Annotated in this window: 199 protein-coding genes and 3 tRNA genes (2 of these 202 only partly in view); 115 read left to right on the top strand and 87 right to left on the bottom strand. The window is 69.9% G+C overall.

Annotated features, from left to right (window positions below):
• Window positions 1–29: the beginning of a hypothetical protein gene (locus MRB58_RS04360; RefSeq protein WP_244780495.1), read on the bottom strand. 340 nt of this gene lie to the left of the window's left edge; 29 of the gene's 369 nt are visible here — the first part of the coding sequence; its start codon is at window positions 27–29; its stop codon lies off the left edge, out of view.
• A 108-nt stretch (window positions 30–137) separates the two neighbouring features.
• Here MRB58_RS04360 and MRB58_RS04355 point away from each other — a divergent pair, with 108 nt between their 5' ends.
• The 7 genes from MRB58_RS04355 to MRB58_RS04325 all read left to right on the top strand — a co-directional run bounded on the left by MRB58_RS04355 (window position 138) and on the right by MRB58_RS04325 (window position 7,129).
• Window positions 138–1,250, top strand: coding sequence for an S-(hydroxymethyl)glutathione dehydrogenase/class III alcohol dehydrogenase (locus MRB58_RS04355; RefSeq protein ID WP_244780494.1), 1,113 nt, complete (start codon window positions 138–140; stop codon window positions 1,248–1,250).
• The gene (locus tag MRB58_RS04350) at window positions 1,250–1,657 is read left to right on the top strand and encodes a hypothetical protein (RefSeq protein ID WP_244780493.1); all 408 of its coding nucleotides are present in this window, start codon (window positions 1,250–1,252) and stop codon (window positions 1,655–1,657) included. Before MRB58_RS04355 ends, MRB58_RS04350 begins: the two co-directional genes overlap by 1 nt.
• The gene (gene fghA / locus MRB58_RS04345) at window positions 1,654–2,493 is read left to right on the top strand and encodes an S-formylglutathione hydrolase (protein WP_244780492.1); all 840 of its coding nucleotides are present in this window, start codon (window positions 1,654–1,656) and stop codon (window positions 2,491–2,493) included. The genes MRB58_RS04350 and fghA overlap by 4 nt, the downstream gene beginning before the upstream one ends.
• A gap of 163 nt (window positions 2,494–2,656) precedes the next feature.
• A complete protein-coding gene (locus tag MRB58_RS04340; RefSeq protein ID WP_244780491.1) occupies window positions 2,657–3,037 on the top strand; it encodes a cytochrome c family protein in 381 nt (126 codons plus the stop codon).
• Window positions 3,038–3,416: 379 nt separating this feature from the next.
• Window positions 3,417–3,995, top strand: coding sequence for a hypothetical protein (locus MRB58_RS04335; RefSeq protein WP_244780490.1), 579 nt, complete (start codon window positions 3,417–3,419; stop codon window positions 3,993–3,995).
• A 144-nt stretch (window positions 3,996–4,139) separates the two neighbouring features.
• Window positions 4,140–5,159 (top strand): ketol-acid reductoisomerase, encoded by a 1,020-nt coding sequence (gene ilvC, locus MRB58_RS04330; protein WP_244780489.1) that lies wholly within the window; start codon window positions 4,140–4,142, stop codon window positions 5,157–5,159.
• A 269-nt stretch (window positions 5,160–5,428) separates the two neighbouring features.
• A complete protein-coding gene (locus tag MRB58_RS04325) occupies window positions 5,429–7,129 on the top strand; it encodes a calcium-binding protein (RefSeq protein WP_244780488.1) in 1,701 nt (566 codons plus the stop codon).
• On the opposite strand, the gene MRB58_RS04320 is transcribed toward MRB58_RS04325, so the two are convergent.
• Both MRB58_RS04320 and MRB58_RS04315 read right to left on the bottom strand, forming a co-directional pair.
• Window positions 7,117–8,493 carry a DNA polymerase IV gene (locus tag MRB58_RS04320; protein ID WP_244780487.1) on the bottom strand — a complete coding sequence of 459 codons (1,377 nt, stop codon included), beginning with the start codon at window positions 8,491–8,493 and terminating at the stop codon, window positions 7,117–7,119. The two genes, MRB58_RS04325 and MRB58_RS04320, sit on opposite strands and share 13 nt — an antisense overlap.
• A 45-nt stretch (window positions 8,494–8,538) precedes the next feature.
• A complete protein-coding gene (locus tag MRB58_RS04315) occupies window positions 8,539–8,892 on the bottom strand; it encodes a DUF3572 domain-containing protein (protein WP_244780484.1) in 354 nt (117 codons plus the stop codon).
• Window positions 8,893–8,982: 90 nt separating this feature from the next.
• Between MRB58_RS04315 and MRB58_RS04310 the strand changes: the two genes are divergently transcribed.
• Window positions 8,983–9,351, top strand: a complete 369-nt coding sequence (locus MRB58_RS04310; RefSeq protein WP_244780483.1) for a response regulator — start codon at window positions 8,983–8,985, stop codon at window positions 9,349–9,351.
• On the opposite strand, the gene rpmG is transcribed toward MRB58_RS04310, so the two are convergent.
• The 6 genes from rpmG to rnr all read right to left on the bottom strand — a co-directional run bounded on the left by rpmG (window position 9,352) and on the right by rnr (window position 14,869).
• Complete coding sequence (gene rpmG, locus MRB58_RS04305) at window positions 9,352–9,519, bottom strand: 50S ribosomal protein L33 (protein WP_244780482.1); 168 nt, start codon at window positions 9,517–9,519, stop codon at window positions 9,352–9,354.
• A gap of 102 nt (window positions 9,520–9,621) precedes the next feature.
• Entirely contained in the window at window positions 9,622–10,881 is a 1,260-nt protein-coding gene (locus tag MRB58_RS04300; RefSeq protein WP_244780481.1) for an MFS transporter, read from the bottom strand.
• 204 nt (window positions 10,882–11,085) lie between these two features.
• Window positions 11,086–11,832 carry an NUDIX domain-containing protein gene (locus tag MRB58_RS04295; protein WP_244780480.1) on the bottom strand — a complete coding sequence of 249 codons (747 nt, stop codon included), beginning with the start codon at window positions 11,830–11,832 and terminating at the stop codon, window positions 11,086–11,088.
• Window positions 11,829–12,281: a DUF983 domain-containing protein gene (locus tag MRB58_RS04290; RefSeq protein ID WP_244780479.1), complete on the bottom strand. Its 453-nt coding sequence runs from the start codon at window positions 12,279–12,281 to the stop codon at window positions 11,829–11,831. The genes MRB58_RS04295 and MRB58_RS04290 overlap by 4 nt, the downstream gene beginning before the upstream one ends.
• A complete protein-coding gene (locus MRB58_RS04285; protein ID WP_244780478.1) occupies window positions 12,278–12,661 on the bottom strand; it encodes a DUF983 domain-containing protein in 384 nt (127 codons plus the stop codon). Before MRB58_RS04285 ends, MRB58_RS04290 begins: the two co-directional genes overlap by 4 nt.
• Window positions 12,662–12,691: 30 nt before the next feature.
• Window positions 12,692–14,869 (bottom strand): ribonuclease R, encoded by a 2,178-nt coding sequence (rnr, locus tag MRB58_RS04280; protein WP_244780477.1) that lies wholly within the window; start codon window positions 14,867–14,869, stop codon window positions 12,692–12,694.
• A gap of 214 nt (window positions 14,870–15,083) precedes the next feature.
• Here rnr and MRB58_RS04275 point away from each other — a divergent pair, with 214 nt between their 5' ends.
• Window positions 15,084–15,575, top strand: a complete 492-nt coding sequence (locus MRB58_RS04275; RefSeq protein ID WP_244780476.1) for a GFA family protein — start codon at window positions 15,084–15,086, stop codon at window positions 15,573–15,575.
• A 61-nt stretch (window positions 15,576–15,636) separates the two neighbouring features.
• On the opposite strand, the gene MRB58_RS04270 is transcribed toward MRB58_RS04275, so the two are convergent.
• Window positions 15,637–15,912: a hypothetical protein gene (locus MRB58_RS04270; RefSeq protein WP_244780475.1), complete on the bottom strand. Its 276-nt coding sequence runs from the start codon at window positions 15,910–15,912 to the stop codon at window positions 15,637–15,639.
• 189 nt (window positions 15,913–16,101) lie between these two features.
• Here MRB58_RS04270 and topA point away from each other — a divergent pair, with 189 nt between their 5' ends.
• The 5 genes from topA (at window position 16,102) to crcB (ending at window position 23,650) form a co-directional block, all read left to right on the top strand.
• Window positions 16,102–18,915: a type I DNA topoisomerase gene (topA, locus tag MRB58_RS04265; protein ID WP_244780473.1), complete on the top strand. Its 2,814-nt coding sequence runs from the start codon at window positions 16,102–16,104 to the stop codon at window positions 18,913–18,915.
• 336 nt (window positions 18,916–19,251) lie between these two features.
• Window positions 19,252–20,694 carry a Do family serine endopeptidase gene (locus MRB58_RS04260; protein WP_244780472.1) on the top strand — a complete coding sequence of 481 codons (1,443 nt, stop codon included), beginning with the start codon at window positions 19,252–19,254 and terminating at the stop codon, window positions 20,692–20,694.
• 109 nt (window positions 20,695–20,803) lie between these two features.
• Window positions 20,804–22,114, top strand: coding sequence for a replication-associated recombination protein A (locus tag MRB58_RS04255; RefSeq protein ID WP_244780471.1), 1,311 nt, complete (start codon window positions 20,804–20,806; stop codon window positions 22,112–22,114).
• Between the two features lie 334 nt (window positions 22,115–22,448).
• Window positions 22,449–23,279 (top strand): sterol desaturase family protein, encoded by an 831-nt coding sequence (locus MRB58_RS04250; RefSeq protein ID WP_244780470.1) that lies wholly within the window; start codon window positions 22,449–22,451, stop codon window positions 23,277–23,279.
• Window positions 23,276–23,650: a fluoride efflux transporter CrcB gene (gene crcB / locus MRB58_RS04245; RefSeq protein ID WP_244780468.1), complete on the top strand. Its 375-nt coding sequence runs from the start codon at window positions 23,276–23,278 to the stop codon at window positions 23,648–23,650. Before MRB58_RS04250 ends, crcB begins: the two co-directional genes overlap by 4 nt.
• Before the next feature lie 3 nt (window positions 23,651–23,653).
• Here the strand turns inward: crcB and MRB58_RS04240 are convergent, their stop codons facing one another.
• The gene (locus MRB58_RS04240) at window positions 23,654–24,283 is read right to left on the bottom strand and encodes a hypothetical protein (RefSeq protein ID WP_244780467.1); all 630 of its coding nucleotides are present in this window, start codon (window positions 24,281–24,283) and stop codon (window positions 23,654–23,656) included.
• A 117-nt stretch (window positions 24,284–24,400) separates the two neighbouring features.
• Here MRB58_RS04240 and MRB58_RS04235 point away from each other — a divergent pair, with 117 nt between their 5' ends.
• The 3 genes from MRB58_RS04235 (at window position 24,401) to MRB58_RS04225 (ending at window position 27,025) form a co-directional block, all read left to right on the top strand.
• Window positions 24,401–25,351: an RluA family pseudouridine synthase gene (locus MRB58_RS04235; protein WP_244780466.1), complete on the top strand. Its 951-nt coding sequence runs from the start codon at window positions 24,401–24,403 to the stop codon at window positions 25,349–25,351.
• A 138-nt stretch (window positions 25,352–25,489) separates the two neighbouring features.
• Window positions 25,490–26,416, top strand: coding sequence for a LysR family transcriptional regulator (locus tag MRB58_RS04230; RefSeq protein WP_244780465.1), 927 nt, complete (start codon window positions 25,490–25,492; stop codon window positions 26,414–26,416).
• Window positions 26,417–26,530: 114 nt separating this feature from the next.
• Window positions 26,531–27,025: a PACE efflux transporter gene (locus tag MRB58_RS04225; RefSeq protein ID WP_244780463.1), complete on the top strand. Its 495-nt coding sequence runs from the start codon at window positions 26,531–26,533 to the stop codon at window positions 27,023–27,025.
• Here MRB58_RS04225 and MRB58_RS04220 read toward each other — a convergent pair.
• The gene (locus MRB58_RS04220; RefSeq protein ID WP_244780462.1) at window positions 26,976–28,151 is read right to left on the bottom strand and encodes an acyl-CoA dehydrogenase family protein; all 1,176 of its coding nucleotides are present in this window, start codon (window positions 28,149–28,151) and stop codon (window positions 26,976–26,978) included. The two genes, MRB58_RS04225 and MRB58_RS04220, sit on opposite strands and share 50 nt — an antisense overlap.
• 191 nt (window positions 28,152–28,342) lie before the next feature.
• On the opposite strand from MRB58_RS04220, the gene MRB58_RS04215 reads away from it, so the two are divergent.
• The 14 genes from MRB58_RS04215 to MRB58_RS04150 all read left to right on the top strand — a co-directional run bounded on the left by MRB58_RS04215 (window position 28,343) and on the right by MRB58_RS04150 (window position 43,463).
• Window positions 28,343–29,488, top strand: coding sequence for a CaiB/BaiF CoA-transferase family protein (locus tag MRB58_RS04215; protein WP_244780461.1), 1,146 nt, complete (start codon window positions 28,343–28,345; stop codon window positions 29,486–29,488).
• Window positions 29,489–29,719: 231 nt separating this feature from the next.
• Window positions 29,720–30,607, top strand: a complete 888-nt coding sequence (locus MRB58_RS04210) for an NAD(P)-dependent oxidoreductase (protein WP_244780460.1) — start codon at window positions 29,720–29,722, stop codon at window positions 30,605–30,607.
• A gap of 146 nt (window positions 30,608–30,753) precedes the next feature.
• Complete coding sequence (locus MRB58_RS04205; protein WP_244780459.1) at window positions 30,754–31,779, top strand: serine hydrolase; 1,026 nt, start codon at window positions 30,754–30,756, stop codon at window positions 31,777–31,779.
• Window positions 31,780–31,882: 103 nt separating this feature from the next.
• The gene (locus MRB58_RS04200) at window positions 31,883–32,908 is read left to right on the top strand and encodes a LacI family DNA-binding transcriptional regulator (protein WP_244780458.1); all 1,026 of its coding nucleotides are present in this window, start codon (window positions 31,883–31,885) and stop codon (window positions 32,906–32,908) included.
• A gap of 135 nt (window positions 32,909–33,043) precedes the next feature.
• Window positions 33,044–34,501, top strand: a complete 1,458-nt coding sequence (locus MRB58_RS04195; RefSeq protein ID WP_244780457.1) for an FAD-binding oxidoreductase — start codon at window positions 33,044–33,046, stop codon at window positions 34,499–34,501.
• A complete protein-coding gene (locus tag MRB58_RS04190; protein WP_244780456.1) occupies window positions 34,494–35,990 on the top strand; it encodes a xylulokinase in 1,497 nt (498 codons plus the stop codon). Before MRB58_RS04195 ends, MRB58_RS04190 begins: the two co-directional genes overlap by 8 nt.
• Entirely contained in the window at window positions 35,990–37,051 is a 1,062-nt protein-coding gene (locus MRB58_RS04185) for an ABC transporter ATP-binding protein (protein WP_244780455.1), read from the top strand. The genes MRB58_RS04190 and MRB58_RS04185 overlap by 1 nt, the downstream gene beginning before the upstream one ends.
• 64 nt (window positions 37,052–37,115) lie before the next feature.
• Window positions 37,116–38,441, top strand: a complete 1,326-nt coding sequence (locus MRB58_RS04180) for an ABC transporter substrate-binding protein (RefSeq protein ID WP_244780454.1) — start codon at window positions 37,116–37,118, stop codon at window positions 38,439–38,441.
• A gap of 128 nt (window positions 38,442–38,569) precedes the next feature.
• Complete coding sequence (locus MRB58_RS04175) at window positions 38,570–39,418, top strand: carbohydrate ABC transporter permease (protein ID WP_244780453.1); 849 nt, start codon at window positions 38,570–38,572, stop codon at window positions 39,416–39,418.
• Entirely contained in the window at window positions 39,415–40,245 is an 831-nt protein-coding gene (locus MRB58_RS04170) for a carbohydrate ABC transporter permease (protein WP_244780451.1), read from the top strand. Before MRB58_RS04175 ends, MRB58_RS04170 begins: the two co-directional genes overlap by 4 nt.
• 5 nt (window positions 40,246–40,250) lie before the next feature.
• Window positions 40,251–41,303, top strand: a complete 1,053-nt coding sequence (locus tag MRB58_RS04165) for a glycerol dehydrogenase (RefSeq protein ID WP_244780450.1) — start codon at window positions 40,251–40,253, stop codon at window positions 41,301–41,303.
• Window positions 41,300–41,998 carry an SDR family NAD(P)-dependent oxidoreductase gene (locus tag MRB58_RS04160; protein ID WP_244780449.1) on the top strand — a complete coding sequence of 233 codons (699 nt, stop codon included), beginning with the start codon at window positions 41,300–41,302 and terminating at the stop codon, window positions 41,996–41,998. The genes MRB58_RS04165 and MRB58_RS04160 overlap by 4 nt, the downstream gene beginning before the upstream one ends.
• 100 nt (window positions 41,999–42,098) lie before the next feature.
• Entirely contained in the window at window positions 42,099–42,473 is a 375-nt protein-coding gene (locus tag MRB58_RS04155; protein WP_244780448.1) for a hypothetical protein, read from the top strand.
• Between the two features lie 321 nt (window positions 42,474–42,794).
• Complete coding sequence (locus MRB58_RS04150) at window positions 42,795–43,463, top strand: L,D-transpeptidase (protein ID WP_244781889.1); 669 nt, start codon at window positions 42,795–42,797, stop codon at window positions 43,461–43,463.
• Between the two features lie 326 nt (window positions 43,464–43,789).
• On the opposite strand, the gene MRB58_RS04145 is transcribed toward MRB58_RS04150, so the two are convergent.
• From MRB58_RS04145 to MRB58_RS04135, 3 genes are read right to left on the bottom strand one after another with little or no spacing between them, the layout of a single operon-like run.
• Window positions 43,790–44,644 carry a hypothetical protein gene (locus MRB58_RS04145; RefSeq protein ID WP_244780446.1) on the bottom strand — a complete coding sequence of 285 codons (855 nt, stop codon included), beginning with the start codon at window positions 44,642–44,644 and terminating at the stop codon, window positions 43,790–43,792.
• Entirely contained in the window at window positions 44,641–46,269 is a 1,629-nt protein-coding gene (locus tag MRB58_RS04140) for an acyl-CoA synthetase (RefSeq protein ID WP_244780445.1), read from the bottom strand. Before MRB58_RS04140 ends, MRB58_RS04145 begins: the two co-directional genes overlap by 4 nt.
• A 34-nt stretch (window positions 46,270–46,303) precedes the next feature.
• Window positions 46,304–47,116: an IclR family transcriptional regulator gene (locus MRB58_RS04135; RefSeq protein WP_244780443.1), complete on the bottom strand. Its 813-nt coding sequence runs from the start codon at window positions 47,114–47,116 to the stop codon at window positions 46,304–46,306.
• A gap of 174 nt (window positions 47,117–47,290) precedes the next feature.
• On the opposite strand from MRB58_RS04135, the gene MRB58_RS04130 reads away from it, so the two are divergent.
• The 10 genes from MRB58_RS04130 to MRB58_RS04085 all read left to right on the top strand — a co-directional run bounded on the left by MRB58_RS04130 (window position 47,291) and on the right by MRB58_RS04085 (window position 57,334).
• The gene (locus MRB58_RS04130; RefSeq protein ID WP_244780442.1) at window positions 47,291–48,313 is read left to right on the top strand and encodes a TRAP transporter substrate-binding protein; all 1,023 of its coding nucleotides are present in this window, start codon (window positions 47,291–47,293) and stop codon (window positions 48,311–48,313) included.
• A 54-nt stretch (window positions 48,314–48,367) separates the two neighbouring features.
• On the top strand, window positions 48,368–48,940 hold the full coding sequence (locus MRB58_RS04125) for a TRAP transporter small permease subunit (RefSeq protein ID WP_244780441.1): 573 nt from the start codon (window positions 48,368–48,370) through the stop codon (window positions 48,938–48,940).
• Window positions 48,937–50,304: a TRAP transporter large permease subunit gene (locus MRB58_RS04120; RefSeq protein ID WP_244780440.1), complete on the top strand. Its 1,368-nt coding sequence runs from the start codon at window positions 48,937–48,939 to the stop codon at window positions 50,302–50,304. Before MRB58_RS04125 ends, MRB58_RS04120 begins: the two co-directional genes overlap by 4 nt.
• On the top strand, window positions 50,301–51,104 hold the full coding sequence (locus tag MRB58_RS04115; protein WP_244780439.1) for an SDR family NAD(P)-dependent oxidoreductase: 804 nt from the start codon (window positions 50,301–50,303) through the stop codon (window positions 51,102–51,104). Before MRB58_RS04120 ends, MRB58_RS04115 begins: the two co-directional genes overlap by 4 nt.
• A 23-nt stretch (window positions 51,105–51,127) precedes the next feature.
• A complete protein-coding gene (locus MRB58_RS04110; RefSeq protein ID WP_244780438.1) occupies window positions 51,128–51,898 on the top strand; it encodes an SDR family NAD(P)-dependent oxidoreductase in 771 nt (256 codons plus the stop codon).
• A gap of 191 nt (window positions 51,899–52,089) precedes the next feature.
• Window positions 52,090–52,983 (top strand): MBL fold metallo-hydrolase, encoded by an 894-nt coding sequence (locus tag MRB58_RS04105; RefSeq protein WP_244780437.1) that lies wholly within the window; start codon window positions 52,090–52,092, stop codon window positions 52,981–52,983.
• A gap of 39 nt (window positions 52,984–53,022) precedes the next feature.
• Window positions 53,023–54,279, top strand: a complete 1,257-nt coding sequence (locus MRB58_RS04100; RefSeq protein ID WP_244780436.1) for an aconitase family protein — start codon at window positions 53,023–53,025, stop codon at window positions 54,277–54,279.
• A gap of 9 nt (window positions 54,280–54,288) precedes the next feature.
• Window positions 54,289–54,798 carry a hypothetical protein gene (locus tag MRB58_RS04095; protein WP_244780435.1) on the top strand — a complete coding sequence of 170 codons (510 nt, stop codon included), beginning with the start codon at window positions 54,289–54,291 and terminating at the stop codon, window positions 54,796–54,798.
• Window positions 54,799–54,877: 79 nt separating this feature from the next.
• On the top strand, window positions 54,878–55,771 hold the full coding sequence (locus tag MRB58_RS04090; protein WP_244780434.1) for an oxaloacetate decarboxylase: 894 nt from the start codon (window positions 54,878–54,880) through the stop codon (window positions 55,769–55,771).
• A 3-nt stretch (window positions 55,772–55,774) separates the two neighbouring features.
• The gene (locus tag MRB58_RS04085; RefSeq protein ID WP_244780433.1) at window positions 55,775–57,334 is read left to right on the top strand and encodes an alpha/beta fold hydrolase; all 1,560 of its coding nucleotides are present in this window, start codon (window positions 55,775–55,777) and stop codon (window positions 57,332–57,334) included.
• Window positions 57,335–57,397: 63 nt separating this feature from the next.
• Here the strand turns inward: MRB58_RS04085 and MRB58_RS04080 are convergent, their stop codons facing one another.
• The 6 genes from MRB58_RS04080 to MRB58_RS04055 all read right to left on the bottom strand — a co-directional run bounded on the left by MRB58_RS04080 (window position 57,398) and on the right by MRB58_RS04055 (window position 62,854).
• Complete coding sequence (locus MRB58_RS04080; RefSeq protein WP_244780432.1) at window positions 57,398–58,093, bottom strand: ABC transporter ATP-binding protein; 696 nt, start codon at window positions 58,091–58,093, stop codon at window positions 57,398–57,400.
• Window positions 58,065–58,904: an ABC transporter ATP-binding protein gene (locus MRB58_RS04075; RefSeq protein ID WP_244780431.1), complete on the bottom strand. Its 840-nt coding sequence runs from the start codon at window positions 58,902–58,904 to the stop codon at window positions 58,065–58,067. The genes MRB58_RS04080 and MRB58_RS04075 overlap by 29 nt, the downstream gene beginning before the upstream one ends.
• Window positions 58,897–59,793, bottom strand: a complete 897-nt coding sequence (locus MRB58_RS04070) for a branched-chain amino acid ABC transporter permease (protein WP_244780430.1) — start codon at window positions 59,791–59,793, stop codon at window positions 58,897–58,899. Before MRB58_RS04070 ends, MRB58_RS04075 begins: the two co-directional genes overlap by 8 nt.
• A 4-nt stretch (window positions 59,794–59,797) precedes the next feature.
• Window positions 59,798–60,685, bottom strand: a complete 888-nt coding sequence (locus MRB58_RS04065) for a branched-chain amino acid ABC transporter permease (RefSeq protein WP_244780429.1) — start codon at window positions 60,683–60,685, stop codon at window positions 59,798–59,800.
• The gene (locus MRB58_RS04060) at window positions 60,686–61,843 is read right to left on the bottom strand and encodes an ABC transporter substrate-binding protein (RefSeq protein WP_244780428.1); all 1,158 of its coding nucleotides are present in this window, start codon (window positions 61,841–61,843) and stop codon (window positions 60,686–60,688) included.
• A 228-nt stretch (window positions 61,844–62,071) separates the two neighbouring features.
• Complete coding sequence (locus MRB58_RS04055) at window positions 62,072–62,854, bottom strand: IclR family transcriptional regulator (RefSeq protein ID WP_244780427.1); 783 nt, start codon at window positions 62,852–62,854, stop codon at window positions 62,072–62,074.
• A gap of 202 nt (window positions 62,855–63,056) precedes the next feature.
• Here MRB58_RS04055 and MRB58_RS04050 point away from each other — a divergent pair, with 202 nt between their 5' ends.
• The 3 genes from MRB58_RS04050 (at window position 63,057) to MRB58_RS04040 (ending at window position 66,555) form a co-directional block, all read left to right on the top strand.
• Complete coding sequence (locus MRB58_RS04050; protein WP_244780426.1) at window positions 63,057–64,655, top strand: FAD-binding oxidoreductase; 1,599 nt, start codon at window positions 63,057–63,059, stop codon at window positions 64,653–64,655.
• Between the two features lie 212 nt (window positions 64,656–64,867).
• Window positions 64,868–65,704 carry an ABC transporter ATP-binding protein gene (locus tag MRB58_RS04045; RefSeq protein WP_244780425.1) on the top strand — a complete coding sequence of 279 codons (837 nt, stop codon included), beginning with the start codon at window positions 64,868–64,870 and terminating at the stop codon, window positions 65,702–65,704.
• The gene (locus MRB58_RS04040; RefSeq protein WP_244780424.1) at window positions 65,701–66,555 is read left to right on the top strand and encodes an ABC transporter permease; all 855 of its coding nucleotides are present in this window, start codon (window positions 65,701–65,703) and stop codon (window positions 66,553–66,555) included. The genes MRB58_RS04045 and MRB58_RS04040 overlap by 4 nt, the downstream gene beginning before the upstream one ends.
• A gap of 72 nt (window positions 66,556–66,627) precedes the next feature.
• Here MRB58_RS04040 and MRB58_RS04035 read toward each other — a convergent pair whose 3' ends face one another.
• Window positions 66,628–67,662 (bottom strand): ABC transporter substrate-binding protein, encoded by a 1,035-nt coding sequence (locus MRB58_RS04035; protein ID WP_244780423.1) that lies wholly within the window; start codon window positions 67,660–67,662, stop codon window positions 66,628–66,630.
• A 332-nt stretch (window positions 67,663–67,994) separates the two neighbouring features.
• On the opposite strand from MRB58_RS04035, the gene MRB58_RS04030 reads away from it, so the two are divergent.
• Both MRB58_RS04030 and MRB58_RS04025 read left to right on the top strand, forming a co-directional pair.
• Window positions 67,995–69,140 (top strand): patatin-like phospholipase family protein, encoded by a 1,146-nt coding sequence (locus tag MRB58_RS04030; RefSeq protein WP_244780422.1) that lies wholly within the window; start codon window positions 67,995–67,997, stop codon window positions 69,138–69,140.
• Window positions 69,141–69,201: 61 nt separating this feature from the next.
• Window positions 69,202–69,957 (top strand): acetoacetate decarboxylase, encoded by a 756-nt coding sequence (locus MRB58_RS04025; RefSeq protein WP_244780421.1) that lies wholly within the window; start codon window positions 69,202–69,204, stop codon window positions 69,955–69,957.
• A 51-nt stretch (window positions 69,958–70,008) separates the two neighbouring features.
• On the opposite strand, the gene MRB58_RS04020 is transcribed toward MRB58_RS04025, so the two are convergent.
• Window positions 70,009–71,013 carry a Gfo/Idh/MocA family protein gene (locus MRB58_RS04020; protein WP_256461703.1) on the bottom strand — a complete coding sequence of 335 codons (1,005 nt, stop codon included), beginning with the start codon at window positions 71,011–71,013 and terminating at the stop codon, window positions 70,009–70,011.
• 183 nt (window positions 71,014–71,196) lie between these two features.
• Here MRB58_RS04020 and MRB58_RS04015 point away from each other — a divergent pair, with 183 nt between their 5' ends.
• The 4 genes from MRB58_RS04015 to MRB58_RS04000 are packed head-to-tail and all read left to right on the top strand — an operon-like array spanning window position 71,197 to window position 74,582.
• Window positions 71,197–72,093: a TRAP transporter substrate-binding protein gene (locus MRB58_RS04015; protein WP_244780419.1), complete on the top strand. Its 897-nt coding sequence runs from the start codon at window positions 71,197–71,199 to the stop codon at window positions 72,091–72,093.
• 22 nt (window positions 72,094–72,115) lie between these two features.
• On the top strand, window positions 72,116–72,622 hold the full coding sequence (locus MRB58_RS04010) for a TRAP transporter small permease (RefSeq protein WP_244780418.1): 507 nt from the start codon (window positions 72,116–72,118) through the stop codon (window positions 72,620–72,622).
• Between the two features lie 4 nt (window positions 72,623–72,626).
• Window positions 72,627–73,916: a TRAP transporter large permease gene (locus MRB58_RS04005; RefSeq protein WP_244780417.1), complete on the top strand. Its 1,290-nt coding sequence runs from the start codon at window positions 72,627–72,629 to the stop codon at window positions 73,914–73,916.
• An 18-nt stretch (window positions 73,917–73,934) separates the two neighbouring features.
• Window positions 73,935–74,582 carry a nucleoside/nucleotide kinase family protein gene (locus tag MRB58_RS04000; protein ID WP_371747229.1) on the top strand — a complete coding sequence of 216 codons (648 nt, stop codon included), beginning with the start codon at window positions 73,935–73,937 and terminating at the stop codon, window positions 74,580–74,582.
• Between the two features lie 18 nt (window positions 74,583–74,600).
• On the opposite strand, the gene MRB58_RS03995 is transcribed toward MRB58_RS04000, so the two are convergent.
• Both MRB58_RS03995 and MRB58_RS03990 read right to left on the bottom strand, forming a co-directional pair.
• Window positions 74,601–76,373, bottom strand: coding sequence for a TRAP transporter fused permease subunit (locus MRB58_RS03995; RefSeq protein WP_244780416.1), 1,773 nt, complete (start codon window positions 76,371–76,373; stop codon window positions 74,601–74,603).
• 49 nt (window positions 76,374–76,422) lie between these two features.
• Window positions 76,423–77,379: a TAXI family TRAP transporter solute-binding subunit gene (locus MRB58_RS03990; RefSeq protein ID WP_244780415.1), complete on the bottom strand. Its 957-nt coding sequence runs from the start codon at window positions 77,377–77,379 to the stop codon at window positions 76,423–76,425.
• Between the two features lie 287 nt (window positions 77,380–77,666).
• Between MRB58_RS03990 and MRB58_RS03985 the strand changes: the two genes are divergently transcribed.
• Window positions 77,667–78,608, top strand: coding sequence for a LysR family transcriptional regulator (locus tag MRB58_RS03985; RefSeq protein WP_244780414.1), 942 nt, complete (start codon window positions 77,667–77,669; stop codon window positions 78,606–78,608).
• 52 nt (window positions 78,609–78,660) lie between these two features.
• Here MRB58_RS03985 and MRB58_RS03980 read toward each other — a convergent pair whose 3' ends face one another.
• Genes MRB58_RS03980 through MRB58_RS03970 form a run of 3 tightly spaced genes read right to left on the bottom strand, consistent with a single transcriptional unit; the run spans window position 78,661 to window position 81,474 of the window.
• Complete coding sequence (locus MRB58_RS03980; RefSeq protein WP_244780413.1) at window positions 78,661–79,632, bottom strand: TRAP transporter substrate-binding protein; 972 nt, start codon at window positions 79,630–79,632, stop codon at window positions 78,661–78,663.
• Window positions 79,633–79,666: 34 nt separating this feature from the next.
• The gene (locus MRB58_RS03975; RefSeq protein WP_244780412.1) at window positions 79,667–80,947 is read right to left on the bottom strand and encodes a TRAP transporter large permease; all 1,281 of its coding nucleotides are present in this window, start codon (window positions 80,945–80,947) and stop codon (window positions 79,667–79,669) included.
• Window positions 80,944–81,474 carry a TRAP transporter small permease gene (locus tag MRB58_RS03970; RefSeq protein ID WP_244780411.1) on the bottom strand — a complete coding sequence of 177 codons (531 nt, stop codon included), beginning with the start codon at window positions 81,472–81,474 and terminating at the stop codon, window positions 80,944–80,946. The genes MRB58_RS03975 and MRB58_RS03970 overlap by 4 nt, the downstream gene beginning before the upstream one ends.
• 259 nt (window positions 81,475–81,733) lie before the next feature.
• Here MRB58_RS03970 and MRB58_RS03965 point away from each other — a divergent pair, with 259 nt between their 5' ends.
• Complete coding sequence (locus MRB58_RS03965; protein ID WP_244780410.1) at window positions 81,734–82,522, top strand: HpcH/HpaI aldolase/citrate lyase family protein; 789 nt, start codon at window positions 81,734–81,736, stop codon at window positions 82,520–82,522.
• Between the two features lie 93 nt (window positions 82,523–82,615).
• Here MRB58_RS03965 and MRB58_RS03960 read toward each other — a convergent pair whose 3' ends face one another.
• Complete coding sequence (locus MRB58_RS03960; protein ID WP_244780409.1) at window positions 82,616–84,388, bottom strand: hydantoinase/oxoprolinase family protein; 1,773 nt, start codon at window positions 84,386–84,388, stop codon at window positions 82,616–82,618.
• 420 nt (window positions 84,389–84,808) lie between these two features.
• Here MRB58_RS03960 and MRB58_RS03955 point away from each other — a divergent pair, with 420 nt between their 5' ends.
• From MRB58_RS03955 to MRB58_RS03940, 4 genes are all read left to right on the top strand, one after another.
• On the top strand, window positions 84,809–86,986 hold the full coding sequence (locus MRB58_RS03955) for an FkbM family methyltransferase (protein WP_244780408.1): 2,178 nt from the start codon (window positions 84,809–84,811) through the stop codon (window positions 86,984–86,986).
• A 121-nt stretch (window positions 86,987–87,107) separates the two neighbouring features.
• Window positions 87,108–89,219 carry an FUSC family protein gene (locus tag MRB58_RS03950; protein ID WP_244780407.1) on the top strand — a complete coding sequence of 704 codons (2,112 nt, stop codon included), beginning with the start codon at window positions 87,108–87,110 and terminating at the stop codon, window positions 89,217–89,219.
• Window positions 89,209–89,412, top strand: a complete 204-nt coding sequence (locus MRB58_RS03945) for a DUF1656 domain-containing protein (RefSeq protein ID WP_244780406.1) — start codon at window positions 89,209–89,211, stop codon at window positions 89,410–89,412. The genes MRB58_RS03950 and MRB58_RS03945 overlap by 11 nt, the downstream gene beginning before the upstream one ends.
• Before the next feature lie 3 nt (window positions 89,413–89,415).
• On the top strand, window positions 89,416–90,351 hold the full coding sequence (locus MRB58_RS03940) for an HlyD family secretion protein (protein WP_244780405.1): 936 nt from the start codon (window positions 89,416–89,418) through the stop codon (window positions 90,349–90,351).
• 150 nt (window positions 90,352–90,501) lie between these two features.
• On the opposite strand, the gene MRB58_RS03935 is transcribed toward MRB58_RS03940, so the two are convergent.
• The 3 genes from MRB58_RS03935 to MRB58_RS03920 form a co-directional block, all read right to left on the bottom strand.
• Entirely contained in the window at window positions 90,502–90,741 is a 240-nt protein-coding gene (locus tag MRB58_RS03935) for a 4-oxalocrotonate tautomerase family protein (RefSeq protein ID WP_244780404.1), read from the bottom strand.
• 53 nt (window positions 90,742–90,794) lie between these two features.
• Window positions 90,795–91,526, bottom strand: coding sequence for an SDR family oxidoreductase (locus tag MRB58_RS03930; RefSeq protein WP_244781886.1), 732 nt, complete (start codon window positions 91,524–91,526; stop codon window positions 90,795–90,797).
• A 626-nt stretch (window positions 91,527–92,152) separates the two neighbouring features.
• A tRNA-Arg gene (locus tag MRB58_RS03920) sits at window positions 92,153–92,229 on the bottom strand.
• A 252-nt stretch (window positions 92,230–92,481) separates the two neighbouring features.
• On the opposite strand from MRB58_RS03920, the gene MRB58_RS03915 reads away from it, so the two are divergent.
• A complete protein-coding gene (locus MRB58_RS03915) occupies window positions 92,482–92,700 on the top strand; it encodes a lipopolysaccharide assembly LapA domain-containing protein (RefSeq protein WP_244780403.1) in 219 nt (72 codons plus the stop codon).
• Window positions 92,701–92,737: 37 nt separating this feature from the next.
• Here the strand turns inward: MRB58_RS03915 and MRB58_RS03910 are convergent, their stop codons facing one another.
• On the bottom strand, window positions 92,738–95,275 hold the full coding sequence (locus MRB58_RS03910) for a heavy metal translocating P-type ATPase (RefSeq protein WP_244780402.1): 2,538 nt from the start codon (window positions 95,273–95,275) through the stop codon (window positions 92,738–92,740).
• Between the two features lie 100 nt (window positions 95,276–95,375).
• On the opposite strand from MRB58_RS03910, the gene MRB58_RS03905 reads away from it, so the two are divergent.
• Window positions 95,376–95,774, top strand: a complete 399-nt coding sequence (locus MRB58_RS03905) for a MerR family DNA-binding protein (RefSeq protein ID WP_244780401.1) — start codon at window positions 95,376–95,378, stop codon at window positions 95,772–95,774.
• A gap of 140 nt (window positions 95,775–95,914) precedes the next feature.
• Window positions 95,915–96,763 carry a pantoate--beta-alanine ligase gene (gene panC / locus MRB58_RS03900; RefSeq protein ID WP_244780400.1) on the top strand — a complete coding sequence of 283 codons (849 nt, stop codon included), beginning with the start codon at window positions 95,915–95,917 and terminating at the stop codon, window positions 96,761–96,763.
• 267 nt (window positions 96,764–97,030) lie between these two features.
• On the opposite strand, the gene MRB58_RS03895 is transcribed toward panC, so the two are convergent.
• The 5 genes from MRB58_RS03895 to dctP are packed head-to-tail and all read right to left on the bottom strand — an operon-like array spanning window position 97,031 to window position 102,683.
• Window positions 97,031–98,059: a proline racemase family protein gene (locus MRB58_RS03895; RefSeq protein ID WP_244780399.1), complete on the bottom strand. Its 1,029-nt coding sequence runs from the start codon at window positions 98,057–98,059 to the stop codon at window positions 97,031–97,033.
• Between the two features lie 11 nt (window positions 98,060–98,070).
• Entirely contained in the window at window positions 98,071–99,747 is a 1,677-nt protein-coding gene (locus tag MRB58_RS03890) for an aconitase X (protein ID WP_244780398.1), read from the bottom strand.
• 20 nt (window positions 99,748–99,767) lie between these two features.
• On the bottom strand, window positions 99,768–101,081 hold the full coding sequence (locus tag MRB58_RS03885; protein WP_244780397.1) for a TRAP transporter large permease subunit: 1,314 nt from the start codon (window positions 101,079–101,081) through the stop codon (window positions 99,768–99,770).
• 1 nt (window position 101,082) lies between these two features.
• Window positions 101,083–101,604, bottom strand: a complete 522-nt coding sequence (locus tag MRB58_RS03880) for a TRAP transporter small permease subunit (protein ID WP_244780396.1) — start codon at window positions 101,602–101,604, stop codon at window positions 101,083–101,085.
• Between the two features lie 17 nt (window positions 101,605–101,621).
• Window positions 101,622–102,683 (bottom strand): TRAP transporter substrate-binding protein DctP, encoded by a 1,062-nt coding sequence (dctP, locus tag MRB58_RS03875; protein ID WP_244780395.1) that lies wholly within the window; start codon window positions 102,681–102,683, stop codon window positions 101,622–101,624.
• Window positions 102,684–103,102: 419 nt separating this feature from the next.
• On the opposite strand from dctP, the gene MRB58_RS03870 reads away from it, so the two are divergent.
• Window positions 103,103–104,134: an Ldh family oxidoreductase gene (locus MRB58_RS03870; RefSeq protein WP_244780394.1), complete on the top strand. Its 1,032-nt coding sequence runs from the start codon at window positions 103,103–103,105 to the stop codon at window positions 104,132–104,134.
• Between the two features lie 111 nt (window positions 104,135–104,245).
• Here MRB58_RS03870 and MRB58_RS03865 read toward each other — a convergent pair whose 3' ends face one another.
• Both MRB58_RS03865 and MRB58_RS03860 read right to left on the bottom strand, forming a co-directional pair.
• Window positions 104,246–105,220 (bottom strand): dihydrodipicolinate synthase family protein, encoded by a 975-nt coding sequence (locus tag MRB58_RS03865; RefSeq protein ID WP_244780393.1) that lies wholly within the window; start codon window positions 105,218–105,220, stop codon window positions 104,246–104,248.
• Window positions 105,221–105,383: 163 nt separating this feature from the next.
• Window positions 105,384–106,091 (bottom strand): GntR family transcriptional regulator, encoded by a 708-nt coding sequence (locus tag MRB58_RS03860; protein WP_244780392.1) that lies wholly within the window; start codon window positions 106,089–106,091, stop codon window positions 105,384–105,386.
• A 262-nt stretch (window positions 106,092–106,353) separates the two neighbouring features.
• Here MRB58_RS03860 and MRB58_RS03855 point away from each other — a divergent pair, with 262 nt between their 5' ends.
• Window positions 106,354–108,798, top strand: a complete 2,445-nt coding sequence (locus MRB58_RS03855) for a M10 family metallopeptidase (RefSeq protein ID WP_244780391.1) — start codon at window positions 106,354–106,356, stop codon at window positions 108,796–108,798.
• Between the two features lie 43 nt (window positions 108,799–108,841).
• Here MRB58_RS03855 and MRB58_RS03850 read toward each other — a convergent pair whose 3' ends face one another.
• The gene (locus MRB58_RS03850; protein WP_244781885.1) at window positions 108,842–110,140 is read right to left on the bottom strand and encodes an MFS transporter; all 1,299 of its coding nucleotides are present in this window, start codon (window positions 110,138–110,140) and stop codon (window positions 108,842–108,844) included.
• A gap of 294 nt (window positions 110,141–110,434) precedes the next feature.
• On the opposite strand from MRB58_RS03850, the gene cyoA reads away from it, so the two are divergent.
• The 8 genes from cyoA (at window position 110,435) to MRB58_RS03810 (ending at window position 118,197) form a co-directional block, all read left to right on the top strand.
• Window positions 110,435–111,511, top strand: a complete 1,077-nt coding sequence (gene cyoA, locus MRB58_RS03845) for a ubiquinol oxidase subunit II (RefSeq protein ID WP_244780390.1) — start codon at window positions 110,435–110,437, stop codon at window positions 111,509–111,511.
• Between the two features lie 12 nt (window positions 111,512–111,523).
• Window positions 111,524–113,521: a cytochrome o ubiquinol oxidase subunit I gene (gene cyoB, locus MRB58_RS03840; protein WP_244780389.1), complete on the top strand. Its 1,998-nt coding sequence runs from the start codon at window positions 111,524–111,526 to the stop codon at window positions 113,519–113,521.
• Window position 113,522: 1 nt separating this feature from the next.
• Window positions 113,523–114,152 carry a cytochrome o ubiquinol oxidase subunit III gene (cyoC, locus tag MRB58_RS03835; RefSeq protein ID WP_244780388.1) on the top strand — a complete coding sequence of 210 codons (630 nt, stop codon included), beginning with the start codon at window positions 113,523–113,525 and terminating at the stop codon, window positions 114,150–114,152.
• Window positions 114,149–114,562 carry a cytochrome o ubiquinol oxidase subunit IV gene (gene cyoD / locus MRB58_RS03830; protein ID WP_244780387.1) on the top strand — a complete coding sequence of 138 codons (414 nt, stop codon included), beginning with the start codon at window positions 114,149–114,151 and terminating at the stop codon, window positions 114,560–114,562. The genes cyoC and cyoD overlap by 4 nt, the downstream gene beginning before the upstream one ends.
• Before the next feature lie 9 nt (window positions 114,563–114,571).
• Complete coding sequence (locus MRB58_RS03825; RefSeq protein WP_244780386.1) at window positions 114,572–115,324, top strand: SURF1 family protein; 753 nt, start codon at window positions 114,572–114,574, stop codon at window positions 115,322–115,324.
• A gap of 111 nt (window positions 115,325–115,435) precedes the next feature.
• Window positions 115,436–116,767 (top strand): ATP-binding protein, encoded by a 1,332-nt coding sequence (locus MRB58_RS03820; protein ID WP_244780385.1) that lies wholly within the window; start codon window positions 115,436–115,438, stop codon window positions 116,765–116,767.
• On the top strand, window positions 116,757–117,290 hold the full coding sequence (locus MRB58_RS03815) for a response regulator transcription factor (RefSeq protein WP_244780384.1): 534 nt from the start codon (window positions 116,757–116,759) through the stop codon (window positions 117,288–117,290). Before MRB58_RS03820 ends, MRB58_RS03815 begins: the two co-directional genes overlap by 11 nt.
• Before the next feature lie 217 nt (window positions 117,291–117,507).
• Window positions 117,508–118,197, top strand: coding sequence for a gamma-glutamylcyclotransferase (locus MRB58_RS03810; protein WP_244780383.1), 690 nt, complete (start codon window positions 117,508–117,510; stop codon window positions 118,195–118,197).
• Window positions 118,198–118,249: 52 nt separating this feature from the next.
• Here the strand turns inward: MRB58_RS03810 and MRB58_RS03805 are convergent, their stop codons facing one another.
• From MRB58_RS03805 to MRB58_RS03765, 9 genes are all read right to left on the bottom strand, one after another.
• Window positions 118,250–119,254, bottom strand: coding sequence for an ABC transporter permease (locus tag MRB58_RS03805; RefSeq protein WP_244780382.1), 1,005 nt, complete (start codon window positions 119,252–119,254; stop codon window positions 118,250–118,252).
• Window positions 119,251–120,801 carry a sugar ABC transporter ATP-binding protein gene (locus MRB58_RS03800; RefSeq protein WP_244780381.1) on the bottom strand — a complete coding sequence of 517 codons (1,551 nt, stop codon included), beginning with the start codon at window positions 120,799–120,801 and terminating at the stop codon, window positions 119,251–119,253. The genes MRB58_RS03805 and MRB58_RS03800 overlap by 4 nt, the downstream gene beginning before the upstream one ends.
• Window positions 120,798–121,667 (bottom strand): amidohydrolase, encoded by an 870-nt coding sequence (locus tag MRB58_RS03795; protein WP_244780380.1) that lies wholly within the window; start codon window positions 121,665–121,667, stop codon window positions 120,798–120,800. Before MRB58_RS03795 ends, MRB58_RS03800 begins: the two co-directional genes overlap by 4 nt.
• Before the next feature lie 154 nt (window positions 121,668–121,821).
• The gene (locus MRB58_RS03790) at window positions 121,822–122,259 is read right to left on the bottom strand and encodes an RbsD/FucU family protein (protein WP_244780379.1); all 438 of its coding nucleotides are present in this window, start codon (window positions 122,257–122,259) and stop codon (window positions 121,822–121,824) included.
• A gap of 75 nt (window positions 122,260–122,334) precedes the next feature.
• On the bottom strand, window positions 122,335–123,117 hold the full coding sequence (locus tag MRB58_RS03785; RefSeq protein WP_244780378.1) for an SDR family oxidoreductase: 783 nt from the start codon (window positions 123,115–123,117) through the stop codon (window positions 122,335–122,337).
• Between the two features lie 34 nt (window positions 123,118–123,151).
• Window positions 123,152–124,201: a phosphotransferase family protein gene (locus tag MRB58_RS03780; protein ID WP_244780377.1), complete on the bottom strand. Its 1,050-nt coding sequence runs from the start codon at window positions 124,199–124,201 to the stop codon at window positions 123,152–123,154.
• Between the two features lie 105 nt (window positions 124,202–124,306).
• Window positions 124,307–124,762: an L-alanine exporter AlaE gene (gene alaE, locus MRB58_RS03775; protein WP_244780376.1), complete on the bottom strand. Its 456-nt coding sequence runs from the start codon at window positions 124,760–124,762 to the stop codon at window positions 124,307–124,309.
• On the bottom strand, window positions 124,752–125,702 hold the full coding sequence (locus MRB58_RS03770) for an aminotransferase class IV (protein WP_244780375.1): 951 nt from the start codon (window positions 125,700–125,702) through the stop codon (window positions 124,752–124,754). The genes alaE and MRB58_RS03770 overlap by 11 nt, the downstream gene beginning before the upstream one ends.
• 104 nt (window positions 125,703–125,806) lie before the next feature.
• A complete protein-coding gene (locus MRB58_RS03765; protein ID WP_244780374.1) occupies window positions 125,807–126,163 on the bottom strand; it encodes a hypothetical protein in 357 nt (118 codons plus the stop codon).
• 272 nt (window positions 126,164–126,435) lie between these two features.
• Here MRB58_RS03765 and MRB58_RS03760 point away from each other — a divergent pair, with 272 nt between their 5' ends.
• On the top strand, window positions 126,436–130,494 hold the full coding sequence (locus tag MRB58_RS03760; protein WP_244780373.1) for a CheR family methyltransferase: 4,059 nt from the start codon (window positions 126,436–126,438) through the stop codon (window positions 130,492–130,494).
• A 417-nt stretch (window positions 130,495–130,911) separates the two neighbouring features.
• The gene (gene hspQ / locus MRB58_RS03755; protein ID WP_244780372.1) at window positions 130,912–131,220 is read left to right on the top strand and encodes a heat shock protein HspQ; all 309 of its coding nucleotides are present in this window, start codon (window positions 130,912–130,914) and stop codon (window positions 131,218–131,220) included.
• 76 nt (window positions 131,221–131,296) lie between these two features.
• Here the strand turns inward: hspQ and MRB58_RS03750 are convergent, their stop codons facing one another.
• Complete coding sequence (locus tag MRB58_RS03750; protein WP_244780371.1) at window positions 131,297–133,705, bottom strand: EAL domain-containing protein; 2,409 nt, start codon at window positions 133,703–133,705, stop codon at window positions 131,297–131,299.
• Window positions 133,706–134,400: 695 nt separating this feature from the next.
• On the opposite strand from MRB58_RS03750, the gene MRB58_RS03745 reads away from it, so the two are divergent.
• A complete protein-coding gene (locus tag MRB58_RS03745) occupies window positions 134,401–135,345 on the top strand; it encodes a hydroxymethylglutaryl-CoA lyase (RefSeq protein WP_244780370.1) in 945 nt (314 codons plus the stop codon).
• Between the two features lie 4 nt (window positions 135,346–135,349).
• Here MRB58_RS03745 and MRB58_RS03740 read toward each other — a convergent pair whose 3' ends face one another.
• Window positions 135,350–136,081, bottom strand: a complete 732-nt coding sequence (locus MRB58_RS03740) for a GntR family transcriptional regulator (protein WP_244780369.1) — start codon at window positions 136,079–136,081, stop codon at window positions 135,350–135,352.
• Between the two features lie 425 nt (window positions 136,082–136,506).
• Between MRB58_RS03740 and MRB58_RS03735 the strand changes: the two genes are divergently transcribed.
• The 6 genes from MRB58_RS03735 to MRB58_RS03710 all read left to right on the top strand — a co-directional run bounded on the left by MRB58_RS03735 (window position 136,507) and on the right by MRB58_RS03710 (window position 142,268).
• The gene (locus MRB58_RS03735) at window positions 136,507–137,811 is read left to right on the top strand and encodes an ABC transporter substrate-binding protein (RefSeq protein WP_244780368.1); all 1,305 of its coding nucleotides are present in this window, start codon (window positions 136,507–136,509) and stop codon (window positions 137,809–137,811) included.
• A gap of 113 nt (window positions 137,812–137,924) precedes the next feature.
• Complete coding sequence (locus MRB58_RS03730) at window positions 137,925–138,830, top strand: branched-chain amino acid ABC transporter permease (RefSeq protein ID WP_244780367.1); 906 nt, start codon at window positions 137,925–137,927, stop codon at window positions 138,828–138,830.
• A gap of 28 nt (window positions 138,831–138,858) precedes the next feature.
• The gene (locus MRB58_RS03725; RefSeq protein WP_244780366.1) at window positions 138,859–139,860 is read left to right on the top strand and encodes a branched-chain amino acid ABC transporter permease; all 1,002 of its coding nucleotides are present in this window, start codon (window positions 138,859–138,861) and stop codon (window positions 139,858–139,860) included.
• The gene (locus MRB58_RS03720; RefSeq protein WP_244780365.1) at window positions 139,857–140,603 is read left to right on the top strand and encodes an ABC transporter ATP-binding protein; all 747 of its coding nucleotides are present in this window, start codon (window positions 139,857–139,859) and stop codon (window positions 140,601–140,603) included. The genes MRB58_RS03725 and MRB58_RS03720 overlap by 4 nt, the downstream gene beginning before the upstream one ends.
• Entirely contained in the window at window positions 140,603–141,280 is a 678-nt protein-coding gene (locus MRB58_RS03715; RefSeq protein ID WP_244780364.1) for an ABC transporter ATP-binding protein, read from the top strand. The genes MRB58_RS03720 and MRB58_RS03715 overlap by 1 nt, the downstream gene beginning before the upstream one ends.
• A gap of 28 nt (window positions 141,281–141,308) precedes the next feature.
• Window positions 141,309–142,268, top strand: coding sequence for a cyclase family protein (locus tag MRB58_RS03710; protein ID WP_244780363.1), 960 nt, complete (start codon window positions 141,309–141,311; stop codon window positions 142,266–142,268).
• A 310-nt stretch (window positions 142,269–142,578) separates the two neighbouring features.
• Here MRB58_RS03710 and MRB58_RS03705 read toward each other — a convergent pair whose 3' ends face one another.
• Window positions 142,579–143,412, bottom strand: coding sequence for an EF-hand domain-containing protein (locus MRB58_RS03705; protein WP_244780362.1), 834 nt, complete (start codon window positions 143,410–143,412; stop codon window positions 142,579–142,581).
• A 181-nt stretch (window positions 143,413–143,593) separates the two neighbouring features.
• On the opposite strand from MRB58_RS03705, the gene MRB58_RS03700 reads away from it, so the two are divergent.
• Entirely contained in the window at window positions 143,594–144,313 is a 720-nt protein-coding gene (locus tag MRB58_RS03700) for a response regulator (protein ID WP_244780361.1), read from the top strand.
• Window positions 144,313–145,983, top strand: a complete 1,671-nt coding sequence (locus MRB58_RS03695; protein WP_244780360.1) for an ATP-binding protein — start codon at window positions 144,313–144,315, stop codon at window positions 145,981–145,983. Before MRB58_RS03700 ends, MRB58_RS03695 begins: the two co-directional genes overlap by 1 nt.
• Window positions 145,984–146,273: 290 nt before the next feature.
• On the opposite strand, the gene MRB58_RS03690 is transcribed toward MRB58_RS03695, so the two are convergent.
• Window positions 146,274–149,717, bottom strand: a complete 3,444-nt coding sequence (locus MRB58_RS03690; RefSeq protein WP_371747274.1) for an indolepyruvate ferredoxin oxidoreductase family protein — start codon at window positions 149,715–149,717, stop codon at window positions 146,274–146,276.
• Window positions 149,718–149,815: 98 nt separating this feature from the next.
• Entirely contained in the window at window positions 149,816–150,877 is a 1,062-nt protein-coding gene (locus tag MRB58_RS03685; protein ID WP_244780358.1) for a M15 family metallopeptidase, read from the bottom strand.
• Window positions 150,878–151,119: 242 nt separating this feature from the next.
• Between MRB58_RS03685 and MRB58_RS03680 the strand changes: the two genes are divergently transcribed.
• Complete coding sequence (locus MRB58_RS03680; RefSeq protein ID WP_244780357.1) at window positions 151,120–152,970, top strand: ABC transporter ATP-binding protein; 1,851 nt, start codon at window positions 151,120–151,122, stop codon at window positions 152,968–152,970.
• Window positions 152,971–153,049: 79 nt separating this feature from the next.
• Window positions 153,050–153,123: transfer RNA gene (locus tag MRB58_RS03675), tRNA-Gly, on the top strand.
• Window positions 153,124–153,157: 34 nt separating this feature from the next.
• Here MRB58_RS03675 and MRB58_RS03670 read toward each other — a convergent pair.
• From MRB58_RS03670 to MRB58_RS03655, 4 genes are all read right to left on the bottom strand, one after another.
• Window positions 153,158–154,582 (bottom strand): amidase, encoded by a 1,425-nt coding sequence (locus tag MRB58_RS03670; protein WP_244780356.1) that lies wholly within the window; start codon window positions 154,580–154,582, stop codon window positions 153,158–153,160.
• Window positions 154,579–155,883, bottom strand: coding sequence for a TRAP transporter large permease (locus tag MRB58_RS03665; RefSeq protein ID WP_244780355.1), 1,305 nt, complete (start codon window positions 155,881–155,883; stop codon window positions 154,579–154,581). The genes MRB58_RS03670 and MRB58_RS03665 overlap by 4 nt, the downstream gene beginning before the upstream one ends.
• Window positions 155,884–155,935: 52 nt before the next feature.
• The gene (locus MRB58_RS03660) at window positions 155,936–156,490 is read right to left on the bottom strand and encodes a TRAP transporter small permease subunit (protein WP_244780354.1); all 555 of its coding nucleotides are present in this window, start codon (window positions 156,488–156,490) and stop codon (window positions 155,936–155,938) included.
• A gap of 77 nt (window positions 156,491–156,567) precedes the next feature.
• On the bottom strand, window positions 156,568–157,608 hold the full coding sequence (locus tag MRB58_RS03655) for a TRAP transporter substrate-binding protein (protein ID WP_244780353.1): 1,041 nt from the start codon (window positions 157,606–157,608) through the stop codon (window positions 156,568–156,570).
• Between the two features lie 268 nt (window positions 157,609–157,876).
• Here MRB58_RS03655 and MRB58_RS03650 point away from each other — a divergent pair, with 268 nt between their 5' ends.
• From MRB58_RS03650 to MRB58_RS03595, 12 genes are all read left to right on the top strand, one after another.
• The gene (locus MRB58_RS03650) at window positions 157,877–158,686 is read left to right on the top strand and encodes a metallophosphoesterase (RefSeq protein ID WP_244780352.1); all 810 of its coding nucleotides are present in this window, start codon (window positions 157,877–157,879) and stop codon (window positions 158,684–158,686) included.
• Window positions 158,687–158,781: 95 nt separating this feature from the next.
• Window positions 158,782–158,857: transfer RNA gene (locus MRB58_RS03645), tRNA-Trp, on the top strand.
• Between the two features lie 300 nt (window positions 158,858–159,157).
• Window positions 159,158–159,328, top strand: a complete 171-nt coding sequence (gene secE / locus MRB58_RS03640; RefSeq protein WP_244781884.1) for a preprotein translocase subunit SecE — start codon at window positions 159,158–159,160, stop codon at window positions 159,326–159,328.
• Window positions 159,329–159,371: 43 nt separating this feature from the next.
• Entirely contained in the window at window positions 159,372–159,908 is a 537-nt protein-coding gene (gene nusG, locus MRB58_RS03635) for a transcription termination/antitermination protein NusG (protein WP_244780351.1), read from the top strand.
• Window positions 159,909–160,034: 126 nt separating this feature from the next.
• A complete protein-coding gene (rplK, locus tag MRB58_RS03630) occupies window positions 160,035–160,466 on the top strand; it encodes a 50S ribosomal protein L11 (protein ID WP_244780350.1) in 432 nt (143 codons plus the stop codon).
• The gene (rplA, locus tag MRB58_RS03625) at window positions 160,459–161,160 is read left to right on the top strand and encodes a 50S ribosomal protein L1 (protein ID WP_244780349.1); all 702 of its coding nucleotides are present in this window, start codon (window positions 160,459–160,461) and stop codon (window positions 161,158–161,160) included. Before rplK ends, rplA begins: the two co-directional genes overlap by 8 nt.
• A 251-nt stretch (window positions 161,161–161,411) precedes the next feature.
• On the top strand, window positions 161,412–161,699 hold the full coding sequence (locus MRB58_RS03620; RefSeq protein ID WP_244780348.1) for a hypothetical protein: 288 nt from the start codon (window positions 161,412–161,414) through the stop codon (window positions 161,697–161,699).
• Window positions 161,700–161,906: 207 nt separating this feature from the next.
• Window positions 161,907–162,545 carry a 50S ribosomal protein L10 gene (gene rplJ / locus MRB58_RS03615; RefSeq protein ID WP_371747228.1) on the top strand — a complete coding sequence of 213 codons (639 nt, stop codon included), beginning with the start codon at window positions 161,907–161,909 and terminating at the stop codon, window positions 162,543–162,545.
• A 51-nt stretch (window positions 162,546–162,596) separates the two neighbouring features.
• Window positions 162,597–162,989 (top strand): 50S ribosomal protein L7/L12, encoded by a 393-nt coding sequence (gene rplL / locus MRB58_RS03610; RefSeq protein WP_244780347.1) that lies wholly within the window; start codon window positions 162,597–162,599, stop codon window positions 162,987–162,989.
• A gap of 157 nt (window positions 162,990–163,146) precedes the next feature.
• Entirely contained in the window at window positions 163,147–167,286 is a 4,140-nt protein-coding gene (gene rpoB, locus MRB58_RS03605) for a DNA-directed RNA polymerase subunit beta (RefSeq protein ID WP_244780346.1), read from the top strand.
• Window positions 167,287–167,599: 313 nt separating this feature from the next.
• Complete coding sequence (rpoC, locus tag MRB58_RS03600) at window positions 167,600–171,814, top strand: DNA-directed RNA polymerase subunit beta' (protein WP_244780345.1); 4,215 nt, start codon at window positions 167,600–167,602, stop codon at window positions 171,812–171,814.
• Window positions 171,815–172,067: 253 nt separating this feature from the next.
• Window positions 172,068–173,102 (top strand): phytanoyl-CoA dioxygenase family protein, encoded by a 1,035-nt coding sequence (locus tag MRB58_RS03595; RefSeq protein WP_244780344.1) that lies wholly within the window; start codon window positions 172,068–172,070, stop codon window positions 173,100–173,102.
• A 24-nt stretch (window positions 173,103–173,126) separates the two neighbouring features.
• On the opposite strand, the gene rsmA is transcribed toward MRB58_RS03595, so the two are convergent.
• Genes rsmA through MRB58_RS03570 form a run of 5 tightly spaced genes read right to left on the bottom strand, consistent with a single transcriptional unit; the run spans window position 173,127 to window position 179,599 of the window.
• A complete protein-coding gene (rsmA, locus tag MRB58_RS03590; protein WP_244780343.1) occupies window positions 173,127–174,029 on the bottom strand; it encodes a 16S rRNA (adenine(1518)-N(6)/adenine(1519)-N(6))-dimethyltransferase RsmA in 903 nt (300 codons plus the stop codon).
• 14 nt (window positions 174,030–174,043) lie between these two features.
• Entirely contained in the window at window positions 174,044–174,952 is a 909-nt protein-coding gene (locus MRB58_RS03585) for a SurA N-terminal domain-containing protein (RefSeq protein ID WP_244780342.1), read from the bottom strand.
• A gap of 49 nt (window positions 174,953–175,001) precedes the next feature.
• Entirely contained in the window at window positions 175,002–177,329 is a 2,328-nt protein-coding gene (locus MRB58_RS03580; protein WP_244780341.1) for an LPS-assembly protein LptD, read from the bottom strand.
• Window positions 177,330–178,433 (bottom strand): LPS export ABC transporter permease LptG, encoded by a 1,104-nt coding sequence (lptG, locus tag MRB58_RS03575; RefSeq protein ID WP_244780340.1) that lies wholly within the window; start codon window positions 178,431–178,433, stop codon window positions 177,330–177,332.
• Entirely contained in the window at window positions 178,430–179,599 is a 1,170-nt protein-coding gene (locus tag MRB58_RS03570) for an LptF/LptG family permease (RefSeq protein WP_244780339.1), read from the bottom strand. The genes lptG and MRB58_RS03570 overlap by 4 nt, the downstream gene beginning before the upstream one ends.
• Before the next feature lie 209 nt (window positions 179,600–179,808).
• Here MRB58_RS03570 and MRB58_RS03565 point away from each other — a divergent pair, with 209 nt between their 5' ends.
• From MRB58_RS03565 to MRB58_RS03555, 3 genes are read left to right on the top strand one after another with little or no spacing between them, the layout of a single operon-like run.
• On the top strand, window positions 179,809–181,302 hold the full coding sequence (locus tag MRB58_RS03565) for a leucyl aminopeptidase (RefSeq protein ID WP_371747273.1): 1,494 nt from the start codon (window positions 179,809–179,811) through the stop codon (window positions 181,300–181,302).
• Between the two features lie 5 nt (window positions 181,303–181,307).
• The gene (locus MRB58_RS03560) at window positions 181,308–181,916 is read left to right on the top strand and encodes a glutathione S-transferase family protein (protein WP_244780337.1); all 609 of its coding nucleotides are present in this window, start codon (window positions 181,308–181,310) and stop codon (window positions 181,914–181,916) included.
• 10 nt (window positions 181,917–181,926) lie between these two features.
• The gene (locus tag MRB58_RS03555) at window positions 181,927–182,373 is read left to right on the top strand and encodes a DNA polymerase III subunit chi (RefSeq protein WP_244780336.1); all 447 of its coding nucleotides are present in this window, start codon (window positions 181,927–181,929) and stop codon (window positions 182,371–182,373) included.
• A 97-nt stretch (window positions 182,374–182,470) separates the two neighbouring features.
• Here the strand turns inward: MRB58_RS03555 and MRB58_RS03550 are convergent, their stop codons facing one another.
• The gene (locus MRB58_RS03550) at window positions 182,471–183,676 is read right to left on the bottom strand and encodes a glycosyltransferase family 1 protein (RefSeq protein ID WP_244780335.1); all 1,206 of its coding nucleotides are present in this window, start codon (window positions 183,674–183,676) and stop codon (window positions 182,471–182,473) included.
• Between the two features lie 52 nt (window positions 183,677–183,728).
• On the opposite strand from MRB58_RS03550, the gene MRB58_RS03545 reads away from it, so the two are divergent.
• The 5 genes from MRB58_RS03545 (at window position 183,729) to MRB58_RS24880 (ending at window position 191,144) form a co-directional block, all read left to right on the top strand.
• Window positions 183,729–184,424, top strand: a complete 696-nt coding sequence (locus MRB58_RS03545; protein WP_244780334.1) for a serine protease — start codon at window positions 183,729–183,731, stop codon at window positions 184,422–184,424.
• Window positions 184,425–184,491: 67 nt separating this feature from the next.
• Complete coding sequence (gene glyS, locus MRB58_RS03540) at window positions 184,492–186,672, top strand: glycine--tRNA ligase subunit beta (protein ID WP_244780333.1); 2,181 nt, start codon at window positions 184,492–184,494, stop codon at window positions 186,670–186,672.
• 33 nt (window positions 186,673–186,705) lie between these two features.
• Window positions 186,706–186,987: a cupin domain-containing protein gene (locus tag MRB58_RS03535; protein ID WP_244780332.1), complete on the top strand. Its 282-nt coding sequence runs from the start codon at window positions 186,706–186,708 to the stop codon at window positions 186,985–186,987.
• A gap of 2 nt (window positions 186,988–186,989) precedes the next feature.
• The gene (lpdA, locus tag MRB58_RS03530; protein WP_244780331.1) at window positions 186,990–188,399 is read left to right on the top strand and encodes a dihydrolipoyl dehydrogenase; all 1,410 of its coding nucleotides are present in this window, start codon (window positions 186,990–186,992) and stop codon (window positions 188,397–188,399) included.
• A 96-nt stretch (window positions 188,400–188,495) separates the two neighbouring features.
• Entirely contained in the window at window positions 188,496–191,144 is a 2,649-nt protein-coding gene (locus tag MRB58_RS24880; protein WP_305853218.1) for an OmpA family protein, read from the top strand.
• 83 nt (window positions 191,145–191,227) lie between these two features.
• Here the strand turns inward: MRB58_RS24880 and MRB58_RS03520 are convergent, their stop codons facing one another.
• From MRB58_RS03520 to MRB58_RS03510, 3 genes are all read right to left on the bottom strand, one after another.
• Window positions 191,228–191,965, bottom strand: a complete 738-nt coding sequence (locus MRB58_RS03520) for an SDR family oxidoreductase (protein WP_244780330.1) — start codon at window positions 191,963–191,965, stop codon at window positions 191,228–191,230.
• A gap of 294 nt (window positions 191,966–192,259) precedes the next feature.
• On the bottom strand, window positions 192,260–193,627 hold the full coding sequence (locus MRB58_RS03515; protein ID WP_244780329.1) for an amidase: 1,368 nt from the start codon (window positions 193,625–193,627) through the stop codon (window positions 192,260–192,262).
• Window positions 193,628–193,790: 163 nt separating this feature from the next.
• Window positions 193,791–195,029 (bottom strand): Zn-dependent hydrolase, encoded by a 1,239-nt coding sequence (locus MRB58_RS03510; RefSeq protein ID WP_244780328.1) that lies wholly within the window; start codon window positions 195,027–195,029, stop codon window positions 193,791–193,793.
• Between the two features lie 271 nt (window positions 195,030–195,300).
• Between MRB58_RS03510 and MRB58_RS03505 the strand changes: the two genes are divergently transcribed.
• Window positions 195,301–196,668, top strand: a complete 1,368-nt coding sequence (locus MRB58_RS03505) for a TrkH family potassium uptake protein (RefSeq protein ID WP_244780327.1) — start codon at window positions 195,301–195,303, stop codon at window positions 196,666–196,668.
• 147 nt (window positions 196,669–196,815) lie between these two features.
• On the opposite strand, the gene MRB58_RS03500 is transcribed toward MRB58_RS03505, so the two are convergent.
• On the bottom strand, window positions 196,816–198,441 hold the full coding sequence (locus MRB58_RS03500) for a CTP synthase (RefSeq protein WP_244780326.1): 1,626 nt from the start codon (window positions 198,439–198,441) through the stop codon (window positions 196,816–196,818).
• Between the two features lie 220 nt (window positions 198,442–198,661).
• Window positions 198,662–199,099 (bottom strand): preprotein translocase subunit SecG, encoded by a 438-nt coding sequence (gene secG, locus MRB58_RS03495; RefSeq protein ID WP_244780325.1) that lies wholly within the window; start codon window positions 199,097–199,099, stop codon window positions 198,662–198,664.
• 291 nt (window positions 199,100–199,390) lie between these two features.
• Between secG and MRB58_RS03490 the strand changes: the two genes are divergently transcribed.
• Window positions 199,391–200,539: a hypothetical protein gene (locus tag MRB58_RS03490; protein ID WP_244780324.1), complete on the top strand. Its 1,149-nt coding sequence runs from the start codon at window positions 199,391–199,393 to the stop codon at window positions 200,537–200,539.
• 205 nt (window positions 200,540–200,744) lie between these two features.
• Here MRB58_RS03490 and MRB58_RS03485 read toward each other — a convergent pair whose 3' ends face one another.
• The 7 genes from MRB58_RS03485 to MRB58_RS03455 all read right to left on the bottom strand — a co-directional run bounded on the left by MRB58_RS03485 (window position 200,745) and on the right by MRB58_RS03455 (window position 209,720).
• The gene (locus MRB58_RS03485; protein ID WP_244780323.1) at window positions 200,745–202,157 is read right to left on the bottom strand and encodes an MFS transporter; all 1,413 of its coding nucleotides are present in this window, start codon (window positions 202,155–202,157) and stop codon (window positions 200,745–200,747) included.
• 106 nt (window positions 202,158–202,263) lie between these two features.
• Window positions 202,264–202,878, bottom strand: a complete 615-nt coding sequence (locus tag MRB58_RS03480; protein ID WP_244780322.1) for a flavin reductase family protein — start codon at window positions 202,876–202,878, stop codon at window positions 202,264–202,266.
• Window positions 202,879–203,160: 282 nt separating this feature from the next.
• Complete coding sequence (locus MRB58_RS03475) at window positions 203,161–204,660, bottom strand: phosphomannomutase/phosphoglucomutase (protein WP_244780321.1); 1,500 nt, start codon at window positions 204,658–204,660, stop codon at window positions 203,161–203,163.
• Window positions 204,661–204,759: 99 nt separating this feature from the next.
• The gene (locus MRB58_RS03470; protein WP_244780320.1) at window positions 204,760–206,862 is read right to left on the bottom strand and encodes an acetate--CoA ligase family protein; all 2,103 of its coding nucleotides are present in this window, start codon (window positions 206,860–206,862) and stop codon (window positions 204,760–204,762) included.
• Complete coding sequence (locus tag MRB58_RS03465) at window positions 206,859–207,236, bottom strand: Zn-ribbon domain-containing OB-fold protein (protein ID WP_244780319.1); 378 nt, start codon at window positions 207,234–207,236, stop codon at window positions 206,859–206,861. The genes MRB58_RS03470 and MRB58_RS03465 overlap by 4 nt, the downstream gene beginning before the upstream one ends.
• Before the next feature lie 4 nt (window positions 207,237–207,240).
• A complete protein-coding gene (locus tag MRB58_RS03460; RefSeq protein WP_244780318.1) occupies window positions 207,241–208,374 on the bottom strand; it encodes a thiolase family protein in 1,134 nt (377 codons plus the stop codon).
• Window positions 208,371–209,720, bottom strand: a complete 1,350-nt coding sequence (locus tag MRB58_RS03455) for an NAD(P)/FAD-dependent oxidoreductase (RefSeq protein WP_244780317.1) — start codon at window positions 209,718–209,720, stop codon at window positions 208,371–208,373. Before MRB58_RS03455 ends, MRB58_RS03460 begins: the two co-directional genes overlap by 4 nt.
• A gap of 204 nt (window positions 209,721–209,924) precedes the next feature.
• Here MRB58_RS03455 and MRB58_RS03450 point away from each other — a divergent pair, with 204 nt between their 5' ends.
• On the top strand, window positions 209,925–210,704 hold the full coding sequence (locus MRB58_RS03450) for an IclR family transcriptional regulator (protein WP_244780316.1): 780 nt from the start codon (window positions 209,925–209,927) through the stop codon (window positions 210,702–210,704).
• Between the two features lie 14 nt (window positions 210,705–210,718).
• On the opposite strand, the gene MRB58_RS03445 is transcribed toward MRB58_RS03450, so the two are convergent.
• The 6 genes from MRB58_RS03445 to MRB58_RS03420 form a co-directional block, all read right to left on the bottom strand.
• Complete coding sequence (locus tag MRB58_RS03445; protein ID WP_244780315.1) at window positions 210,719–211,918, bottom strand: NAD(P)/FAD-dependent oxidoreductase; 1,200 nt, start codon at window positions 211,916–211,918, stop codon at window positions 210,719–210,721.
• Window positions 211,919–212,032: 114 nt separating this feature from the next.
• Window positions 212,033–212,506 carry a DUF6505 family protein gene (locus MRB58_RS03440; protein ID WP_244780314.1) on the bottom strand — a complete coding sequence of 158 codons (474 nt, stop codon included), beginning with the start codon at window positions 212,504–212,506 and terminating at the stop codon, window positions 212,033–212,035.
• The gene (locus MRB58_RS03435; protein WP_244780313.1) at window positions 212,503–213,210 is read right to left on the bottom strand and encodes a biotin/lipoate--protein ligase family protein; all 708 of its coding nucleotides are present in this window, start codon (window positions 213,208–213,210) and stop codon (window positions 212,503–212,505) included. The genes MRB58_RS03440 and MRB58_RS03435 overlap by 4 nt, the downstream gene beginning before the upstream one ends.
• Before the next feature lie 7 nt (window positions 213,211–213,217).
• Window positions 213,218–214,354, bottom strand: a complete 1,137-nt coding sequence (locus MRB58_RS03430) for an Mrp/NBP35 family ATP-binding protein (protein ID WP_244780312.1) — start codon at window positions 214,352–214,354, stop codon at window positions 213,218–213,220.
• Window positions 214,347–214,571: a DUF6494 family protein gene (locus MRB58_RS03425; RefSeq protein ID WP_244780311.1), complete on the bottom strand. Its 225-nt coding sequence runs from the start codon at window positions 214,569–214,571 to the stop codon at window positions 214,347–214,349. The genes MRB58_RS03430 and MRB58_RS03425 overlap by 8 nt, the downstream gene beginning before the upstream one ends.
• 23 nt (window positions 214,572–214,594) lie before the next feature.
• Window positions 214,595–216,610 (bottom strand): 4Fe-4S dicluster domain-containing protein, encoded by a 2,016-nt coding sequence (locus tag MRB58_RS03420; protein ID WP_244780310.1) that lies wholly within the window; start codon window positions 216,608–216,610, stop codon window positions 214,595–214,597.
• A 117-nt stretch (window positions 216,611–216,727) separates the two neighbouring features.
• Between MRB58_RS03420 and MRB58_RS03415 the strand changes: the two genes are divergently transcribed.
• From MRB58_RS03415 to MRB58_RS03370, 10 genes are all read left to right on the top strand, one after another.
• Window positions 216,728–217,327: a DUF3305 domain-containing protein gene (locus MRB58_RS03415; protein WP_244780309.1), complete on the top strand. Its 600-nt coding sequence runs from the start codon at window positions 216,728–216,730 to the stop codon at window positions 217,325–217,327.
• Window positions 217,324–218,025 carry a DUF3306 domain-containing protein gene (locus MRB58_RS03410; protein ID WP_244780308.1) on the top strand — a complete coding sequence of 234 codons (702 nt, stop codon included), beginning with the start codon at window positions 217,324–217,326 and terminating at the stop codon, window positions 218,023–218,025. The genes MRB58_RS03415 and MRB58_RS03410 overlap by 4 nt, the downstream gene beginning before the upstream one ends.
• 124 nt (window positions 218,026–218,149) lie before the next feature.
• Window positions 218,150–218,815, top strand: coding sequence for a molecular chaperone (locus MRB58_RS03405; protein WP_244780307.1), 666 nt, complete (start codon window positions 218,150–218,152; stop codon window positions 218,813–218,815).
• Window positions 218,812–219,012, top strand: coding sequence for a hypothetical protein (locus tag MRB58_RS03400; protein ID WP_244780306.1), 201 nt, complete (start codon window positions 218,812–218,814; stop codon window positions 219,010–219,012). The genes MRB58_RS03405 and MRB58_RS03400 overlap by 4 nt, the downstream gene beginning before the upstream one ends.
• 134 nt (window positions 219,013–219,146) lie before the next feature.
• Window positions 219,147–222,137, top strand: a complete 2,991-nt coding sequence (locus MRB58_RS03395; RefSeq protein ID WP_244780305.1) for a formate dehydrogenase subunit alpha — start codon at window positions 219,147–219,149, stop codon at window positions 222,135–222,137.
• A 9-nt stretch (window positions 222,138–222,146) separates the two neighbouring features.
• The gene (fdh3B, locus tag MRB58_RS03390; protein ID WP_244780304.1) at window positions 222,147–222,740 is read left to right on the top strand and encodes a formate dehydrogenase FDH3 subunit beta; all 594 of its coding nucleotides are present in this window, start codon (window positions 222,147–222,149) and stop codon (window positions 222,738–222,740) included.
• 71 nt (window positions 222,741–222,811) lie between these two features.
• Complete coding sequence (locus MRB58_RS03385; RefSeq protein WP_244780303.1) at window positions 222,812–224,080, top strand: formate dehydrogenase subunit gamma; 1,269 nt, start codon at window positions 222,812–222,814, stop codon at window positions 224,078–224,080.
• 391 nt (window positions 224,081–224,471) lie between these two features.
• Entirely contained in the window at window positions 224,472–225,659 is a 1,188-nt protein-coding gene (locus MRB58_RS03380) for a c-type cytochrome (protein ID WP_244780302.1), read from the top strand.
• Between the two features lie 5 nt (window positions 225,660–225,664).
• Complete coding sequence (locus MRB58_RS03375) at window positions 225,665–225,844, top strand: hypothetical protein (RefSeq protein WP_244780301.1); 180 nt, start codon at window positions 225,665–225,667, stop codon at window positions 225,842–225,844.
• A gap of 56 nt (window positions 225,845–225,900) precedes the next feature.
• Window positions 225,901–226,788 (top strand): helix-turn-helix transcriptional regulator, encoded by an 888-nt coding sequence (locus tag MRB58_RS03370; protein ID WP_244780300.1) that lies wholly within the window; start codon window positions 225,901–225,903, stop codon window positions 226,786–226,788.
• Between the two features lie 4 nt (window positions 226,789–226,792).
• On the opposite strand, the gene MRB58_RS03365 is transcribed toward MRB58_RS03370, so the two are convergent.
• The 4 genes from MRB58_RS03365 to MRB58_RS03350 form a co-directional block, all read right to left on the bottom strand.
• A complete protein-coding gene (locus tag MRB58_RS03365) occupies window positions 226,793–227,635 on the bottom strand; it encodes an extracellular solute-binding protein (protein WP_244780299.1) in 843 nt (280 codons plus the stop codon).
• Window positions 227,636–227,677: 42 nt separating this feature from the next.
• Entirely contained in the window at window positions 227,678–228,457 is a 780-nt protein-coding gene (locus MRB58_RS03360) for an ATP-binding cassette domain-containing protein (RefSeq protein WP_244780298.1), read from the bottom strand.
• On the bottom strand, window positions 228,450–229,157 hold the full coding sequence (locus MRB58_RS03355) for an ABC transporter permease (RefSeq protein ID WP_244780297.1): 708 nt from the start codon (window positions 229,155–229,157) through the stop codon (window positions 228,450–228,452). Before MRB58_RS03355 ends, MRB58_RS03360 begins: the two co-directional genes overlap by 8 nt.
• A gap of 108 nt (window positions 229,158–229,265) precedes the next feature.
• Window positions 229,266–229,385, bottom strand: partial view of a phosphate/phosphite/phosphonate ABC transporter substrate-binding protein gene (locus MRB58_RS03350; RefSeq protein WP_244780296.1) — the 3' end only. It continues 687 nt past the right edge of the window; 120 of the gene's 807 nt are visible here — the last part of the coding sequence; its start codon lies beyond the right edge, outside the window; it ends in the stop codon at window positions 229,266–229,268.

Raw genomic sequence — 229,385 nt, 5'->3', positions numbered from 1 at the left:
ATCGACCCGACTTTTCCTCGCTTCGACATTACGACTTTCCTCCACCTTGCGCTCGACCGCACGCCTTTGCCCTAGTTGGCGCCGTTGTCCAGCCATCAGTCGGACTGCGCAACACAGACAAAGGGACGGGGGAAACCATGCAAACGCGTGCAGCCGTAGCCTTCGCGGCCGGCAAGCCGCTCGAGGTGACGACGGTCGAGCTGGAAGGCCCGAAGGCGGGCGAAGTCCTCGTCGAGATCAAGGCCACCGGCATCTGCCACACCGATGAGTTCACGCGCTCGGGTGACGACCCGGAGGGCATCTTCCCGGCCATCCTGGGTCACGAAGGCGCCGGCGTCGTCGTCGACGTCGGCCCCGACGTGAAGTCGTTGAAGAAGGGCGACCACGTGATCCCGCTCTACACGGCCGAGTGCCGCGAGTGCGAGTACTGCCTCAACCCGAAGACCAACCTGTGCCAGAAGGTGCGCGCCACCCAGGGCCAGGGCCTCATGCCGGACGGCACCAGCCGCTTCCGCATCGGCAACGACACGATCTACCACTACATGGGCTGCTCCACCTTCTCCAACTACACGGTGCTGCCCGAGATCAGCCTCGCCAAGGTCCGCGAGGACGCCCCGTTCGACAAGATCTGCTACATCGGCTGCGGCGTGACGACGGGCGTCGGCGCGGTGGTAAACACGGCCAAGGTCGAGCCGGGCTCCAACGTTGCCGTGTTCGGCCTCGGCGGCATCGGCCTCAACGTCATTCAGGGCGCGCGGATGGTCGGCGCGGACAAGATCATCGGCGTCGACCTCAACCCCTCCAAGGTGGAACTCGCCAAGAAGTTCGGCATGACGCACTTCGTCAATCCGGACGAGGTCGGGCGCGACAAGGTCGTCCAGGCGATCGTCGACATCACCAACGGCGGCGTCGACTATTCGTTCGAGTGCATCGGCAACGTCCACGTGATGCGTCAGGCGCTGGAGTGCTGCCACAAGGGGTGGGGCGAATCGATCATCATCGGCGTCGCCGGCGCCGGCCAGGAGATCGCCACCCGCCCCTTCCAGCTCGTCACCGGCCGCGTGTGGCGCGGGACGGCCTTCGGCGGCGCGCGCGGACGGACCGACGTGCCGCGGATCGTCGACTGGTACATGGACGGCAAGATCAACATCGACGACCTGATCACCCACACCATGCCGCTGGACGAGATCAACAAGGGCTTCGACCTCATGCACGAGGGCAAGTCGATCCGCGCCGTGGTCGTCTACTGATGGCGGCATTGACCCGTATGGCCGCGGTGGTGGCGCTCGGCGTCACGCTCTTCGGCCTCGGCGCGCTCGGCGGGGCGCTCCTGGGGCGCGCGCTCGCCGCCACGCCCGAGCCGCTCGCCTTCACCGTCGATGCCGACTCCTACGTCGTGCCGGACGGAGACATCGTCAGCGTCGAGCAGAAGGAGGGGCTCACCTTCTGCCTCGCCCCGGGCGCGGAGAAGGCGCTGTCGGCCTTCACCGCCAGCCACACCGGTGAGACGGTGGCGATCTCCATCGGCGAGACCAACGTCACCCACCTGAAGATCGTCACCCCGTACGACGGTGGCTGCATCAACTGGCCGCTGCACCCGAAGGTCGCCGAGAACTACCGCCGCATGCTGCTGGGCGAAGAGGCGAGCGCGCAATGACGATGGACATCGTCTCGCGTTTCGCCGCGCACGGCGGCCAGCAGCTCGTCGCCAAGCACACCTCGCGCGCCACCGGCACGGAGATGACCTTCGCCGTCTACCTGCCGCCGCAGGCGGAAGCCGGGCCGCGGCCGGTGCTGTGGTACCTATCCGGGCTCACGTGCACCCATGCCAACGTCATGGAGAAGGGCGAGTATCGCAAGGCGGCGGCCGAGGCGGGCATCATCGTCGTGTGCCCCGATACCAGCCCCCGCGGCGAGGGCGTGGCCGATGACGAGGCCTACGATCTCGGCCAGGGCGCGGGCTTCTACGTCGACGCGACGCAGCCGCCCTTCTCGCCGCACTTCAAGATGCGCACCTATATCGAGGAGGAGCTGCCGGAGGTGGTGGCTGCGAACGTCCCCGCCGACCTGGGGCGGCAGGGGATCTTCGGTCATTCGATGGGAGGACATGGCGCGTTGACGATCGCGCTGCGCCATCCCGAGCGGTTCGCCTCGGTCTCCGCCTTCGCGCCCATCGTGGCCCCGGCGCAGGTGCCCTGGGGGCAGAAGGCTTTCCCCGCCTATCTTGGGGGCGACACCTCCCGATGGCGCCGGCACGACGCCGTGGCGCTGATCGAGGACGGGGCGCGCGTGAAGGACATCCTCGTCGACCAGGGCGAGGCGGACAATTTCCTCGCCGATCAGCTCAAGCCGGAGCTGCTGGCGAAAGCCTGCGCCGACGCCGGCATCGACCTCACCCTGCGGATGCGGCCGGGCTACGATCACTCCTACTACTTCATCTCCACCTTCATGCCCGACCACATCGCCTGGCACGCCGAGCGCCTGGGCGTCTGACGGGCGCGATGACGGATGCCGGGCGTGCCGGGATCGCGGGCGGTCGCGCCGGCCTGGCGCGTCCCGATTTCGCGACAATCACGACCATCGGATGCGTGCCGGCCGTATCGCGCCGGACCGCGGCTGCTCTAAAACAATAACTCGTCTAGTTTGGAGGAACGCAATGACAAAGCTCGTGCTGGCGGTGGCCGCCGCCGTCACCCTCGCCACCGCCGCGCCGGCGCTGGCCCAGGACCCGGCCGCCGGTGAGAAGGTCTTCCGGATGTGCATGGCCTGCCACGCGGTCGGCGAGGGCGCTCAGAACAAGATCGGCCCGCAGCTCAACGGGGTCATCGGCCGGCAGCCGGGGACGCTGGAAGGGTTCAAGTATTCACCGGGCATGGTCGAGTTCGGCGAAGGCAAAGTGTGGGACGAGGCGTTGCTCGATTCGTTCCTGGAATCGCCGCGCAAGTCCGTGAAGGGCACGAAGATGGCCTTCGGCGGCCTGCGCCGCGAGGAACAGCGGGCCGACATCATCGCCTATCTCGCCACCTTCTCCGAGTAGCGCGCCGCGCCCCGCCCGCCGGGGCGCCCCACCGCCCGCCCCACCGGCGTCTCGCGCCGGGGCGAGGCCGGGCCGCGCCCTCCGGCCGCCGAAACCGCAGAGAATGCGCGGCGTCCTGCGGGGCGCGGGCGCTTCTGACGGGCGTGCCGCGCCGCCGGCCCGGCCCGCGCTGCGGAGGGGGCGGTGGAGAACGGAATTGGAACAGATGATCGCCCGACGGGCCGTGGCGATCACCTGCGATCTACTCGAACCTCAGCGGAAGTACGGTAAAAATCGACTAGGCGAACATGCTTTAGGAGTCGTCAACACTTTCGCTCCATTGTGTGCCGCGTCGGAGGGCAACGAACGTCCTCGCCCACTCCAGTGGAGGTGGACAACAATGTGGTTTCTAGCTGAGTTTCTGGAGCGCTATACCCGCAATATCGCGCGCTCCGTCATGCGAGTTGCTGCGGCCGAGATGGAAGCCAACCAGAGAGCGATCTCCGGGATCGGTCTGGCGCGCGACCGCAACGCGATGATCCTGCCCGAGCGGTCGGCCAACGTGCCGGCCCATGCGGTCTCCGAGCGCCGCGCCGCCCCGGCCGCCGCCCCCGTCGCCGCCGAGGTCGGGCCGCTGTCCGAGAAGCCGGTCCCCGTGCGGGCGCCGGCCACCAAGACGCTGATCACCATGGAGACGATGCCGGTGGGCGTGCGGGGCGATCTCGTCATGCGCTACATCGAGCAGTTTTCCGAGGCTTCGTCCGCGGAGGCCGGCGAGCTGATCGACCGGCTCGGCAAGGACAAGAAGATCCGCATCGCCGAACTGCAGCTCATCGTCGCCGACGTGTTGGGCGAGCCGGTCACGCGCCGCACAAAGACCGAGCACTGCGACGCGCTCGCGGCCTGTCTCGCGCCGCACATGCTCTCCGAAGCGAGCTCGCAGGCGATGGCGGGCCAGCCCGAGCTGCGCGCCAACTGAGCCCGCCGCTGACCTTCCGGTCGGCAATTCGGGGCGATCTTCTATGCAGTGCGCCTAAGCCATTCACAATCCCGTTGCAAACCGTCTATGACGGTCCGCGACGGGAGGTGATGCTCCCAACAATTCCAACTTCAGGGAGCAACTATGCGCGTCTACTACGACCGCGACGCCGACATCAGCCTGATCAAGGGCAAGAAGATCGCCGTCGTCGGCTATGGCAGCCAGGGCCATGCCCACACCCTCAACCTGCGCGATTCGGGCTGCCCGGACATTGTCGTGGCGCTGCGCCCCGGCTCCGCCTCCGCCAAGAAGGCCGAAGGCGAGGGCATCAAGGTCATGACGGTGGAAGAGGCCGCTCAGTGGGCCGACGTCGTCATGATGCTGACGCCGGACGAGCTGCAGGCCGACATCTACAACGACCAGCTCGCCGCCAACATGAAAGAGGGCGCCGCGCTCCTCTTCGCGCACGGCCTCAACGTGCACTTCAACCTCATCGAGCCGCGCAAGGACCTCGACGTCCTGATGGTGGCGCCCAAGGGCCCGGGCCACACGGTGCGCTCCGAGTACCAGCGCGGCGGCGGCGTGCCGACGCTCATCGCCATCGCGCAGGACGCCACCGGCAACGCGCACGACCTCGGCCTCGCCTACGCCTCGGCGATCGGTGGCGGCCGTGCCGGCGTCATCGAGACGACCTTCAAGGAAGAGTGCGAGACGGATCTCTTCGGCGAGCAGGTCGTCCTGTGCGGCGGTCTGGTCGAGCTGATCCGCGCCGGCTTCGAGACGCTGGTCGAGGCGGGCTATGCCCCCGAGATGGCCTACTTCGAGTGCCTGCACGAGGTGAAGCTCATCGTCGACCTCATCTACGAGGGCGGCATCGCCAACATGAACTACTCGATCTCCAACACCGCCGAGTACGGTGAGTACGTCACCGGCCCGCGCATCATCACCGACGAGACCAAGGCGGAGATGAAGAAGGTGCTGACGGACATCCAGTCCGGCACGTTCACGCGCAACTGGATGCTGGAGAACAAGGTCAACCAGACCTCGTTCAAGGCGACCCGCGCGAAGAACAACGCCCACCAGATCGAAGAGGTCGGCGAGGGTCTGCGCGCGATGATGCCGTGGATCAAGGAAAAGGCGCTGGTCGACAAGTCGAAGAACTAAGCGCCCGCGCTGTTCACGACCGACACGATGGGCCGCCCTCCGGGGCGGCCTTTTCTATATCCACTATTCCTGAACTTTGATCTTAAATGCTGTCGCGTGTCAGACCGCGGCGGTAAGATCGCGGGCATGTGGCGGGAGGACTTGTGACCGACGTGGTTTTTGACGAAGTCGCGCGCCTTTGGGGGCCGCCACCGTTTTCTGGGGTCGGATCCGTCGAAGTCGTGGGGGCCGGGAACAGCGCGCGGATCTTCGTTGCCGGTTTCAGCGACGTGGGCGGGGGACGCATCGACGAGTTCGCGCTCCAGGCCGACGGCGCCCTCGATCGGGTCTCAGAGGATATCGTCGACGGTCTGTCCTGGCATGGTTCTTTCGTGACGGTCGAGACGTCGGACGGACCGTTGCTCCTCTACCACCAGCCGCCTTATGCCGGGTCCGTGCACGGCAGCGACCTGGCCTATGACATCGGCGGGACGCTGGACCGCATCGCGGGCCCGACCCAGCACCTCGCCAGCGTGAGCCTTCCCGACGTGGCGGTCGCCCAGATCGGCGGCGAGGCCTACCTGATCTCCGCACGCGAGCCGCGCAACGGGCCGCCGGCGCTCGTCTCGAGCCGGGTCGCCGACGATGGCTCCCTCACGGTAACGGACACGGTGGACCTTGGCGGCGCCATCGGCAGCGAAATCGCTGTGGCCGAGCTGCGCGACCGGGCGCTGATTTTCCGCGGAGGCAACACCTACGAGACGCTGCGGGCCGACGGTGCGTTCGGCCCCACGGTGACCTTCGACGCGCCGGCGACATCCTACGAACAGATCGAAGTCCTCGAATTCGGTGGCCTCGATCATCTCTTCACCGCGTCGGCGGGCGCGGGGGCGCTGGGGGGGCTCATCGTGCGCCGCAACGGCGCGATCGGCACCTTCGACACGGGTGTCGACGTGTCGGGTATCGTCGACATGGGGAGCGGGACGGTCTGGGGGCAGAGCTTCCTCGTCACGCTCTCGGTCGGTGCGCCCGGTGAAGACGAGCGCCTGACGCTCTACGAGGTGTCGGGCACCGGCACGCTCACCGAGCTCGCCACCACGACGCACGAGGTGGATCTGTCGGCCTACACCGAGGGCGGCCTCGTGCTGGCCTACGCCGGCGGCGGGCTGCACGTCGTGTTCAGCTCCATCATGGACCCGTCCGAGGATCCGGTCTGGCCGTTCGGAGGGGACGAGGAGGTCCTCTTCTATCGCATCGACGGCCTCACGCTGGACGGAGCCCCCACGGAAGGCGACGACGACCTCGACGGCACCGCCGGCACCGCCGGCGGCGACGTGATCGACGCGTTGGCCGGCGCCGATACCGTCGCGGGGCTTGACGGGGCGGACCGAATCTCCGGCCGCCTCGGCGCCGACGTGCTGGGCGGGGGGCGCGGCGACGACGCGATCTTCGGCGGGCGTGGCGCGGACACGCTGCACGGGCAGGGCGGCGACGACACGCTGCACGGCCAGGAGGGCGCCGACGCGATCGAGGGCGATCGCGGCGGCGACATGTTGTGGGGCGGCGGCGGTCACGACGTCCTCTCCGGCGAAGGGGGCGACGACACGCTCGTCGGCGGGGACGGTCACGATCACCTGTCGGACGCTCGCGGCGACGACAGGCTGTGGGGCGGCGCCGGGGCGGATACGCTCTGCGGCGGTGCGGGCGCGGATACGCTGACCGGCGGCGCCGGCGCGGACGTCTTCCGGTTCCTCCCCCAGGGCGCGCGCGACACGGTGACCGACTTTCAACCCGGCCGCGACACGCTCGACTTCTCGACCTTCGGCATCGACGATCCGGGCGCAGACCCGCGGGTCGCGGTGCGCGGTATCGGCGCGCGGGACACTCTGGTGAAGGTGGGCGATTCCTCGGTCGTGCTCCTCGGCGTCCAGCCGGAGGAGGTCGACCTCGACGCGATGGTGTTCGGCCCGGACCCCTTTTACTCGCTCTGACCTCGCGGCCGGCGGCCGGCGGTCGGAGCGCCGGGTCCGGGCTCTGCGGCGCGGTGGTCGTCCGTGCGCGGGACGTCCGGCCGGGAATGCCGCTGCGGGCGCGAGAGCGAGAGGCCGGTCACCACGGCGTCGTCGCCGAAGCGGGCGCGCAGCGCGTCCATGGCGCGCTCGGCCTTGCCGAGGCGGGTGCGGGCGGGGTCGAACAGCTCCTCGCCGTCGGCCTCGCCGGCGGGCACCAGGCCGCTGATGCCGATGCCGATGAGGCGGTAGGGCTGCCCCTCGGGCTCGGCGAGCAGCAGCGCCTTGCCGACGGCGAAGATGCGGTGCGCCATCGCGGTCGGCCCCTCGAGACTCTCGGAGCGGGAGATCGTGCGGAACTGCGGCGTCTTCAGCTTCAGCGTGATGGTGCGCCCGCCGATCTCGGCCGCCTTCGCCCGCGTCGAGACTTTCTCCGACAGGTGGCGCAGCAGGGCGAGCAGCGTGTGCCGGTCGGCGATGTCCGCCTCGAAAGTCTCCTCGGCGGAGACCGATTTCCGTTCGCTCGACGGGTCGACGGCACGGTCGTCCTTGCCGTGCGCGAGGCGCTTCAGGCGCTGCCCGGTTTCACCGAAGCGCCGCATCAGGTCGGTCAGGTTGGCGCGCTGCACGTCGCGCACAAGACGCACGCCGCCGGCCTCCAGCTTGCGTGCCGCGGCGGGACCGACCCCCGGCAGGCGCGTCACCGGCTCGTCCGCGAGGCGTGCCTCGGCATCGACCTGGCCGACCACCGTGTAGCCGCGCGGCTTGTCGGCGTCCGAGGCGAACTTGGCCAGGAACTTGTTGGGCGCGAGACCGACCGAGACGGTGATGCCGATCTCGTCCTCCACGCGCTTGGCGAAACGGGCCATGACGGCGGCGGGTGGCGCCCCGTGCAGCCGCTCGGTGCCGGACAGGTCGAGGAAGGCCTCGTCGATCGACAGCGGCTGAACCAGGGGCGTCAGCGCCTTCATCCGGTCGCGCACCTCGCGCCCCGCGGCGACATATTTCTCGAAGTTGGGGCGGACCACCACCGCGTCGGGGCAGGCCTGCAACGCCTTGAACATCGGCATCGCCGAGCGAACGCCGTGGATGCGGGCGAGGTAGCAGCAGGTGGAGACCACCCCGCGCCGGCCGCCGCCGACGATCACCGGCACATCGCGCAGCGACGGGTCGTCGCGCTTTTCCACAGCCGCGAAGAAGGCGTCACAGTCGACATGGGCGATGACGAGCGCGGTCAGTTCGGCGTGTCGCACCAAGCGCGGGCTGCGGCAGCGCGGGCAACGGGTCGGCGCGTCGATGGGAAGAATCGCCGCGCAGTCCCGGCAGAGCGCGGCGGCGGCGCTCATCGTGCGGCGCCGAACGGGGAGGGAGCGCCCGGCAGCGCGGGCATCCTAGGCCCAGTCGTCGTGGGGGCGGGGCGGCCAGCCGTCGTCGGCGACCGAGCCGGCGACAGGGTCGCCGCCGACGCGCCGCTCGAGCGCCTGGCGGGCGCGCACGATGGCGTCGGGCGTGGTTTCCTGGGCTTCGGCGACGGCGATGAGCACCCGTTCGTCGGCCAGCACGAAGTCGAGAAGGCCCGCGATGAAGGTCGGGGATGACGCCGCATCGCGCAGGGTGGTCGGATCCAGGCCCGTGAGCGCGAAGAAGCGGCTCATCGTCTTCGGTTCCGTCGCAAAGTAGGATAGAGCGGCGATGGCGATGGTGCCGGCGTCGGGGTCGTCCGCGTTGCGGCGGGACCTCGTCACGGGGTGGCGCGGCGATCGACTTGACGGCACGGTCAACGCCCCACACACAGGCGAGGACGCCGCTGTGGCGTGGTCACAAATGGAGTGCGCATGGCCCACAGGGTGCTCATCGTGGAAGACAACGAGCTGAATATGAAGCTCTTCCACGATCTGCTCGAGGCGAGCGGGATGGAAATCCTGGAAACGCGCAACGGGATCGACGCCTTGAAGGTGGCCAAAGCAGAGCGGCCGGATCTCATCGTGATGGACATCCAGCTTCCCGAGATGTCCGGCCTGGAGGTGACGGAGCAGATCAAGTCGGACCCCGACTTGAAGCCGATCCCCGTCATCGCGGTGACGGCATTTGCGATGAAGGGCGACGAGGAACGCATCCGCGCCGCCGGTTGTGAGGCCTACCTGTCGAAGCCCATCTCGATCGATCGCTTCATCTCGACGATCAAGTCGTTCCTGCCGAAGTGATTATTTGATTTTCGCTTCGCGGAATTCGACGTGCTTCTTGGCGACCGGGTCGTACTTGGTCTTGGCCATCTTCTCGGTCATGGTCCGCGTGTTCTTTTTGGTGACGTAGAAGTAGCCGGTGTCCGCGGTCGACACGAGCTTGACTTTGATGGTGTTGGCCTTCGCCATAGGAGCCTCCGACGCCGCCCCGCGGCGCAAACTGAAGTGAGCTGAACAAACCTTGCTGATGGGGGGCGGATGCGCCCCTGTCAAGCCTTCGGGGCGCGACAGTCAATCGCCCACCCCATCGGACAGGATCCTGAGCGAGCCCAAGATCACGTAGATGGCGAAAATCACCGCGATGGCAATGGCAAATCCATGCGGCGGGAAGAGATCGAGCCCGGCACCCAACGAAATCGGGCCGATCAGCATGCCGAACGCGTACATCATCACGAAGGCGGCGTTGGCCGAGGCGAGGTCGGCGCCGTGGTAGCGCTCGCCGAGCTGCGTCAGGCCGATCGTATAGAGGCCGGTGACGATGCCGCCGGTGACGAAGAGCACGGCCAGCAGCAGCACGAAATGGTCATGCACCAGCGGGATCAGCAATGCCCCCACCGCGCCGACCGCCGCCGAGCCGAGCAGCAGGACGCGCTTGTTCACCTTGTCGGCGAGGTAGCCGATGGGGATCTGCGAAAGGATGTTGCCGACCGCCACCGCGCTGACCAGCACGACCGAGTGGCTCGCCGCCAGGCCGATCGCGGTGCCGTAGAGCGGCAGGATCGCCGTGCCGCCGGACTCGACCGCGCCGAACACCAGCGCCGCGAACAGCGCCAGCGGGGCGAGCGCGACGTAACGCAGGAGGTTCTTCTGCCCGCCGTCCGGCAGCAGCGGCTCCCGCCCGGAGACGAAGAGCACCGGCACGGTGGCCGCCAGGATCGCCGTCGCGCCGATGGCGAAGGGGAGGACCCCCTCGGTGCCGACCAGCGCCAGGATCAGCGGGCCGATGGAGATGCCGATGGACAGGAACGCGGTGTAGATCCCCACCACGAAGCCCCGCCGGTCGGGCGGCGCGAGGCAGCCGATCCAGAACTCCGTCAGCGCGAAGATCAGCGTAATGGAGGCGGAGAAGACGAACCGCAGCGGAAACCACAGGACGAACGGCTTCACCACGAAGAAGCCCATCAACGTGACCGACATGGCGACGAAGGCGAGCACGATCACCCGCGCGGTGCCGAAGCGGCGCGCCAGCGTGGTGACGAAGGGGAGCACCATGATCGCCGCGATGCCGGCGACGGCGGTGTTGACGCCGACCAGCGACGGCGAGATGCCGCGCCGCTCCAGCACGATCGACAACAACGGCAGGCTCAGCGACAACGCCGCGCCCACGCCGGTGATGCCGCTGATCACGGCCACGAGCGCCCACAGATCGGTCGGTCCCTTGGGCGGCCGGCGGGAGTCCTTGGGCAAGGGGCGGCCGGGCGTCGCAGCGAAGGGATCGGCGGCGATCGAGTGCGACATCGAGGCCACAGTCTGGCGAGACGTCTGGTCCATGGCTCCGACGGGGTACGCGCTACGCGTTGTCTTTGGCCGAAAATTCCGGCGAGCGCCAGCGGCTATCGGTGGCGCAATGCAGGTGTGTGAACGGCGGGGGGCATCGGTGATGCGCCAGCGTCGCACTTCGGCCGGCGGGGCGGGGGCCGGCGCGCCCCGTCTCGCCGGCGCGGGGCACCGGTCGCCCCCGCGCAGACCGGCGGCCTAGAGAACCACCATCTTTCGCTCGCCGCGGACCATGCGGAAGAAGGGCACGTCGCCGCCGGCGGCGAGGTCCGGGCCGGCGGCCAGCCGTTCGGCCAGACTGTCGATCACGATGTGGGTGATGCCGGGAAGCTCCAGCTTGCGCGCCTCGTCCAGCGTCACCCAGGCGATCTCCTCCAGCTCCGCGTCCTCGCCGACGCGCGTCGGGTCGATCTCGGCGATCGCCTCGCGGGGGATGGCGAAGAAGCGGGTATCGAATCGGCGCGGCCGGCCGGGCGGGGTCACCGCGCGGAAGACATAGCGCAGGGCCGAGAAGTCGAGCCCGATCCCGCGGTCGCGGAAGGCCTGCCAGGCCGGGCCGTTGGGCAGCGTCGCCGCGCCCTTGGTGCCGACGAGAACGCCGGTCTCCTCGTAGACCTCGCGGATCGCCGCCGCGCCGAGCGCGCGCGCTCGAGCCTCGCCGTGGCTGGAGCGCATCGCGGTGGTCAGCTTGCCGAGCGTCGCCGGATCGAACGTGGCTTCGAGCTTCACGCGCGCGTCGGTCGGGTCCACGCGGCCGCCGGGGAAGACGAACCGGCCGGGCATGAACACGTGCCTCATCGAGCGCCGCCCCATCAGCACCGAGGGACCCTCACGGTCGATCAGGATGAGGGTGGCGGCGTCGCGGATCGTGACGCGGCGGTGGCCCTCGGCCTTGCCGGCGGCTGCGTCGCGCTTCAGCCGCTCGGCGGCGGTCGCCTCGCTCACGCGTCGCCCCCCGCGTAGTCCGGGTCGAACCCGTGCATCAGGTTGGCCCATTGCAGGCCGACGAGCATACCTTTCACCGGGCGCATCAGGAGGAGGGACATCACCACCGTCATCGGCAGGAAGATGGCGGCGTGCAGCCACAGCTGGGGGGTCATCATCATCTCGTAGAGCAGCATGATCGCGATCACGACGTGGCCGACGATCATCATCACGATGTAGGGCGGCGCATCGTCGGCGCGGTGGTGGTGGAGCGCCTCGCCACAGGTCGGGCAGGCATCGGCGACCTTGATGAAGCCGTCGTAGAGGCCGCCGTCGCCGCATGCGGGGCAGCGCGCCTTCGTCCCGTTCCACATCGCCCGCCAGACCGAACGGGTCGCCAGCAGGTCGTCGCGGTCGATGGCGAAGTCCGCGCTGGGATCGGCCGGTCGCCCGGCCATGCGTTGGCTCATGCGTCCCCCCCTGGGCTGTTGGGATTGAAACCGTGCATGCGCTTGGCCCACTGCAACCCGATCATGACGCCCTTGGTGGGGCGCAGCAGAACCAGCGACAGGATCACCGTCATCGGCAGGAAGATCACCGCATGCACCCATAGCGCCGGCTCGTAGGCGATCTCGACGTAGAACATCACGCCGATCACGAAGATGCCGACGAACGACATCACGATGTAAGGCGGCGCATCGTCGGCGCGGTGGTGGTAGAGCGCCTCGCCGCAGACCGGGCAATGATCGTTCACCGCCAGGAATCCGTTGAACAGCGCACCGGTGCCGCAGTTGGGGCAGCGGCCCATCATGCCTCGCGTCATCGCCTCGAAGAGCGGGCGGTCGTTCATCGCTGGCACCCTCTCATCGCTGGTCCCGTGTCATCGGCGGCCACGGCGGACCGGACGCCGGTCGCGCGCGGGGCGGGCGGGGCGACGGCCTTTGCGCTGCAGCTTGGCGGTGGGCTGATGGTCGATCACGTCGAACCGCAGCGCGCCGGAGAAGGGGGCCGCCTCCATCAGCCGCACGGTGACGTCGTCGCCGAGGCGGAAGGTCGTGCCCGTCGCCTCGCCGATGAGGGCCTGCGCCGCTTCGTCGTAGATCATGAACTCGTTGCCGAGGGTGGAGATCGGCACGAACCCGTCCGCTCCGGTGTCGTTCAGCTTGACGAAGAGCCCCGCCTTGGTGACGCCGCCGATGCGCCCCTCGAACGTGGCGCCGACCTTGTCCACCAGCCACTGGGCGATCAGGCGATCCGTCGTCTCGCGCTCGGCCACCATCGAGCGGCGCTCGGTCTGCGAGATCTCGGTGCCGATCTGCCCCAGCTCCTCGATCGCCTCGTCCGTCAGTCCGTCCTTGCCGAGTCCTTCGGCGCGGATCAGCGCGCGGTGGACGACGAGGTCGGCATAGCGGCGGATGGGAGAGGTGAAGTGCGCGTAGCGCCGCAGCGACAGGCCGAAGTGGCCGATATTGTCCGGCGCGTACTCGGCTTGCGCCTGGCTGCGCAGGATCACCTCGTTGACGAGCTGGGCGTTCTGCGTCCCCGCGACCTTGGCGAGGATGCCGTTGAAGTCGCTCGGCCGCACGCCGACGGCGCGCGCCAGCTTCAGCTCCAGCGTGGCCAGAAACTCCTTCAGGAGGTCGATCTTCTCCAGGCTCGGCTGATCGTGGATCCGGTAGAGGAGGGGGATGCCGGCCTTCTCGCACGTCTCCGCCGCGGCGACGTTCGACTGGATCATGAACTCTTCGATGAGCTTGTGCGCATCGAGCCGCTCGGGGACGATCACCCGGTCGACCTGGCCATCGGGGGTCAGCAGGATCTTGCGCTCGGGCAGGTCGAGTTCCAGAGGGTCGCGCGCGTCGCGCCCCTTCATCAGACAGCGGTACGCCGCCCACAGGTTCTCGATCAGCGGGGCGACGTCGGACGGCTGACCCTCCGCGATCTTCTGCGCCTCCTGGTAGGCGAGGCGGCGCTCGGAGCGCATCAGCACGCGATGGAAGGAGTGGCGCTGTTTGCGTCCGTCGCCGGCGAACACCATGCGAACCGCCATCGCCGGCCGCACCTCGCCCTCGCGCAGCGAGCACAGGTCGTTGGAGATGCGCTCCGGCAGCATCGGCACGACGCGATCGGGGAAGTAGGTGGAGTTGCCGCGCAGCCGAGCCTCGGTATCCATCGGCGAGCCGGCGGTCACATAATAGGCGACGTCGGCGATGGCGACGGTGACGACGTGGCCGCCTTCGTTGTGCGGGTCCGGCTCGGCGAAGACGGCGTCGTCGTGGTCCTTGGCGTCCGCCGGGTCGATGGTGAGGAAGGGGATGTCGCGCCAGTCCTCGCGGCCTTCGAGGTTCGCGGGCTCGGCCGCCGCGGCGGCGGCGAGCACGCGCTCGGGGAACTGGTTGGGGATACCGTGGGCGTGGATCGCCAGCAGCGACACCGCCTGCTCGGAGCCGACGGGGCCGATGACCTCGACGATGCGGGCCGAGCGGCCGCGGTCGACCTCGATGCGCACCAGCGTGTCGTTGGGGATGTCCTTCACCGCGTCCGGGTGGACGAAGTAGGTGTCCCGTTCCTTCTTGGTGGTGGGCGAGAGCTGCGGCTTGTCGCCGAAGCGCTCCAGCACCGCCAGCGTCGAGGCCGGGCGCCGCTCGATCACCTTGATGACCTTGCCGACGGGGCGCCCGTCGTCCTCGTCGTAGGAGATGCGGGCCAGCAGGCGGTCGCCCATGCCGGGCGCCGGCTTGGTGCCGATGAGGACGACCTTGGGGCGCGGCTCGTCGTGCTCCCAGCTCGTCGGCTCGGCGATCAGGTCGCCGTCGCCGGTGCGGCCGGTGACCGACAGGAGTGCGACGCGCGGCAGCTCGCCGGGGCGGGACAGGCGCTTGCCGGCCTTGGCGATCAGGCCTTCCTCGGCCATATCGGCCAGCAGCGCCTTCAACTCGACGCGGCCGGCGCCCTTGACGTTGAAGGCCTTGGCGATCTCGCGCTTGCCGACACGACCCGGGCTGTCGGCGACGAAGCGCAGGATCTCATCGCGCGTGGGAACGGGGGCTTTGGACATTCGTTCTATGTGAGGTCGCCGGCTGCGCCCGTCGAGGTGGGTCGGTGAGGTCGCCGACGAGCCAACTCACCGGGGGGTGGTATATACACCCTCTTATGCGCGTTCCGGCGTCCCACTTCTACCCCGGCGTGGCCTATGCCTCTTCACGGCGTGGCCCGCCTCGCCCCGCGGACCGCGCCGCGGGATGGCCGGCACAACCGGAGGACACCCCATCATGCCCATGACACTCGACGGATCCTGCCGGTGCGGCGCGGTGCGTTTCACGCTCGTCAGCCACACCCCGGTGCCCTACCAGCGGTGCTACTGCGCGATCTGCCGCAAGACGCAAGGCGGAGGCGGCTACGCCATCAACCTCGGCGGTCAGGCCGACAGTCTCGACGTGACCGGCGCGGATGCGCTCGGCGTCTACCAGGCCCGGATCGAGGACGGGGGCGTGTGCCGCACGTCCTCGGGGCAACGCAACTTCTGTAAACATTGCGGGACGGCGCTCTGGCTCTACGACCCTACATGGCCGGAGCTGGTCCATCCCTTCGCCTCGGCGATCGACACGCCCCTGCCCATCGCACCGGAGCAGACCCATATCATGCTGGCGTTCAAGCCCGATTGGGTCGAGCTGCAACTCAAGCCGGGCGACGGCTGCTTCGAACGATACCCGCAGGAGAGCCTCGACGATTGGCATCGCGCCAGGGGGCTCTGGGTCGAGTGACGGCCGCGCACGGCCTTTGACAGGGCCCGCCACATGACGCCATGTGGGCGAGATCGGACGATCAGCGGGCGTGCGACGGGGGCAGCTCGCCGTGGAACTCGGCGGTGCGGGGCGGCTGCTGCGGGGCACGATGCAACGCGGCCTCCTCACGCGCTACCTCGAGAAGGTAGGCGAGGAAGCCCAGCCCGCTCTGTTCGGCGAGCGCGACGAGTTCGCCGGACATCTGTTCGATATAATCCGCGGCTTCGCGCGGTGAGTGGCCGAGTTCCTTGGCCGGGATAACCGTCTTCGCGGCGGCCATCTGTTCGCTCAAGGCTGGCATGGTGCTCTCCTTCATCGTGAAGAATCGGTGGCACGCTCACACTGCACCGGGTGGCTGGCCTCAACCTTGCCGGGTTCTGAAGCGCTTTCTTGAGTTGTGATATTGGGGAGACATCGTCATCGCTGAGCAGGAAGTTGGGCTCTGCCCCTTTGCGTCGACGGCCAACCGCCTCTATGTGCGGGACGGCTTGAGGGGGGCCACCGAATGAACGTCGTTGTCGTCGAGTCTCCGGCCAAGGCGAAGACTATCAACAAGTACCTGGGGTCCGACTACCACGTGGTCGCGTCCTACGGTCACGTGCGCGATCTGCCGCCGAAGGACGGGTCGGTCGACCCCGACAACGACTTCTTCATGCTGTGGCAGGTCGACGCGAAAGCCGCCAAGCGCCTCAACGACCTCGCCAAGGCCGTAAAGGACGCCGACCGCCTGATCCTCGCGACCGACCCGGATCGCGAGGGCGAGGCGATCTCCTGGCACGTCCTGCAGGTGCTAAAGGACAAGAAGGCGCTCAAGTCGCAGACGGTGCAGCGGGTGGTGTTCAACGCCATCACCAAGCAGGCCGTGCTCGACGCGATGGCCGCCCCGCGCGACATCGAGGAGCACCTCGTCGACGCCTACCGTGCTCGCCGCGCGCTGGACTATCTCGTCGGCTTCAACCTGTCGCCGGTCCTGTGGCGCAAGCTGCCGGGCTCGCGGTCGGCGGGCCGCGTGCAGTCCGTGGCGCTGCGCCTGGTGTGCGACCGCGAGGCCGAGATCGAGCGGTTCGTCGCCCAGGAATATTGGTCCGTTATCACGACGCTCGCCAACCCGGCGGGCGACACCTTCGACGCCCGCGTCGCCGTGCTCGACGGCAAGCGGGTCGATCGCCTCGCCATCAAGAGCGAGGCCGACGCGACGGCGATCGTCGACCACCTCAAGGTGGCGGACTTCGACGCCGTCTCGGTCGAGGCCAAGCCGCAGAAGCGCAATCCGGCCCCGCCGTTCACCACGTCGACCCTGCAGCAGGAGGCGAGCCGCAAGCTCGGCTTCTCTTCGGCGCGCACCATGCAGGTGGCGCAGAAGCTCTACGAGGGCATCGACCTCGGCGGTGAGACGGTGGGTCTCATCACCTACATGCGAACCGACGGCGTGCAGATGGCGCCCGAGGGGATCAGCGCGATCCGCCGCCTCGTCGGCAAGGACTACGCCGAGACCTACCTGCCCGAGAAGCCGCGCTATTACGCCACCAAGGCGAAGAACGCGCAGGAGGCCCACGAGGCAATCCGCCCGACCGACCCGTTCCGCCGCCCCGCGCAGATGAAGCGCTATCTCGGCGACGACGAGTTCCGTCTTTATGATCTCGTCTGGAAGCGCGCGATGGCGAGCCAGATGCAGTCGGCCGAGTTCGAGCGCACCACGGTCGACATCGACGCCAAGGCCGGCGGCAAGACGATCGGCCTGCGCGCAACGGGCTCGGTCATGCTGTTCGACGGCTTCCTGTCGGTCTACATGGAGGGCCGGGACGACGACTCGGACGACGACGACGGCGGCCGCCTGCCGAAGATCGCTCAGGGCGACGCGCTCCGCCGCGAGGCGGTAAAGCCGGCACAGCACTTCACCGAGCCGCCGCCCCGCTACACCGAGGCGACGCTCATCAAGAAGATGGAGGAGCTGGGCATCGGCCGCCCCTCCACCTACACCGCCACCCTGTCCACCCTGCGCGACCGCGAGTACGTCGAACTCGACAAGAAGCGGCTCGTGCCCGGATCCAAGGGGCGGATGGTCACGGCCTTCCTGGAGAGCTTCTTCGAGCGCTACGTCGAGTACGGCTTCACCGCCGACCTCGAGGAGAAGCTCGACGCGATCTCCGACGGCCGGCTCGACTGGCGCCAGGTGCTGCGCGAGTTCTGGGCGGACTTCTCCAAGCAGATCGGCGAGGTGCTGGAAGTGCGCACCGCGGCGGTGCTCGACGCGCTGAACGAGGACCTCGCCCCGCTCATCTACCCGCCGCGGCCGGACGGTTCGGACCCGCGCATCTGCCCGGTGTGCGGCTCGGGCAACCTGTCGCTGAAGACCTCGCGCTACGGCGCCTTCATCGGCTGCTCCAACTACCCGGAGTGCAACTACACCCGCGAGTTCGGCGACGATCCGAATGCCGACCCGAAGCCGACCGGCCCGCAGGTTCTGGGCGTCCATCCGGACACCGGCAAGGAAATCCACCTCAAGACCGGCCGCTTCGGGCCCTACATCGAGTTGGCGAGCGACGAGGGCGAGAAGCCGCCGCGCTCCTCGCTGCCGAAGGGGTGGGCGCCGGAGGAGATCACGCTGGAGAAGGCGATCGCGCTGCTGTCGTTGCCGCGTGACGTCGGCCAGCATCCGGAGACGCAGGAGCCGATCCAGGCCGGCCTCGGGCGCTATGGGCCCTACCTCCTCTACGGCGGCAAATACTCCAAGCTCGAATCGATCGACGACGTGTTCGAGATCGGCCTCAACCGGGCCGTCGCGATGATCGCCGAGCGCAAGGAGGGCAAGGGCTTCGGCCGCACGCCCGCCGCGCTGAAGACGCTCGGCGCCCACCCTTCGGGCGGTGAGGTCACCGTGCGCGAGGGCCGCTACGGGCCGTACGTCAACCACGGCAAGGTCAATGCGACGCTGCCGAAGGGGACCGACCCGCAGGCCGTTACCCTCGAAGAGGCGCTGAAGCTGATCGAGGAGCGGGCCGGCAAGGCGCCGAAGGCCAAAGCGAAGACGGCCTCCAAGGCGAAGACGGCGACCAAGACGACGAAGGCGAAGGCCGGGACCAAGACGAGCGCCGCCAAGGCGAAGACGACCAAGGCGAAAGCCGACGACGCGCTCGTGGAGGACGACGCCGAGCCGGCCAAGCCGAAGGCCACGGCGAAGAAGGCCCCCGCGAAGTCGGCCGCCGCGAAGGCGACGCCCGCGAAGAAGAACGTCGGGACGAAGGCCGCGGCCGCCAAGTCCACCGGCGGTGCGGCCAAGAGCAGCGGCAAGGACGACACGCCGCCCTGGGAAGAGTAGGCCGGGGGCGGCATCGCCCGCCCCTTCGGAAGAGGCGATGGCGGTCGGCCCCGCAGCGACGCGGTGCGCCGCTGCCGATGGCGCGGCGATGCGATCGCAGCGCCTCCGGCTCGGATTTACGGCGTGCCGCCGGCTCGGATTTGCGGCGTGCCGCTGGCACGGATTTGCGGCGTGCCGCCGGCACGGATGGGCGGTGTGCCGGCGATCGCGGCGGAACGGGTGGGTATTCGCCCACCGCGGCCGTGCCTTGCCTGCCGGGCGCGGCTTTCCCATTCTTCCCCTCGTGCGGGCGCCGGTCGCGCCCCCGCATGCGTTTGGTCCAGCCGAAGGTGCCCGATGCGGTTCAACCGGTTCCTCCCGACCCTCGTCCTGCCGAAGGTCGTCCTTCCCGCCATCGTGATCGCGGCCGTCACCGGGTCCGGCCTCTCCAACGGCCATGCCCAGCCGGCCGGCGGCCGGGAGGCCGCGACCCCCGCCGTCCCGCAATCGCGGGCCGAGATCGCGCTGTCCTTCGCGCCGGTGGTGCGTGAGGCGGCGCCGGCGGTGGTGAACGTCTACTCGCTGCAGAAGGAGGTGGACCCGTTCTATTCGAACGACCCGATCCTGCGCCGTTTCTTCGGCCGGCAGCAGCCGCGCGGCGGCTCCGCGCTCGGTTCGGGCGTGATCGTCGACCCGTCCGGGATCATGGTCACCAACGCGCACGTCATCAAGAACGCGAGCGAGATCCGCGTCGGCTTCAACGACCGGCGCGAGGCGGCCGCCAAGCTCCTCCTGCGCGACACCCGTACCGACCTCGCGGTGCTGCAGATCGAGGGGGAGGGGCCGTTCCCGGTGCTCCCCTTCGCGCCGCCCGCCTCGCTGGAGACCGGCGACCTGGTGCTGGCCATCGGCAACCCTTTCGGCGTGGGGCAGACGGTGACGCAAGGGATCGTCTCGGCGACCGCGCGCACCCAGGTCGGGATCGCCGACCAGCGCTTCTTCATCCAGACGGATGCGGCCATCAACCCCGGCAATTCCGGCGGCGCGCTGATCGACATGGCGGGCCGGCTCGTCGGCATCAACACCGCGATCTACTCGCGCTCGGGCGGGTCCATCGGCATCGGCTTCGCGATTCCGGCGGAGATGGTGGAGCTGGTCGTCTCCTCGGCCAAGGACGACGGTGTGGTGCGGCGCCCCTGGTTCGGCGCCAAGCTGGAGACGGTGACGCGCGAGCTGTCGCGCCAGCTGGGGCTCGACCGGCCTGCGGGCGCGGTGGTGGTGGGGCTGGTCGACGGCGGCCCCGCCGAGCGCGCCGGCATCCGCGTCGCCGACGTGGTGACCGCGGTCGACGGCCTGCCCGTGACCGATACCGACAGCTTCGCCTACGCGCTCGCCACCCGCGGGACGGAGGGCGAGGCCGAGATCACCTTCCAGCGCGCCGCCAAGGCTCGCACCGTGACGCTGACGCTGGAGCGCCCGCCGGAGACCGAGCCGCGCGACACGCGGCGCATCGCCGGCCGCTCGCCCTTCGCGGGGGCGACGGTGGAGAACCTGTCGCCGGCGGTGGCCGACGAGCTGAACCTCGATGTCACGACGACGGGGGTTGTGATCGCGCGGGTCCGTGCGCGCTCGCCGGCCCAGCGGCTGGGACTGCGTCCGGGCGACATCGTCTTGAGAGTCAACGACGCGGCGGTGGAGACCACCGCCGACCTCGAGCGCGTGGCGCGGCGCCGCCTGCGCTATTGGGACCTCGCCATCGAGCGCGACGGCCGCCGCCTGAGCGTGATGCTGGGCGGCTGATGCGCCGGCGGCCCGCGACCGCCTCTTCATCCGATCCCGAGGTTGCCCTATTGTTCACGAGGCCGGCCGGCGACGTCCCGTCCGCCCTGCGCATACGGAAAGTGACCCTTTGACCGATCTGTTCGCCGCCTCCGGGCTCGAGAAGGCCGCGCCGCGACCGCTCGCCGACGCGCTTCGCCCGCAGAAGCTCGGCGACATCGTCGGCCAGCCGCACCTTCTGGGCGAGGACGGGCGGCTGACGCGCATGCTGAAGGGCGAGCGGATCGGCTCGCTGATCCTGTGGGGCCCGCCGGGCACCGGCAAGACCACGCTCGCCCGCCTGCTGGCGCACCATGTCCGCCTCGAGTTCGTACAGATCTCGGCGATCTTCTCCGGCGTCGCCGACCTGAAGAAGGTGTTCGAGACGGCGCGGGGGGCGCGCAGCGTCGGCCGCGGCACGCTGCTCTTCGTGGACGAGATCCACCGCTTCAACCGCGCGCAGCAGGACGCCTTCCTGCCGGTGGTCGAGGACGGCACCATCACCCTCGTCGGCGCGACGACGGAGAACCCCTCGTTCGAGTTGAACTCGGCGCTCCTGTCGCGGGCGCAGGTCCTCGTCTTCGAGCCGCTGGAGGACGGGGCGCTGGAGACGCTGCTGGCCCGCGCCGAGGCCGAGCGGGGGCCGCTGCCGGTCGAGGAGGATGCGCGCACCAGCCTCATCCGCATGGCCGACGGGGACGGGCGCGCCATCCTGACCCTGGCCGAGGAGGTCTACCGCGTCGCCGAGCCGGGCGAGACGCTGTCGGCCGCGGAGGTGCAGCAGATCCTCCAGCGCCGCGCCCCGGCCTACGACAAGGACCGCGACGGGCACTACAACCTCATTTCCGCGCTGCACAAATCGGTCCGCGGGTCCGACCCGGACGCCGCACTCTACTATCTGATGCGGATGATCGAGGGCGGCGAGGACCCGATGTTCCTGGCGCGCCGGCTGGTGCGGATGGCGGCCGAGGACATCGGTCTGGCCGACCCGCACGCGCTGACGCTGGCGATCGCCGCGCGCGACACCTACGATTTCCTGGGCACGCCCGAGGGTGAGCTGGCGCTGGCCGAGATCACCGTCTATCTCGCCCTCGCGCCGAAATCGAACGCGCTCTACAAGGCGTTCAAGGCCGCCCGCCGCTACGTCGCCGAGACGCCCTCGCTCAACCCGCCGAAGATCATCATGAACGCGCCCACCAAGCTGATGCGCACCGAGGGATATGGCGACGGCTACGAGTACGATCACGACGTTCCCGGCGGCGTGTCCGGCCAGAACTACTTCCCCGAGGCGCTGGAGCCGCAGCGCTTCTACCAGCCGACCGAGCGTGGCCGCGAGGCGGCGCTGCGCGCGCGGATGGAGGAGCTGAGCGCCATGCGCCGGCGTCGCCGCGAGGAGGAGTGATGCGCCGCATCCGTGATCTCCGGCTGCTCGGACGGGGGAAAGGCGACCCTGCTGGCGGCGCTCGCCGCGTGCGATCCGGAGCGGCGCCACGATTTCCCGGTACGCGGTCGCGGAATATCGGCGGCTCGTGCGCGCCTATCCCGCCGCGGGCTACCGCCCGGTGATCCTCCCGCGCGCGCCCGTCGCGGCACGGGCGGCGCTGGTTCCGGGCGAAATTGATGCCGCGCAAATCATCCAGGCTTGAACTGACGCAACTCTGATCGGCGCCGGCGCGGTTGCGTTCGGCGCGTGGTTGGACTTAAGCCGGTAGCGGCAGCAAGAAAGGTGTAACGCGATGCGTACTGTCTTGGAGTTTCTTGCCGTTTGGGCAGCCGTCTACGCGACCACCTTCGGCGCCTATCTGGCGTTCGGGGCGATCTTCAATTGGTATGCCTTCCGCCACCCCGAGCGGCGCATCCAGAAGAACCGCGACGGGCTGAAACGCCGCGGCAAGGAGATCCGCCAGTCGGCGTGGTCGCTGTTGGGCACCTGCTTCTGCCTGGCGGGCGGGCTCTATGCGCAGTATCGCGGGTGGACGCTGTTTGCGCCGCTCGAATTGTCGTGGTGGTCGGTGCCGCTGATGGCGGCGGTGTCGATCTGTGCGTTCGACACGTGGTTCTACTGGGGCCACCGGCTGATGCATTGGGGCCCGCTCTACAAGCACCACCAGTACCACCACCGCTCGGTCGCGCCGACGGTCTGGTCCAACTACTCCGACTCGATGCTGGATGCGCTGGCGATGCAGAGTTACTACCTGTTCGCGCCGCTGATCCTGCCGATCCCGCCGCTGGTGCTGATCGGCCACCGCGTCTACGACCATTTCAACGGCATGATCGGCCACTCGGGGTTCGAGTTCGCCGCCTCGAAGTGGACCCGGATCCCGTCGCCGATGGTGTGCACGCTGTTCCACGACCTGCACCACTCCAAGTTCAACTACAACTACGCCAACTTCTTCTCCTTCTGGGATCGCGTCTGCGGCACGCTGCACACCGGCTACGACGCGGGCGTGGAGCGGTGGGAGACGCTGCCGGACGGCGGCGTGCCGGAGCGCAAGTCCAAGGCGGAGCGCGCGGCGGTGGGCGCCTCGGCACCGGGCGTCGGCGCGGCGGCGACGCCGGCCGAATGAGCCCGCTCGCGGCCAGTCTCTGCGTCGCGATCGGCGGGGCGACGGGGGCGCTCGGCCGCTTCTGGGCCAATATCCTGATCACCGGGTTCGCCGGCGCCGCGCTCCCCTATGCGACCTTTGCCGTCAACGTCCTCGGCTCGTTCCTGATCGGCGTGCTGGCGACGCTGCTGTCGGGCCGCATGGCGCTGACGGCGCTGGTGGTGACGGGCGCGCTCGGCGGCTTCACCACCTTCTCCACCTTCTCGATCGAGACCGTGCGGCTCATCGAGGACGGCCGCTGGGTCGCGGGGCTGGGCTACGCGCTGGCGAGCCTCGTCGCGTGCGTGGTGGCGGCGGCTGCGGGGATCGCCGCGGTGCGCGCCGCCCTCTGAGGCCTACCGGGCGTCCGCCCGCTGCGAGGTGACCGAGAACCCCGTGAACGCGAAGGTGCCGATGCCGGCGGCGATGATGCCGGTGGCGCCGTCGCCGGCCATGTCGGCCTGCATGGTGCCGAGCCGCTTGCCGTTGACGACCATCGTCACCGTGGCGCCCTCTTCCTCGAGTGCGAGGCGATAGGGGCCTCGGCCGAATTTGGACGCGGCGATCTGCGCCAGGCGCTTCATCCCCCCGGTGCTGCGGCGATAGAGGCCGATGCGCTCGCCGCTCTCGATCACCAGCATGAAATAGGTCTTGGTCTCGGGGTCGAACCCGTAGAGGAGACCCGCCAATGCCGGCCCCGTGCCGCGCGGCTCGACGCTGACGTCGACCTCGACGGTGCGGGCGCCCTTGGCCTCGCCTGCATTGACGTAGAAATAGCGCACCGCGTTCTCTTCGGTGCGGTTGGTCATGGTGAAGCCGGTCGCGGTGGACCGGGCGGTCCACGGCCCGTCGGTCTGCGCCTCGGGCAGGATGGTGGTGAGGGCGCCCATCGGCCCGGCGGCCTTTTGCGCTGTGACCGGATGGGCGAGGGGGACGAGGGCGGCAATCACCAGCGCGGCGAGGGCGCGCCTGTGCATCGATCGCATGGTTGACCTCCTGCTATCGACGGTGGCCGCGCGGGCCACCATGTTGCATGGACCCTATGCGATGTGACGTGCCGCGTCACCGCGACGCCCGGTTGCGGGCTCTCGAGGAGGTATTCAATGGCCGAGGCGCAGGTATCCCACGTCGAGGTGGACCCCGACGACGAGGGGATGCGGCTCGACCGCTGGCTGCGCCGCTCGTTCCCCGAAGTGCCGCTCGGCGCGCTCTCGAAGATCGTGCGCACAGGCCAGCTGAGGGTCGACGGGGCGCGTGCCAAGCTCGACACTCGCCTCGCCGCCGGGCAGAGCGTGCGCCTTCCGCCGCAGATGACGATGCCGGCACCGGCCGGCTCCCTGGGCGGGGAGGCGGCGGCGTTGGAGGCGATGGTGATCCACCGCGACGATCATGTCGTGGTGCTGAACAAGCCCTACGGCCTCGCCGTGCAGGGCGGTTCGGGCCTGTCGCGCCATATCGACGGGATGCTGGAGGCCTGGCGCGACCGCAAGGGCCGCAAGCCCCGCCTCGTCCACCGGCTCGACCGTGACACGACCGGCCTCCTCGTTGTGGCGCTGACCCGCAGTGCGGCCGCCGCGCTCGCCGAGTCCTTCAAGGGCCGCGACGCGCACAAGACCTATTGGGCGCTGGTGCGGGGCCACCCGGTGCCGGAGGAGGGTCGCATCTCCACCTGGCTCGGCCGCGATCCGAACGACGGCGAAAAGATGGCCGTCCTGCCGCAGAAGACGAAAGAGGCGGTGCGCGCCACCAGCCTCTACGAGACGCTCGACCGCTCCGGCCAACTCTCGCTGCTGCGCCTCTCGCCGGTGACGGGCCGCACCCATCAGCTGCGTGTCCACTGCATGCACATGGGCGTGCCGATCATCGGCGACCCGAAATATTTCAACATCGAGAACTGGGCGCTGCCCGGTGGCATCCAGAACCGCCTGCACCTCCACGCCCGCCACATCGAGTTGCCGCACCCGGCGGGCGGCACGCTCAGCGTGACTGCGCCGGTTTCGCCGCATTTCAGGCAGAGCCTGACGGTGCTTGGCCTGTCGCCCGAAGGGGGCTGAGGCGGCCGCGCCGACGGCCTTGCGGCGTGCGACAGGTGCGGCGGGCGTATAAAGGGAATAAGATCGCCGCGCCGCCGCCGCCGACGGTGCGGCCATCCAGAACGGGGCGCACGGCCCCGCGAACGTAGGGCGGACTCCTTGGACCTCAGGCACCTGAAATACTTCCTGGCGATCGCCGAGTCGCGCTCGATCTCGGTGGCCGCGCACACGATCGGCGTCGCGCAGCCGTCGCTGTCGCAGCATCTGCGCCGCATGGAGGAGGAGCTGGGCGTGCGCCTGGTCGAGCGGTCTCCCCGCGGCACGATGCTGACCGAGGAGGGCGAGGTGCTGGTCGAGCATGCGCGGCGCATCTGCGGCATGCTGGACGACTGTATCGAGGAGATGCGCAGCCTGTCGGGCGAGGTGCGCGGCACGGTGGCGTTCGGCATCCCGCCGTCCGCTGCGATGGCGATGTCGGTCCCGCTGGCCGAAACGGTGCGGTTGGAGCTGCCGCACGTGCGCCTGCGAGCGATCGAATCGATGAGCACCTACATCAAGTCGTGGATCGACGACCGCACGGTCGACCTCGCCATCGTCTACGACCTGGAGAACGCCGACCACCTGAAGGCGACGCACCTCGTCAGCGAGGAGCTCGATTTCATCTCGGCGCCCGACAGCTGGCCGTTCGATACCGCTCCCGGCACCCCGGTCCCGTTCAAGATGCTGGAGAACGTGGAGATGATTCTGCCCTCCAACGGCCTCCGCCGCACCATCGAGCGCTACGCCCGCGAGCACGGCGTGACGCTGAACGTCGTCATGGACATGGACGCGATGACGCAGATCAAGGAGCTGGTGGCGCGCGGCTCGGGCTACGCGATCTTCGCCCCGGCGGCGACGCAGGACCTGGTGCTGCGCGGCGACCTGGTGCGCGCGCGCATCGTCGACCCGGTGCTGACGCGCCCGGTCCACCTCGTCAACCACCGCGACGTGGTGCTGAGCCGCGCCGGCCGCGCGGTCGAGGCGATCACACTGAAGGTGGTGCGCGAGCTGGTCAGCCGCGGGCTGTGGGAGGGGAGCGTTCCCTAAGCCGCCCGTCCTTGAACGGGGCGGCCGGCCCGCCTAGGTAGAGCCCCGGCGAGGACGACCTCCCCATCGCGGGTCGGCGAGCTCGGGACGACCCGAGCCCAGTGGAAGGTCAACATGCGAACTCTTGCCGATCGTGTCCGGCACGCGATCCTCTTCGAAATTCTCGGTCTCGTCATCGTCACGCCGCTGGGCGCGCTCGCGTTCGGCCTGCCGCTGCACCAGATGGGTGTCGTGACGCTCGTCTGCGCGCTGATCGCGATGGCGTGGGTCTTCGTCTTCAACTACCTGTTCGACGTCGCGATGCAGAAGATTCGCGGGACGACGCAGAAGAACATCGCCATCCGCGTCGGCCACACCATCCTGTTCGAGGTCGGTCTGGTGGCGATGCTGATGCCATACATCGCGTCCTATCTCGGCGTCTCGCTGTGGGAGGCGTTCGTCATGGACCTCGCCTTCTCCGGCTTCTACATGGTCTACGCGTTCGTCTACAATTGGGGCTACGACCGGGTGTTCCCGGTCGCCCCCCGCGCGCAGCCGGGCCGGCCCGATGCCGCCCCGCTCAGCCCTTCCCGTACGACTTCGGCAACCCCAGCACCTGCTCGGCGATGAAGCAGAGGATGAGGTTCGTGGAGATCGGCGCGATCTGGTAGAGGCGCGTCTCGCGGAACTTGCGCTCCACGTCATATTCCTCGGCGAAGCCGAAGCCGCCGTGGAGCTGAAGGCATGCCTCGGCCGCCTCCCAGCTGGCGTCCGCGGCCAGCATCTTGGCGGTGTTGGCCTCCACCCCCGGATTGTGGCCCGCGTCGTACATGGCGGCGGCGCGGTAGACGATCGCCTCCGCCCCCATCAGGTGCGCGTGGGCCTTGGCGAGGGGGAACTGCACCCCCTGGTTGGCGCCGATGGGCGTCCCGAAGACGACCCGCTCGCGCGCATAGTCCGACCCGGTTTTCAGGAACCACTTGGCGTCGCCGATGCACTCGGCGGCGATCAGGATCCGCTCGGAATTCATGCCGGAGAGGATATAGCGAAAACCTTTGCCCTCCTCGCCGATCAGGCTCGACGCCGGGATCACCGCATTGTCGAAGAAGATCTCGGTCGTGGCGTGGTTGATCATCGTGCGGATCGGGCGGATGTCGACCCCGTTGCCGCGCAGCTCGCGCAGGTCGATGAGGAAAACCGACAGCCCGTCGGTGCGCTTCTCGACCTGATCGGCCGGGGTCGTGCGGGCGAGGAGCACCATCAGGTCGGAATGCTCGGCCCGGCTGATCCAGATCTTCTGGCCGTTGACGATGTAGTTGTCGCCTTCACGCCGGGCGGTGGTCTTCAGCGCCAGCGTGTTGGTGCCGCTCGTCGGCTCGGTCACGCCGAACGCTTGTAGGCGCAGCGACCCGTCGGCGATGCCGGGGAGGTACTGCGCCTTCTGGGCGTCGCTGCCGTGCCGCAGGACGGTGCCCATGGTGTACATCTGCGCGTGGCAGGCGGCGGCGTTGCAGCCGTTCTTGTGAATCTCCTCCAGGATGACGGCGGCGGCCGTCAGCGGCAGGCCCGAGCCGCCGTACTCCTCCGGAATCATCGCGGCGAGGTATCCCTCGCGGATCAGCGCGTCGACGAAGTCCTTCGGGTAGGCGCGGTTGCGGTCCAGCTCCTGCCAGTAGGGGCCGGGGAAGCCGGCGCAGACGCTGGCGACACCTTCGCGGATGTCGGCATAGGCGGCGGTGGGGTCAAACTCGTCCATCTCGTTCCTGCTCGGGTGCTGGGCTGCTGGCGCGGGGCGTATGTGGCAGCCCTGCCGCCGCCCCAGAAGCCTGGGCGGCATGCTTGCTGCCATAGCGTGGGTCTATAGCAGCGCGCGGGGCCCGTCCCCTTCCGGCCGCACGCCGGCGTGTGCCAAGTTCTCCGCACGTCGGCGAAGAGGGGAAGCGTCATATGGCGGGGGATCTGGATGGCCTTCTGGTCGTGTCGGTCGAGCAGGCGGTGGCGGCGCCGTATCTGTCGTCACGGCTGGCGGAGGCGGGCGCGCGGGTCATCAAGGTGGAGCGCCCCGAGGGCGACTTCGCGCGCGGCTACGACCGGCTGGTCGAGGGGCAGAGCGCCTATTTCGTCTGGCTCAACCGCGGCAAGGAATCGGTGTGCCTGGACCTGCGCCAGGACGCGGACAAAGCCGTCCTCGAGGCGCTGATCGCGAAGGCGGACGTCTTCATCCAGAACCTCGCGCCCGATGCGATCGATCGGCTGGGCTTCGCGCCGGCGCGGCTGCGCGCGGCCTATCCGCGCCTGATCACCGTCTCGATCTCCGGCTACGGCGACGAAGGCGAAATGCGCAAGGCTCGCGCCTACGATCTCCTCGTCCAGGCCGAGACGGGGCTGGTGACGATCACCGGCAACCCCGCCGGCCCGGCCCGCGTCGGCGTTTCGGTGTGCGACATCTCCTGCGGGATGACGGCGCACCAGGCCGTGCTGCAAGGCCTCTTCGCGCGCGAGCGGACGGGCGAGGGGCGGCACATCGCCGTCAGCCTCTACCACGCACTCGCCGACTGGATGAACGTGCCGTACCTGCAATACGTCTACGGTGGCGTGACCCCCCGGCGCGACGGCCTGCACCACCCGACCATCGCCCCTTACGGCGCCTATGCCGGGCGCGACGGCAAGGAGGTGCTGTTCGCGATCCAGAACGAGCGCGAGTGGGTGCGGCTGTGCGAGGAGGTGCTCGGCCGGCCCGAGATCGCGGTCGACCCGCGGTTCGACAACAACTCGGCGCGGGTGGAGAACCGCGCCGCGCTGAACGCTGTGATCGACGCGGTGTTCGGCGCCGCCGACCGGGACGAACTGGCCGCGCGGCTGACGACCGCGAACATCGCCAACGGCCGCGTCAACGCCATGGACGACCTCGCCGCCCATCCGCAGAACCGCTACGTGACGGTGGAGACGCCGGCTGGCCCCGTGCGTCTGCTGGCGCCGGGGGCAACGGTCGACGGCGAGGTGGCGGCCGCCGGCGCGGTGCCGGCGCTGGGCGCCCACACCGAGGCGGTCCGCCGCGAGGTGAGGGACGGGGCGGGCGCGCCGGCCGAGTAGGCGGCGGCGCGAGCGGGGGCGAGCGGGCGCGGGAGGGCGCTGCGGCGACCATGGTCCGGCGCGGCGAAACCTGTGCGGCCGGGAGCGGGCCATCGCCGTGCGGGCGCAAATTGCGCTATCACCCCTCCCGCGGCCGGCAGCTTGGTTCCGGTCGGGGCAGTACCGTCGCCTGGGTGGCGGCGGCCCGGGCGGGTGCGTGGCGGCCCCGCTCCGGCATCAATGGGAGCCAACATGCTAGACCACGACACGAACGACGCCGTTATCGCGCTCGTCGGCTTCGGCGAGGCGGCCAACGCGTTTCTCGCCGGTTGGGGCCTTGGTGGCAGCGGCCGCGTCCGCGCCTTCGACATCAAGACCGAAGACCCCGCGACCTCGCCCAAAATGCGCGCCCACTACACCGCCGCCGGCGCGCTGGGCGCGGACACGCTGGCCGATGCGCTCGAAGGCGCCGATCTCGTCTTCTCGCTGGTGACGGCGGACCGCGCGCTCGATGCCGCGCAGGCCGCGGCCCGCACCATCGCCCCCGGCACCTTCTACCTCGACGGCAATTCCTGCGCGCCGACCACCAAGCGCACCGCGGCCGAGGCGATCGACGCGGCGGGCGGTCGGTATGTGGACGTCGCGATCATGGACGCCGTCTTTCCCAAGCGTCACCACACGCCGCTGCTTCTGGCCGGAGCCTCCGCCGACGCCGCCGCCGACGTGCTCGCCGCGCTCGACATGCGCGCCACCGTCGCCGGTGAGACGGTGGGCGACGCGTCGACCATCAAGATGATCCGCTCGGTGATGATGAAGGGCATGGAGGCGCTGACGGCCGAGTGCGTGCTCGCCGCCACCAAGGCCGGCGTCGCCGACCAGGTGCTCGAATCGCTCGGCAAGTCGGACCAGGGCCGGAACTGGCCGGCGCGCGCGGCCTTTAACCTCGAGCGCATGATGGTGCACGGCAGGCGCCGCGCCGCCGAAATGCGCGAGGTCGCCAAGACGCTGGAGGCGCTCGGCATGCCGAGCGACATGGTCCAGGCGACGATCGGCTGGCAGGAGAAGGTCGGCACGCTGGGGCTCGACGGCGGCGAGGCGGACGTGGCGCAGCGCGCCGGCCGCATCCTCGACGAGATGTGAGCGACGGCGGACGGGCCGGGCAGCCCGTCAGGCGGCCGGCGCGGCGCGAGACCGTGCGCGCGTGTCGCGTCAAGGCCGGGGGACGGGCGCGCTATGATGCGCCGGCCCCTGCCGGGGCGCCTCGCCGTCCCGCCCCGGAGTGTCCCATGAGCGTCCTCGCCTTCGACCGTCGCACCGTGCTGGCCGGTCTCGCCGGCAGCCTCGCCGCGCCGCACCTCGCCCTCGGCGCCGGGCAGGCCGACGACGAGGCCTTCGCCGGCCTCGCCGTGGCGGCGGCCGAGCTGGACCAGCTGCACAGCATCGTCGTGGTCCACGAGGGGGTGACGCGGTTCGCCCGGGCCTTCCGCGGGCCGGGGCTGGAGCGGCTCGCCAACGTCAAGTCCGTCTCCAAGTCGATCGTCGCGCTGCTCGTCGGCATCGCCATCGACCGAGGCCACATCGCCGGCCCCGAGGCGCGCCTGGGCGAGCTCATCGCGGCGCTCATCCCGGCCGAAGCCGATGCGCGGGTGCCGGACATCACGGTGGCGGACCTCCTCACCATGCGGGCGGGGTTGGAGCGCACCTCCGGCCCCAACTACGGCGCCTGGGTCGGCAGCGGCGACTGGCTGCGCGACGCACTCGCACGGCCCGTGGTGGTCGACCCCGGAACGACGTTCCAGTACTCGACCGGCAGCTACCACATCCTCGGCGCGGTGTTGTCCCAGGTCACCGGCGAGAGCCTGCTGGCGCTCGCCCGCGCGTGGCTGGGCGCGCCGCTCGGCATCGAGATCCCGCCGTGGACGCGCGATCCGCAGGGCCGCTACATGGGTGGCAACAACATGGCGCTGACACCCCGCGCGATGGCGCAGATCGGCGAAGCGGTCCGCCTGCGGGGCACCGTCGGCGAGGTGGACGTCGTCCCGGCGGCGTGGATCGAGGCGTCGATGGTGCCGCGCACCCGTTCGCCCTTCTCGGGTGACGCCTACGGCTACGGATGGTTCCTGACCGCGCTCGGCGGCACGCGCGCCGCTTACGCCCGCGGCTACGGCGGACAGATGATCTACATCCTGCCCGACGCCGCGCTGACGGTGGCGATCACCTCCGACCCCACGCGACCGGCCCGCTCCGAGGGCCATGTGGGCGACCTCAACCGCCTCGTCGCCGCGCAGGTGCTGCCCGCCGTCGCCGGTTGAGACGGTCGCGGCGGGGAAACCGGCGGCGCAATGTTGCGGCCCCCGCCGCATTGCCCAATGTTATGGCGCCACAAGCTCGGCACGAAGTTGCTGGACCGCGCCATTGAACACCAAGAAGCCCGCCTCCGGTCCCACCACCCTGCGGGACGTCGCCGCCGCGGTGGGGTGCGACGTCTCGACTGTGTCGCGCGTGCTGCAGAACAAGGGCCGCGTCGGTGCGGAGACGCGCGCGCGCATCCTCGCCGTCGCGGGTGAGCTGGGCTACCAGGGCAACCCCGTGGCGCGGGCGCTGAAGACGGCGCGCTCCTCCACCATCCTCATGGTGGTGCCACAGATCGAGAACCCGATCTTCGCCTCCGCCATCATCAACGCCGAGATCGAGGCGCGCGTCTCCGGTTATGCGCTGCTGGTGGCCTACGACCAGGGCGGCGCGGGGGCGAAGATCATCGAGGACATCTCGCGCTCATCGATGATCGAGGGCGTCGTCATCGCCAGCTACGACGACGACGACCGCATGCGCCAGACCTTGGCGAGCACGGACCGCCCGCACGTCATCATCAACCGCGTGCTGCCGGGCGACGCCCACTGCATCGCCATGGACACGCAGAGCGCGGCGCGCATCGGCACCGCGCATCTGATCGGCCTGGGTCACCGGCGGATCGGGCACCTCGCGGGCCGGCTGGGGCGGTTCAACGGCGAATCGCGCCGCCGCGGCTGGGCCGACGCGATGGCGGCGGCGGGGCTCGCGGCCGAGGAGGACCTCGTCGCCGAGGCGCGCTACGACCCCGACCGGGTGCCGGCTGCGGTGGACGCGCTGCTGGCCGCCGGTGCCACCGCGATCCACGCCGCGACGCTCCTCACCGGTGCCGCCGCCATCGCCCGGCTGCACACGCTGGGCCTGCGCGTGCCGGACGACGTCTCGGTCGTCACCATGCACGACGACCTCCTCGCTCGCGTCGTCTACCCCGACGTCACCACCGTCGCGCTGCCCACCGAGGAGATGGGCCGCGCCGCGGTGAAGCGGCTCGTCGGGCAGATCGAGGGCACCGCCGGGGAGGGGGAGGGCGTCGTCCTGCTGGCGCCGGGCGAGCTGATCGTGCGCGGGTCCGCCGCACCGCCGAAGTCCTAGAACGAGGGTTGACATGAACGCCGTGTGACGGCATCAACCGCCTTGAGCAAACGTTTGCGCAAGCGATGATCGCCCGGACGTTGCACGCTCGAGAGACAATCGACGCTCGTAAAGGGCGCAGGGAGGAGTTTGGCGTTGAAGGATCACAACCTCGCCGCCGCATGCGCCGCACTGATCGGCGCGGACCATGTCCTGACCGACGAGACCGCGCGCGACGGCTACGCCCACGACCGCCTGCCGTATGCCAACTTCCGGGCTCGCGAAGGGGCCCGCGTCGGCACGCTGCCGGGCATGGTCCTGCGGCCGCGCACCACCGAGGAGGTCGCCGGCCTCGTGCGCCTCGCCGCTGAGGCCGACCAGCCGGTCATCCCCTACGGCAGCGGCTCGGGCGTGTTGGGCGGGATCATCCCGCTCGGCGGCGAAGTTATGCTCGACATGCAGCGCATGGACCGCATCCTCGAGGTGGATACCGAGAACCGCCTCGTCACCGTCGAGGCGGGGATGAACGGCGGCGCCTTCGAGGAGGCGCTCAACGCGCAAGGCTTCACCTCCGGGCACCTGCCGCAGTCGCTCACCATCTCGACCGTCGGCGGCTGGGCGGCGTGCCGCGGCGGCGGCCAGGAATCGAGCCGCTACGGCAAGATCGAGAACATCGTCGTCGGCCTCAAGGCGGTGTTGCCGGACGGGCGTGTGATGGAGGTGCGCCCGCTCCCCAAGCGCGCCACAGGCCCCTCGATCCTCGACCTCATCGTCGGCAACGAGGGGACGCTCGCGGTCATCACCGAGCTGACCTTGCGGATCTGGGCGCTGCCGGAGGCGGAGGAGGCGCTGGTCTTCGCGCTGCCGGACCGCGCCGCCGCGCTGGGGCTGGCCAAGCGGGTCATGCAGGCGGGGCTCCACCCGCGCATCGTGCGCCTCTACGACGAGAAGGAGACCAAGGGCCGCGTCGTCGGCATCGGTGAATTCGTCGAGCGTCCGGTGATGGCCAACATCGTGCTCGCCGGCGAGGCGCCGATCGTCGCCGCCGAGGCGGAGGTGGTGCGCAGCTTCGCCCGCGACGTGGGCGCGGTGGAGACCGTGCGCGCACCCTTCGACGCCTGGCGCGACCACCGCTACACGTCGATCACCAAGCAGTGGCTCGACAAGGGCTACTACAACGACACCATCGAAGTGACGGTGAACTGGACCGAGGCGGCGGCGCTCTACGACACCATCGCCAATCAGGTCGCCGCGCTGCATCCGGAGGCGCACTTCAGCGCCCACTGGAGCCACGTCTACCCGGAGGGCGTGTGCCAGTACATGACGCTGCGCCTGCCGCCGATGCCCCAGGCCGAGGCGCTGCCGATCCACGAGAAGATGTGGGCGATCGCCACCGGCGAGACGCTGGCCCACGGCGGCTCCATCGCCCACCACCACGGCAGCGGCCTCTTCCGCGGTCCGTGGATGGACGGCGAGCACGGCGTCGGCATGGATCTCCTGCGCCTCGTCAAGAAGGCGATCGACCCGCAGAACCTCTTCAACCCCGGCAAGCTGGGCCTGCCGCCGCGGCCGGGCGCGGTCGATCCGTACAGGGACCGGCGTGCCAATGTCTGACGCGCTGCTCCTCGGCATCGATCTCGGGGCCGGGTCGCTCAAGTCGACGGTGATTACCGCCCGCGGCGAGGTGGTGGCCAACGCCTCCGCCCCGGTAGAGACGCTGACGCCCAGGCCCGGTCACAGCGAACAGGATCCCGCCGGCTGGTGGGCGGCGCTCGTCACCACGCTCGCGGCGCTGTGGGCGGAGGGCGTCGACCCCGACCGCGTCGTCGCCCTGTCGCTCACCGCGGGCGCGCACACCTCCGTGCTGGAGGATGCGTCCGGGGCCGTGCTGCGTCCGGCGATCATGTGGAACGACGCGCGTTCCGGCGCCCAGGTCACGCGCGGCCGCGAGGCGGCGGGGGCGGAGATCCTCGCCCTGTCCGGCAACCGCATCAGCGCCACGTGGACCTTGCCCCAGCTCATGTGGCTGGCCGACGAGGAACCGCGTGTGCATGAACGGATCGCCCGCCTGCTGCCGGCCAAGGACTGGCTGCGCCGCAAGCTCGACGGCAGCACCGCGACCGATATCACCGACGCCTGGGGTATCATGCTGGCCGACGCGACGTCCGGCGGCTGGTCGCCCCGGCTGTGCGCGCTCGCCGGCATCGACCCGGCGGTGCTCCCCGCCATCGTCGGCTCGACCGATGTCACCGGCACCGTCACCGCCGCGGCCGCCGCGCAGACGGGGCTCAGGGCCGGAACCACGGTCATCTGCGGCACGTCCGACACCAACGCCGAGACCTATTCGGCGGGGATGACGCGGCCCGGCATCGGCGCGCTGAAGCTCGCCACCGCGGCCACCGTGTCGACCCTGACGACGACGCCGGCCTTCTCCGACGACGTCATCCACTATCCGCACCTCGTACCCGGCCACGCCTACGCGATCACTGCGACCAACTCCTGCGCCTCGGCGCACCGCTGGCTGCGCGACGCCCTGTTCGAGGACATCGGCTTCGACGGCATGGACAGGAAGGCGCAGGCCGCGCCCGCGGGCTCGGACGGGCTGCTCTTCCATCCCTACCTTTCCGGCGAGCGCAGCCCCTATTGGGATCCGGACCTGCGCGCGTCGTTCGTCGGCCTCGGATTCGCGCACAAGGCGAGCCACATCTGCCGTGCGCTCTACGAGGGCGTCGCCTATTCGCTGCGCGACTGCCTCGAGGTGCTGCGGGGGCGCGGCATCGGCTTCACCACGGCGCGGCTCGTCGGCGGGGGGACCCGCTCGGCGCTGTGGCGGCAGATCATCGCCGACGTCACCGGCCTCACCATCGAGGTGCCGGCTGAGGGGGACGCCTCGTTCGGGGCGGCGCTGATCGCGGGGATCGGCGCCGGCGTCTTCGCGGATACGGACGACGCCGCCAAGGCGATCCGCGTCGACGAGACGTTGCAGCCGAACGCCGCCGACGCCGCCGTCTACGATGCCGGCTTCGCGCTGTTCCGCGAGGCGGCACAGGCGCTGACCCCGGTCAACCACGGCCTCGTCGCCGCCGCGCGGGGGGCTCGCTGATGGCCGACGTCGTTCTCAAGAGCCTGCGCAAAGCCTACGGCCGTGTCGTCGCAGTGGAGGGGGTCGATCTCGAGATCGCCAAGGGGGAGCTGATCGTGCTCCTCGGGCCCTCCGGCTGCGGCAAGTCGACGACGCTCAGAATGGTGGCGGGGCTGGAGACCATCACCGCCGGCCAGCTCTTCATCGAGGGGCGGGACGTCACCCGGCTGGAGCCGAAGGACCGGGACATCGCGATGGTGTTCCAGAACTACGCGCTCTATCCGCACAAGACGATCCGCAACAACCTCGCCTTCGGCCTCAAGATGCGCGGCATGGCGAAGGACGAGATCGCGCGGCGGGTCGACGCCGCGGCCGAGATGCTGGACATCACGCACCTTCTGGAGCGAAAGCCCGGCCAGCTCTCCGGCGGGCAGATGCAGCGCGTCGCCCTCGGCCGTGCGCTGGTGCGCGATCCGGCGATCTTCCTCCTCGACGAGCCGCTCTCCAACCTCGATGCCAAGCTGAGAGCCCGCATGCGCGAGGAGATCGCGCTGCTGCAACGGCGGATCGGCAAGGCGATGCTCTACGTCACCCACGACCAGACCGAGGCGATGACGCTGGCCGACCGCATCGTCATCATGCGCGACGGTCACGTGCAGCAGATCGGTTCGCCGCTCGCCGTCTACGACCGGCCGGCCAACGCCTTCGTCGCCGGCTTCATCGGCTCGCCGGAGATGAACCTCGTCCCGGCCGAGATCGTGGACGGGCGCCTCGTGCTGGGGGACGGCGTGACATTGGCCGCGCCCGCGGGGGCGGCCGGCGGCCCGGTCACCGCCGGCGTTCGCCCGGAGGCGCTGACGCCGGGCGAGGAGGGCGCCCCGCTCGAGGTGCGCGGCATCGAGCAACTCGGCTCGCAGACGCTCTTCATCGGCGAACTCGGCGGCCACCGCGTGCGCTCGATGACCGAACGCCGCGACGATATCGCCCTCGGCGACACGATCCTGGTCTCGGCGAAGCCCGCCGCGATCCACCTCTTCGACCAAAGCAGCGGCGAAAGGCTCGGCACGGCGCCGACCGACTGACGACACGCCGCCTGAACGAACAACGAAGACCGCGGACCACGCGGAACGAACGGGAGGACAAAACATGACGAAATGGACGTCGAACAACGGAGTGATCACCCGCCGCCAGACGCTGCTGGGCGCGAGTGCGCTGGGTGCGGGCCTGGCGCTGTCGGGCCTGGGGGCACCGGCGCTGCGGGCGCAGAACCGGCCGATCCGCTTCCTCAATTGCGAGACCGGCAAGGACAGCCTGGCCTTCTTCGCCAAGGCCGCGCAGGAGTACCAGGAGAAGACCGGGACCGAGGTGATCGTCGATTCGGTCCCCCTCGCCGAGACCTTCACCAAGATCACCAACGCCATCCGCGCCGGCCAGCCCTATGACGTCGCCAACGTCGGCTTCATCGGCCACGTGCTCTTGCTGGCCGAGCAGGACCAGATCGTCCCGCTGAACGAGCTGACCGACGAGTACGAGTGGGGCAACAACATCCTCTTCCCCATCGACGACAAGGTCTACTGGTACCCGTTCGACTACAACCTCGCCCTCGTCTACTACCGCAAGGACCTCTACGAGGAGCATGGCCTCGAGATCCCGAACACCTGGGACGCGTTCGCCGGCAACTGCGAGGCGTTGATGGAAGGGCGCCGCAAGGGATGTCTGTTCCCGATCGGCTCCAACAGCGCCACCAACTGGATGTCGTTCGGCTTCATGTGGGCCGAGGGCGTGAAGCTCTTCGACGATCAGTGGAACGTCCTCCTCGACAACGAGGAAATGAAGCCGAAGGCCGCCGCCTACCTGGACTTCATGGCCAAGCTCTACCCGATGATGCCCCCCGGTGCGCTCCAGGCGAGCTATGGCGAGATGCTGACCAACCTCGTCGCCGGTGCGGTCGCGCACGGCTCCTACGCGGGCCGCGTCTACGAGGTCGCCGAGCGCGAGAACCCGGAGATGGCCGCCAACTTCGGCGTGATGCCGTACATGGATTCGGCCGGCGAGCAGAAGGCCGTCAGCCACGGCTACGACGGCTGGGTGGTGCTCAAGACCGACAATACCGGCCCCGCCATGGAGTTCATGCGCTGGCTGACGACCGAGCGCATGGTCGAGTTCCTGCACACCGCGCCGGTCCACTTCCAGCCCGCCCGTCTCGACATCTATGAGAACGAGGAGTGGCAGGCGAACCCGCTGGTGCAGAAGTACGGCGAGGCGATCGAGGTCACACGCGGCCTCATCACCGACCCGTCGGTCGTGCTCACCTCGATCGACACGCAGGGGCCGGAGCCGGACGTGCGGCCGGGAACCGTCTTCGAGGCGTTCACCCTGCCGGAGATGTTGCAGAACAAGATCCTGCGCGGCATGGACTCGGGCGAAGCGGTGGACCTCGCCGCGCAGACGATGCGCCAGCTCATCGACTGACGCATCCGGCCCGCCGCCCGTCTCCTCCCGCGGCGGGCCGCCCCGGCCCCTTCGAGCGTGCGCGCCCCGGCCGAGCCGGCGCGCGCTGCGTCCCGTCCCGCCACGAAAGGTTGTGCATGACCCGGTGGATGTTGCCTGGCTTTCTCGCCGTCGGCGTCATCGCGACGCTGGTGCTGATCGTCGGCCCCGCGATCTACGCCGTCTCGCTGAGCTTCTACGATGCGCCCTCGCTAACGTCGGAACCCGTGTGGGTGGGCTTTGCCAAGTATGGCGAGCTGCTCGTCAGCGCCGAGTTCTGGAACGCGCTGCGGAACGGCTTCGTCTACGCCGGGCTCGCCATCTTCCTGCAGGTGGTGCTGGGGATCGGCTTCGCGCTGCTGCTCAATCAGCGCTTCTTCGGCCGCACGCTGCTGCGCGGGCTGGCCTTCCTGCCGTACCTTCTGCCCACCGTCATCGCGGTGCTGACGTTCAAGTGGATGGTCGACGGCTCGCTCGGCATCGTCACCATCACCATGGCCGACCTCGGCCTGCCGCCGATCTACTGGTTCGAGACCGAGACCGCCTCGATGATCTCGGTCATCATGATCTCGGTCTGGCTGTGGACGCCGTTCGTGACGACGACCTTCCTCGCCGGCCTGCAGACCGTGCCGCAGCAGCTCTACGAGGCGGCCCGCGTCGACGGGGCGGGGCCGGTCCGGCGGTTCTTCCACGTCACGCTGCCGTCGCTGCGGCCGATCCTGACCGTCATCATCCTCCTGCGCAGCGTGTGGATGTTCAACAAGTTCGACGTGATCTGGCTCACCACGCAGGGCGGTCCGCTGGGCGCGACCGAGCACCTGCCGATCCTGTCCTACCGCAAGGCGTTCGCGCTCTACGACATCGGCAGCGGCGCGGCGGTGGCGACGCTCTCCTTCCTCGTGCTGATGGTGGCGGTGACGCTCTACTTCCTGCTCTTCCCGATGGAGAAGGCCAAATGAGCGGCACCAAGATCGCCGGCCGGGCGGGCGTCTACATCGCCGCTGTCGTCCTCGCCGTCTACAGCGCGTTTCCGATCTACTGGATGATTGCATCCTCCCTGCGGCCGACGCAGGAAATGCTGATGAACCCGACGCTGATCCCGACGAAGATCACGTTCGACTACTATTACAGCCTGCTCGCGCAGACCGACTATCCGCGCCAGTTCCTCAACAGCCTCATCGTGGCGCTGGCGACGGTGGCGCTGACGATGGTGCTGTCGGTCATGATCGCCTACGGCGTCACCCGCCAGCGCATCCGCGGCAAGCAGATGATCATCGGCGGCATGCTCTACGCCTACATGTTCCCGCCGCTGCTGCTCGCGATCCCGCTCTATGCGATGTTCACGCGCATCGGCCTCAACGACACGCTGCTCTCGCTCGTCATCTCGCACCTGACGATCACCATGCCGCTCGGCGTGTGGTTCCTGTGGGGCTTCTTCAAGACGATGCCGTTCGAGCTGGAAGAGGCGGCGATGGTCGACGGTTGCACCCGGCTCGGCGCTTTCCTGCGGGTGGTGCTGCCGCTGTCGGTGCCGGGGCTGGTGACGGTGGCGATCTTCGCCTTCCTGCTGTCGTGGACCGACTACACCTTCGCCCTGGTGATGATCGGCTCGGACGCCAACAAGACGGTGCCGCTCGGTCTCGCCTCCATGGTGGGCGCGTTCGACCTCAGATGGGGCGACGTGATGGCCGGTTCGACATTGATCGCGTTGCCGTTGTTCGCGGCGTTCGTGATGCTGTCGCGCTATTTCGTGCAGGGCCTGACGGCCGGCGCGGTGAAGGGATAGGACGAATGACGATGCGCATTCTGGGCGCGCCGCAGCGCTACGTGCAGGGACCGGGCGTGATCGGCCGCCTGGCCGAGGAGGTGGCGATCGCCGGCGGCGGCCCGGTCGCCGCGGTGATCGACCCCGTGGCACGCGACCTCGTGGGCGCCGAGATCGAGGCACAGGTCCCCGGCATCCGCATGGTGATGTTCGGCGGCGAGTGCACCGACGAGGAGATCGCCGCCCGCGCCGCAGAGCTGGGGGACGCGCGCTTCGTCCTCGGCGTCGGCGGCGGCAAGGCGATCGACACCGCCAAGGGCGCCGCGCACGCGGTCGGCGCGGCGGTGGGGATCGTGCCGACGATCGCCTCGAACGACAGCCCGACAAGCCACATCGCGGTGGTCTACACGCCGAACCACGAGATCTCGCACGTCCTGCGCATGCGGGTGAACCCGGCGCTGGTGCTGGTCGACACCGCCGTGATCGCCGGGGCGCCGCGGCGCTTCCTGGCGGCCGGGATCGGCGACGCGATGTCCAAGCCCTACGAGCTGGCCGGCACGCTGGCGGGCGGCGGGCGCAACTTCTTCGGCGGCGTGCCGACGGAGCTCACCAAGGCGATCGTCGAGCGCGCGCACCGCATCCTCCTCGACGACGGCGAGGCGGCGATGGCGGCGACGGAGCCGGACGACGCGTTCGAGCGCGTCGTCGAAGCGTCGATCCTCCTCAGCGGCCTCGCCTTCGAGAGCGGCGGCCTGTCGATCGCCCATTCCATGACGCGCGGCTTCTCCGTCATGCCGCAGCTCGCCGAGCTGCTGCACGGCGAGATGGTGGCGCTGGGCACGCTGACGCAGCTGGCGGCCGGGCAGGGCACCCGCCAGGAGGTGGCCGACCTCGCCGCCTACTTCCAGCGCCTCGGCCTGCCGACCTCGTTCGCCGCCTTCGGCATCACCGACGAGGCGGACCTCCTGAAGATGGCCGTGCCCTCGCTCACCGCGCCCTACGCCACGCACTACCTGCGCCCGCTGACCGCGTCCGACCTCGTCGCCGCGATGCGCCTGGTCGACGAGGTGGCGCCATGAGCGAGGCGCGGCACGTCGTCGTCACCGGCGGCGGCACGGGGATCGGCCTCGCGACGACGACGCTCCTCGCCGCGCGCGGCTGGCAGGTGATCGCCGCCGGCCTGGAGCGGGAAGACACCTTCCCGGACGCGGCGACCTTCGTGGAATGCGACGTCACCGACGCCGCCGCGCTCGGCGCCGTCTTCGCCCCGCTCGACACGCTGGGCGGGCTCGTCACCTGCGCCGGCGTCATCCGGTACGCCGAGGAATGGAACCCCGAGACCTTCGACAAGGTGATGGGCGTGAACGTGACGGCGGTGCTCGCCTCGGCCAACGCGGCGGCGGACGCGTTGGAACGGGGCGGCGGCTCGGTGGTCAACATCGCCTCCATGTGGACCTTCTTCGGCTCCAGCGCGGCGCCGGCTTACGGGGCCAGCAAGGGCGCGGTGGCGGCATTGACGCGGGCGCAGGCAGTCGCCTGGGGGCCGCGCGGCATCCGCGTCAACGCGGTGGCGCCGGGGTGGGTGGAGACGCGCATCTCCGCCGGCGCGCGCAACGACCCGGAGCGGCGCGCGCGGATCGACGCGCGCATCCCGCTGGGGCGCTGGGCGGCGACGGAGGAGATCGCCAAGGTGGTCGCCTTCCTCCTCTCGGCCGAGGCGTCCTACGTGCACGGCGCGATCCTGCCGGTGGACGGCGGCTACCTGGCCGCGTGAGGCGGCGCGGCCGGCCGGCGGTGTGGCGTACGTGCCATGGCGCGGCGCGGACGATGCGACTGCGGCCGATCACATCGCCGTCAACGCGTTGACACGATTCATGCCTGACGCATATTCGAGCGTCATGCAGTTGGTGTCGTGGTTTGTGAAGTTCGTGTTGCTGGCGGCGCTCATCGCGGCGGCGCCGCTGTCGGCGTCCACCATCTCCGGCAAGATCGCCAAGGTCCAGCGCGCCGTCGCGGCCGCCGCGGTCGACTGTGCGGACGGCGAATGTACCCCGCCCCCCACGCGCGCCAAGCTCGAATGTCTGGCGGCCGTCGCCTACTGCGCCTCCGCGCTGTCGGCGATCCTGCCCGCCAGCGTCCCGGCCCTGCAGCCGCGTCTCGGCGCCCCGGCGGTCGCGGTGGAGCAGACCGGCTGCACCGTCCATACGGCACTCACCGACCCGCCCCCACCGCGATCCTGCCGCACATGAGCCGACCCGGCGGGGCGTGATCCCGCGGCGTCGGCCCGTCGTGCCGTGGGGCGGAATGCCCTGCCGCACGACGCGTCGGCTCGTGCGCGACCGCGCAGGCGCCACGATGGACCCTCGCGTGCCCGATCGAGGCGCGCGGCCCGCGGTCTGGACATAGCCGTCCGGCGACCGAACGGGAACAATCGGACAGACGATGACAAACCAAATCCGCGCCTGGGGCGTTTGCCCACGCGCGCTCCGCCGCGCCGCGCCGGTCGCCCCCGACCGCACCGACGCGCCCCACGACCACGCTCGCGACGACGAGGCCGCCCGATGAGCATCATGAACCGACGCAACTTCACCCTCGGCCTCGGCGCGGTGGCGCTCGGCGGCTGCCAGATGTCGCCGCAGACGGCGGTGGTCTCGCCGCAGCGCACGACGATCCCGCCCGAGGTGATCGCGATGTACGGCCCGCGCCCGAACGAGCGCTTCCCGATCCCGGCGGTGGACCTGTCGAAGATCGAGCCGCAGTTCTGGCGGCGCGAGGTCCCCGATCCGACCGGCGAGCGGACCGGCACGATCGTCGTCGATACCGGCGCTCGCTACCTCTACCTCGTGCGCGAGGGGGGGCGGGCGATCCGCTACGGCGTCGGCATCGGGCGTGACGGGTTCTCATGGAACGGCGACGCGACGATCCCCTTCAAGCGCGAGTGGCCGACGTGGACGCCGCCGGCGGAGATGATCGCGCGCGAGCCGGACCTGGAGCAGTACCGCGACGGGATGGAGCCGGGCCTCGGCAACCCGCTGGGAGCGCGCGCGCTCTACCTCTTCCAGAACGGGCGCGACACCCTCTACCGCCTCCACGGCACGCAGGAGGCCTACTCGATCGGCCGCGCCGTCTCGTCGGGCTGCGTGCGGCTCATCAACCAGGACATCATCGACCTCTACGACCGGGTGCCCAACGGCAGCCGCGTGGTCGTCCGCCCGCCGAGCAACCCGCTGACGGCCTAGCGCGACGGGCCGGGATCGCTTCCGAACCGGTCCCGGCCTCTCGCTCGCTCACCCGCATGGGCCACCCTCACATCGGCGGCCTCGGAGGGTGACGGCGGGGTCAACGTCCCGCCCGGAGCCACGCGCAGCGAAGCGAGCATGGCGAGGACGGGGCGTTGACGCCGCCGACGCCCTCTTCACGCTGGCATCAGGTGTTCATGTCAGCTGGCGTCTTCCGCCAGATGTCATGAACGCCTGCCCGTCGGCGAGACGGCGGGAGCGCGAGGGGGGAAACCCCTCGCTTCGGCGGCTCCACCCGGCAGGGGCCTGCGGGCGTGCGGACCGGTTCAGACCCCAGGCGCAACCAGCATCAGCTCGAAGGTGATCAGCACCGGTCCCGCGCCGAGTAGCAGCGCGCCGCGGAACAGGTTCCCGTCCGGATCGACGCAGTGGAGCGTGACGTTGCGCGGGGAGGCGTCGGGGAGGGTCAGGACCTCGGAGGCGAGCGATTCCATCGACGGCCCCTCCGAAAAGTCCGCGCCGATGACGCTGCCGAGGCCGTAGAGGCGGGCCGCGTCGCCGCCGTAGGGTGCGGCGAGCTCGGGCATGACCGTCACCAGGTCCTCGAAGGGTGCAAGGGTCGCGATCATGGCGTTGGGTGTGCCGGCCGGCGGTGTCGTCGGTTTGGCCCGGAAGAAGGAGAAGCGGGTCTCGTCGTCGGGCGTGAAGTCGAACACGCCGCCGGTGAAGGCGAGGGCGGTGACGTCGCAGTCGCGGCCGATGGTCACCTGATCGGGCAGCAGGTGGCCGGATTTCGGGGCCGGCGTGTCAACGTCCCACAGGGCATGGCAGTGCAGGAACCAGGCACCGTCGCGCCGGCCCACGGAGGCGACGGCGTGGGCGAGTGTCGTCGCGTTTCCTGAATGGGTATCGGAGTACCAAGCGACGCGGATGCCGTCCGGCGAGCCGAAGCGCGGCATCACATAGTCGTAGGGGCCGAGCCGGAGGCCATCCAGCAGCAGCACGGCGCTGTCGCAGCCGAGGCGGTCCATCTCGTCCGCGACGGCGTCCATCAGGACGCGGCCGGCGGCGAGGCGGACTGTCTCGCGGCGGGCGATCCCCGGGACGACGTGCCGGCGCACCGCGGCACGTGGCCCGGGGTGGGTAATTCGGGCGGCCCGGTGGTTGATGGCGGCGGTCATGCGCGGGCCGGTTCCGGGCCGAGCAGGCCCTTTTCTTCGAGCGTCTCGCGGACCAGCTTCTTGGCGATCTTGCCGTATCCGGTCTTGGGCATCTCGTCGAGGAAGACGTAGCGGGCGGGCAGCTTGTAGCGCGCCAGCTTGCCGGCGATGTGGGCCGTCAGCGCCGCCTCGTCGGTCCCCGCGTCCGCGACCACGACGGCGAGGCCGACTTCGCCCCACTTCTCGTGCGGGACGCCGATGATGGCGACCTCGTGCACCGCGGGGTGGGTGAGGAGAAGCTCCTCGATCTCGCGCGGGTACACGTTGGAGCCGCCGGATATGTACATGTCCGACGCGCGCCCGGTGATGAAGAGGAACCCTTCGGCATCCATGTAGCCGATGTCGCCGGTGACGAACCAGCCGTTCCGGAAGGACTTCGCGTTGGCTTCCGGGTTGTTGTAGTAGCCGGCGAAGACGCCGGGGCCGATGGCGCAGATGTCGCCGGGCTCGCCGGGGGGCAGTGCGTTGCCGGCGGCGTCCTGGATCTGCACCTCCATGCCGGTACGCTCGAACCCGCAGGTGCCGATCTTCACGCCCGGTCCGTCGTCCGGCTCGTGCAGTGCCTGGGGCAGGACGGTGATGCACCCCGTCACTTCGCCGAGGCCGAAATACTGGATCATCACCTTGCCCAGCTTGCCGAGCGCGAACTTCTGGTCCTCGCGGTACATCGGCGCGCCGGCGTAGATCACGGTGCGCAGCGAGGTGTGGTCGTAGCGGTCCACCGCCGGGTGCTCGGTGAGGATCTTCACGATGGTCGGCACCGTGAAGATGTTGGTGACGCGCCACGCCTCGACGAGACGCCATGCCTCCTCGACGTCGAGCCGCTCGCCCGGCAGCAGGATCGACTTCGCCCCCCGCGCCGCGACGACGAGCTGGTTGACGCCCGCCCCGTGCGACAGCGGCGCCGCCACCAGCGAGGCGTCGGCGTTGGTGTAGGAGGGCATCAGGTCGGTCAGGTGGTTGGTGATGATGAACGCCATCTGGCCGTGCGTCAGCACCGCGGCTTTGGGGCGCCCGGTGGTGCCGGAGGTGAAGAAGAACCAGCACGGGTCGTCGTAGTCCACCGATGCGACCTCGCGGGGGGCGTCGGCATAAGCGGCGACGAGCGCCTCGTAATCTTCGCCGAAGGCGGCGGCGCCGATGGAGATCGCGATGTCGATCTGCGGCGCGGCGGCGCGGATGGCGGCGGCATGGTCGGGAAAGGCGGCGTGGCAGACGAGGGCGCGGGCACCGCTGGCGACGGCGAGGTAGCCCACCTCGTCCGGCGTCTGGCGGTAGTTGGTGGGAACGAAGACGGCGCCGACGCGGAAGCAGGCGAACATCGTCTCGAACATCTGGTTGCAGTTCTTCGACTGCACCAGCACCCGGTCGCCCTTTTCGACGCCGCGTGCCCGCAGCGCGGCGGCGAACGCGTCGACGCGCTGGTCCATCTCGCGCCAGGTCCACGTCGCCTCGCCCCACACGAACCCGATCTCGCCGCCGAAGCGGCGCGCGTTCTGGCGCAGGATGTGGGAGAGGTTCATCACCCGTCGGGTGACGGGCGTCAGGCCGCCTCGTGGTCCGCCCCCCGGCTCGTTCGTCGTCATGGCCTTCCTCCCGGTTCTTCTTGTTCGTGTCGTGTCAGGCGAGGGCGGCGGTGGCGCTGAGGCGCCGGCCGAGCCGCTCTTCGAAGATGCGGGCCTGCGTGGCGAGGAGCGCGGCGAGCGTCTCCTGCCGGTCCGGCCCCAGCCGCACGTCGAGCGCGGCGATGGAGAACGCGCCGATGACGGCTCCGCCCGGCGCGCGCAGCGCCACGCCGATGCCCCACGAATTTGCGACGTTGAGGCCCGGATTGAGCGACCAGCCGCGGGCCCGTGTCTCGGCCGTCAGCCGGTGGACGAGGGCGGGCGAGTAGTTCGGATAGTAGTTGGTCAGCGCGCAGGTGTTCTGGGCGATGGCGGCGTCCGCCTCGGCGGCGGAGAGGGCGGCGAGGATCGCCAGCGACCCGGCGCCGACGCCGAGCGGGTGCCGATCGCCCGCCTGGAGCGCCTGCGTGCGGATCGGAAAGTCGCCGTCCTCGCGGTGCATGCACACGCCGTAGGCGCCGCGTCGCAGGGTGAGGAAGGAGGTGTCGCCGCTTTCGGCCGAGAGCTTCACCAGACTGTCGATCGCGAGGTCGACGATGTCGAACCGGCGCTGTGCCATGAGGCCGACGAGGTAGGCCTCGGGGCCGAGCGCGTAGTCGCGCGTCGTCGCGTCCTGCTCGACGAGGCCGGCGCGGATGAGGGCGAGCAGCAGGCGCCGCACGGTCGGCCGGCTCAGCCCCGTCTCGGCGACGAGGGCGCCGATCGACACGCTGTCGCCGGCGCGGGAGATGCGCGTCAGCAGCGAAAGGGCGCGATCGACGCTCTGGGCGCCACCTCGGCTGTCGGGCTCGGTGTCGATGATGTCCATATCGTGGAGGCCAAATTCGAGGCTCGGCCTATACCCGCACAGGAAAAACGCGAGTTCAATCCCAATCGTTGCTTTACGAGGGGCAAAGCGATCCGTTATCTTGCGACAGCACTATCCACATTGTGGATCGAAACGCGGCTCAGATCGCGAAACAACGCATCCTTGGGAGGATCCATGAAGGTACTCGGCACAGCGCTCGCCGCAGCGCTCGGTTTCGCGACCGTCGCGCAGGCTGACACGCTCATCATGCAAAGCATTTATCCGTCGACCCTGCCGCTCCTGGGCGACAGCGGCGTGCGGCTGACCGAGCAGGTCTCCAAGCTCACCGGCGGCGAACTCGAGATCGAGTTCAACGAGCCCAACGCCATCGTCGGCGGCAACGAGATGTGGGACGCGATCTCCACCGGCGCGGTCGACGCCGGCTGGTACTCGCCGGGCTTCGCGCAGGGCATCATCCCCTCCGCCGGCATCTTCACCGCCGTGCCGTTCGGGCCGGACGTGCGCGAGTACACCGCGTGGTGGTACTTCGGCGGCGGCAAGGAGCTGTGGGCCGACATCACCTCCGAGTACAACATCCACACCGAGCTGTGCACGATCCTCGTCCCCGAGGCGTCGGGCTGGTTCGCCAAGGAAATCAATACGCCGGAGGACCTCAAGGGCCTCAAGATGCGCATCTTCGGCCTCGGCGCGGCGGTGATGCAGAAGCTCGGCGTGGAAGCGCAGTCGATGCCGGTCGCCGACACGATGACGGGCCTGCGCCTCGGCACCATCGACGCCGCCGAGATCTCCTTCCCGCTGATCGACAAGCAGCTCGGCATGAACGAGCACGCCAGCCAGTACTACTTCCCCGGCTGGCACCAGCAGACCTCGCTGATCACCTTCATCATCAACCAGGACGCCTGGGACGGCCTCTCCGACCAGCAGCGCTTCGCCATCGAGACCGCCTGCCAGGCCAACGTCGCGATGACCTCCGCGCGCGGCGAGGCCGAGCAGCTCCAGCCGCTGGCCGACCTCGAAGCCGCGGGCGTGACCGTGCACAAGTGGTCGCCGGAGATGATGGACGCCTTCAAGGGCGCCTGGGACGAGGTCGTCGCCGAGCAGACCGAGGCGGACCCCGACTTCAAGCGGGCCTGGGAGAGCCTCTCCGAGTTCCGCGAGACCTACAAGAAGTGGGCCGACATCGGCTACGTGCAGTAATCTGACGGCGCGCGCCCGCGAGGCGACCTCGTGGGCGCGCGCACCGGATCCCCTATGCAATCGCTCCTCATCATCGCCAAGATCCTGGCCTTCCCGTGCCGGGTGGTGGCGCGCCTCCTCGGCGTGACCCTCGTCGTGCTGATGGCCGTCATCCTCTACGACGTCGTCGGGCGGCGCTTCTTCGCGACGGGGTCGTTCAAGCTCCAGGAGCTGGAGTGGCACCTGCACGGGGCGATCGCGGTGCTCGGCTTCGGGTACGCCTACATTCACAACGCGCACGTGCGGATCGACGTCTTCTCCTCGCATTTCCGCTCTGCCACCAAGTTGCGCATCGAGATCCTCGCCATCGTCTTTTTCCTGATCCCCTTCATGGCGCTGCTCGTCTGGTACGGGTTCGATTTCGCACATCGCTCGTTCGTGCGTGGGGAGGGCAGCTCGGGCGGCGTCGGCCTGTCCGATCGCTGGGTGATCAAGTCCGCCATTCCGATCGGCGCGCTGCTGACCATCATGGGTGCGGTCTCGGTGCTGCTGCGCGCCGTCGTGGCGCTGAAGCGGCCGGACCTCCTCGCCGACCCCTGGGGCGGTGAGGACGCCGCCGACCACTTCGGCGACGAGACGCCGGCATGAGCGAGATGATCGCCGCCGGCCTGCCGGGCGCCATGTTCCTCGCCCTCATCGTCGCGCTGTTCTCCGGCGCGCCGGTGGCGATCATGCTGATGGGGATCAGCCTCGTCTTCGGCGCCCTCGCCATCTCGGTGGGCGAGATGCGCGTGGTGCAGGCGACCCTCATCCCCAACCGCATCTTCTCCGGCACGATCGAGAACGCGGTCCTCGTCGCGGCGCCGATGTTCATCTTCATGGGCATCATCATGGAGAAGACGCGCCTCGCCGAGGACCTGCTCCTGACGTTGCAGCGCCTGATGCGCGTGGTGCCGGGGGGCCTGGCGCTGGCGGTGGTGCTGATGGGGACGGTGCTCGCCGCGGCGACCGGCATCATCGGCGCCTCGGTGGTGATGCTCACCGTGCTGGCGCTCCCGACCATGGTCGAGCGCGGCTACGACAAGGGCCTCGCCGCCGGCACCGTCGCGTCCGCCGGAACGCTCGGCATCCTGATCCCGCCGTCGATCATGCTCGTCTTCATGGGCGACCTGCTCTCGGTCTCGCTGGGGCATCTCTTCGTGGCGGCGCTCGTTCCGGGGCTGCTGCTGTCGCTCGCCTACGTCGTCTACATCGTCGTGCGCAGTGCGCTGCAACCGGGGCTGGCGCCCAAATCGCCGCCGCCGACGGAGGCGGACCGCGCCGGGCTGTGGCTGGAGACGGTCAAGTCGGTCGTCGCGCCGCTCATCCTCATCATCTCCGTCCTTGGCTCCATCCTCGGCGGTATCGCCACGCCGACCGAGGCCTCGGGCGTCGGCGTCTTCGCGGCGCTGGTGCTGGGACTGCTGCGCGGGCGGCTCAACTGGCGCACGCTGAACGCGTCGATGGACTCCTCGGTGAAGCAGCTCGCGATGCTGTTCTTCATCTTCGTCGGCGCGACGGCGTTCTCCTACATCTTCCGCATCGTCGGCGGCGAGCACTTCATCGTCGAGACCGCGCGCTCGCTCCCGTTCGGCGACTGGGGGCTCCTGATCGCCATGATGGGGATGATCTTCGTCATGGGCTTCTTCTTCGACTGGATCGAGATCACCCTCATCATGTTGCCGATCTTCGCACCGGTGGTGGCGCTGATGGACCTGGGCGATCACGTCACCTCGTCGGAGATGATCTACTGGTTCGCCATCCTGGTGGCGCTCAACCTGCAGACCTCGTTCCTGACGCCGCCGTTCGGCTTCGCGCTCTTCTACCTCAAGGGCGCGGCGGGAACCGTCATCACCATGCGGGACGTCTACCGCGGCATCATCCCGTTCGTGCTGGTGCAGCTCGTCGTGCTGGGCCTGTGCATCGCCTTCCCGGAGATCGTCCTTTGGCTACCGCAGAGTCTGATGCAATGACCGGGCGCGTCGCCGGCAAACGCGTCGCGGTGATCGGCGCCGGCTCGGTGGGGCCGGGGTGGGGCAACGGCAAGGCCGCGGCCGTGCTCTTCGCGCGCGAAGGCGGCACCGTCCTGTGTGTCGACCGGGACGAGGCCGCCGCGAACGCCACCGCCGCGATCATCCGCGAGGAGGGCGGCACCGCGCACGTCGTCGCCGCGGACCTGACGCAGGAGGGCGCCGCCGCGGCCGTGCGCGACCGGGCCGCCGAGGCGATGGGCGGGCTCGACGTCCTGCACTTCAACATCGGCATCTCCACCCGCGGCGGCGTCGCCGATACCAGCGCCGACGACTGGCGCCGCGTCTTCGCGGTGAACCTCGACGCCGCCTTCACCGTCTCGCAGACGCTGCTGCCGCTGATCGAGGCGGACGGCGGCGGGGCGCTCGTCTTCGTCTCCACCCTCGCCGCCGAGCTCAACGGCCCATATCCCTATGTGGCCTACGAGACCTCGAAGGCCGCGCTGTGCCGCCTCTCGCGCTCGATCGCGGTGGAATACGCCGCGCGCGGGGTGCGCTCCAACACCGTGGTGCCGGGCCTCATCGATACGCCGCACGTCCTGGCGATGGTCGACAAGGGGCCCGATCCGGACGCGATCCGCGCCGGCCGTGCCGCGATGGTGCCGATGAAACGGCAAGGCACCGGCTGGGACGTCGCCGAAGCGGCGGTCTTCCTGGCCTCCGATGCGGCCGGCTTCATCACCGGCGTCGACCTCCGCGTAGACGGGGGCATGGCGCTTCTCATGGGAAACGCGGCGATCTGAGCCAGGGGAAGAGACCGATGGGCGTGAAGACCATTCTCGTGACCGGAGGTCCCTCGGGCATCGGCCGCGCCGTCACCGAGGCGGTGCTCGCCGAAGGCTGGCGCGCCATCGCCGTCGACGTTTCCGAGGCGACGCTCGCCACCTGCGCCGAGGAGCTCGCGTTCGCCGGCGATCGCCTCGTCTGCGCGCCGCTCGACGTCGCCGACGAGGCCGCGGTCACCGCCTTCGTCGACCGGATGGAGGGCGAGGGCTACGCCATCGACGGTGTCGTCAACTGCGCCGGCATCGCGGCCGACATTCCCGCCTTCGAGACCTCCGTCGACCTCTTCCGCAAGATCCTCGACGTCAACGTCGTCGGCTCGTTCGTCGTCGCGCGGGCGGCGGCGAAGGTCATGGCGGCGCGGGGGGAGGGGGCGATCGTCAACATCGCCTCGATCTCGGGCATGGTGGGCAGCAGCGGGCGCGTCGCCTACGGGGCCTCGAAAGGCGCCGTCATCACCGCGACGAAGGTCCTGGCGATCGAGTGGGCCGAGCACGGCATCCGCGTCAACGCCATCTCGCCGGGGCCGATCGAGACGCCGATGGTCGCCGCGGTCCACACCGCCGCGTCGCGCCAGGCGTTCTACGATCGCGTCCCGGCCCGGCGCTACGGCACGCCGGAGGAGGTCGCCGCCATGGCACTCGTCCTGCTCGACGGTGCCCGCTCCGGCTACGTCACGGGACAGAACATCGCCGTCGACGGAGGCATGACGGCGGCAGGCATCATGCACGGCACCAAACGCCGGACAGCCTGAGCACACCGAAACTCCCAGTTCACGGCACGATCCCGACCGCGCGGCCCGGCCGCCGCGGCGCATTGCCGTGTCCGCATGATCGGTCGCCGGTGTGTGTCACGTAATGAAACGTGTTTTACTGTTTGGCAGGGCGCGGGGGAGCATGCTAATGATAGCCCAATAACAAATTAGAAGAATGTTGGAGGAGCGTTGTGGAGACCTTCACGGTCGGTTCCGCATCCGTCACGCGCATCGAAGAGGTGTTGGAGGTCGGCTTCAAGCCGTCCTTCCTGTTCCCCAAGTTCGACCCCTCGGTGCTCGCCCGCGACCCGATCCTGACTTCGCCGAACTTCCTGGACGCGGCGTCCGGCTGCGTGCGGTCGAGCATCCATTCCTGGCTGATCCGGCTGGACGGCCGGACGATCCTCGTCGACACCTGCTCGGGCAACGGCAAGGCGCGCGCGCTGCCGCTGTTCAAGCGCTTCCACATGCTGAACTTCCCCTATCTCGACAATCTCGCCGCCGCCGGGGTCGCGCCCGAGGACGTCGACATCGTCTTCTGCACCCACCTGCACATCGACCATGTCGGCTGGAACACCCGCGCCGACGGGGACGCCTGGGTGCCGACCTTCCCCAACGCCCGCTACATCTTCGGCAAGGCCGAGCTGGAGCACTGGACCACCGGCGCCGGCCCGCAGGTCTTCCCCGAGAACGTGGACGTGATCGAGGACAGCGTGAAGCCGGTGCTCGACGCGGGGATGGTGGAGCTGGTGGAGCCGGGCGACACGATCGCGCCCGGTCTCACGGTGGAGGCCGCCCCCGGTCACACCATCACCCAGCTGATCCTCGTGTACGACGACGGGGCGGGGCACGGCTTCGTCGTCTCGGCGGACTGCCTGCACCAGCCGATCCAGATCTATGCGCCGGAGCTGTCGAGCTGCTTCTGCGAGGCGCCCGACGCGGCGGAGGAGACGCGCCAACGCCTCCTCGCCCACTGCGCCGATACCGGCGCGCTGCTGCTGCCCATGCACTTCGGCCCGCCGCACGCCGGCACCATCGTGCGCGAGGGCGATGGCTACGCCTTTCGCCCCGCCACGCCGAACTGAGCCAGCCGCGCCCCATCGTTCAAAGAAAGGATGAGACCCTTGGGCTATACAATCGCCGAAAAGATCCTCGCCCGCGTCTCTGACAAGGACCACGTCAAGGCCGGCGACGAGGTGATGGCCAAGCCCGACTTCGTCGTCGCCTACGACTTCCCCGGCTACACCGACGTCATCTTCAAGCAGATGAAGGAAGACTTCGGCATCGAGCGTGTCGCCGAGCCGGACCGCTTCGCCATGTTCATCGACCACATGGTGCCCGCCGCGACTCCCAAGGAGGAGGAGCTGCACATCATCACGCGCGACTGGTGCCGCGACAACGGCGTCGCCCTCTACGAGCGGCGCGGCATCGGCCACCAGGTCGCGGCCGAGGTGGGCTACGCGGTGCCGGGCGCCTTCGTCGTCCACTTCGACGGGCACATCTCCCAGCTCGGCACCTTCGGCACGCTGGCGATGGGGATCCGGCGCAACCTGCTGGAAGCGTTCGTGCGCGAGCGCATCTCCATCAAGGTGCCGCACACGGTGCGGGTGAACTTCACCGGCACGCTGCAAAAGGGCGTCTACGCCCGCGACGTCTTCCACCACCTCGTGCGCACGCTCGGGCCCGCCTCGTGCCGCTTCCAGGTGCTGGAGATCGGCGGCCCGGGCATCGAGCAGCTCTCCACCGAGGGGCTCCAGACGATCACCGGCCTCGCGATGTTCACCGGCGCGGTCACCGCCATCGTCAACCCCGACAAGGCGCGCCTGGAGTATGCCCAGGCCCGCGCCAAGAAGCAGATCGACCCGGTCTGGTCGGACGACGACGCCGAATATTCCGCCGTCCACGAGATCGACCTGACCGACCTCGAGCCGATCGTCGTCATCCCGCCCACGCCGGCCAACAGCCGCAACCTGTCGGACTATCTCGGGATCGACATCAATACCGGCTACCTCGGCTCCTGCGCCTCGGGCCGGCTGGAGGACATCGCCGTCGCCGCCGAGATCCTCAAGGGCCGGCAGGTGGCGCCGGGCTTTCAGCTCAACGTCGTGCCGACCAGCCAGGAGATCATGGCCGCGGCCGGGCGCGCCGGCTACCTCTCCATCCTCGCCGAGGCCGGCGCCTTCGTCACCTCGCCCTCCTGCGACTACTGCTTCGGCCGCATGGGGACGATGACGGCGGGCCAGAAGGCGGTCTCCACCGGCACGCTCAACGTGCGTGGCCGCATGGGGAGCCCGGACAGCGAGATCTACCTCTGCAACGCCGCCACCGTCGCCGCGACTGCCGTCGAAGGCAAGATCGCCGACCCGCGGCACTACCTCTAGGAGGCCGCCATGTCCCTGCAGAACCTCAAGGGCCGCGTGGCCTTCGTCTTCGAGGAAGTGGACTTCGACGTCGACCAGATCGTCGGCGTGAAGAACATCAAGATCCAGGACATCGACGAACTCGCCGAAGCGGCGATGCAGGCCTACGATCCGACCTTCCGCAGCGTCGTCGCGCCGGGCGACATCCTCGTCGGCGCCGGCAACTTCGGCTACGGCCACCCGCACTACCCGCCGATGAAGGCCATGCGCCACCTCGGCATCGCCGGTGTCGTCGCCGAGAGCTTCTCGCCCGGATACTGGCGCGGCGAGATCTCGATGGGATTCCCGCAGGCGAGCTGCCCCGGCATCCTCGGCCTCGTCGACCGCTGGGACGAGATCGAGGTCGACTGGGACGCGGCCGAGGTGCGCAACCTCACCAAAGGCACGTCCCTGCCGATGGAACCGCTCTCCTTCGCGGATCGCTCGATGCTCGAGCACGGTGGCCTCGTCGGCTACCTCAAGCGCCCGACCGCCGCCTGACCGGCCGCCGACGCCTCATTCTCCCGAACGACACGATCCACCTGCCGTGCGCGGTGCGGTCAAACCAAAGAGGTGCACCATGCCCTATTTCGACAACGAGGAGTTCCACGCCCGGATCACCAGCGGCAAGACCGTCTGGTCCGCCGGCGCCTACGACGCCCTCTCGGCCCGCTTCATCGAGGCCGCCGGCTTCGACGCCTGCATGACGTCCGGCTTCGGCGTGTCCGCCTCGCACCTCGGCATGCCCGACGCCGAGCTCTACACGATGACCGAGAACCTCAATGTCGTGCGCAACGTGGTGGCCGCCACCACGCTGCCCATCGTCGCCGACATCGACACTGCCTACGGCAACGCCATCAACGTGATGCGCACCATCCGCGAGTTCGAGAACGCGGGCGTCGCGGCCGTCATCATGGAAGACCAGGTGGCGCCCAAGCGCTGCCCGATCTGCGTCGGCGGCGTGGAGACGATCTCGGTCGAAGAGGCGGAGGGCAAGATCGCCGCCGCGGTCGAAGCCCGCCGCAACCGGAACATGGTGATCATCGCCCGCACCGACGCCGCCACCGAGGAGGAAGCGATGGCGCGCGCCAAGCGCTACGTCGCGGCCGGCGCCGACATCATCCAGCCCATCTCCAAGACCTTCAAGTCGCTGGAGGGGCTGAAGGCGATGCGTCAGGCCGCCGGCGTGCCGCTGTCGTTGCAGATGCTCGGCTGGCTGGAGCGGGACCTCTCGCCCCAGGACGTCGAGGGTGTCGCCGGCATGGCGACCTTCGCCCTGGTGCCGCTGATGACGGTGGCCAAGGCGCTGGAGGAGAACCTCGCCGAGCTGGTGAAGACCAAGACCACCAAGAGCCTGCCGCGCCCGGTCGCCCAGCACGACCCGTTCATCGAGAAGATCGGCTTTGCCGAGGTCGAGCGGTTGCAGTTGCAGTACCTGCCCGAGACGCGGCCGGCCAACCTCGCCGCCGAGTAAATCGTGAGCGCGCCGGCCGCGGGACCCCGCCCGCACTACGTCACTCTGTCCGGCGGGCAGGTCCGCGTCTGGCGCGTGGGGGAGGGGCCCGACCTCCTCCTCCTCTCCGGGCTCACGCTGGCGGCCCAGGACCAGGCCGCCCTGCTCGCCGCCGCCTGTCCCGGATGGCGGGTGACGGCGGTGGAACTCCCCGGTGTCGGCGGGTCGGCGACCCATGCCGCGGCGTCGCTGCCGGCACTGGCCGAGGCGGTCCGCGAGTTCGTGCACGCCGCCGGCCTGACGGAGGCCATCGTCGTCGGCGCCGAGCATGCCGCGGTCGTGGCGCATGCCGCGGCTGCCGGCCGGGCGTCCTTCGGCCTGGGCCTCGATCGGCTGGCCGGGTGGGCGTCCACCGCCGCCGCGATGCCGGACGTCACTCCTCGCCAGGACGGCACGCACCTGACGGCGCTGTGGAGCTTCGTGCGCGACCGGCACATCCTGCACCCCGACGACCCGCGTCAGCCGGCCGCGGCCGGCGACCCGCTGCCGGACGCCGCCGTCCTCGACCGGGCGATCACGGCCGCCGCCGTCGCCCCCGAGCGCTTCGCCGCGCTCTGGGAGACGTTGTCGCGCGCGCCGGCGCCGCCGCTCCGCGCCGCCACTGTGGGCGACCTCGCCGCGCAGCTCCCTGCCGGCGCCACGGGCGCGGCGCCGTTGCCGCAGACCGCCCCCACCGATGGGATCTTCCATCGCTATGTCGAGACGGCGCGAGGGCGGTTGCACCTGCGCTGCGCGGGCGCCGCCGGGCGGCCCACCCTGGTCATTCCGACCGGCGGAGGCTCCTCGGCCCAGTTCGCGCCGGTGATCGCCGGCCTCGCCGCGGCCGGGCGCCAGGCCTTCGCCGTCGACTATTTCGGCAACGGCCTTTCCGACGACCCGGCAGGCCCGGTCACAACCGAGACGCTCGCCGCCGACATGGCCGCCCTGCTGGACGCACTCGGCCACGACGTGGTCGACGTCTGGGGCTCGCACACGGGGTCCCTCGTGGCGCTGGAGCTGGCGGTGTCCGCACCGGAGCGCGTGCGCCGGCTGGTCATGGAAGGCCCGGTCTTCATCTCGGCCGACTTCCAGGACGACCTCCTCGCCCACTACTTTCCCGACTTCACCCCCGATCCTTGGGGGCGTCACCTGTCGCTGGTGTGGAACTGGCGCCGGGACGCCTTCTTCTTCTGGCCCTGGTACCGGCGCACGCGTGAGGCGGTTCGCGCCATCGGGCTGCCCTCGGCCGAGGATCTCCACCTTTATGCCGTCGGCATCATGGAGAGCGGCACGACCTACGATGCGGCCTACCGCACCGCCTTCCGCTACGCGACCGGCGAGCGTATGCCGCGCCTCACCCGCCCGGCGCTCGTCTGCGCCGGTCCCAACGACATGCTGATCGAAGGCCTCGCGGCGACGCGCGCCCTCGCCGTCCCCGGCGTGACCGTGAAGACCACCCCGACGACCGTGTGGTGGCCCGATCCCGAGCCGCAAGCGGCCGCCGAGACCATGGCCCTCTACGTCGAGTTTCTGGACGGGGAGTAGGGCGGCGCCGTACGCGGGGGGCGGTCCTGAGCGGCGGCGCCGGCGGGAGCGGGGCTAACCGGGCTAAGAGAGGTAGGCCTCGAGGACTTCGGGGTTCTCCTTCAGCGAGGCCGGGTCGCCCTCGACCACGATCTGCCCGCGGCGCATCACGTAGCCGTAGTCGGCGACGGAGAGCGCGATGGCGGCATTCTGCTCCACCAGCAGAATGGCCTGGCCGTCCTTGTGCAGCGCGACGATCGCCTCGAACACGAGGTCGACGATCGCCGGGGCGAGGCCCATCGACGGCTCGTCGAGCACCAGCACCTTCGGGCCGGTCATCAGCGCGCGGCCGATCGCCAGCATCTGCTGCTCGCCGCCCGACATCAGCCCGGCCGGCTGATTGCGCCGCTCCGCCAGACGCGGGAAGAGGGTGTAGACGCGCTCCTCGATCTCGGTCGCGTTCGGCGCGCCGGCGAAGCGGGAGAGCGCGAGATTTTCCTCCACCGTCAGCGGCGCCACAACCATGCGGCCCTCCGGCACCAGCGCCAGGCCCGACCGCACCACCGAGTGGAGCGACATCTTCTGGATCTCGCGGTCCTCCAGCTTCACCGTACCGGTCACCGGCCGGTGCAGACCCGCGATGGAGCGCAACGTGGTCGACTTGCCCGCCCCGTTGGCACCCAGCAGCACGCACAGCGAGCCCGCGTGGACCGACAAGGAGACGTCGCGGACGGCACGGATGGCGCCGTAGCTAGCGCAGAGATTGGAAACGGTCAGCATCGCGGCGTCGTCCGAAATAGGCCTCCTGCACGTCGGGCGCGGAGAGGCAGGTGTGGGGGTCGCCCTCGGCCAAGAGGCGGCCGAAGTTGATCACGGTGCAGGTGTCGCAGAACTCGGTGACGAGGCCCATGTTGTGCTCGACCAGGAGCACCGTCAGCCCCTGGTTGCGCAGGTCGCGCACCACATGGCCGATCGCCGAAGCCTCCGAGTGGTTCATGCCCGCCGTCGGCTCGTCCAACAGCAGGAGCTTGGGGTCCGAGCCGAGCGCACGCGCCAGCTCGATGCGCCGCTGCTCGCCGTAGGACAAGGTTTCGGCCAGCTCGTGCGCGCGGCTCGCCATGCCGACCCGCTCCAGGAGCGACAGGGCGTGCGCCTCGGTCGCCTTGCGGGCGCGCCGCGCCTCCGGCAGGCCGAGGAAGGAGGCGAAGAGGCTCGTCCCTCGCTTCAGCCAGCAACCGGTCACCACCTGTTCGAGTGCCGTCATGCCCTTGAAGAGGCGTACGTTCTGGTAGGTCCGCGCGATGCCGAGCGCGGCGATCTCGTGCGGCTCCAGCCCGTTCACCGGCGTGCCGTCGAAGGTGATCGTGCCGCCGTCGATGGAATAGAGGCCGGTGAGGAGGTTGATGATCGTCGTCTTGCCGGCGCCGTTGGGGCCGATCAGGCCGTGGATCGCGCCGCTCTTCACCGACATCGAGAGGTCGCCCACGGCCGTCACGCCGCCGAAGTGCTTCTCGAGGTGTTGCAGGTCGAGGAGCGTGGGAGCGGCCGCCGGCGCCGCCGCGGTGCGCGTCAGGGTGTCGGTCTCAGGCATGGGCCGTCTCCTTGCCGCCGTCCTCGGCCGCGCCGCGTCTCTTTTGCGCACGGCGCAGGCGGAAGGCCCGCGGGTCGACGAGGCCGCGCGGCAGGAAGATCATGATGAGGAGCAGCGCCACGCCCTTGGCCACGTCCTCGATCGCCGGCGCCACCGCCTGCATCGTCACCGGCAGCGCGGTGAAGACCGCCGCGCCCACCACCGGACCCAGCCAGTGGAAGGACCCGCCCAGAACCGTCGACGCGATCATCGTGAAGGCGATGCCGATGAAATAGGTCTCCGGCGAGATGAACTGCAGTGTGAAGGCGAGGCAGGCGCCACCCAGGCCGCCGACGAGGCCGGAGATGATGAACGCGGTGAACTGGATGCGGCGCGGCTTGATCCCCATCGTCGCCGCCACCGCAGGATCTTCGCGGACCGCGAGCGAGGCGAGGCCGTACCAGGAGTGGTAGAGACGGTAGAAGACGAAGGCGACGAGGACGAGCAGGATCCCCAGCTCCCACCACGCGATGCGCGCCGGCACGAAGAGCCCGTTGACGCCCCCCGTCAGCCCCGGCGCGTTGAGCGCGACGATACGGGTGATCAGCACCAGCGCCAGCGAGGCGAGCGCCATCCAATGGCTCTGCAGCTTGAGGAAGGCCTTGGCCACCACCGCGGCTCCGAGCCCCCCGGCGATCGCCGCGAGGGGGAGGGTCAGGTACAGCGAGACGCCGAACTTGGCGACGAGCTGCGCCGCCAGGAAGCCGCCGATCGCCGCGAACACCACCGTGGTGAACGACAAGACGCCGACCGACAGCACCGCGTAGCACGACAGCGCGAAGAACGAGTTGACCATCGCGAAGACGACGGTGGAGCCATAGGCGGCCCAGAAGTCGAGGAGCGTGTCCATGGGGTCAGGCCCTCTGCACGCTGATCGACCCGAAGAGGCCGCGCGGACGCGCCACCAGGAAGGTCAGCAGAAGGATGTAGGTGAAGCCGTCGCGGAATGCGGTCGAGATATATTGCGCCACGAAGACCTCGATGATGCCGAGGCAGATGCCGGCGATGGCCGTGCCGCGCACGTCGTCGTAGCCGCCGACCACCACCGCCGCGAACCCCTTCAGCAGCAGCGCCTCGCCGAGGAGATAGGAGACGTTGTTGGTGGTGATGCCGCCGAGCACGCCCGCGAGACCCGAGGTGGCGCCGGCCAGGAACGCCGTCAGCAGGATGACCATGCGCGCGTTGACGCCGCCGAGGCTCGCCGCGACCGGATTCCAGCCGACCGCTCGCATCGCCGCGCCGACACGCGTCTTGGTGATGAGGAACCACATGCCGGTGGTGACGAGGATCAGCGTGATGATCGTGATGATCTGCATCGCGGGGACGCGGATCACGCCGAAGTCGACCATGTCGTAGGGGTAGGAGGACGGCGGGAAGGCGAGGCTCTGCTGGTTGGTGGCGAAGCCGGCCAGACTGTCGAGGATGATCCAGAAGGCGATCGACGTGATGAGCGCCCCCAGCATGCCCGCCCCCACGGAGCGCAGCGGCTGAAACGCCACCTGGTCGACGATGATGGCGACGACGCCACCACCGACGACCGCCGCGAGGATCGCGATCGGCAATGGCATGCCGAGCGCGGTGACGGTGTAGTAGCCGATGATCGCGGCCCAGCTGGCATAAGCGCCGTGCGCGGCATTGAGGATGCCGAGGGTCGCGAACACCAGCCCGAACCCGATCCCGAACAGGGCGTAGAGGGAGCCCAACGCCCATCCGTTGATCAGTTGTTCGAAGAAGAGTTGCACTTACTTGGCATCCCAGGGCGCGAGCTTGCCGTCATCGGTCCAGTTGACGATGAGCGAGTTCTCGACCGTCGCCTGGCCGTCGATCATCGGCAGGCCGCCGTAGATGTTGTCGTCGATCTGCTTCACGGCGGCGAGGGCGTTGGCGATCTCCTCGCGGCTCGGGTTGCCTTCCAGCGTCTTCAGCGCCTGGGTGAGGTAGTACATCACCGTATAGCCCTGGGCCGAGTAGGTGTCGGGCTGCTCGCCGTACTTCGTCTGGTAGGCCTCGATGAAGGCCTGCGCCCGCGGGTCCTTGGAGAGCGACGGCGAGAACAGGATCGGGAAGGGGACACCCTCCATCGCCTTGCCGGCCTTCTCGAACACGGCCACCGGCGAAATCACGTCGGACGAGGAGATCTTGCCCTCGTAGCCGCGCTGGCGCAGCGCCGAGACGATGCCGACCGCGGGGGTCTGCGTCGTCCAGACCATGATGAGGTCCGGGTCGGTCGCCATCGCCTGGGTGGCGGGGCCGGTGAAGTCGGTGTCGTTGCCGAGGATGGAGATCACCTCGCCGGTCTCGACCCCGTTCTTCTCCATCACCTCCTGCGCGGCCTTGAAACGGGCCTGGAAGGCGTCGTTGTCGGCGTTGACGAAGTAGGTGACCTTCTTCGGCTTCAGCGAGTCGGCCAGGGTCTGCGTCATCTTGACTTCGGCCGGGCCGGGGAGGGCGACGACGGACGACACGAATGGCAGCTCAGGCAGGCCCGGCCGCGTCGCGCCGTAGATGATGAGCGGGATCCCCATCGACTTGGCGACCGGCTTCAGCGCTCCGGCGACGGGGGAGAGGATGCAGCAGGTGGCGACCTTGATGTTGCGGTCGGCGGCGAACTGGGTCAGCGACTGCACCGCGCGGGCGGCGTCCGAGCCGGACTCCTTCTCGACCAGCTCGAGCGAGACGCCCTCGCCCAGCAGCGTGCCCTCGTTGATCTCCTCCATCGCCAGGACGGCGCCGTTCCAGTAGGAGATGCCGGCGGCGGCGAGGGGGCCCGTCTTCTCGGTGATGAAGCCGACCTCGTAGGTTCCGGCGTCGAGCGATTGGGCGAGCGTCACCGTCGGCATGGCGACGGCACCGGCGAGCAATCCCGCCGCAGCCCAGCCGCGGATGGTCTGATAAGTCACGTTGAATCCTCCCTGTCATCGTTGCACGTGCCGTCGTTTCTCAGGCACGCGGGCAGCGAATCGTCGGGAGCGCCTCGTCCTCGCGGTCAGCGTGGAGAGGGACCGTGATGAATGAGGCGCTCTTCCCGGACGACTACGTTTTATTTTGTTTATAGCTATTCTATCGGGAGACGCAGGTCAACTGATAAAACTCATGTCATCCAGTGAAACGGCGTGCCGCAGCCGCCGCTACTCGGCCCCGGCGAGCTGGATGCGCCGCTCGATCTGCCGCGCCGCCTCGCGCAGGTCCTCGAGGTGCACCGGCGCCTGGCCGTCCTCGGTGACGAGTTGCGGGGTGAGGCCGGCGATGGAAATGGCGCCCGCGATCCCGCCGCCCGGTGCGCGCACCGGAACGGCCAGCGCGGTGAGGCCGAGGGCCACGTCGTCGATCGCGAACTCGTAGTCCTGCGCGGCGATCTCCTTCAGACGCGCCCGCAACACGTCCCGGTCGACGATGGAGGCGCGGGTCATCGGCGTCGGCTCGCGGGTGAGGACGCGCTCGATCTCCTCGGGGCTCTGGTAGGCTAGGAGCAGCTTGGGCGCGCCGCCGCAATTGTAGGGCAGCGTGCCGCCGACGGCCCACCAGTGGACCTCGATGCCCTTCATGTCGTGCAGGCGGTCGAGGCAGACGACGTCGCCGTCGTCATAGACCGACACGAACGCGGTCACCGGCAGCTCCGAGGCGAGCTGGGTCAACACGGGGTTGGCGACCGAGCGCAGGTCGAAGCCGTCCGGCACGTCGGCCGCCAGCATCCGCAGCGCGCGGCCGATGCGGTACTGCTGCGTGGTCGGGTCCTGGGCGACGTAGCCGTTGTCCATCAATGTGATGAGCAGGCGGCGGGTGGTGCCCTTGTCGAGCCCGGTCGCGTTGGTGACGTCCGCCAGCGTCTGGCTCCGCTTCTGCGAAAAGGAGTTCAGCACCGCGAGCGCGCGCGACACCGCCCGGATGTTCTGCTTGGACGGTTCGGTCATGGCGTGGTCCGCAGGTGTGTTCACCGTCTTGTTGCCTCATGGTAGTCGATGGTTCGCGTGTCGTCTATTGACGCGATTGTCATAGAATGATCCGATGAGTTTGGCTATCGGCACAAAAGCCGGGTCCAAAATACGGCTGATCGCATCATCTGGATGCCGTTCCGGCCGTCAATCAACACGAGATTATCGACGGGAGGGACTGATGGCGCTTGCGCAACCGACAACCGAGGTGCGGCCGCCCGCGTTCGCCGCGCTCGGCCGCGAGATCGGCGACGACAAGGTCCTGACCGACGCCGCCACCCGTGCCTACTACGCCAACGACGTCTTCTGGCAGCCCGAGATCGAGCCGCTGGCGGTGATCCTGCCGGCGACGCGCGAAGATGCGGCGGCGGCCGTGCGCGCGGCCGCCGAGGCGGGGGTCGACATCGTGCCGCGTGGCGGGGGCATGAGCTACACCAAGGGCTACCTGCCCTCGCGCCCCGAGAGCGTGGTGATCGACTGCCGCGGCCTCGACCGGATCGTCGAGGTGAACGCCGACGACCGCTACATCACCGTCGAGGCCGGGTGTACCTGGGAGACGGTCAACGCGGCGCTGGAGGGAACCGGCCTGCGCACGCGCTACTGGGGGCCGCTGTCGGGCGTCAACGCGACGGTCGGCGGGGCGCTGTCGCAAAACAGCGCCTTCTTCGGCTCGGCGCGGCACGGCACCGTGGCCGACACGGTTCTGGGCGTGACGGTCGCGCTGGCGGATGGGCGCGTGGTGACGACCGGGTCGGGCGGGCGCGTCGGCGCGAAGCCCTTCACACGCTACGGCGGACCGGACCTGACGGGGCTCTTCCTGGGCGACAACGGCGCGTTCGGCGTGAAGCTGGCCGCCACGCTGGCGCTGATCCCCCGCCCGGCGGAGGTCGACTTCCTCTCCTTCGGCTTCAAGACGATGGCGGCGATGGCCGCAGCGCAGGTGGAGATCGCCCGCACCGGCGCCGTGTGCGAGGGCTTCGGCATCGACCGCAACAAGGCCGAGCACTCCGCCAGCGTCAACCGCATCTCCGACGGACTGCGCTCGCTCGGCAACGTCGCCGCGTCGGGCAAGACGCTGCTGTCGGGCTTGAAGGACGCCGCCAAGGTGGCGACCGCCGGCACCTCCTTCATCAAGGCGCACAATTTCACGCTCCATCTGGTGCTGGAGGGCGACACGCGCGCCGCGCTCGACGCCTCGCTCGCCGCCGTCCGCGCGATCGGCGCGCGCCACGGGGTGGAGATCGACAACTCGGTCCCGCGGGTCATGCGCTCCAAGCCGTTCGGCCCGGTGCGCGGTATGCTGGGGCTCAACGGCGAGCGCTGGGTGCCGATCCACGCCGTCTTCCCGCTCAGCAAGGCCGACGAGGTGGTCGCCGCCAACGACGCCTATTTCGCGAGCCAGCGCACGATGATGGAGGCGCAGGGGATCACCTACTCGGTGATGTCGATGACGGTGGGCAACGAGTTCTTCATCGAGCCCGCCTTCTACTGGCACGACGAGATCACCCCGCTGCACGCCAGGAGCGTCGGCGCCGACACGGTGAAGCCGTGGCTGGACCGGCCGGCCAACACCGCGGCGCGCGACGCGGTGGCGCGCCTGCGCCGCGGCACGCAGGAGCTCTATGCCGGCCACGGCGGCGTCAGCTGGCAGGTCGCGCGCGACTATCCGTTCAAGGAGGTGCTGGCGCCCGCGACCTGGTCGCTGCTGGAGGACATCAAGCGCGCGGTCGACCCGGACGGGCGCATGAACCCCGGCTCGCTCGGCCTCGCTGCGCAGTAGGGCGGCGCCGCGGGGGCGGCGTGCAGACCACGGCTGCGGCCATGGCGCTCGACGTTCGCGTGTGGACGTGACACCAGATGGCATGCCGTACCGCGGCCTGCCTTTCACCATTGCGAGGCGGCCTCGGGCTGCGGCGGTTCGCCGGCCCGGGGTGGCGTGATCATTGCGTTCCATCCAGCCGAACCCGCTGTGCTGAAAAGGAACGTCAATTGATGGCAGTCGCCGAATCTGTCGCGCAGGAAGGCGCCCCGGCGCCACCCGGCGACGCCTTCGTCGAGATCGACAATGTCAGCCTCGCCTATGGGCGCGGGCCGGGCCGGACGCTGGCGCTGCGCCGCGCGACAATCAACGTCGCGCGCGGCGACTTCGTCGCCGTGGTGGGGCCGAGCGGCTGCGGGAAGTCGTCGTTGATGAAGCTCGTCACCGGGCTGATGCGCCCGACCGTGGGCGCCGTCCGCGTCGACGGCCGGCCGGTCGACGGGCCGCTGAAGATCGCCGGCATGGCCTTCCAGAACCCGACGTTGCTTCCCTGGCGCAACACGCTCGACAACGTGATGCTGCCGCTCGAGATCGTCGACCCGCACCGTGGCCAGCTTCGCCGCCAGCGCAAGATGTACAAGGAGCGGGCCGAGGCGCTGCTGCGGTCGGTCGGCCTCGAGGGATTCGGCGATCGCTCGCCCTGGCAGCTCTCCGGTGGCATGCAGCAGCGCGCCTCGCTGTGCCGCGCCCTGATCCACGAGCCGGATCTCCTGATGCTGGACGAGCCGTTCGCAGCCCTCGACGCCTTCACCCGCGAAGAGCTGTGGGGGGTGCTGCAGAAGCTGTGGATGGAGCGCAAGTTCACCGTGATCCTGGTGACGCACGACCTCAGGGAGGCGGTCTACCTCGCCAACACGATCCACATCATGTCGGCCCGGCCGGGGCGGATCGTGGCGACGCGCGAGGTGCCGTTCGGCTTCCCGCGCACGTTGGAGGACACCTTCAAGCCGGAGTTCGTGGAGATCGTCCACGATCTGCGCGACCATATCGGCCGGGAGCGCCAGGCATGACGACCGACCCCACCACCTCCGACGTGTCCGATTTCGACCTGGAGCTCGAGGACGACGGCGACACCCGCGCATCCGCCGCGCGCGAGAACGCCGCGCCTTGGGTCATCGCCGGCGCGACGCTCATCGTCTGGCAGCTCGCCTGCTGGGTGTTCGACATCAAGCGTTTCGTGCTGCCCGCGCCGACCGACATCGCAGCCAGCCTGTGGAAGTGGAAGGAGGTGATCCTCATCCACGCCGGGCAGACGCTCTACACCACGATCCTCGGGTTCTTCTTCGCCGTCCTGGGCGGGCTCGCGCTCGGTGTCGCGGTCGGCTACTCGCGCATGCTCTACAAGGCGCTCTACCCGATTCTGATCGCCTTCAACTCGGTGCCGAAGGTGGCGATCGTGCCGGTCCTGGTGATCTGGTTCGGCATCGGCACCATCCCGGCGGTGATCACCGCGTTCATGCTTTCTTTCTTCCCCATCGCGGTGAACGTCGCCGCCGGACTCGCCACCGTCGAGCCGGAGCTGGAAGACGTCCTGCGCTCGCTGGGCGCGACGCGGCGCACGATCCTCTTCAAGGTCGGCCTGCCGCGCTCGATGCCCTACTTCTTCGCCTCGCTGAAGGTGGCGATCACGCTGGCCCTCGTCGGCTCGGTGATCTCCGAGACCATCGCCTCCAATGCGGGCATCGGCTACCTGATGCTCAACGCCTCCTCGCGGTTCGACGTGCCGCTGGTCTTCGCCGGGCTCTTCGTGGTCGCGGTGATGGGCGTCGCGATCTATACCGCCTTCGCCGCGGTGGAGACCCGCACGACCGGGTGGGCGACGCGCGGGCAGACTGCCCGGTTCGACGCCGGCGGCGGCTGAAGCCTCCGAGGACGGACACAAAAAAAGGCGGCCCCGCGAGGCCGCCTTTTCCTTTGGTGGGGCGGGGGTGCCTTACTTGGCCGCGTCCGGGACCCGGCGGTCTTCCAGCGGCGGCAGGAAGCTGGGGTCGAAGTAGTTCTCGGACTCGGGCGTCAGCGTGATGCCATAGGCCTCGGCGATCTGCCGCGCGGCGGTCGCGAAGCGCTCCGGGTCGACCTCGCTGATACCGTTTTCGATCACGTCCGGCGTCACGATCGAGAGCTCCTTGGCGAGTTCCCAGCGCGCGGCCTCGACCTCGGCGTCGACCAGCGGCTCACGCTTCTTCAGAAGCGCCAGCCCCTCTTCCGGGTCTTCCAGCATCTCGATCAGGCCCTTCATCGTCGCCTTGACGAAGCCCTTCACCACCTCGGGGTGCTCCTCGGCGTAGGACGCTTTGATCAGGATGCCGGAGCTGTAAGGCTTCAGGCCCCACTCGGCGAACGTGGTGTAGCCGATCTCGTCGAGGTCGAGCCCGGTGCCGACCATGTTGAGGACCGTCGTCGTCGCGAAGCCGAAGGTCGCGTTCGCCTGGCCCTGGAGCACCATCGCGTCGCGCAGGTTCGGCTCCACGAACAGGAACTCGACGCCCTCCGGGTCGAGGTCGTGCAGCTTGGCCACCACCGGCCAGGTGAGCACCGTCGCCTCGTTCTGCGTGGCGGAGATCTTCTTGCCGATGAGGTCGCCCGGCTCGGAGATCCCGGCGTCCGCCATGGAGATGACGCCCGTCGGCGACTGGTCGTTGATGACCATCACCTGGATGACGCGTTCTTCGGGATTGTCGGTGTTGAACTTGAAGAGGCCGGTGCCCTCGGCGAAGCCGATGTCGTAGGCGCCGGAGGCGACCTTGGAGATCGTATCGCCGCTGCCGAAGCCGCGGTCGATCGTGACGTCGAGGCCTTCGTCCTCGTAGTAGCCCTTGTCCAGCGCGATGAGGAAGGGACCGTGCATCGCCTGCCAGGCCCAGTCGAGCACGAAGCTGACCTTGGTGTCCTGGGCGTGGGCGGCGAAGCCGGACAGCGACAGCGCGGTGCCGGCGACGAGGGCGCGGATCGTGTGGCGGGTGTTCAAGCGGATGCTCCTGTTTGGCGGTTGGCGGCGCACGCAGCAATACCGGGGCACGACCGGCGGCACGACGCAATCCGCACGATGGCATGCAAAACCAGGACCACTCGGCACCGCGGTCGACGGGCCGATCGTCTCACCGCCATTGCGCCGCCGATGGCCGGCGCGGCATGCAAGTCGTTGCAATATAACCCATGCATGAAATGTTTCGACACCAGTTCGCGCGAACATGGCACCTTCCGGCTTTCGGATGTGGGCCCGGGCGGATAGGGTTTGCCGACCGGATGACGGTTTGAGCGAAGTGAGCAGGGCCCCCTATGTCGACGCGCAAACCTCGGATGCAGAAGACCGTCCCGTTCGAGCGGATCGCCCTGCTGCTGCAAGGCGGCGGCGCGCTCGGCTCCTATCAGGCCGGTGTCTACCAGGCCCTCGCCGAGGCGAACCTGCATCCGGACTGGACGGCCGGCATTTCCATCGGCGCCGTCAACTCCGCGCTCATCGCCGGCAACCCGCCGGAGAAGCGGGTCGACGCGCTGAAGGCTTTTTGGGAGGGCGTCACCGCGGCACCGCTCGGGCCGCCGGTGGAGCTGATGCGGGCGATGGGCTTCACCGCGCCGAAGGGCGACTTCGCCCACTCGCTGGTGAACCAGATGCGCGCCTTCGGCAACCTCGTCGCCGGTGCGCCGACCTTCTTCACCCCGCGCCTGGTGCCGCCCTACTTCTCGCCCCCCGGCACGGTCGAGGCGCAGAGCTTCTACGACGTCTCGCCGCTGCGGGCGACGCTGGAGCGCCTCGTCGACTTCGACCGAATCAACGCCGGCGACATGCGCTTCAGCGTGGGGGCGGTGAACGTGCGCTCCGGCAACTTCACCTATTTCGACACGACCACCCACGAGATCGGCCCCGAGCACGTGATGGCGAGCGGATCCCTGCCGCCCGGTTTCCCCGCGACGCTGGTGGACGGCGAGCCCTACTGGGACGGCGGCCTGGTCTCCAACACGCCGCTGCAATGGGTGCTGGAGAACAAGCCGCGCAAGGATACGCTGGCCTTCCAGGTGGATCTTTGGAGCGCCAAGGGCGAGATGCCGCGCGACCTGGTCGCCCAGGAGGTGCGCCAGAAGGACATCCGCTTCTCCAGCCGCACCCGCGCCGCGACCGACGCCTTTACGCGCATGCAGCGGATGCGCCGCGCGCTGGGCCGCCTCCTGGAGCAGGTGCCCGACGCCGCGGCCCTGGAGGAGGACCCGGAGCTGAAGGCGCTGATCGCCGAGGCGGACGACAAGGTCTACAACATCGTCCACCTGATCTACCACGCCAAGAACTACGAGGGCGCCTCCAAGGACTACGAGTTCTCGCGCCTGACCATGGAAGAGCACTGGGCCGCCGGCTACGCCGACATGGTCCGCACCCTGCGCTTCCCCGAGGCGCTGGCGCGCCCGCAGAACCCGGAAGGGATCGCCACCTTCGACATCGCCGAGCACTGACGCCCCAGGCGCCCGGTGCGCGCGGCCCCGGTTCGACCTCTCTGCAGCAACGAGGATCACGATGAAGATCGCCGACGTGCGCGCCAACGCTTTCGCGATGCCGCTGAACAACCCGGCCTATCCGCGGCCGCCTTACAAGTTCTACAATCGCGAGTTCATCGTCATCACCTACCGCACGGACCCCGAGCTCCTGCGCAAGGTGGTGCCGGAGCCGCTCGAGGTGGTGGGCGATACGGTCGCCTACGAGTTCATCCGCATGCCCGATTCCACCGGCTTCGGTGACTATACGGAGACCGGCCAGGTGATCCCGGTCCGCTTCACGACGCCGTCCGGCGAGGTCCAGGAAGGCGGCTACGTCCACGCCATGTACCTCGACGACAACTCGCCCATCGCCGGCGGGCGCGAGCTGTGGGGCTTCCCCAAGAAGCTCGCCACGCCCGTGATCCGCCACGAAAAGGAGACGCTGGTGTGCACGCTGCACTACGGCTCGATCCCGGTGGTGGTGGCGACGATGGGCTACAAGCACGTCGAGGCCGACCTCGCGCCGGTCGCCAAGGGGATGGAGAAGCCGGCCTTCCTCATCAAGATCATCCCGCACGTCGACGGGACGCCGCGCATTTGCGAGCTGGTCCGCTACTACATGGAGGACGTCACGCTGAAGGGCGCCTGGACCGGCCCCGCGGCGCTCCAGTTCTTCGAGCATGCGATGTGCGACGTCGCCAAGCTGCCGGTCCACGGCGTCGTCTCCGCCAGCCACTATATCGCCGACCTCACCCTGGGCCTGGGCGAAGTGGTGTACGACTACCTGGCGGACTGACGCCGGGCGGCGGTGCGCCGCCGGAAGGCGGCGGCGCGGCCCTGCCGTCGGTCACGGCGTCGGGGCGCCGGCGCGGGTGATGACGGCGTGGATCAGGCGCTGCGTGGCGAGGGCCTCCTCGCCGGAGGCGCGCGGGGGGCGGCCGGTCGCCACCGCGTCGGCGAAATCGGCGATCAGGCGGCGGTGCGGCTCGCTGGAGAAGGCCATCGGGTCGGCGCCGGTGCCGCCCGAATCGCCCGCCGCGACCGTCTCCGTGCGGCCGTCCAGCCAGCGCACCTCCAGCGCGTCGCCCGTCAGCGTGGCGCTCGCCTCGGTGCCGGCGATCTCGATCCGCTCCGGCAGGCCGGGGTAGAAGGCCGTCGTCGTCAGCATGACGCCGGGCGCGCCGTCGCGCAGGCGCAGCAGCGCGGTGGCGGTGTCCTCCGTCTCCATCCGGTGGGCGGGCGTGGTCGTCGCGTCGGCGGCCACCACCTCCACCGGCCCCGTCAGCGCGCGGAAGAGGTCCACTACGTGGATCGCCTGCGTCACCAGGACGCCGCCGCCGTCCCGCGCCAGGGTGCCCCGGCCCGGCTCGTCGTAATAGCTCTGCGGGCGCCACCAGGGGACCGTCACGCTGGCCAGCGCCAAGGTGCCGAGTTCGCCCGCATCCACCAGCGCGGCCAGCCGTAACGCCGCGTCGCGGAAGCGGTGTTGCAGAACGACGCCGAGGGTGCGCCCGCGCGCCGCGGCGAGCGCCACCAGCGCCTGCGCGTCGGCGAGTGTGCGGTCGAGCGGCTTTTCCACCAGCACGTGCTTGCCGGCCTCCAGCGCCACGCGGCCGAGCGCGAGGTGCGTGTCCGGCGGGGTCAGCAGCAGGACCGCGTCGATCGCCGGATCGGTGAGGGCGCGGGTCACGTCGGTCGTGACGGGGAAGCCGGTCGCCTGGGCGAAAGCCGCGGTGCGGGCCTCCGACCGCGCGGCGCCCCACACGACCTCGACCTGATCGCCAAGATTTAACAACGCACTAGCGTGCGGTTTGACGGCCATTCCCAGCCCGACAACGCTGATTCGTAACATGGAAACCTCATTTCATTCTTGGCGAGGCTCCCGAAATCTGCTGGTGTGTCAACCAGACCACGCCGAAGAGCGCGGCATGAAATCTTAGGGAGGATGTCACGCATGCAAATCATGCGAACGGCAGCGATTGCTGCATTGCTGGTCGCATCCGTTACCAGCGCCCACGCCCAGAAGACACTCAAGTTGAACGGCGTTCAGCCGCCCGCTCACCCCGTGTCGATGACGCACGAATTCTTTGCCGATCGGGTCGCGCAACTGACCGACGGTGCCATCAAGATCGACGTCAACCATGCCCGTGCCCTCGGTGATGCCGTGGAATCGGTCGAAAGCATGCGGGACGGCACGCTCGCCTTCGTCACCGTCTCGGCGTCGAACCTGTCGCAGATCGACCGGCGCATGGACATGTTTTCCTTGCCGTTTCTGTTCAAGAACGCGGACCACTATTGGGATTATTTGACCTCGTCGCGCGCCGACGCCTTCGTCGAGCCGTTGCAGGACCGCGGCATCCACGTGCTCGCCTTCATCGATTCGGGCGCGCGCAACTTCTTCGCCGACCAGCCGATCCGCTCGCCGGCCGACCTCGCCGGGCAGAAGATCCGCGTCATGGCCTCGCCGGTGCAGGTCAAGATGATCGAGGCGATGGGCGGCACGGGCGTGCCGATCGCCTGGGGTGACCTCTACAACGCGTTGCAGACCGGCGTCGTCGACGGGGCGGAGAACAACCACCCGTCCGTCTTCTCGATGAAGTTCTACGAGGTGTCCGACTACTACACCATCGACGAACACGCCCGGATCCCGGACATGCTGATCATGTCGCAGGACGTGTACGACAGCCTCAGCGAAGACGAGCAGGCCGCGATCGAGAAGGCCGCCGACGAGGCCGAGGCCTACATGCGCGGCGCCTGGGCCGCCTCCGAGCAGATGTCGCTGGAGCAGCTCAAGCCGCTCTTCACCGAGATCATCACGCCCGAGAAGCAGCCCTTCATCGACGCCGTGACCCCGCTCCTCAAGGAGCAGGGGGATGCGCTGGGCGTCGCCGACGAGGTGGGCTACCTGCTCGACAGCGGGTCCAAGTACTGATCCGACCGCGACGTTGGCCGCGATGGCTCTCTTCAACCGAGCGGTGGATGCCGTCGTCTGGCTGGTGCGCGTCGTCGCGCTCCTCCAGGCGACGGCTCTCTTCGGCATCGTCATCCTCACCGTGGTGATGCGCTACGGCTTCAACAACGTGTTTTCCTGGTCGGAGGAGGTGCCGCGCTACCTGCTGATCTGGGTCGGCTTCCTGGGCGCGGCGGCCGGCGTCGACGCCAAGGACCACGTCGCCTTCACGCTGCTGCACGACAGTCTCAAGGGCACCGCGCACCGCGTGCTGGCGGCCCTGCTGGACCTCGGCATCATCGCCTTCGGGGCGGTGCTCCTGGTCTATGGCGCGCAACTCGCCGAGCGCTTCGGCGGCGACTACATGACCTCCCTGCCGTACACCAACATCTGGTTCTACACCGCGGCCCCCGTCTCCGGCGGGCTGATGATGCTCTTCGCGGTGCGCAACCAGCTCAACCTCTGGCTCGGCACCGAACGCGCGCCCGCCGCGACGCCGCTCTACGAGTGACGCCATGACGGTTCTCATCCTGTTCGCGACCTTCGTCGTCCTCCTGCTGGTGGGCATGCCGATCGCCTTCGCCATCGGCATCGCCTCCGCGATCGCCGCCATGTCGATGGACGTCATGACCAACATGACGATCGTTCGCCGCATGATCTTCGGCATCAACTCCTTCCCGCTGCTGGCGGTGATCTTCTTCGTCTTCACCGGGGTGGTGATGGCCAACGGCGGCGTCGCCGGGCGCCTGGTGCGTCTGGCGGAGGTGATCGTCGGACGCCTGCCGGGCGGGCTGGCGCAGATCAACGTCATGTCCTCGATGCTCTTCGGCGGTGTCTCCGGCTCGGCCGTGGCGGACGTCTCCTCGATCGGCCGCATGATGATCGAGGCGATGGAGAAGGACGGCTACACCAAGCGCTTCGCCACCTCGCTGACCCTCGCCTCGGCCACCATGGGGCCGATCATCCCGCCGTCGATCTCGATGATCCTCTATGCCTATATCGCGAGTTCGGTTTCGGTCGGCGGGCTGCTGCTGGCGGGGCTGACGCCGGGCATCATGATCGGCGGCGGGCTGCTGCTCGTGGCCTATGTCCACGGCCGGCTCTACCACGACACCCGCACCCCCAAGCTCACCGGGCGCGAGAAGCTGCACCGCGTCGTCGACGGCGGGCTCGGCATGATGACGCTGGTCATCATTCTGGGCGGCATCACCACCGGCGTCTTCACCGCGACGGAAGCGGGGGCGATCGCCTCGGTCTACGCGCTCTTCCTGACGATGGTGGTGTACCGCGAGATCAAGGTCCGCCAGCTGCCGGCGCTGATGTGGGAGAGCATCGTGACCACCGCGGTGGTGCTCTTCCTCATCGCCACGACGTCGATCTTCACGTTCATCCTCACCTACGAGAACGTGCCGCAGTGGATCTCGGAGAACGTGCTGGGGCTGACGGAGAACCGCTACCTGCTTCTCCTCATCATCAACGTGCTGCTCCTGGTCACCGGTCTCTTCATCGACCTGACGCCGGCGCTCATCATGCTGGTGCCGATCCTGCTGCCGCTGGCGGACGCGATGGGGCTCGACCTCATCCACCTCGGCGTCATCATGGTGGTGAACCTCACCTTCGGGCTGATCACGCCGCCGGTGGGGACGGCGCTCTTCGTCGGCTGCCGCATCGCCAAGATCTCGATGGTGGAGTTGATCCCGCCGCTGTTGCCGATGCTGGCGATCATGCTGGTGGTGCTCGGCATCGTGACCTACGTGCCCGAGTCGTTCATGTGGGCGCCGCGGATGTTCGGCTTCGTGCCGTAGGCGGTGCGGGGAGGGCGTGTGACGCAGGAGACGACCGCCGGCGCACTCGTCGACCGGCTTGCCGCGGCGGCGGCCGGTGGAGGCCGGACCATCGTCGCCGTCGCCGGGCCGCCCGGTGCCGGCAAGTCCGCCTTCGCCGCCTGGCTGGCGCGCACGGTGGCAATGCGGGCCGGGGCGGAGGCCGTCGCCGTCCTCGGCATGGACGGCTTCCACTACGACGACCGCGTGCTGGAGGCCTGGGGCGAGCGCCCCCGCAAGGGCGCCCCGCACACCTTCGACGTCGACGGACTGGCCGCAACGCTCGCCCGTCTCGCGGCCGACGACGGACGCGCGGTTGCGGTCCCCGTCTTCGACCGGGCGATCGAGATCGCCCGCGCCGGGGCGGCGATCATCGGCCCGGCCGCGCGGCTGGTGATCGTGGAGGGGAACTACCTGCTGCTGGCGGCGCCCCCCTGGCCGGCGCTGGCGCCGCACTTCGACCTGACGGTGATGCTCGGCGTCGACGAGGCGGAGGTGCGCCGACGCCTGCTGCAACGCTGGGCCGACCTCTCGCCCGAGGCCCTCGCCCTCAAGATGGACGGCAACGACATGCCGAACGTGCGCCTCGTCATGACCGCGAGCCGCCCCGCCGACCTGACGCTGACGCCCGGACCCGAGGTGCGCTGACGCCCCGGCGAGGGAGCCTCAGAGGAGGGCGCGCGCGAAGAGGATCGCCGCGCCCAGCGTCAGCGCCCCGCCCCGCGCCAGCCACCGCCCGCGCGCGATCAGCGCAAACGACAGGAGCGCCAGGGCGATGCCGATCTGGATCGCCGTCAGCACCGCCAGCAGCGGCTCGGTGCGCAGCGCGATCAGCTCCGGGTTGGCGATCATGCCGAGCGGGATCAGGTAGAGGCCGACGCCGAGCGCCATCGCCGTCAGCGCCACCTTGAGCCAGTCCTCGCCGACCATGCCCGCGGCGATGAACACCGCCCCGCACACCGGCGGCGTGATCGTCGACAGCAGCGCGAACCAGAAGACGAAGAGGTGCGCCTGCAACGGCTCGATCCCCAGCCCGGTCAGCGCCGGCCCCGCGACCGACACGCAAATGACGTAGGCCGCCGTCGTCGGCACCTCCATGCCGAGGATGAGGCAGGCGAGCGCCGTCAGCAGCAGCGTCGGCCACACTTCGCCGCCCGACCCGGCGATGATCGCCGACGTCAGCTTGACGCCCAGCCCCGTGATCCCGAGGACGCCGATCACGATGGAGGCGCACAGGATGATCGAGCCGATCATCGCGATCTGCCGGCCGGAGTTGAGCATCGTCTCGGCGGTACGGTCGAGCCCCTGGAGCGGGGCGAAGCCGCGGCGCCCGTCGAAGTAGAGGGCGAGGAAACCGAGGAGGATGGCGAGGGCGGCGGAATATTGCGGCGTGTAGCCGAGCGCGAACATCGCCAGCAGCAGCGCGCTGAACGGGACCAGGAAGAAGGCGGAGGTGACGAGGACGTCGCGCCGCGCGGGCCGCTCGTCCTCGGGCAGGCCCTGGAGGCCGAGGCGGACCGCGAACGCGTCGATCCCGACCCAGACGGTGAAGAAATAAAGGACCGCCGGCAGCAGCGCGGCGAGGACGATCTCGGTATAGGGAACGCCCGTCAGCTCGACCATGACGAAGGCGCCCGCGCCCATCAGCGGCGGCATGATCTGCCCGCCGGAGGAGGCGACCGCCTCCACCGCACCGGCCAGACGCCGGGGGTAGCCGAGCCGCGTCATGGCGGGCAGCGTGATCGCCCCGGTGGAGGCGACGTTGGCCGAGGCCGACCCGGAGATCGACCCGAACAGTGCCGAGGAGAGCACCGAGACCTTGGCCGCACCGCCCCTGAGGCGCCCCGCCGCCGCCGAGGCGACGTTCATGAAGCCCTGTCCCGCCTCGCCGGAGTTGAGCACGGCACCGAAGATGACGAAGATGGAGACCACCCCCACCGACACCCCCGTCAGGCTGCTCCAGAGGCCGCCTTCGGTGATCGTCAGGGTGCCGAGGAAGCTGGCGAGCGGGGTGCCGGCGTGGCCGAACTGGCCGGGGATGTACTGGCCGAAGAGGCCGTAGGCGAGGGTGGTGAGCGCCACCAGCGGCAGCGGCCAGCCGATCATCCGCCGTGCCCCCTCCATCGCCACGACGAGCAGCATCACCGCGACCGCGACCTGCGCGTCGCCCTCGAGGAAGCCGTATTGGTTGGCGAGCGCCTGGTGGTTCCAGGCGACCCAGACGCACCCGGCGATGCCGGCGGCGGCGATGCCGAGCCCCGTCACCGCCCCGGCCCGCGTCTTGGCCGGCAGGACGAAGACCCACGGCAGCAGCAGCGCCATGTGCAGCGGCCGGCTGATGAGGTTCGGCACGAGCCCATGAAAGATCAGTGCGAGATGGGCGAAAACGGTGAGGGCGCCCAGGGCGACCCAGAGCGGGCGATACGCGAATGCTGTCATGGGGTGCCGTGACGGGCGGCCCCCGCCTCGGGCAGGGGCCGGCCGAAGGTTACTTCTGGGACGGGTTGATGGGGGCGCCGATCTCTTCGTAGTAGCGCAGCGCTCCGGGGTGGATTTGGGTGGTGACCGTCTCCATCATCTCCGGCGTCACCGCGGCCCACCACGGCGAGGCGTCGGCGAGCGTGGCCTGCTCGTCCCAGAAGGTCTTGGTGAGGAGGTAGGCCGTATCGTCGCTCATCTCGGCGGTGGCGAAGGCGACCACGGGGAGCGAGGTGGTGACGACGTCGCTGTCCTGGCCCGCGTAGGTGCCGGCCGGGATCACCGTCTTGGTGCGCTTGGTCTCGGCGACCTGGTCGTCCGACAGCGAGAGCACCTTCACGTCGGTCGACGCGGCCGCTTCGATCACGTTCGGCGCGGGATAGGAGCCGGCGGTCACGAAGGCGTCGATCTGCCCGTTCTTGAGCGCGGCGACCGCGTTGGAAAGCTCGGCGTTGGCGATCTCCACCTTGCCGTCGAGTCCGAACATCTCGAGGTACTTCTGCCCCTCGGTGGCACCGAAGCTTCCGGACCCGAGCAGGATGGTCTTGCCTTCCAGGTCGGCGAAGGTCTCCACCCCCGCATCGCCGGAGACGACGAAGTGCATGGTCAGCGACGGGATCGGGAAGAGGGCGCGGATCTCGGCGAAGGCGGGGTTGCCCTTGCCTTCGAACATCGCCTTGCCCTCCTGGGCGAGGGCCACCAGTGCCGGCGGCGTGGTGAACACGTAGTCCGCGCCGCGCGCGCGCACTTCCATCACGTTCTGCACCGAGCCCTGGCTCTCCTCGACCGTGACGGAGACGTCACCGCCGGTGCCGGCCTTGATGGCCTCCGCGATCTCGACGCCCATCTGGTAGTAGGACGAGCCGGCCTTGGCCGACTTGTACGTGATGCGCTCCTGGGCGTGGGCGCCGGTGGCCAGCGACGCGGCGAGCGCCAGCGCCGCGGCCGTCCCCAAATGTCTCAACATCGTGTGTCCTCCCGATGGTCCTTGTTACGGCTTTCTTGCGGCTCCGCCCCGATGCGCGGTGCGAGCGCATCCGAGCGGCATAAGTCGCTTCCGCGGCGGTGGCAATTTCGTGAACGCCGCGGACGCCGCCGAGCGGCCATGAGGCCGTGGACGGGCGGCAGATCCGCAACGCCATTGCCCTGTCCCCCGCGGGCGGACTAGATCGCCGGGCATTGCGACGAACCTCGGGCCCCGGCGCCGCTGCGGGCGCGGGCGACCCGGCCACGGATCCATGAGAGGCGGACGGCGTGAACCTGCGGCAGCTCGAGATCTTCCGGTCGCTCATGGTCAACGGCACGACAGTCGCCGCCGCGCATCACCTCAACATGTCGCAGCCCGCCGTCAGCAACGCCATCAAGCACCTCGAATCGGTGATCGGGTTCGTCCTGTTCGAGCGCAAGGGCAACCAGCTCGTCCCCACCGACGAGGCGCGCACCCTCTACGAACGGGCCGAGCCGCTCTTCCAGCTCCTCGGCACCGTCAACCAGAGTGCGGAGGACATCCGTGCCGGCCACGTCGGCCGCGTGCGTGTGGTGGCGACCTCGGAGGTCACCGAGGCGCTGATGCCGATGGCGATGGCGATGTTTCTCACCGCATGTCCGGAAATCTACGTCACGCTCGACACCAAGCCGCTGCACAATGTGCTGGAGGCGGTGGAGTCCGGAATCGCCGACATCGGCTTCGCGATGGACCCCGGCGAGCGCCACTCGCTCATCCTGCAGCCGATCGAGACGCTGCGGACCGTGTGCGTGTGCGCCGCGGACAACCCGCTCGCCGCGCTCCCCTTCGTCACGCCGCAGGACCTCGTCAACGATCGCCTGATCTGCCCGCTCTCCGGCACCCGCATCGCCAACCTGCTGGAGGAGGCGTTCCGCAAGTCATCGCTGGTCTACAGCCCCAAGGTGGAGGTGCGCTTCCTCAACGCCGCCGCGCAGATCGTGCAGGAGGGCTGGGGCGTCGCAATTCTCGACGAGATCACCGCCGCCTCCGGCCGCTACGCCGACCTCGCGATCCTGCCGTTCGAGCCCAGTATCCGCCGCTCGCTGATGGCGATCCTGCCGCGGCAGAAGACCTTGTCCCGGCCGGCGCGCGAGTTCGTCAACACCTTCATCCTGGAGGCCGGGATGCGCGTCGCGGCGCTGCGGGAGGCCGGCGCGAATGGGGGCGGCACGTCGGGCCCGGAGCAATGAAAAAGGCCGCGCGGGTGTGCCGCGCGGCCTCGAGGAATGCCGGAGGGCGGGTCTATTCGGCGGTGACGGCCGCGAACAGCTGGCGCTGCGTGTCGGACTCCAGCATCTGCTCGTAGAGCGGGGTGACGGCGGTGCGGAAGGGCGCCGGGTCCGGCTGGGTGATCTCGACACCCTTCTCCACCAGCGCGTCGAGCAGCGGCTTCTCCTGGTCGTCGACATACTGGCGCTGCCAGCGGGCGGACTCTTCGCCGGCTTCCTTCAGCGCCGTGCGGATGTCCTCCGGCAGCGCGTCGAACTTGGCCTTGTTCATGAAGATGTCGGCGGTCATGTTCAGCCAGCCGAGCAGGGCGAAGTCCGGCGCCACCTCGTAGAGCTTCTGGCCGGTGTAGTTGGTGGCCGCGCCCTCCGCGCCGTCGACCACGCCGCTCTGCAACGCGCCGTAGAGTTCGGAATAGGCGAGCGGCGTCGGGTTGGCGCCGAACGCGGTGAAGGCGTCCACGTGGATCGGGTTCTGCATCGTGCGGATCTTCATGTCGGCGATGTCCTCGATGTCGGTCACCGGCACCTTGGTCATGATGTGCCGCACGCCGGACGAATAGAACGCGATCAGCTCGAACCCGGAGCCGTTCGCCGAGGCTTCCAGCATGTCGTAGACCTCCGGCTTCTCGATCACGCCGGAGAGCGCGGCGATCGTGGTCAGCAGGAACGGCAGGTCGAACACGCGGTAGTCTTCGACGTAGTTCGACAGGGTGGAATTGGCGGTCATGCCCATGTCGAGGGTGCCCAGGAGCACGCCCTCGACGAGCTGTGCCTCGTCGCCCAGCACGCCGTTGGGGAAGATCTCCAGCGTGGCGCGGCCGTCGGTCTTCTCCTCCAGGAGATCGCGCATCATCTGGAGGCCCTTGTCCTGGACCTCGTCGGCCGCGTTCGTGTGCGCGACGCGGAAGGTGTAGTCCGCCGCGTGAGCCGCGAGGGGGGCGCCGCAGACCGCGGCCGTCAGGCACAGAGCGCGCAGGAGCTTCATGTGGTTTCCTTTGGTGAGGGGAGGCAGCACGGGCTCAGCCGTAAACGAGCTGCGGGAGGAAGAGGGTGATGGCGGGGACGAAGGCGGTGAGGAACAGCGCCAGGAGCATCGGGATCAGCACCAGCCACACCCGCCGCGACACCTGCTCCACGCTCCGCCCGGCGACCAGCGAGGCGACGTAGAGGCAGATGCCGTAAGGGGGTGTGATGAGCCCGACCGAGAGATTGAGCGCCGTCAGCACGCCGAACTGCACCGGGTCGATGCCGTAGCCGACCGCGATCGGCATCAGCACCGGCAGCAGGATCAGGATCGCCGAGATGCTCTCCATAAACATGCCGACCACGAGGAGCAGGATGTTGACGATCAGCAGGAAGGTGATTGCCGAGTCCGTGACGCTGCGCAGCCACGCGTCGAGCGCCTGAGGAATGCCGAGGCTGGCGATGATCCAGGAGAAGATGCTGGCGGTGGAGACGATGATGAGCACCGCCGCGGAGAGGCTGATGGCGCGCTGGATCAGCGGCCACAGGTCGCCGAGCCCCAGCTCGCGATGGATGAAGCAGGAGATGATCAGCGTGACGAAGACGGCGATGCAGGCCGCCTCCGTGGCGGTGAACACGCCGCCGACGATGCCGCCGACGATGACGACCGGCACGCACAGCGAGGGGATCGCCCGCACGAACGCCGTCCACAGCCGCCCGCGCGAGAAGGCTTCGGTGTCCCGGTAGGTGGCCCCGCCGCGCTTGGCGAAGGCCCATGCGCCCAGGAGGAGCGCCATCGTCAGGAGGAGGCCCGGCCCGACCCCGCCCAGGAACATCGCCCCGATCGACTGGTTGGTGGTGATCGCGATGACGACCATGATGATGCTGGGCGGGATGATCGAGGCCATCGACCCCGCCGCGGCGATGATCGAGGCCGACATGTCGACGTCGTAGCCGCGCTTCTTCATCTCGGGGATGAGGATGGAACTGATCGCCGCGGTGTCGGCCGAGCCGGAGCCGGAGATGGCGGCCAGGCCCGTGCCGGTGGTGATCGCCACCATGAAGAGGCTGCCGGTGATCCATCCGACGAGCGCCGAGGCGAGGTCCACGAAGCGCCGCGCGATGCCGCCCGCCTCCATGATGAGGCCGGCCGCGACGAAGAACGGGATCGCCATCAGCGGGAAAGAGTTGACGCCGCCGTAGACGCGCTGGGCGAGGATCGCCAGCGGCACGTCGGTGAAGGTGATGATCGTGATCAGCGCGGCGATGCCGAGCCCCAGGACGATCGGAATGCCCGAGACGATGAGGAGGGCGAAGCCGCCGAACGCGAGGATCACAGCGCCGCTCCCGTCTCGAGTTCGGCGGGCCGGATATGCGCGGCGATACGCCCGCGCACGATGTCGGGCACGGTGGCGATGGCGAACTCCAGCATGAAGTAGGCGATCCCGACAGGAAGCGCCGAGTAGGGGTAGGCGAGCGGGATCCTCAGCGCCGGCGACTTGACGATCATGCCGATGGACAGGAGCCCGAAGCTGCCGATGAACACCACGGCGAGGAACCACAGCCCGAGCGCCAGCGAGGCGGTCTTGGCGATGCGCTGCACCAGCGGCGGACAGCGCACGATCAGGATGTCGATGGCGACGTGCTGGCCGTTGCGCATGGCGATGCCCGCGCCCAGCAGCACCAGCCAGATCTGGGCGTAGGTGGCCGTCTCTTCGGTGCCGGCGATCGAGTAGTTGAAGATGTAGCGGCCCAGGATCTGCGCCAGGATCGCAAAGCACATGTAGATGAACAAAAGGCCCGCCACGAGGTTGACGGCCCGCCGCAGCCAACGCAGCAGGAACGCGCCGACGGCGATCGTCATGCTGAGGGCGCCGGGCCGCGGGTCCGGTGACGAAATGTCGGATCTCATGAACACCCTGGAGTCGCCTGAGACGACGAATGCACCCGGAACGTGGCGCGATCCGCCTGGAATAGGCGCTGACTTTACCGGGGAAATCCTGGTTCACCAGCGTCGTGTGTATAAAAAATTGGCCTGCCACTATAATAGGCAGAAATCGTATTGTGCGGTGCTCCGGGGACCGCGATAACGGGCGGCCCTTCAGTCGCAGCGCGGGTCGTGCATGCCGAAAATCGATGATGAATCGCGGGGCCCGGCCATCGGGCTCGCCGTCTGTGTGCTCGCCACGCCCGACGCCGCCGCCATCACCCGCCAGTGCGGGTACGACTTCCTGGTCGTCGACATGGAGCACGGCCGCATCACGGTGGACGCGATGGCGAGCATCTGCGTCGCCGGGCTCATGGGTGGCTTCCCCGTCTACGTGCGTGTCACGGGCCCCACCTCGCCGGACGTCGCCCGCGTGCTGGACTGCGGCGCCACCGGCGTCATCGTCCCGCATGTGGACACGCTCGCCGACGCCGAGACGATCGTGAAGAAGACGCGGTTCGCCCCGGTCGGCGAGCGGGCGCTACCGGGCGCGGTCGCCCTCTTCGGCTTCAGGCCGGTGGAGGTGGCGACGATGGTGGCGCACTCGGAGCGCACGACGCGGGTGATCGCGATGATCGAGAGCCGCAGCGGCCTGGAGGCGGCCCCGGCCATCGCTGCGCTCGAAGGGGTTGATGCGCTGATGATCGGCTCCAACGACCTCGCCAGCGCGTTGGGGCGGATGGGCGAGATCGACCATCCGGACGTCGCCGCCGGCTTCCGTGCCGTCGCCGCGGCCGCCAGAGGAGCGGGCAAGATGTTCGCCACGATGGGCCTGCCGGAAGCGCTGATCGGGTCGCATGCACGCGACCTAGGCGCCGACATGATCGTCGCCACCAACGAGATCAACCTCATCGCCGACACCGGCACCGAGGTGTTGAAGCGGGTGCGGGGCCTTACCGCCGTCCCGGCGAGCGACGCCGCCTGACGCGGCCCAGGCCGGTCGGACGGCCGGCGACACGGGGCAGGCGCGCGCTGCTCTCGACGCCCGCCCCGCACCGTGCGCCGGCTCGACCTCGCCTCAGCGCACCAGGTGCAGCGAGCCGTCGGGGCGGAGGCTGACCCGCCAGCCGGGCGGAACCACGGTCGCCGTCGTGTCCTCGGCGATGATCGCCGGGCCATCGACGCTGCCGTGCAGCGCCAGCCGCGCGCGGTCGAGGCGGCGCCAGCACGGCGGACCGGCGGTCTTCGATGCGGCGGCATGGTCCACGCCGGTCGCCGCCGGTCGCGGGATCGGCGTGGAGGCGGGGAGGGTGCCGACCCACCGCAGCCGGCCCACATCCACCACCGGGGCCGGCCAGGCGGGGCGCGCCTGCGTCGTCGTCAGTCCGCAGGCCGAGATCGCCGGGTTGTCCCGCACGATCACTTCGCCGAGGCCGACCGCCTCCGCGACCGCGGCGGCGAGCATCGCCCCGGCGCCGCCGCTGGGGACGATCGCCCGCCCGCCCCATCCCCGCTCCTGCGCGGCGACCAGCTGGCCCACCGCCGCCGCGATCGTCGCGACCGCGGTATCGTGGACGCGCTGGGCGAGCGCGAGCGGGGTGAGGCCGAGTGTGGCGCACAGCGGCCCCGCGGCCGCCTCCGCCAGGCCGGGGTCGAGCCGCATCCGCCCGCCGAGGAAGCGTTCGGGCGCAATCAGGCCGAGGAGCAGGAGCGCGTCCGTCAGGGTGAATTGGGTGCCGCCCTCGCCGAAACAGGCCGGCCCCGGCCGCCCGCCCACGCTGAGCGGTCCGACGGCGAGCGCGCCATCAGCGATATGCGCGACGCTGCCGCCGCCCGTTCCCACCGCGGCGATGCCGACCACGTGGCTCGCCTCGTTCGCATCGGCGCTCGGCAACGGCGGGCCGCCGGGGCCGCCGGGCCGGACGCCGCCGGCGACGATGGCGATCTCGCAGGACGTGCCGCCGACGTCGATGGCGACGTGGTCGCCCGCCTCCACCTGCCGCGCCCGCCGCGCCGCCCCGCCCGACGGCACCAGCCGCACCGGCTGCCGCGCCGCCGCGCGCCCCAGCACCATTGCGCCGTCGGACTGGATCACCATCAGCCCGCGCCGATAGCCCAGCGCGGCGAGTTCCTCCCCGAGGTGCTTCACATAGCGCATCGGCGGGCGCAGCGCGGCGTTCGCCACGGTGGCGGCGACACGCTCCCGCCCGGAGGCGTCGCCGGCGATATCGCTCGATATGGTGACTTCCATCGCCGGAAAGGCCGCCTCGATCAGCGCCGCGACGTGCCGCTCGTGGCTGGGATTGCGCGCGGCGTTGCGCAGGACGATGGCCAGCGACACCGCGCCCGCCTGCGCCAGGGCGTGCGCCGCGCAGAAGACGTCGTTCTCCGCCAGCGGCGTGACGACGGCCCCCGTGTCGTCGACCCGTTCGTCGAGGCTGCGGACCAGCTCGGGCGGCACCAGCGGGTGAGCGGCGTCGCGCGCATCGAGCGTGGTGACGAGGCCGGTGGTCCCGACCTCGCGTTCCACCAGCGCGTTGGTGGCGATGCTCGACCCGTGCACCACCTCACGCACGTCCGACCAGCTCAGGCCTGCCTCGTCGAGCACCATCGCCATCGCCTCCAGCGCCGCACGGCTCGGGTCGTCGGGCGTGGAGAGCACCTTGGCGACGTGCGCCGACGCGCCCGCGCCGGTCAGCACCGCGTCGGTGAAGGTCCCGCCGACGCCGACACCGAGTCGGATGCCGTGCGGCTGGACGAGCCCCGCCGGGTATGTCGACGAGGATTCCGGCAGGCCGGAGCCAGCGTTGCATGGAGACAATTCGAGGGCAGCAGGTCGCAGCGCAGCCATTCAGCGGGGGCTTTCTTGTCTTTCCGAGAAGCTATTACCCAGCCACGTCCGAAGGTTGTATTCAAATCGTGATTTGTAATGGATTGATGCGCTTTCGTGATGGTGTCCCGATTCTTGCAACGCGCTGCTAACCAAAAAGCGGCACACCCTGGGAACCTACTCGCGCTGCGTGTGCGGCCGTGTGGGCGTTGCAACCGGCAAATCGAGCGGCGATCGCACCCGACATTGCGGCAATCGGCCATGCCTGTTCGTGACGCCGGGCCGCCGAGCCACGAGAGATTTTCACCTTTAGGTGGTTTCTGTGTTGTGTTTTCGCGGGACATTGGCCTAGGCTTCAATTAGAAATAGCATAAGTGCAAGGTGATGGCGTCGGCGTTACGCTTCGGACGGCCCGCCACGCGCTCGAACATGGAGGGTCCGGTGAGCGAAGCTCCATCCATCGCGGTCGACGAGGCGATCGAGCAGGCCTTCTTGGCCTTCGTCTCCGCTCATGGCGACCTCAGCCACGGCCAGATCTGCCAGGACCTCTTCGTGCTTTGGGCGCTGCGCGGGCAGACGGCGGGCTACTTCGTCGAGGCCGGCGCGTTCGACGGGATCACCTTCTCCAACACCTACCTCCTCGAACACCTCGGCTGGGCCGGCCTCCTCGTCGAGCCGCTGCCGCAGGCGTTCGCCGCCCTGACGGCGCGCCGCCACGCCACCACGCGCCGCGCCGCGCTGTCGGCGGCGGACGGCGAGAGACTGGCCTTCCGCACCTGCCTCGAGGTCGCCGAGCTGTCGCGCCTGGAGGCGGTCGACCCCGGCGACCAGCACGAGAGCGAGGGGCGGCGGCAGAGCCATGAGGTGATCGAGGTGCCGTCGTTGCGCATTGGCACGGCGCTGCGCGAGGCGGGGGCGCCGCCGGTAATCGACTACCTCTCGCTCGACACCGAGGGCAACGAGCTCGACATTCTGCAGGATTTCCCGTTCGACACGTTCCGGGTGCGTTGCCTGACGGTGGAGCACAACCATACCGAGCGCGGCCCGGCGATCGAACGATTTCTCGCCGCACTCGGATTTCGGCGCATGTTCGCCGACCTGTCGCTGTTCGACGCGTGGTACCTGCATGTGGACGAGATTGCCGCTCGGGCCGCCAGCCTGCCGCCGATCTCCCTGGAGCCGGTGATCGACCGTGCCGCCTTCGAGCCGCCGACGAGGCTCGGCGCCTGGGCGACGTCCTACCGCGCCCGGCTCGGCCGCGACATGGTGCGCCGCGGGATGGTCGCGGAGGCGGAGCGCCTCGCCGCCGCGTTCGATGCGGGGGGCGCGATGGCGCCGCTCAAGGTGGCGCTGGCGGAGGCGCGCGGCGAGGATCTGGATGTGACCGGGCCGCTCTACGAGGCGTGGGCGCTCGCCGACCCCAACCAGGGTCTCGCGGCGCTGCGTGGTGCGGCGTGGCGCACCTCCATCGGCGACGACGAGGCGGCGGTGGCGCTGCTGTCGGCCTCGCGCCAGCAATGGCCGTCCCATGCGGTGCGGCTTGGCGAGGCGTTGCTGCGCCTGGACCGCGCCGAGGAGGCGATGGCCATCTTTCGCGACCTTGCCGGGCGGGCGCCGGAGAACGCCGAGACCTGGCTCGGCCAGGCGCGGGTGCTGCGCCATGTCGGCCGACTGGGCGAGGCGGCCGCGCTGCTGCGCCGGCACGCCGCCGAGTTCGCCGCCAACGCCGAATATAACCGCGTCCTGCGCCGCGTTCTGATCGACCTGCGCACGGGCGCCGGTCCCACCCGCCTCGATCCCGCGGCGGACGACTTCGCGGGCCGCATCGCCGCCGCCGTCGCGGGGACCCAGGCGATCGGCCCGCGCAGCGCCCACCCCCGCGCCGGCGCCGTCGTCGAGGACGAGGAGTGCGCCTGGCAGGTCATGTACAACGGCATCGAAGTGCAGCGGGACGGCTACTTCGGCTCCTGGATGACCGAGCTGATCACCCGCTGCGGCGGTCATCACGAGCCGCAGGAGGAGATGGTGTTCGACCGCGTGCTCGACCATGTCGGCCCCGGCGCGCGGATGATCGAGCTGGGCGCCTTCTGGTGCTTCTACACCGCGTCCTTTCTGGCCTCGCTCAAGGGCGAGGCCGCGGCGATCGCGGTGGAGCCGGACCCGGGGAACGTCATCGCCGGACTTCAGACCCTGCAGCGCAACGGGCTGACGGCGGAGGTGGTCTTCGGCCGCGTCGGCCCCGCCGGGCCGCCGGCGACCGTCACGCGCTACGGCGCGCAGATGTCCGCCCCGCGGGTCGACGTCGCCGCGATGATGGCCGCGCGCGGCTGGGACACGATCGACATCCTCCACGCCGACATCCAGGGCGCCGAAATCGCGCTGATGACGGAGATCGCCGACCTGCTCGCGGCGCGGCGGATCGGCTACGTGTTCGTGTCCACCCATGGCCGGCGGGAGCAGATCGCCTGCCTGGAGGCGTTCGACAAGGCGCGGTACGTCCTCGTCGCCGAGCACGACATGGCGGAAAGCTACTCGTTCGACGGGCTCGTCGTCGCCCGTGCGCCCGACCGGTCGGGGCCGCCTTTCGTCGATCTGCCGCTGCGCCGGGCGGCGGACTGAGTCCGGCGGCGCGCGCACACCACCTCAGCCACAAGGATAATGGATCGCCGGGCGAGGGGACGATAACGTGCGCGTGGGCCGGGGGGACTCCGGCCCATGCGGCGCACGAGAAAGGCTCAACATGGCGATCGAGCTGACCCACGTCCCGCCGCGCGGCCATTCCCGGCGCATCGCGCGGCTGAGCGCCGCCATCGCCGATGCGCAGTCGACCTACGCTCTCAAGGTCGCGCTGGTCACCGTCCTGTCGCTCTATACCGCCTTCCTGCTCGACCTCGACCATACCTACTGGGCCCTCATCACCATCCCGCTGATCGTGCGGCCGGACGGCGGGACCACCGTGTGGCGGGCGACCACGCGCCTCGTCGGGACGCTGCTGGGGTGCCTGTCGGGCTTCGTGCTGGCGGTGATGTTCGGGCAGATCGGCGAGACCGCGATCCTGGCGCTGGCGATCTTCGTCTTCCTCGTCGCCTTCTTCGGCCAGATGCAGAGCGGGCTCGACGTCTATGCCTACGGCAGCGCCGGCCTGGTGACCCTCACCGTCGTGATCGACACCGGCGCCCAGATCGACGGCGCCTTCGCACTGGCGCTCGAGCGCACCACCGAGACCGCGATCCCGGTGATCGTCGCCTTCGTGGTGATGCTGGTGGTCTTCCCGCGCTCGATCTCGGTGCAGGCGGCGGACAGCCTGCGCAGCGCGCGCGAGGCGACGCTCTCGCTGACCGGGCGCATCCTGCGGGGCGATGCCGCCGCGGTGGCCTACGAGCCGACGGTGCTTCCGGCGCTGGGGGCCGCCAACTCCGCGTTGCGGGGCCTCGCCTACGAGCGCACGCGGCGCCACCACCTGCGCCCCCGCATGACCGCGGTCGCCAACGCCTTGAACCTCGTGGCGATCCGGGCCGAGACCGGCCGCTTCGCCCTCGACCACGTGCCGCAGGAGGCCGGCGACGACGATATCCGCGCCGGCCGCCGGCGCCTCGCAGAGGCGATCGACCTGCTGCCGCCGCCGGACGCCCCCGCGGCCGACGCGCTCGCCGCCGCCGATGCGATGGCCGCCCTGTGCGACGCGCTGCACCCGCGCCACGTGCTGCCGCCGCCCGGCGACCCGCTCACCGGCCGGCAGCTGCGCGTCGGCGCCGCCTTCTTCCGGATGCGCCAGCTGGCGCTCGGCGTCGAGGCGCTGTTGCGCGCCGAAGCGGATCTGGCCGACCCGTCCCGCCCGGCCCCGAGCGTCACCCCCATGGCGGGGCGCTACTTCGATCCCCTCGGCGCGGCCGAGTTCGCGCTGCGGCCGACGCTGCTCTTCCTCGTGCTGACGACCGTCTGGCTCGCCACCGCGTGGCCGAACGGGCAGGTCCTGGCGCTGATCGGCACCGCCATCACGCTCATCTTTCCGACGATCGTGCCCCGCGCGGTGCGGCTGGGCGGCGCCATCAAGATCGGCCTCGGCATCGGCTGCGGGGGCGTCTTCGCGATGGTGCTGATGGCGGTGCTGCCCAATGTCGAGGGGTTCGCCGCGCTGGCGCTGATCCTCGGCGGCGCGGTCTTCGCCATCTTCTACGTCGCCCGCCAGCTGCCGGACCTGCCGTTCGCGATCGGCTCGATCATGGCGATCGCGGTCGGCTTCCAGCCGCAGAACACGCCGAGCTTCGACCCGATCACCCTCGTCAACGCGCTGCTGACGCTGGCATTCCTGCCGGTGGCGATGATCTCGGCGCTCACCATCGTCTTTCCCGAGGACGCCGGATGGGTGCGGCGTCACCTGCGACGCGCCACCGATGCGCTGCTCGGCCGGGCGGCCCGCGGGACGATCCGGGACGACACGCTGCTGGAGCAATTCATCGACGTGCTGGCCGATCTCGGCCTCAGCGTCGCGCCCGACGATGCGCGCGGCATGCACCTGCGCCTGCGGGCCCGCGCGGCGCTGATCGCCAGCGGCGAGCTGTCCCAGAAGCGGCGGTTGGAGACGCGGGGGCACCTGCCGCCGGAGCTGGGCGTCTACGCGCGGCGGCTGACGGCGGCGCTGACGGGGGCGGCGCGGCGGCGCAGCGGCGCGCCCGACTGCCCGGTGTTCGAGGAGGTGCGCGGCGCGATGGCCGGCATCTTCGCCGACCCGCGCCTCGACGAGGAGGCCCGCGTCGAGGCGCTGCGCTACACCGCCGTCGCCGAGCTGTTGGCGGCGATCATCGCGACCGGCTCCCTGGCGCGCCGTCCGGAGGTCCAGCATGCATCATGAGCTCGCCTTCATCGGCATGCTCTACCCGAGCCTGCTCGCCTGCGCCGTCGCCGCCGCGCTGCTCTGGTACATGGCCGACGCGCTGATGCTGCGGCTCGGCCTCTGGCGCTTCTTCTTCCATCCGCCCCTCGCCCGGCTCTCGCTCTACGTCGTGACGCTCGGCGTCGTCGCGTGGCTCACACCGGATTTCTGACCGATGATCATCGTTCGCCTCCTCCTCACGACCATCATCACGATCAGCGCGATCTATGCCGGCGTCTACGTGTGGAACGGGATCTTCCGCGAGCCGTGGACGCGCGACGCCCACGTGCGGGCCGACATCGTCGAGATCGCGGCGCAGGTGTCGGGCGAGATCACCCGGATCGCGGTGAAGAACAACATGACGGTGCGACGCGGCGATCTCCTCTTCACGGTGGACGAGACCAACTACACCCTCGCCCACGCCCAGGCGACCGCCACGCGTGAGGAGGCCGAGGCGCGGCTGGAGATCGCGCGTCAGGTCTCCAAGCGCTACGACGAGTTGAAGCGCCGCGGCTCGGTCTCGGTCGCCGACGTGGACGTGGCGAGCGCGGACCTCTCCACCAAGGCGGCGGAGGCGGCGCTGAAGGCGGCGCAGGCGGCCGAGAGCGTCGCCGAGGTCGACCTCGAGCGCACCGCGATCATGGCGCCGGCGAACGGGACCGTCTCCAATCTCGCGGCCGACACCGGCGACTATGCGACCGCCGGCACCCCGCTCCTCGCCATCGTCGATTCGGATTCGTTCCGCATCGACGCCTTCTTCCTCGAAACGCAGTTGCCGCGGATCGCCGTCGGCGCGGCCGCCCGCGTGCGCTTCATGTCGAGCGGGGAGGTCGTGCCGGGGACGGTCGCGGGCATCTCCGCCGGCATCGCCTACACCGAGGACGCGTCGACCAGTCTGCTGCAGGCGCCGGAGCCGTCCTTCCAGTGGGTCCGCCTCGCCCAACGCGTACCGGTCGAGATCACGCTCGACGCGCGGCCCGAGCAGGTGCCGCTCATCAACGGCACCACGGCGACCGTCATCCTGGAACCCGCCCACCCGGACGAGCGCCCCCTGTGGCGCCGCTTCTGGGACGATTTCGGCTGGGGCACGGCGAGCGGCGAGGCGCGTTGAGGCCGGGGACGGCACATCGAGGGCGTCCACACCGCGGTGCACGCGCTCCGCAGCGGGCTCATGGCGCACAGGCGCGCGCCCGGCCCCGGCCGAAGCGCGCCCCCGTGTCCGCACCAGGACGACGCGCGGCCGCAGCGCTCGACGCCGGGTTCAGGTGCCCGAAGCGAAGCCTCGGCGCCCCGCGGCGGCGCGGTGGGCCTCCGGGACGATGAAGACCTCGTCGGCACGGTAATAGCCGCCGTCGGCCACTTCCTCGATCAGGACCATGGTGTGCGGGCGGGCGGCCTCGGAGAAGTAGTCGACCATCAGCTCGGTCACCCGGTGGCCGATCTCGCTCTTCTGCGCCGCCGTCAATGCGGCTTCGGGCGTCTTGATGTTCACGAACGGCATGTGCGCTCCTTCGTCATGTCTCTGGTGGCGGATTTTCGCGGCGGGGGCGGCCGTCAGACCATGCCGCCGTTGGCGCGGATCGTCTGGCCGTTGACCCAGCCGCTCTCCGCGCTCGCCAGGAAGCGCACGACGCGGGCGATGTCGCCGGGCTCGCCGAGCCGCCCGAACGGGTTCATCGCCGCGATCTGGGCGACCAGCTCGTCGCTCTTGCCGGCGAGGAAGAGTTCCGTTGCCACCGGCCCCGGCGCCACGGCGTTGACGGTGATCCGCCGGCCGCCGAGTTCCTTGGCGAGCACCTTCGTCATCGTCTCCAGCGCGGCCTTGGTCGCGGCATAGGTCGCATATCCGGGCTGGCACAGGCCGACGACGCTGGACGAGAAGTTGACGATGCGGCCGCCCTCGACGAGCCGGTTCGCGCCCTCGCGCATCAGGCGGAAGGGGCCGGCGAGGTTGACGGCGAGTTGCGCGTCGAACACCGCGTCGTCCGTGTCGGCCACCGGCGACAGCGTCATGATCCCGGCATTGTTGACGAGCGTATGCACCGGTCCGAACGCGCTCTCGGCAGCGTCGAACAGCGCCTTGGCGCCGCCGGGTTCGGCGAGGTCGGCGCCGATCGCGACGGCGCGGCCGCCCGCCGCCTCGATGCCGGCCACGACCGCCTCCGCCTTCGCCGCGCTGCTGGCGTAGTTGACGACAACCGCGAACCCGTCCGCGGCCAGCGTTCGGGCTACTTCGGCGCCGATCCCGCGGGACGCGCCGGTGATGATGGCAACTCTGTCGGCCATGCTGAACTCCCTTGCTTCGCAGGGGAAGGTATGCGGCGCATCGGGGTAAACAATCGCCGCAGAATTGACATTTGAATTCGCCTCTGCCGAACAATTGGCATGGATCGGATCGACCGTATGAAGCTCTTCGTGCGCATCGTACCATCGGATCGCCGTGGACGGGGCGACCTCGAACCGCGCCGCGGCCTGCCGGCGGGACATTCCATCGTCGATGGCGCGAACCACGCGAAGGCGAAGATCGTCAGAGAGCAGCTTGGGCATCATGACTGGCCCCCCATCGCCAGCCATGATGCTGAATCAGACTTCCGCTGATTCGGGAATCCCACAGCGATTCATTCCGAGCGCGAACCGCTCTAAGCTAGAGCGCGAAAAAGCACTCGCCGAGGAAAAGCTGGTTAAAAACGGCAAACCACGCCGTACCTGGGAGGAGTCGTTCGAACACGCGCTCAGATTTCTCGCAAGTCCTTGGGGTATATGGAGTAATTCCGATCTGATCGGCAAGAAAACCGTCCTTCGCCTTGCTTTTGTGGAGCCTCTGGCATACAACCGAAATAAAGGACTTCGAACACCTAATTTCGCCTTTCCCTTCAAGGCGTTAGGCGACGTTTACAGTAAAAAAAGTGAGATGGCGCGCCGGGGAGGATTCGAACCCCCGACCCCCAGATTCGTAGTCTGGTGCTCTATCCAGCTGAGCTACCGGCGCCGACCTTGGCGGGCACCGGTGTGAACCGGGCCGCGTTGGAGAGCCCCATCTATCGCTGCGCTCGGTGCATTGCAAGCCATTTAGCCGACGGAGCCGGGGAAATTTTCGAACGGCCGCCATGCACCGTCATGCCGACGCCGCGCGCCGGGCCGGCGGGGCGACCAAGGTCCGAATTCGCCGGTCGTCGATTTTCATCGGCGCGAAGCTGCTCTACGGGTAGGGCAAACCATCGGCGCAAGAGAGCCAAGACCTATGAAAACCGTCAACACCATCATTGCCGTCGTCCTGCTCATCGTTCTCGCGGTGTTCGCCGTGCAGAACACCGGCGCGGTCACCGTCTCGCTCCTCAACTGGTCGCTGACGGCGCCGTTCGCGCTGGTGGCGATCGGCGTCTACGTCCTCGGCATGCTCACCGGCACCTCGCTGTGGTCCGCGCTGCGCCGGCCGATGCGCGACCGCCACAAGGGCTGAGCGCTTCCGGCCAGCGCGCCACCATGGCGAGTGGCGGTCAGATCCGCGCCGCCTTGAGCCGCAGCGCGTTGGCGATGACGCAAACCGAGGAGAGGCTCATCGCAGCCGCCGCGAACATCGGCGACAGCAGCAGGCCGAACACCGGGTAGAGGACGCCGGCCGCGATCGGCACCCCCGCACCGTTGTAGACCAGCGCGAAGAAGAGGTTCTGGCGGATATTCGCCATCGTCTTCAACGACAGCTTGCGCGCCCGCACGATGGCGCCGAGGTCCCCCTTCACCAGCGTCAGCCCCGCGCTCTCGATGGCGACGTCCGCCCCCGTGCCCATGGCGATGCCGACGTCGGCCGCGGCGAGCGCCGGGGCGTCGTTCACCCCGTCGCCCGCCATCGCCACCGTGCGCCCCTGCGCCTTCAGCGCCGCGACGAGGGCGGCCTTGTCCTGCGGCGAGACGTCGGCGCGGATGTCGTCGATCCCGAGCCGGGCGGCGATCGCCTTGGCGGTGCGGGCGTTGTCGCCGGTCGCCATGATGATCGTCAGTCCCAGGTCGTGCAGCGCCTTCAGCGCCTGCGCGGTGGTCTCCTTCACCGGATCGGCGACGCTGACGAGCCCGGCGACCGCGCCGTCCACCACCACGAACATCACCGTCTCGCCCTGGTCGCGACGGGCGTCGGCGTCGGCGGTGGGCGCCTCCAGGCCGAGGTCGGCCAGCATCTTGGCGTTGCCGAGCGCCACCGACACACCCTCGACGCGGCCGGAGACGCCCTTGCCGGTGGCCGCGTCGAAGTCCTCGGCCTTGGCGAGCATCAGGCCGCGCGCCTCCGCGCCCCTGACGATGGCGTCGGCGAGCGGGTGCTCCGATCCGCGCTCCAGGCTGGCGGCGAGGCGCAGCACCTCGTCGTCCGCGCGGGACCCCAGCGCCACCACCTCGACGAGCTCGGGCTTGCCGACGGTGAGCGTCCCGGTCTTGTCGACGATCAGCGTGTCGACCTTGGCGAAGCCCTCCAGCGCCTCGGCGTCGCGGACGAGGACGCCGGCCTGCGCGCCGCGCCCGGTGGCGGCCATGATCGACATCGGCGTCGCCAGCCCCAACGCGCACGGGCAGGCGATGATGAGCACCGAGATGGCGGCCACCAGCGCGTGACCGAGCGCCGGGGCGGGGCCGACGACCGCCCACGCGACGAACGCCGCCACGGCGACGGCGACGACGGTGGGGACGAACCAACCGGCCACACGGTCGGCGAGTTTCTGGATCGGCGCGCGGGAACGCTGCGCGGCGGCGACCATCTCGACGATGCGCGACAGCATCGTGTCCTCGCCGATGCGCGTCGCCTCGATGACGAGGCTGCCGGTGCCGTTCAGCGTCGCGCCGGTCACCGTGTCGCCGACCGCCTTCTCCACCGGCACCGGCTCGCCGGTCAGCATCGATTCGTCGATCGAGGAGCGCCCCTCGACGACCGTGCCGTCGACCGGCACCTTCTCGCCGGGCCGCACCCGCACCCTGTCGCCGAGAGCGACGGACTCCAGCGCCACCTCCTCCTCGCGACCGTCCTCACGCACCACGCGGGCGGTCTTGGCGGCGAGGTCGAGCAGGGCGCGGATCGCCGAACCGGTGCGCTCGCGTGCGCGCAGCTCCAGGATCTGCCCCAGCAGAACCAGGACGACGATCACGGCGGACGCCTCGAAGTAGACGCCGACCTCGCCAGAGTGGTCGCGGAAGCCGGCCGGGAAGAGATCCGGGGCCAGCACGGCGACGAGACTGAAGACGTAGGCCGCTACCACGCCCATCGCGATCAGCGAGAACATGTTGAGGTTCATCGTGCGGAACGAGCGCGCCCCGCGCACCAGGAAGGGCCAGCCGCACCACATGACCACCGGCGTCGCCAGCACCAGCTCGGCCCAGCGGGCGAGACGGGGACCGGTGAGGTAGGCGACGTCGAGGCCGACCATGGGCCCCATCGCGATCACCACGAGCGGCAGGGTGAGGATCGCGCCGAGGCCGAAGCGGCGCGTGAAGTCGACGAGCTCCGGGTTGGGGCCCGCATCGGCGGCGGGGATCCCCTTGGGCTCCAGCGCCATGCCGCAGATGGGACAGGTGCCGGGGCCCACCTGCTCGATCTCGGGATCCATCGGACAGGTATAGATGGTGCCCTCGGGCATCGGTGCGGGGACGGGGCGCCCGCCGGAATAGCGCGCCGGATCGGCCTCGAACGTCTCCCGGCACCGGGCGGAGCAGAAGTAGATCTTCTCCCCGTCGTGGTGGATCATCTGTCCGGCGGTCGCGCGGTCGACGGACATACCGCAGACGGGGTCCTCGGCGGTGAGGTAGTCGCCGGGCGCGGCGGCGAACGTGTCGGCGCAGCGCGCGCAGCAGAAGTGGAAGGCGCGGCCGCCCTCGGTGCGCGTCGGCTTGCCGGCGGCGGGGTCCACGGTCATCCCGCAGACCGGATCGCGCACGGTGGCGGCGTCCGGCGCGCCCGGGTCGCCGTGGCTGGAGTGACACGCATGCGCGCCGTGTCCGGCCGTGACCGTCCCGGTTTGGACCGTCTCGGGTCGGGCCGTCTCGGAGGGGGCCATAGGATGCCTCGTGGTCTGCAACGCGGCGGATATGGGGCTTCTAGTCACTGGAAGGTCAAGCGCCGCGCCCCCATCTGTCGCGGTGGACAGGGAGACGGCGATGAACATTGGCGAGGCGGCGGCACAGAGCGGCGTCCCGGCGAAGACGATCCGCTATTACGAGGACATCGGCCTGGTGCGCTCGCAGCGCCTTCCCAACGGCTACCGCGATTTCGGCGAGACGGAGCTGTCCGCGCTGGCGTTCGTGGGCCGGGCCCGCTCGCTGGGCTTCTCGGTCGAAGACTGCCGCACGCTGCTGACGCTGGAGCGCGACACGCACCGCCACAGCCACGACGTGAAGCGGGTGGCACAGAGCCACCTGGAACGCATCGCGGCGAAGATCGCCGAGCTGGAGGCGATGCGCGGCACGCTGGAGGCGCTGGTCGGCCGCTGCCACGGCGACGACCGGCCCGAATGCCCGATCATGGACGACTTGCGCGGCCCGGCCCGCCCGGTCTGAGGCGGCCGGGAGGCGGCGAGGATGCGGCCCGGTCTTCGGCCCGGTCTTCGCGCCGGTCTCGGCGTAAGTCTTGGCGCCGGCGCGCAGGCGTGCGAGGTCGACACCGCGAGCGACTGACCACGAACCACCGGGACGCCACTGTGCAAGTTCACTACTCCAAAGCCGATTTCCGCGCTGCGACAGACGGGACGCGGGCGGGTCGGACCCTCGGCCTGGTGCCGACGATGGGGGCGCTGCACGACGGGCACCTCAGCCTGGTGCATCGCGCCGAGGCGCAGTGCGACGCGGTGGCGGTGAGCATCTTCGTCAACCCCTTGCAGTTCGGTCCGGGGGAGGACTTCGGCGTCTACCCGCGCACGCTCGAGGCGGATCTGGCGTTGCTGGAGGCGGCGGCGGTCGACCATGTCCTGGTGCCGACCCCGCAGGACATCTATCCGGACGGCTTCCAGACCACGGTGATCAACCGCGACCTGAGCTGGGTGCTGTGCGGCGCGTCGCGCGTCGGTCACTTCGACGGGGTGCTGACGGTAGTGCTGAAGCTGATCAACATCGCGCGGTGCGACCGGGTCTATTTCGGCAAGAAGGACTACCAGCAGTTCAAGCTGGTGGCGCGGATGGTGTCGGACCTCGACGTGCCGACCGAGGTGGTCGGCTGCCCGACGGTGCGCGAGGCGAGCGGGCTCGCCCTGTCGAGCCGCAACGCCTATCTCGCGCCGGCCGAGCGCGCGCACGCGGTCAAGCTCTCCGCGGTGCTGACGGCGATCCGCGACGCCCACGCGGCCGGGGAGCGGGACGTCGCGCGCCTCACCGCCCTCGCCGAGCGGCTGAGCGCCGATCCCGAGATCGCGCTCGAATACCTCGAACTCCGCTCGCCGGATCTCGCGACCCGCTATGAGGACACCGCGGCGGCGACCGCGGTCGCGCTGATCGCGGCCCGCGTCGGCGACACCCGCCTGATCGACAACGTCGAACTCGGCTTCGAGGTCTGAGCGCCGCCACCCCGAGGCGCTACCCTCGAGGACTGCGGCGGGGTCAAGCGCCCACCCGGACCCACGCGCAGCGCAGAGCGCGAGCATGGGGAGGACGGGCGCTTGACGCCGTCGCGGTCCTCCTCAGCCTGGAGCTGCCTGTCGAGGTGAGATGTCTTCTTCAGACATCTGACCGCGACGGCTGCCCGCCGGCGAGGCGGGGGAGCGCGAGGGGGAACTCCCTCGCTGCGGCGGTTCCGTCCGGCAGGGCGCGGCGTGGTCACGCGTTCAGCGCGCGCCCCAGGTGTCGGTCAGGCGGTAGCCGCCCGGCCAGGGGTCGTCCGGATCCAGCATGTGCTGGTGAATGCCGGTGACGAAGCCACGGCCGGAGAGCTCCGGACGGATGGCGCGCAGCGGTCCGACGCTGGTCTCGCCGAGGATGCGCCCGGTGAACGTCGAGCCGATCAGCGAGACGGTGGTGAGGGTATCGTCCAGCCCCATCTCGCCGCGGGCGTGAAGCACCGCCATGCGGGCGCAAAGGGCGGTGCCGGTCGGCGAACGGTCGACCTTGCCGGGGCGAATGGCGACGGCGGCGCCGGCCCGCAGCCCGTCGGCGGTGCGCTCCAGCGGGCCGGCGAAGAGGGTGAACGAGATGTGCCGCCAATCGGGGTTCGTCGGGTGGTGGAAGCCGAGCGCCTCGGTCGCGGCGCGGGTGATCGCCATGCCGGTTCGGGCGATGTCGTGCGCCTCGTCCTCGGCCAGCGCGAATCCGAGCGCGGCGGCGTCGACGATGACGAAGCTGTCGCCGCCGTACGCGGTGTCGACGGTGAGGGTGCCGATCCCCTCGACCTCCAGCGGCACGGCGAGCCGGGCCGCGAAGCTCGGCAGGTTTTCCACGAAGATGCGCCGCGCCTTGCCGCCCGAGCACTCGGCGCGGACATGGACGAGGCCGCCCGGCGCTTCGAGGGTGAGTTCGGTCCATGGCTCGGTCATCGGCAGGATGCCGCCGTCGAGGAGCACGGTGGCGACGCAGATGGAGTTGGAGCCCGACATCGGCGGGTTGTCCTCCGGCTCCATGATGATGAAGGCGGCGTCGGCGCGGGGGTCCTTCGGCGGCACCAGGAGGTTGACGTGGCGGAAGACGCCGCCGCGCGGCTCGTTGAGGACGAAGTTGCGCAGCGTCTCGTCGCGACCGATGAACCGGCTCTGCTCCCAGATCGTATCGCCCGGCGGCGGCGTCACGCCGCCGACGATGACGTCGCCGACCTCGCCTTCGGCGTGGGCGGAGATGACGTGGACGGTCTTGGCGCTTCGCATGGGATCTCTCGTCAGGCCAGCCAGGCCGGCGGGGCGGTGGGGGCGCGGCCGGTGAGGGCGGCGGCGGCGCAGTCGGCGAGGCTGCCGAAGCGCACCGTGCGCCCGGAGAGCCCCGGCCCATAGTGCGCGTACTTGCCCGAGTTCGTCATCACCATGCGCGCCGCCGGCGGAAACACCGGCTCGGAGATGGAACACCAGCAGAGATCCGAGACGACGGTGACGCCCGCGGCGGTCAGCGTCGCCAGCGTCCCGTCGGCGCGGGCCCCTTCGCGGGCGTGCCGGCCGAGGGTGACGATGACGTCGGTCGCCGGGTGGCGCGTGCTGCCGGCGAGCAGGGCGGCGAGGGCGCGGCATTCGGCGAGCGAGAAGTGCGGGCTGCCGAATGCGACGAGATCGATCGGTGCGTCGCCGTCGTTGAAGCCGCGCCAGACCGCCGCGATGTCGGCGGGCGTCACCGCCACCGTATCGGCGTCCGCGGCGAGGGCGCCCGCCTCGGGCGTGACGCCGGCGATATGGAGCATCGGCGCGGCGGAGGTGGTGGCGAACGCGGCGCAGAAGGCCTTGAGGTCGTCTTGCGACGGCGCCGCGCTCTGCAACCCGGTGACGAGCGGGATGCGATCGGGCGCGAGGCGGCCGACCAGCCAGCCGAGCAGCGGCCACAGCGCATCGTCGTGGCCGGCGGGCGGCTCGACCGCGACGATACGGCGGGCGGCGCGGTCGGCGTCGCGGTAGACGCCCGAGAGCGGGGCACGGCCGGTCAGCGCGATGAAGAGGTCGAGGAAGTCCGGGTGCTTGACCGTGCGCGCGCCGAGCACGCTGTTGGCGTAGACGACCGCGTTCGATTCCGCCCAGGCGATCGGCTCGCCGGCGGCGGGCGGACCGTCGAGCGTGTAGGGGGCGCAGGTGAAGGTCGGCGCGGCGCCCATCTTCACGTACGCCTCGGCGAGGCGGGCGGCGGGGCGGCCGAACGCTTCCGGCGTTCCCTGCCGCTCCCAGTGCGCGTAATCCACCGAGATGGCGTTCATCGTCGTCGGCACGCGCACCTTCGCGCCCATGTCGGCCATGGCCTCGGCGAAGGTGAGGTTGGCGGGGCTGGCGTAGATGCAGCCGTCGATGTGGGCGCGGGTGACGTCGGTCAGCGCCGTGGCGCCCTGACCGGCGGCCATCACCAGGGTCGTCTCCATGGCGAGGCGCACCGCCTCGCCGTCGGCGCCCTCCAGCATCGCCCGGTCGGCGGCCGTGAGGTCGAGGTGCGACGGATCGAGCGGCGCGAGCGGGATCCGCAGCGACCCGGCCTTCACGGCATCGGCAGTGATCCGCGCCTCGGGGACGGCGGCGAGCGCGTCATAGTCGGCCGGGGCGAGGCGCAGGACCGCGAGGGGGCGGTCGAACATGCGCCCGGCGATGAGGGCGCCGAGGGTCAGGATGTCTTCCGCCTCGCGGAACACCAGGGCCGCGGGGGCGTGCCCGTTGAGCGCCAGCTCAAGCAGCACGCCGCTCCCGGTGCAGGAGCCGCGGCTCGTCGGCATCAGCACGATCTTGCCGGCCAGCGACGCGCCCCGCAACGGGTGGTGCTGGTCGATCACCGCGCCGGTCGCCGGATCGACGCCGCCCCAGAAGCTGAGGCCCTCGGGAGAGGAGAGGACGGGACCCGCGGCCGGTGCCGCAACGACGATGGTCGACTTCAACGCGGGTCTCCCCTCCGGGGTCAGAAGCCGACGATCTGGTCCGGCAGCCAGGTGGCGAGCCAGGGGAAGGCGGCGATCAGGATCAGCGTCACCACCTGCAGCGCGATGAACGGCAGGACGCCGCGGCACATCTGCCCGTAGGTCATGTCGGGCGGCGCGATGGATTTGAGGTAGAAGATCGACGGGGCCATCGGCGGCGTGAGGTACCCGGTCTGGATGACGACGAGCACCATCGTGGCGAACCACACCGGGTCGATCCCCGCCGAGCGGATCAGCGGCGTGAACAGCGGCACGACGATGAGGACGTTGGCCGTCCAGTCCAGCACGAAGCCGAGCAGGAAGACGACGAGAAGGAAGAAGACGATCATCCCCGTCGGGTCGAGCCCCGCGGCCTCGATGAACTCGCGGATCAGCTTGGAGCCGCCGTTCGCCATGAACGTGCCCATGAACATCGTCCCGGCGGCGACGATGAGGAGGATCATCGCCGAGATGCGCACCGAGATGGAGAGCGATTCGGTGAGGACGCCCAGCGACAGCCGCCCGTTGAGGATGCACAGGACGAGCGCGCCGGCCGCGCCCACCGCGGCCGCCTCCGTCGGCGAGGCGACGCCGCCCATGATGGAGCCGAGCACCGCGAAGATCAGCAGGAAGACCGGGACGAGCGTCGTCACCGTGGCGCGGATCTTCACGTTCAGCGGCAGGTCGACCTCCGGCACGTCCCCCGGCTCGCGCTTCACCGGCCAGATGATGCCGCTGACGAGGATGTAGGCCAGGAAGAGGCCGACCATGATGAGCCCCGGCAGCATCATCGCGGCAAGGATCTTGCCAACCGAGAGCTGCGCCAGCGAGGCGTACATCACCGCGATCACCGACGGCGGGATCATCGTGCCGAGAGAGCCGCCGGCGCAGATCGTGCCGGCGATCAGCGAGTTGGAGTAGCGCGCCTTCTGCATCGCCGGGATCGCCATCATGCCGATCATCACCTCGACCGCGCCGACGACGCCGGCGGCGGCCGCGAAGATCGCGCCCATGGCGATGGTGGCGAGGGCGAGGCCGCCGGGGAAGCGGCCCAGCCACATGTTCATGACCTGATAGAGCCGCTCGGCGATCCCCGAGCGCTCCAGGAGCGCGCCCATGAGGATGAAGATCGGCACGGCCGACAGGATGAAGTTGGTCGAGGCGGAATAGAACGAGCCGTAGAGCTGCGCGAAGGCGACGTCGCCGAAGGCCATGAGGCCGGCGCCGACCGCGACGAGGGTCAGCGAGAAGGCGACCGGAATGCCGAGAAGGATCAGCGCGAAGAGCGCCGGGAACATCAATCCCGCGGTCAGCATGTCAGGCCTCGAGCTTGAAGGTGTCGTCGGCGCGCGGGGCGAGGAAGGCGCGGATACCCTCGGCCGCCAGTTGCAGCGCCAGGGCACCGAGGCCGACCGTGAGCGCGGTATAGAAGGGCCACATCAACGGTGCCCAGGGGCTCACCGTCTCCACCTCGCCGGTCAGGTAGGCGCGCAGGGCACGGGTGCCGGCGACATAGGCGAGCCAGCCGAACGTGGGGCAGAGGAGGAAGAGGTAGACGGTCCCGTCGATCGCGCCGCGCACGCGGGCGGGGAGGCGCTGGGACAGAAAGTCGATGCGCACATGCGCGTCGAGCCGCAGGCATCGCGCCGCGCCGAGGACGAACAGGGTGCCGGTGCTCATGTACGCGACGTCGAACGCCCACAGGGTGGGGGCGCCGAAGACGTATCGCGCCACCACCTCGTAGAGCATGGAGGCGATCAGGACGAGGAGCATGACCTGGGCGGCGATCCCGAGAAGGAGGGACAGACCGTCCGCCACGCCGAGGAAGGCTCGTTTCATGATCGCCGCCCGTCCCGTTACTTGCCGTTGCGGATCAGGTAGCCGCTCTGGCCGGCCCAACGGTCCTCGTAGGCGAGGTAGTCGTCAAGCAGCTCGCCCATCGCGGGCTTGCCGGCCTCGGCCTCGGCCGCGGCGGTCTTCTTCATCCAGGCGCGGCCCGCTTCGCCGAGCTGGTCCTGGAACTCCTGGCTGATCTCGATCACCTCGGCCCGGCTGGCGCGCAGCTCTTCCATGGCTTTGATGTCCTTGTCGTAGAAGCTGTAGAGCGACTGCAGCGAGGTCAGCTCGGCGGCGGCCTCGATCTTCTTCTGCGTCGCCTCGTCCAGCTCGTCCCAGGTCTCCTGCTTGACGACGACTTCCCACACGAACGTCGGCTGGTGGACACCCGGCACCATGATGTAGGGCGCGGCCTCGTGGAAGCCTTCCGGCAGGTTGCCGGACGGGGTCGCCCACTCGATCGCGTCGACGCCCTTGCGCTCCAGGAGGGTGTAGATCTCGCCCGGCGGTACGGTGGTCGGCACCGCGCCGAAGGTGTCGCGGATGACCTCGCCCCAGGCACCGGCGGTGCGGTACTTGAGGCCGTTCAGGTCCTCGGCGCTCTCGATCTTCTTGTTGGAGTGGGCCATCACCTCCGAGGAGCCCAGCCCCACGATCAGCGACTTGAAGCCCTCCGCGGCGCGCAACTCGGCGAGCTTCTCGGCGCCGCCGCCCTCGAGCATCCAGGTGGTGTGCGCCTCGGGACCCATGCCGCCGGGGAACGAGCAGAAGACCGCGTTGATCGGGTCCTCGTTGACGCGGAAGCAGGGGGTGGAGTGGCCCGCCTCGACGATGCCGTCCTTCACGCCCTGGTAGACCTGCAGCGCCGGGACGAGGACGCCCGCGCCGTAGGGGTCGATCTCGACCTTGCCGTCGGTCAGCAGCTCGACGTTGTCGGCGAAGCGCTCGAGGAAGTTGATGTAGAACGGCGAGCCCTCGGGGACCGAGGTGGGCACCCGCCAGGTGACCTCTTGGGCCGAGGCACCGGCCGCGACGAGAGACATCGCGCCGGCCAGCGCCAGACGCTTGAAGGAACTGGGCATGCTTCACTCCTCTGATGGATGCCCCGCAGCCGATCGCGGCCGCGATGTGCGTGTTCCACGGTACACAGAACTGATTTGTCGTGTCGACAAAAATAATACAACACAATACGCAGTGCCGGCGCTATATCTAAAGCCATGAAATGCATCACGAAATTCGGCAATCGTCGATTTGCGATGCGCACCCGTGCCTAAGCCGTGAGCAGGTTTCGCTCCGTTGAACCATGCAGCCGGTCGACAGTGTTGGACGCTTGTTTCGGCGGCATCTTGCATACACTATGAATGCAAGCTCGCGGCCCGTGCGACCGCCGCCAGGTCCGCGCGGCCACCCGTCGGTGCCGCACCCCATCCGCCGCTGCGGTCCCGGCGGGGGCCGCCGCCGCACCATGACGGCCCCGCCCGAACCCACGAGGATGCCCGGTTTGCTGAAATCTCCCATCTCGTTCGACGACCTGACGCGCCTCATCGAGGCGATCTTCCTGCGTGCCGGTTTCACGCCGGCGCAGGCCGGGCCGATCACCCGCGTCATCGCCGCCGGCGAGCGCGACAACTGCAAATCGCACGGCGTCTATCGCATTGCCGGCTGCCTCTCGACCGTGAAGGCCGGCAAGGTCGACCCTGCCGCGGTTCCGCAGGTGGTGGACACCGAAGGGGCGGTCGTGCGGGTCACGGCGGCGGGAGGCTTCGCCAACGCCGCGTTCGAGCTGGGCGCTCCGGTTTTGGCCGAGCGCGCCCGCGCGCTGGGCTTCGCCGCCCTCGCGATCAACGATTGTGTCCACTTCTCGGCGCTGTGGCCGGAGGTCGAGGCGTTGACCGGCGAGGGGCTCGCCGCGATCGCGATGTGCCCCAGCTACGCCACTGTCGCCCCGGCGGGCGGTCGCACGCCGCTCTTCGGCACCAACCCCTTCGCCTTCGGCTGGCCGCGGCCGGGCGGCATCCCATACGTGTTCGACTTCGCCACCAGCGTCGCCGCGCGCGGCGAGGTGGAGCTGCACGCGCGCGCCGGCACCCCGCTGCCCGAAGGCTGGGCGATCGACGTCGCCGGCAATCCCACGACCTCGCCCAGCGAGGCGCTCGCCGGCGCGCTCCTCCCCTTCGGCGGCCACAAAGGCTCCGCGATCTCGACGATGATCGAGCTTCTGGCGGGTGCGATGATCGGCGACATGATGAGCCCGGAGGCGATGGCGGCACTCGGCGGCCGCGCGCTCGCCCCGCGCCACGGCGAGCTGATCCTCGCGTTCGACCCGGCCCGCTTCGCCGCCGGGCGGGGGCGCGACCCGCTCGCCGACGCGGAGACCATGCTGGAGGCGATCGCCGGCCAGGGCGCGCGGCTGCCGTCGCAGCGTCGCTACGCGGCGCGGGCGCAGGCGCTGGCCGAGGGGATCACCCTGACCGAGGCCGAACTGACGGAGTTGCAGCGGCTGCGCGACAACGGGCTCGACGCCGTCGCGTGACGTGACGTGCCGGACGGGCGGGTAGCGGGGCGTCCGGCCGCGCCAACCAGGGGCCCGCGGCGCTGTCGGCCTGCCGCGGGGCCGGGTCGATCGAGGCGGGTCGGCGGCCGCTCAGGCCGCCGCCGCCGCATTCTCCGCCACCGTGCCGAACTCCTTGGCGGACCATTCGGCGTACCAGCTCTGGAAGAGAGCGAACTGCGTCTGCGCGTAGCGGCGCTGACTGTCGGACAGGGCGTCCGTCTCGATGAAGTGCAAGGTGTACTCGGCCTCGCCCGTCAGCACCATCAGGTACTTGTAGTAGAGGACGAGGTCCGGGCCTTCGTCGAACGAGGACAGGACGTTGAGGGCCGCGTCCAGCTCCAGCGCCTGGCGCCGCGCCGTCGCGTCACCCGCGGCGGCGGCCTTGGACAGGGCCACGAGCTGTAGCACCTCGGCCGGCAGCACGTTGCCGATACCGGTGATCGCGCCGACCGCGCCGCAGTTGACGAAGCCGTGGAAGACGTTGGTGTCGACGCCGACCAGCAGCATCACGTCGTCCGCGCCGCTGGTGATCTCCTCGGCGGCATAGCGCAGGTCCTTCGCCCCGCCGAACTCCTTGAAGCCGACGAGGTTCGGGTGCTCGGCCCGCAGCGCGAAGAAGAGGTCGGCGCGCGTCGCGAAGCCGTAATAGGGGCTGTTGTAGATGACCGCCGGCAGGTCCGGCGCGGCCGACAGAACCGCCTTGAAGTGCGCCCGCTGCGCCGTCGCCGACGTGCCGCGCGACAGGACCCGCGGGATCACCATCAGCCCCTTGGCGCCGACCTTCTGCGCATGCGCGGCGAGCGCCACGGCGGACGCGGTGTTGATCGCCCCGGTACCGACGACGACCGGCACGCCCGCCTCGGCCAGGCGCGCCACGCCCTCCATGCGCTGCGCGTCTGTCAGGAGCGGCCAGTCGCCCATCGAGCCGCAATAGACCACGGCGCGCATGCCCGCCTCGATCATCTGGCGGCCCTTGCGCACCAGCGCGTCGAAGTCGGGGCTTCGGTCGGCCTTGGCCGGCGTCATCAGCGCGGGGATGCAGCCCTCGAAAATGCTGGTCGTCATCCTGTTCACCTCCAGAGCGAAGTCCCGCCACGGTGGCGGGCGCAGCCAATCCTGCGATGGGACCGGGGGCGACCATAGCATTTGTATTTTCTGTGTCGACAAAGTTCGTGCAGCTTTCGCGCGATGCCTGGTCCGTGCCGGCGGCCGGGCGCGCCCGGCGGCCTCAGAGCGCGATTTTCTGCCGCCTGTCGCGTGAGATCATGGCGCGGATCTGGTTCACGATCTGGTCGGCATGGGCGCTCGCCAGCGCGTCGGCCCGCGGCACGTCGCGCGCTTCGATGGCGGCGATCATGTCCTCGTGCTCGGCGACGTATTCCTGCGGCAGGCGGTCGTCGAACGAGGAATAATAGAGCCGCAGCAGGCGCCGCCCCTCATCGAGGAGGCGCAGGCAGAGCGCCTCGTAGTATTGGTTGCGCCCGGCGACGGCGATCGCGGCGTGAAACTCGCGGTTGGTGGCGATCATCGCCAGCGCGTCCTGCGCCGAGACCGCCGCGGCGAATTCCACCTGCCGCGCGCGGATCGCCTCGAGGTCGGTCTTGCGATGGTCCTCGGCGGCGAGGCGCGTCGTGACGCGGTACATCAGCGTCATCGCGTCGAAGAAGGTGTGCAGGTTGAGGAAATCGATGGTGGTGACCACGGTGGAGCGGTTCGGCAAGGTCGTCACCAGCCCCTCGCCGGCGAGCCGCACCAGCGCCTCGCGAATCGGCGTGCGTGACATCTCGAGCCGCTCGGACAGCTGGATCTCGTCGATCGGCCGGCCAGGCGCCAGGGTCAGGTCGAGGATCTCGTTGCGCAGAACGTCGTAGACATACTGGGCGCCCGACCCGCGCTTGCGCTCGTGGGTCTTCTCCGCCTTCGGGGGCAGGGCCATGCGACTTCCTCTGTCGACAACAAAAATATTCTATGTACTTGAATACACTCAAACGTTGACGGCGCGACAATAATCTTCGCGCTGGTGCCGGTCGTGCGCCAGCGCGCCGCATGTCGTCGCCCCCGGCACGATCGTGCTCGGGCACCCAGCCTGGGGGCGGCTTGTTCGGCGATGCTGGCCTGGCGTGCTGCGCGGACTGCGCACGCCGGGTGATCGCGGTCGCGCCACCCAGAATCGTATCTGTGTGTGTAGCGAGTAGATCATGGCTGGAACAGCAACGCCGACCAACAACGCGGGGTCGGCCAATACGTGGCTGGGCGGGCTCCTCTCGGGAGCCGAATGGACCTCCGGCGCCAACACCGACATCAGCGTCTATATCGCCGGCACCAGCGGTGACGAGACGCTCACCCACGGCGGCCAGAGTGTCACCGCGCGCGCCTCGATCGCCCAGCCGGAGATCGACGCGATGAACGAGGCGATGGCGATGATCGCTGCCGTCTGCGACGTGAGCTTCACCAGCGTCGGCAGCCAGGCGAACGCGGACATCATCTGGGCCGCGGTCGACAATGCGGACGGGCAGGGCGCTCTGGGCTGGGCCAACTTCCCCGGCGGCGCCTACAGCGCCACCTACGGCGATTATCAGAGCGTCATCGCCGTCAACCAGGACGCCTACGTCGGGCCGGCGGTGAACGTCGGCGGGTACGACTACATCACCTTCATCCACGAGCTGGGGCACGCGCTCGGCCTGTCCCACCCCCACGACGCCAGCGGCTCGTCGACGGTGTTCCCCAACGTCTCGGGCCCGTTCAACGACTATGGCGACTACGACATGAACCAGGGCGTCTACACGATGATGTCCTACAACGACGGCTGGGCGACGGCGCCGCACGGCAGCCCCGGCGCGGCCGCCTACGGCTGGCAGGGCACGCCGATGGCGCTCGACATCGCCGCCCTGCAGGAGATGTACGGCGCCAACACGTCCACCGCGACCGGCAACGACACCTATACCCTCGCCGGCAGCAACGCCGCCGGCACCTACTACGAGTGCATCTGGGACGCGGGCGGCACGGACGAGATCGTCGGCCAGGCGGCGGCGACCAACACCATCGACCTGCGCGCCGCGACGCTGGGCGACGAAGTCGGCGGCGGCGGCTTCATCTCCTATGCGGCCGGCATTCACGGCGGCTTCACCATCGCCAACATGGTCGTCATCGAGAACGCCACCGGCGGCAACCTCGCCGACACGCTGACCGGCAACGACGCCGCCAACGATCTCGACGGCCTGGGCGGGGCGGACGTCATGGCCGCTGGCGCGGGGGCCGACACGGTGGCCGGCGGCGCCGGGACCGACTCGATCGACGGCGGGGCGGGCGGCGATTCCATCGCCGGGGGCGCCGACGACGACACCGTGCGCGGCGACGCCGGCGACGACGCGCTCGACGGCGGCTCCGGCGCCGACACCTTCCTCTTCGAGGGGATCTTCGGCAACGACACCATCGCCGGGGCCGGCGCGGATGCCGGCGAGACCGCCAACGTCATCAGCTTCGGCGCGTTCGTGACCGAGGCGATGATCACCTACGCCCTCACCGGCAACAACGACGATCTCCTGATCACCGTCTCCGGCGGGTCCGGTCCGACCCAGCAGAGCGGCACGATCCTGATCGAAGGCTACGCGACGGCGCAGGGAGGCGGCGGCGGCTTCGGTTCCATGGTGTGGACGGCGAACGGCGGCGGCAGCGTCGATCTGACGGCGGGGGTGGGGGCCAACCCGCCTGCGCCGCCTCCGGCGCCGGTCGTGACCACCATCACCGGCGGACGCCGCTCCGACTATCTCACCGGCACCGGCGACGACGAGCTGATCAACACCGGCGCCGGCAACGACCGCGCCTTCGGCATGGGCGGCAACGACACGGTGGTCGGCTATACCGGGGCGGACACGCTCTACGGCGGCACCGGCGACGACAGCCTGACCGGCGACCAGAAGAACGACCGTCTCTACGGCGAAGGCGGGCTCGACACGCTGGACGGCGGCGCCGGCTCGGACCGTCTGGAGGGCGGCGACGATGCCGACGTCCTCCTGGGCGGCAACTACGACGACACCCTCTACGGCGATGCCGGCAACGACAGCCTCGACGGCGGCGCCCACGCCGACCGCCTCTACGGCGGCGCCGGCAACGACACGCTGCTGGGCGGGCGCGACAACGACCAGCTCGACGGCGGCGCCGGTGACGATTCCATGCTGGGCGAAGAGGGGCGCGACTACGTCATCGGCGGAGACGGGGCCGACACCCTCGACGGTGGCGCCGACGTCGACGTCCTCTACGGCGGTGCCGGGGCGGACAGCATTCGCGGCGGGGCGGGTGAGGACAAGATCTACGGTGAGATCGGCAACGATACCCTGGACGGCGGCGGCCACGCCGACACCTACATCTTCTCCGGCGACTTCGGCCACGACACCATCGTTTCGCTGGCCGGTGGCGACAAGATCCACCTCGCCTCGTTCCGCGCCTTCAAGGGGGCGGCGATGTCGATGGCCGATCTCAAGCTGACCCAGTCCGGCGCCGACGTCGTCATCGAGCTGGACCTCGACCGCAACGGCATCGTCGACAACGTCGACTACGATGCGGACCTGATCCCGGACCCGGTTTCGGTGACCGTGGAGAACATGACCGTCGCCGCGCTGAGCGCCAGCGACTTCGTCTTGTGACGCGGCGGGGCAGGCGCCGCGCGGTGCCTGCCCTTGCGGGGCTTCAGATGTGGCCCTTCAGCTCCAGCCGGCGGTTCAGCGACAGGACCGCCAGCGTGCACACAGCGCCCGACAGCAGGTAGGCGCCGGCCGAGATGAGGCCGAAGTTGCTGGCCAGCAGCAGCGCCGCCAGCGGTGCGAAGCCGGCGCCGAAGAGCCAGGCGAGGTCGGAGGTGATCGCCGATCCGGTGTAGCGGTAGGCCTGGCTGAAGCTCGACGCCACCGCGCCCGAGCTTTGCCCGAACGACAGTCCCAGCAGGATGAAGCCGAGCACCATGAAGATGGCCTCGCCGACGCTGCCGCCGTCGAGAAGCTGCGGCGCGAAGCCGGAGAACACCGCAATCGCCAAGGCGCAGCCCGCCAGCAGCCGGCGCCGGCCGTAGCGGTCCGCCAGGACGCCGGAGGCGACCACCGCGGCGACGCCGAACATGGCGCCGATCATCTCGATCACCAGGAACTGCGCCGGGTGCTCGCGGGTGTAGAGGAAAATCCACGACAGCGGGAACACCGTCACCATGTGGAAGAGGGCGAAGCTCGCCAGCGGCACGAAGGCGCCGATGGCGACGATGCCGCCCTCGTCGCGCAGCGTGCGCACCATCGGTGCCGGTTGCAGCTCTCGGTTCTTGAACAGCCGCGCGAATTCCGGCGTCACCACGATGCGCAGCCGCGCGAACAGCGCCACGACGTTGATCGCGAAGGCGACGAAGAAGGGATAGCGCCAGCCCCACGAGAAGAAGTCCTCCGCCGGCAGGTTGCCGAGGAAGAAGGCGAAGAGGGCGCTCGCCACGATCAGCCCCAGCGGCGCGCCGAGCTGCGGGATCATCGCCCACCAGCCCTGCTGATTGGCCGGCGCGTTGAGAGACAAGAGCGAGGCGAGCCCGTCCCACGACCCGCCCAGCGCCAGACCCTGGCAGACCCGGCAGATGGCGAGGATGACGATGGCGGCGACGCCGATATGCTCGTAGCCCGGCAGGAAGGCGATCGCCACGGTGGAGCTGCCGAGCAGGAAGAGCGCGGAAATCAGCTTTGCACCGCGGCCGTGGTGGCGGTCCACCCACATGAAGATCAACGTGCCGAACGGCCGCGCGATGAAGGCGAGCGCGAAGAGGGCGAACGAGTAGATCGTGCCCTTCACCGGGTCGACGAACGGGAAGATCAGCCGCGGGAACACGACCACCGAGGCGATCGCGTAGACGAAGAAGTCGAAGAACTCGGACGTGCGGCCGATGATGACGCCGACGGCGATCTCGGCGGGGCGCACGGGGCCGCCGTGGGCGTTCACGCGGGTGGCGTCGCCCAGCATCTGGCTCGGTTCGGTGGAGGCGGTCGTTGAACTCACGGGAGGGGTCGATCCTCGGCTAGGTGCGGCAAGGTCGCGGGACTGGCCGCAACCCATGCGGCCGCCCGTCGCTTCGCACAGTTTGTGCAGGTGCGAGATTGGACGATTTGTCCAAGCCCCATTCGTGCTGCAACGCAATATGCCTTGCGCCAAGTCACTACGGGGGTGGGCAAAATGACCAATGCCCCCACTGCTGCACTGCAGCTAGACCGCGCCCGTCGCGGTCCGGCGGCGCGCCTCGCATAGACAGGATCAGCCTTGCGTCCTCTCAGATTTCTCCTCCTCCTTCCGCTCCTCGTGGGCCTCGGGGGGTGCAACTTCGTCGTCCTCGATCCGTCCGGGCACATCGCCGCCCAACAGCGCGATCTTCTCGTCATCTCCACCGGGCTGATGCTGCTCATCATCGTGCCGGTGATGGCGCTGACGGTGCTCTTCGCGTTCCGCTATCGCCACTCCAACACCAACGCGAAGTATGACCCCGAGTGGCACCACTCGACCATCCTCGAGCTGGTGATCTGGTCGGCGCCGCTCGCCATCATCATCTGCCTCGGCGCGCTGACCTACCTCGGCACCCACCTCCTCGACCCCTACCGCCCGCTGGCCCGTATCGACCACGACCGCCCGGTCGAGGCGAACGTCGCGCCGCTCGAGGTCCAGGTGGTCGCGCTCGACTGGAAGTGGCTCTTCATCTACCCGCAGTACGGCGTCGCCAGCGTCAACGAGATGGCCGCCCCCGTCGATCGGCCGATCAACTTCAAGCTCACCTCCTCGGCGGTGATGAACGCCTTCTACGTCCCCGCGCTGGCCGGCATGATCTACACCATGGCCGGGATGGAGACCCGCCTCCACGCGGTGATGAACGAGCCGGGCACCTTCAAGGGCTTCTCGTCCAACTACAGCGGCGAGGGCTTCTCGGGCATGCGCTTCGAGTTCCAGTCGCTCGACGACGCCGCGTTCGACGGCTGGATCGAGGCGGCCAAGTCCTCCGGCGCGACGCTCGACCGTGCGCGCTATCTCGACCTCGTCGCCCCCAGCGAGAACGTGCCGGTGGAGACCTTCGCCAGCGTCGAGGACGACCTCTTCCAGACCATCGTCGAGCAGTGCGTGAAGCCGGGCTCCACCTGCATGAGCGAGCTGATGGCCGACGCGTCCGGCTTCCTGTGCGGCCCGCGCACGACCGAGGGGCTGAACGCGGCGATCACGCCCGGCCTCTTCACCACCGCCGAGCTGGAGCAGCGCTTCGCCCCGGTGCGCGGCGCCGGCCTCCGCCAGCCCCATGAACGTACCTGGGACGCGGCGACGCAAGACGCATCCTCCGCCCCCACCAATCTCTGATCAGGCCCCGACATGATCTCTCAGCTCTGGGCGTTCCTCTTCGGGCGCCTCTCCTTCGAATCGTTGCCGTTCCACGAGCCGATCCTGGTCGTCACCTTCCTCGCGGTGGCGATCGGCGGCGCGGCGGTCCTGGGCCTCGTCACCTATTTCAAGCTCTGGGGCTACCTGTGGCGCGAGTGGTTCACCACCGTCGACCACAAGCGCATCGGCATCATGTACATGGTGCTGGCGCTCATCATGCTGCTGCGCGGGTTCGCCGACGCGATCATGATGCGCGGCCAGCAGGCGATCGCCTTCGGCGCCAACGAGGGCTACCTGCCCGCCCACCACTACGACCAGATCTTCACCGCGCACGGCGTGATCATGATCTTCTTCGTGGCGATGCCCTTCGTCACCGGGTTCATGAACTACGTCGTGCCGTTGCAGATCGGCGCGCGTGACGTCGCCTTCCCGTTCCTCAACAACTTCTCGTTCTGGATGACGGTGTCGGGCGCGATCCTGGTGATGTGCTCGCTGTTCATCGGCCTCTTCGCGCGGACCGGCTGGCTCGCCTATCCGCCGCTGTCGGACATCACCTACAGTCCCGACGTCGGCGTCGACTATTACATATGGGCGCTCCAGATCGCGGGCGTCGGCACGCTCCTGTCGGGCGTGAACCTCATCGCGACGATCGTGAAGATGCGCGCGCCGGGCATGGGCCTCATGAAGATGCCCGTCTTCACATGGACGGCGCTGTGCACCAACGTCCTCATCGTCGCCGCCTTCCCGGTGCTGACGGTGGTGCTGGCGCTGCTGTCGCTCGACCGCTACGTCGGCACGCACTTCTTCACCAACGACGGTGGCGGCAACGCCATGATGTACATCAACCTCATCTGGATCTGGGGTCATCCGGAGGTGTACATCCTCGTCCTGCCCGCGTTCGGCATCTTCTCCGAAGTCGTGTCGACGTTCTGCGGCAAGCGCCTCTTCGGATATACGTCGATGGTCTATGCGACGGTGGTGATAACCATCCTCGCCTATGTCGTCTGGCTGCACCACTTCTTCACGATGGGGTCGGGCGCCAGCGTGAACTCCTTCTTCGGCATCACGACGATGATCATCTCGATCCCGACGGGCGCGAAGATGTTCAACTGGCTGTTCACGATGTACCACGGCCGCATCCGCTTCGAGCTGCCGATGATGTGGACCATCGCGTTCATGCTGACCTTCGTCATCGGCGGCATGACGGGCGTGCTGCTCGCGGTCCCGCCGGCGGACTTCGTGCTCCACAATTCGCTGTTCCTGGTGGCGCACTTCCACAACGTCATCATCGGCGGCGTGCTGTTCGGCATGTTCGCGGGGATCAGCTTCTGGTGGCCCAAGGCGTTCGGCTTCAAGCTGCACCGCGGGTGGGGCCTCGCCAGCTTCTGGTTCTGGGTGGTCGGCTTCTACTTCGCCTTCATGCCGCTCTACGTGCTCGGTCTGATGGGCGTCACGCGCCGCCTGCGCCATTTCGACGATCCGTCGCTGCAGGTCTGGTTCGTCATCGCAGCGTTCGGCGCGGCGCTGATCGCGCTCGGCATCGCCTGCTTCCTGATCCAGATCGCCTGGTCGATCTGGAAGCGGGACAGCCTGCGCGACACAACCGGCGACCCCTGGAACGGGCGCACGCTGGAGTGGTCCACCTCCTCGCCGCCGCCGGACTACAACTTCGCCTTCCAGCCCGTCATCCATGACAGCGACGCCTGGTACGACATGAAGAGCCGCGGCTACGCGCGTCCGCTCGAAGGTTTCAAGGCGATCCATATGCCCAGGAACACCGGCGCGGGGATCGTCCTGGCCGGCCTCGCCTTCCTCTGCGGCTTCGCGATGGTCTGGTACATCTGGTGGCTGGCCGCGGTGACGTTCGTCGGCATGATCGGCTTCGCGATCCACCACACCTTCAACTACGACCGCGACTTCGACGTCTCCGCCGAGACGGTCGGCGAGACCGAGGCCGCGCGCACCGCGCTGCTCGCGCAGGGGGCCTGAGATGTCCGTGACCACCGCCGGCGGCAACGGCGAGACGCCGACCTTCTACCTGACCGAGGAGCATCACCACGATCCGGGCGGCTCCACGATGCTGGGCTTCTGGATCTACCTGATGAGCGACTGCCTCGTCTTCGCCGCGCTGTTCGCCACCTACGGCGTGCTCGGCGGGTCCACGGACGGCGGCCCCGGGCCGGCCGAACTCTTCGAGCTGCCGCTGGTGGCGCTCAATACGACGATGCTGCTCCTGTCGTCGATCACCTACGGCTTCGCCATGCTGGCGATGGAGAAGGGGGCCCAGCGCGACGTCCTGCGCTGGCTCGCCGTCACCGGCCTCTTCGGCGCGGCCTTCCTCGGCATCGAGATGTACGAGTTCGCGCATCTCATCCACGAGGGGGCCGGGCCGGGGCGTTCGGCGTTCCTGTCGTCCTTCTTCACGCTGGTCGGCACGCACGGGCTGCACGTCACGGTCGGCATCGTCTGGCTGGTGACGCTGATGGTGCAGGTGCGAAAGCGCGGCCTGATCGCGGCCAACCGGCGCCGGCTGATGTGCCTCAGCCTGTTCTGGCACTTCCTCGACGTCATCTGGATCGGCGTCTTCACCTTCGTCTATCTCCTGGGGATGCTGCGATGAGCGCCGAGACCTACCCGACCGCACCCCACATCACCCCGCCGCACCACGACGACGTCCCGCCGCACGGCGACGGGCACGCCGGCGGCACCTTTTCGGGCTACATGGCCGGCTTCCTGCTGTCGGTGATCCTGACCGCGGTGCCCTTCTGGCTGGTGATGACCGGCTTCATCCCCGACAAGACCACCACGGCGCTGCTGGTGATGGGCTTCGCCGTGGTGCAGATCGTCGTCCACATGGTGTTCTTCCTGCACATGAGCCCCAGCTCGGAAGGCGGATGGACGATGATGGCGCTGATCTTCACCCTCGTCGTGGTGGCGATCACGCTGATCGGCTCGCTGTGGGTGATGTACCACCTCAACACCAACATGATGCCGCTCAACATCGACCCCGCCGCCGCGGCGGGCGGCTGAGGCGCCGCGATGACACGCGCTCGCCGCATCGGCCTCATCCTCTTCGCCGGGCTGGCGACGGTGGTCTTCGTCGGCCTCGGCGTGTGGCAGGTGCAGCGCCGGGCGTGGAAGCTGGACCTCGTCGCGCGTGTCGAAGCGCGGCTCGCGGCGCCCCCCGCCGCGGCTCCCGGCCCGGGCGCCTGGCCGGACGTCACCGCCGATGGCGACGCCTACCGCCGCCTGGTGCTGAGCGGCACCTTCGTGCCCGGCCACGATACGCTGGTCCAGGCCGTCACCGAGCTCGGCCCGGGGAGCTGGGTCCTTACGCCGCTGACGACGGACGACGGCTTCACCGTGCTCGTCAATCGCGGCTTCGTCCCGCCGGAGCGGCGGGCGCCGGAAGACCATGTGGCGCCGGCCGACCACGTCACCGTGACGGGGTTGCTGCGCCTCACCGAGCCGGACGGCGCCTTCCTGCGCGCCAACGACCCCGCCGCCGGCCGCTGGTACTCGCGCGATACCGCCGCCATCGCCGCCGCGCAGGGCCTCGGCCCGGTCGCGCCATTTTTCGTCGACCAGGGGCACGGGGCGGCGGGGGTCTACCCTGTCGGCGGGCTGACCGTGGTGCGCTTCCACAACAGCCACCTCGTCTACGCGTTGACGTGGTTCGCGATGGCGCTGACAACCCTGGTCGGCACCGTGCTGGCCCTGCGCCACGGTCGGCGTGCCGGAACGCGCGCGGCCACTCCCGCCCCGGCCGGCGCCGCGACGCACCTCGGCTGACCGGCCGGGCCCGCGGCGACGTCCGGCGCCGGTGACGGCGACCGTGAGGGCGGCGAGGGATTGGCGGCGTGTGGCGGGCGCAGAGAGCCGCCGGAGCTTCGGAGGCGAGACATGAGCGGCATCGCAGCCGTGCGCGACGGTGCGGCCAGGGCCTTTCGACCGACCTTCGAGGGCGACGACGCCGGCCGCAAGAACATGCTCCTCATCGTCCAGCTGCGATGGATCGCGGTGGCGGGGCAGGTGGTGACGATCGCGGTGGTGGGGCTCGGCTTCGGCGCCGCTCTGCCGTTCGCCACCATGGGGCTCGTCCTGCTGGCGCAGGTGGCCGTCAACCTCGCCAGCCTGTACTGGGTGCAGCGGCGCGACCGGGTGACCGCCCCGGCACTCCTTCTCGTCCTGGTGTTCGACGTCGCGGCCCTGACCGCGCAGCTCTACATGAGCGGCGGCGGCGCCAACCCGTTCGTGGCGCTCTACCTGCTCCAGGTGGCGCTGGCGGCGCTGCTGCTGGAGGCGCGGTTCGCGTGGCTCATCGTCGCGGTGGCGACGGCCTGCTACATCGGGCTCACCCTGGAGTACGAGCCGTTGCAGGTGCCCGGCCGCAGCGACTACGAGCTTTTCCGCCTGCACTCCCTGGGCCTGTTGACCTGCTTTCTGCTGATGGCGGGGCTGCTCGTCGTCTTCCTCACCCGCATCGCCGCCAACCTGCGCGAGCGCGATGCCCGCATAGCCGCATTGCGCCAAAGCGCGGCCGAGGAGGACCATATCGTGCGAATGGGTCTCCTGGCGTCCGGCGCCGCGCATGAGCTGGGCACGCCGCTCTCCTCGCTGTCGGTCGCGCTGGGGGACTGGGAGCGGATGCCGGAGTTCGCGAACGACCCGGACCGCGCACAGGAGATCGCCGAGATGCAGGCCGAGGTGAAGCGCTGCAAGTCGATCGTGACGGGGATCCTGATGTCCGCCGGCGACATTCGCGGCGAGGCCCCGCGCGTGACCAGCGCGCGCGAATTCCTCGACGCGCTGGTGGCCGACTGGCGCACCGGCCGGGGCACCGTGTCGCTCAATTATTCCAACCGCTTCGAGCCGGACCTGCCGATCGTTTCCGACGAGGCGCTGAAGCAGGTCGTCACCAACGTGCTCGACAATGCGCTGGAGGCCTCGCCCCGCTACGTGGAGCTGACGGCGGACCGCGCGCAGGACGCCCTGTTGATCACCGTCGCCGACCGCGGGCCGGGTTTCGCGCCGGGGATGCTCGCCGAGTTCGGCCGGCCCTACCAGTCCACCAAGGGCCGCACCGGCGGCGGGCTGGGGCTCTTCCTCGTGGTCAACGTCCTGCGCAAGCTCGGCGGCAGCGCCACGGCGCAGAACCGCCCCTCAGGGGGCGCCGTCGTCACGATCCGCCTGCCGCTCGACGTTCTCTCGCTGGAGCGACGCGATGACCGATGAGCGCACGCTGCTGATCCTGGAAGACGACGCCGCCTTCGCCCGCACCCTCAAACGCTCGTTCGAGCGGCGCGGCTATGTCGTCGCCGTCGGCACCAGCCCCGACGATATACCCGACATCCTCGCCGACCACGAGATCGGCTACGCCGTGGTGGACCTGAAGCTCGCCAACGCCTCCGGTCTCGTCGCGGTGGACATGCTGCACAAGCTGGACCCCGCGATCCAGATCGTCGTCCTCACCGGCTATGCCAGCATCGTCACGGCGGTGGAGGCCATCAAGCTCGGCGCCTGCCACTATCTCGTCAAACCCGCCAACACCGACGATATCGAGCAGGCGTTCGCACGCGGCGAGGGGCAGACCGACGTCGCCCTGACCCCGCGCACCACCTCGATCAAGACGCTGGAATGGGAGCGCATCCACGAGACGCTGGCCGACACCGGCTTCAACATCTCGGAGACGGCGCGGCGGCTTGGGATGCACCGCCGCACGCTCGCCCGCAAGCTGGAGAAGCTGCGCGTCAGCTGACGCGGCGCATCCCGGCCCCCCGTCCCGCGCAGGTCTCGCGGCCCGAGTGTTGCAGTCCGCCGGGGCGATCGGCGATCGGCGGTCGGCGGCGGTGGGCCAGCTTGTCGCACGCGCCGGCGCCACATACCTCAAGAGGGCCGCGCGCGGGAACGAAGAGCGAGGGACGATGTCAGCCAGAACGATTGCCCGGTCGAACGGAGGCTTCAGCCCCTGTGTCATGTCGCTGACCGAGGAGCTGGTCGCCCGCACGATCCGGGAGCTGCCGGACCTCGGTCCCGAGCCGGGCTGGACGCTCCTCAGCGAGGACGAGCTCGACGCCGTGGCGCACGACCTCCACGAGCAGTCGCACCACGAGCCGCTGTGGGTGTTTGCCTACGGCTCGCTGATCTGGAAGCCCGACTTCGACGCGATCGACCACCGCCGCGCCTCCGCCTACGGATGGCACCGCTCGTTCTGCATGAAGATGCGGCGCTGGCGCGGCACGCCCGAGACGCCCGGCCTGATGATGGCGCTGGAGCGTGGCGGCCGATGCGACGGCGTCATCTACCGCATGCCGGACGACGACCGCGTCGCCCAGATCCGCCGCATGGTCCGCCGTGAGATCCGCTTCCACCAGAACGTTCGCATGGTGCGCTGGATCAACGTCCACACCGCCGAGGGCAAGGTGCGGGTGATGGTCTTCTGGGCCGGGCCGAAGGGGGAGCGGATCGCCAGCCGCCTGCCGCTGGACCGCGTCGCCCACATCCTGGCGCGGGCCTGCGGCAGCGCCGGCTCCTGCGCCGAGTACCTCTTCAACACCGTCTCCCACCTCGCCGAGCACGGCATCTACGACCGCAACCTGTGGCGCCTGCAGGAGCTGGTGGCCGACGAGATCCGCAACCTCGACACCGCCCCCGGCACGCATTAGGGGCGCTCGTTGAGAGCATCTCGCCCGCGTTCGACAGAACGCACGGGTGCTCTCATGTCGTGCGGCGGCGGCGGGCCTGGTCGGCGTAGACGGCGAGGATGATGATCGCGCCCGTCACCACGGTCTGCCACTCCTGGGCGACCGACAGGATCCGCAGCCCGTTTGTCAGCACCGCCATGATGAGCGCGCCGATCACCGTGCCGAGCACCGTCCCCCGGCCGCCCGACAGCGACGTGCCGCCGATCACCACCGCCGCGATCGCCTCCAGCTCGTAGCCGAGGCCGAGCGCCGGCTGCGCGGAGTTGAGCCGCGAGGCGATGAGGATGCCGGCGATCCCGACGATCGCCCCCGACAGCGCGTAGATGCCGATCTTCCACGCGTCCGTGTTCACGCCGGAGAGCCGCACCGCCTCCTCGTTGGAGCCGAGCGCGAAGGTGTACCGCCCCAGCACCGTGCGCCCCAGGATGTAGGCGACGCCGAGCGCCACGAGGAAGAGGATGAGCACCCCGTTGGGGATCGGCAGAGACGGGAAGACCCAGCCGATCAGCGACCCGCGCGAGATGAGGTCGAAGCCGGGCGTGTCGTTGAAGTAGATCGGGCGGGTGCCGGAGATGACGAGCGCCAACCCTTTGAGGATCAGCATCATGCCGAGCGTCGCGATAAACGGCGGGATCTTCAGCTTGGCGACGAACGTCCCCGAGCAGACGCCGCAGAACGCGCCCGCGCCGATCGCCGCCAGCACCCCGAGCGGCAGCGGCAGGCCCCAGTAGGTCAGCACCACCCCGGCGATCACCGCGCAGAACGTCATCATGGTGCCGACCGAGAGGTCGATCCCGCCGGTGATGATGACGAGCGTGACGGCCACCGCCAGCACCCCGTTGACCGAGGTCGCCTGCAGGATGGCGAGGATGTTGGGGAGCTGCATGAATTGCGGCGAGGCGAGCGAGAACCCCACCAGCAGAAGAATGAGGCTCGCGAACGCGAGGAGCTTCTGCGTCGCCCCGGAGGCGTTGATGCGGGCCATGGCGCTTTCGCGCGGTGCCTCGGCGCTGGTCATGCGACGTCCCTCTCACTGGTGGCAGCCGGTTCCATGACCGCCTCGCGCTGCGTGGCGAGGCGCATGATGTCCTCCTGCGTGGTGGCCTCGCCGCCGGGCAGGATGCCGGTGAGGCGCCCCTCGCACATCACCGCGATGCGGTGCGACAGGCGCAGGATCTCCGGCAGTTCCGAGGAGATGACGATGATCGCGCGGCCCTCCGCCGCAAGCTCGGCCAGCAGGCGGTAGATCTCGGACTTGGCGCCGACGTCGATCCCGCGGGTCGGCTCGTCGAAGATGAGGACGTCGCAATCGCGCAGGAGCCATTTGGCGATGACGACCTTCTGCTGGTTGCCACCGGAGAGCAGCCGCACCTCCTGCCGGTCCGACGGGGTGCGGATGCCGAGCCGGCGGATGTAGTCCTGCGCGACGTCGCGCATCGCCTTCTCGTCGAGCCGGCCGCCGCGGCGGGTGAACCGCCCCATCGAGGCCATGGCGATGTTGGCGCGCACGTCCATGCCGGTGGCGAGGCCGAAATGCTTGCGATCCTCCGAGAGGTAGCCGATCCCGGCCGCGACCGCGTCGGCCGGGGCGCGGATGTCGACCCGCTCGCCGTGCACCAGCACCTCGCCGGCGTCCTTGCGGTCGGCGCCGAAGACGGCCCGGGCGACCTCGGTCCGCCCCGCGCCCATGAGGCCGGCAAAGCCCAGGATCTCGCCCTTCCTGACCGCGAACGACACGTCGCGGATCTCGCGCCCCCGGCAGAGGCCGCGCACCTCGAGGAGCGGCGGCGCCGCGGCGAGGTCCGGGATCTCGACCGTGCCGCTCTCCAGCTCGCGGCCGACCATCATGCGGATGATCTCCGAGACCGGCGTTTCGGCCGCGTCCACGGTGCCGACCGTCGCGCCGTCGCGCATGACCGTCACGCGGTCGGCGATGCGCTTCAGCTCGTCCATCTTGTGGCTGATGTAGACGATGCCGACGCCTTCGGCCTTCAGCTGGCGGATGATGATGAAGAGCTCGTCGATCTCGCGGTCGTTGAGCGCGGCGGTCGGCTCGTCCATCACCAGGACGCGCGAGCGGTAGGACAGCGCCTTGGCGATCTCGACGAGCTGCTGCTTGGCGATGGTGAGCGTGCCGACCGGCGTGCGCGGGTCGAGGTGCAGGTTGAGGCGCCGGAAGATCTCGTTCGCGGCCCGGTTGAGCGCCGGCTCGTCGAGCCTGCCGAACCGGCGCCGCGGCTCGCGGCCGATGAAGATGTTCTGCGCCACGGTGAGGTCGTTCATCAGGGACAGCTCCTGATGGATGATCGACAGGCCCGCCGCCTGCGCCGCCTTCGGGCTGTCGATCGCGGTGCTCGCGCCGTCGATCCGCACCTCGCCACCGTCGCGCTGGTAGATGCCGGAGAGGATCTTCATGAGCGTCGACTTGCCGGCGCCGTTCTCGCCCATCAGCGCGTGTACCTCGCCCGGCAGCAGCGCGAACGAGACGCTCTTGAGCGCATGCACGCCGGGGAAGCGCTTCTCGATGCCGCGCATGTCGACCAGCGGCGTCGGGTCGGGGCTCATCGCGCGTCCTCGAGGCCGTAGAAGGTGGCCGCGTTGCCGCCGAGGATGGCGGTGCGCGCCTCGGCGGACAACTCGGCCAGAAGGAGGGCGGTCGTCTCGTCCCAGGCGCTCATCTCGTCGGCGAGGGTGAGCACCGGCCAGTCCGAGCCCCAGGCGATCCGGTCGCTGCCGAACCACTCCAGCAGATCGTCCACCAGCGGGCGCAGCGTGGCGGCGGCGGCGGCCGGGGTGGCGCGCTGGTCGGGCCGCATCTCGGTGAAGAGGCCGGAGATCTTGACGTAGGCGCCGGTGCGCCCGAGCGCGGCCATCCCCTCGCGCCAGGCGGCATGGCGAGGGTCGTCCGCCGGGGCGCCGAGCGCGGGTTTGGCGGCGTGGTCGACGATCACCGGCAGGTCCGGGTGCGCCTCGACGAAGCGGACCAGGTGGCGCAGGTGGCGCGGCATCACCAGTGCGTCGAACCGGAGCGAGGCGGCGCGGAGCGCGGCGATGGCGGCCGCGGTCGGGGCGGTGACGATCCAGTCGTCCTCGGCGAGGTCCTGCAGCATGGGGCGCACGCCGAGGAGGTGGGGGCTCGCGATCTCGTCCAGCGTCTCGGCGGCGTCGGGCGAGGCGAGGTCGACCCAGCCGACGACCCCGGCGACGGCGGGCGCGGTCTCGGCGAGGTCGAGCAGGAACTGCGTCTCGGCGACGGTGGGCGCGGCCTGCACCACCACGGCGCGGCGGATGCCGGCGGGGCTGTGGACGGCGGCGAGGTCGTGGGGCTCGAAGTCGCGGCGGAGGGCCTCGAGGCCTTCGCCCCCCAGCCAGCCATAGTCCCCCCGCTCGAGGCGCCACAGGTGGCAGTGAGCGTCGATCCGCGTGGTCATCGCGAAGCGCTCCGGCACGCCTGGCCGGGCCGCGTCAGGGTCATGGGCGTCGCCTCCCTCGATGCTTCTGGCGAGCATCTGCGGGAAGCGTAGATCAACCGGGCGGCGGCTGTACACCACCCGGTGACGTCCACCCTTGCCATGTGCCCCGCGGTCACGCCGGCGGGATGACGCCCTTGGTGAGGATGACGTTGCCGTAGAAGCGCCGCTCGGCCGTCTGCACGATGGCGAAGGCCTCCTTGGCGCGGTCGTAGAAGTCGTAGCGGTCGATCGCGGCCCAGGTGAACCCCTCGGCGGCGATGACGGCCTCCATCTCGGCGACGACGGCCGGTGTCTCGCGCGGGTCGGCGACGCTGAGCATGCCGACGGCGGGGTCCGGCTCGAAGGTGTCGAGCGGGAAGAGTGTCAGGATCGCCTGGAGGGCGGCTGCGACGCCGGCGTCGCAGCGGATGACGCCGCCGGTGACGGTCTCGGCGGCGACGCTGGTGGCGGGGAAGTTGGCGTCCACCAGGACGAGGCGGTCGCCGTGCCCCATGGCGGCCAGCGCATAGAGGAGGTCGGGCGAGAGGAGGGGGTCGATCGTCTTCAGCATGGGCGCGTCCCGGTCGCGCGCCGGGCGGTTCCCGCGCGCTGTCATGGTTGGATGGCGCCGGGGGCGCACCCTCGGCTAGTTGCCCTTGAGGTTACGCTGAAACTTGGCCATTCCGCCAATCCACCGTTCGTAGTCCTCGCCCTTGCGGGCCATGTAACCGGCCACTTGCGCATGCGGCAGCACCAGAAAGCGGTCCTCGGCGAGGCCGGCCAGCGCGGCCGCGGCGACGTCCTCGGCCGTCATCACCCCGTCGGCCGATTCCGCGCCCGCCGGCATCGCCCGCAGCATCGCCGTATCGACCCCCTGGGGACACAGGATGGTGACGCGAATGCCGTCGTCGCGGTGGGTGATGGCGAGGTTCTCGGCGAACCCGATGGCGGCGTGCTTGGTCGTGGAATAGACCGCGCTGCCGATCTGGCTGAGGAGCCCGGCGGCGGAGATCGTGTGCAGGAAGTGGCCGCCGCCGCGCGCCTTCATGCGCGGCACCATGATGCGCGCGGCCCGCACATGGGCAAGCACGTTCACCTCCCACGCCTTCTGCCAGGTGGCGTCGTCCGCGCCGGCGGCGTTGTCGAACGTGCCGAATCCGGTGGCGATGCCGGCGTTGGAGCAGACCAGCCCGATCGGGCCGTCCTGCGCCTCCACACGCTCCACCAACGCTTCCATCGCGGCCGGGTCGGTGACGTCGAGCGCCTCGCCGCGGCCGCCGATGCCGGCCGCCACCCGCCGCGCGCCCTCGCCGTCGATGTCGCTCACGACGACGCGGGCGGCGCCGGCGGCGGCCAGCGCCTCGGCGAGCGCGCGGCCGATGCCGCTGGCGCCGCCGGTGACGAGCGCGACGCATCCCTCGATCTTCATGTCGATCTCTCCCTTGCCGGCGTCCGGCGGACGCTCAGCCCGCGTGTTCGATGATCTGGCAGGCGCGCTCGGCGATGGGGCGGCATTTTGCGCCCACCTCCGCCGCGTCCGCGTTGGCCGCCGTCCCGTCCAGCGCGCGCTTGGCGATGCCTTGGACGATGGCGGCGATGCGGAACATCGACAGAGCCAGGAAGAAGGTCCAGTCCGCCCGCGGGTCGAAGCCGGAACGCTCGGCATAGCGGGCGACGTAGGCCTCCTCGGCGGGGATCGAGAGCGCCGCGAGGTCCGCCCCCTCGAGGCCGCGGAAGAGGTCCGGGGCGAAGCGCCAGGTCATCGCGTGATAGGCGAAGTCGGCGCGCGGGTCGCCCAATGTCGACAGCTCCCAGTCGAGAACGGCGACGATCTTCGGCTCGGTCGGATGGATGAGCACGTTGTCGAGCCGGTAGTCGCCGTGGACGAGGCGCGTTTCACCCTCGGCGGGTCTGTTCTGCGGCAGCCATTCGATCAGCCGCTCCATCGCCGCGTTCGGCTCCGTCTCGGACGCCCGGTACTGGCGTGTCCAGCGGTTGATCTGCCGTTCCAGGTAGCCGCCGTGCTTGCCGAAATCGTCCAAGCCCACGGCGGCCGGGTCGAGCCGATGGATCGCGGCGATCGTCTCGTTCATCGAGGCGAAGATGCCGGCCCGCTCCTGGCCCGAAAGGTCGGGCAGGCGCGGATCCCAGAAGACGCGGCCGGGCACCATGTCCATGACGTAGAACATCTGTCCGGCGACGGTGTGGTCCTCGCACAGGGCGTGGACGGGAGGGACCGGCACGTCGGTCGCCGCCAGCGCCTTCAGGACGCGGAACTCGCGGTCGACGGCGTGGGCGGAGGGGAGGGTTTCGCCCAGCGGCTTGCGGCGCAGGACATAGCGGCCGGAGGGCGCCGTGGCACGGTAGGTCGGGTTCGACTGGCCGCCGGAGATCTTGTCGAGCGTCGCCGGGCCGCGGTAGCCGGCGACGTTGGCCTCCAGCCAGGCCTCCAGCGCGGGCGGCGCGGCGCCGTCCTCCAGAGGATCGCGTATCGGTGCCGAGACGCCCGTCATGCCGTTTCCTTCCCCGTTCTTGTCGCCGCCCGGCGGCGCTGGTTCAACTGTGCCGCCGGAGGGGGTCGAGTCAACCATATCGCCAGACGATCTCGTCTGGCGACGTCAGTCACCCAAGGTCATCGGCCTCATGCCGCCGGCGGCGAGGCCGAAGCGGGCGCGCACGAAGTCGAGCCAGACGCCGTACGGGCGCCCGACCACCATCATCAGGACCGCGAAGCCCGCCGCGCCCTGGAGGAGTCCGGTCGCCGTCGCCCCGCTGACCCACAGGATGGCGACGTAGATCGGAACCTGGAAGAGGAGAAGCGCGAGCGCGTCCGCCAGCGCCCGCGGCACCGGCGGCGCGAGTCGGTCGACGAGCCAGTCCCGCCAGATGCCGTAGGGACGCGCCGTCAGCACCATCAACGGCGCGCCGATGGTCCGTGAGCGCGCCACCTCCGCCCACGTCATCCCGGCGACGAAGTGCTCGTTCAACGCGCCGACGATGGTGAAGAAGACGACGAGGGCCAGCGTATCGGCGACGAAGCTGCGCATCACGCCGGCCCCGGCCTCACGCGACATCGCGGGCGACGAGGTCCTTGTAGAGCGCGCGGATGCGGTCGAGCACGGGGCCGCCGCCGCCCGGCCGCTCGCCGATCGGCTTGCCGTCGATCATCGCCACCGGGGTCTGCCCGCCGTGGGTGCCGGTGAGGAAGGCCTCGTCGGCGCCGTAGGTGTCGAACAGGGAGAAGTTGCGCTCGAAGACCGGGATGGCGGCGTCGCGGCACACGTCGATCACCTTCTGCCGGGTGACGCCGTTCATGCAATAGTCGCCGGTGGAGGTCCACACGGCGCCCTTGCGCACGATGAAGAAGTTGCAGGCGTTGGTGGTGTTCACGAACCCGTGCGGGTCCAGCATCAACCCTTCGTCGGCGCCGGCCTGCTCGGCCTGGAGGCAGGCGAGGATGCAGTTGAGCTTGGAGTGTGAGTTGTACTTGGCGTCCTGGCTCATCGGCAGCCCGCGCACCTGCGGCACCGTGGCGAGGCGGATGCCGCGGCCGGTCCCCGCCGTCGGCACCGAATGCTCCATGATGATGACCACCGTCGGCCCCGAGCGGGACAGCGACGGGTGCTGGAACGGGCGCACCTTCACCCCGCGGGTGATCATCAGCCGGCAATGGACGTCGTGCGTCATGCCGTTGGCTTCGGCCGTCATGGTCAGCGCTTCGAGGATGCCGGCGCGATCCATGCCGATGTCGAGCGAGACGGCCTTGCAGCTCTCGAACAGGCGGTCCATGTGCTCCTCGAAGAAGGCCCACTTGCCGCTGTAGAGGCGCATGCCCTCCCACATCCCGTCGCCCAGCATGAAGCCCGAATCGTAGACCGAGACGGTCGCCTCCGCCTTGGGCTTCAGCGCGCCGTTGACGTAGATCAGGATGTCGTCGTTGCGCGGGTCGTCCGCCGCGTCGTGGGTGGTCTTGTGCGCGGCGTGCGCGGCGTGCGGGGCGGGCGTGTCGGGCATGGCGGCTCTCGTCGGTTCAAGTCGCGTCACCATAGGCATCCCGGCTCCGGACGATAGGCCCGGACGGCGCATTCCGGCGACGGCCCGCGTCCCGAACCGCCCGCTCAGGCGTCCTGGACGAGGACGCGGCGGATCTCGTCCACCACCCGCTCCGGATTGACCGGCTTGGACAGCAGCGGCGCCGGCGGCATGTTCTCCTTCACGAAGCCGGGCCCGTAGCCCGACACGTAGACGAACGGCACGTTCAGCGCCGTCAGCGCTTCGGCCACCGGGGCGGAGGTGATGTTGGCACCGAGGTTGATGTCGAGGATGGCGGCGTCGGGCCGCTCGCTTTCGAGCAACGCCCGCGCGGTGTCGAGGTCGTTGGCGGGGCCGATGGGAGCGAAGCCGGCCTCCTCGACGATCATCGACAGCTCCAGGCCGATGAACATCTCGTCCTCGACGATGAGGACACGGGCCATTCGTGGCGCGCTCGGTTCACACATGGTGGTTTCACCAGCTCCCAAAAAAGACGCAAAGAACTTCGCTCGGACATGACGTGCGCAATCAACGTTTTCGGCACGCTATCGGTTCACGTCGACCAAGTAAGCGGCTGGCGAATGCCATCACGTCTCGGGTGGGCGGCGATGATCGAGGAGGTGGAGCGGGATGGAGGAAAGGCTAGCCCTCGCGTAGGATTTATGCGATGCGCTGGGGTCCCCTACGGCGTTGCAAGGATAGTGTCTGAGGCCCGATGGACGAACACCTCGTGCAGGCCCCTGGCTGTGACCTGGGGATGGTCCCGGTCGTCGCCGTCGGTGCCTCGGCCGGTGGCCTAGATGCGCTGCGCGAGCTGGTCGGCGCCATCCCTGCCGAGGATGCCGCCTGCTACGTCGTCATCCAGCACCTCGACCCGACCCACAAGAGCCTGCTGACCGAGCTGCTCGCCCGCTCCACCACGCGGCCCGTGCACGTCGTCGAGGACGGGACGCGGCCGCGTCCGGGCACCGTCGTGGTCATCGCCGAAGACACGACGTTGACGCTGCAGGACGGCGTCTTCCACGTCGAGCGGCCGGCTCGGCCGCGGGGCCTGCGCACCCCCATCGACACATTCTTCGAATCGCTGGCGAGCGAGCGGGGCGAGGCCGGCGTCGCCATCGTCCTCTCCGGCGCGGGCAGCGACGGCACCCAGGGCGCCCGCCTCGTCAAGGAGGCCGGCGGCTACATCATCGCCCAGTCGCCCGAGACCGCCGGCTATGCGCCGATGCCCCGCAGCGCCATCGCCACCGGCCTGGTCGACAAGGTGCTGCGCCCCGGCGAGATGCCGGACGCGGTGGCGCAATATCTGCGCTCGCTCGCCGAGGCGGACGGCGCCCCGGAAGACGCCGGGGCGCAGCAGGCGATGGTGCGCATCTGCCAGTACCTCAAGCTCGCCACCGGGCACGACTTCCGCCACTACAAGGAACCCACGCTGCATCGCCGCGTCCACCGCCGCATGCAGGTGCGCGCGGTGCGATCGCTGGTGGAGTACGGCAACCTCCTGCGCCATGACGACGACGAGGCCCACCAGCTCCTGCGCGAGCTGCTCATCAGCGTCACCGCCTTCTTCCGCGATCCGGACGCCTTCCGCGCGTTGGAGCAGGCCGTCGACGCCATCCTGAGTGAGAAGGGGGCGGAGGACCTGGTGCGGGTGTGGGTGGCCGGCTGCGCGACCGGCGAGGAGGCCTATTCGCTGGCCATCATCCTGCGCGAGAAGCTGGCGCTGCGCGAAGACCCGCCCAAGATCCAGATCTTCGCCACCGACATCGACGAGAATGCGCTCGCCGTGGCGCGGGCGGGCAGCTACGCCGAGAGCGTCGCCGCGTACGTGCCGGAACCGTACCTCGAGCGCTACTTCCGCCGCGTCGGCGGCGAATACCGCGTGATCGACGAGATCCGCGAGGTGTGCATCTTCTCGGCCCAGAGCCTGGTGAAGGACCCGCCTTTCTCCCGGCTCGACCTCCTCTCCTGCCGCAACGTGCTGATCTACCTGAAGCCGGAGTTGCAGAACCGGCTGTTGCCGGTCTTCCACTACGCGCTGCGCCCCGGCGGCTGCCTGCTGCTGGGGTCGTCGGAGAACATCACCGGGCACGAGGCGCAGTTCGAGACCGTCGACAAGAAGTGGCGCATCTTCCGCCGCAAGCCCGATCCGCGGGAGACGCCGCCCCGGTTCCCGCTGATGACCCTCTCGGCGGACGCTCCCCACCGGATCGAGACGCCCGTGCGCACACGCCCCGCCTCGCAGCGCGGCGACCTGCTCGCCGACGCGCACGCCGTCCTCGTCAACGAGCTGGCGCCGGCCTACACGATCGTCGGCGCCACGCGCGAGCTGGTCTATTCCGGCGGCCCGATCGGCACTTACTTGAAGATGCAGCCGGGGACGGCCTCGCTGGAACTCTTCAACCTCCTGCGCAGCGACCTCAAGATGGATGTGCGCTCGCTGTGGCACGCGCTCTCCTCCGGGGCGGACGAGGCCGTGCGCGACCGCGTCGGCTTCCACGATCGGGATCGGCTGCGCCTGGTGCGCATCGTCGGGCGCCGGATGCGCCACGAGGCGTCGGAGGCGCCGCATTTCCTCATCGTCTTCCACGACCTCGGCGAGGCGACGACGAGCAGCGGTGACGGTGCCGAGCGCCCGGACCTTGCCCAGATGCAAGCGCTGGAGGCCGAGCTGCAGGCCACGCGCGAATACCTCCAGGCCACCACCGAGGAGCTCGAAGCCTCCAACGAGGAGCTGCAATCGGCCAACGAAGAGCTGATGAGCATGAACGAGGAGCTGCGCAGCTCCAACGAGGAGCTGGAGACCTCGAAGGAAGAGCTGCAGTCGGTCAACGAGGAGCTGGAGACCGTCAACGCCGAGCTGTCGATCAAGGTCGAGCAGTTGGCGCGCACCAACGGCGACCTCGAAAACCTCCTCGCCGGCACCGACATCGCCACCCTCTTCCTCGACCGAGGGGCCCTGGTGCGCCGCTTCACGCCGGTCGCCAAGCGCGTCTTCAACCTCATCGAAGCCGATATCGGCCGCCCCATCGGCGACATCTCCGCCCGCGTGGCCGACATCGACATCGCCAGCGAGGTCGCCGGCGTCCTGGAGACGCTGCAGGTGACCGAGCGCGAGGTGACGCTGCGCGACGGCAGCGCCACCTTCCAGATGCGCCTGCTGCCCTACCGGTCCGCCGGCAACGTCATCGACGGTGTGGTCGCAACGTTCGTCGACATTTCCGGCGTGAAGGCGGCGCAGGCGCGGATCGACGCGCTGAACGAGGCGCTGGAGGGGCAGGTCGCCTCGTTGCAGGCCATTCTCGACATCGCCCCGATCGCCATCGCCTTCAGCGACGAGCCGATGAGCCAGCGCGGCTGGCTGAACTCCTACGGGCAGACCATGCTCGGCCTCGGCCAGCAGCCCGGTCCGCCGCGCTCCGAGACCGGACAATACGTCATCCTGCAGAACGGGCGCGAGCTGACCCGCGAAGAGCTGCCCAGCAACACCGTCTGGCAGACCGGCGAGACGGTGGAGGACGTGCAGGCCCGTTATGTCGGCCCCGCGGGGACGATGGACGTCCTGATCTCGGCCGCTCCCATCAAGGCCCGCTCCGGGGAGACGACGCGGGTCGTCTCGGTCATGCGCGACATCTCGGCGCTCACCGCCGCGCGTGCCATCGCCGAGTTGCGCGCCGAGCAGCAGGCCTATGTCGCGCGGCTCGGCGGACGCAGCCTCGCCGGGCTCTCCGCGGAGGAGATCATCGCCGAGCTTCCCGGCCGGCTGGCGGTCCTCTTGCGATGCGAGTTCGCCAAGGTGCTGCGCGTGATCCCCGAAACCGGCGACTTGGAGATGGTCTCGGCCCACGGCTTCAACTCGCCGGTCGGTACGGTGGTCGACGGCGGGCTGAGCAGCCAGGCCGGCTATACGCTCACCGTGCACGAACCGGTGATCGTCAGCGACCTCGCCACCGAGACGCGCTTCAGCGGCCCGGAGCTGCTGCGGATCGAGAGCATCACCAGCGGGATGAGCGTCATCGTCGGCTCGCCGGACGAGCCGTTCGGGGTGATCGGGGTGCACTCGCGGGTCCGCCGTTCGTTCGGACCCCGCGACGCGGCCTTCCTCCAGACCGCGGCCAACATCCTCGCCGCCACGTTGCGCCGCGATATGGCCGATCGGCAGAAGCGACTGCTGCTCGACGAGCTGCGCCACCGGGTCAAGAACATGCTGGCGACGGTGCAGTCGGTCATCCACCTGTCGCTGCGGGACGCGGAGATCGACAGCGAGTTCGGCACGCAGGTGACCCAGCGCGTGCGGGCGCTGGCGCTCGCCCACGATCTCAACTTCCGCCGCAACGACGACGCGGTGGACATTCGCGAGCTGATCCGCATCCAGACCAACGCCTACGATCCGGACAACGAGTTGATCGAGATCACCGGCGACTGCCGGGTGTCGCTGCCGCCCAGCATCGCGATCGACGCGTCCATGGTGGTGCACGAGCTGGTGACCAACGCGGTCAAGCACGGCGCACTCTCGAAGGGCGGGGCGGTGGAGATCGATCTCGCGTGCGCCATGGAGGACCGGCGCTGCACGCTGAGCTTCGTGTGGCGGGAGACCGGGCCGCGGCCGGTCGGGGCCGGGCGCGAGGGCACCGGCTCGCGCCTGCTGCGGGCGATCGCCGCGCGCCGGCAGTTCGAGATCGATCGCCGCTTTACCGATGCGGGATTGCGCTGCGAGATGACGATCACGTTCGATGTGGTCCCGCTGACCACCATCGAGTCGACGATCCGCTGACCCGACAGTGCCGGCCTCGCCCGCGTTCGGCGCCGCCGCCCGTCGAGCGTGCGCCCGCACGCGATGCGCGCGCGGCGCCGCCTTCGCGGTGGAGAGGCGATTACAGAATTCCGTAAGCGCGATGCCGCCCGCCGGCGAAGGCGGCGCCGGCACGTCGCCCCGCCGGACATGGCGGGCGGATAGGGCGCTGCGGCGGCCGTGCGCCGGCCCTCGGCGCCGCACGGACCGGCGGCGCACCATTCGGCCTCGACCGCGAGGCTTGTGCGGGCCTTGCATGACCGTTTTGCGCGGCCGAACCCAATCCCGACATTAAGGTTTGCAGGCATAGAAGCGGGTGTGGCCGACGCACGGCGAGCCCCGCTGTAGCCTGTTGTGTCGGCCGCGCCCTCGGGCCGGTCAGAGGAGTGTTTCCGCGTGATGGTCGTCAAATCAGCCAAGTTCAACATCGGGCAGGCGGTGCGCCACCGCCATCACGATTTCGGCGGCCTCGTGGTCGATGTCGACCCGGTGTTCTGCGAGGACGAGGCGCGGCTCGAAGGCCTGCCGCCCGGCCAGCGCCCCGACCGCGACCAGCCCTTCTACCGGGTCTTCGTCGACTGCGAAGGCGTCGAGTCGACGGCCTACGTGTCCGAAGAGAACCTCGTCGCCGACACGTCCGTCCTGGTCGACGACGGGGGCGCCGGCGCGCTCGACGAGGCGAGCATCCTGCACGGCCTCGTCCACTAGGTTGCCCTCGTCCGGCGCCCACCTCAGGCGCCCTCGTCCGGCGCCGGCGCGTGGCGGCTGCGCGGGGAGGGCGGGGTTACTTGGCCTGCGGCAGGGCGAGCGCGGGCGGGCTGCTGCGCGTCAGGGGCAGGTCCGCCATATGCCGCGCGGTGGTGGGCCGGGCGAAGCTCGGCGGCCCCGGAACCTCGAGGCCGAAGACATGGCCCTGCACCAAGTCGCACCCCTCCGCCCGCAGCGCGGTCAGCTGCTCGATCGTCTCCACGCCTTCGGCCACCACCGGCACGCGCAGCATCTCCGCCAGCGACAGGATCGCCCGCATGATCTTCTGCCCCTTGCGGTCGCCGCCGATGCCCTGCGCGAACGACTTGTCCAGCTTGATCTTGTCGAACGGGAAGCGTTGCAGCATCGACAGCGAGGAGTAGCCCGCGCCGAAATCGTCGATCGAGATGGCGAGGCCCAGCTCCCGCAGTGCCGCGATCCGATGCGGCGCATCCTCGATGTCGAGGACGAAGCACTGCTCGGTGACCTCCAGCTCCAGCCGCGCGGGGTCGAGCCCGGTGCGTTGCAGCGCGCGCTCCACCGTGGCGACGAGGCCGGGGTCCTCCAGCTCCACCGGGGAGAGGTTGACCGCGACGGTGAGGTGGTCGGGCCAGGAGGCGGCCGCCGAGCACGCCTTTTCCAGCACCTGCGCGCCGAGGCCGCCGATCAGCCCGTGCTCCTCGGCGATGGGGATGAAGACGGCCGGCGCGATCGGCCCTTGCTCGGGATGGTTCCACCGCGCCAGAGCCTCGTATCCGGCCACCGTGTTCTCGCGCAGGTTCATCTGCACCTGGTAGTGGACGTCGATCGCATTGGTCTCGATCGCCCGGCGCAGGTCGTCGACGAGGCGGCGCTGGTTGCGCTCGCGGTCGTCCATCGAGCGGTCGTAGAAGCAATGGTTCATCTGCGCCCGCTTGGCGCGGTACATCGCGAGGTCGGCGCTGTTGAGGAGCCCGCGCACGCTCTCCCCGTCCTCCGGGAAGGTGGCGATGCCGATGCTGCTGCCGCACTTGAGCATCGCCCCGTCGAAGTAGACCGGGGTGGCGAAGACGTCGTGGATCGCCTCGGCGAGAGCGGCGACGTCCTTGCGGTCCTCCATCTTGGTCATGACGGCGAACTCGTCGCCGCCCAGGCGCGCGGCGATCTGCGTGCTGGCGAGCATGCCGCGCAGCCGGCTCGTGGCCGAGCGCAGCACCTCGTCGCCGGCGGCATGGCCGTAGGAGTCGTTGATGCTCTTGAAGAAGTCGAGGTCGATCAGGAGCATGGCGAAGCGCGTATGCGCGCCCTGCCAGTCCAGCATGGTGGTGGCCCGTTCCAGGAACGCGGCCCGGTTGCGCAGCCCCGTCAGCCCGTCGTGCTGGGCGAGGTAGGCGATGCGCTCCTCCTGCGCGATGCGGTGGGTGATGTCGCGCGCGCAGTAGACGATGCTGGGCGGTGCGGTGCGGCCGAGATGGTCGCTGCGCACCGTCAACTCGATCGAGCGCATCGACCCGTTGGCGTTGTGGAGGCGCATGTCGATGATCCGCCCCTCCGGCAACCGGTCGACGCCGACCCCGTCCTCGTCGAGGAAGGTGGAAATCGGCCGGCCCAGCACCGCCTCGCGCGGCAGCCCGCACATCTGCGCGAATGCCTCGTTGGTGTCGACGATCACGCCGCCTTGCGTGACGGCCATGCCGTCCACCGCGCCGTTGACGTAGTGCCGCAGGCGCTCGCTGGCGGCGCGGCGCGACTGCCGGTCCATCATGTGGACCATGATGCCCGTGGCGAGGATCACCATCATCACCGCCGCGATGGCGATGCCGAGGTCGCTCTCGGTATGGTCGTGGGCGAGGGGGATCGTCCCGTCGGCCAGCGGCGCCATGGTCATCCCGGACATGGCGGTGAAGTGCAGCGCGATGGTCGCCGACGCGAGGAGCGCACCGACGCGCAGCGTCTCGCTGTCGCTGCCGGTGCGGATGTGTGAGAAGGCGAAGCCGGCGATGACCGAGCCGCTCAGCACCGCGGCGACGACCGAGCTGGCGCTGTGCGCCATGGTCGCCTCCACGGCGACCGCGCTCATGCCGAGATAGTGCATGCCGGCGGTGGAGAGGCCGAAGAGCACGCCCCCCAGGAGCGGCGTATAGGGCCGGCGGATCGCGGCGATGGCGAAGGCGATCACGTTGCCGATCAGCGTGACGACGAGCGACAGCGTCGTCAGCGGCACGTCGTAGGCGATTTCCATGCCGGGCCGGTAGGCGAGCATGGCGACGAAGTGGGTGCACCACACCGTCGCGGCCGCGATGATCCCGCCGACGAACGCGAGCCCGCCGCGCTGGCCACCGTCGTCGACGATCGTGCGGCACAGGAGGCGTGCGGAGATCAGCGACCCCAGCAGGCAGATCACCACCGACAGGCCGACCAAGGCGACGTCGTGATGACCGACGGTCCACTGCGAGGCATCTATCATGGGAAAATGCGGTCCATCGCGCCCGGCCGGCTGCGTTCGTCGACTAAATTTTCATTCGCGTCACAATGTTATCGAAATCTTCATACGGGTGGAATGCCAATGAGTGGTCATGGTGCGCATAAAGTGCACTCCGGTTGTGTCGTTGCGACAGTGCGAGCGACGCGCGTCGCGCCGACGGATCATTTGGTGAGATCGACGGGCGCACACTGTGCATATCCGGCATCGATCCCAAATCTATGAGCGGACATTTATGCATCCAGCGGGCCAGAATTGTGGCAGATGGCACAATTTTCCTGGCGCAATCCAGCGGGTCCGATCCACACTTTGCAGCTTTCGTTTCTAGTATAAGGATTTGTTGTGTCGAAATGAGAGCAACTTTATGGCGTGTCCGGCGCGCGCCGCCCCCCTGACGCCGCCCGCGCGGCGCGCCGAAGCACCAATGCAGGGCGACCTTGCGGGCCGGATTGTCCGACGTTCTCACCGCCGCGCGCATATCATGGGTTGCAGGCACCATCTCCGGCTGTTCATCCACACTTGGTACGAGCGCCTGACGGAAATGGTTGAACCGGCCCGACCAGTGCTATGCCCTGCGGCGAGCGTGCGATCGGGCGGCGGGGCCGGCGTGTCCCCTCGATCGCACGGATGAACGAGCGGCGTCCGCCACGAAGGGCGCCCGAAGGCGGGAGAGAGAAGCCATGCGCGAAGACATTCTGGTCCGCGAGGTCGGGCTGCGCGACGGGTTGCAGCTGGTGCCGGACATGATGCCCACCGAGCGCAAGATCGAGTGGATGACAGAAGCCGCCGCCGCGGGAATCCGCGAGATCGAGGTCTCCTCGTTCGTCCCTGCGAAGGTGATCCCGCAGTTCGCCGATGCCGACGCGCTGGTGGCGGCGGCGCTGCGTGACCCGTCCGTCTATGCTTCGGTGCTGGCGGTGAACCTCAAGGGGGCGCAGCGCGCGTTCGAGGCGGGCGTGGCCAAGATCAACACCGTCATCTCGGCCAGCGAGGCGCACAGCCTCGCCAACGTGCGGCGCACCCGCGCCGAGGCGGTGGACGCCGTGCGCGCCATCCTCGCCGAACGCGACGCGCGCGGCCTCGCCGGCAAGGTGACGGTCAGCGCCGGCATCGCCACGTCGTTCGGTTGCACGCTGCAGGGCGAGGTGGCGGAAGACGACGTCCTCGACCTCGCCCGCCAGGTGGTGGCGGCGGGAGCCGACGAAGTGATGATCGCCGACACCGTCGGATACGCCGACCCGGTGCGCGTGCGCCGGTTGATGGGCGCCGTCGTCGCCGAGGTCGGCCCCGTTCCCGTGCTCGCCCACTTCCACGATACGCGCGGCCTCGGTCTCGCCAACGTGGTCGCGGCGGTGGAGGCGGGCGTGCGGCGCTTCGATGCCTCGCTGGGCGGCCTGGGGGGCTGTCCCTTCGCCCCCGGCGCCACCGGCAACATCGACACGGAGGACACCGTCTACCTCCTGGAGACGATGGGGTTCGACACCGGCATCGATCTGGCGCGCCTCCTCGCGCTGCGCACGCGCCTGACGGCGTGGCTACCGACCGAACGGCTGGGCGGCGCGGTGCATCGTGCCGGCGTCCCCAAGCTGCCGGCCACCTATCCGACGATGGCCGCCGCGGTCTGACCGCTCAGCGCTCACGGAAGACGCTGGCGAGGACGTAGCGCCCGCCGGGATAGAGGTGACGGGCCAGCTCGAAGACGCGCCCGCGCGTCTCCACGTAGCGGCGCGTCACCAGGAGGCCGGCGCTCGCGCCTTCCGCGCCCAGGAGCCGCGCCATCGCCGGCGACAACTCCGTCGCCGTGACCGACTGGACCACGTAGTCGAGCGTCAGATGGTAGTGGAGGAGGGCGCGCTCGTAGATCGGGGTGTGGCCGGCGCGCATGTCCTCCCGCACCGCCGGGTAGCGCTCGGAGACCAGCACCTCCGACCAACACAGCGGGGCCGAGCCGGTGCGCGGATAGCGCAGGCCCGCGACGCGGAAGTAGTGCCCCGCCTCGTCCGGCTCCGGCGTGGAGGCGGCGTCGACGGTGACCGCGCCGACCTCCTCGATATCGAACCGGGTGGTGCGCCAGAACTCGACGATCTCGCGCATATCGCGCAGGCCGTGGGTGAAGGCTGTGGCGGGGCGGTCCGAGGTGACGACCGAGCCGGTCTTCGGCCGACGCGAGATGAGGCCCTGCTCGGCGAGTGCCTTCAGCGCCCGGCGGACGGTATGCCGGCCGACGCCGAAGCGCGCTTGCAGGTCGGCCTCGGTGGGGAACCTGCCGCCCACCGGCCAGCGCCCGGCCTCGATTTCGTCACGCAGCGTGCGTGTCAGCTCCGTGTGGCGCGGCGCCGTTCGTGTGCCACTGGTATCCAAGTCCTTCGCCTAAAGTTCGAATGTTTGCGGCATCGACGCGTGCGACCGGCCGTCACAGCCCGGACGGTGAGGCATAAACGCCAAGTATTTCCAGACGATTACGCAAAATCGACATGGTCGTGTGGCGGCCGGGCCGCCGCGCACGGCGTCCCCGACAGCGCTGCGGGCGCCGGACAAGGAGATCGTGCGCCGCAACCGCGGATGAAACGGCCGCGTATGCAAATTGAGACGAAAAGCAATGCCATTGTCACGGCAAAGCCATGCTTGTGTGATCTCAGATAATTAGCTAGATAATTAAAATGAGGCGACAGTCGGCCGGTCTCTCCGTTTTGATCGCTCAACGGCATGGACACGGTCGTTCACTGACGCCAGGATCGCACCGCGAAGGGCCCGATAGAGGCCCTCGTGAGGGAAGGAGACCAGGGATGTTGAAGACCATTGCCGCCGCCGCGGCGACGGCGCTCGTCGTGGCGTCGGGCGTCAGCGGCGCATTCGCGCAGGACAAGCCGGACGCGGTGAAGATCGGGATCACGACCTTCCTGTCGGGTCCGGCGTCCGTGTTCGGCGTGCCGGGCCGCGCCGCCGCCGAGATCCTCGCACAGGACCTCAACGACCGCGGCGGGATCGACGGCGTGCCGGTCGAGCTCTTCTTCGTCGACGAAGGGGCCGGCGGCGAGACCCTCGCCAGCGAGTTCCGCCGTCTGGTGCAGGACGAGAAGGTCGACGTGATGATGGCGGCGATCTCGTCGGGCAACTGCCTCAACCTGGCGCCGCTCGCCGAGGATCTCCAGGTCATCAACATCATGTGGGACTGCGGCACGCAGCGCATCTTCGAGGAGGCGGAGTACAAGTACAACTTCCGCACCCAGGGCAACGCCACCGCCGAGATGATGGCCGCGCTCCTCTACCTGCTGCAAACCAACCCGGATTTCTCGACCATCGCGGTGGTGAACCAGGATTATGCCTGGGGACGTGACAGCTGGAGCCTCTTCTCCACCGCGTTGAAGGCGTTGAAGCCGGACGTGAAGGTGGTGGCCGAACTCTTCCCCCGCTTCGGCGCGCCGGACTATTCGGCCGAGATCTCCCGCCTGCAGGCCCTGCGGCCCGACGTCATCCTCTCCACCTCCTGGGGCGGCGACCTCGAGACCTTCGTGCGCCAGGCCAGCCAGCGCGGGTTGACGGCGTCGTCCACCTTCGTGCTGCCGCTCGCCGAGTCCTCGCTGCAACGTCTGGGCGGCGCGCTGCCGGACGGGGCGATCGTCGGCGGCCGGGGCGACCACTACTTCCTGCACCCGGAAACCAAGGATACCGACAAGTTCAAGACCTTCGTCGAGGCCTTCCGCGAGCAGACGGGCGACTATCCGATCTACCCCGCCTTCCATATGGCGCAGGCCTTCGCCGCGCTCGAGGGCGCCTATGACCGGGCGATCGACGCCAACGACGGCGCCTGGCCGACCGAGGACGACGTGATCGCCGCGATGGATGGCCTTGCCTTCACCGGTCTCGGCCGCGAAGTCACGCTGCGACCCGACCACCAGGGCCTCGAAGCGCAGCTCATCGGCACCGCCAAGACGGTCGACGGCTACGACTTCCCGATCATCGACAACATGCGCATCTACGCCGCCGAGGACATCATGCCCCCGGTCGGGACCCAGTCGCTGGACTGGATCGGCGGGCTGGACGCCTCGTTCCTCGAGACCGGGTTCGACGAGTACACCCACGCCAACTGAGCGCGCCCCGGTCCGGCTCCGCGCCGGACCGGCCGTCTGGCCCTCGCGCCGACGCGGGGGCCTTCCGCGTCCGGCCCCGGCCGGGCAGGACCACCTTGCCGCAAAGGTCGCGCGTGAACACGCAACTTCTCCTCCTCGTGCTGTTCGACGGGGTCGCCTACGGCGCACTCGTCTTCCTCGTCGCGGTCGGGCTGACGCTCGTCTTCGGCGTGATGCGCATCCTCAACGTCGCGCACGGCAGCTTCTACGCGCTGGGCGCCTACGCCGCCGTCAGCCTCGCGGCCTGGCTCGCGACGCGCGGGATGCCCGGCTACCTCGCCATTCCGGTCTACCTCGTGACGGCGGTGGTCATCGGCGTCGTCGTCGGCGGGCTGATGGAGCGCTTCCTGCTGCGGCGGATCTACGACAACGAGCAGGCGCTGCAACTCCTCGTCACGTTCGCGATCTTCATGATCCTGGAGAACCTGCAGCGGGTGATCTGGGGCGTGCAGCCCTACTTCTACTCCGGTCCGCTCAACGATCTCGGCAACGTCTCGGTCGCGAACGTCACCTACACCGCCTATCAGACGCTGTTCCTGCCGGCCGTCGCGCTCGTGGTGCTGATCGGATTGCGGATCTTTCTGCGTCACACCCTGGCGGGGTCGGTCATCGTCGCCGTGACGGAGGACCGCGAGGCGGCGATGGCGGTGGGGATCAACGCGCGCCGGGCCTTCCTCGTCACGTTCGTCATCGGCGCCACGCTGGCGGCGCTGGGCGGCGCGCTCGCCTCGCCGACGACGTCGGTGCTGCCGGGCATCGGGCCGGACATGATCGTCCTGTCGTTCGCCGTCGCCGCGACGGCGGGGCTGGGGCAGATCGAGGGGGCCGCGCTCGCCGCGCTCCTCATCGGCCTCGGCCGCTCGTTCGCGGTCTTCTTCGCGCCGGAGTTCGAGGTCGTCATGCCGTACCTCATCATGGTCCTGGTGCTCGTCGTCCGCCCCGAGGGCCTCTTCGGCCGCACCACCGCACGGAAGATCTGATGACCCCAGCCGCGGCTCTCCCCGTCTCATGATGCGCTTCGTTTTCCCCGTGCTGCTCGCGGTTTGCGCGGCCTACCCGTTCGTCGGGACGTCGCTGCTGCCGCTGCTGACGATCGTCTTCGCCAAGGCGCTGCCGGTGCTCGGCATCATCCTGCTGCTGCAGGCGGGGCAGGTGTCGTTCGGGCATGCGCTGTTCTTCGCCGTCGGCGCGTACACGATGGGCTTCGTCCTGCGCGACGTCGGCGCCGTCGACCTCGTGCTGCTCCTCCCGATCGCGACGCTCGCGGCCGGCCTCGTCGGCCTCGCGGTGGGCGTCTTCGTGGTGCGCTACCGCTACATCTTCTTCGCCATGTTGAACCTCGCCTTCTCGATGGTGCTCTACTCGCTGTTGGAAAAGTTCTTCCACGTCACCGGCGGCACCGACGGGCTGCGCGTCGCGCGGCCGACCGTGGTCGGCCTCACGCTCGACCGGCACGAGTTCGAGCTGGTGCTCTACGGCGTGTCGCTGGCATTGCTCGCGGTGGCGCTCCTCGGCGCGCACCGCCTGCTCGACAGCCCCATCGGCCACACCCTCAAGGCCATCAAGACCAACGAGACGCGGGTGGAATATCTCGGCCTGTCGCCGCGGCGCACCTTGCTCGCCTTCTACGTCGTCTCGGCGATGCTGGCGGGGCTGGGGGGCGCGATCGTCGCCGTCTACCAGGGCCTCGCGACGCCCGACTACGCGTACTGGACGCGCTCGGGCGAGATGGTCTTCGTCGCCATTCTGGGCGGGGCGGGGCATGTGTTGGGCGCGCTCGTCGGATCGTTCGCGTTCGAGTTCATTCGCCAGTTCGCGGCCGCCTACGTGGGCGACTACTGGCAGATGACGCTCGGCTTCGTCCTCCTGATCGTCATCCTCTTCCAGCCGGACGGGCTGATCGGCCTGGTGCAGCGCATCGGACGACGGCGCCCGGCGCACCATGAGGTGCATCACGAGGGCCGGCCGGTGGGCGAGCCGATGCCCGGCACGACGGAGGGCCGGCCATGAGCCAGACCCTCCTGGAGGCCACCGGCCTCGAGATCCGCTTCGGCGGGGTGGTGGCGGCGGACGGGATCGCGCTGTCGATCGCCGAGGGCGAGCACATCGCCATCATCGGTCCCAACGGGGCGGGGAAGACGACCTTCCTCAACATCTGCACCGGCTACCTGAAGCCCCGCGCCGGCTCGGTGCGCTACCGCGGGCGGGAGCTGATCGGCAAGAGCCCGCGCGCCATCACCCGCCTCGGCATCGCCCGCGCGTTCCAGATCCCGCAGCTCTTCGCCGAGCAGACGGTGCGCGAGAACGTCGCCATCGCGGCGGCCGCGCGGGCCGGCCGCATCGCCCCCTTCACGCGCCTCCTGGCGACGCCGGAGCGCGACAAGGCGGACGCGCTGCTCGCCCTGATCGACTGCGCCGACGTCGCCGATCGCCAGGCGCACGAGCTCCCCGAGGGCAAACGCAAGCTCGTCGACATCGCGCTGGCGCTGGCGCTGGAGCCGGAGCTGCTGCTGATGGACGAGCCGACCTCCGGCGTCGCCTCGTCGGAGAAGTTCGCCGTCATGGAGACGCTCATCCGGGCGCTGGAGGCGCGCGGCGTCACCTCCGTCTTCGTCGAGCACGACATGGAGATGGTGACGCGCTACGCGAGCCGCGTCGCGGTGTGGTCGTCCGGCAGGATCCAGCGCGACGGGCCGCCCGCGGAGGTGCTCGCCGACCCGGAAGTCATCCGCACCGTGATTGGGACGGCCTGATGCTGGACCTCGAAAACGTCTCCGTCGCCATCGCCGGCATTCCCATCCTGCGGCGCGTGACCTTGCGCATCGCCGAGGGAGAGACGGTCGCCTATGTCGGCCGCAACGGCGCGGGCAAGACGACGACGCTGCGCGCCATCATGGGGGCGGTTCCCTCCGCCGGGACGATCCGGCTGGCGGGCGAGGCGATCGACCGGGTGCCGGCGCACGAGCGGCCGGCGCTCGGCATCGGCTGGGCGCCGGAGGATCGGCGGCTCTTCTCGGCCTTCACCGTCAAGGAGAACATCCTGCTGCCGGCTCGCGTCGCGCGCCTCGCACCGGCGGAGCGGGATCGGCGGCTGGAGCGGGTCTACGCCATCCTGCCGGAGCTGAAGGAGATGGGGGACCGCCCGGCCGGCTCGGTGTCCGGTGGGCAGGGCAAGATGGTGGCGCTGGGCCGTGCGCTGATGATCGGCACGCGCCTCGTCCTGCTCGACGAGCCGTTCCAGGGTCTCGCCCCGGTGCTGGCGCAGCGCTACGGCGAGGCGCTGCGCGCGTTGCAGGCGCAGGACCCCGGCCTTTCGCTCCTCATCACCGAATCCAATCCGGCCCTTCTCGAAGGGTTCGCGAACCGAACCATCGGCATCGAGCGCGGCGAGATCGAACCCGCGCCGGCGCCGGCGGCGACCGGACGGTGAAAACGTCCGCAACAAGGAGAGGAAACATATGACAACGCACACGTGGAAGGCGGCGGGTCTCGCCGCCGTCCTGGCCTTTGCGACCGGGGGCGCGGCGCTCGCCGAGTGTCAGCCCTCCAAGTGGGGCGCGGACGACGAGATCGGCGCGGCCAACACCATCACGCCCGAGCGTGTGATGGCGGCGGCCAAGCTGGTCAAGCAGGGCAAGACCCAGCACCTCGGCATCATCATCGACAAGGACATCCCCGCCTTCGGGGCACGCAGCCTGTCGGTCACGATCCTGCAACCGGGGCAGCAGTGGGGCGTCAAGCCGTTCCCCAACGGCTTCGTCTACAACGACGACATCTTCACCGGCTGGCTCGGCATCGGCTCCCAGCTCGACACGCTGGCCCACGGCGGCCACTCCGGTGAGGACGGCACCTACTTTTACAACTGCAACGAGGCGGGCGAGATCTCCAAGGTCACCGGCATGACCAAGCTGGGCCTCGAGAAGGTGCCGCCGCTGGTGGCGCGCGGCGTCGTCCTCGACATGGCGGCCCATGCCGGCAAGGAACACCTCGACGCCGGCGAGTACTTCACCGCCGACGACGTGAAGGCACAGGCCGAGGCGCAGGGCGTGACCCTGGGCGAGGGTGACGTGGTGCTCTTCCACACCGGCTGGACCGAGCACGTGCTGCCGTCCGACCCGCAGGCCTGGGGCTCGGGCGAGCCGGGCATGTCCGAGGACGTGGCCGACTACATGGCCGAACTCGGCGTGCTGGCCGTCGGTGCCGACACCTGGGGCGTCGACGTCATCCCGCCGCAGAACCCGGACCGTCCCTTCCAGGGCCACATCACGCTCCTGAAAGAGAACGGCATCTACATCCTGGAGGTGATGAACACCGGGCCGCTCGTCGCCGACGACGTGTCGGAGTTCATGTTCGTGCTCGGCCCCTCGCGGCTGCGCGGCGCGGTGCAGGCGATCATCGACCCGATCGCGCTCTACTGATCCCGCGCGAACGAAAAACGCGGCGCCCCCGAGTGGAGGCGCCGCGCCGCAACGTCCGGGTATCGCCTGGTCCTGACCGCGGCTGGACGGGCTGCGATCAGCCGTGACGAAATCGGACCGGATGGGACGGGACCTGGTAGGACTTGATCGGATCCCGCGCCAAGCCGTGGCGGACGGGCCGCGGCCTGGCGGTCTCCCGGGGGCGGACCTGCTCCCGGGAGGCTCACGCCCCATACGATTTGCGCGTTTTGAGCGTGTTGCCAATCGCCCCCGGCGGGAAAACGCTTTGTCTCTCGCCGAAGGATGCGGGTTATTCTGCCGCAGCGGGGGCGTCGTCCTGCGGGGAGGCCGGCATGTCGGGTGCGCCGGGCATCTCCGGCCGCTCGCCGCGCGGACCCCGCTCGAAGCGCGGACCGCCCCGCTCGCCGCGGGGACCGCAGTCGTCGCCCCGCATGCGGTGGTGGCGCGGGCCGTGGCGATATTCGGCATGGTCGCGCCCGCCACCGCGCTTGCCGGCGCGCGCGCCGCCGTGGCCGTGGCGGCCGCGCGGCCCGTCGTCACGCGACAGGGCGCCGTCGCCGTTGCGGTCCATCTTCTCCACCACCCCGGCGAACTTCTCGTCCCGCTCCTCGGCGGAGATCCGGCCGTCGCCGTCCTCGTCCATCGCCTGGAACCGGTCGACGATCTGGCGCGCCATCAGGTCGAGGTAGATGGTCTTGAACTCCTCGAGGGTGATGGCGCCGTCGCCGTCGGTGTCGCCCAGCTCCACCTTGGCGGTGATCAGCGCGTCGATCTCCTCCTGCGTGACCTTGCCGTCCTTGTCCGCGTCGGCCTGCCGCATGACCTCCATCATCATCATCATCGGGCCACGCGGTCCGCCGCGCATCATCGGCCCATGCGGACCCGGACCGCGGCCGAAGCGGCGCTCGCCGCCACGCTCACCACCGCGCTCGCCGCCGTGGTGACCGCGCTTGAAGTGGCGCCCGTCCTCGCAGCGCGGACCGCCGCGCCTGCCGTCGAAGTCAGCCTTCGCCACGCCGTTCTGCGCCGCGACCGGGGCCTGCGGTCCGGTGAACGCGTTGGCGGCGGTGGCCGCCGTCAGCATGCTGCCGGTGAGGAGTGCGGCAATGAAAACGTTTCTCATCTGTGGCTCCTGTTATCAGTGAGGCGTCGTGCGCCTTCCACTCACAGGTAGCGGCCGGGCGGCCGGAATGTGTGTCGGCCGCAGGCTCCAATTGTCGCGGTCTCTGTCGGCCCGCGGGGACTGACACGATTGGCGACAAAGTTCTCTCCGCGCGCTCGCGGACGGCGTTATTTGTGGGCGCATGGACGAAACATACGAGCCTCACATCCTGGTGGTGGACGACGCGCGCGACATTCGCGAGCCGCTCGCCGCCTATCTGAAGAAGCATGGCCACCGGGTCAGCCTGGCGGCGGACGCGGCGGCGGCGCGCACCGCGATCGGCAACGGCTCGATCGATCTCGTCGTGCTCGACGTGATGATGCCGGGCGAGGACGGCCTGTCGCTGTGCCGATGGCTGACGTCGACCGGAGGGCCGCCGGTGATCCTGCTCACCGCGATGGCGGACGACGCGGACCGCATCGTCGGCCTGGAGCTGGGGGCGGACGACTATGTGGTGAAGCCGTTCAACCCGCGCGAGCTGCTGGCGCGGGTGCGGGCGATCCTGCGCCGCGTGCCGCCCACCCGCGACCCGGTCCCGTCCGGACGCCGCGCCTTCGCAGGCCTCGTCCACGACGCGGCCGCCGGGACGCTGACGCGGGCCGACGGCAGCGAGATCGCACTCACCACGGCGGAGAACCGGCTTCTGGCCGTGCTGCTCGACCGGCCGGGCAAGGTGCTCAAGCGCGACCAACTCCTCGACCTCACGCAGGGGCGCGAGGCGAAGGCCTACGACCGCGCGATCGACAACCAGGTGAGCCGCCTGCGCCGCAAGATCGAGCCGGATGCCAAGCGCGCCAGCATCATCGTGACCGAGTGGGGCGGCGGCTACCGGCTGGCGGCGGACGTGGAGGACGTCGCCTGATGGAGGGGGTGTCGCAAGTCGGGCGGTGGCTGGGGCGCATCTTCGTGCCGCGCACGATCACCGCGCAATTCGCGCTGCTGCTGGTGGTGGCGCTGCTGGTGGCCAACGTTGTGGCGCTGGTGGTGGTCGGCGCCGAGCGGGCGCGGGTGGCGCGCGAGGTGCGCCGCGGCGCACAGATCGAGCGGCTCGCCGGCATCGCCGCGGTGATGGCGGAGGTGCCGCCGCACCTGCGCGTGGGGATCGCCGAGACGACGTCGTCGCCGTTCCTGCGCCTTCATGTGGACGATGCGCCCGATATTCCGGACACGCTGGAGAACGCCACCGCGCGGCGCGTCGCAGCCCGCCTTTCGGCCGAGATGGGGGAGGCCGGCTTCGCCCCCGCCGTGCGCGTCGCCGCGCAGGACCTGCCGCCGCGCGCGCGTCTCCCGCGCCGCGACCGTTCGGACGGCGGCGCGCCTCGCGGGCGCTGGCACGAGCGCCGGACCGAGGCAGGCGGCGAGGCGGCAGCGCCGCACGGGCCCGTTCCGTGGCCGGGCGCGGAACGCGGGCGCGGCGGTGGGCGGCACGGGGAGGGGCCGGGGGGCTGGCGCTTCTGGCCGCCGGAGCCGGTCGCCGTCGCGATCCCGTTCGCCGATGGGATGTGGCTGAACGCGCGCCTGCCGGTGGTCGATCCGGGACCGCCGATCGGTGGCCGCGCCGTGTTGATGACGCTGGGTTTTTCGCTGGTGTGCGTCTTGGGGGTCGGCATCTCGTTCACCCGCCGGCTGACGCGGCCGATCCGCTCGCTCGCCGCCGCCGCCGAGCGCGCCGGGGAGGGCGACCGCAGCGCCACCGCCGCGGTCGCCGGCCCGGCGGAGGTGCGCCGCGCGGCGGAGGCGTTCAACGCCATGCAGCGCCGCATCGCCCAGTTCGATGCCGAGCGTGCCCGGACCATCGCCGCCGTCGGCCACGACCTGCGCACGCCCATCACCTCGCTGCGGATCCGTGCCGAGATGCTGGAGGACGAGGCGCGTGAGGCGATGGTCCGCACGCTCGACGAGATGCGGGTGATGGCCGACGGCCTCCTCGCCTACGGTCGCGGCGAGGCGCACGAGGAGCCGCGCACGCTGGTCGACCTGGCGGCGATGCTGCAGGACCAGGCGGGGGGCGGCATCCTCTACGACGGTCCGCCCTGCCTGATGATCGAGGGGCGGCCGGTGGCGCTGTCGCGTGCGTTCGCCAACCTCGCCGAGAACGCGCGGCGCTATGGCGGGGGTGGGCGCGTGCGGCTGATCGATCGCGTCGCCGCCATCCACGTGACCGTGGACGACGACGGGCCGGGCATTCCCGAGGACCGCCTGGCCGAGGTGCTGGAGCCGTTCGTGCGGCTCGATGCCTCGCGCAGCAGCGAAACCGGCGGGGCGGGGCTGGGACTCTCGATCGCGCGGACCGTGATCCGCGCCCACGGCGGCAGCCTGACGCTGGAGAACCGCAGCGAGGGCGGTCTGCGGGTGACGGTGACGCTGCCGCGCGACGCCAACGCCCGCGGCGGACCGGAGGCGGTGAAGGCCGACGTGGCGCGCCGCACGCCCGCCGTGCGCGGCAAACGCTCCGGCGGCGCCACGGCGCGGGCGTTGCTGCGCCGCCGCGAGCGGGCCCGCGACGCGCGGCAACTGGCCGGGCGCGGATAGCCCGCCGCAGCGTGCCCCGCGGGTTTTCGCGACGTCGGGGCCGCGCAGGGGGGATGGATGCGACCGCCGGCATCACGTGCCGGGCGGGGCGAGGGGCGACGGCGCAGGCGACCCGAGCGCCGGCGGCGCCGGGGCACATCGGCTGGTGCGGTCACGCACAGGCACCGCTCGCACCGCTCCCGAGGGACGGCGCCGAGGCCTCGCCCTCGCGAGGCGGCGAGCGCGAGGGGGCGTGTGCGGGACCTGCGTGTGGGGGGGCCTGCGCGTGCGGGCCGGGTCGGGGATGCCTTCTACTCGGCGGCCTGGCGGGAGCGGGTGGGAGCGTCGTCGTAGGCGGCCTCGAGATCCGGCAGGCGGGTGAGGGCCTTCTCGACGTTCTCGGCGCGGACCGGGCCGTAGCCCTTGATCGCCTCGACCCAGCCCGCCAGTGCCACGGCCGCCTCGGCTCGCTCGGCCGTCAGCGTTTTGGCGATGTGGTCGACCGTCGCCTCGTAGCGGGCGAGCATGGCGCGCTCCTCGCGGCGCTCGGCGGTGCGACCGAAGACGTCGAGCCAAGTGCCGCGGTGGCGCCGCCATTTGGCGAGGTAGGGCAGAACCTTGAGCATCCACGGCCCGAACGCGCGTTTGGCGGGGCGGCCCGTGCGCCCGTCGGTCTGCGACAGGATCGGCGGCGCCATGTGGAATTCGAGGCTGTCATACCCGGCGAACTGATGCTTCAGCTGCTCGGCGAACCCGCCGTCCACGTAGAGCCGCGCCACCTCGTACTCGTCCTTGATCGCCATCATCTTGTAGAGCTGGCGCGCGACGGTATCGACCAGGGTCTCGCTGTCGATCCCGGCGGTCCTGGCTGCGGCGCGGACCTGATCGATCCGGTCTGTGAAGCGCTTGGCGTAGGCGGCGTCCTGATAGGCGGTGAGGCTCTCGGCGTTGCGCGCGACCCGCTCGTCGGCGTTGGCCGGGGCGACGCGGTGCGGCAACGGGGTGCCGGCGGAAGCCGCCAGCATCGCGGCGAAACGGTCCGGGTCGGCGACCGACAGGCGGCCGGCGCGGAAGGCGGCGAGGTTCATCGGCACCGCGGCGCCGTTGAGGCGGATCGCTTCTTCCAGTGAGGCGGGCGACAGCGGCAGCGCGCCGGACTGATAGGCCGCCCCCATCACCATCATGTTGGAGGCGATGGCGTCGCCGAAGAGCGTGGTCGCGGCGTCGGTGGCGTCGAAGGCGACGGTCTCGGCCCGCGCCTCCAACGCCTGGACGATGCGGCGCGAGGGGAGCGTGAAGTCGATGTTGCGGGTGAAGTCGCCCGGGAACTGCTCGTGTGTGTTGACGACGACCTTGGCGCCCTCGCCGATGGCCGCCAGCACCTTGGCCGAGCCGGCGACCGCGATGTCGCAGCCCAGCACCGCCATGGCGTCGCCGGCGCCGACGCGGATGGTGGTGATGTCCTCCGGCTTGGGCGCGATCTTGATGTGGCTGAGCACCGCGCCGCCCTTCTGGGCGAGGCCCGCCATGTCGATCACGCCGGCGCCGAGCCCCTCGATGTGGGCGGCCATGCCGATGACGGCGCCCACGGTGACGACGCCGGTGCCGCCGACGCCGGTCACCAGCAGGCCCATCGCGTCGGTGAGCGGGGCGCGGGTCGGCTCGGGGAGGTCCTCGGGCATGTCCGGCACGGTGGTCGCCTTCAGCTTGGCGCCGTGGACGGTGACGAAGGACGGGCAGAAGCCCTTGAGGCAGGAGAAGTCCTTGTTGCAGGAGGACTGGTCGATCTGGCGCTTGCGGCCGAAGGCGGTCTCCACCGGCTGGATCGCCACGCAGTTCGACTGCACGCCGCAGTCGCCACAGCCCTCGCACACGCGCTCGTTGATGACGATGCGCTTGTCGGGATCGGGGAAGGCGCCGCGCTTGCGGCGGCGGCGCTTCTCCGAGGCGCAGGTCTGGTCGTAGATCATCACCGTGACGCCGGGCGTCGCGGCGAGGCGCTTCTGCACGTCCATGATCTCGTCGCGATGGTCGACGGTGACGTCCCGCAGCGGGATCTTGGCGTATTTCTCCGGCTCGTCGGTGACGATGGCGACCTCTTTGACGCCCTCGGCGCGGACCTGGGCGGCGATGGCGGCGGGGGTGAGGTTGCCGCCGTCGTGGGTCTGGCCGCCGGTCATGGCGACCGCGTCGTTGAAGAGGATCTTGTAGGTGATGTTGGTGCCGGCGGCGACGGCGGCACGCAGCGCCAACGACCCGGAGTGGTTGTAGGTCCCGTCGCCGAGGTTCTGGAACATGTGCGGGCGGGTGGAGAAGGGCGCCTCGCCGACCCACTGCGCGCCCTCGCCGCCCATCTGCGTGAAGCCGACGGTGTCACGGTCCATCCAGATGGCCATGAAGTGGCAGCCGATGCCCGCGCCCGCCTTGGACCCCTCCGGCACCACGGTCGACGAGGAGTGCGGACAGCCGGCGCAGAAGTACGGCTTGCGCTCGGTGATGTTGGTGGTGGCCTTCAGCCGGTCGGCCAGCGCCTCCAGCTCGGCGAGCGGGGCGCGCACCATCTCGGCGCCGCGGTCCGCCAGGCGGCGGCCGATCTCGCGCGCGACGTGGTTGGCGTCCAGCGCGGCGGGGGCGCGGAAGAGATCGCGGCCGGTCTCGTCGTGCTTGCCGACGATGGCGGGGGCGTTGGCGGTGCCGTAGAGCGCGTCTTTCATTTGCGGCTCGATGAGGCCGCGCTTCTCCTCGACGACGATGATCTGCTCCAGCCCGTCGGCGAAGTCGACGATGTCCTCGCGCGGGATGGGCCAGGGCATGCCGACCTTCATGACGCGGATGCCGAGGTTGGCGGCGGCCACCTCGTCGATCCCCAGGGCGGCCAGTGCCTCCAGGAGGTCGAGCCAGCTCTTGCCGGTGCCGACGAGGCCGATGCGCGCCGCGGGGCCGCCACGCATGACGACCTGGTTCAGCCGGTTGGCGCGGGCGAAGGCCTGGGCGGCGGGGAGCTTGATGTCGTGCAGGCGGGCCTCTTCGCCGAGCGCGTCGAAGCCGACGTTGGCGATATTGGGGCTCTGCGCGAACTCGAAGGCGGGGCGGAGGATGTCGAGCCGGTCGGTCCGGCCGTCGATCGAGGCGGTGGACTCGACCGTGTCCTTGACCAGCTTGAAGCCGATCCACAGGCCCGAGAAGCGGCTCATCGCGATGCCGAGGAGGCCGTAGTCGACGATGTCCTGCACGCCGGCGGGCGACAGGATCGGCATCAGCGTGTTGACCAGGCCGAATTCGGACTGGTGGGCGGTGGTGGAGCTTTCGCAGGTGTGATCGTCGCCCAGCAGGGCGAGGACCCCGCCCAGCGGGGCCGTGCCGGCGAGGTTGGCGTGGCGGAAGACGTCGCCCGAGCGGTCGACGCCGGGGCCCTTGCCGTACCACAGGCCGAAGACGCCGTCGTACTTGTTCTCGCCGAAGAGGGCGGCGCGCTGGCTGCCCCAGATGGCGGTCGCGGCGAGGTCCTCGTTGAGGCCGGGCTGGAAGAGGACGCTGTCGCCGAGGAGCTTGCGGACCTTGCCGAAGGTCTGGTCCAGGCCGCCGAGGGGCGAGCCGCGGTAGCCGGTGACGTAGCCCGCGGTGCGGTGCCCGGCGGCGGCGTCGCGCGCGACCTGGGCGAGGCAGAGACGCACCAGCGCCTGCGTCCCGGACAGGAAGACGTGATCCTTCGAGAGGTCGTACTTATCGTCCAGCGAGACCGAACGGTTCACAATCTACCCTCCCGTGTTTCTCGGGAACGGTACGCCTCGAACCGGCGTTCGGCAACTTCGTCCAATTCCAGGCTGCGCCGTTCGCGAGACGAAATCGGCTTTCAGCGGCAATGGGGTAAGAGTTCGGGCCGATACTCGAAGTGCATTGTATCATAGTGATACCAGCGCCCACCCCAGACGAAACAATATTTCTCGAACACCGAGACGATTTCGAGCGGAATTTGATTGCGGTAAGGCAGCGGACCGCCGCTTTTCGGGGCGTCCCAGCGCCAATAGTTGGTGTATTTCGTATTGATGTCGATCGCGGCGCCGAACGAGTGGACGCTCTGGCGGTCGGTTCCGGCGATGACGCGCCAGTTGAAGGTCCCGGCCGAGGGGACGAGGTATTTGTGGAAGCGCGCCGGGAGCCGTTCCAACTCGCGCGAGACGGCTTCCAGCTTCCGATCGACGCCGAATCGGGTGGTGACGGGGAGCTGCCCGCCGCCGAGGCGCGGCACCCAGGGCACCGACCGAAGGCTGCCGCGCACCGCCCCCGCGCTCGACCCGTAGAGCGCCTTGAAGAAGGCGTCGTTGCGGATGCGGCCGGGGTCTTCGTCGCGGCCTGGGGCGCGGGCCGGGGCGCCGGCGGGATAGGGATAGTGGAACATGTCCTCCACGTCGGGGTCGGCCAAGAGGGCGGCGGCGGACTTGCGGCGGCCGTCGTCCCAGGCGATCCGCGTGCCGTCGGGGAAGACGACCGTGTCGCCGTCGATCCGGAAGGCGCCGGGATAGGCGGCGAGGAGCGCCCGCTGCGCGGTATTGCCGCCTCCTCCGCCGCCGGACGTGGCGCGGCTGCCGCTAAAGAGACCGGTGCCGAACAGCCCGCCGCGGTCGCTCACTTCACGCTCGGCGGCACCATCACCAGTGGCATCTCCGGCGGCGTTCGCGGCGCGGGGATGGCGCCGCGGGGCCGCGCCCGGCTTGGCGGTCGGCACCGGCGCTTCGGCAAGGCGGACGGCCGCGACGTGCGGCGGCGCGCCGACCCCCGCCAGCGGGGCGGCCTGCGCGGGAAGCGCGGCACCGACCGCGAGAGCGAGTGCGGCGCGGATCGCCCGGCGGCGCCGTCGGGAGGTGTCGGCGCGGTGCGGGGCGGCGGTCCGCCGGGGGTCGAGGAAGATGCCCATACGCCGCAGCCTAGAGGCATCGCGGGCGCACCGGAAGGCCCGGTCCGGCGACTGCGACGCCCCGTCCCCGCCGGCGCAGCGGGCATGCCGCGCCGAGCCCCGCCGAGCCCCGCTGCCCGCGCCGCGAACTCCGGCCGGCCCCCGCCATGCCGCCCTGGCCACGCCGGCTGCGGCGGGCGGACATCAAAGCTTCATTTCCCTTCCGGAGCGGGCATCTCTATATGCGGCCGACGGAGGGCACGATGTTTGGTTTCTTTGAGCGCCTGGTCGACCCCTATCCGACGCGCGCGACGCTCGCCCCGCCCCGCCGATTCCTGGCCTTCATGTGGCATTACTCGCGCGACGTATGGCCTTGGGTCGCGATCATGTGCGCGTTGTCGGCGGCGATCGGGCTGGGCGAGGCCTTTCTGTTCGGATTCCTCGGCACGCTGGTCGACTGGCTGTCCACCCACGACCCCTCCAGCCTGCTGGCCGAGGAGGGGGGCACGCTGGCGATCGTCGGGGTGGCGATCCTCGTCGGGCTGCCGTCGCTCATCATGCTCCAGTCGGCGATCCTGCATCAGACGCTGGCGGGCAACTACGCGATGGTGGTGCGTTGGCTCGCCCACCGTCACCTCCTGCGCATGCCGGTCGCCTTCTACGCGGACGAGTTCGCCGGCCGCATCGCCACCAAGGTGATGCAGACCTCGCTCGCGGTGCGCGACGTGACGCTGCGGGTGACGGACGTCTTCGTCTACGTGATTTCGTTCTTCGTCGGCATCGTCGTGGTGGCGGCGCAGGCGGACTGGCGGCTGATGCTGCCGCTGATCGTCTGGGCCCTGGCCTACGCGGTGACGCTGTGGTGGTTCATCCCCCGTCTCGGCAAGGCGTCCGAGGCGCAGGCCGACGCGCGCTCGATGATGACCGGCCGCATCGTCGACGCCTACACCAACATCCAGACGGTGAAGCTCTTCTCCCACGCCGACCGCGAGCGGGACTATTCGCGCGAGGCGATGGACGGCTTCCTGGCGACCGTGCACCGGCAGATGCGCCTGGTGACGGCGTTCAACGTCGTCAACTACGCGCTCAACGCGGTGCTGTTGTTCTCGATCGGTGCGCTCGGCATCTACTTCTGGACGACGAGTTCCATCTCGATGGGGGCGCTGGCGGTGTCGATCACGCTGGTGCTGCGCCTCAACGGCCTGTCGCACTGGGTGATGTGGGAAATGACGATGCTGTTCGAGGCGGTCGGCACCATCGCCGACGGCCGCGGCATGCTGGCCCAGACCCCGGCCGTGAAGGACGCGCCGGACGCCGGCGCGCTGACGGTGACGAAGGGCGAGATCGTGTTCGACGGAATCCGCTTCCACTACGGCAAGGAGCGGGGGGTGATCGACCATCTCGACCTGACCGTGCGGCCGGGCGAGAAGATCGGCCTCGTGGGTCCGTCGGGGGCGGGCAAGACGACGCTGATGAACCTGTTGCTGCGTCTGCACGATCTGGAGGCGGGGCGCATCCTGATCGACGGGCAGGACATCGCCGCGGTGCGTCAGGACGCGTTGCGGGAGGCGATCGGCGTGGTGACGCAGGAGCCGGCACTGCTGCACCGCTCGATCCGCGAGAACATCGCCTATGGCCGCCCCGACGCGACCGACGCGGAGATCCACGAGGCGGCGCGGCGGGCGAATGCGCTGGAGTTTATCGAGGGCCTGTCGGACGCGCGCGGACGCACCGGGTTCGACGCGCACGTGGGCGACCGCGGGGTGAAACTCTCGGGCGGCCAGCGCCAGCGCATCGCGATCGCGCGGGTGTTCCTGAAGAACGCGCCGATCCTGGTGATGGACGAGGCGACGAGCGCGCTCGACTCGGAGGTCGAGGCGGCGATCCAGGAGAGCCTCTTCGCGCTGATGGAGGGCAAGACCGTGATCGCGATCGCGCACCGCCTGTCGACCATCGCCTCGCTGGACCGCCTGGTGGTGCTCGATCATGGCCGCGTGGTGGAGGAGGGCCGCCACGCGGCGCTTGCCGATGCGGGCGGCCTCTACGCGCGGCTGTGGTCGCACCAGTCGGGCGGGTTCATCTCGGCCGAGGCGCTGGAGCCGGCGGCGCAGTAACGCGCCGCGGCGCTTGCCAAGCCCGAGCGGCCGTGCCAATTCGAGGAGCGCCTCGGCGCCGTCACGCTCAGGCGTGCACGCGGGTGTAGCTCAATGGTAGAGCAGCAGCCTTCCAAGCTGACGACGGGGGTTCGATTCCCCTCACCCGCTCCAGCCTTCTTCGATTTCATCGGCTACCGGCCGCTGCTCACGCGCCGGCGTTCGGGGCGTTCGTCTGTGCCATTGCCGGCCAGCGGGGGAAGAGGGGGACTGCGTCGGCGTAGGCCTCGGCGATGTCGAGGAGCAGGGGCTCGGCGCCCAGGTCGCCGATCAGCTGTGCGCCGATGGGGAGGCCGTCGACCGGGCAGGGGAGCGACACGGCCGGGTGACCGGCGGCGTTGACCCAGCCGGTGTAGACCGCGTGGCCGCGGGGGCCGACGGGGTGCCCGTCGATCTCGGTCGGGAACGGCTCGGCGGCGGGCCAGGGCATCGCGGCGCAAGCCGGCATCAGCACCAGGTCGACGTCGGCGAAGAGCGCGGAGGTCTGAGCGCGCACCGCGGCGACGGTCTCCAGCGTGGCGAGGAGGGTGGTCGCCGGGTGGGCGCGGCCGCGCTCGGCCATTTCCACATAGCGAGGCGAAGCGAGGGCGGCGAACGCGGCCTCCCGCTGCATCAGCCGGGCGAGGCCCATCTCGGCGATCGCCGGCCACAGCGCGGCGAGGCCGGCGGTGTCCACCGGGAGGTCGCCCGGCACCACCGTGTGGCCGAGGCCGCGCAAGGCGTCGGCCGTTCGGGCGACGGCGGCGAGGATGCTCCGGTCGCAGGGCGCGCCGTCGATCCGCTCGACGTGGAGGATGCGCAGCGGGGCGCGCGGCGGCGCGACGGCGCGTTCGCGGGAGGCGGGGTCGGCACGGTCCGGGCCGGCGAGCGCCTCGTAGAGGAGGCGCGTGTCGGCGGCGGAGCGGGCGAAGGTCCCCACCACCTCGAAGTCCATCAGGATCTGCGGCAGGCCACCGGCGCGGGCGATGGCGCCGATGCCGGGCTTCAGGCCGACGAGCCCGGTATAGGCCGCCGGACGCCGGGTGGAGCCGCCGCCGTCGGTGCCGAGCGCCAACGGCACGAAGCCGGCCGCCACCGCCGCGACCGACCCGCCCGACGAGCCGCCCGGCGTCAGATCCGGGTCGAACGGGTTGCGCGTGACGCCGAACAGGCGGTTGCCGGTGTAGCCCTCGACGGCGAACTCGGGCGTGTTGGTCTTGGCGACGACGATGGCACCGGCCTTGCGCAGCCTGCGGATGGGGAGTTCGTCCTCGTCCTGCGGGCGATCGGCGAAGAGGGCGCTGCCGAACGTCGCCGGCATCCCGGCGACGATCATGTTGTCCTTCACCATCACCGGCACGCCGTCGAGCGGGCCGCGCGGCATGCCGGCCGCCCAGCGGGCAGTGGACCGCGCGGCCTCCTCGCGGGCCGTCGGCGAGAGGGCGACGACGGCGTTGAGCGCGGGGTCGAGCCGGGCGATGCGGGCGAGCGCGGCGTCCAGCACCGCCGCCGGGGTGAGCGTTCCGGCGCGGTAGGCGCAAAGCAGCTCGGTCGCGGTGAGGCGCCAGGCCTCGCCGGCCTCGGTGGCGCTCATCGCATCTGCGCCGGGAGCCACAGGACGATCTCGGGCACCAGGATGAGGAGGATGGTGAAGAGGATCATGATCAGCGCATAGGGGATCGCGCCCTTCACCACGTCGCCGAACGGTCCCCGGTCGGTGCGCACGCCCTGCACGACGTAGAGGTTCATGCCGACCGGCGGCGTGATCATCCCCAGCTCGCACATCAGGACGACGAAGATGCCGAACCACACCGGGTCGATCCCGGCGGCGGAGATCACCGGCAGCGCGATCGGGATCGTCAGCACCTGCATGGACAGGACGTCCATGAACATGCCGAGGATCAAGTAGAAGGCGATGAGGATGAGGAGGAGCCATGTCGCCGAAAGGCCGAACGAGGCGACCCACGTCGTCATCGCCTGCGCCGCGCCGCCCAGCGCCAGCGTCACGTTGAGCATGAACGCCGCGGCGACGATCATCAGGATCATGCCGGTCGTCTTGGCGGACTGGCGGAAGCAGGTGTCGAGCAGGGGGAGCGACAGGCGGCCGCTGACGGCGATGAAGATCAGTGCCACGACGACCGCGAGCGCGGCCGACTCGGTCGGCGTCGCGATGCCGAGGTAGATCGACCCCATCACCACCAGGAAGATGATGAGCGGCGGCACCAGGTGGCGCGCGAGCTTCAGCCGCTCGCGCAACGGGAGCAGCTCCTCCTCGACCTGTTGCGCCGGGTCGGGACTGACGAGGCTCTGCACGGCGATGAAGAGCATGAAGAAGAGCGTCAGCAGGAGGCCGGGCACGATGCCGGCGATGAAGAGCTGGCCGATCGAGGTCTCGGCGAGCGAGCCGTAGATCAGGAGGTTGACGCTGGGCGGAATGAGGATGCCGAGCGTCCCGCCGGCCGCCAGCGACCCCAGCGAGCGGCTGGGGCTGTAGCCGCGCTTCATCAGGTTGGGGAGCGAGACGGTGCCGATGGTGGCCGCCGTCGCGACGGAGGAGCCGGACGTCGCCGCGAAGAGCGCCGAGGCGCCGATGTTGGTATGGAGGAGCCCGCCGGGCAGCCGCACGAACCAGACCGCGAGCGCGGTGTACATGCGGTCGGCGAGGCCGGATCGCAGCAGCAGTTCGCCCAGCAGGATGAAGAGCGGGACGGCGGTGAGGATGTTCTCGTTCTGCACGCCCCAGGCGACCGGGCCCATGGACAGGACCAGCGGCCAGCCGAAGATGAGCGTGCCGCCGACGACGCCCGTCACCACCATGATGACGGCGACGGGGAGCGACAGGATCATCATCACGAGCATCGCCGTGAAGCCGATGATGACGGCGCCGGCGCTCATGAGCGGACACCCCGGCGGGGCGTTGGGCGCATACCCGGTACCAGGCGGTCCATCAGCGGGCCTCCACGTGGCTGAGCTCTTCGCGGACCTCGTCCTCGGCGCCCATGGGGTCGAAGTGGGCGCTCAGCGCCTCGAACCGGCCGCGCACGAGGAGGACCGTGGCGTAGACGGCGAGCGCGACGGAGGCGACCGCGAAGAGCACGTATCCGGCATACCAGCCACTCTGCGGGTAGATGAGCGGAGTGGCCCAGGGGGACTGGGCAACCGAGCCGTAAGAGAGGGTGTCGCGGATCACGTAGTAGCCGATGTAGACGAGAAACCCGCCCAGAAGCCCCAGCGAGACGGCCGACAGCCAGTCCAGGACGGCGCGGGCCCGCAGCGGCAGGCGGCCGTGGACGACGTCGATCCGCACGTGCGCGCGCTCGACCAATGCGACCGTGAAGGCGAGCGAGGAACCGATGGCGAGCACGTAGCCGCCCAGTTCGTCCGCCCCCTCGAAGGAGTGGTTGAAGAGTTTGCGCGAGATCGTCTCGACGGTCACGAAGAGCGACAGGGCGACGAGCGCGAGCCCGAACAGCCAGCTTGCGAGGCGGGAGAAGTGACGCATGGCGCTGCGGACCTTACGCGGGGGGAGGGGTTACAAGGCGGGCCCGGCGCCGGGGAGGCGGCGCCGGGCGAGGGTGATCAGAAGCCGAGAGCCTTGCCGACGGTGTCGAGCCAGTCCTGCGAGCAGGTCGGGTTGACCTTGTCGCAGATCTCCTTCCAGGCCGGGAAGGAGATCTCCTTCAGCGCGCTCTGGATGGTCGCCTTGTCCTTGTCGGAGATGGGGACGAGGGCGAGGTCGTAGAGCTTGACCGTCTCGCACGGCTCCTCACCGACGTTGCAGCGCACCGCGTCGTTGAAGATCTCTTCCGAGTAGGCCCAGATCTCGCCCGAGAGCTCGTCGAACGCGGCCTGGATGGTGGCCTGCTCCTCTTCGGAGAACTTGTTCCAGGTGTTGAGGTTGATGCCGTAGCCCTGCACCGCGACCTGGAAGGCGATCGGCAGCATGTAGTTGGTCTCTTCCGGCCAGGCGGCGGTGTTAGCCGAGCTGGGGCCGGTGATGGCGCAGTCGATCACGCCGCGGGCGAGCGACTGGTGCACCTCGGAGAAGCCGATCGGCACCGGGGTGCCGCCCACGGAGGAGACGAAGTTGGCGAGCGACTGATCGTAGACACGGACCTTGTTGCCGTCGAGGTCGGACAGCTCGGCGATCTCGGGCTTGCAGAAGAGGACCTGCGGGCCGAACGGCCACACGCCGAGGAGCTTGGTGTCGAACTTGGCCTGGAGCTGCTTGTCGACCACGGGGAAGAAGGCGTCGATGGTCTTCTTGGCGGTCGCGTAGTCGGGGTTCTGGCCGACGAGGTCGAGGCCGAGGATGGTCGGCTCGTCGCGCGAGACCTGGCCGAGGCGCAGGGCGATGATGTCGAACAGGCCGCTCTTGAGGAGGCGGAGCTGCTCGGTTTCCTTCACGCCGGTGACATCGACGGGGGTGTAGGTGATGTCGAGGTCGAGGCCGGTCTTTTCGGCGAGGCTCTCGAAGAAGGGGGCCTCGTAGTTCTTCTGGATGAGGCCGGTGGAGCCGGGCTGGCCCATGACCTTCAGGCTGACGGTGTCCGCCTGGGCGGCGGACGTGAACGCCAGCGCGGTCAGCGCGACGGCGAGGGACGGAAGGCGAAGGTCCATTCGACAGGGCTCCTGGTCAGTAAGGTATGTGCTTGGTTGCGATGGATCGCGGCCCCACATGGCGGGGAGTGGTGGGCGACTTTGCACATTGCATGCCAAAATGACGCGGCTCGGAGGCCAGGAAGCGGCCGGGCCGGCCCAGGAGAGGCGAGGCGAGGCGGGGCGGGGTTCCGCCGGTGCGCCCGCGGGCGCTCGCCCGGTGTCCGGGCGTCCCATGAGATGGCGGAGAGGATGAAGCCGACGGTGATGACCGAATGATCCCAACGCGATGAGCCGCAATGCCGAAGACAAGGGCAACGGCCCGCCGGTCGACCGACGCGGCGACTGCGGCCCGTTCGACATCATCGGCGACGTGCATGGCTGCGTGGTCGAACTGCGCCGGCTCCTCGAGGTGCTGGGCTACCGGGTGGATCCGCTACCCGCGGGCGCGGGGCTTGCCGGCGCTCGCCATCCCGATGGGCGGCGTGTCGTCTTCGTGGGCGATCTGACCGATCGGGGGCCGCGCAACGTCGATGTCCTGCGCACGGCGATGGGAATGACGGCGGAGGGCACCGCGCTCGGCGTGCGCGGCAACCACGACGACAAGCTGGAGCGTTACCTGCGCGGCAATCCGGTGAAGCTGGAGCACGGCCTGCAAAAGACTGTGGACGAGCTGGAGCGCACGGATCCGGACTTTCGTGCCGCGGTGGCGGCGCATATCGCCGGCATGGCGGCGCATCTGTGGCTGGACGGCGGGGCGCTGCTGGTGGCCCATGCGGGGCTGAAGGGCGAGATGCACGGCGAGGTGTCGGGCCGGGCGCGGCGGTTCGCCATGTATGGGGAGACGACCGGCGAGGTGGACGCCCAGGGCCTGCCCGTGCGCATCGATTGGGCGCGCGACTACCGCGGCGCGCCGCTGGTGGTCTACGGGCACACGCCGATGCTGGCGCCGCGCCGGCTGAACCGCACCGTGTGCATCGACACCGGGTGCGTCTTCGGCGGGGCGTTGACGGCGCTGCGCTGGCCGGAGGACGAGCTGGTGTCGGTGCCGGCAAGCGAGGTGCACGCGGTGTCGCGGCGCTGGCCGCCGCCGGAGTGAGCGGTGCCGCGAGGGCCCCGAAGGGCCGGCCATTGCACGGGATGCGACTGAGCGCTTGCAGCGACCGCCGATCGCGATTATTGCATGGCGCAGATAGGGGTGTAGCTCAGTTGGTAGAGCGGCGGTCTCCAAAACCGTAGGCCGGGGGTTCGAGTCCCTCCGCCCCTGCCATGTCGTGCGATCGGGTCGTGCGATCGGGTCGTGCAGGCGGGTTGTGTGGCCGGCGCATGCGGTCACACTTTCAGGTGGGCACCTCAACGCAGATGCTGCCGAAGGGGTTGCATCTCAATCGAACGATTGTTAGGTACGGCCTCCGCGAGGCGCCGAAGGGGGTCGTGCGCCTTGATGTTTCGACGATCGGTGTCGGGCAAGCCCTGCGGCGGTGCTGCGGGGCTTCACTGCGTCGATAACAGAACGAGCGCCGCCGGGCGTGCCCGGTTGGCAAAAGGGGTCTGAGTGGCGACGAATCCGATGACGTTCATCCAGCAGGTGAGGGCCGAGACCGCCAAGGTCGTGTGGCCGAGCCGGCGTGAGACGATTATCACCACCGTGATGGTGTTCATCATGTGCGCCTTCGCATCGGTGTTCTTCTTTCTAGTGGACCGGATCCTCGGCTGGGGAGTCGGCCAGATCCTCGGTTGAGGCGCCTTCAGCGGCAGCCCCGACGGATCTCCGAGGAAAAGACATGAACAAGCGTTGGTACATCGTCCACGCATACACGAACTTTGAGAATAAAGTCCGCGAGGCGATCCTCGCGGAGGCAGAGCTGCGTGGGCTGACGGAGTTTTTCGAAGAGGTCCTGGTTCCCAAGGAGAAGGTCTCCGAGGTCAAGCGCGGCCGGCGGGTCGAGACGGAGCGGGTCACGTTCCCCGGTTACGTCCTCGTCAAGTGCGCGCTGACGGACCAGGTCTTCCACCTCATCAAGAACACCCCGAAGGTCACGGGGTTCCTGGGCGCCACGCAGCGCCCGCAGCCGATCCCCGACCGAGAGGCCGAGCGGATCCTGCACCAGGTGACCGAGGAGGTGGAGCGCCCGCGTCCGAAGGTGACCTTCGAGGTGGGCGAGCAGGTTCGCGTGGCGGACGGTCCGTTCGCCTCGTTCAACGGCCTGGTCGAAGAGGTCGACGACGAGCGGGCGCGGGTGAAGGTGGCGGTGTCCATCTTCGGCCGCCCGACCAACGTCGAGCTGGAGTACGGCCAGGTGGAGAAGGTGGCGCACTAGTTGCGCCGGCCTCCTGCGGGCGGCGACGAGTTGCGGGAGGCGAGGGGGCGACCAATCCCCGGACCCGGACCGCAGACGGGCATGAGGCCCGATTTTTGGTAGGGCTTCGGCCCGTGAGGAGATGAGATGGCAAAGAAGATTGCCGGTTACATCAAGCTGCAGGTGCCCGCGGGCGCCGCGACCCCGTCGCCGCCGATCGGCCCGGCGCTCGGTCAGCGCGGCTTGAACATCGTGATGTTCACGAAGGACTTCAACGCGAAGACGCAGGACATGGAAAAGGGTGCGCCCTGTCCGACCGTCATCACCTATTACACCGACAAGTCTTTCACGTTCGAAATCAAGACGCCGCCGGTGTCCTTCTTCCTGAAGAAGGCGACGGGCCTGTCGTCCGGCTCCAAGGCGCCGGGCAAGGAAAAGGCCGGCACGGTCACGATGGCGCAGTGCCGCGAAATCGCCGAAGCGAAGATGAAGGACCTCAACGCCGACTCGATCGACCAGGCGGCGAAGATGGTCATGGGCTCTGCCCGCTCGATGGGTCTGGAGGTCGTCGATGGCTAAGCTCGCAAAGCGCATGCAGGGCGCCTACGAGGGTCTCGACCGTCACGGGTCCCACTCGCTCACCGACGCCGTGAAGCTCCTCAAGGAGCGCTCCAAGGTGAAGTTCGACGAGACCGTCGAGGTCTCCTTCAACCTGGGCGTCGACCCGCGCCACGCCGACCAGATGGTCCGCGGCGTGTGCCTGCTGCCGCACGGCACCGGCAAGACCGTCAAGGTCGCCGTGTTCGCCCGTGGCGACAAGGCCGAGGAGGCGAAGGCCGCCGGGGCCGACATCGTCGGTGCCGAGGAGCTGGTCGCCGAGGTTCAGGCCGGCAAGATCGACTTCGAGCGCTGCATCGCGACGCCCGACATGATGCCGCTGGTCGGCCGCCTCGGTAAGGTGCTCGGGCCCCGCGGCCTGATGCCGAACCCGAAGGTGGGCACCGTGACGCCGGACGTGGCCAAGGCCGTGCAGGACGCCAAGGGCGGCGCCATGCAGTTCCGCGTCGAGAAGGCGGGCATCGTCCATGGCGGCGTCGGCAAGCTCTCGTTCGACGAGGACAAGCTGGTCGAGAACATCCGCGCCTTCTACGACGCGGTGAACAAGGCCCGGCCGTCCGGGTCCAAGGGCACCTACATGAAGAAGGCGTCGATGACGTCGACCATGGGGCCAGGCCTGAAGGTCGACATCTCGACGATGGCCGCGGAGGCCTAGGGCGACGTGCCGGGTGAGCCGCAGCCACGCTGGCGTCGCATGGTCCTGGCCGCGCTCGTCGCGGCCTCGACGGTGTTCGTGATCACCGTGGTGCGGGGTCTCGTCGGCTGAGGCGTCGCGGTCCGCCGCGGCACACCTGCCCGCCGGCACGACCCGCATAAATGGGGGGTGCCGGATGACGACAGGGGCGACGCGCCGGGCGAGAAGGCCCGGATCGGCCGAGTTCCCGCAGCGACGGGCGGTCTAGGAGCGTGCCGGGCGAGGCGCGGATCCGCCGCCGGGACGTCCGGTTCGGCCTGGTGTTCGCCGGGCTCCAGGTTCTGGCCTATGCGCCGGCTCTGGCGCTGATGTACGGCCTTTCGGCGATGTGGTCGCCCGAGGGGCAGGACGGCGGGCTCCATTGGGGCTCGCTGGTCGGGGTGGTGATCGTCGCCGGCGTCGTCTTCGCGGTGGCCTTCGCCGTGGTCCTGGGTCTGAGCGCCGTGACCGGCCTGCTCGACTGGATCGTGCGGGACAGCTCCGACGAGGGGCGCCGCTGAACAAGGAATTCGCCCGGCATCGCAGGGCGCACAAGCTTCCCCCGGCTTCGGCCGGGAGAGGGTCGCCTCGGAACCGGAGCCTCCACGAGGGGCGCCGAAGCCGGGGCAGCCTGTCCGAGACTGCAGGAGGGGTGTGTAGCGTAAGCCCCTTAATGGACCTGCATAGACGGGGGTCGGAACGGTGATCCGTTCGCTCTCGGGACGGGTGTGAACCGCTCGGCTGGCGTGAGCCTGTCCGAGCATTTTGAGCCGGGTGGCGCGATCCGCGTCGCCCATGTCTTGGAGACAACGGTGGACAGAGCCGAAAAACGCGAAATGGTGGGCTTCCTCGAGGAAGTCTTCGCCGATTCGGGCTCCGTGGTCGTCACCCAGTATATCGGGCTGACCGTTGCCGAGATGACCGACCTTCGCCGTCAGATGAAAGATGCTGGCGCGAAGTTCAAAGTCATCAAGAACCGTCTCGCCAAGATTGCGCTCGAAAACGGCGACCGGAGTGTCGCGTCCGAGATGTTCAAGGGTCCTGTGGGCATCGCCTACGGGATCGATCCGGTCGCAGCTCCGAAAGTTCTGACGGAATACGCCAAGAAGAACGAGAAGCTCAAGATCATCGGCGGGATCCTCGGATCCTCGGCGATGGACGACAAGGGTGTCGAGGCGCTGGCCAAGATGCCCCCGATCGAAGAGCTCCGCTCGAAGCTTATGGGCGTTCTCCTCATGCCGGGGTCCAACCTCGCGCGGGTTCTCAATCAGCCCGGCGAAAAGTTGGCCAAGCAGCTCAATGCTCCGGCCCAGAACCTCATCGGTGTTTTCGCAGCCTACAAGGCGAAACTGGAATCGGCGGCGTAAGTCCCCCTGGACCTCGCCCACTGAACCGACAACCTGGAAAGATCAAAGCAAATGGCAGATATCGAAAGCCTGTACGACCAGCTCTCGCAGCTGACCGTTCTCGAAGTGTCCGACCTCGTGAAGCGCCTCGAGGATGGCTGGGGCGTTTCCGCCGCGGCCGCCGCGCCGGCGATGGCCATGCCGATGATGGGCATGGGCGGCGGTGCCGAGGCTGCGGCCCCGGCCGAAGAGAAGACGGAGTTCGACGTTGTCCTGACCGCGGCCGGCGACAAGAAGATCAACGTCATCAAGGAAGTCCGCGGCATCACGGGTCTCGGCCTGAAGGAAGCCAAGGACCTCGTCGAGGGCGCGCCGAAGACGGTGAAGGAAGCCGCGTCCAAGGACGAGGCCGAGAAGATCAAGAAGCAGCTCGAAGAGGCCGGCGCCAAGGTCGAGCTGAAGTAAGGACGCGTTTCGCGTTCGCGGCTTCGGCCGCAGACGGCCGGGTTCGCGCCCGGCCGGATCAACCAATCGCCGGCGCTCTCGTTGAGCGCCGGCCTTTCGCGTCGTTAGGGGCGACGGCGCGTCACGCGGGTCCGTTCCGCGCTAGAGGGGGCAAGGTATGACGCAAGCGTTCTCAGGTCGTAAGCAAGTTCGCAAATACTTCGGTTCGATCCGTGAGGTCACGGAGATGCCGAACCTGATCGAGGTGCAGAAAGCGTCCTACGACCAGTTCCTGATGGTTGAGAAGCCGGAGGGCGGCCGCGGCGACGAGGGTCTGGAGGGCGTGTTCCGATCCGTCTTCCCGATTTCCGACTTCGCCGGCACGGCCATGCTGGAGTTCGTGGACTACGAGTTCGAGGCGCCGAAGTTCGACGTCGACGAGTGCCGCCAGCGCGACATCACGTTCGCCGCGCCGCTCAAGGTGAAGCTGCGCCTCGTCGTGTTCGACGTCGACGAGGATACGGGCGCCAAGAGCCCCAAGGAATTCAAAGAGCAAGACGTCTACATGGGCGACATGCCGCTCATGACGGAGAACGGCACGTTCATCGTCAACGGCACCGAGCGCGTGATCGTGTCGCAGATGCACCGCTCGCCGGGCGTCTTCTTCGACCACGACAAGGGCAAGACCCACTCGTCGGGCAAGCTGCTCTTCGCCGGCCGCGTGATCCCCTACCGCGGCTCCTGGCTCGACATCGAGTTCGACGCCAAGGACATCGTGCACGCCCGCATCGACCGGCGCCGCAAGATCCCCGTCACCTCGCTGATGATGGCGCTGGGTCTGTCGCCCGAAGAGATCCTGCACACCTTCTACGACCGCGTCACCTATACCCGTGACGGCGACGGCTGGCGCATGCCCTTCGAGGGCGACCGCCTGAAGGGGCAGAAGGCCAACACCGACCTCGTCGACGCCGACACCGGCGAATTGGTGATCGAGGAGGGCCGCAAGATCACGGCCCGGACGATCAAGCAGCTCACCGAGAAGGGCGTGAAGGCGCTGCGCGTCTCCGACGACGAGCTGTACGGCCGCTATCTGGGCGACGACATCGTCGACTTCGAGAGCGGCGAGATCCACGCCGAGGCGGGCGACGAACTGGACGAGAAGGGGCTCAACAAGCTCCTCGAGACGGGCTTGTCCGAGGTCACCGTGCTCGACATCGACCACGTCACCAAGGGCGACTACGTCGTCAAGACGCTGTCGGCGGACAAGAACGAGACCCGCGAGCAGGCGCTGTTCGACATCTACCGCGTCATGCGCCCCGGCGAGCCGCCGACGATCGAGACCGCCGAGGCGATGTTCGAGTCGCTGTTCTTCGATCCGGAGCGTTACGACCTCTCCGCCGTCGGCCGCGTGAAGATGAACATGCGCCTCGACCTCGATGCCCCCGACACGCAGCGCACGCTGCGTAAGGAGGACATCATGGCGGTCATCAAGACGCTGATCGACCTGCGCGACGGCAAGGGCGAGATCGACGACATCGACAACCTCGGCAACCGCCGGGTTCGCTCGGTCGGCGAGCTGATGGAGAACCAGTACCGCCTGGGCCTCCTGCGGATGGAGCGCGCCATCAAGGAGCGCATGTCGTCCGTCGAGATCGAGACGGTGATGCCGCAGGACCTCATCAACGCCAAGCCGGCCGCGGCCGCGGTGCGCGAGTTCTTCGGCTCCTCGCAGCTTTCGCAGTTCATGGACCAGACCAACCCGCTCTCCGAGGTGACGCACAAGCGCCGTCTCTCGGCGCTCGGCCCCGGCGGTCTGACCCGCGAGCGTGCCGGCTTCGAGGTGCGCGACGTGCACCCGACGCACTACGGCCGCATCTGCCCGATCGAGACGCCGGAAGGCCCGAACATCGGCCTGATCAACTCGCTGGCGACGTTCGCGCGCGTCAACAAGTACGGCTTCATCGAGGCGCCCTACCGCAAGGTGTTCGAGGGCAAGGTCACCGACGAGGTGGTCTACCTCTCCGCGATGGAAGAGCAGAAGCACGCCGTCGCCCAGGCGAACGCGCCGCTTCTGGAGGACAACCGCTTCGTCGACGAGCTGACCGTCGTGCGACAGGCCGGTGACGTGCAGATGATGCCGGCCGACCGTGTCGACTACATGGACGTGTCGCCCAAGCAACTCGTCTCGGTCGCCGCGGCGCTGATCCCGTTTCTGGAGAACGACGACGCCAACCGCGCGCTGATGGGCTCGAACATGCAGCGTCAGGCCGTGCCGCTGGTGCGGGCCGAGGCGCCGTTCGTCGGCACCGGCATGGAGCCGATCGTCGCCCGTGACTCGGGTGCCGCGATTGCCGCCAAGCGGACCGGCATCGTCGACCAGGTGGACGCGACGCGTATCGTCATCCGCGCGACGGAAGAGCTCGACCCGACCAAGTCGGCCGTCGACATCTACCAGCTGATGAAGTTCCAGCGTTCCAACCAGAACACCACCGTCAACCAGCGTCCGCTGGTGCGGGTGGGCGACGCGGTGGCCAAGGGCGAGATCATCGCCGACGGTCCGTCGACGGAGCTCGGCGATCTGGCGCTCGGCCGCAACGTGCTCGTCGCGTTCATGCCGTGGAACGGCTACAACTTCGAGGACTCGATCCTCCTCTCCGAGCGCATCGTGCGTGACGACGTCTTCACCTCGATCCACATCGAGGAGTTCGAGGTCGCGGCCCGCGATACCAAGCTCGGCCCCGAGGAGATCACGCGCGACATCCCGAATGTCTCCGAGGAGGCGCTGCGCAACCTCGACGAGGCGGGCATCGCCTACATCGGCGCGGAAGTGCAGGCGGGTGACATCCTCGTCGGCAAGATCACGCCGAAGGGCGAGTCGCCGATGACGCCGGAGGAGAAACTCCTCCGCGCCATCTTCGGCGAGAAGGCCTCCGACGTGCGCGACACGTCGCTGCGTGTGCCGCCGGGCGTCGTCGGCACCATCGTCGAGGTGCGTGTCTTCAACCGCCACGGTATCGAGAAGGACGAGCGCGCCCAGGCGATCGAGCGCGAGGAGATCGAGCGTCTCGCCAAGGACCGCGACGACGAGCAGGCGATCCTCGACCGCAATACCTTCGCCCGCCTGCAGGAGGTCCTGTCGGGCCAGCAGGCGGTCTCCGGCCCGCGCGGCTTCAAGCCCGACTCGGCGATCACCGCCGACGTACTGGAGAACACGCCCCGCTCGCAGTGGTGGATGTTCGCCCTCGCCGACGAGCAGATCCAGGCCGACATCGAGGCCATGCGCGACCAGTACGACCAGGCCAAGAAGCGCTTCGAGGAGCGCTTCCTGGACAAGGTCGAGAAGCTGCAGCGCGGCGACGAGCTGCCCCCCGGCGTCATGAAGATGGTCAAGGTCTTCGTGGCGGTGAAACGCAAGATCCAGCCGGGCGACAAGATGGCCGGCCGTCACGGCAACAAGGGTGTCGTGTCGAAGATCGTGCCGGTGGAAGACATGCCGTTCCTGGAGGACGGAACCCATGTCGACATCGTGCTCAACCCGCTGGGCGTGCCTTCGCGCATGAACGTCGGGCAGATCCTGGAGACGCACCTCGGCTGGGCGTGCGCGGGCCTCGGCCGGCGTATCGGCGAGCTGGTTCGCCTCGCCAAGGAGTCGGGCGAGACGGGCGAGCTTCGTACCGCCATGCTCGACATCTACGAGGGTGGCACCAACGAGCCGCTCGCCGAATACGACGAGGACTCGGTGTTGCGTCTGGGCGAGCAGCTCTCGCGCGGCGTGCCGATCGCGACGCCGGTGTTCGACGGTGCGCGTGAGCCGGACATCGTCAAGATGCTGGAGCAGGCCGGTCTCGACGGGTCGGGTCAGTCGTGGCTGTACGACGGGCGGACGGGCGAGATGTTCGATCGTCAGGTGACGGTCGGCTACATCTACATGCTGAAGCTGCACCACCTCGTCGACGACAAGATCCACGCCCGGTCGATCGGTCCGTACTCGCTGGTCACGCAGCAGCCGCTGGGCGGCAAGGCGCAGTTCGGCGGCCAGCGCTTCGGTGAGATGGAGGTCTGGGCGTTGGAAGCGTACGGTGCCGCCTACACCTTGCAGGAGATGTTGACGGTGAAGTCGGACGACGTCGCGGGCCGCACCAAGGTCTACGAGTCCATCGTGCGCGGCGACGACACGTTCGAGGCGGGCATCCCCGAGAGCTTCAACGTTCTCGTCAAGGAAATCCGCTCGCTCGGCCTCAACGTCGAGCTGACGGACGTGGAGCGCGACATGGTGATCAACAACGACATCGACGCGCGCAAGCTGGCGGCGGAGTAGGGCCCGGCTTGACGGCAATGACATGTGAGGCGGGCGTTCAACGCCCGCTGGCGGGATCGCAAGGGATCGCCTATATAGGCTCTACCTTGCGAAAAACTCATCCCGCCTCAGAACGGTGCCTCATGGCGACCCGGTGTGCCCCGAAGGGCGCGCCGGGTGCTGTGCGTGGCGCCGACGGGATTGCGGCGCGCCCGGCCTCGATGGCCGGCGCTGAGGCTGGGGCGGCTCGACCGCCCGTGTCTCTACGAAATTGGGCGTGCTTGGCGCGCATAATGATGGCTCGCTTGACGCGAGGGCAAAGGAGAGTCGCCGTATGAACCAGGAAGTGATGAACCTGTTCAACACGCAGGCGCCCACGCAGACGTTCGACCGGATCCGGATCTCCATCGCGAGCCCCGAGAAAATCCGTTCGTGGTCCTTCGGCGAGATCAAGAAGCCGGAGACCATCAACTACCGCACCTTCAAGCCGGAGCGGGACGGCCTGTTCTGCGCGCGCATCTTCGGTCCGATCAAGGACTACGAGTGCCTGTGCGGCAAATACAAGCGGATGAAGTTCAAGGGCGTCATCTGCGAGAAGTGCGGCGTCGAAGTCACCCTGTCGCGCGTGCGGCGCGAGCGGATGGGCCATATCGAGCTCGCCGCCCCGGTCGCGCACATCTGGTTCCTGAAGTCGTTGCCCTCGCGCATCGGCCTCCTCCTGGACATGACGCTGAAGGACCTCGAGCGCGTCCTCTACTTCGAGTCCTACATCGTCACCGATCCGGGCATGGTCACCGAGATCAAGCGCGGCCAGCTCTTGTCCGAGGACGAGTTCCTCGACCTGCAGGACACGCACGGCGAGACCTTCACCGCGCTGATCGGCGCGGAGGCGATCCGCGAGCTGCTGCTCCAGCTCGATCTGCCGCGCGAATCGGAGAGCCTGCGCAAGGAGATCGCCGAGTCGACCTCCGAGCTGAAGCCGAAGAAGCTCGCCAAGCGGCTGAAGATCGTCGACTCGTTCCTCGAGTCCGGCAACAAGCCCGAGTGGATGATCATGCAGGTCATCCCCGTGATCCCGCCGGACCTGCGCCCGCTGGTCCCGCTGGATGGTGGCCGCTTCGCGACGTCGGACCTCAACGACCTCTACCGCCGCGTCATCAACCGCAACAACCGCCTGAAGCGCCTCATCGAGCTGCGCGCGCCGGACATCATCATCCGCAACGAGAAGCGGATGCTGCAGGAGTCCGTCGACGCGCTGTTCGACAACGGCCGCCGCGGCCGCGTCATCACGGGCGCCAACAAGCGCCCGCTGAAGTCGCTGTCGGACATGCTGAAGGGCAAGCAGGGCCGGTTCCGCCAGAACCTGCTCGGCAAGCGCGTCGACTATTCCGGCCGTTCGGTCATCGTCGTGGGTCCGGAGCTGAAGCTCCACCAGTGCGGCCTGCCGAAGAAGATGGCGCTCGAGCTCTTCAAGCCCTTCATCTACTCGCGTCTCGACGCGAAGGGCTACTCGTCCACGGTGAAGCAGGCGAAGAAGCTGGTCGAGAAGGAGAAGCCCGAGGTCTGGGATATCCTCGACGAGGTGATCCGCGAGCATCCGGTGCTGCTCAACCGCGCGCCGACGCTCCACCGTCTCGGCATCCAGGCGTTCGAGCCCAAGCTGATCGAGGGTAAGGCGATCCAGCTGCACCCGCTGGTCTGCACCGCCTTCAACGCGGACTTCGACGGCGACCAGATGGCCGTGCACGTTCCCCTCTCGCTGGAAGCCCAGCTCGAGGCGCGCACGCTCATGATGTCGACGAACAACATCCTGCATCCGGCGAACGGTCAGCCGATCATCGTGCCGTCGCAGGACATCGTCTTGGGCCTCTACTACCTGTCGATCATGTCGGAGAACGAGCCGGGCGAGGGCATGACCTTCGGCTCGATCAACGAGCTGCAGCATGCGCTCGATGCCAAGATCGTCACTGTGCACTCGAAGGTGAAGGTCCGCTACAAGACGTTCGACGAGGACGGCAACCCGCTGTCGCAGATCCACGAGACGACGCCGGGCCGCGCCCTCATCGGCGACCTGCTGCCGCGCTCGCCGAAGGTGCCGTACGACACCTGCAACCAGCTGATGACCAAGAAGAACATCTCCAAGATGATCGACGCCGTGTACCGCGGCACCGGTCAGAAGGAGACGGTCATCTTCTGTGATCGCGTGATGCAGCTGGGTTTCACCAACGCGTTCAAGGCCGGCATCTCGTTCGGCAAGGACGACATGGTGATCCCCGACTCCAAGTACTCGACCGTGAACGAGACGGCCGAGCTGGCGAAGGAGTTCGAGCAGCAGTACTTCGACGGCCTGATCACCCAGGGCGAGAAGTACAACAAGGTCATCGACGCCTGGGCGAAGTGCACCGACAAGGTCGCCGCCGCGATGATGGAGAAGATCTCCGCCGTCGAGACGGACCCCGAGACGGGCCGCACCAAGCAGATGAACTCGGTCTACATGATGTCGCACTCCGGTGCGCGTGGCTCGCCCACCCAGATGCGTCAGCTGGCGGCGATGCGCGGCCTCATGGCCAAGCCGTCCGGCGAGATCATCGAGACCCCGATCACCTCGAACTTCAAAGAGGGGCTCACCGTTCTGGAGTACTTCAACTCCACCCACGGTGCGCGTAAGGGCCTCGCCGACACCGCGCTCAAGACCGCCAACTCGGGCTACCTCACCCGCCGTCTGGTGGACGTGGCGCAGGACGCGATCATCTCCGAGTACGACTGCGGCTCGACCCGCGGCATCACCATGGAGCCGATCGTCGACGCCGGTCAGGTCATCGCCACGCTGTCGAGCCGCGTGCTCGGCCGCACCGCGGCGGAGGACGTGCATGCCCCGGCCACCGGCGAGCTGATCTGCAAGGCCGGCACGCTGATGGACGAGAAGGACGTCGAGGCCATCGAAGAGGCCCGCGTCCAGTCGCTGAAGATCCGCTCGGTGCTCACCTGCGAGACCCGCAACGGCGTGTGTGCGGCCTGCTACGGGCGCGACCTCGCCCGCGGTACGCCGGTGAACATGGGCGAGGCGGTCGGCGTCATCGCGGCGCAGTCGATCGGCGAGCCGGGCACGCAGCTCACCATGCGCACCTTCCACGTCGGCGGTACGGCGCAGGTGGTCGACTCCTCGTTCATCGAGTCCTCGTTCGTGGGCACCATCAAGCTGAAGAACCGCAACGTGGTGCGCGATTCGGACGGCAACCTGATGGTGATGGGCCGCAACGTGCAGGTCGCCGTGATCGACGCGGACGGCACCGAGCGGGCGAGCTACAAGCTCACCTACGGCGCCAAGCTGCATGTCGACGACGGCGACTCCATCAAGCGCGGCCAGCGCATCGCCGAGTGGGACCCCTACACCCGCCCGATCCTCACCGAGGTCGACGGTGTGGTGGACTTCGAGGACCTGGTCGACGGCATCTCGGTCTCCGAGGCCGCGGACGAGGCGACGGGTATCACCAAGCGCGTCGTCACCGACTGGCGCACCCACACCCGCGGCTCGTCGCTGCGTCCGGCGGTGGTCGTCAAGGCGGCCGACGGCAGCCTCGTGAAGCTGCCGCGCGGCGGTGAGGCCCGCTACCTGCTCTCGGTCGACACCGTCCTCTCGGTCGACACCGGCGGCAAGGTGCATGCCGGCGACGTGCTCGCCCGTATCCCGCTGGAGAGCGCCAAGACGCGTGACATCACCGGCGGTCTGCCGCGCGTCGCCGAGCTCTTCGAGGCCCGTCGTCCGAAGGACAACGCGGTCATCGCGGAGATGGACGGCACCATCCGCTTCGGCAAGGACTTCAAGAACAAGCGGCGGATCATCATCGACCCGCCGGCGGACTCCGGGCTCGAGCCGATCGAGTACATGGTCCCGAAGGGCAAGCACATTCACCTTCAGGACGGCGACCCGATCGAGAAGGGTGACTACATCCTCGACGGCAACCCGGCGCCGCACGACATCCTGGCCATTCATGGCGTGGAGGCGCTCGCCGCCTACCTCGTCAACGAGATCCAGGGCGTCTACCGGCTCCAGGGCGTGGGCATCAACGACAAGCACATCGAGGTGATCGTGCGTCAGATGCTGCAGAAGGTTCAGATCACCGATCCGGGCGATTCGGACCTCCTGAACAACGAGGAGATCGACCGTCAGGAGCTGCAGGAGCTGAACGACGACCTGATCGCCGACGGCAAGAAGCCGGCGTCCGGCGACCCGGTCCTGCTCGGCATCACCAAGGCGTCGTTGCAGACCCGCTCGTTCATCTCGGCGGCGTCGTTCCAGGAGACCACCCGCGTCCTCACCGAGGCGGCGGTGTCCGGCAAGGCCGACCAGCTGGAAGGCCTGAAGGAGAACGTCATCGTCGGCCGCCTCATCCCGGCGGGCACCGGCGGCATGATCAACCGTATCCGCGAGATCGCCGCCAAGCGCGACGACCTCATCATGGAGGCGGAGCGTGCCGCGCAGGGCGCCACCGAGGGGGCACAGCTGATCGAGGATATGCGGCAGGACGATCCGGTTCCGGGCGAGTAAGCCGAACCACCATAGCCGCGGGGCGCCAAAGTGCCCCGCGGCCCCCGGCGAGGGCCGGATCGACGAGCCGCAGGCTCGGCCGGTCCGGCCCTTTCTTTTGCCCGCTCACTCGCCTCGCCACCCCCCGCGCACCGGGGGCGACACGTCGCAGTTCACGATTGGCTTTCTGGCAATCGTCAAACTTAACGACGACGTTAGATCGGCGTATGTTCTGCAACATGATGCAGTCCGCACGAGTCGAGGGGGGCGTGTCATGAAGGCACGTGAGGCACTAACCATGACGATCGCCGCGCCGGCGGTGCTGTCGCGGCAGAAGAACTTCTCCGCCAACCCGGTGCTCGGGTCCGAGAGCTTCAATGCGCGCGGCCTGCACCGGTGGCGCGTCGACCGGGCGCACGCGATGAGCCGGCGCCGCCGCGAGGGCCTGGCCGCGAACGTGGACGCGGCCGAGCGCGAGGCCTTCGAGCGCGACGGCTACGTGGTGCGCGAGAACGCGCTGCCGCAGCCGCTCTTCGAGGCGTTCACCGCCGAATTGAAGGAGCAGCGCCGCAAGGCCTGGGAGATGGTCCAGGGGGACACCGCGACCCGGCTGATGCCGCTACCGGTGTCGGACGGGTCGGCCGGGGCGAAGGTGCGCGCCTATCTACGCTCGCCTTCCTTCCGCAATCTGACCGGCTATGTGGCCGGGCGCAGCGGCGGCTACAATCCCGTCCTGCAGACGGTGGCGGTGCAGCCCGACCCGTCGCGCCCGGATCCCCAGGTGACGCTACACGCCGACACCTTCCACCCGACGGCCAAGTTCTGGCTCTTCCTGCACGACGTCGGCATCGAGGACGGCCCCTTCGCCTTCGTGCCGGGGTCGCACCGGTTGACCCCCCAGCGCCTCGCCTGGGAGCACGAGCAGGCGCTGAAGGCGACCGGGGTCGGCAACGAGCACCACGCGGCCGGCTCCTTCCGCATGACGGAGGAGGAGTTGGAGGCGCTGGGCTACGATCGGCCGATCCAGCCGCTGCCGGTCAAGGCGAACACCTTCCTCGTGGCCGACACCTACGGCTTCCACCGCCGCACGCCGGCGCTGAAGCCCAATGCGCGGGTCGCGATCCACGGCATGCTGCGGCGCAACCCCTTCCTGCCCTGGAACGGGGCCGATCCGTCCGAGATTCCGGGCGTGGACGGCCGCCTCATCTGGCTCCTGTTCGCCTCGCGCGATGCCAAGGCGCGGATGGGTAAGCCCGACAAGTATCGCAGCGTCGGCCTGAAGCTCGCCGGCGACCCCAGCATCGGCTGAGCCGCGAGGCGGCCCGCCGGCCGTTCACCGCGCGGTGGCGACGGCCTGGCTCAGGCCGTCCCAGGCGTGGGCGAGGCGGATGAAGTCGTCGATGGTGAGGCGCTCGGCCCGCTGCGTCGGGTCGATAGCGGCCGCGGCGAGCAGCGCCTCGGGCTCCGCGGTCAGCGCTTTCAGGCTGGAGCGCAGCATCTTGCGGCGCTGGCCGAAGGCGGCGGCGGTGACGCGCTCCAGTGCTTTGAGGGGCACGCCGGTCTCCGGCTTCGGGTCCAGCCGCACCACGCTCGACCAGACCTTCGGCGGCGGCACGAAGGCGCTCGGCGACACGTCGAACACCGAGGTCGCGAAGGCCCGCGCGCCGGTGAGCACCGAGAGGCGTCCATAGTCGGCGCTGGCCGGCGCGGCGACGATCCGGTCGGCCACCTCGCGCTGCACCATCACGGTGGCGCTCGTCCACCAGGGCGGCCACGGGCCGGTCAACCAGTCGACGATGAGGGGGGTGGCGACGTTGTAGGGCAGGTTGGCGCAGATCGTCGCGCCCGCCGGCACCAGGCTCCTCCAGTCGGTGGCGAGGGCGTCGGCGGTGACGAGGGTCAGGCGGCCCTCGGCGACGTCGACGAGCGGCCCCAGCACCTCGCCGGCGCGCTGGTCCTTCTCGATCGCGATCACGGTGGCGCCCGCCTTCAGCAGCGAGCGGGTGAGGCCGCCGGGGCCGGGGCCGACCTCCACCACAGTCGCCCCGGCGAGCGGGGCGTCCGTGCCGGCGCCGGGGGCACGGGCGGTCCGGGCGATCTTGTCGGTCAGGTTGAGGTCGAACAGGAAGTGCTGGCCGAGCGACTTGCGCGCCGGCAGGCCCTCGGCCACCACCTCGCGCAGCGGGGGCAGGGCGTCGATCCGTTCCCGCAGCCCGGCGAGAGCGCTGTCGCTCATCGCGCTCGGGTCCGTCAGCGGATTTCGATGGCGGCGTCGCGGCGAAGCTGGCGGATGTACTGGCGGGTGAACGCCTCGTTCCGCTCGGCCTGCATGTCGTTCTCCAGGGCCTTCATCGCGGCGTTGGTGGAGCGCACGGCGGTCTTTTTGCACACGGCCAGCATCAAGAGGCCCTGCGGGGTGGGGATCGGCTCGGTCAGCTTGCCCTGGTCGATATTCTCGATCGCGTCGGCCAGCTGCGTCGGCAGTTCGGCGTGCGTGCGACGGCCATAGGGGAGGACCACGACCTCGCGGGTCTTCTTGGCCATCGGCAAGCCGGTCTCGCAATTGTTGAACTGGCTGCGCACGGAGTTGGCGATGCGCACGGCCTCCGCGCGGCGAGCCTGCGAGGGATCCTCCGGCATCGCCACCATCACGCGCGACAGGTCGTACTCGTAGGAGTCGGCGACGGTCTCGGCGTCCTTTTTCTTCAGCAGGGCGGCGACGAGGTCCGGCTCGCTGATCTTCAGCGAGTCGCCGAAGCGGGTACGGGTCAGCTGGTTGAAGGCGATTTGCGCCTCCAGCCGGTCCCTCAGGGTCTGGATGTTGACGCCGGCCTGGGCGAGCGCCTGGGCGAGTTGCGACGGGCTGAGCTTCACCCGCTCGGCGATCGAGCCGATCGCCCGGTCGACCGAGCCGGCCGGCACGGTGACGCGGTTCTGCCGCGCGGCTTCGAGCTGGAGTTCCTCGTCGATCAGCTCGTCGAGCGCCTTCTGGGTCAGGTTGCCTTTGTTGCCGGTGATACGCAGCAGGCGTTCCCGCTGGGCGACATCGTAGCTGGTGATGGGCTTGCCGTTGACCACCGCCTTGATCGTCGTCTGCGCTGAGACGGGGGCGGCGAGGAGGGACAAGACGACGGCCAGGCAATACGCAATGCGAAACATCGGAATGACTCTGCGCTTCGGGGACAACGCGAGGTAGCCCGTATTGGCGCTAGTTATCAAGTCCGGTGGTGATGGTTCCGTCGCCGATGGTCCGCAGGCCGACACGGAAGAACAGCGTTCGGTCGACCGGCTCGTCCGGCGTTCCGCTGTAATCCTGCGAATAGGCCAGCGAAACCGTCATGCTGTCGTCGTCATAGGCGAGGCCGATACCTTCGCGGATCACGTCGTTGTCTTCCAGGTCGTAACGCAGCTGGCCAAAGAGCCGCACCCGGTCGAACACCCGCAGCGAGGCGGCGCCGTGGATCTCCATGCGGTCGTCGATCAGGCCGAGGTCTGGCTGCGAGGCGAGGAAGGCATAGACGAGGCGGGTCGACAGCGGCCCGGTGCGGGCCGAGGCCGATACCTCGGCGCGCTGGAGCGAGAAGTTCTCCTCGTCGAAGCGCGTCTTAGCCGACACCGCGAGGCCGCCGTTGGTGTCGAGCGTGACGGAGGCGACATAGTCGGACTGGTCGGTGTCAAGGCCGGACTGGCCGGACGAGTCGAGGATGTCGGGCACCTGGTAGGAGTTGCGCCCGGCGAGGTGGTAGGACTGGCCGACCATCGCCGACAGGTAGCCGCCGGTGTAGGTCTGCAACGTGTAGCGCAGCCCCACCGTAGCGCGCACGCCGCCCTCGACCCGGTCGTAGCCGGAGAAGCGGGACGGGCCGAAGAGGTTGGTGTCGTCGAACACCACGCTCTGCGCGTCCTCGTTGGGCAGGTCGCCGATGTAGGCCTCGTCGGGCCGCAGGATGACCTCGGCGATCGGCTCGATCGTCTGCGTGCCCCAGTTGGACGAGATCAGCCACGGCCAGCGGTAGTTGAGGCCGATCCAGGGCATGGCGCGCAGGGCGATCGGGTCGTCCTCCAGCGCGGTGACGTTGGGATCGCGGCTGTCGACGAAGAAGAGGTCGCCGCGCGCGCCGGCGAACGGGGTGACGACCTGGCCGAGCGGGCCGATCATCTGCTTGCGCCACGAGACCTCGGCGCTGGCACGCGAGAATGTGCCCTCGACGCCGCGGAAGCGCGGCTCCAGCACGCCGTTGACCATCGCGCCGAAGGCGTCCGTCTCCTGGCGCGACAGCGAGGTGATGTTGAACTTGTAGGCCAGCTCGCCCGACAGGACGGCGCCGTCGTAGACGCCCTCGTAGTCGATCGTCGGGTGGACGTAGGCCTGCTTGCCCTGGAGCTGCGAGCCGACGGAGGAGAACGGGGCCGGCGCGTTCAGGATCTCGTTGCTGGTGTAGTCCTCCTGCAGGATGCGGAAGGCCCACAGGCGCGCCTCGAAGTGGTTGCGCACGCCGAGGCCTTCGAGGAAGAGCGTCGACGGGGCGGTCAGCGCGTCGCTCGAGGTCTGCTTGTAGTCGGACAAATAGCGGCGGTCGGTGGTGACGGTCGATTCCCAGCCCCACTTCCACTCGGGATTGATGTCGAACTCGCCGACGGTCGAGAACGAGCCGCGGAAGCGCCGGTTGCCGCCCGACTCCTCGAACGCGCCGGGGTCGAGCTGGTAGATGCCGGTGCCGCGCACCATGAAATCGCCGCTAGCGAGGCGCTGGCGGTACTCGCCGTCCAGGAAGAGGCCCTGGTTGGAGAGCGGCGTCGCCGCGATGGTGGCGTCGGCGGTGGGGCCGAGCGTCTGGTAGTACGGCACGCGCACACCGACGCCGAGGAGGTTGGAGGCGATGAAGGTCGGCACCAGGAAGCCGGACTTGCGCCGCACCGTCGGGTCGGGGATCGAGAAGTCGGGCAGCACCGCGACCGTCTGGCCGAACAGGTCGAACTGCGCCTTCTCGAACTTCAGCGTCTTCTCGTCTTCGTCGTGGATGATGCGGCGGGCCTGGATCTGCCAGGTCGGCGCTTTGTCGGGCCGGCGGCGGCAGGTGTAGCAGGCGGTGTAGCCGGCATCCTCGAAGACGGTGATGTTGCCGTTGCGCTCGGCCGAGTTGGCGGCGAGCCGGGTGCGGTAGATCGTGTCGACGCGCAAGCCCTCGAGGAAGCCGTCCTTGAGGTCGTCCGACAGGCGCACCGTGCGGGCGAACACGACGTTGCCGTCCGGCTCCTCCAGCCGCGCCCCGCCGGTGGCATAGAATTTGTCGGTCGACTGCTGGTAGACGACGCGATTGGCGAAGAGCTGATAGCCCGCGTAGGCGATGAAGACGTTGCCGCTGGCCACCGCATCGCCGTTGCGGGTGTCGTAGCGCAGCTCGTCCGCCTCCAGCAGAAGCGGCTGGTCCTGCTGCGAGATGGCGGCGATGTTCTCGATCTGCGCCAGCGCGGGGGCGGCGGTGAGCGAGGCGACGGCGAGGCCCACGGCCAACGCGAAACGTGCGGCGGTCATCTACCCGTCCTCGCTGTAGAGGAGGGCGGTGGCGCCGAAGAGGGCGGCGGCGAGCCCCGGTAGCCATGCGGCGAGCACCGGCGGCACCGCGCCCGCTTCGCCGAGGTCGGATGCGACGGCGGAAGCGATATAGAGCCCGAACCCGGCGACGACGCCGCCGGCGATGGCCCGCGTCACCCCTCCGAGCCGCACCATGCGCAGCGAGACGGACGCCGCGATCAGCACCATGGCCGCCAACAGCAGCGGACGGGCGAGCAGCACCTGGTACTGCAACGCGAAGCGGTGGGCGGGGAGGCCCGCGCGCTGGGCGAGCTGCACCGCGGCCGGGAGCTTCCAGAACGACGTCGCGTCCGCGCGGGCGACCGCCTCGTGCACCTCGGCCGCGCTCAGCGCGGTGGCGAGCTGCACCGTGGGCACGGTGGCCCCGCGGGTGCCGTCGGCGGCGTAGCGGGTGACGTTGTTGAGCCACCACGCGCCGTCGCCGAGGGTCGCGGTCGCGGCCTCCAGACGGCCGGTGAATTGCTCGTTCTGGTCGAAGAGGTGGGCCTCGACGCGGTAGAGCGTGAGGCCATTGGCCGAGGCGGCGCTGGCGTGCATGATCGAGGGCCCGTCGCGCCCGTCCTGGCGGAACCAGATGGAGTTGCCTCCGGTGAGGGTCAGCGCCTCGGTCCCGCGCACTTCGGCGACGAGTTCGTCGGAGCGCTCGCGGCCGGCTGCGGAGATGGGGTTGTAGAGCGTCGTCGTCACCACGCCGATCAGCGCCACCACGACGACCGCGGGCGCGACGAACTGCCAGGCCGAGATGCCGGCGCCGCGCATCACCGCCAGCTCCAGGCGGCGGTTGAGCGCCAGGAACGCGGCGATCGCGCCGAACAGCACCGCGAACGGGAGGAACTCCTCCGTCAGCGAGGGCGTCTTGTAGAACGAGGCGAGGACGGCGGTGGCGGCGTCGAACGTGTCGCGGTCGACCGTGCGGCGGATCAGCTCCACCGCGTCGGCGAGGAAGATGATCGCCGTGCCGAGGACGAAGAAGCCCAGGATCCACCGCAGGAAGGTGACGCCGATATAGAACGAGAGCACCCGCCCGGTGCCGAGGCCGATCACGCCGCGGCTCCTTCGCGCGGTTTGGCGAAGCGCGCGGCGAACTGCGTTGCCGCATGCGCCCAGCGCTCGTGGAAGGTGACGTGCCGGTCGGTCAGGATGAGGGCGAAGGCGCCCCCGCCCACGGCGGCGAGGAGCGCATAGGAAAGGTAGGCGATCGCCGGCTGCTGCTCGGCCGCCAGCAGCGTGCCGTACACGCCCGCGCGCACGGCCGCGACCGAGATGCCGGCGGCGATGATCCCGGCGAGGCGGTTCTGCCGATGCATCCGCGGGTCGCCCACGAACAGGAAGACGACCAGCGCATAGACGAACGGCGCCAGCGGCTGCGAGATGCGGTCGTGCACCTCGATGGCGAATTGCGCCTCGCGCTGGGCGCGGTAGTCGTCGCTCGGGTCGGCCGGGGCGAGAAGCTCGAAGAGGGTCCGCTCGGAGGGCCGGAAGGTGGTCGACACGGGGCCGGAGTTCAGCGCCGAGAGGTCGAACGCGTAGGCGTCGAAGGCGACGACCGTCAGCTCGCCGGACGGGCGCTCCATGCGCTGCGCGCTGCCGTTGGTCATCACCAGCAGCGTGTTGCCGTCGGTCTCCACGACGCGGCCGGTCTCCGCGACGTAGGTGATGTCGAACGTGTCGGAGCGGCGGTCGTCCAGCATCAGGCCGCGCAGCATGCCGTCGGCCGTCCGGTCGCGGATGTGGACGGTGAGTCCGTCCTCGATCTCGATGAAGCGGCCGGGCTGGACGATGGAGCTGACGACGTCGGCGCGGATCTCGGTGATCATCACGCGCGCCTTGGCGAGGCCGAGCGGCCCCAGCCAGACCGCGCCCACCGTCACGAGCGCCGCGCACACCGCCGCCGCGGCGATGGCCGGCGACAGGAGCCGCAGCCGGCCCGCGCCCGCGCCCGCGATCACCACCAGCTCGGAATCGCGGTTCATCGTGTCGTAGACGACGACCATCGCGATGACGAAGGCGATCGGTGCCAGCAAGGTCAGCAGGTAGGGGACGGCGAGGGCGGTCAGCTCGAAAAACGCCAGGAAGGCCTGGCCCTTGGCGGTCACCAGATCGAGGCGCTGCAGCGCCTGCGTCGACCAGATGATCCCGGTGAGCACCAGGAGACCCGCCGGAAACAAGGTCAGAATGCGCTTTGCCGTATACCGACTGATGAGCGGCATGCACCATCCAAACACGTGATTCGACACGACGGGCCGACGATAGGGCCCACATACAATGGGCCTACACTAACGTTCCACAAGGTTGAACATTCCCTTTTCCGATCGGTGCAATCAAGCTCCGGCCGTGTCCTCGGGGCCGCACTTTTGCGGATGTTGTGTCCGGGCCACAAACTAGAGTACCTGCCGGATGGACTGCTGAAAGGACCGCGATCGTGAGTGTGCCGACTATCCAGTTTCGCCCCGTTGAATTGCCGCCCTCCGGGACCCTCGTGGTGTTCGCAGGCGATGGAATGGCATTGGGCGAGGCGGCCCGCCGCGCCGATGCGGCGAGCGACGGGTTCATTTCCGCGGCCGCCGAGGCACAAGGCTTCAAGGCCAAGCGCTTCGGCACGCTCCTGGTGCCGCTGCCGCGCGGCCTCAGCGTCCGCTCGCTGCTGATCGTCGGCCTGGGCGACGCCGCCAAGCTGACCGAGGCCGAATGGGCCAAGCTCGGCGGCACGGTCGCCGGCGCGCTCCCCTCCGGCCCGGACACCGACGTCACGGTCTTCGCCGAGGCGCCCGACGGCCCGCTGACGGCCGAGCAGGCGGCCGACATCGCGCTCGGCATCGTGCTGCGCTCCTATACCTTCAACCTCTACAAGCAGAAGTCGGCCGACGAGCCGGAGCCGGCGCCGCGCGCGATCACGCTCGCCGTCCCGTCCCCTGCCGCGGCCGAGGCACGATGGCAGGCGATGGACGCGGTGGCCGCCGGCACGATGGTCGCCCGCGACCTCGTCAACGAGCCGGCCAACGTGCTCGGCCCGGTCGAGTTCGCCGAGCGCGCGGCCTCCCTCGCCGAGCTGGGCGTCGAGATCACGGTGATGGAACCGGCCGAGCTCGAAGCCCTCGAGATGCGCATGCTGCTGGGCGTGGCGCAGGGCTCGGAGCGCCCGGCACGCGTGGTCCTCATGCAGTGGAAGGGCGGCGGTACGCAAAAGCCGGTCGCCCTCGTCGGTAAGGGGGTCGTGTTCGACACCGGCGGCATCTCGATCAAGCCGGCCGGCGGCATGGAGGACATGAAGGGCGACATGGGCGGCGCCGCCGCGGTCGTCGGCGCCATGACCGCCATCGCCAAGCGCAAGGCGAAGGCGAACGTGATCGGCATCATCGGCCTGGTCGAGAACATGCCGGACGGCAAGGCGCAGCGTCCGGGCGACATCGTCAAGTCGAAGTCCGGGCAGACGGTGGAGATCATCAACACCGACGCGGAGGGCCGCCTCGTCCTGGGCGATCTCCTGACCTATACGATCGAGCGGTTCGAGCCGGCGGTGACGATCGACCTCTGCACCCTCACGGGCGCCATCATCGTCGCGCTCGGCCACTACCATGCGGGCATGTATGCGACCGACGACACGGTCGCAGCACAGCTCTCGGCGGCCGGCATGGCGACGGGCGATCAGGTGTGGCGCATGCCGCTCGGCAAGGACTACGACGGCCTGATCGATTCCAAGGTGGCGGACATGAAGAACACCGGCGGCCGTTCCGCCGGATCGATCACCGCCGCACAGTTCCTCAAGCGCTTCGTTGGCGAGTCCAACTGGGCACACATCGACCTCGCGGGCACGGCCATGGGTGGCCCGACCAACGAGATCAGCCGCACGTTCGGGTCCGGCTGGGGGGTGCGCCTCCTCGACCGGTTCATCGCCGACAACTACGAAGGTTGACGCACATGAAGCTCTATTCGGTCACGATGTCGCCCTTCGGGCGCACCGTCGCCATCGTCGCGGACGAACTGGGTCTGACGGAGGACATCGAGGCGGTGGCGACGGTGGTGAAGCCCACCGCGCCCAATCTCGAGTTCCAGGCCAAGAACCCGCTGCGCAAGATCCCGGCGCTGGAGACCGAGGACGGCCTGGTGCTCGTCGATTCGGTGCTCATCGTCGAGTACCTGTGCGCCCGCGTCGGCGACACGCGGATGCTCGGCCGCGGCGGCCCCGAGGAGTGGCGCATCCGCACGCAATACGCGCTGGCGCGTGGGGCGGCGGAGTGCGCCGTCGGCGCCCGCTACGAGACGTTCGTGCGCCCGGCCGACAAGCAGTGGGACGCCTGGGAGGCGGACCAGATGGACAAGATCGGCGCGACTCTCGCCTCGTTCGAGGCGTCGCCGCCGGCCTCGGGCGGCAGCCTGACGGTGGCGACGATCGCGCTCGCCTGCCTGCTGGAGTATCTCGGCTTCCGCTTCCCGGACCTCGGCTGGGAGACGAAGTATCCGGGCCTCGCGGCTTGGCTGAAGCCGATCGCCGCGCGTCCGTCGTTCGTGGCGACGAAGCCGACCTGACGCGACGCGGGTGGCGGAGGTCCTCTTCTATCACCTGGAGCGCCAGCGGCTGGAGGATGTCCTGCCGACGCTGCTGGAGCGGACCCTCGCGCGCGGTTGGCGCGCGGTGGTCGAGGTGCCGGACAGGGAGCGGTGCGAGGATCTCGACCGCTTCCTGTGGACCTACCGCGACGATTCCTTCCTGCCGCACGGCGGGATCGATGCCAACGCGGCGGATCACCCGATCGTCCTGACGACGGGGCCGATCAATCCCAACGGCGCGAACGTGCGGTTCCTCGCCGATCGCGCCGCTCCGACCGAGGTGGAGACCTACGACCGGGTCGTCCTTCTCTTTTCGGCCGACGATCCCGACGCGGTGACCGAGGCGCGTCGCCACTGGCCGCCGCTGAAGGCCGCCGGCCACGAAGTCACCTATTGGCGCCAGTCACCGACCGGCGCATGGGAGAAGAAGGCCTAGACCAACTCCGGCCTGCGCAACGCCGGGCCCTCCCGCGCCCGCCCGTCGCCGCCTCGCAAGCCGCGGCATCGGACGCACCACGCCGCGACCGGCGCGTTCACCGTGGGCGGCGCGGCATGTGGGCGAGTTCGAGCAGGGAGGCGGTGATATCCTCGAAATAATCGTCCCAGGTCCGCGGCGGGACCATCAGGCGGCGCTGTTGCTCGCGCAGGTCGGGGTCGGTGGCGAAGGCGCGGATGGTCTCCTTCCAGCCCGGCCCGTCGAGGGGGGAGAGGTAGGTGGCGGCGGGGCCGCCGACCTCGCGGTGGGCGGCAATGTCGGACGCGATCACCGGCACCCCCATCGAGTGCGCCTCGATGATGGGCAGGCCGAAGCCCTCGATGAAGGAGGGGGTCAGCAGAGCGCGCGCATGGGGGAGGTGGGCGGCGACCTCCGCATCGCCGAGCGGCCCGGTCACGGTGACGTGGGGCGCGAGGGCGGCGGCGCGTTCGATCAGCTCCATGGCGGTGACGTCGTTGCCGCGGCGCCCGATCACGACGAGCTGCGGCGGGTCCGGCTCGTCGGCGAATTCGCGCCAGATGTGCAGGAGGAGCGGCAGGTTCTTGCGCCGGTCGATGGAAGAGAGGTGCACGAAGGTCGGCCGCTCATAGCGCACCGGGTCCGTCGCCGGCTCCAGCCCCGGTCCGGAGTGGATGACGGAGGACGTGAACGGTGCGTCCGGGATGCGCGCGAGAAGCTCGGCCCGCGTCGCCTCGGACACGTTGAAGACGTGGTCGGCCTGCTGGCGCAGCGTCTCCAGCCGCCGCTCGTGCAGCATCGTGGCGCGGCGCGAATCGTATTCGGGATGCGTGATGGGGATGAGGTCGTGCAGCAGCACGGCGAAGGGCCCCGGCAGGTCGGCAAAGCGGGCGGCGACGTCGAGCCCGTCATGGCCGACGTTGAGGGTGACGTTGGGTCGGCCCGCCGCGTCCAGCCGTTTGCCGCCGAGGTGGGCGAGCTTGCGCCGCAGGGTGCGCTCTGCGGCGATCACCTGGCCCTTGAGGCCCCAACCGTCGGCCAGGAACTGGCGCGGCGCGCCGTCGGCCCAGCGGTTCACCAGGGTGTCATGCACCTTGGCGTAGGCGGAGGGGCGCATCTCGACCAGGCGGTCGCCGATGCGGGTGACGGGGCGGGTCTCGAACGCGTCCTGCCGCAGCATCCAGTCGGCGTAGCGCATCTCGATACGGTCGATGCCGGAGGGGCCGCCGAAGAACTCGTAACGTCTGATAAGGCGGGAGACGTCGAGGAAGAGGATCGGTCGCATGGATGGGCAGTGCCGCCCGCCCTCCCGGCCGTCAAGATGGACGAGGCGTGAAATGAGTCGAACCTCGGCGCTCGTGGCGTCTTTGCTGATCGCCCTCGGGACGCCGGTGCGAGCGCAGACCGTCTCCCCCGCGGTGCCCGAGGTGGGGGTGCCCGAGCGGCAGGACGTTCCGGACCCCGCGATCGGCCGGTTCAATTTTGCCGGCTACCGCTCCAAGCGGCACTGCACGATGTTCGCCGTCGGTCCGACGACGGTGTTGACCGCGGCGCACTGTGTGCGCGGACTGCGGGCCGGCGAGACGCATCTCCTGTTCGGCTATTCGCGGATGGAGTGGGGCGCGCACCTCACCCCGGCCAGCATCGGCGTCGTGGGCAACGACGTGGCGGTGCTGTGCCTAGGGGAGCCGGCGCCTGCGGCTCTGGCGCTGGCGCCCGAGGCGCCGCTGGAGCCGGGCGAGGCGATGGTCGCGGTGGGCTACGGCACCCCGGTGCGCCACATGCAGAGCCGCACGCGCTGCCCGGTGCTGCGCGAGGGGGCGACGGACGCGGGCCGCTCGGTGGTGCTGGGCTGCGCGCAGTCGCACGGCGCGTCAGGCGGACCGGTGTTGAACGGGCGGGGCGAGGCGGTCGCCGTCATCAGCGCCACCAGCCGCACGCAGCTCCTCGCGGCACGCATTCCGCCGGGCGCGGCGGAGCTGTGCGCCCCGCCCGCCAGGCCCGGCGAGGCGGCGCGCGAGGCGGTGGACTGAAAGCGGGGGCTTCCGCCGCACCGGGCGTGATGGTAGGCGACCCGGACTGATCTCAAGCGGCCGGCCGATGCCCGAACTTTTCGTCGAACTCCTGTCCGAGGAGATCCCCGCACGCATGCAGCGCCGTGCCGCGGAGGATCTCCAGCGCCTCGTCACGAACTTCCTGGTGGACGCCGGGTTGACCTACGAGGGCGCCTACGCCACCGCCACGCCCCGCCGTCTGGTGCTCGCCGTCACGGGCCTTCCCGCCCGATCGGCCGACCGGCGCGAGGAGCGCAAGGGCCCGCGGGTCGGCGCGCCGGAGAAGGCGCTCGCCGGCTTCCTGCGGGCCGCGGGCCTCGCCTCGATCGACGAGGCGACGATCGAGAGCGACCCCAAGAAGGGGGACTTCTACGTCGCCAAGACCGTGGTGCCCGGCCGGCCGACGCTCGACATCGCCGCCGAGGCGATCGTCGACGCCGTTCGCCGCTTTCCCTGGCCGGTGACGATGCGCTGGGGCGCGGCGTCCAGCGATGCCGGCGCATTGCGCTGGGTGCGCCCGCTGACCTCCATCCTCGCCACCTTCGGCACTGAGAACGAGGACCCCGAGATCGTCCCCGTCGAGGTGCCGGGCGTGCCGGTGGGGGACACCACGGTCGGCCACCGCTTCCACGCGCCGGGGACGATCAAGGTCCGCCGGCTGGAGGATTACAAGGCGAGCCTGGAGAAGGCGTTCGTCGTCGTCGACCATGAGCGGCGGCGCGACCAGATCCTGCACGACGCCAAGGACGCCGTCTTCGCGCTCGGCCTCGAGATGGTCGAGGACGACGGACTGCTGACCGAGGTCGCGGGCCTCGTCGAGTGGCCGGTGGTGCTCGTCGGCCGGTTCGACGAACGGGTGCTGGCGCTGCCCGAAGAGGTCATCCGCCTGACGATCCGCGAGAACCAGAAGTGTTTCGTCACGCGCGACCCGGCGACGGGCAAGCTCGCCAACGCGTTCATTCTGACGGCGAACCTGGTGGCGGACGACGGCGGCGCGGCGATCGTCGCCGGCAACGAGCGGGTGGTGCGCGCCCGTCTCGCCGACGCGCGCTTCTTCTGGGACGAGGACATGAAGCGGCGCCTCGCCGTCCACGCCGAGAAGCTGAAGACGGTGACCTTCCACGAGAAGCTGGGCACTCAGGCCGACCGGGTGGAGCGCATCCAGGCGCTGGCGCGCGAGATCGCACCGGTCCTCGGCATTCAGCCGGATTACGCGGTCGAGGCGGCTGCGGTCGTCAAAGGCGACCTCGTGACCGGGATGGTCGGCGAGTTCCCCGAGCTGCAGGGCTACATGGGGCGCCACTACGCCGCCGCACACGGCGCGCCGGAAGATCTCGCCACCGCCATCGAGGAACACTACCAGCCGCAGGGGCCGAACGACGCCGTGCCGTCCGCGCGCCTCTCGGTGGTGCTGGCGCTGGCCGACAAGGTGGACCAGCTCGTCGCCCTGTGGGCCGCGGGCGAGAAGCCGACCGGTTCGGGCGACGCGTTCGGCCTGCGCCGCGCCGCGCTCGGCATCATCCGCCTGGTGCTGGAGAACGGGCTGCGCCTGCCGCTCGACGACGGCAAGATGGGCGGGCTGCTGATGATCGCCTGGCGCCTGTGGGAAGGCACCCCGCTCGATACCGAATGGAAGGCGCAGAGCGCCAAGGACTACGACCGCTTCGACGATGACGGCTACGGCGGCCTGCGCGGCCCGGTGGCGGATCTGTCGGACTTCGTGGTCGAGCGTCTCATCGTGCAGCAGCGCGACGCCGGCGTCTCCGCCGAGACGGTCCGCGCTGTCCGCCCGATGGTGACGACGATCGACCTCGTCGACCTCGTGAACCGCATCGCCGCGCTGACCGACTTCCTCGCCACCGACGACGGGGCCACCTTGATGGCCGGTTACCGCCGCGCCACCAACATCCTCGTCGCCGAGGAGAAGAAGGACGGCGCCCCGGTGCAGGGCGAACCGGTCCGCGCCACGCTCGTCGAGCCGCAGGAGATCGCGTTGTTCGACGCCGTCGCCGCGGCCCGCAAGACCGTGACCGAAGCCGTCGCGCGGGAAGACTACGCCGCGGCGATGACCGCGCTGGCGGCCCTGCGCGCACCGGTGGACGCCTTTTTCGAGGCTGTCATGGTCAACGCCGACGATCCCGGCCTGCGCGCCAACCGGCTGCGCCTCCTGGCGGCGCTCCGAGATACCACGCGCGAGGTGGCGGACTTTTCCGCGATCTCCGGTTAACATCGCGACCAACTGAGACAGAGACGAGACGACATGGCCACAAAGGCGAGCGCCACCGTGCAGATCGACGAGCCGCATGTGCGGGTCACGCAGTGGACGTTCGAGCCTGGCACCTCCACCGGCGCTCACGTCCACGCGTATCCGTACGTCGTCGTTCCGGTCATCCCCGGCACGCTGACGATGGTGGACGACAAGGGCGACCACATCGCCGAAATGAAGCTCGGTGAGAGCTACTCGCGCCCCAAGGGCGTGTCGCACGATGTGGTCAACCGCTCGGACGCGGTCGTGTCGTTCGTCGAAATTGAGATGAAGTGACCATGGCCGACACCTACGACGTCCTCATCATCGGCTCCGGCCCCGGCGGCTACGTGACCGCGATCCGCGCCGCGCAGCTCGGCCTCAAGACCGCGGTCGTGGAAAAAGCGCACCTCGGCGGCATCTGCCTCAACTGGGGCTGCATCCCGACCAAGGCGCTGCTGCGCTCGGCCGAGGTCTACGACCACTTCAAGCACGCCAAGGACTACGGCCTCGCCGCCAAGGACTTTTCGTTCGACATCGCCAAGGTGGTGGAGCGCTCGCGCGGGGTGTCCAAGCAGTTGAACGGCGGCGTCGGCATGCTGCTGAAGAAGAACAAGGTCGACGTGATCTGGGGCACGGCCAAGATCACCGCGCCCGGCAAGGTCGACGTCAAGGACGCGCCGGACGCGCCGAAGGGCGCCAAGGGCGGCGGCAGCTACGCGGCGAAGAACATCATCGTCGCCACCGGCGCCCGCCCGCGCGCCTTGCCCGGCCTCGAGCCCGACAAGGAGAACATTTGGACCTACTTCGAGGCGATGGTCCCCAAGGAGCTGCCCAAGAAGCTCCTGGTGGTCGGGTCCGGCGCCATCGGCATCGAGTTCGCGTCGTTCTTCAACTCGATGGGCTCGGAGGTGACGGTCGTCGAGGTGATGGACCAGATCCTCCCCGTCGAGGACGTCGAGATCGCCAAGCTCGCCCGCAAGCAGCTCGAAAAGCAGGGCCTGAAGATCATGACGTCGGCCAAGGTCGCCAAGATCGAGAAGGGCCGCACGCAGAAGGTCAGCGTCGAGGCCAACGGCAAGACCGAGACGATCGAGGTCGACAAGGTGATCTCGGCGGTCGGCGTCGTCGGCAACATCGAGGGCCTCGGCCTCGAGGAGCTGGGCGTCAAGACCGAGCGCGGATGCGTCGTGATCGACGATTTCGGCGCCACCAATGTGAAGGGCGTCTACGCCATCGGCGACGTAGCCGGCCCGCCGATGCTGGCCCACAAGGCCGAGCATGAAGGCGTGATCTGCGTCGAGGCGATCGCGGGCAAAAAGCCGCACCCGATGGACAAGGGCAAGATCCCCGGCTGCACCTACTGCCACCCGCAGGTCGCCTCGGTCGGGCTGACGGAGGCGAAGGCCAAGGCCGCTGGGCGTGAGGTCAAGGTCGGGCGGTTCCCGTTCATCGGCAACGGCAAGGCGATCGCCCTCGGCGCCCCGGACGGCCTGGTGAAGACGGTGTTCGACGCCAAGACCGGTGAACTTTTGGGCGCGCACATGGTTGGTGCGGAAGTGACCGAGCTGATCCAGGGGTTCGTGGTCGCGATGAACCTCGAAACGACCGAGGAAGAGCTGATTCACGCGGTGTTCCCGCACCCGACGCTATCGGAGATGATGCACGAGAGCGTCCTCGACGCGTACGGTCGCGCCATTCATATCTGAAGGACGAGCGCGAACTTCTGTCGCCGCTTCCGCGTTCAGGCCATGTACACGCCCGGATTTCTAGAAGGGCGGGACAAACGCCGAGAGGAAGGCAGTATGCGACAGTTGACAAGCTGGGCGGTGCTCGCTGCGATGACAGCGGCCACCGGTCCGGCTGCGGCGGGCATCGGGGCGCACCAGGCTCCGGTCTTCGCCGAATCTGGCGTCATCGCCGTGCAGAACCAGCAGGAGCGCCAGAACGAGCGGCGCGAGTTCCGCAGCGAGACGCAAGCCGCACAGGACGAGGTGCAGAACGAGCGCCGCGAGCGAGCCCGCGAGGATCGTTCGGCCGACGCCGAGCGCCGCAACGAGCGGCTCGAGTTCCGTCAGGAGGACCTGTCCCGCTCCGAGCGCCACGAGGCGCAGGAGGAGATGACCAACGAGCGCCGCGAACGGGCCCGTGAACAGCGCGAGCTGAGCAACGAACAGGCCAACGAGCGGCAGGAGTTCCGCCGCGAGCAGCGCGCCACGCAGCAGGAGATCCAGAACGAGCGGCGCGAGAGTGCCCGCGAACAGCGCCCCACGACCGAGGATCGGCGCGGCCAGGCCGCGCAGCAGCGCGAGCGCCGCAACGACGCCGCCGATCAGCGCCAGCGCACCAACGAGCGCCGCCAGAATGCCCGCGACAAGCGCAGCGACGCGGGGGCGGTGATGTCGGACTGGACGATCCAGCGCGCGGCGCTGGACGGGCCGGTGCAGGTCGCCCAGCTCGATGCCGCGGCCCAGCCGATGCTGCTGGCCCAGGCGGACCAGAAGCAGGAAGAGCGGCGCGCCAAGGCCCGCGAAGAGCGGCGCCAGCGCAACGAGGCCCAGAACAAGGGCAATCAGAAGCCGCAGAAGCAGCAGAACCAGGGTCAGGCGCGTCAGCGCCAGGCCCAGCCGCAGCCGGCCAACAAGGGGCAGGCCAACTCCCAGCCCCAGCGCCAGCAGCAGAAGCGGCAGGCCGAGCAGAAGCAGCGGAGCAACGACGCCGCCGCCCAGCGTGCGCAGGAAGAGCGCCGCGCGAAGGCCCGCCAGGAGCGCCAACGCCAGCAGAACCAGGCACAGCAGCCGCAGCAGCGCCAGCAGCCGCAGCGCAACCAGGCCCAGCAGCAGCGCCAGCAGAACCAGCCGAGCGCCGAGCAGCAGCGGGCGCAGGAGGAGCGCCGCGCCCGTGCGCGTGAAGAGCGCCAGCGCCAGCAGCGTCAGGCCCAGCAGCCGCAGCCGCAGAACCGCGGCCAGGCGGCGACCACCGGCTCGCGCGAGGTGAACGAGCGCGCGCAGGGACAGGGCGGCAATCGCGCTCGCCAGGTCGAGCAGGCCGAGGAGCGCCAGCGCCGCGAGGCGCAGGAGGCGCGGCGCGAGCAGGCCCGCCGCGAACGCCAGGAGGCCAACCGTGCCGCCGAGCGGAACAATCCCGACCGCCGTCCGGATGCGCGCCCGGACCAGCGTGGCGACCAGCCGAGGGCGCGTCCGGATCGCCGTCCGGATGATCGCGGCAACCAGCGTGCCGAGGATCGCCGCTCGCTCGAGGATCGCATGCGCCGCGACGACCGGGCCGACCAGCGCCAGCGTCTGCGCCAGCAGCGCCGCGAGGAGATCGCCCGCGAGAACCGGCAGCAGGACCGCCAGGAAGCCCGCAACCGCGACCGGCGCGCCCAGGAACGGGCCGACGCCATGCGCGGTCGCCGCGACGACCTGCGCCGCGAGATCCGTCGCGACGACCGCCGCGACCGGCGCGACTGGGTGGATCGTGAGCGCCGCCGCCGCGACCGCTACGACGACTGGGAGCGCAACTACCGCCGCGACAACAACTGGGACCGCGCCGCCTGGGTCGGCCTCGGTGCGTTCGCCGGCGCCGCCATCGTCGCCTCCACCCAGGGCCGCACGACCTACGTCGTCAACGGTCAGCCGATGATCATCGACGAGTACCCGGACCGCCTGCGCTGGCGCGCCGATGCGTACGACGTGCGTGACCTCAACAACGGCTGGACGGAGTCGGTCGTCGTGCGCTCCGACGGCACCCGCGTCGTCACCATCGTCGACAACTACGGTGTGCCGATCCGCCGCTACCGCGAGGTCCCCGGCGGCCCCACGGTGACGCTGTTCAACAACATGCCGCCCTGGTGGGGCAACGACGCGGATCTCGCCGTGGACATCGCGCCCTACGACGTCGCCATGCCCTACGACCGCTATATCGTGGAGCCCTCGCGCGCCTCGGTGGACGTCGTCTACCAGACCGTGACGGCCGAGCCGGTGCGTGAGCTGGACCGCTCCTACACGCTCAATCAGGTGCTCTACAACGAGGACCTGCGCGGGCTGATGCCGCGGATCGACGTCGACACGATCACCTTCGAGACCGGTTCGGCCGACATCGCCGACACCGAGATCGGCAACCTGGAGACCATCGGCGTCGCCATCGAGGAGGCGATCTACGAGAACCCGTCCGAGGTCTTCCTGATCGAGGGCCATACCGACGCCGTCGGCGCCGCCGAGTACAATCTCGGCCTGTCGGACTCGCGGGCCGAGAGCGTGGCGCAGATCCTGACGGAATATTTCGAGATTCCGCCGGAGAACCTCGTCACCCAGGGCTTCGGCAAGCAGTACCTGAAGGAGCAGACGCAGGGGCCGAGCCGGATCAACCGCCGCGTGACGGTGCGCCGGATCACCCCGCTGCTGTCCGCCGACGATCAGATCGCCGGGATGGAAGGCCAGAACCTGGACTGATCCAACTACAGCGAACGAGAATGCGAACGCCGCCCCCCGGGGCGGCGTTTTGCGTTGGCGTGCCGCCCGCGCCGGCGGGTGGCCTACGCGGCGCCGCCGTTGATCCGCAGCACCTGGCCGTTGACCCACCGCCCTTCCGGGCCGGCGAGAAAGGCGACGCTGTCGGCGATCTCCTCCGGGGTGCCGGCGCGCTCGCGAGGGGCGCGGCCGCCGATCGTGTCGCCCAGCGCACCGGGTCGGTGGGCGCCGACGATCTCCGCCTCGCTCGGGCCGGGGACGACGACGTTGACGGTGACGTCGCGCCCGCGCATCTCGTTGGCCATCACGCGCGACAGCGCCTCGATGGCGCCTTTGGTGGCGGCATAGGCGCCGTAGGTCGGCTGGTACTTGCCCACCGCGCTGCTCGACAGGTTGATGATGCGCCCGCCCGGCCCCATCCGCCGCGCCGCCTCGCGCAGCGCGTAGAAGGGGCCGCGCAGGTTGATCGCGAGGTGGGCCTCGATCGTCGCGTCGTCGGTCTCGGCGATCGGGGCGAGCCGCATGACGCCGGCGTTGTTGACGAGGACGCCGACGGGGCCGAACGCGGCCTCCGTCTCTTCGAACAGGCGGCGTACGGCGCCGGGGTCGGCGATGTCGGCCCGCACGGCGACGGCGCGGCCGCCGGAGGCGACGATGGTGTCGACCACATGGGCGGCGTCACCGGCATTGTGTGCGTAGTTCACCGCGACGGCGAGACCGTCGAGGGCGAGACGTTGGGCGATGGCGGCGCCGATCCCGCGCGATGCACCGGTGACGATCGCGACGGGTGCGGTCTCGATCATTCGTCGCCCCGTCGCGTCGAAGGATGGCCGGCCGTCAGCACGGCGGGATCGGAGAGTAGCGAACCGGAGTATTCATCTGACCTAAACATCATCTCTCCCGATCCGTGGCAACGGTGGGGCGGGTCGTAGGCGCTCCCCTGGCACCCATGGCGCACCGGTCGCCACGCCGCGCGCCGGCGGCCCGGCTTCCCGCCGCCGGTTCGGGGCGAGGAGGGCGGGCGGCCGCCTCGCCGAGCGGAGGGCGCGGGGAAGGCCGCCGCCGCGGCTGTGAGCGGCGGCGCCGACCGTCCGGCGTCAAGCGCCGCGGACGATGTGCTCGATCGCCAGCGCGGCCGAGAGGAGACGGTCGTCGTCGTCGCTCTTGGCGTTGAGGAGGAAGCTGACCGGGAGCTTGGAATCCGCCGCCATCGGCATCGCGACGCCGGGCAGGTTGAGGAAGTTGCCCGTCATCGTGTTGCGCAGCGTCTTCAGGTTGACGCGGTTGAACACCTCCGGATCGGCGTCGAGCGGGGCGATCTCGGGCGCGACGTGCGGCACGGTCGGGCCGATGAGGAAGGCGTCCTCCATGTCCTGGCCGAGCTGGCGGGAGAGCTTGATGCGCCCCGCCGTGTTGGCGAGGAGGTCGTAGGCCGACATGGTCTTGCCGCGCAGGATCCGGGCGACGACGCGGCCGTCCATCTCCTCCACGTCGGCGCTCTCGATGCGGTCGCGGTGGTAGGCGTAGGACTCGGCGTTGGCGAGGGTGCCGTGGTCGGCCATGATCCGCGCCGCCTCGCGGACCTGCGGCACGGTGCGCGTCTCGATGGTGACGCCGGCCGCCTCGAGGCGCTTCACCGCTTGCTCGAACGCGTCGGTGACGATGTCTTCGGCGTCGTCCAGCCACAGCGTCTCGCACACGATGAGGCGCATGCCGGCGATGTTGCCGCGACGGATGGTGGGCGCGGTGCCGCGCAGCGCCGCGTCGAGGTGGATGCAGTCCTCCACGGTGCGGGCGATGGGGCCGACGGTGTCGAGCGTCGCCGAAAGGGGGATCACCGCCTCGGTGCTGATGCGCCCCTCGGACGACTTGTAGCCGACGAGGCCGTTGACCGCCGCCGGGATCCGCACCGAGCCGCCAGTGTCCGAGCCGATGGCGGTGGTGGCGAGCCCCGCCGCGACCGCCACCGCCGAACCCGACGAGGAGCCGCCCGGAATGCGCGGCGTCTCGGGATCGTGAGGGTTGGCGGGCGTGCCGTAGTGCGGGTTGAGGCCGAGGCCGGAGAAGGCGAACTCGGTGAGGTTGGTCTTGCCGAGGGCGACCATGCCCGCAGCGGCGAGATGCGCGACGACGGGGCTGTCCTCCTCGGCCGGGGAGGCGCTGCGCAGGAGGTTGGATCCGGCGGTCGTCACCTCGCCGGCCATGTCGAACAGGTCCTTCCAGGCGACGGGGACGCCGTCCAGCGAGGAGGCGGGGAAGCCGGCGTCATAGCGCGCCTTGGCCGAGCGCGCCTCGCGCATCGCCCGCTCGGGCGAGAGCGAGATGTAGGCCGGGTTGTCGCTCGAGGCAATCCGCTCGAGGAAGACTTCGGTGACGGCGACGGGGTCGGCATCTCCGGAGAGGTAGGCGCGGGCGAGGGGGACGGCCGCGAGATCTGCGGCCCGTTCGGGAGTGAGGTCGGTCATTCGTCACCTGGCTTGATCGTCGCCCAGTAGCGCTCGCGCGGTCCGCTGTCGACGTTGCGCGGCCGGCCAGCGGCGCGGCGGTCGGTGCGCTGATGGGCGGGCGGCGGGTCCAGCAGACGCGGGGCGCGGCGGGCGTGGGGCACGACGTTGGGCTGAAGAGGGCTTAGAGGGTCTCGTCGAGCCGCACCAGCGTGTCGAGCACGACTTGGGCGCCGGCGGCGCAATCGACCTGGGTCGCGCTCTCCTCCTCGTTGTGGCTGATCCCCTCCCAGCAGGGGATGAAGATCATCCCCGTGGGGCACAGCGAGGCGACATAGAAGGCGTCGTGACCGGCACCGGAGATCATCCGCTTGGAGGTGAGGCCGTGCTTCTCCACCGCGGCGGCGACCGCCTCGACCACGCGGGGGTCGAAGGTGACCGGGTCCTTGCGCCACCGCATGTCGAGCGTGATGTCCACCGGGCGGCGCGCGGCGATCTCGGCGATCTTGGCGTCGAGCGCTTCGGCCATGGCGGTGAGGGTGGCTCCGTCCGGGTGGCGCAGTTCGGCGCGGAAGGTGGCCGTACCGGGGATGGTGTTGCGCGAGCCGGGCAGCACCGCGACCTCACCCATGGTGCCGACCGCGGCGGGCGCGTTGGCGAGGGCGATCTCCTCGATGGCGAGCGCCAACTCGGCCAGCGCCATCATGGCGTCGCGGCGGTGGGTCATCGGCGTGGTGCCGGCGTGGCTGTCACGGCCGGCGACGGTGCCGTCGAACCAGTAGAGACCCTGGCCGCCCTCCACGACGCCGATCTGGATCTCCTCGGCCTCGAGGATGGGGCCCTGCTCGATGTGCAGCTCCACGAAGGCGGCGAACTTGCGCTCACCGACCGGCTCGGTGCCCTTGTAGCCGATGCGCTCCAGCTCCTCGCCGAAGACGGCGCCGTCCTTGTCGGCGCTGGACATCATCTGCTCGTAGGTCAGCTCGCCCGAATAGACGCCGGAGCCCGACATGCCGGGGGCGTAGCGGGCGCCTTCCTCGTTGGTCCAGTTGATGAGGGTGATGGGGTGGGTGGTCTGGTAGCCGGCGTCATTGAGGGTGCGGATCGCCTCCAGGCCGGCCAGCACACCGAGGATCCCGTCGAACTTGCCGCCGGCTGGCTGGGTGTCGAGGTGGGAGCCGACGGCGATCGGGGGCGCGTTCGGATCGGTGCCGGGGCGGGTGGCGAACATGTTGCCCATGGTGTCGATCGCGAGGGTGAGGCCGGCGGCCTCGCACGCCTTGGTGAACCAGTCGCGGACCATGCGGTCTTCGTCGGACAAGGTGAGGCGCCGCACGCCGCCCTTCGGGGTGGCGCCGTACTGGGCGGTGTCCATCAGCGTGTCCCAGAGGCGTTCCGAATTGATGGTCAGGTTGGTCGCCATTCGCTCTCTCCGTTGCGCGGGCCCGGCGGTCTCGTGCGCGCCCGCGCGTCTCACCCCGGTCAGAGGATGGGTCTATCGTCGAACGGCGCGGTTCAACAAGGGTTTTGGGGGGCGGGCGTGGTCGTGCGGGGCGGCGACGAGGCCGGCGCCGTCAGCGGTGCAGGTGCGCGCGGGATGCATGGCGGTCCGGGAACGAGATCGGCGCCGCTTCGTTCGGGGGCAGCCTTACACAATGGTGCCGCTGGGCGCCTTCATCGTAGGATGCAACCCCGTGCCTCCCATCAGACCGATGCATCGCCGCGCGGCGATGGCCGTCCTCTCGCGGCTGAACCGCATGTCGACGGCGCGCCTGCTGCTCGTCGGCTACGTCAGCTACATGGCCCTCGGCTTCGTGCTCCTGTCGCTTCCCTTCGTGCAGTCCGGCGTCGTCGCCCCGCTCGACAACCTCTTCATCGCCACCTCGGCCGTTTCGACCACCGGCCTCGTGACCGTCGACCCGGGCGCCAGCTACAACCGCGCCGGCGAGATCGTCATCCTGGCGCTCTTCCAGGTCGGCGGGCTGGGGTACATGACGTTCTCTTCGTTCTTCGTCCTGGCGTTGCGGCGTCGGCTCAGCCGCGGCCGGGAGCGCACCGTGCGCGCCTCGTTCGAGCTGCCCGACGATATCTCCGTCGCCGCCTTCCTGCGCGCGGTGGTCGTGTTCACGCTCCTGGTGGAGACGGCGGGCGCCGTCGCGCTCTACCTCCTGTTCGCCGAGGCGGGGCGCGAGGACGCGCTCTGGAGCGCGATCTTCCACGCCGTGTCCGCCTTCTGCACCGCGGGCTTCAGCCTCAACAGCAACAGCCTGGAGGCCTATGCCGGCAATGTCGGCGTCAACGCCGTCATCGCCGTCCTGTCGCTGATGGGCGCGATCGGCTTCATCGTCGTCTCCGATTGCTGGCGCGCCCTGTCGGGGCAGGAGCGGCGACTGGGGACGACGAGCCGGACCATCCTCTTCGTCACGCTGGCGATCATCTCGGCGGCCTTTCTCGTCATCCTGGTGACGGACGAGGGGATCGCCGACCTGCCGCTGGGCGAGCGTGCGCTGGCGGCCTTCTTCCAGGCGATGAGCGCGTCGACGACGGTCGGCTTCGACACGGTGCCGATCGGCACACTCGGGATGGGCTCGGTGGTCGTCCTGATGCTGCTGATGATCATCGGCGCGTCCCCGGCCGGCACCGGGGGCGGGCTGAAGACGACGACTTTCGCCGTCCTCTGGGGGATCGTCACCGCGGTGCTGGGTCGCCGCGACGAGGTCTACGTCATGGGTCACGAGGTGCCGCTGCGCACGGTCCGCTCGGCGGCGGCGGCGATGGTGTTCTACTGCGGCCTGTTGCTGATCGGGATGCTGGTGCTGGCACACTCGGACCCCGGCCAGCGGTTCGAGGCGCTGGTGTTCGAGGCGATCTCGGCGATGGGCACCGTCGGCCTCTCGCTGGGGATCACGGCGGACCTGTCCGAGGTCGGCAAGGTGGTGATCATCGTGCTGATGGCCGCGGGCCGCGTCGGCATCCTGACCTTCGGCCTGGCGCTGGCGGTCCCCAACACCCAATCGACCAGAGCGCGCCGCCGGCGCCCGGCGGACCTGCCGCCCGCCTGAACGCCCGCCGGCACCCTGCCGCGGCCAGATCGGAAGGCAGCGCGAACTTTTCCTGTCGAGTTGGAGACGCTGGACTCGATCTACGAATACTCCGAGCGCATCGTGGCGACGGCCGCGAGGTATGTGGAGGAGTAGGCCGGCGCGCGGTTACACGAGACGGGATTGGGTCACGGCGGCGGCGACGAAACCTGCGAACAGCGGATGCGGCTCGAAGGGGCGGGACTTCAGCTCCGGGTGGAACTGGACGCCGATGAACCAGGGGTGGTCGACCAGCTCCACCGTCTCCGGCAGCACGCCGTCGGGCGAGGTGCCCGAGAAGCGCATGCCGACCGCCTCCAGCCGCTCGCGGTAGGCCATGTTGACCTCGTAGCGGTGGCGGTGGCGCTCCTCGATCCGCGTGCCGCCGTAGACGTCGGCGATCAGCGTGTCGGCGGCGAGGTCGGCCGGGTAGGCGCCGAGGCGCATCGTGCCGCCGAGGTCGCCGCCGGCCATGCGCCGCTCCAGCTCGTTGCCGCGTAGCCACTCCGTCAGCAGTCCCACCACCGGCTCGGGGCAGGGGCCGAACTCGGTCGACCCGGCGGACTCGATCCCCGCCATGTGGCGCGCCGCCTCGATCACCGCCATCTGCATGCCGAAGCAGATGCCGAAATAGGGCACCTTGTGGCGCCGCGCGAAGCCGGCGGCGGCGATCTTGCCCTCCGCGCCGCGCTCGCCGAACCCGCCCGGAACGAGGATGCCGTTGACGCCCTCGAGGTGGGCGGCGGGCGTCTCGGTCTCGAAGATCTCGCTTTCGATCCAGTCGAGATTGACCTTGACGTTGTTGGCGATGCCGCCGTGCGTCAGCGCCTCGACGAGGGACTTATAGGCGTCCTTCATCTCGGTATATTTGCCGACGACGGCGATGGTGACCTCGCCCTCCGGATTGCGCATCCGGCGCGAGATCTCGGCCCAGCCCGTCAGCTTCGGCACCGGCGCCTCGATGCCGAAGACGTCGAGCACTTCGTCGTCGAGACCCTCGTTGTGGTAGGCGATCGGCACGTCGTAGATCGTCGTCACGTCGAGCGCCGGGATCACCGACGTCTCGCGCACCGAGCAGAAGAGGGCGAGCTTGCGCCGCTCGGAGGGCGGAATCGGCCGGTCGCAGCGCACCAGCAGGATGTCCGGCTGGATGCCGATGGACCGCAGCTCCTTGACCGAGTGCTGCGTCGGCTTGGTCTTCAGTTCGCCCGCCGAGGGGATGTACGGCATCAGGGTGAGGTGGATGTAGAGGCACGAGCCGCGCGGCAACTCGGTGCCCAGCTGGCGGATCGCCTCGAAGAAGGGCAGGCCCTCGATGTCGCCCACCGTGCCGCCGATCTCCACCAGCACGAAGTCGTAGTCCTCGTTGCCGTCGAGCACGAACTGCTTGATGGCGTCGGTCACGTGCGGAATCACCTGCACGGTGCCGCCCAGGTAATCGCCCCGGCGCTCCTTGGTGATGATGTCCTGGTAGATGCGCCCGGACGTGATGTTGTCCATCTTGGTGGCGGGGCGGCCGGTGAACCGCTCGTAGTGGCCGAGGTCGAGGTCGGCCTCGGCGCCGTCGTCGGTGACGAAGACCTCGCCGTGCTGATAGGGGCTCATCGTCCCCGGATCGACGTTGAGGTAGGGATCCAGCTTGCGCAGGCGGACCTTGAAGCCACGGGCCTGAAGGAGCGCACCAAGCGCTGCGGAGGCGAGACCCTTGCCGAGCGAAGAGACCACGCCGCCCGTGATGAAGACGTAGCGCGTCACGTCAAACCTCGGTCGAAACGGGAAAAGCCGCGGAGCGGCGGGAAATGGCGGACGGTGGATGGGCCCGCGCCGGAACGGTGAGGGCGACCGGTGCAGTGGCGGGCGGGGCGAGAGCGGCGCGCGTGTCCAGCATCGGCGGATCCTTTGTTCCGCACCGACGCTTAACCCGGCCCGCCCGGATTGTCATCGTCCGGGACGGGCACGCGCGTCGCAATTCACATCAGTTGCCCGACGGCACCTCGGGAGCGCCGGAGCGCCTGGGCGCGGCGGGGACCGCCGCATCGTCGGACGGCGGCGACGGGTTGGCGCCGCCGAACTCGTTCTGCAGCTGGTCGAGGAGGTTGCCGTCACCCTCGGTCAGGTCGGGAAGGGCCGCGCCGGTGGCCGGGGCGCTTTCCTCGCCGGTGAGATCGAGGATCGACGGGGCGCCCGACTGCTGCTTGGCCAGCAAGGCCAGCGCAAGCGAGGTGATGAAGAATACGACTGCGAGGATGGTCGTGGTTCGCGTCAGGAGGTTGGCGCTGCCACGGGCGGAGAACATAGCGCCTCCGCCACCGCCGCCGATTCCGAGGGCGCCACCTTCCGACCGTTGAATGAGAATGACCGCGATGAGCGCGAGCACGATCATGAGATGGATGACAATGATGACGGTTTGCATGCGAACGCCTGTGGGTACCTGACCAGTCGCATTTAGAGACCGTGTCGACGCTTGTCATCCTGCGGTGGGGACAAAGTTGCGCTCGACGTCGACGGTCGACGACCTCGTCTCGTGTGTGTGTACCGGATGGGATGTAGTGTAGTGTGTTCCCTGTGTGAAGCCAAATCGGCGGCTCAACGCGCGCCGTCGCCGGGTATCGTTGACCCCGGTGCAGCCGAATCCCCCTTCAATTTCGCGCCGATCGACGAGTGGCGCAGCGTGATCGCCGGCGGTGGCGCGCGGCAGAACGGGATGACTGATTTCGGTCAGCCCGCCATCGTCACCTATGCGTTTGCGCCGGATCACAAAGGCGCGCAGCGCGCTGCTCCGGACGCCGCCCTGATCGAGGGCATGCGCGAGGCGGTGGACCGCGTGGAGGCCGTCGCGGGCGTGCGGTTCGTCGAGGTCGGGGCCGACGACGACCCGATGGTGAGCCTCCAATATACCACCGACGGCAGCGGCTACTCCTGGGCCCACTATCCGTCCGTGTCGGCCGGATCGCCCAACACCAGCAGCCAGATCCTCATGAGCGACGTCATGACGGACTACACCCCCGGCTCCTGGGGGTTCGAGATCCTGCTGCACGAGCTCGGCCACACTCTGGGCCTGAAGCATCCGCACGAGGGCGGCGTGCAGCTCGACGCGGCCACCGACAATACGTCGCACACCCTCATGAGCTACAACCGCGACGATCCGCACGACACCTACCAGTCGCTCGACGTGAAGGCGCTGCAACACCTCTACGGCCCGGCCGGCGGGCTGGACGGGGTGACGACCGTCTACCGGGCCGCCAGCGACACGATGCTGGTGAAGGGCACCGCCGCGGGCGAGACGCTGATCGGCGTCAACGGCAGGTCCGTCCTGTCGGGCGGCTCGGGTGCCGACCAGCTTCTGGGGCGCGATGCCGCCGACCGCCTCCTCGGCGGCGCCGGCAACGACAAGATGGTCGGCGCCGGCGGTCGCGACAAGCTGCTGGGCGGCATCGGCAACGACGCGATGAGCGGCGGCGCCGGCAACGACCGCCTCGCCGGCCAGAAAGGCAACGACATCCTGGACGGCGGCGTCGGCCACGATCGGCTCGACGGTGGCGGTGGGCACGACCGCCTCTCCGGCGGCGCCGGAAACGACAAGCTGGCCGGCGGCCGCGGCAACGACGTCATGACCGGCGGCGACGGGCGGGACGTGTTCGACGCGTTCGGCTCGGGCCGCGACGTGGTGCGCGACTTCGACCCGCACGAGGGCGACCGGATCGACATTTCCGGCCTCGACATGAGCGCCTCGGAGGCGGCGGACCGCCTAACGAGCATGCGCGGAAATCTGGTGTTCGACACGGGGATGGGGACACTCACCCTGGAGGGCGCCGGAGACCTCAACGGCGGGGAGTGGATCTTTATCGGCTAGCCTCGCGCCCAGTTCCGCGGCGGCCGCGCACCGCCCCGGACCGGCTCGCCCCACGCGCACCGCACACATACACCAGCCATGAGCCCGGCCCGCGCGCAACGCCGTGCGGGCCGACACGGCCGGTGACGCGGAGATCCCCCTCCGCGCTGCGCCATGACGGCGCAGACGTGTGTCGCCCCGCTCGCGTCCCGGCTCCGGCCGGTGGTCAGGTGCTCGCCACCGGGGTGCGCGCCGCGCGCACTGCGCCGCTGATCTCCGCCCCCGCATCGCGCGGCAGCCGCAGGTAGAAGACCACTGCGCACAGCGCGATCGCCGCCACGGTGAGGAACGCGGCCACGAAGTCGCCGGCGACGATCGTGTCGTCCGCCCGGCCGGAGCGCTGGATCTCCACCACGAACGCCCCCACCGAGACGCCCAGCGCCAGCGATACCTGCTGCGCGACACTGGAAAGACTGGTCGCCCGGCTCATCCGCCGCGAGGACACGTCCGCATATGCGAGTGCATTGAGGCAGGTGAACTGCAGCGACCGGAAGAAACCGCCGACCAGCAGGATCGAAGCGATGGCGATCGGGCCGGGGTCGGCCACGAACGTCGCCATCGCGCCCAGGCACACGGCCGCGATCACCCCGTTGACGATGAGCGTGGAGCGGAAGCCGAAACGGTGGACGATCGGCTTGGCGGTCATCTTCATCAGCAGCGCGCCCGCCGCGCCCAGGAACACCAGGCTGCCCGACGAGAACGCCGACATACCCAGCCCCAGCTGCAACGACAGCGGCAGCAGGAACGGGATCGCCCCGATGCCGATGCGAAAGAGCGACCCGCCGATCGCGGCGGTGAAGAAGGTCTGCGTGCGCAAGAGGTCGAGGTCGAGCAGCGGATGGGCGACGCGCTTGGCGTGCCACAGGTAGGCCGCGCCCGACAGGAGGCCGACGCCGATCATCGCCAGCGCCACGGGGAGCGGCAGCATCGCCTGCCCCAGCACCGACAGGCCGAAGACGAGGCCGGACAGGCTGACCCCCGAGAGGACGAAGCCGACGATGTCGAGCGGGGGGCGTTCCTCGGCCCGGACCTCGGCGATGAACAGCGTCACCAGCAGGATGCCGATCGCGCCGACGGGCACGTTGATCCAGAAGATCCACCGCCAGTCGAAGTAGGTGGCGATGAAGCCGCCCACGGGGGGGCCCATCAGCGGACCGATCAACGCGGGCGTGGTGAACCAGGCCATCGCGTCGAGGAGCTTGGACTTCTCGGTGCTGCGCAGGAGCACCAGCCGGCCGACCGGCGTCATCATCGCCCCGCCCGCGCCCTGCACGACGCGCGAGACGACGAACTCCGGCAGCGACGAGGACGCCGAGCACATCACCGACCCCAGCACGAAGACGCCGATGGCGCAGCGGAACACCGTGCGCGCCCCGAACCGGTCCGCCGCCCAGCCGGAGATCGGGATGAAGGTCGCGAGGCTGAGGAGATAGGCCGTCAACGCCAGTTTCAGGCGGACGGGATCGGACCCGATGTCGGCGGCGATCGTCGGCAGCGCGGTGGAGATCACCGTGGAGTCGAGGTTCTCCATGAAGAGGGCCGAGGCGATGATGAGCGCGGTGACGTTGGGGCGAAGCACGAGAGGGCGTCCTGACGAGGGGCAGGCTCCTGCGCCCCGGTTGTCCGCGGATCGGGCGCCGCGGAGGTGAAAGCCGCGGGCGCGTGGTCCCGCGGCGCAGTGGTCTTCAGACCGGCACGGCCGGACCGTCGGGGCGGCCCAGCTCCCACAGCGTCTCGGCGGTGGCGTAGTTGCGATAGCCGCACCGCGCGACGCTCCGCGCCCGCTGCGCGTCGAAGATCCCGTCGACGATATAGTCGTCGTCGATATGGACGGCGACCACCTGGCCGATGGTCAGGAAGCTCCCCGCGGACGTTCCGTCGATCCCGGTCAGCTCCAGCGACTGGACGACCTTGCACTCGAACGCGGCCGGGCTCGCCTTCACGAACGGCGCCTTGACGATGCGTGGCGTGCCCATCTCGATGCCGGCCTTGTCGAACTCGTTCGCCCCGTCCTCGATGTTGGCCGACGACGCGTTCATCTGGTGCCGCAGCGCGTGTGTGACGAGGCTGAAGGTGAACTCGCCGGTGAGCTTGGCGTTGGCGGCGGAGTGCTTCCAGCCCTCGCTGGAGAAAGCCACCAGGTTGGGCCGCGTGGAGATCGCATTGAAGAAGGAGTAGGGGCCGAGATTGGGGACCCCGTCCGCGTTCAGCGTGCCGATCCAGCCGATCGGCCGAGGCGCGACGATGGCCTTGAAGGGGTCGTGGGTGAGCGCGCTCGGCAGCTCGGACTCGTAGTACATGGGGCCTCCCTGGATGACGCGCGGACGTGCGATTGTGCCGGGCAAGGGTACGCGTCGACGGCGACGCGACGGATAGCCGGCCGCCCAAGACGCTTACGTGCTGACACAAGCATTTAGTCCGAACGGGCGGCACAAGGAAGGGTTGCCGCCCCACCGTGCGCCGGCACCCCGGGGCGCGGCGCGGCCGCCGGGGCGGGGCCGTCTCAACGTGCGCGACGGCGACGCGCCGGACGAGCCGGCGCGTCCGCCCGGGTTCGGGCGTGACGAGGGCCGTCGCCGCCGTCAGATCGTCTGGTTGTAGGCGCCGACTTCCGGGTTCTCGCGCAGCACGTCGTCCACCGCCTTGAACATGGCGCGCATGTTCGCCTCGCTCGTCGGGCTCTCGACGACGACCACCAGCTCCGGCTTGTTGGAGGAGGCGCGCACCAGACCCCAGGTGCCGTCCTCGGCCACCACGCGCACGCCGTTCACGGTGATCAGCTCGGCGATCTTCTGCCCCGCGATCGCTTCGCCCTTGGCGTGCATGTCCTCGAAGCGCTTCACCACCTTGTCGACGACGGTGTACTTGATCTCGTCGTCGCAGTGGGGCGACATCGTCGGCGTCTGCCAGGTCTTCTGCAGCTCGCCGCGCAGCTCTGACATCGTCTTGTCCGGGTTGCGGTCCAGCATCTCCAGGATCGCGATCGCCGAGATGAGGCCGTCGTCGTAGCCCCGGCCGATCGGCTCGTTGAAGAAGAAGTGGCCCGACTTCTCGAACCCCGCCACGGCGTTCAGCTCGTTGACGCGGCGCTTGATGTAGCTGTGGCCGGTCTTGAAGTAGTCCGTCTTGGCCTCGTTCGCCTGCAACACCGGGTCGGTCATGAAGAGGCCGGTCGACTTCACGTCGACGACGAACTGCGAGCCCTTCTTCAGCTTGGAGAGATCGCGCGCCAGCATCACGCCGATGATGTCGGCGTAGATCTCGTCGCCGGTCTCGGTGATGACGCCGCAGCGGTCGCCGTCGCCGTCGAACCCGAAGCCGACGTCCGCGTCGTGCTCCCTCACCGCCTTGGCGATGGCGTGGAGCATTTCCATGTCTTCCGGGTTCGGATTGTAGCGCGGGAAGGTGAAGTCGAGCTCGGCGTCGAGCGGGATCACCTCCACGCCGAGGCGCTCCAGCGTCTGCGGGGCGAAGGCGCCGGCGGTGCCGTTGCCGCACGCCGCGACGACCTTCAACGGCCGCTTGATCTTCCGATCCTTGACGAGGTCGTCCATGTAGATCTTCGGGAAGCCGTCGACGAAGACGTACGAGCCGCCGCCCTCGAGGTCGTACTTGCCGTTGAGGACGATGTCCTTGAGGCGGCCCATCTCGTCGGGCCCGAAGGTGCGCGGGCGGTCGGCGCCCATCTTCACGCCGGTCCAGCCGTTTTCGTTGTGGCTGGCGGTCACCATCGCCACCGCCGGCACGTCCAGCGCGAATTGCGCAAAGTAGGCCATCGGCGTCACGGCGAGGCCGATGTCGTGCACTTTGCAACCCGCGGCCATCAGCCCTTGGATCAAGGCAAGCTTGATCGACGCCGAGTAGGAGCGGAAGTCGTGCCCGGTGACGATCTCGCGCGGCTTGCCCATCTCGCCGAGGATGGTGCCGATGCCCATGCCGAGCGCCTGCACGCCCATCAGGTTCAGCTCTTTGCCGAAGAGCCAGCGGGCATCGTACTCGCGGAAGCCGGTGGGCTTCACCATCGGCTCCGACTCGTAGGCGTAGGTGTTGGGGGTCAGCTGCGGCTGCGGTTTTGGAAACATCCTAGGGCCAAGCTCCGGCGGAGGGTCATTTCGTTTGAGGCGTACAAGTTAAACTCGCGCATATAAAGGGGGTTGCATGACGGGATCGGGGCAGCCCCCTCAGCCGCGCGTCTCGGTGCCGCCGGTCCCGGCCGGTGCGCCGGCCGCCGTCTCCACCAGACCGTCGACCGCCACCGCGCCCGTCGCCGTCACCATCAGCGGATTGATGTCGACCGAGACGACCCCGGCCGCCGCGTCCATCAGGAGCGCGGCCACCGCCTGCGCCGCCGCGGCGACCGCCCTGCGGTCGAGCGGCGGGTGGCCGCGCACGCCCTGGAAGAGGGGCGCGATGCGCAGCCGCGCCAACGCATCGTCGACGTCGGCGGCCGTGAACGGGGGGAGGAGGAGGGCGTTGTCGGGCATCGCCTCCACCGCGATGCCGCCGTCGCCGATCATCACGACCGGGCCGAACACCGGATCCATCACCCCGCCGATCGCCAGCTCGCGCTCGCCGCGCACCATCTCGGCCGCCAGCGCCCCCTCGAACGGGTGGCCGAGCGCCTCCACCGTGGCGGCGATCCGGGCGAAGGCGGCCTCCACCGCGGCGGGATCGCCGAGGCCGACGTGGACGAGGCCGTGCTCGGACTTGTGCGGGATCGCCGCCGACGCGGCCTTGAGGACGATGCGCCCGCCGATCTGGCCGAGGAACCGCACCGCCTCGTCGGCGCTGGCGCACAGCCGCCGCGCGACCGTGGGGACGCCGAAGCGCGCCAGCAGGTCGAGCGAGGCGGCTTCGCTCGACGTCGCGGCAGGGCCGGCGGCGGGGCGCGGCGGCACCATCGCGGCGACCGGGCGGGCCAGCATCTCGTTGTGCCGGGCGAACTGGGAGAGGGCGGCGATCGCCTCGTCCTCGGTCTGGAACGCCGGCACGCCGACGGCGGCGAACGCGTCGCGCACCTGGCGCTGCGGTGCGGCGAGGACCACGGGCTTGCCGGTCGCGGCGGTGAAGGCGGCGGCGTCGCGCGCATAGCCCGGAAAGTCGTACCCGCGGCCCGAGATCGGCACCGCCAGCAGGAACATGTGAACGTCCGGGTCGGCGCCGGCGGCGGGCAGCACCTTGCCGATCAGGCCGGGGTCCGAGAGCAGCGCCGCGGTCACGTCGATCGGGTTCTTCGGCGAGGCGAAGGTCGGGAGCGCGGCGGCGACGGTCGCCTCGGTCTCCGGCGCCAGCGTCGCCAGCGGCAGGCCCGCCCGCTCGGCGGCATCCGCGCACAGGACGCCGCTGGCGCCGCTGTTGGAGAGGATCGCGACGTTGCGACCCTGCGGCCGCCAGCCCTGCAGGTACATCTCGGTCGCGCGCACGAGATCGGCCATCCCGTCCGCCCGCCAGATGCCGTGCTTGGCGAAGAACGCGTCGACCGTGCGGTCGGGCGTCGCGATCGCGCCGGTGTGCGAGGCGGCCGCCCGTGCCCCCTGCGCCGAGCGGCCGGACTTGATGGCGATGATCGGCACGCCGCGCTCGCGCCCCAACGCGGCGGCGCGGGCCAGCATCGCCGGATCGTCCAACGCCTCCAGATAGAGGAGGAGGAGCCGCACGCCCTCGTCCTGCACGATCTCGGTGGCCAGCTCGGAGGCGGTCACGTCGCAGTCGTTGCCGGTGGCATTGACGTGGCGCACGCCGATGCCGCGCTGACGCAGGAGGCCGTAGGGCGCCGCCGCCATCGCGCCCGACTGGCTGACGATGGCGACCGGCCCGTCCTGCGGCGGCTCCTCGATGAACATGGTCGAGAAGCTCATGATCGCGCCGGTGCCGAAGTTGGCGAGTCCCTGGCTGTTGGGGCCGACGAGGCGCATCCCCGCCGCATTGGCGAGGGTGCGCATGCGCGCCTCCTCCGCCTTGCCCGCCGCGCCCAATTCGCCGAAGCCGGACGCGATGATGATCGCCGCCTTGGCGCCGATCCGCGCCGCGGCCTCCACCGCGTCGATCGCCGCCTGCCCGGGCACGGCGACGACGACGCAGTCCGGCGCCTCCGGCAGCGCTTCCAGCGAGGCGAAGGCGGGGATCCCCTGCACGGTCTGCCGCGCCGGGTTGATGGGCAGGATCCGGCCCCGATAGCCGAGCGCCTTCATGTAATAGAGCGGCCGCCCGCCGATCTTGTCGGTGTTGTCCGACGCGCCGACGACGGCGACGGACGAGGGGCGGACGAGGGCGGCAAGGCTCATCGGTCGGTGTCTCCGGCAGGCTCGAAGAGGGCGAGCGGGCGCTCGCCGACGGTGTGGGTCCGGGCCGTGACGGCGTCGCCCACCGCGAGGCCCGGCGCGGCGTGCCCCATCATGCGCCCCCCCTCGGCGAGGTCCACCAGGGCGATGGCGTAAGGCACCAGCGGGCGATAGTCGGGCGTCGGCGCCCGGTGGACCGTGGTGATCGCGGCGACGTGCCCGCGGCCCGACAGCACGGCCGGCACCAGCGCCGCCGCGCCGCAGGCCGCGCAGGTCTCGCGCGGCGCGGCCTGGAGCGTGTCGCAGGCGGTGCAGCGTTCCATCTCGATGCGGCCGGCGGTCGCGGCCGCGCGGCGCCGTTCGACGATTGCCTTCATGGCCTCAGTCCTCCGCCAGAACGAGGCTGACGTGGGCGGAGAGGACGCCCCCGTCGGCATGGACGAAGGCGGTGCGTGGCCGCCGCGGCGCCTGCCGCGCGCCCGCCGTGCCGCGCATCTGCCGCACCGTCTCCACCACGTGGGCGATTCCGCCCGCGACGCCGCAGTGGCCGAACGACAGCAGCCCGCCGTGGGTGTTGAGGGGCACCGCGTCGATCCCGTAGCGGCCGGCCGCGAGGTCGCGCGCGGCGCGCCCTCGTGCGGAGAAGCCGAGTTCTTCCAGGAGAATGAGCGCGGTGATGGTGAACGAATCGTAGATCCCGAGATAGTCGATGTCGCCGGCCGAGAGGCCGGCCTCGGCAAACGCGCGGGCGGCGGCGCGCGCCGCGCCGGTGTCGTCGAGGTCGGCGAGGGCGCTGACGTGCTGGTGGCGGTGGGCCTGGCCGGCGCCGGCCAGGCGCGGTCCCGCGCCGTCCGCCGCGACGAGGAAGGCCGCCGCCCCGTCCGAGATCGGGCAGCAGTCGAGGAGCTTCAGCGGTGTCGCGATGGGGCGTGAGGCGAGGACGTCGTCGATCGTGATCGGCGCGGTGAGGTGTGCGCCGGGGTGGCGCGCGGCGTTCTCGCGCATGGCGACGGCGAAGGTGGCGAGATCCGGCTCGGTGACGCCGTGCGCGGCCATGTAGAGCGAGGCGAGGAGGGCGTAGTAGCCGGGGATGGTGGCGCCATAGGGCACCTCCGTCTCGGCGTGGCCGACCTGGGCGAGGGCCTTGATGGCGTCGTCCCGCCCGCCCTCGTTGGTGAGGCGGTTCTCGCCCGCGACCACGAGGACGCTGCGGCACTGCCCGCTCTCCACCAGCACCTTGGCCAGCATCAGCATCGCCCCACCCGTCGCGCCGCCGCACGAGAGAGCATGCGCGTAGGCCGGGTCGAGGCCGTAGTGCTCGGCGAACAGCGTTGCCATCATGATGTGCGGCATGGCCGTGCTGTACCCGGTCAGCAGCCCGTCGACTTCGCCGCGCTCGCGGCCGGCGTCGGCGAGCGCGGCGCTGGCGGCCTCGGCCATCAGGTCCAGCGTGTCGCGGCCCTCGTGGCGGCCGAAGCGTGTGTCGCCGATGCCGGCGATGCGGGCGCGCGTCATCGGGCGGCGGCGCGGGCGAGGTCGCCGGTGAGATCGGCGGCGTAGGCGCGCGCGTCGATCTCCAGCGTGTAGCGCGCGGCGTCGAGGTAGGTTCTGGCGACCGTCTCGCGATGCTCGCGCACCTCGTGCTCCATGACCTCGGGATCGGGGAGCGGCAGGCGGCCCGACAGAACGGCGGCGATCCACCGTGCCTGCACCTCCACCAGGGGGATCGTCGGCCCGATCGGCTGCACCAGGCCGGCGAACATCAGCCCCGGATGCGCCGTCGATAGGATGCGCCGGTAGAGCGCCGGCGGCGCCCCTTCGCCGACGGCGAACACCGCGGGGTCCAGGAACGGGAAGGTGGTGCGGTAGCCGGTGGCGTAGACGATGGCGTCGACCCGCTCCCGGCTGCCGTCGACGAAGGCGACCTCGTCTCCGGCGAGTTCGGCGACGTTGGGTTTCATCGCGATCCAGCCGTGGCCCAGATAGGGGAGGAGGTCCTGGCTCAGCGTCGCGTGCTCGCGCCACACCGGGTGCGCCGGCAGCGGCACGCCGAACCGCTCCTGCGCCCCGTAGGTCAGCCGCGCGATGCGTGCCGCGACCGACCGCGCCCGCCGCACCGGCAGCTTGAAGCGGCGGATGAGCAGGCCGAGGAAGCGGTCGGTCGGCATGCCGCCGATGTACTTGGGCATGATCCACGCGCTGCGGCGGGTGGAGAGGAAGGTCGCCGCCGCGCTCTTGGCGACGTCGACCGCGATGTCCACCGCCGAGTTGCCGATGCCCACCACCAGCACGCGCCTGCCGGCGAACGGCTCGGCGGTGCGGTAATGGTGGGAGTGGGTGACGGTGCCGGCAAAGTCGCCCGGAAAGTCCGGCATTCGCGGCTCTGACAGGTGGCCGTTGGCGACGATCACCCGGGCATGGCGCGTGGTCGTGCGGGGCCCGCCGGCGGTCGGCTCGGTGGTGACGTCGAACCCGCCGCCCGCCGGCTCCACGGCGACGACCGTCGTGCCGAAGCGGATGGCCCGGCGCAGGCCGAAGCGCTCAGCATATCGCTCGAAGTGGGCGAGCATGTGGGCATGGGACGGGTAGTCGGGCAAAGTCTCGTCCAGCGGAAAATCCGGCCAGGCAAGGCTCTGCCGCGAGGAATCGATGTGCAGGCTGCGGTAGGCGGAGGAGGTGCCGGAGTCGTTCTCGTAACGCCACATGCCGCCGATGTCGGACCCGCGCTCGACGCCCTCGGCGGCGACGCCGGCCTCGGCGAGCGCCTTCAGCGCCGTAAGCCCGGAGACCCCCGCGCCGACGACGCACACGGTAGCACCCGCGGAACCGCCGGTCGGCGGGCTGGTGACGTCCTCGGACATGCGCGTGGCTCTCCCCCTGGTCGGCTGCGTGCCGTGCGGTGGCTGGCCCGGCCCGGCCGCCGCCATCATTTTCGTCGGAGCTTTAAGTTGCTCGCCGGCGAGGTCAACGCGTGGGCCCGGCGGGTTTTCTCGCTCTGCGATACTTTCTTGAATTTTTGCCCCCGGAGAGCGACAACCGGACCCGTCGGTGTCGCGGAGGGCGAGATGGCGGAAGACACGGTGCCGGCGGGCGAGACGGTCGGCAGCATCGGCCGCGCGGTGGCGGCGATCCGCTGTGTCGCGCGGGGCGGGGCCGAGGGACGGCGCCTGTCGGACGTCGCGCGCGAGATCGGCCTTCACAAGGCGACCGCGGCGCGTGTCCTCGCCACGCTGACCGAGACCGGGGTGCTGCGCCGCGAGGACGATCGTCGCTACCGCATCGCCCCGCAGTTCCTGGAGGCGCTGGGGCTGCCGGTCTCGCTGGGAGCGCTGCGCCAGCGGGCGCGCGGGGAGCTGATGGAGCTGGTCGAGAAGGTGGAGGACACCGGCCTCCTCTCGGTGCGCAGCGGCCTCGAATCGCTGTGCATCGACCGGCATGTCGGTCGCCACCCGCTGCAGGCGCTGTCGCTCGACGTCGGCGCGCGGCGGCCTCTCGGGGCGGGGGCGGGGAGCCTGGCGCTGCTCGCCTTCCTGCCGCGGGACGAGCGCGAGACGATCCTCGCCGCGCTCGCCGACCGGCTCCCCTACCGCAGCGTCACCGCCGAGGCGATCCGCCACCATGCCGCCGAGGCGCGGCGCGACGGCTACACCTACCTGCCGGACTTCGTGGTGCACGGGATGACGGGCATCGGCGCCCCGGTGCGCGAGCCCTCCGGGCTGATCGTGGCGGCCGTCTCGGTCGCGGGGGTCGGAGACCGGCTGAAGGGCCCGCGCCGCGATGAGGTGGCGCGCCTCGTGCTGGAGGCGTGCGGGCGGATCGAGGCGCGCCTCGCCGGCGGCGCCTGATCCGGCGCGCCGGTTCAGCGGCCGCGCGCGGCCTTCATCAGCGGGCCGAGGTCGTAGTCGCTCGCCGCCAGCGTCTCGCGGGTCAACGGCACGTCGGTCGCCATCAGGCGGCGGGCCTGCATGTGGGTGCGCGCATCGTTGATGGTCTCGACCGCGGTGAGCCGATCGCCGTCGAAGCGCAGAACCGCGCCGTCCTCGCGGCCGACGGCGGTGTCTTCGGGGGTCGCGAGGCCGGCGATCTGCAGCTTCCAGTCGGCCTGGTCGGACCAGAACCAGGGGACCGCGGCGTAAGGGTCGGCGACGCCCTTGACGAGCCGCCGGGCGATGGCGCGCGCATGGTCGACCGCCGCCTGCACGCTCTCGAGCCGCACCGGGCGGCCGGTCCGCGGATCGGGGAAGACCGCGCAGTCTCCCAGCGCCGAGATCGCCGGATCCGCGGTGGCGAGCTGCGCGTCCACCACGACACCGTTGGCGACGGCGAGGCCCGCCGCCTCGGCGAGCTCGGAGTTGGGCCGCACCCCGGCCGCCAGCAGGACGAGGTCGGCCGCGATCTCGCTGCCGTCCGCCAGCACGATGGCGCCCTCGCGCACTCGCGCGACCGGCTGGCCGAGGCGCACGTCGGTCCCCATCCCCTGGTGCATCGCCAGGAACCGCTGCGACAGCTCCGGCGAGACGACCCGCGCCATCAGCCGCGGCGCCGCCTCCGCCACCGTGACGTCGTGGCCGAGCGTGCGTGCCACCGCCGCGAATTCCAGCCCGATGAAGCCGCCGCCGATCACCGCGACGCGCCGGGGCGCCGCCAGCAGGTCGCGCAGCCGCGCCGCATCGGCGAGCGTGCGCAGGTCGACGGTATGCTCGAGCCCGGCGATCGGCGGGCGCAGGTTGCGTGTGCCGGTGGCGATGACGAGGTGGTCGTAGGGGAAGCGCGTTTCGCCGGCGACCGCCTCGCGCGCCTCCCGGTCGATGGTGTCGATCCGCAGGCCGTGGACGAGGGTGATGGCGTTGGCGTCGAAGAAGGCGGCGGGGCGCAACTCCAGCTCGTCCGCGACGCCGGTCTTGAGGTAGGCCTTGGAGAGGGGCGGACGCTGGTAGGGCAGGCCCGCCTCGTCGCCGATCAGCGTGATTTCGCCGATGAACCCTTCCTGGCGCAGGCTGGCCGCGGCCTGGAAGCCGCCCTGTCCCGCGCCGACGATGACGATCCGTCCGCTGTCCACGCTACCCTGTCCCTCCGTCTCGGCCCCGGCCGCGGAGGCGGGGGGCGTCGCCGGAGTGGTACGCCGGTTCGTGGGTCGGTTGAAAGACCCGCCGCGCCGATCGGGCCCGGCAAGCTAGGAGCCGTGCACGGCGAAGCTCTCCAGCGGGGCCGCGACCGGGGCGACCGGGCGGAAGCGCTCGCGCACGCCGACCTCCTCCAGCGTGCGCTCGACCAGGATCAGCGTGTTCGCCTCATAGTCGTTGCAGAGGTCGCGCGCGTGGCCGAGTTCCTCCAGCGCCACCGGCATCGCCGCCTCGCGCGACGGGGCGCCGTAGTGGGCGACGAAGTGGTCGGCCAGCGCCTCGGCGGCGGCGGTCCACTCGCGCTCGGTGATCGGCGCCACGGCGACGACCGAGGCGCGGCCGAAGGTCTCGAGGCCGAGCCAGCCGTGCGCGAACGCCTGCCGGCGCTTGCCGGTGAGGTCCGCCTCGGTCCAGTTGGAATAGGCGAATGCGCCCGAGATCGCCCATTCGCCGACCTCCGCGGCATGCTCGAAGACGTTGAGGTCGCTCTCGTCGAGCCGGATCACGCGGGCGAGGTGGGTCATGGTCGGGTGAGCATCCGGGTGAGAGGGACCGTGACGGTGCCGTGCGTGCCGGCGACGACGGCACCGCCGCGCTCGTCGAGCCCCAGGAGGCGGCCGGGGACGGGCACGGCCACGGGGCCGCCGATATCGGCGCAGGCGGCCGACCAGGCGGCGCCGACGGGCGCGAAGCCTTCGGACACGAAGCGGTTGATCCAGGACAGCATATGCCGCGACAGGCTCTCGACGAGCGCGGTGGGCGTCAGCGCCGCGAAGCCCTCCTCGGCGAGCGTGGTGGTGCCGGGTGTGTCGCCCGGCCGCTCTGCCGGCGTGCCGAGCGGGATCGTCACCGCGGCGACCAGCCAGTCGGGCTCGGCGCCGGGGTCCTCAGCGTTGGCGGCGGCGCGCCAGGTGGGACCGACCGCCCCGTTGATGCGCGTCGCGGCCGGCCAGACGTGGTGGATCGCGACCTCCGGCGGGCCCAGCGCGCCGAGACTGTCGGCCAGCGCCAGTTGCAGCGCGGGGATCACGCCCACGGCCTCGCCCAGCCGCACCTCCGGTGCCAGGACGATGGCGAACGCCAGCGCCGCCGGCGTGATCTCATAAAGCACCGTGCCGGGGGCGACGCCCGCCTCGGCCCGCGCCACCGCCGCGGCGAAGACGTCGCCCGTCACCGCCTCGCCGCGCAAGAGGGGCGGCAGGACGGGCGCCTCGGCGAGCGTGCTCACCGGCGCCTCACGGGGCGGGGGCCTGCAGCGCGTCGGAGGCGAGGAGCGCGTCGGCGACGGCCATGAAGGCGGCTGCCTGCGGGCTCTCCGGCTTCAGGACGACGATGGGCGCGCCCCCGTCGCCGGCGACACGAATGTCAAGGTCGAGCGGCACTTCGCCGAGGAACGGCACGCCGATGCGCGCCGCCTCCGCCTTGGCGCCGCCGTGGCCGAACGGGTGGTGCACCTTGCCGCACCCGTCGCACACGAAGGCCGACATGTTCTCGATCACGCCGAGGATGGGCGTGCCCATCTTCTTGAACATGTCGATCCCCTTGCGCGCGTCGATCAGCGCGATGTCCTGCGGGGTGGAAACGATGACCGCGCCCGCGACGTCGGTGTTCTGGCAGAGCGTCATCTGCACGTCGCCGGTGCCGGGCGGCAGGTCGACGACCAGGACGTCGAGCCGGCCCCACTGCACCTGTCGCAGCATCTGCTGCAAGGCGCCGATCAGCATCGGCCCGCGCCAGGCGAGCGCCTCGTCCTCGCCCACCATCAGCCCCAGCGACATCAAGGTCACGCCGTGGTTGCGGTGGGGGAGGATGATGTTGCCGTCCGGGCTCGACGGGCGGCCGGACACGCCCAACATGCGCGGCTGGCTCGGCCCGTAGACGTCGGCGTCCAGCATGCCGACCTTCTGCCCGCGCGCCGCCAGCGCCACGGCAAGGTTCGCGGCCACGGTCGACTTGCCGACGCCGCCTTTGCCGGAGGCGACGGCGATCACCGTCTTCACCCCCGGCGGGTTCTTCGGCCGCGTCATGCCGAGCGGCTTGGGGATGGCGACGGGGCGCGTCTTCGGCTCCGGTTTGGGCGCGGGTCGGGGCGCGTCGGCCGCCGGCATCGTGCGCGGCGCACCGGCGACGGCGTGCGCCGTCATGATCGCCGAGACGCGTTCCACCCCGGCGAGTGCGGCGACCGCCCGCTCGGCCGCGGCGCGCACCGGCTCCATCGCGGCCCCGCGCGCGGCGTCCACCTCCAGGATGAAGCTCACCGCGCCGCCCTTGATGGTGAGCGCCTTGACCTGGTCGCCGGTGATGATGTCCGCGCCACGTCCCGGATCGACGATCTGGGAGAGGGCGGCGCGGACCGCGGCCTCGTCAATCATCGGCGCCCGGCATCTCGATGGTGCCGGTCACCTCGTGCGAGAGGCCGAGCCCCTCGACGCTGAGGACGACCTTGGCGTTGACCGGGCCGGCCGGCAGGGCGCCGGACTCGCGTGCGGCGCGCACCGCCTCCTCGATCTCGCGCTGCGAGGTGACGCCGACCGTCTTGAGGAACTTCCTCAGGCTCATGTTGAAGGCGTCTGGCGTCGTGTCGGTCATCGAATCCTCCGGGCGGGGGGCGCCTAGTTCATCTTCTTGTTGCGTTCGATCTCGTCCGCCGTGGTCATCACGCGCGGCCGGTCGCCCATGCGGAAAGGCGAGTTTTCGGAATGGTACTGCGCATTCACGCGGCAATCATCGCACATCTGGATCAGCCGCACATTGTCCGATCCGGTGTACATCCAGTGCTTGCCCGACAGCTTCTCGACGATCCGCTCGATGGTCGAGCGCACGCCGAACGGCTTGCCGCAGGAGATGCAGTCGAACGGCTCCTCCTCGTTGAGGACGCGGTGGCTCATCGCCGCGTTGGAGAGGTCGAGCTGCGGGGCGAGGGCGATGGCGTTCTCCGGGCACGTCGCCTCGCAGATGCCGCACTGCACGCAGGCGGCCTCCTGGAAGCGCACCTGCGGCTTGTCCGGATTGTCGGCGAGCGCGCCGGTCGGGCAGAGCGAGACGCAGGCGAGGCACAGCGTGCAGGCGTCCGCGTCCAGCCGAATCGCGCCGTAGGGGGCACGCTCGGGAAGCGGAATGGGTGCGGCCGGCTCGCCCGCGGCGAAGGCCTGGGCGGCGAGCGCCTTGGCGGCGAGGCGCGTCACCTCGCGCCGTCCCCCCAGCGGCAGGACCGGTTGCGCGGCGAGCGGCGCGGGGGCCGCCCGCCACAGCGCCTCTTCGAGGGCGTCCGGGTCGGCGGGGGCGATCACCGCGAGGCGCGCGGCGGCGTCCTGCCCGGCGCCGAGGGCGATCGCCCGCGCGAAGCCGAGTTCGCGGGCGAGGCTCTCGCCGTCGGTGCGCGGCGTCTCCAGCACGAACGCGGCCGCGAAGCCGACGCCGAGCGCCGCCATCAGCTCGGCATGGCCGATGAGCTCGACGTTGGGGACGCAAAGCGGGATCACGTCCGGCGGCAGGCCGCGGCCGAACCGGGCCGAAAGGGCGATCATCTCGCCCCCGAACGCGTCGTCATGGAAAAGGACGCGCGGGGCGGTGCCGCCGGCGGCGCGGAAGGCACGGGCCATCGTCGAGAGCCGCGCGAACAGCGTTTCCACCGGCGGCGCGTCGTAGGACGCCGCGCCTGTGGGGCAGACGGCGGCGCACGCCCCGCAGCCGGCGCAGATCATCGGGTCGATCGCCACCGTGTCGCCGGCGGAGGTGATGGCGCCGGTGGGGCACAGGTCGAGGCAGCGGGTGCAACCGGGCTGCGCGGCCCGGCTGTGGGCACACAGCGACGCGTCGAACCGCACATAAAGCGGTTTCTCGAAGCTGCCGACGAGGTCCGCCGCCTCGGCGATCGCGCCGGCGACGGCGGCGGGGCTCTTCGGGTCCGCCTTCACGTAGCCGTCGCGCTTGTGCGGGGCGGAGACGAGCGCCGCGCCGCCGGTGAGGTCCACCACCACGTCGCACTGCGAGCGCGCCCCGTCGGTCGCTGCGGCGAACGAGACCGCGCCGCGCCCGGCCGGATCGGCGGGGGCGTATCCGTCGACGGTGGTCTCGAAGCGGCCGAGCGCGCCGGTGAGGGTGCGCACGCGGCCGAGGGCGAGGTCGAACCGCTCGGTCGGTGTGAGGCCATCGGGACGCGTGGGGAAGAGGACGGTGACGGCGAGCGTCTCGGCGAGCGCGGCGGCGGCCTGGAGAGCGGCCTCGCCGCCCGCCGCGTCGGCCAGCACCAGCGCGACGCCCTCCGAGACGATGTCGAGCGCGGGGGCGGCGGGGACGGGGAGCGCCGCCTCGGCCAGCAGCGCGGCCTGCTTGGGGTGCGCCGGGCCGGCATCGGTCCAGCCGGCACGGTCGCGGATGTCGACCAGGGTCAGCCGCTCGGCGGCGCCGCGCTCGGCCGCGAGGTCGGCGAACTGGCGCGTCTGTTGGCCGCAGGCGATGACGGTGTGCCCCGGCGCCTCCAGCGCGGCCTCGGCGATCGCGACCTCGTTCGTGCACAAAAGCTCGCACACCCGCGTATCGCCGGCGGCGATCGCGGTGCCGGCGGTCGCCGGGTCCACGGACTGGCTGCCGCCGCAGGTGCACAACAGGAGGCGATCGACTGACATGGAGGACTCCGCGCGGTTCGACTTCGGGACGTGGCAGGGTCGGCGGTCTGGTCCCCATGCCTTTGACATTGTCTAAGTCGTATTTCTAGCATGAAGCAAAGCGCGAGGAGGCGGGACATGGACGAGGCGAGGGCGGAGGACGCGGCCGACGGTCCCATCCAGTCTCGCCGGGCGCGGCTGCCGGTGGGGGTCGTGGTGCGCCGCACGCCGGGCCGCACGCGCTGGGCGAAGTGGATCTATCGCCCGGTGGCGCTGATTCCCGGCGCCCCGCCCGCCGACTGGCGCCTGATGCGCGAGGCGGACGGCATCGCCGAGTACCACGCCGCGACGCTCTCGCTCGAGTTGCACCGGGCCGACGTCGAGGGCTACCGCGTGTCGCTGGCGATGACGCCGCCGTCGGCCTTCGTGGTGATGCGCCCGTCCGGGCCGCGGCTGGACGATCCGCCGCACCTCTTCGCCATCACCGCCTCCGCCTACGAGGCGCAGGACCATACCGACAGTGCCGAGCAGCAGGTCGAGGCGGTGCCGCTGCCGGACGGGCTCGCCGCCTTCGTCGAGGCGTTCGTCGAGGCGCACTTCGCCGACGAGCCGTTCGTGAAGCGCCGGCGCGACAAGGCGCGGGTGGACCTGGTGGAGGACGGGGTGGGCGACCGCCGCATCCGCCAGCTTGCCGACGTCTACCGCGCGCCCGGCCAGCAGAAGCGGTCGTCCGAATGAGCACCGACAACGCCTTCGAGCGCTGGTCGCGCCGCAAGCGAGGCCTTCCGGTCGACGCGCCGGCACCGGACGACACCGCGCCGGCGGTGCCGCAGGCGCGCGCTGCGGGCGATGGCCCGGACGAGGCGCACGCCGCGCCGCTCCCCGAAGAAGCACCCGAGTCGGAGGCGCAATTCCTGGAGCGCACCGGCCTTGCCGACCCCGAGACGCTGGGGCCGGGGGCCGACTTTTCCGCCTACCTGGCGCGCACCGTCCCGGCTGCGTTGCGGCGGCGGGCGATGCGTCTCCTGTGGCGCAGCAATCCGGTCTTCGCCAACCTCGACGGGCTGGTCGACTACGACCAGGATTTCACCGATGCAGCGGCTTCGCCGGGGATCGTCGAGAGCGCATACCAGGCTCTGCGCGGCTACGCGAAGGCCGACCCGCCGCCCGAGGCGCCGCCCGCCGCGGAGGGCGGTGGCGCCGCGCCGCGTCAGGCCGCGGAGTCGGCGGCGCCGGCGGATGTGGCGGAGGCGGCGGGCGCGGCAGATGGCCTCGGCTCGCCCGCCTCCGAGGAGGATGCGCCGCCGCCGGTCGCGGCCGCCCCCACCCCCGACGAAAGTCTCGAATGGGACGGTTCGCCGGCCGGGGCCGCGGCGGGACCCGGCGGCCCGCCCGCCGCGATGCGACCGCGACGCATGCGGTTTTCCGTCTCGTAAGGCGCGGGAGGCCGGATGCTCGGGCGGCCGCGGGTGGTGGGCGCGCGGCAACACAACCTTGCCATGTTCCAGGTTCGAGTTTAGCCTTAATTCAAGTCGGGTCTGAAACTAAAAGAATTCCGAAATGCCTTCAGAGACGGTGCCCCGAGCCGGGCGCCTCGACACCGCAACCCTCGATCATCCCGCGATCACGGACGAGGAGGCGGTGCGTGCCGATCTCTACGGCCTTCTCGCCGCGCTGCTCTCCTGCGCGCCGGACGCCGCCACCCTGCGCGATCTTGCAAATTTGTCCGGTGACGCCAGCCCCCTGGGCGCGGGTGTGACGGCGCTCGCCAAGGTCGCCGCGCAGACCGAGCCGCGCGCCGCGGAGCGCGAGTACAACGCCCTCTTCATCGGCCTCGGCCGGGGCGAGCTGGTGCCCTATGCCAGCTTCTACCTGACCGGATTCCTCAACGAGAAGCCGCTCGCCGTCCTGCGCGGCCACATGCGCCGGCTCGGCATCGTCCGCGCCGAGGGCACGAGCGACCCCGAGGACCACATCGCCAGCCTGTGCGAGATGATGGCCGGGCTGATCCGCGGCGACTACCGCGCGACGCTGTCCGTCACCGATCAGGACGCGTTCTTCAACACCCACATCGCGCCCTGGGCCGGGCACTTCTTCGCCGATCTCGAGGGGGCGTCCGGCTCGCTGCTCTACGCCCCGGTCGGCGCCATCGGCCGGGCCTTCCTCGACATCGAGATCGAGGCGTTCCGCATGGCGGGGGCGTCTGCTTCAGGGAGACCACAATGACGAACCGCAACGACAAGCCGGCCGCCGCCGCCACCCGGCGCGATGCGCTGAAGCTGGTGGGCATCGGCGCTCCGCTCGCCGCCGCGACCACCGTGGTCGGTGGCACCGAGGCCGCGGCCGCCACCGAGGCGCCGAAGACCGAGGGTCTGCGCAAGACCGAGCACGTCGCCAAGTATCTGGATTCCGCCCGGTTCTGAACCGGGACCGACGCCACGACGCCCGGCGCTCCGCCGGGCCACGCGAAAGACGGGAAGGCCGGAACCCCGACCAGAAGGGCCGGCACGAGACGCGGACGCCAGCGGCGTAACGCCTGGCGCGAGGGAGAGAAACGATGCTCAGGAAGACTTCCACCGGGGCTCAGCGGGCCGCGCGGGGCGGCGCCATCTTCGCCCAGGCTGCGCGCCACACGGTCGATCGCCGGACGTTCCTCAGGGGGTCGGGCCTCGCGGTCGGCGGGCTCGCCGCGTTCGGGGCGCTGCGCCCCGGCCGCACCGCCAAGGCGGCCGAGGAGATCATCGACCCCGCGACCCCCACCGTCATCAAGAAGTCCGTCTGCACCCACTGCTCGGTCGGCTGCACCGTGATGGCCGAGGTGCAGGACGGGGTGTGGACCGGCCAGGAGCCCGGCTGGGACAGCCCCTTCAACCTCGGCTCCCACTGCGCCAAGGGCGCCTCGGTCCGCGAGCACGCCCACGGCGAGCGGCGGCTGAAATACCCGATGAAGATGGTCGGCGGGGAGTGGACCCGCGTCTCCTGGGATCAGGCGATCGACGAGATCGGCGATCAGATGCTCCAGATCCGTGAAACCTCGGGTCCGGACTCGGTCTATTGGCTCGGCTCGGCCAAGCATTCCAACGAGCAAGCCTACCTGATGCGCAAGTTCGCCGCCTACTGGGGCACGAACAACGTCGACCATCAGGCGCGTATCTGCCACTCCACCACGGTCGCGGGCGTCGCCAATACGTGGGGGTACGGCGCGATGACCAACTCCTACAACGACATCCACAATTCCAAGGCGATCTTCATCATCGGCGGCAACCCCGCCGAGGCGCACCCGGTCTCGCTGCTTCACGTCCTGCGCGCCAAGGAGCAGAACAACGCGCCGCTCATCGTGTGCGACCCGCGCTTCACCCGCACCGCCGCGCATGCGACCGAATACGTGCGCTTCCGCCCCGGCAGCGACGTGGCGCTGGTATGGGGCATCCTCTGGCACATCTTCGACAACCAGTGGGAAGACACCGAATTCATCCGCACCCGCGTGTGGGGCATGGACCAGATCCGCGAAGAGGTCGCCAAGTGGACGCCCGAAGAGACCGAGCGCGTCACCGGCGTTCCCGGCTCGCAGCTTCAGCGCGTCGCCAAGACGCTGGTCGACCATAAGCCCGGCACCGTCATCTGGTGCATGGGCGGCACGCAGCACACCAACGGCAACAACAACACCCGCGCCTACTGCATCCTGCAGCTGGCGCTCGGCAACATGGGCGTCGCCGGCGGCGGTACCAACATCTTCCGCGGCCACGACAACGTGCAAGGCGCGACCGACCTCGGCGTCCTGGCCGACACGCTGCCCGGCTACTACGGCCTGTCCGACGGGTCGTGGGCACACTGGGCGCGCGTGTGGGACGAGGACCTCGAGTGGCTGAAGGGCCGCTTCGCCGTGATGCCCGGCGCCGGCGAGGGCGGGGCCGACCGCATGATGATCAACGAGAACGGCATCACGGTGAGCCGCTGGATCGACGGTGTGCTGGAGCCGGCCGAGGCGATCGACCAGCCCGACAACACCAAGGCGATGGTCTTCTGGGGGCACGCGTCCAACTCGCTGACGCGCATGCCGGAGATCAAGACGGCGATGGAGAAGCTCGACCTCCTCGTCATCATCGACCCATACCCGACCGTGTCGGCGATCCTGCACGACCGCAAGGACGGGGTGTACCTGCTGCCCGCCTCGACCCAGTTCGAGACCTACGGCTCGGTGACCGCCTCCAACCGCTCGCTGCAATGGCGCGAGAAGGTGGTCGAGCCGCTGTTCGAGAGCCTGCCCGATCACACCATCATGGCCAAGTTCGCGCAGAAATTCGGCTTCCACGACCGCATCTTCCGCAACATCGAGGTGGTCGACGGCGAGCCGGTGATCGAGGACCTGACCCGCGAGTTCAACCGCGGCATGTGGACGATCGGCTACACCGGCCAGAGCCCCGAGCGCATGAAGGCGCACATGGCCAACCAGCACACCTTCGACCGCACCACGCTGCGGGCGGTCGGCGGCCCGTGCGACGGCGACTTCTACGGCATGCCCTGGCCCTGCTGGGGGACGGCCGAGATGAACCACCCCGGCACCGCCAACCTCTACGACATGTCGATGCCGGTGGCCGAGGGCGGCCTCACCTTCCGCGCCCGCTTCGGCGTCGAGCGGGACGGCGACAACCTGCTGGCCGAGGGCGTCTACTCCGTCGGCTCGGAGATCGAGGACGGCTATCCCGAGTTCACGATGGCGATGCTCCAGGAGCTCGGCTGGGACGGCGACCTGAAACCCTTCGAGCGCCGCATGATCGAGTACGTCTCCGGCGTCTCCAAGCAGCGGCCCTCGCAGGAGGACGTCGGCGAGAGCGAGTTCACGCCCGACGAGATGCCCTCCGACTACGACAAGACCGTCGGCGGCGTGAACTGGAAGACCGACCTCTCCGGCGGCATCCAGCGCGTCGCCATCGCCCACGGCTGCGCCCCCTTCGGCAACGCCAAGGCCCGCGCCGTGGTGTGGACCTTCCCGGACCCCGTGCCGCTCCACCGCGAGCCGCTCTACTCCAACCGCCGCGACCTCGTCGCCGACTATCCGACCTACGCGGACAAGAAGTTCTGGCGCGTTCCGACGCTCTACGCCTCCATCCAGGAGAAGGACGTCTCCGAGGAATTCCCGATCATCCTCACCTCCGGCCGCCTGGTCGAGTACGAGGGCGGCGGCGACGAGACCCGCTCCAACCCGTGGCTCGCCGAGCTGCAGCAGGAGATGTTCATCGAGGTGAACCCGCGCGACGCCAACGACATCGGCGTGCGTGACGGCGGCTTTGTCTGGGTCGAGGGGCCGGAGGGCGGCAAGGTCCGCGTCAAGGCGCTGGTGACCGAGCGGGTGGGCGACGGGGTCGCCTTCATGCCCTTCCACTTCGGCGGCCACTACCAGGGCGAGGATCTGCGCTCGAAGTATCCGAAGGGGGCCGACCCGTACGTCCTGGGCGAATCCACCAACACCGCCCAGACATACGGCTACGACAGCGTCACCCAGATGCAAGAAACCAAAGCCACGCTCTGCAAGATCTCGGCGGCGTAGGGGGAAACCATGGCACGCGCAAAATTCCTGTGTGACTCCGAACGCTGCATCGAGTGCAACGCCTGCGTCACCGCCTGCAAGAACGAGAACGAGGTGCCCTGGGGCATCAACCGCCGCCGCGTCGTGACGATCAACGACGGGCAGGCGGGGGAGCGCTCCATCTCGGTCGCCTGCATGCATTGCTCGGACGCGCCCTGCATGGCCGTCTGTCCGACCGACTGCTTCTACCAGACGTCCGACGGCATCGTGCTGCACTCCAAGGACCTGTGCATCGGCTGCGGCTACTGCTTCTACGCCTGCCCGTTCGGCGCGCCGCAGTACCCGCAGGCCGGCAACTTCGGCTCCCGCGGCAAGATGGACAAGTGCACCTTCTGCTCGGGCGGACCGGAGCCGGACAACTCGGTCGCCGAGTTCGCCAAGTACGGCCGCAACCGCATCGCCGAGGGCAAGCTGCCGCTGTGCGCCGAGATGTGCTCCACCAAGGCGCTGCTCGCCGGTGACGGGGACGACGTGTCCGACATCTACCGCGAGCGCGTCGTGGCGCGCGGCTTCGGCTCCGGCGCCTGGGGCTGGGGCACCGCCTACGGCACGCAGCAGAACTGACGCGGCCACGTTAGCGCCCCGTGACGGCGTCCGCGCCGCCACGGCCACAAGGACAATAAGAGGAGACGCTCATGCGCTGGCTCGATAGGTGGCTCGCCGCCCTCCTTCTCGCGATCGTGTCGGTCGCGCTGGTTCAGCCGTCGTTCGCGCAGGAGCAGCTTCCGACGAAGCCGGACAGCGGCATCGCCCGCCAGCCCGCCTCGCTCGGCAAGGCCGGCAATTCCGGCACCGATGCCGCGCTCGACCGGATCATGGCCCGTCAACGCGGCGAGGTGATCAGCGAGCCGCCGCGCACGGCGCCCGCCTCGGCCGGCGGCGCTGATCCGCACTCCGCGGCCACCATCGCCGGCGAGCTGGGTGCCGGCCTCAGCTATCCGGACGCCTACCGCGCCATCCGCTACGGCACCAGCGACGTGACGACGACCGCGCACACCCCCGCCGCCGGGGTCCTGATCCAGACCGGCGGGATGGAGTGGCTGAAGCTCCGCCGCGGTCCGCTTCGCGAGTGGGGCGGGATCTTGCTGCTCGCCGTCATCGGGGTGCTGGCGCTGTTCTTCCTGATCCGCGGGCGCATCCGCATCCGCGCCGGCAAGTCCGGCCGTACCATCCTCCGTTTCACCTTCATCGAACGGTTCGCCCACTGGCTGCTGGCCGGCTCGTTCGTGCTCTTGGCGCTGTCCGGCCTCTTCATGTTGTTCGGGCGCAACTACCTGATGGACGTGATGGGCAAGGAGGCCTACTCCGTCGGCGTCACCGCGACCAAGTGGGTCCACAACAACGTGTCCTGGGCCTTCATGCTGGGGCTCGTGCTCGTGCTCGTCTTCTGGGTCTGGCACAACATTCCCAGCCGGACCGACTGGCAGTGGCTGAAGGCGGGGGGCGGCATCGTCGGCAAGGGCCACCCGCACGCCAAGAAGTTCAACGCGGGCCAGAAGGTCGTCTTCTGGGTGACGATCCTCCTGGGCGCGTCGGTGTCGGCCTCGGGTCTGGCGCTCCTCTTCCCGTTCGAGCTGCCGATGTTCGCCAAGACCTTCGCGGCGATCGACTGGACCGGCATCCCCGGCCTCCTCGGCTTCCAGCTGCCGACCGAGTTGGCGCCGCAGGAGGAGCAGCAGCTGGCGCAGATGTGGCACGCCATCGTCAGCTTCGTCATGATGGCGGTGATCCTGGCCCATATCTACATCGGCACCGTCGGCATGGAGGGTGCGTTCGACGCGATGGGGAACGGGGAGGTCGACCTCAACTGGGCCCGCGAGCACCACGACCTGTGGGTCGCCGAGCGCGAGCAGAAAGCGGCCGCGCGCGGGGCCCCGGACGGAGCCGTTGCGCCGGCCGAATGACGCGGCCGCGCTGATCCCGGCGGTCGGCGTGACGCGGCGCGCCCGCCCTCGATCGGGGGGCCGCGCCGCAGCCTGCGCAGGCGTCGCGTGCGCCGCGGCGGTCCTGCTCGCCGCCGGTCCCGCGGTGGCCGATCGGCCGGCGCCGCTGCGCCCCGCCGGCGCGACCTCCGGCGAGGCCTCGGCGCTCCCGCCGCGAGGAGCCGAGGCCGGCCGGCACGCGGCGCCGCCCGCCACGCCGTCCCGTCCCACCGCCGCCGCCTCTCGCCCCGCCGCCGCGCCCCCGTCGGCCGCAATTTCTGCCACGGCGCCGGCCGGCGCGCCCGTCCGCGGCGCGACCGGGCCGGGATCGGCCGCGCAGGGCGCGCGCCTGAGCGGCCACGGCGGACCGATCATGGCCGCCGCCGCGACGGCGACAGTGGCGCTGACCGCCTCGTTCGACAACTCGGTCGGCCTCTGGACCCTCGCCGACGGATCGGTGCGCTGGCTCGAAGGCCACCGCGCCGCCGTGAAGGCCGTCGCCTTCCTGCCGCCGGACGGCGCGGTCTCCGCCGGCGACGACTTCGCCGTCATCCTCTGGGACCTTGCCGCCGCCACGCCGACGCACCGCCTCGAAGGCCACCAGGGCTCGGTCGCGGACGTCGCCGTCTCGCCGGACGGGACGCGCATCGCCTCCGCCGGGTGGGACGGCAAGATCGGCCTCTGGCGCACCGACGGCACCTTGGAACGCTGGCTCACCGGCCACGACGGCGCCGTCAACGCCGTCGCCTTCGTGGACGACGCCACGCTCGCCAGCGCGTCGGCCGACGGTTCGCTGCGGCTGTGGTCGGTCGAAGAGGGGGCCGAGCGCGGCGTCCTCGCCCGCCACGGCTTCGCGATCAACGTCCTCGCCGTCGACCGCGCGGCCGGCTGGATCGCCTATGGCGCGGTCGACGGCGGCACGCGCGTCCTCGCCCTCGCCGACGGCGCGACCCTCGCGGACCTCACCGCCGGGCGGCGCCCCATCCTGGCCCTGGCCCGTTCGCCGGACGGCGCGGACCTTGCCATCGGCGACGGCGAGGGGCACGTCATGGTGGTGGAGACGGCCGGGTGGACGACGGTCGCCGACAGTCTGGTCGCCGCGCGCGGCCCGGTCTGGGCGCTCTCCTTCAGCGACGGCGCGCATCTCGTCGCCGGCGGCATCGACGACAGCGCCGCCATCGTCGCCCGCGCCGGCACGCAGGCGCCCGTGCTCGGCACCGTGCAGCGCCCCTTCCTCGTCCCGCCGGCCGAGATGGACAACGGCGAACGGCAATTCCAGCGCAAGTGCAGCGTCTGCCACACCCTCACCGGCGACGGCGAGCGCCGCGCCGGGCCGACCCTCGCCGGCATCTTCGGCCGCCGCGCCGGCGCCGTCGCCGGCTACCGCTATTCCGACATGCTCGCCGCCAGCGACATCGTGTGGACCGCCGACAGTCTCGGCGCCCTCTTCGACCTCGGCCCCGAGCACTACGTCCCCGGCTCCAACATGCCGATGCAGCGCATCACCGACGCCGGCGACCGCCACGACCTCATCGAATTCCTGCGCCAGCACACGGAGTGACCCTCATGCGCGCGATGCTCCTCTCCTTCACCGCCCTCGCCGCCATCACGGTCGGCGCCGCCTACGTCCTCAACAGCGAGCTGGTCGGCTGGTCGTCGGCCGATCGCACCGCGGCGGCCGACTCGGTTCGCCTCGACCCCGGCGTCACGTCCCGCCGCGGCGAGCTCGCCGACGACGACGAGTGATTTCACCCGCCCGCAAAGCGCGCTAAGTCAGGAGGCAGGCGCAGGGTGGAGCGATCGTGGCAGCAGCGGAACGCGAGACGCGGGAGCCGGCCTTCCTGACGACGCGGGAAGTGGCCGAGCTTCTGAGGGTGAAGGAGCGGAAGGTCTACGACCTCGCCGCGGCGGGCGAGATCCCGCACCGCCGCGTCACCGGCAAGCTGCTCTTTCCCAAGGACGAGATCGCCGCCTGGATCTCCGGCGAAGCGCCCGCGCCGGCCGAGCGACCCGCCGCCGAGCGACCGCCGGTCCTCGCCGGCTCGCACGATCCGCTGCTGGAATGGGCCATGCGCGAATCGGGCTCCGGCCTCGCCGCGCTGCTCGACGGCAGCGGCGACGGTCTCGACCGCTTCATGCGGGGCGAGGCGGCGCTGGCGGCCTTGCACATCCCCGAGGACGGCGGCTTCAATATCGAGACGGTCGCCGCGCGCCAGCCGGCCGACGTGGTGCTGATCGCCTTCGCCCGGCGCACCCAGGGCCTCATCACCGCCCCGTCCGCAGGGATCGGCGGTATGGGCGACCTCGCCGGCCGCCGCGTCGTGCTGCGCCAGGCCGGCGCCGGCGCCCGCGCCCTGTTCGACCGGCTGGGCGCCGCCGCCGGGGTGGCCGACACGATCCTCGTTCACCCCACGCTCGCCCGGACCGAGACCGAGGCGGCGGCCGCCGTCTACGCCGGCGAGGCGGACGCCGCGCTCGGCCTCGAGGCGGTGGCCCAGCAGTTCCGCCTGTCGTTCCGCCCGCTGGTCGACGAGGCGTTCGATCTCCTGATCGACCGGCACGCCTATTTCACCCCGCCCGTGCAGGCGCTGCTGGCGTTCTGCCGCACGCCCGAGTTCGCCGCCAAAGCCGCCGCGATGGGCGGCTACGACGTCGCCGGCCACGGCCGCGTGCGCTGGCTGTCGCGCTGAGGCGTCAGTCGCCCACGGCGTTGGGGAAGAAGAGCTGCTGCCCGTCGACCCGGTAGTCGGCGATGGCCTGCTGGCCTTCCGGCGAGATCACCCAGTCGACGAAGGCCTGACCCTCCTGCGCCTTCACGTTGGGGTGCTTTTGCGGGCTCACGAGGATGATGCCGTACTGGTTGAACATCTTCGGATCGCCCTCGACGGCGATCTGGTAGTCGCCTTTGTTGCCGAAGGCGATCCAGGTGGCGCGGTCGGTCATGATGTAGGCGCCCATGCCGGTGCCGGTGTTGAGCGTCGCGCCCATGCCCGACCCGGTCTCGCGGTACCACCCGCCCGACGCGCCCGCGACGTCGATGCCGGCTTCGTCCCACAGCCGCAGTTCGGCCTTGTTGGTTCCCGAATCGTCGCCGCGCGAGGCGAACGGCGCCTGCGCCGCGGCGATCTTGGTGAGGGCGGCGACCACGTCGGCCGAACCGGCGACCTCGGCGGGGTCGGAGGGCGGGCCGACGATGACGAAGTCGTTGTACATCACGTCGTGCCGCTCGACGCCGTCGCCGCCGGCCACGAACGCCTCCTCGGCGGGCTTGGCGTGCACGAAGAGGACGTCGCCGTCGCCGTTCGCGGCGTTCTTGATCGCCTGCCCGGTGCCGACCGCGACGACGCGGACCTCGATGCCGGTCTTGTCGGTGAACTTCGGCAGCAGCTCGTCGAAGAGGCCCGAGTTCTGGGTCGACGTCGTCGACTGCACGACGATGAACGGCGCGTCGGCGCGCGCACCGCCGGCGAACGTCGCGGCGAACGTGGCGGCGACGAGACCGGCCGCGGTGAGGCTGAGGAAATGGCGACGGAGCATGAGGGGTCCTCCCGTGTGTTTTCGTTTGCGGCGGCGACGCGCTCAGGCGGGGCCGAGGTAGAGCCGCCCTCCGAGCCAGGCGCGCAGCGGTTCCGATTGCGGGGCCTCGAGGAGCCGCGCCGCAGGGCCGTGCTCGACGAGGCGGCCCGCGTGCAGGAAGGCGACGTCGTCGGCGAGGCGCTCGGCCTGGCCGCGGTCGTGCGTGACCATGACGATGGTGACGCCGGCGGCGGCGGCCTCGGCGATCACCGCCTCGATCGCCTGGGTGGAGGCCGGGTCGAGGCTGGCGGTGGGCTCGTCGAGGAAGAGGATCTCCGGCGCGCACACGAGCGCGCGGGCGAGCGCCAGACGCTGCTGCTCGCCGCCGGAGAGAAGCCGGGCGGGCTGGCCGGCGAGCGCCGTCAGCCGGGCCCGCTCCAGCGCCTCGTCGATCCGCGCGGCCCGCCGTGCGCGCGGCACGCCGCTCACGCCGAGCGCGAAGGCGATGTTCGCGCGGGCCGAGCGGCGCAGCATCACCGGCCGCTGGAACACCATCGCCTGCCGCCGCCGCGCCGCTTTGTCCAGCGGCCGTCCCTGCCACAGCACCGCGCCCTCGGTCGGCGCGATCAGGCCGTGCATCAGGCGCAGCAGCAGGCTCTTGCCCGCCCCGTTGGCGCCGAGCACCACCGTGCGCCGCCCCGGCCGGACCGCGAGGCGGACGCCGTCCACCAGGCGCCGCCCACGCACCGCGAAGGTGAGCTCGCGCGTTTCGAGCAGCGGCGGCGCCAGGGTGACGACGCTGCCCGCGAGGTGGGCCGGGTGGGCGAAGGCGGCCTCAAGCATAAGCCGACCTCGCCGCCGACGCGCGCACCGCCATCACCATCGCGTTGACGAGGAGGGCGATGGTGAGGAGCACGATACCCAGCGCCATCGCCAGGCTCAGGTTGCCCTTGGAGGTTTCCAGCGCGATCGTCGTCGTCATGACGCGGGTGACGTGGTTGATGTTGCCGCCGACGATGATCACCGCGCCGACCTCCGCCACCGCCCGGCCGAAGCCGGCGAGCGCCACCGTCAGCAGGCTGTAGCGCGCGTCCCACAGGAGGGCGGCGATGCGCGGCAAAGGGCGCACGCCGAGCGATGCGAACTGCTCGGAATATTCGGCGTCGAGGTCCTCCACCACCTGCCGGGTCAGCGCCGCGACGATGGGGGTGACGAGGATCGTCTGCGCGATGACCATCGCGGTCGGCGTATAGAGCAGCCCCAGCACGCCGAGCGGTCCCGACGCCGACAGCATGAGGTAGACGCCGAGGCCGACCACCACCGGCGGCAGGCCCATCAGCGAATTGAGGACGATGGCGAGCACGGTCCGGCCCGGGAAACGGAAGGCGCCGACCGCGGCCCCCAACGGCAGGCCGATCAGGCAGGCGAGCAGCACCGCCGACAGCGTGACGCGCAGCGACAGGCCGATGATTTCCATCAGCGCCGGGTCTCCGGAGAGGACGAGCCCGAAGGCTCCGGCCACTGCGCCGCCTAAGCTTTCCATGCATTCTTCCCGTATCTCGGGAGAGAATGCATGAAAACGACGTAATTTTCACCCCCTCAAATGGTCGAACGAACGAGATGCCGCGGCGCGCTCGCGTGGGCCTGCGCGTCAGGCGAGGGCGGGGTAGCCCAGAGCCGCCGCCTCCTCGGCGTAGCGCCGGACGACGGCGTAGTCGGCGAATGTCACCGGCTGCACCGCGACGAGGCCGAGCGCCGTGGTGGCCGCGGC

The sequence above is a fragment of the Acuticoccus sp. I52.16.1 genome, from assembly GCF_022865125.1.
GTDB lineage: Bacteria > Pseudomonadota > Alphaproteobacteria > Rhizobiales > Amorphaceae > Acuticoccus.
Note: the sequence above shows the minus strand (reverse complement) of the source record. Positions and strands in the feature narration are given on the sequence as shown.

Bases quoted from the DNA above. Each gene is read 5' to 3' on its own strand.
- MRB58_RS04355 (WP_244780494.1), top strand. From the start codon at position 138: ATGCAAACGCGTGCAGCCGTAGCCTTCGCGGCCGGCAAGCCGCTCGAG.
- MRB58_RS04350 (WP_244780493.1), top strand. From the start codon at position 1,250: ATGGCGGCATTGACCCGTATGGCCGCGGTGGTGGCGCTCGGCGTCACG.
- fghA (WP_244780492.1), top strand. From the start codon at position 1,654: ATGACGATGGACATCGTCTCGCGTTTCGCCGCGCACGGCGGCCAGCAG.
- MRB58_RS04340 (WP_244780491.1), top strand. From the start codon at position 2,657: ATGACAAAGCTCGTGCTGGCGGTGGCCGCCGCCGTCACCCTCGCCACC.
- MRB58_RS04335 (WP_244780490.1), top strand. From the start codon at position 3,417: ATGTGGTTTCTAGCTGAGTTTCTGGAGCGCTATACCCGCAATATCGCG.
- ilvC (WP_244780489.1), top strand. From the start codon at position 4,140: ATGCGCGTCTACTACGACCGCGACGCCGACATCAGCCTGATCAAGGGC.
- MRB58_RS04320 (WP_244780487.1), bottom strand. From the start codon at position 8,493: ATGAGCGCCGCCGCCGCGCTCTGCCGGGACTGCGCGGCGATTCTTCCC.
- MRB58_RS04310 (WP_244780483.1), top strand. From the start codon at position 8,983: ATGGCCCACAGGGTGCTCATCGTGGAAGACAACGAGCTGAATATGAAG.
- rpmG (WP_244780482.1), bottom strand. From the start codon at position 9,519: ATGGCGAAGGCCAACACCATCAAAGTCAAGCTCGTGTCGACCGCGGAC.
- MRB58_RS04300 (WP_244780481.1), bottom strand. From the start codon at position 10,881: ATGGACCAGACGTCTCGCCAGACTGTGGCCTCGATGTCGCACTCGATC.
- MRB58_RS04290 (WP_244780479.1), bottom strand. From the start codon at position 12,281: ATGAGCCAACGCATGGCCGGGCGACCGGCCGATCCCAGCGCGGACTTC.
- MRB58_RS04285 (WP_244780478.1), bottom strand. From the start codon at position 12,661: ATGAACGACCGCCCGCTCTTCGAGGCGATGACGCGAGGCATGATGGGC.
- rnr (WP_244780477.1), bottom strand. From the start codon at position 14,869: ATGTCCAAAGCCCCCGTTCCCACGCGCGATGAGATCCTGCGCTTCGTC.
- MRB58_RS04275 (WP_244780476.1), top strand. From the start codon at position 15,084: ATGCCCATGACACTCGACGGATCCTGCCGGTGCGGCGCGGTGCGTTTC.
- MRB58_RS04270 (WP_244780475.1), bottom strand. From the start codon at position 15,912: ATGAAGGAGAGCACCATGCCAGCCTTGAGCGAACAGATGGCCGCCGCG.
- topA (WP_244780473.1), top strand. From the start codon at position 16,102: ATGAACGTCGTTGTCGTCGAGTCTCCGGCCAAGGCGAAGACTATCAAC.
- MRB58_RS04260 (WP_244780472.1), top strand. From the start codon at position 19,252: ATGCGGTTCAACCGGTTCCTCCCGACCCTCGTCCTGCCGAAGGTCGTC.
- MRB58_RS04250 (WP_244780470.1), top strand. From the start codon at position 22,449: ATGCGTACTGTCTTGGAGTTTCTTGCCGTTTGGGCAGCCGTCTACGCG.
- crcB (WP_244780468.1), top strand. From the start codon at position 23,276: ATGAGCCCGCTCGCGGCCAGTCTCTGCGTCGCGATCGGCGGGGCGACG.
- MRB58_RS04240 (WP_244780467.1), bottom strand. From the start codon at position 24,283: ATGCGATCGATGCACAGGCGCGCCCTCGCCGCGCTGGTGATTGCCGCC.
- MRB58_RS04235 (WP_244780466.1), top strand. From the start codon at position 24,401: ATGGCCGAGGCGCAGGTATCCCACGTCGAGGTGGACCCCGACGACGAG.
- MRB58_RS04225 (WP_244780463.1), top strand. From the start codon at position 26,531: ATGCGAACTCTTGCCGATCGTGTCCGGCACGCGATCCTCTTCGAAATT.
- MRB58_RS04220 (WP_244780462.1), bottom strand. From the start codon at position 28,151: ATGGACGAGTTTGACCCCACCGCCGCCTATGCCGACATCCGCGAAGGT.
- MRB58_RS04215 (WP_244780461.1), top strand. From the start codon at position 28,343: ATGGCGGGGGATCTGGATGGCCTTCTGGTCGTGTCGGTCGAGCAGGCG.
- MRB58_RS04210 (WP_244780460.1), top strand. From the start codon at position 29,720: ATGCTAGACCACGACACGAACGACGCCGTTATCGCGCTCGTCGGCTTC.
- MRB58_RS04205 (WP_244780459.1), top strand. From the start codon at position 30,754: ATGAGCGTCCTCGCCTTCGACCGTCGCACCGTGCTGGCCGGTCTCGCC.
- MRB58_RS04190 (WP_244780456.1), top strand. From the start codon at position 34,494: ATGTCTGACGCGCTGCTCCTCGGCATCGATCTCGGGGCCGGGTCGCTC.
- MRB58_RS04185 (WP_244780455.1), top strand. From the start codon at position 35,990: ATGGCCGACGTCGTTCTCAAGAGCCTGCGCAAAGCCTACGGCCGTGTC.
- MRB58_RS04180 (WP_244780454.1), top strand. From the start codon at position 37,116: ATGACGAAATGGACGTCGAACAACGGAGTGATCACCCGCCGCCAGACG.
- MRB58_RS04175 (WP_244780453.1), top strand. From the start codon at position 38,570: ATGTTGCCTGGCTTTCTCGCCGTCGGCGTCATCGCGACGCTGGTGCTG.
- MRB58_RS04170 (WP_244780451.1), top strand. From the start codon at position 39,415: ATGAGCGGCACCAAGATCGCCGGCCGGGCGGGCGTCTACATCGCCGCT.
- MRB58_RS04165 (WP_244780450.1), top strand. From the start codon at position 40,251: ATGACGATGCGCATTCTGGGCGCGCCGCAGCGCTACGTGCAGGGACCG.
- MRB58_RS04160 (WP_244780449.1), top strand. From the start codon at position 41,300: ATGAGCGAGGCGCGGCACGTCGTCGTCACCGGCGGCGGCACGGGGATC.
- MRB58_RS04155 (WP_244780448.1), top strand. From the start codon at position 42,099: ATGCCTGACGCATATTCGAGCGTCATGCAGTTGGTGTCGTGGTTTGTG.
- MRB58_RS04150 (WP_244781889.1), top strand. From the start codon at position 42,795: ATGAACCGACGCAACTTCACCCTCGGCCTCGGCGCGGTGGCGCTCGGC.
- MRB58_RS04145 (WP_244780446.1), bottom strand. From the start codon at position 44,644: ATGACCGCCGCCATCAACCACCGGGCCGCCCGAATTACCCACCCCGGG.
- MRB58_RS04140 (WP_244780445.1), bottom strand. From the start codon at position 46,269: ATGACGACGAACGAGCCGGGGGGCGGACCACGAGGCGGCCTGACGCCC.
- MRB58_RS04135 (WP_244780443.1), bottom strand. From the start codon at position 47,116: ATGGACATCATCGACACCGAGCCCGACAGCCGAGGTGGCGCCCAGAGC.
- MRB58_RS04130 (WP_244780442.1), top strand. From the start codon at position 47,291: ATGAAGGTACTCGGCACAGCGCTCGCCGCAGCGCTCGGTTTCGCGACC.
- MRB58_RS04125 (WP_244780441.1), top strand. From the start codon at position 48,368: ATGCAATCGCTCCTCATCATCGCCAAGATCCTGGCCTTCCCGTGCCGG.
- MRB58_RS04120 (WP_244780440.1), top strand. From the start codon at position 48,937: ATGAGCGAGATGATCGCCGCCGGCCTGCCGGGCGCCATGTTCCTCGCC.
- MRB58_RS04115 (WP_244780439.1), top strand. From the start codon at position 50,301: ATGACCGGGCGCGTCGCCGGCAAACGCGTCGCGGTGATCGGCGCCGGC.
- MRB58_RS04095 (WP_244780435.1), top strand. From the start codon at position 54,289: ATGTCCCTGCAGAACCTCAAGGGCCGCGTGGCCTTCGTCTTCGAGGAA.
- MRB58_RS04090 (WP_244780434.1), top strand. From the start codon at position 54,878: ATGCCCTATTTCGACAACGAGGAGTTCCACGCCCGGATCACCAGCGGC.
- MRB58_RS04080 (WP_244780432.1), bottom strand. From the start codon at position 58,093: ATGCTGACCGTTTCCAATCTCTGCGCTAGCTACGGCGCCATCCGTGCC.
- MRB58_RS04075 (WP_244780431.1), bottom strand. From the start codon at position 58,904: ATGCCTGAGACCGACACCCTGACGCGCACCGCGGCGGCGCCGGCGGCC.
- MRB58_RS04070 (WP_244780430.1), bottom strand. From the start codon at position 59,793: ATGGACACGCTCCTCGACTTCTGGGCCGCCTATGGCTCCACCGTCGTC.
- MRB58_RS04055 (WP_244780427.1), bottom strand. From the start codon at position 62,854: ATGACCGAACCGTCCAAGCAGAACATCCGGGCGGTGTCGCGCGCGCTC.
- MRB58_RS04050 (WP_244780426.1), top strand. From the start codon at position 63,057: ATGGCGCTTGCGCAACCGACAACCGAGGTGCGGCCGCCCGCGTTCGCC.
- MRB58_RS04045 (WP_244780425.1), top strand. From the start codon at position 64,868: ATGGCAGTCGCCGAATCTGTCGCGCAGGAAGGCGCCCCGGCGCCACCC.
- MRB58_RS04040 (WP_244780424.1), top strand. From the start codon at position 65,701: ATGACGACCGACCCCACCACCTCCGACGTGTCCGATTTCGACCTGGAG.
- MRB58_RS04030 (WP_244780422.1), top strand. From the start codon at position 67,995: ATGCAGAAGACCGTCCCGTTCGAGCGGATCGCCCTGCTGCTGCAAGGC.
- MRB58_RS04025 (WP_244780421.1), top strand. From the start codon at position 69,202: ATGAAGATCGCCGACGTGCGCGCCAACGCTTTCGCGATGCCGCTGAAC.
- MRB58_RS04020 (WP_256461703.1), bottom strand. From the start codon at position 71,013: ATGTTACGAATCAGCGTTGTCGGGCTGGGAATGGCCGTCAAACCGCAC.
- MRB58_RS04010 (WP_244780418.1), top strand. From the start codon at position 72,116: ATGGCTCTCTTCAACCGAGCGGTGGATGCCGTCGTCTGGCTGGTGCGC.
- MRB58_RS04005 (WP_244780417.1), top strand. From the start codon at position 72,627: ATGACGGTTCTCATCCTGTTCGCGACCTTCGTCGTCCTCCTGCTGGTG.
- MRB58_RS03995 (WP_244780416.1), bottom strand. From the start codon at position 76,373: ATGACAGCATTCGCGTATCGCCCGCTCTGGGTCGCCCTGGGCGCCCTC.
- MRB58_RS03990 (WP_244780415.1), bottom strand. From the start codon at position 77,379: ATGTTGAGACATTTGGGGACGGCCGCGGCGCTGGCGCTCGCCGCGTCG.
- MRB58_RS03980 (WP_244780413.1), bottom strand. From the start codon at position 79,632: ATGAAGCTCCTGCGCGCTCTGTGCCTGACGGCCGCGGTCTGCGGCGCC.
- MRB58_RS03970 (WP_244780411.1), bottom strand. From the start codon at position 81,474: ATGACGATCGCCGTCGGCGCGTTCCTGCTGCGTTGGCTGCGGCGGGCC.
- MRB58_RS03965 (WP_244780410.1), top strand. From the start codon at position 81,734: ATGCCGAAAATCGATGATGAATCGCGGGGCCCGGCCATCGGGCTCGCC.
- MRB58_RS03960 (WP_244780409.1), bottom strand. From the start codon at position 84,388: ATGGCTGCGCTGCGACCTGCTGCCCTCGAATTGTCTCCATGCAACGCT.
- MRB58_RS03950 (WP_244780407.1), top strand. From the start codon at position 87,108: ATGGCGATCGAGCTGACCCACGTCCCGCCGCGCGGCCATTCCCGGCGC.
- MRB58_RS03945 (WP_244780406.1), top strand. From the start codon at position 89,209: ATGCATCATGAGCTCGCCTTCATCGGCATGCTCTACCCGAGCCTGCTC.
- MRB58_RS03940 (WP_244780405.1), top strand. From the start codon at position 89,416: ATGATCATCGTTCGCCTCCTCCTCACGACCATCATCACGATCAGCGCG.
- MRB58_RS03935 (WP_244780404.1), bottom strand. From the start codon at position 90,741: ATGCCGTTCGTGAACATCAAGACGCCCGAAGCCGCATTGACGGCGGCG.
- MRB58_RS03930 (WP_244781886.1), bottom strand. From the start codon at position 91,526: ATGGCCGACAGAGTTGCCATCATCACCGGCGCGTCCCGCGGGATCGGC.
- MRB58_RS03915 (WP_244780403.1), top strand. From the start codon at position 92,482: ATGAAAACCGTCAACACCATCATTGCCGTCGTCCTGCTCATCGTTCTC.
- MRB58_RS03910 (WP_244780402.1), bottom strand. From the start codon at position 95,275: ATGGCCCCCTCCGAGACGGCCCGACCCGAGACGGTCCAAACCGGGACG.
- MRB58_RS03905 (WP_244780401.1), top strand. From the start codon at position 95,376: ATGAACATTGGCGAGGCGGCGGCACAGAGCGGCGTCCCGGCGAAGACG.
- MRB58_RS03895 (WP_244780399.1), bottom strand. From the start codon at position 98,059: ATGCGAAGCGCCAAGACCGTCCACGTCATCTCCGCCCACGCCGAAGGC.
- MRB58_RS03885 (WP_244780397.1), bottom strand. From the start codon at position 101,081: ATGCTGACCGCGGGATTGATGTTCCCGGCGCTCTTCGCGCTGATCCTT.
- MRB58_RS03880 (WP_244780396.1), bottom strand. From the start codon at position 101,604: ATGAAACGAGCCTTCCTCGGCGTGGCGGACGGTCTGTCCCTCCTTCTC.
- dctP (WP_244780395.1), bottom strand. From the start codon at position 102,683: ATGCCCAGTTCCTTCAAGCGTCTGGCGCTGGCCGGCGCGATGTCTCTC.
- MRB58_RS03865 (WP_244780393.1), bottom strand. From the start codon at position 105,220: ATGACGACCAGCATTTTCGAGGGCTGCATCCCCGCGCTGATGACGCCG.
- MRB58_RS03860 (WP_244780392.1), bottom strand. From the start codon at position 106,091: ATGGCCCTGCCCCCGAAGGCGGAGAAGACCCACGAGCGCAAGCGCGGG.
- MRB58_RS03855 (WP_244780391.1), top strand. From the start codon at position 106,354: ATGGCTGGAACAGCAACGCCGACCAACAACGCGGGGTCGGCCAATACG.
- MRB58_RS03850 (WP_244781885.1), bottom strand. From the start codon at position 110,140: ATGCTGGGCGACGCCACCCGCGTGAACGCCCACGGCGGCCCCGTGCGC.
- cyoB (WP_244780389.1), top strand. From the start codon at position 111,524: ATGATCTCTCAGCTCTGGGCGTTCCTCTTCGGGCGCCTCTCCTTCGAA.
- cyoC (WP_244780388.1), top strand. From the start codon at position 113,523: ATGTCCGTGACCACCGCCGGCGGCAACGGCGAGACGCCGACCTTCTAC.
- cyoD (WP_244780387.1), top strand. From the start codon at position 114,149: ATGAGCGCCGAGACCTACCCGACCGCACCCCACATCACCCCGCCGCAC.
- MRB58_RS03825 (WP_244780386.1), top strand. From the start codon at position 114,572: ATGACACGCGCTCGCCGCATCGGCCTCATCCTCTTCGCCGGGCTGGCG.
- MRB58_RS03820 (WP_244780385.1), top strand. From the start codon at position 115,436: ATGAGCGGCATCGCAGCCGTGCGCGACGGTGCGGCCAGGGCCTTTCGA.
- MRB58_RS03815 (WP_244780384.1), top strand. From the start codon at position 116,757: ATGACCGATGAGCGCACGCTGCTGATCCTGGAAGACGACGCCGCCTTC.
- MRB58_RS03810 (WP_244780383.1), top strand. From the start codon at position 117,508: ATGTCGCTGACCGAGGAGCTGGTCGCCCGCACGATCCGGGAGCTGCCG.
- MRB58_RS03805 (WP_244780382.1), bottom strand. From the start codon at position 119,254: ATGACCAGCGCCGAGGCACCGCGCGAAAGCGCCATGGCCCGCATCAAC.
- MRB58_RS03800 (WP_244780381.1), bottom strand. From the start codon at position 120,801: ATGAGCCCCGACCCGACGCCGCTGGTCGACATGCGCGGCATCGAGAAG.
- MRB58_RS03795 (WP_244780380.1), bottom strand. From the start codon at position 121,667: ATGACCACGCGGATCGACGCTCACTGCCACCTGTGGCGCCTCGAGCGG.
- MRB58_RS03790 (WP_244780379.1), bottom strand. From the start codon at position 122,259: ATGCTGAAGACGATCGACCCCCTCCTCTCGCCCGACCTCCTCTATGCG.
- MRB58_RS03785 (WP_244780378.1), bottom strand. From the start codon at position 123,117: ATGAAGATCGAGGGATGCGTCGCGCTCGTCACCGGCGGCGCCAGCGGC.
- MRB58_RS03780 (WP_244780377.1), bottom strand. From the start codon at position 124,201: ATGACGGGCGTCTCGGCACCGATACGCGATCCTCTGGAGGACGGCGCC.
- alaE (WP_244780376.1), bottom strand. From the start codon at position 124,762: ATGTCGCGTGAGGCCGGGGCCGGCGTGATGCGCAGCTTCGTCGCCGAT.
- MRB58_RS03770 (WP_244780375.1), bottom strand. From the start codon at position 125,702: ATGCCCGACACGCCCGCCCCGCACGCCGCGCACGCCGCGCACAAGACC.
- MRB58_RS03765 (WP_244780374.1), bottom strand. From the start codon at position 126,163: ATGGCCCGTGTCCTCATCGTCGAGGACGAGATGTTCATCGGCCTGGAG.
- MRB58_RS03760 (WP_244780373.1), top strand. From the start codon at position 126,436: ATGGACGAACACCTCGTGCAGGCCCCTGGCTGTGACCTGGGGATGGTC.
- hspQ (WP_244780372.1), top strand. From the start codon at position 130,912: ATGGTCGTCAAATCAGCCAAGTTCAACATCGGGCAGGCGGTGCGCCAC.
- MRB58_RS03750 (WP_244780371.1), bottom strand. From the start codon at position 133,705: ATGATAGATGCCTCGCAGTGGACCGTCGGTCATCACGACGTCGCCTTG.
- MRB58_RS03745 (WP_244780370.1), top strand. From the start codon at position 134,401: ATGCGCGAAGACATTCTGGTCCGCGAGGTCGGGCTGCGCGACGGGTTG.
- MRB58_RS03735 (WP_244780368.1), top strand. From the start codon at position 136,507: ATGTTGAAGACCATTGCCGCCGCCGCGGCGACGGCGCTCGTCGTGGCG.
- MRB58_RS03725 (WP_244780366.1), top strand. From the start codon at position 138,859: ATGATGCGCTTCGTTTTCCCCGTGCTGCTCGCGGTTTGCGCGGCCTAC.
- MRB58_RS03720 (WP_244780365.1), top strand. From the start codon at position 139,857: ATGAGCCAGACCCTCCTGGAGGCCACCGGCCTCGAGATCCGCTTCGGC.
- MRB58_RS03715 (WP_244780364.1), top strand. From the start codon at position 140,603: ATGCTGGACCTCGAAAACGTCTCCGTCGCCATCGCCGGCATTCCCATC.
- MRB58_RS03710 (WP_244780363.1), top strand. From the start codon at position 141,309: ATGACAACGCACACGTGGAAGGCGGCGGGTCTCGCCGCCGTCCTGGCC.
- MRB58_RS03705 (WP_244780362.1), bottom strand. From the start codon at position 143,412: ATGAGAAACGTTTTCATTGCCGCACTCCTCACCGGCAGCATGCTGACG.
- MRB58_RS03700 (WP_244780361.1), top strand. From the start codon at position 143,594: ATGGACGAAACATACGAGCCTCACATCCTGGTGGTGGACGACGCGCGC.
- MRB58_RS03695 (WP_244780360.1), top strand. From the start codon at position 144,313: ATGGAGGGGGTGTCGCAAGTCGGGCGGTGGCTGGGGCGCATCTTCGTG.
- MRB58_RS03685 (WP_244780358.1), bottom strand. From the start codon at position 150,877: ATGGGCATCTTCCTCGACCCCCGGCGGACCGCCGCCCCGCACCGCGCC.
- MRB58_RS03680 (WP_244780357.1), top strand. From the start codon at position 151,120: ATGTTTGGTTTCTTTGAGCGCCTGGTCGACCCCTATCCGACGCGCGCG.
- MRB58_RS03670 (WP_244780356.1), bottom strand. From the start codon at position 154,582: ATGAGCGCCACCGAGGCCGGCGAGGCCTGGCGCCTCACCGCGACCGAG.
- MRB58_RS03665 (WP_244780355.1), bottom strand. From the start codon at position 155,883: ATGAGCGCCGGCGCCGTCATCATCGGCTTCACGGCGATGCTCGTGATG.
- MRB58_RS03660 (WP_244780354.1), bottom strand. From the start codon at position 156,490: ATGCGTCACTTCTCCCGCCTCGCAAGCTGGCTGTTCGGGCTCGCGCTC.
- MRB58_RS03655 (WP_244780353.1), bottom strand. From the start codon at position 157,608: ATGGACCTTCGCCTTCCGTCCCTCGCCGTCGCGCTGACCGCGCTGGCG.
- MRB58_RS03650 (WP_244780352.1), top strand. From the start codon at position 157,877: ATGAGCCGCAATGCCGAAGACAAGGGCAACGGCCCGCCGGTCGACCGA.
- secE (WP_244781884.1), top strand. From the start codon at position 159,158: ATGACGTTCATCCAGCAGGTGAGGGCCGAGACCGCCAAGGTCGTGTGG.
- nusG (WP_244780351.1), top strand. From the start codon at position 159,372: ATGAACAAGCGTTGGTACATCGTCCACGCATACACGAACTTTGAGAAT.
- rplK (WP_244780350.1), top strand. From the start codon at position 160,035: ATGGCAAAGAAGATTGCCGGTTACATCAAGCTGCAGGTGCCCGCGGGC.
- rplA (WP_244780349.1), top strand. From the start codon at position 160,459: ATGGCTAAGCTCGCAAAGCGCATGCAGGGCGCCTACGAGGGTCTCGAC.
- rplL (WP_244780347.1), top strand. From the start codon at position 162,597: ATGGCAGATATCGAAAGCCTGTACGACCAGCTCTCGCAGCTGACCGTT.
- rpoB (WP_244780346.1), top strand. From the start codon at position 163,147: ATGACGCAAGCGTTCTCAGGTCGTAAGCAAGTTCGCAAATACTTCGGT.
- rpoC (WP_244780345.1), top strand. From the start codon at position 167,600: ATGAACCAGGAAGTGATGAACCTGTTCAACACGCAGGCGCCCACGCAG.
- MRB58_RS03595 (WP_244780344.1), top strand. From the start codon at position 172,068: ATGAAGGCACGTGAGGCACTAACCATGACGATCGCCGCGCCGGCGGTG.
- rsmA (WP_244780343.1), bottom strand. From the start codon at position 174,029: ATGAGCGACAGCGCTCTCGCCGGGCTGCGGGAACGGATCGACGCCCTG.
- MRB58_RS03585 (WP_244780342.1), bottom strand. From the start codon at position 174,952: ATGTTTCGCATTGCGTATTGCCTGGCCGTCGTCTTGTCCCTCCTCGCC.
- MRB58_RS03580 (WP_244780341.1), bottom strand. From the start codon at position 177,329: ATGACCGCCGCACGTTTCGCGTTGGCCGTGGGCCTCGCCGTCGCCTCG.
- MRB58_RS03570 (WP_244780339.1), bottom strand. From the start codon at position 179,599: ATGCCGCTCATCAGTCGGTATACGGCAAAGCGCATTCTGACCTTGTTT.
- MRB58_RS03560 (WP_244780337.1), top strand. From the start codon at position 181,308: ATGAAGCTCTATTCGGTCACGATGTCGCCCTTCGGGCGCACCGTCGCC.
- MRB58_RS03550 (WP_244780335.1), bottom strand. From the start codon at position 183,676: ATGCGACCGATCCTCTTCCTCGACGTCTCCCGCCTTATCAGACGTTAC.
- MRB58_RS03545 (WP_244780334.1), top strand. From the start codon at position 183,729: ATGAGTCGAACCTCGGCGCTCGTGGCGTCTTTGCTGATCGCCCTCGGG.
- glyS (WP_244780333.1), top strand. From the start codon at position 184,492: ATGCCCGAACTTTTCGTCGAACTCCTGTCCGAGGAGATCCCCGCACGC.
- MRB58_RS03535 (WP_244780332.1), top strand. From the start codon at position 186,706: ATGGCCACAAAGGCGAGCGCCACCGTGCAGATCGACGAGCCGCATGTG.
- lpdA (WP_244780331.1), top strand. From the start codon at position 186,990: ATGGCCGACACCTACGACGTCCTCATCATCGGCTCCGGCCCCGGCGGC.
- MRB58_RS24880 (WP_305853218.1), top strand. From the start codon at position 188,496: ATGCGACAGTTGACAAGCTGGGCGGTGCTCGCTGCGATGACAGCGGCC.
- MRB58_RS03520 (WP_244780330.1), bottom strand. From the start codon at position 191,965: ATGATCGAGACCGCACCCGTCGCGATCGTCACCGGTGCATCGCGCGGG.
- MRB58_RS03515 (WP_244780329.1), bottom strand. From the start codon at position 193,627: ATGACCGACCTCACTCCCGAACGGGCCGCAGATCTCGCGGCCGTCCCC.
- MRB58_RS03510 (WP_244780328.1), bottom strand. From the start codon at position 195,029: ATGGCGACCAACCTGACCATCAATTCGGAACGCCTCTGGGACACGCTG.
- secG (WP_244780325.1), bottom strand. From the start codon at position 199,099: ATGCAAACCGTCATCATTGTCATCCATCTCATGATCGTGCTCGCGCTC.
- MRB58_RS03490 (WP_244780324.1), top strand. From the start codon at position 199,391: ATGACTGATTTCGGTCAGCCCGCCATCGTCACCTATGCGTTTGCGCCG.
- MRB58_RS03480 (WP_244780322.1), bottom strand. From the start codon at position 202,878: ATGTACTACGAGTCCGAGCTGCCGAGCGCGCTCACCCACGACCCCTTC.
- MRB58_RS03475 (WP_244780321.1), bottom strand. From the start codon at position 204,660: ATGTTTCCAAAACCGCAGCCGCAGCTGACCCCCAACACCTACGCCTAC.
- MRB58_RS03470 (WP_244780320.1), bottom strand. From the start codon at position 206,862: ATGAGCCTTGCCGCCCTCGTCCGCCCCTCGTCCGTCGCCGTCGTCGGC.
- MRB58_RS03465 (WP_244780319.1), bottom strand. From the start codon at position 207,236: ATGAAGGCAATCGTCGAACGGCGCCGCGCGGCCGCGACCGCCGGCCGC.
- MRB58_RS03460 (WP_244780318.1), bottom strand. From the start codon at position 208,374: ATGACGCGCGCCCGCATCGCCGGCATCGGCGACACACGCTTCGGCCGC.
- MRB58_RS03455 (WP_244780317.1), bottom strand. From the start codon at position 209,720: ATGTCCGAGGACGTCACCAGCCCGCCGACCGGCGGTTCCGCGGGTGCT.
- MRB58_RS03450 (WP_244780316.1), top strand. From the start codon at position 209,925: ATGGCGGAAGACACGGTGCCGGCGGGCGAGACGGTCGGCAGCATCGGC.
- MRB58_RS03440 (WP_244780314.1), bottom strand. From the start codon at position 212,506: ATGACCCACCTCGCCCGCGTGATCCGGCTCGACGAGAGCGACCTCAAC.
- MRB58_RS03430 (WP_244780312.1), bottom strand. From the start codon at position 214,354: ATGATTGACGAGGCCGCGGTCCGCGCCGCCCTCTCCCAGATCGTCGAT.
- MRB58_RS03425 (WP_244780311.1), bottom strand. From the start codon at position 214,571: ATGACCGACACGACGCCAGACGCCTTCAACATGAGCCTGAGGAAGTTC.
- MRB58_RS03420 (WP_244780310.1), bottom strand. From the start codon at position 216,610: ATGTCAGTCGATCGCCTCCTGTTGTGCACCTGCGGCGGCAGCCAGTCC.
- MRB58_RS03415 (WP_244780309.1), top strand. From the start codon at position 216,728: ATGGACGAGGCGAGGGCGGAGGACGCGGCCGACGGTCCCATCCAGTCT.
- MRB58_RS03410 (WP_244780308.1), top strand. From the start codon at position 217,324: ATGAGCACCGACAACGCCTTCGAGCGCTGGTCGCGCCGCAAGCGAGGC.
- MRB58_RS03405 (WP_244780307.1), top strand. From the start codon at position 218,150: ATGCCTTCAGAGACGGTGCCCCGAGCCGGGCGCCTCGACACCGCAACC.
- MRB58_RS03400 (WP_244780306.1), top strand. From the start codon at position 218,812: ATGACGAACCGCAACGACAAGCCGGCCGCCGCCGCCACCCGGCGCGAT.
- MRB58_RS03395 (WP_244780305.1), top strand. From the start codon at position 219,147: ATGCTCAGGAAGACTTCCACCGGGGCTCAGCGGGCCGCGCGGGGCGGC.
- fdh3B (WP_244780304.1), top strand. From the start codon at position 222,147: ATGGCACGCGCAAAATTCCTGTGTGACTCCGAACGCTGCATCGAGTGC.
- MRB58_RS03385 (WP_244780303.1), top strand. From the start codon at position 222,812: ATGCGCTGGCTCGATAGGTGGCTCGCCGCCCTCCTTCTCGCGATCGTG.
- MRB58_RS03380 (WP_244780302.1), top strand. From the start codon at position 224,472: ATGGCCGCCGCCGCGACGGCGACAGTGGCGCTGACCGCCTCGTTCGAC.
- MRB58_RS03375 (WP_244780301.1), top strand. From the start codon at position 225,665: ATGCGCGCGATGCTCCTCTCCTTCACCGCCCTCGCCGCCATCACGGTC.
- MRB58_RS03365 (WP_244780299.1), bottom strand. From the start codon at position 227,635: ATGCTCCGTCGCCATTTCCTCAGCCTCACCGCGGCCGGTCTCGTCGCC.
- MRB58_RS03360 (WP_244780298.1), bottom strand. From the start codon at position 228,457: ATGCTTGAGGCCGCCTTCGCCCACCCGGCCCACCTCGCGGGCAGCGTC.
- MRB58_RS03355 (WP_244780297.1), bottom strand. From the start codon at position 229,157: ATGGAAAGCTTAGGCGGCGCAGTGGCCGGAGCCTTCGGGCTCGTCCTC.